The following is a 230,686-nucleotide window of genomic DNA, read 5'->3' on the forward strand; positions in this document are numbered from 1 at the left end:
GATAAAGCTAAGAATAATGATATTCTAATAGCTCATGTATATATTGAAAATTCTTTGTCTTTAATAGAATTAGAAGGATTTTTTTTACAGTTGATTCTTCCTTATCCTATTAATCAAGAGATAGACTTAGAACTTGTTGAAGAACAAAATAATCTTATTTATAGTAAGTTAGAAAAAAAGGAAATACAGATACCAATAATATTGGTGATAACACTCAATTAAATAATTATTTAATTGAGTGTTATGATAATCATGGACAACCTTTACGTGCTTCAAAGTGGAATAAAAAAGTTATTGAAAAAGAAAGAGTATTTTTATGGGAAGAAGTATATAAAAATGAAATAGATTTTAGTAGATCTCTGTCATTACTTGACATTTCTATACCACCGAATTCAAATTCAATTTATTATTTTTATAAAGAAAAAACAAATCAAATATTTATATTCGTAGATATCATCTTGATAAAGATGAACTGGCTGAACCAAGGTATGTATTGGCTCTTAAAGAACCGACAGTGGAAAGATATGGTACAATTGGTCAAATTGATGATAAATTTATTCGATGCTATTTATCTCACCGTGCGGGTGTTTTTTGTATCAAAGTAAGTAAGTTAAAAAATGTAAAGTCTTCTTATCATCAACAGTATCATCCTTCTCGTGTTGGAGATAATACTACATTATTTTCTCTCGATAATAATGCAGCGCTAGGAGGAGGGGATATAGCAGGTTGGACTTCTGGAAAAGCCTTTTCTGCTAGCGGAGTAAATTATGAAAGTTGGGTTTGTTTAGGACCTTCAGAAGTTATAGACTGTGGTTGTGATAACCCTATCGTTGATTATTTTAAAGAAAATGATGAACTTGTTGTTATCTGCTCTGGCCGAGAAACAAAAATAGATGAAGAAGAAATTACTCCTGACAAAAAGGGTAAAGGAAAAATAATAATAGAAGAAGAAAATTTGATAGAAGTTAATGTTTCTAATACTGTTGTAAAAACAGCAAATATTCAATATGAACAACCTACATTTAAAAATAAAAAATTTAGCTATCTTTCTTTCCTATCCCCTAAGAAGAAAGAAAGATCTATTATTACGTATAAAACTAGAGAGGATTATAATGATTTCTGTCATGTAAATGCTTTAACTCATATGTCTTGTAGATATAACGATGAACTTTTTATTTTTCCTAGAGATATATTTCAAAATCCGGAGCATGATAAGTTTTTTAGTTTTAATCGTACTAAAAAGAAAGTGAACAGCTATTTTATTCCTGAAAAAATTCGTGAATCAGTTCAAAAAAACAACATGATGTTTTATGATCAAGTTCAAGTAGCCTCTACCCAAAAAAATCTTATTTATTTTTCATTAAATAAATATAATCAGAAAACTAAAAAACTAAGTACTCAAATATTTGAATTGGAAGTTGATGCAAATCAAGAGAATTGAGTTAAAAGAAAAGAATTGAAGCCATTACTTCCGATAATGCAATTTATCGGAAGTAATATTGAGGCAAAGAATAACCCACTAACTAATTAATGATCTGCCAAGGGATTTCAATTCAGGAAATGTTGTATTAATTCCAAAAGTAGTTGATTTTAAACGAGCTAAACCAAAAAAGTGTGGCGTATTATGTTGCGTTCTTACCACAGGCTTTTTAATTAAAGGATCGTCTTGAATTAAACGTTTAAACGAATCATCGTGATAATCTTCAGAAGCCAATATGGCAGATTGAAAGCGTTTTGTTAATATTAACTAACGATGTTTCAGACTCCTCCGACTCCTCCTGGTAGGCCAACTTCTGGATCGACGCCATTCGCTGAATAAGCGGACCTTGTTTGAAAACATAGCCGAATAGCCATTTAATAAAGATAAAATTCTGTTCAAAACTGACATCATAATTATTTAAGGTCGTTGATGCTGGTTTGTTAGTTAGCAGGGGTTTATTGTCCAATGTTTTTTGTGTAGGTGAGCTAAAAATTTCGTGAGTACTAACGTCTCGTCGAATACGAGGCTGATGATCAGTAGCCGCCTCCTCGGCTCGAAGCATGGAAGTGAATGCTATTGAAAGGTTTTCTTGGATGGTTGCGTGATGTGAAGCAATAAATCGCTTTAGATTATTTTCAAGATGTTCACTAATTTCCGTGGTTTGTTTTTCTAATTTGCTAATGAGCTCATCACTTAATGAATCTCCTAAAAGAGTTTTAAAACACTGCTTCATACTGGTAGCGGCATCATTTCCTTGATTCTGAACTAACACGTTTGAGTAACCTAAAACAAATAATCCTATAACGGCTTTAACCGCATGATCGTGTCGAGTGTGATGATACATTTTTAAGTGTAGATATAACGTTAAAAACGCTTGTTCAGCATCCACTGAATTAAATCCTAAACAATGAAAAGTCGTGTAATTATTTTCTAAACCCTGAACAATCAGTTGCCGCTTTATAGCGTTAACCACCTCGGTATTGATTGCGTTTAATTGTTTGCGCGCTAAATGCTGTAAGTTTGCCAAATTGAATAAACTCTGTAGTGAATTTATTTGGGATAAATCAAATTGCTCAAGATTATTCATCATAAAGTAATCATCATCGTCACCAAATCGAACTGCAGAGATTCTATAATCCAAACGATCCCAATTTTTAAGCGTTATATTCGATTTATCAGTAGAAAGTAAAAGATCGTGCTGGTTTTTAGCGACGATGACTTGAATCGGTTGGTCAAATCGCAATATTCCAAAACGTTTAGTCACGGACGTTGAATCACTCTCCGCTTGATGATGCTGAATCGTCAAATTCTTAGCAGCGACGGTATATTCGATGATTTGATCGTCATAGAGACTGATAAGTTCATTACTATAATGAATGGCTAATTTGGCAAACTCGTACAATTGTGTTGGATTTAACATTTCGTTTTGGCGATGATCATACCAAAAGCCGATCGATAACTTATTCGGATGATCATAAAAAGCTTCCAACTTAACCACTAAATTATTATCACCTATTAACAATAGGTGCTGCGCTTCACGATAAAATTTTATGGTTTTATAGCGAGTCGCTAGCCGTAGTGTTGCTCTGCCCGCTAGTTTTTCAGTGTCGAACGAAAAGAATTTTTTATGTTCGGTCGCGCGAAAAAAAGGCATTAGAGAAGGCAAAAGAGTCGATTCATTCAACCAAGGAATAAAACTAGCTTGATGAGCATCCATTATAATAAGATGTCGATAAAAGCTAGTGAAAAAATAATTTTTAATCGATATCGCCATCGATTCATTAACGTGTTTTATCAATAGAGTTTCACTGACTTTATAGGCTTTGATATCCGTAATGGGAATTGGAAGATAAAGTAAATCCCATTGCCTATCTTCTGCAAAGTTATCAATCGTTGCGTTAAAAGTGCTCGAGGTTAATGTTAAATAATAGGCATCTTCCCCCTCTCCTGCTTGCGCATAGCGAATCTCATGGTTTAGCGGTATCATATCTGATTGCTGCGTACCCCATAAACCGATGCCGCCGGTAACGCTGTTTTAACTCAAAAAACCTGATAATGAGATTTTGAGCTTGCCAGAGTGTCATATCTTTGCAACATTTCATCATCAGTTAACTCCATTGTTGCTTTTAAACTCAATAACTTAATCTCTTGACTCGAGTGGGTTAAAGAAAAATCCACTAACGGCTCTATCACACTACCGTGTTGATCAATCAATTTAATAGGGCAATTTTTCTGATTCTGATCAAAATAATTATGGAGGGTTAACGAAAAATCTTTAATTTTCAATTCAAGACTATTTTCTTCAGAAGAATAAATAAAATGATCACACTCCTTTAATAAAAGCGTATCCGTAAAAACAATGTTGGCTTGACTAAGATGTAAATGAGAACTGCCTGCTGAAGGTTTCACATAGACTGTGACCGGCTGTGTTAAATAATGCAAGCTTATATCGGCCGAGATAACCCAGGTTGTGACCCCATAAATGAGAGGATTTCCAGTTTGAAAGTGCTGTTGAGCCTGGCTTTTTCGATCATAATCTATTGGAAAATCATTAATGTTGATATCACCTTTGACTTGCGTTAGGTCAAGTATATTGGTAGCGTTTTGTCCTCCCCATATTTCTCCAAATGCTAAACTGCTCAGAATAAACAGATTGCTGGCATTTTCACCACCCATTATTTTATTAGGTTCTTTTCCCATTAAGAAAGTATTATGCCAACCGTTATCTCTGCCAACGATTGTTCCACCGGAAATTAAATCGAGGTCATAAACAATCTTTTTGTAATCTTCTTTATAAATATCTTCAATCACCATAGCATTTTCACAATAAGAAGTGACTTGCTCAGAACGTCGATGTAACGGCCAACCTTTTCCTAGCGTGTCGTCATATTCGAAAGGTTCACCAGTAAACGCTGGTAAACAAGTTGCTGTATAAGCTGTATGATATAAAACCTTGTCGGTGACAATCCGAGATAAAAAATACCGGTAATTGCCATGATCCGTTAATCCCATCATAATTTTGGCTGGACTGGCCACTACAGTGGGTATTTTAGGTGTTTTTTTAGTGCAACGCGTTCTACCACTACTCACTATTCGTAATTGGCGAATATTACAAGGATTTTCACCGTCGCGAAAAATAATTTCTCCGAGACCACTCACATACGCGGAGATAAAATTATTGCTTAAATGCTTCACCATGTTTTCTGCAATTTCATTCAATAGGTTTTGTCTTGCCTCAAGATACTGCACATCTTGAGGCGGAGCTTGCATCGCCAAAGTATGCATAAATAAACGAAATTCTTGGGAAGTTGTGAGTGAATATTGTTTATATTCTAAAACCATGCTGCTACCACTATACAATCCACGAATAGCAATTAAACCTACCGCAACAGCTGATCCAATCCCTGGTTTTTTAGCCGCTGTGGCAGCAACGGTGGTAATCAAAGATCCACCTGACAATACAGCATTCGCAATATTATCCCGCCATTCCTTAGTATAAGGAATGGCGTGTGCGGCATTAATTGAAGATTCAATGAAATCATAGATATCAAACGGACTGCTAACAACGCCCGCCACTCCTCTCGATAGCATTAATCCATGTTTAAGGCGTTTAATCATCAAGGGTGTTAGCTTAACTATTTTGTCTTCAATCAATTGAGAAAAAAGCGAAAAGCCCATCTCACCCACTCCTAAGGCAAAACCTTTTTTATCCTCAAGCAGGGCCGCTTGAAGAATGGAATATGCGCTATGGATTTGCGATATTCTTCCTGCGGCATTAGTTAAACGATTGGGCCATTTTTTTGGCATGTTGGACTTCAAGGTCAGACAAAATATTTAATGCCCTTTCAGGTGTTGTTTTTAATAACGCATTGATTACGGCCGGTTTAAGTTGGTCATGAACATCCTGATTGATTAATTGTCGTAATTGCGTAAGCATCTGAACTTCGCGACGCGTCCCTAAGATAGGAATAGGCTCAGTCCTCTTAAAGATTTGTTTTACCTGCTTTCCTCGTACGTGTTTGATATAATCAGATGCGCTCAGACTTAATAGATTATGACTTAAATAAAATCTAACTCTTTCATCATTTAAATCCATATCGGCATTGATCAACTTAGCTGTCTCGCCTAAGAATTCAATTTTAGTACCCACATCATAAAGTTCGACTCGAGAAACCCATTTATCATCCTGCAAATTCAGCTTACCTTGTTGTTGATCTTGCTGAGACAAAAGAAAACGTTCGCTTTTAAACGGTTGCGTTAAGATGATTTTTTGCTTGTTGGATAATCGTTGATTTGCTTCAGCGACATTAAAGTATTCAACCGTTATCGTACTGATGGGGTCAGTGGCTTGATTTAAGATCATCATTAGCTCAGAAATACTTTTTAAACCCCACGTATAAGCCACGTTGCTGTCAAAATAGGCATATTGGTTCGCTTTGCGATAAATAGCCGTCACATGATTCTCGGTGACGATATGTAATGCAAAATCACCTACTTGCTGATTAAGATCATTTTCGAAGTCCGCTAAAGTTGAATAGTGTTTCGTGGTCATCAAGCTCGCAGGTAAACTATTAGTAGACGAATCAATGGCATATTTAAAATCATCGAGTAAATGACTCAAGCCAAAAATTTCTCTTTCTTCACGCACTGAAATTTGTTTTCCTCGTGCCAATCGCTCATAAAGCTCAGCTGAAGTTTGAAGATTATTCAAAAAAGATTGCTGCAAGTCTCTTGGGGATCCCCATGTCGGTGACAAGAATACACTTTGAGAAAAAGCACGCGTTATGGCGGCACATTGCCCCTCGATTTTTATTCTTCTTGAGGCAAATGACGGTAAGTACAAGCCCTGTATCACCGGAATAATCCTCACTGTTGGAAAATGCTCTGAGATAAACTTTGATAACGTCAGATAATGTTGTTGTTGTTGAGTAACCGCTTCTACTTGAGTCTTAACACTGAGACAATAGCCGTAAACTTCTCTCTAATTCAGGGTGACTAGGTTGTTTTTCTAATGCGTCTTGAGCTAAATCCCAAGGGGTTTTACCGGCGTTATTTTTGATTTCTTTTTTGGCTTTATGTGCTATTAATAACTTTATTGATTGGAAGTCTCCATGGAAAGCGGCAATATGTAACGGACTTGACCCATCATTATCCAGACTATCCACTTCAGCACCGTTGTTAAGTAAAATTTTAATCACTCTAGTGTAGCCTTTGTGAGTGGCTTTGTGGATAGCGCTAAGTTTATTTTCATCTTTGCTATTCACTTTGGCGCGGTGGGCTAACAAAAACTTAATCACCGCAGCTTGACCATTTTCTGCTGCTAGATGAATGGGTGTTAACTTATGCTGATCCTCTTGATTCACCGCAGCACCTTCCATCCAATAAATGGGCTACCAATTCAGCATGCCCATTGGCACTTGCTAGATGCGGTTAAACCCTGTATATCAGAGGTATTGATGAATTGTTTAAGTTGTGCGGGAGTTTTTTCTTTAATATAAGCCAATAAAACCTGAACTACATCCATATTCCCATTCTTCGCTGCTAAAAATAATGCAGTTCTCTTTTTATTTTCAGTGCTTGCATCGACTTGAGCGTTGTTGGCTAATAAAAACTGAACCGCTTCGGAAAATCCATTAGCAGCCGCTAACATTAGCGGCGTTTTTTTATCAGGCCCTAAACCATTAATTCGAGCCCCTTGCGCCAACAGTAATCTCATTATTTCAACAAAACCCTGTTGAGCTGCTTGGTGTAAAGCAGATAAACCATGGATATTTGAGTCATTAACAAATTCGAATAATTTTTCAGGTTTTTGTTCTTTAATATACGTCAATAACGTCTCGACCACATGGCTGTGGCCATGACCGGCGGCTAACATCAGCGCTGTGTCTTGATATATTGTTTGCTCCTGAATGTTGGCACCCTCATCCAATAACATTTTAACCATCACATGGTTGCCACGATAAGCGGCTAAATGTAATGCGGACCAATAATACGTATCTAGTGCATTGATAAAGGTTCTAAAATCATTTTCAGTATACTTTTCTCTTATGTAAGCGAGCAAAATCATAACCACTTCAGTATGACCTTCCAGTACCGCGAGGTGTAAAGGTGTGATTAATTGACTATTTAAAATATCAATCTTAGCACCCTCTGCCAATAATAGCTGAACGAGTGGGGTATAACCTTGGCTCGTTGCGAGATCCAACGCTGTTTAAATTCAGCGAGCTTTTCAGGATTTTTAGCTTCCATGTCAGCCAATAAAGTTTGAACCACTTCGATATGACCATTCAAGGCAGCGACGTGTAAGGTAGTAATCTTAATTTTTGGCGGAAAGCTATCTGAACTATCCATTTTCGATAATAAAAGTTTAATGACATTGGAATAGCCATTTTCGGCAGCCAAATGCAACGGCATTAAGTCATCATGATTGGCCACGTTTATTTGAGCAAAGTGTTTTACTAAGAGTTCTACGATCGAATAATGCCCATTTTGCGCCGCACAATGCAACGGCGAGATATGATGTCGCGTTAAAGCATCCACCTTGGCATCATACTGTATTAACAGTTTTACCACTGGGTAATGACCCCGTCGCGCCGCATAATGAAGGGGGGTCCAATCGTTGTCAGTACAAGCATTAACCCTGGCGTGGTGTTCTAGTAAAAACTTAACGACCTCAAGATGCCCCTCTCCTGCGGCTACATGTAAAGGCGATGCCTTCTCAATCGTTAAAGCATCCACCTCCGCAAAATGCTCTATTAAAAAGCTAACGACATCGAGATGACCACCGAGTGCTGCAAAATATAAAGCACTTGCATCTAATTCATTCACCTTAGCGTTATGATTGACAAACAGCTCAACTATCGATAATTGACCATATTCTGCTGCGTTGTGTAAAAGTTTTTTCGAGTTAATATCAAGCCAAGTAAGTTTATTTTTATCAATAAGGTAAGTTAATATTCGATCACTGCCATAATTAACCGCTATAGAGAGGGGTGTCTGACCCTCAACATCTTCATGCTCTATGTCTAAGTGTTGACTCAGTGCAAATTTAAACACTTCAAGCGCGTCGCCCTTAGCAGCGAAGTGTAATAAACTCCAGTCATTTAATGATCTCGCTTGAATATCGGCAGTATAACGACTGTAAGCTTCCAAGATAAAAGCTAAATTATCCTGTTGAGCGTTTAAGAAAAAATGATTTTGATTAATGAGTACGCTGAGTTTGTTATCATATTGTTGTTTTAGCGTTTTTGAACTACTTTTCGTGGCTTGACCAATAATGATGCTTTGTTTTTCAATCAAAGCAATGTCATGTTCAAGTAGTTCGAAGATATTTGAAATAACGGCTATGTTGGGTTTTGTGGGTAGTAGCTCCATAATTAAATCGCCATGCGCTAAGTAATTACGTAAAGCTTTACCGATTAACACCGGAGAATCATTGTCAATAAAACCGCTATTATCAGCCAGCATTGAATTTATTTCGAACATTTCCAAAAAGTCCAGCGCAACCATTTCTAATGCGTTGGTTAAATCATCTCTTAATTCAATGTGTTCCATATAACCGAAGTGAAAGTTTTCTAATACTTCTGATCGTTTAATAAAAAATTGAGCTTGCAATGTTTTTTATTTTCTTCAACCATCACTTCAATCAATTCATTAATTTTTTTAATAAATTTTTATTGTCAAAAGAACTCACAAAATCTTTTATAGCGCGATAGACCTTAAAGGTTTCCTGATATTCAATTGAATTGAGCGTGGACTCCACTAGTACTTGATAAGCATTCCGTAAATTTTCTATAATTTTTATACACTCAGGCCAATTTTTATCTTTTAAACTTTTATCGAGTTTCTTTTTTAAATTTTTCTTTAACGGTTGCGCTAACTCTTGATAGCGTTGGGTGACTAGCGGATCGCTTGGATTCAGAGTTTGACTGTCAAGTTGAATGAATAAACCTTTAAGTTCGACTTTAGCGTCATAAAGCTGCCGTTTGGCTTCAATTTCTGTACGAAAATTAGCTTTGTCAACTTCGGAGCTAAGTTTTCCTTCTAGGGTAGAAAAAAACTGCTCAAGCAATTGATGGGATTCATTCAGTGAAAGATTCTCTTTTTTTTCTAATAACAATTTGAAACTGGTGATATGGTTAATTCGAGTCAGCTCATAAGCAATATAGTAAGAAATTATATGAATTTTTGTCTGGATTTTATCTAAAGTCTCGCCGGTTAATCGCGCCTTTAAACACTGTGAAATCTGTTGCAATAAGTTATCAATCCTTTTTAGAGAAAAAGGTTGCAATTCTGGGACATAATTATTTAAATAGCGCTGAATATCTTGCTTGATTTTACGGAAATTTTTGCTATGGGTTACCTCATCGATAATCTTATTTAAGAAGCTAAAGGTATTAATATAATAATTTTTTAAACCAATGATTTTATTTTCATTAAATAGAATAATTTCCTTGACATGATTTAATAATTTTTTTTCCAATTCAGTGGGATCAGGGACATCATCAACAAGTGTTATAATCTTCTGCTTAGTTTTCTCAAGTATGTTAATATTTTTCTCAAAACTCATTTGATCTAACTGAAAGTTAGGTAGATTTTTAACAATGGCATGAATCTCATTAAAATCTTGACTAACCAGAACTTTTTTAAAAAATCCTTAATGATATAAACTTTATAGCGATAAAGCATATCCGTCGTTGCTAAATGTATTTTTTGTAGATCCGTTTGGATTTTTTTAAAGAAATGGGCATCTTGTTCTATTTCGAGCGTTATTTTATTTTTTAACAGATAAGCATGTGATAACGAATCACGTAATGAGGTGACGGTTTCGCGTAAATATTTGGGCGCAAATAAAATTAAAAATTGATGAATTTCATCCGATACATTAGGAGATTGTAGGGTATTTTTAAGATTTTCTCCGATGACTTGTAACGTTCTTTCGATCACTAATTTACCCAATTCTAGATCCGCATTGAGGTCAATCGATAATGCGGATTTTAAATAAAATTCGATCTTATTTAATGAGTAAAGAGTTCTTATTTTTTCATGATCCTGATAGAGCGATTCAAACAACGGATTATTTGCAATCACTGCTTTTTGTGCTTCATGATGGGCGGATTGTTTTGGATCGGTTTGCTTAGGAAAATCACCTTGCAGACTTCTTTCCGTAATCTTAATTTTTTCTATTGCTAATTGATCAGCAAAATTTTTTAAATGTCCCAAGAATCTTTCTTTATCAATAACTATTTGCGAAATAAAATCAGCCGTTTCTGGCTGAGTATGGGCATGAATAAAATTGACTAAACAAAATTCCATTTCTTCCCAGGGTAACTGGTGATAAGTTGATCGCAAAGTGCTTTTCAAATGATGGATAGTTTGTGCTATGAATTGTGCTTTTAATAAAAATTCGCTATCGATAATCGCATAGTCATGTGTTAACTGATGTGAAAATTCAGTTATAATCTGTATTCTATCAACCACTTCGGCCAGCGATGTTTTGATTTCTTTTTTATTTTCATTAGTATTTATAGAAGTAAAACGCGATTTTAATATCAAATTTTCGATATAATAAGACGTCTGATAACTTAGGGGGACATGTCTTAGTTTTAATTCTTCATAAATTCTTGGAATGATACTATCGATTTGCAGCTTAAGATTTGAGCTTGCCGGATCATTATAACCTAAATGCTGAAACAAGGTTTTAATTAATCCAATGTTATTCAAACGTAATGTACTAAAAAGCGCAGTGTATAGATTTTGTTGTAACGATTGAATCTCCAGATTTGATTTAATAACTTCGCTCAATAAGCTCTTTTTTTGTACTTCACTTAGTAGTTCAACATCAAGATCGTGTTCGAGCATAAACTGAGCGAGATCAAAACGTTGGGCTTCCAGTACCCAGGTAATGGGTAGCTTTCCAGTTTTATCCGCTTGATTAATATTTCCGCCATGGGCCACCACATATTGAAACAATTCCCATTGCTTTTCTTTAGCTAGGTAAAGCAATGCATTCATACCCTGTTTATCAACACTATTGATATAAAATTCATTATTTATAACCTTATCGATTATAAAACGTATGAGGATGGCATGATGATATTTTGCTGCGAGTATGAGCGCTGTGCTTTTATTTTTAGTTTCAAGCTTTAAATTAGCACCGTGTTCGGTTAATAATTGCACCATAGCTTGCCCTGCCTTAACGGCATGATGCAAGGCTGACGCATAATATAAAGGGGTTCTGTGTTTTTTATCCTGCACATTAGGATGACTACCCTGGCGAATTAAATAATCGACGAGATCTAGATTTCCATGTTCCGCGGCTAAATGTAACGCTGTTTTGTGATCGTTATCCCCTGCTAATAGAAAATCATTTAAGGTTTCTTGATCATGCGCCTGCTCTAAATATTTTTTTACTTCAGTTAGCTCGCCTTTTTTAATCGCTGCAAAAAAACTCACTCGAACTGGTTCGCTTAAATCAGAATCTTCGGGAGAAATAGCTTTTATTTCTTTTCTTTTCTCTTCATCATTATTGACATTACTAGGTACATAGTGTGTGATCATGTCGTCATTGAGTAGGCTTGAAAAATATTCTCTTTTATGATGAAAATAATTCGTATCACGATCACGATTTAAGGCTGTAAAAACCCAACCGACCGTTTGCTGCCGATCGAGCATTTGATTAAGATCATGGGCATTTTCTAACGCCAAAATTCCGGAATTATAGTTATCTTGAGGTTGACGAATTTGATGACTGATATCAATCATGGTGAGTCTAACGTTTTAAGCTTTCCAGCAATTGTCGATGTTGTTCTTCTAAAGGATAACCTTGCGAATCCACATAATATCCATTATAACCATGTTCTTGATAACTCAAAACTAAGGTGACCCAGTGTAAATTTCCTAAATTAATTAATAAGGTCAGACGTGATTTAGCTATAGAATCAACCATCATGAGCAACGAGTTAATCTCTTGTCTTAAATGCTGAATATTATTCACAATGGTAAAGTGATAACCACGATCCGGAGAGCTTAGTCTTTTGAAGTCGTTATATTCAATGCGTGCGATATCGGCTAAATCTTCATCATTTAATAAGTAATGATAATCTCTGTGTTCTGTCGCTTTTTCTAATGTGTAGCGCGCTTCATTGGCTCGTTTAACTCTTTTTTCATCAGATTCTGGTCTTAAAGCTAAAGCGGGTATAGGCATATCGAATCCTTAAGAAATTATTATTGTTTGATTACGAATAAACTGCGTCAGTAAGTAATTAAAAATTATTTTTTTAAAATTTTTTACGAATTTCATGCAATTACTGTGAATTAATAAATCCATATTTTTAATTAAAAATATGTCCAAAAAGGTGCTTTTTTATAATTTACTTACAACTTTTTAAAAGTTGGATTATGAAAAAATTAAAGCATTGGCGATTAATTGATTAATTGATTAATTAACAACGCTCAGCCTTATTATTAATAACCTATCATTGATCGCATGCCCTCACTCAGCCACTGTTTTATATTAAACAACTACGGCCAACTCTTCCACCCTAACAATTAAAAAAATTTAGTAGCGTAGTGAAATTAATTATACTAAAACTACCAACCTATTCGATAGTAATTGCTAAGACTTTCCGTCTATCATTTTTCAAGAACTTTTTTATTGATTTTTGAATATTTCCTAAACTAACCTTTTTATTTTAAGGGAAAAATTTCGCGAGATAGTATTACTAAATAACTTGTTAAGATAATAACATACTTGTAATAACTATTACACTTTAAAATAATGTCAACAGGGCTATTCATGAATATTTAGTTACAGGTAATTATAAAGCTCGCAAGAGTATTTCAACGCATTGCTAATGCAATGAACGTTGGCAATCTTAGTAATTTTGAACACTTCTATGCAGTATTTAACACTTTTAATGAATTAAAAAGTGAATTAAAAGCAATTAGTGCATGTGATGAAACTATAAAAAATACAATTAAAACAGTATATACAAATCATTTGAAAATTATTTTTCCACATACAGCGACTACTTTATTTGTAAGGCTGCAACTTTCCAAACAACTATGGATTATTGTGGCAACTGCCGATCCTTTTAAATTCGATTGCATGATTGCAAAAAATTATAGATGTAAAAATTCCTATACCACCATAGCTACAGAAATTGCTTGATAAACCAGCTAGTAACAATCAAGTTATAAGATCCCTTGAAGAAATAAATAAAATAATTCAATTAAAAATTTGGAGCAATGAGGCATGAATCAAGAACAGAAAGTGATTGCTATTACCGGTGTAACCGGTAATGTCGGTCGTAAAATACGAGAAATATTAATACAAAAGAAAACTTTCGATCCGAATCATCTCAAATATTTTGCTTTATCACGTTCAGTTGGACAGCAACTGAAAATCGGTGTGCATGATTATCCAATCGAAAATATTGAAGTTTATGATTTCAAAATTTTTTTGGCTTTGTTTGCAACGGATAGTGATATTTCCAAACATTATATAACCAAAGTACTTGAAGCGGGAGTTAAGTAGTGGATTCAAGTTCTATGTATAGATTGGATCCACAAGTGCCATTAATAGTACCTCCAGTCAATGCTAGGATTATCACAAAAAAACATAATTTATTGGCTGTGGCAAACTGTTTAGCCTCTCCCATTTCAGTTGTGCTTAAACCTTTACATAACTATGCAACAGTAGTTCGTGTAATTATCACTACCTATCAATCTGTTTCTGGAACTCAAAAATTAGCTATGGATGAGTTTTACCAACAAACAAAAATTATATATTCAGGCGAGCATTATCCTAGTCAACTATTTACTCGCCAGATTGCTTTTAATGTGATCCCTCAGGTTGATAAAATTCTAGAGGATGGCTTTTTTTGAAGAATACAAAACTATTGAAGAATTACAAAAAATTATTAGCTCCAAACTTAAGGTTCTAGCAACTGCTGTACGTATTTCTTTAGAAATTGAATTCGCTAACCAAATCAACTTAGAAGAAATTAAAGCACGCTTGAGCAATAGCCCAGGAGTACGATTAAGTGCCGATCATTACACTACACCTGTAGAGGTTGAGGGGGAAAATGATGTATTTGTAGATAGGCTTAGAATAGATCCGACCATTCATAATGGATTATTGTTGTGGTTGGCTTCAGATAATCTGCGTCGCGGAGCTGCATTGGACGCAGTTGAAATAGCTGAATACGTCACACGTGTATGGAAAAGTAAGTTTTTCAGTCGCACATTTATATTGTACTTTATTGGAAGTATTGGGTGTGTTTTAATAAAATGAGAATAATGTATGCCTAACTCTAAACAGCCTATTAATTACTGTGATAATACGTATGTATTATCAAGTTTCATCAGTCTGTATCTGCTTCTGCAATCAGACTTAATGAAGATCTGGCCAATATTCCTGAATCATACACACCAGAACAATATGCGGCTAAAGTTGATGAACAAAACTAACTACAAGCAAGACGATCTATTTATCAACCCAAGAGTGATTGGTTTGATAGATTTATAGAAGAGACTAGTCGTTCTAATACGAGAAGAAAATTACAAACTAGACCGTGATTAACCTATTCTATTTTTTCGCAGAAACCGTTACCTCAGGACCTGAATCGCCTATTTCAGAAAAATTAGGGGAGGAAATAAACAAGTTAACAATGTAATTTTACTCACTCAATGTGGCTTGCCCCCGTTTAAGTGGATCCTAGGAGAATGATTATTTAACATTCAATAATATTTTTATTAAGTGCCATACTAACGAATCAAGAGTAAATTGTAGTTCTCGTGCCTCAACCATGATTTTTAAGGTGTGATGCCCTTCTGATTCATTACCAATTCAACCCTATTCAACTTTTTTACATTTACATCGTCTCATAGTCGGAATGTCGGAATGTCGGAATTATGTATCATAGTGCTTTGAATCTCCACAGCTTATCTATACCTTTTTTTATTCCGACTCTTGAAGTGCTTTTATAATTAGGATGATGATCGGAGTCATAAACACAAAAATCATTATGTACAGTTAGATCAACGTTATTATTTATGGTTGATATATTTAACATTTTACATAATTTACCGGGACCATCAATAGAAAGTGACATTGGTTTAAATAAATTAATCCCCCTAATTAATACTGCAGCAGGAAAGCCTTCCCCTTCCGTTACAATATTCAAGCAATAATACATTCCATAAATTAAATATACATAAGAATAGCCAGGTAAACCAAACATGACAGCTGTTCGTTTCGTATAACCTTTTGCGGCATGACAAGCAGGATCGTCTTGTCCAATATAGGCTTCAACTTCAGTAATCACGCCATGATATTCTGAAAATTTTAATACTTTACCTAATAAATTTTTAGCGACCCAGAGGGTTTCTTGCCCGTAAAAATCTCGGTTTAAGATGAGGTTAGACATAGTTTGTTTGGATTTTTAAATTAACATGTTGTTACTATTTATATCGAGTAAATTTCAATTTATTGGTTATGGGATAAATTAACTATCCATTTAGTAATATATTAAACTCTTCAAAATTTTACTCAGATCCCTTCGTTTGGAGATAAAATACCACGTCTACCTGGTCATTAAAATAAATCGTTTGTGTGCCATACGTTTCATTTATCTCATTGTTACCTCCCCCTGCCCCCAAACTACGGGATTGAGCCATCATCAGACGCACAGGCATCCGTTGATCATCATTTACATGATAACGGATACTATAAACAGGCCCCAACCTAACTTTAAACTCTTTAGTCAGTGACTCGGCTTGCGTCATTGCATTTTCTACTGCTTTTTTACGCGCCTGTTCACGATAAAGACTGGGATCAGAGACCCCGAGTTTTATATCACGAATTTCATTCAAACCTACTTTCAGAGCGCCATCTAAGAGTTCATTTATTTTACTCAGTTGATGGACAGTGACTCGAATTTGACGTGATGCACGATAGCCTTTGAATACTTTTTCCTCATTTTTTGGATAATCGTATTCAGGATGAATTTCAATATTTGCGGTATCAATCTCTTTTTTATCAATTCCATTTTTGCGTAAAAAATCAAAATAATGCACAATACGAGCATCGACTTGTTTTTTAGCCGCGGTAGCCTCCTTAGCTAATATAGTCACTTGTATTGAAAGGGTTGCCATATCGGGCATCGCTTCAACACAACTTGTTCCTGAAGTCACAAGATGTGGCCCCTCTGGGGTTTGTGCAGCCCTAATTTGCGGTACAAAAGAAATTGTACTCGCTCCCATTAAAATGGCAATTATCAAGGTTTTTAATTGCATGTTACCCCTCACAAAAAATGTACTTCGCTTATCTTCTATACAGAATGACTTACTCTTTCAGAGTAATCGAGTTAAGTCCTTTTATCAATAAGCCATTTTTATATAAAAAATATAATTCAATGTGTATTTTAATAAAATTATTGTGTACAGCATGGTTCTTTTAGTCAGCGTATGATTTAACTAATGCGGTAAAGTGGCGCTACTGAAATCATAGAACCCAATCAAACGGGTCATAGTATCATTCTATAAACCCGTTATTGTAATAAAAAGAAAATAGCCATTGAGGCTTATAACCATGAGACTAAAGAATATACAACAAAAATTATCTCTTAATACTTCTTTGTTTACAATGAAAATACTCTTTAAAAAGAATATCCAAACAACAACCTTTACTTATATAGAAATGAGAACACCATGATGCAGTATTCTCATCATAGATAGATACATATCAGTGAACAAATAAAAAAATACCAATACTCATGACTAGGATAATTTACTGTGGATAAGTTAATTTTAATAAAAAATAAGCTTAACTCACCTATCGGCTATACAGGTCGATAAACTTTTACCTCGTTTTTATTTTTGGAAAAAACGAGCTTCTCTCATAAAAAAAGAATATTTAATTGATCTTTATTAAACAAATAAAAAAAGTATTTAACTTTATCGACAAAAATTTAATTAGTATTATTTTAACAGATAACCAGAAAATAATAGCAAATAGTCTTGATTTTACAATAGATGGATTATTTGGATTTGGCACAGAATTGATTCGACAAGCGATTCTCAATAAGAAGAAATGGATTAAAAATAAACTTTTTTACGATATGGACGCTAAAAAACCTTATTCTTACAGAGGTTTTCATTTAATTAGGAACATTCCTGAATGAGTTCCTTTAATCAATGATGAATTACAGCTTAGTAAAGAAAATTTAGTACCTCAAAATATTAATGCCCTAAGCGATTCAAATGTAAATAATCATCAAAATACTTACATCGTTGATATTTACCCAACACGTAGTAAAACTGAAGAATTTGAGAAAAAGAAAGAATGAAAATTCTACTCATATTATTATTAAATCTATACCAGATTACTTAATTTACGATAAAAATTTTTTTCATAAAATTGAAATCATCTTAACTACAGAAGGTATGCTTCATTTAGGTGAAACATTTATTCGAAAAGCCATGCTTTTTAAAAAAATAAAGCGTTCACATTGTACTACTGAAAATGAAGGTTCCTATCCTAAGCCTCTGAAAATATACATTTATCCATCAAGCTTCACTAAGCTGAAGCCATACTAAAAAATATTAAATTAAACATAAGACGGGTTACCTGGTCTAAACTTAATTATTTAAATTACCTTTTAGATAGTATATTTTCTTTTTTTAAAAAAATACGATCAGGCAAACTAAAAAATTATCAAATGAAATTAAAAACCTAATCTTATTAACATATTAATTATTTTAGTGCTTGTAATTTTTTATAAACCTGATTTCGTCGATTTAAGTAGGCTCCGGTATTGATTCCTAAAATAAAACCAAAGCTACCAAATTGATAAATATAAAAAACACCTAATAAAATACCGTACGGAGAAGAATTAAATCCTGGAATAAGCAGAAGAACCCGAATAAAAAAGACAATTAGTAACCCAAATAATACCCCAAGAAAAGAACCATAAAGCGCAAAACACCTCAGTTTGATAGATAACTGTGAAGTTTTTTCGCCCATATGTACACTACTCACTAGTTTTTACTTCTTTTTATAAGTGAATATGTATAACACTAAGAAGAAGATCCTTTTTTTCTATAAATCAAATGCCTCTGGAACTGGATACACTTGCAATTTAAATAAGAATTACTTATATAATACATATATTGTACCAGTTTATCTAAATATAAAGGAATATCTTTTTTTCTATAAATCAAATGCCTCTAGAACTAGATACACTTGCCATGTAAATAAGAATGACTCATATAATACATATATTATACCAGTTTATCTAAATATAATAGTATATTATAAACTAATCTATTTTCATTAATTATCTTTCTGGTATGCTAAAATAATAGCGCTTTTTCTAATCGGTAATAATAGAAAACAAAAGAGATTTAAAGGTAAAATGTAAAAGACGATAGATTTTTATTCTATTTAAAAATAAAGGAAAAAATATAAAAAAATTAAGAAAAATAATTAAATTTTCTAAATGATTATTTTAATCCAAAAATAATCAAAATTACTGAGGGGGTAATTTCTCATTGAAAAGTAACATAGATAATCCTAAAAAAAGGATAAACAATTCGATCTTGCTGGGCGAAGATAATCCAATGATTGCTTACACCATCAAAAAATTACTTGAACAGTCTGGCTATTCAGTACAAATTGCGAAAGAAGGAAGTGAATTATTACGTTGTTTGAAAACTCATTCTTATAGTTGGGTTTTATTAGACATCATGTTACCTGAGCTAAGTGGCATAGAAGTCACTTCCTTATATCGCGGTTGGGAACAACAACACCGATCCAATCGTATCCCTATGTTTGCTATCACAGGTTATAGCTATCAAGGATTAGAGGAAGAAGCTCAACAAGCGGGTATTGATTATCTCTTTAAAAAACCATTTACTGTACGTGAAATAAAAATCATTGAGTCTTTTTTAAAGAAAAATCTTCTTTTATAGTCGATTTTTGAACTTATCATCACTTTAATATATATTAAAGTGATGATTTATTGATTAATATTATTAATAAAAAAGATATACTGAAACTTTCTCTCAAAACTCTAAATTCAGTCTTTTTTCTTAAGTTAAAGGAGGCCTAAAATGCAATGGCACTATAAAATATACGGGATGCATTGCGAATGCCTGTATAAAAAAAATCAAAAGGTTATGCGACGTATGATCTCCTCGCTAAACATCGGCCAACGTATGGATTCATCTATCCTTTTCTAGAACTCGGATTGACTATTTTATATTTAGGGGGATGGTTTCCAAAAATGGCGCCTATTTTGACTATCTTTATCATGGGCTTTTCCACCCTAGGTGTCGTCAATAGCTTGCTAAAGAAACAAAAATTTCAATGTGCTTGTTTAGGATTTAAAAGTTCTACTCTCTAGTATTACATTAATCGAAGACTTAAGTATGGTTATTCTCGCCTTTTTTTCTTTATGGGCGATTCGTTAAAAAATTGAGGGGTTAAAGAAAAAATCAGGGAATCCATGATGAGCAAAATTAACTCTTTGTTTCTCCTACAGTGCACTTTAATAAGGCTCTCCTTAAGGAGTTAAGGGTTAAATTTTTATAAAACGATAGATTTATTGCAAACAATCATTAGATATAACGGCGTCTTTTAACGCCGTTTTACTTTATCCTAAGAGATCGTGACTTTGCATCCATTCATCGTTATATATTTTACTCAGGTATTTAATACCATTATCTGGTAAAACGGTTACGATGGTTGTAGGTCGAGTTTGTATTTGAGCAACTTGCAACGCAGCCCAAACATTTGCACCGGAAGATCCCCCTGCGAGAATACCTTCTTCAACGGCCAAACGACGTGCTGTTAAAAAGGCTTCTTGATCTGTGAAAGAAATCACCTCATCCAATAATGAAAAGTCTAATGCCTGAGCAAGATGGTCCTCACCTACCCCCTCAACAAAATAACGACAGTTACCGGTTGCCGGTATTTTACCGGTTTTAAAATACTCGTAGTAAATCGATCCGACTGGGTCAGGTAATATAAGTTTTAGATTTGGATTTCGTTCTTTCAAAAACCGACCTACGCCAGATATCGTTCCCCCAGTACTCCCGCTTGCAATAAAAATATCACATTGTCCTGTCGTTTGTTCCCAAATTTCGGGGCCGGTTGAGTGATAATGTGCTTCAGGATTTTTCAGATTATCGTATTGATTAATACGAAAACTATTTGGCGTTTCTTCAGCGATCCGTTTCGCTACATTCACATAATGATCCGGAGAATCGGGCACCGCTGCGGTCGGTGTCACGACGATTTTTGCCCCCAATGCTTTTAATGCATCTTGCTTTTCCTGACTCACCTTATCCGGCATCGTTAAAATAGCACTATATCCCTTGATAGCGGCTAACATAGCAATCGCTGCTCCAGTATTACCTGAAGTATTTTCAACAATTGTACCGCCTGGTTTGAGCAGGCCTTGTTGTTCCGCATCGCGAATAATATAGTCAACGATACGATCTTTTATACTTCCACTTGGATTTAAAAACTCACATTTCGCTAAAATTGTCACCTGTGGATTCGGTGACAATTTTGCTAATTTTACAAGCGGGGTATTTCCAATTGTGTTAAGTAATGTTGAACTAATTGGCATAAAGAATATCTTTAATCGCTTGCCCCATTTCCGTCGGTGATTGAACTGTCCGCACACCCGCCGCTTCTAAGGCTTTAAATTTCTCAGCCGCGGTGCCTTTTCCCCCAGAAATAATTGCCCCTGCGTGCCCCATTCGTTTACCAGCAGGTGCTGTCACACCGGCAATGTACGCCACAACGGGTTTTGTTACATGGGATTTTATAAATTCAGCCGCTTCTTCTTCCGCACTCCCACCAATTTCACCCACCATGACAATTGCTTCAGTTTGTGGATCATCTTGGAATAAACGTAACACATCGACAAAATTCATACCTGGAATCGGATCGCCACCAATCCCGACACAGGTACTTTGCCCTAACCCTAAATCTGTGGTTTGCTTGACCGCTTCATACGTTAATGTTCCTGAACGCGAGACAATGCCAACACGGCCAGGTTGATGAATATAGCCTGGCATAATACCAATTTTACATGCGCCGGGCGTAATAATTCCTGGGCAGTTTGGGCCGATTAATCGTGTATTTGGTTTATTCGTTTCTAAATAAATTTTCACTGCTAACATATCCAGAGCAGGAATCCCTTCAGTAATACAAACGATTAATTCAATTCCCGCTTCGGCGGCTTCGAGAATAGAGTCTTTACAAAAAGGGGCTGGAACGTAGATAACACTCGCTTGTGCACCGGTAGCGGTAACGGCTTCGGCCACGGTATTAAATACAGGCAAACCCAGATGCTGCGTGCCGCCTTTACCCGGAGTGACGCCACCCACCATCTGGGTGCCATAAGCGATTGCTTGTTCAGAATGGAATGTACCTTGTTTACCCGTAAAGCCCTGACAAATGACTTTGGTATTCTTATCGATTAATATACTCATGTGTTTTAACCTTGTTTCAATTAGACTAAAGGGCTGTGGAAACTTGGACGGCCGCTACTATTTTTTGCGCGGCATCGGTTAAGCTTTGAGCAGCCATAATATTCAAACCACTCTCCGCTAATTTTTTTGCACCGAGGTCTGCGTTATTCCCTTCTAAACGCACCACAACCGGTAATTCAATTCCCACTTCTTTTACCGCACCAATAATGCCATCGGCAATCATATCGCAGCGTACAATTCCACCAAAAATATTGACTAAAATACCCTTAACTTTCTCATCCGAGAGAATAATCTTAAATGCTTCGGTGACACGCTCTTGCGTCGCCCCACCACCGACATCGAGGAAATTTGCAGGACTCCCGCCGTGAATTTTAATCAGATCCATTGTAGCCATCGCCAGCCCAGCGCCATTGACCATGCAACCAATATCACCTTCTAACGCAATGTAGTTTAATTCCCATTCATGCGCACGATTTTCACGCGCATCTTCTTGTGAAGCATCACGCATTTTAGCTACAGCAGGTTGGCGAAATAACGCATTATCATCCACCACTACTTTCGCGTCCAAACAAATTACTTGATCGGCCTCATCAATAATTAAAGGATTAATTTCCACTAAACTGAGGTCTTTTTCCACAAACATTTTTCCTAAATTCACTAAAATGGTGGTGAAGGTCTTCATTTGTGGATAAAGCCTAATTCACGCGCTTGATACGGCATCACCCCGACTAAGGGATCCATCGTAATTTTAAGAATTTTTTCAGGCGTTTCTTCGGCGACTTTTTCAATTTCGACGCCCCCTTCGGTGCTTGCCATGATAACTACCCGCCGTGTACTCCGATCTAATACCGCACCTAAGTAAAGTTCACGTTTAATATCACACGGTGCCGCAATTAACACTTCATTCACCGGTTGCCCAACCGAGCAGTTGACTGGTAATGTCAGCTACTTTCTCTAAGCTGGTCACGTATTTTACACCACCAGCCTTACCCCGCCCTCCAGCATGGACCTGTGCTTTCACCATCCAAGCCTGCCCACCGAGCGCTTCTGCAGCAGCCACGGCTTCTTCAACGGTGGCCGCCGTTTTTCCTGGGGGAACAGGCAAACCGTATTCACTAAACAATAATTTGCCTTGATATTCGTGTAAATTCATGAGTTCTTTTTCTCCGATTAAGTTGGGCTAGGCTTCTGGGTATAGGCAAAGATAATTAAAGGCGGCGTAAATCGCCGCCTTTAAAAATTTAGACATCAATTAACAAGCGTGCAGGCTCCTCTAACAGTTCTTTTATTGTTTTTAGGAAACTCACAGATTCTTTTCCATCAATGATACGGTGATCATAGGAGCGGCGGATTAATAATCGGTGTAGCGAGTAAAGAACCGAATACACCGCCATTAGTAATCGTAAATGTTCCACCCGTCATATCTTCTATTGCAATTTGATTGTCTTTTGCTTTACGTCCGTAGTCAGCAATTTTCTTCTCAATTTCTGCAAAACTGAGTTGATCCGCATCACGAACGATCGGAACAACTAAACCACGTTCTGTGGAAACCGCAATACCGATATCAAAGTAATTATGGTAAACAATATCGTTCCCATCAATCGACGCATTGACCGCTGGGAAACGTTTTAATGCTTCAATGGCGGCCTTGGTAAAGAAAGACATAAAACCGAGACGTGTGCCGTGACGTTTCTCAAAACTATCTTTATACGCAGCACGGAGTTCCATGACTTTATGTAAATCAATTTCATTAAACGTAGTCAGAATGGCTGCATTATGTTGCGCAGCAAGCAAACGTTCAGCGATACGAGCACGAAGACGCGTCATCGGTACTCGTTTTTCTAAACGATTCGCTCCAGCTGTAACCTCTGTCGTCGCAGCGGTCACTTGACTTAACGAGGATGAAGCGGGATTTAACAGATCTTGACGGGTAATACGACCTGATTTTCCGGTGCCGGCGATCGTTTCTAATGGAATATCCTTTTCTGCGGCAAGACGTCGTGCAGCGGGCCCGGCCTTGTCCGCTTCATTCTTTACACTTTGTGATTCATTTTTCGATACCGCAGCCTGCTCTGGAACCACCGTAGAAGAGACTGCTGTCGAAAGATAAGCTAACAGTTCGCCGGCTTTTACCACCGCACCTTCTTCTTTGAGAATTTGCGTGAGAACCCCTTCTTCCGGTGCAGGCACTTCAAGAACCACTTTATCCGTTTCCAAGTCCAATAAATTTTGATCACGACTCACCTTATCACCCGCTTTGGCGTGCCAAACAAGGATGGTCGCATCGGCAACCGACTCGGGTAAGGCAGGAACCCTAATTTCAATACTCATACGTTTTGATTCCTCTTTTTCATGGAAATTAATAATAGTTTTAAAAGGTTAAAGCCTGTTTTAATGTTCTAACGCCTCTTGAATCAGTGTTTTTTGTTCTTGCGCATGGACAATGCCGCAGAAGCCGCACGACCCACATAACGTAAACGTTGACCCGCCCCCAAACACGCTAAAAGACGGTGTTGTGTACAATACCATGGACCTTGATTCTTTGGCTCTTCTTGGCACCAAATAATATCTTGAACCTTCGAATATTGGCTCAGTTGTTCGCGCAGGGCTTCATGAGGAAACGGGTAAAGTTGTTCAATACGAATTAAAGCCACCTCTTGACGTTTTTGGGCGCGACGCTGCTCCAGTAAGTCATAGTAAACTTTTCCACTACATAAAATAACGCGTGTCACCGCTTGTTCAAGCGAATCGATTTCTGGAATCACGGTTTGAAAGTGACCTTCCGTTAATTCTGCGAGCATTGAAACGGCTAATTTGTGTCGTAATAAACTTTTTGGCGACATAATAATCAGCGGTTTACGATAATCACGTAACATCTGGCGACGTAACAGATGAAAAATTTGTGCAGGGGTCGTCGGCACACACACTTGCATATTTTCTTGCGCACACAACTGTAAAAAACGCTCTAAGCGCGCGGAAGTATGTTCAGGGCCCGCCCCTTCGTATCCATGAGGTAATAATAATACTAAACCACACAACCGTCCCCATTTTTTGTTCAGAAGAACTTAAAAATTGGTCGATGACCACTTGTGCGCCATTCACAAAATCACCGTATTGCGCTTCCCAAATCACCAAAGACTTCGGATTAGCGCTTGCATAACCGTATTCAAAACCCATTACTCCCGCTTCAGATAAGGTCGAGTCAATCACAGCAAAGGTTTGATCGGGCTGTGCCAGCTGCGCTAACGGTACGAAGATTTCCCCCGTTTTATGATCATGTAATACGGCATGACGATGAAAAAAAGTGCCTCGTCCGCAATCTTGTCCTGAAATACGTACCCCAAAATTTTCTTGAAGTAAGGTTGCGTAAGCTAAGTTTTCCGCATACCCCCAATTCAAAGGAAGCTGTCCTGATGTCATTTTTCGACGATCTTCGATAATCTTGGCAACTTGAGGTTGCAATGTAAACGCAGCCGGAAGTGTTTCTAACGTTTTTGCTAGCTTCTTCAGTGGCTCAAGGGCGACACCGGTTGGTACTGCTTGATTCCAAGATTGATTTTGATAAAAATGCCAATCAATACGGTAAGGATTATTATATTCTTGTACACTCAGTCGGCTGACAACCGGTTTCCCAGAAGCCAATTGACTGCGATAATCTTCCATCGCTTGATGTACTTCTGCTTCGGTCAGCACCGCCTCGGTAATCAGTTTCTGTGCATATTGATCACGGACCGTCGCTCGTTTTTTAATCGCTTGATACACCAACGGTTGTGTGGCAGAAGGTTCATCGGCTTCATTATGACCATGACGACGATAACAGACGAGATCAATCACGACGTCACGTCTAAACCTTTGCCGAAAAGTGAGCGCCGTTTGTAAGGCAAATAATACGGCCTCGGGATCATCGCCATTGACATGGAAAATAGGCGCTTCAATCATTTTTGCCGGATCACTGCAATACCAACTGGAACGAGAGTTCTGCGGATCAGTCGTAAAACCAATTTGATTGTTAACAATAATATGTAACGTCCCACCGGTACTGTAGCCTTGAGTTTGAGAAAGCTCCAGTGTTTCCATGACAATCCCTTGTCCTGAAAAAGCGGCATCGCCATGAATTAAAACCGGTAAAACTTGTTTTCCTGTGTCATCACCACGCCGTTCTTGACGTGAACGTACCGAACCTTCTACGACTGGATTGACAATTTCAAGGTGCGAAGGGTTAAACGCCATCGCAATATGCAAAATACCCGCTTCGGTTTGCATATCGGTTGCAAAACCTTTGTGATATTTAACGTCACCAGAACGATTCTCTTCGGTGAGCTTTCCTTCGAATTCTTCAAACAGTTTACTCGGTAGTTTTCCCAAAATATTAATCAATACGTTAAGGCGACCACGATGTGCCATCCCAATCACAATCTCTTCAACCCCTTCTGGCTTAGCGCGCGCCACTAAATTATCAAGCAACGGAATTAAACTATCGCCACCTTCTAATGAGAAACGTTTTTGTGCGACAAATTTACTACCCAAATATTTTTCTAGCCCTTCTCCACGGATTAATCCTTGTAAAATTCGTTTCTTTTCGGTAGCGGTATAACGCAACGCGCCAGCGTTTGCTTCAATTTGCTGTTGTAACCACTCGCGTGCCACCTCATCCGATAGATGCTGAGTTTCAAAACCCAACGAAGCACAGTAAATTTTTTTAAGGGTCTCCAACAACGTTGGTACCGAAGTTTGATTTAAACCCAATAATCCATTCAGTTGGATAGGTTCTTGCTGTTCAGCCAGCGTCAACCCGACACTTTCAGGTAAAAGCGCGGCGATGGGACGTTTTGGGGCTAAGCCCAACGGATCCAGATTCGCTTGATAGTGTCCATAACGACGATACGATTGGATCAAAATCTGCGCTTTTAACGTACGAACCTCTGCGGTATTCATTGCCGCACTCGGCATGGCAACAGAACGAGTTTGCTTCGCTAATTTTAGAAAAAAATCCCGAATATCGGCATGTGAAACATCTTGCGGATCGGTCACTTGATCAAAATAATGTTTCCACTCTGCGGCTAACTGCGTCGGATCATGCAAATATTGTTCATAAAGTGATTCAAGATAGGCATCATTACCACTAAATAAGTAGGAGTCAAAACGTAAGGTTTGAAATGTAGATTTTTCGTGCTCAGTCATTTGGATGAATCATTACCCTGGTTAATGAACGCCTCGCTATCCGAGGAGGTTAACTCGACCTCGTCTGCGAAGCAAAGGTTTTAGTCTTTTTTCTACTTGGTCAAATACAAGACTAAAGGATTTTCTTATTCTTCTGCAAAAAAGGCAACCTAAGAATTGCATCAAACAGTGCCTTCAGGTGAATTATTCGCCCACAGAGTCCGCTTTCATTCAATCGAATCCATATATTAGGCAATCAAGAAGCCGCATTCTGTCCTTCCGACGCGCTCGAGTAAACTAAACTTCTTCTTCTAACAGCATATTACGGACATGACCAATGGCCTGGGCGGGATTTAATCCTTTAGGACAAACCGTCGTACAGTTCATAATGGTCCGACAACGAAATAAACTAAATAAATCATTTAATTCTGCTAAACGTGCTTCTTTAGCGGTATCACGATTATCAACCAGAAAACGACACAACCACAGTAACGCAGCCGGACCTAAAAATTTATCTGGATTCCACCAAAAAGAGGGACACGCGCTGGTACAACAAGCGCACAAAATACATTCATACAGACCATCGAGCTGTTCACGCTCCTCGGGTGTTTGTAAACGTTCTTTCACTGGCGCATCTTGATCATTGATTAAAAAAGGTTGTAAAAAGGTTCCATATCAACGACTAAATCGCGGATCACGGGCAGTCCAGATAAAGGCCGAATCACAACTGGCGATTTGAGTGTCGATAAAGGTGTTATACAAGCCAAACCATTTTTACCGTTAATATTCATACCATCGGAACCACACACTCCTTCGCGACAAGAGCGGCGGAACGAAAGGGTTTGATCCTGTTTTTTCAATGCTTCTAACGCTTCGAGCAACATCATATCCTTACCCTGTTCGATCGTCAGTGTATAGTCCTGCATATAAGGTTTCTGATCTTTTTCAGGATCAAATCGGTAAATAGAAAATTGCATAATATTAATAAACCCGTTCTTTGAGTTCCATGGCCGCTACCATTAAGGGTTTTCGGTTAACGGCTCGGTAATCAATCCGCCAATCGTCACCAAAGCAAAGAAGATGTTTTAACCAATTTTTATCATCTCGTTTTGGAAAATCTTCGCGGCAGTGCGCGCCACGACTTTCTTGTCGTGTCAATGCAGACAAGGCGGAAGCCATCGCGACCTCCATCAAGTTATCTAACTCAAGCGCTTCAATCCGCGTCAGTATTAAATACTTGGCTATGATCATTTAATACCGCGTAATTCAAACGTTCCCTCAGTTTTTTAAGCTTATTAAGCCCTTCTTGCATATAGTGTTCGGTACGGAACACACCAAAATCATTTTGCATCGTTTTCTGCATTTCTTGGCGAATTTCAGCCACACTCTCACCCGTTTTGGTCTCATTCCAGCGGTTTAAACGGGTTAATCCACGCTCTAAGTCGTCTGTCGAAACCGAGGGTAAAGTTAACTCGTTCTGTAAAGCTTCTTCAACATGTAAACCTGCTGCACGGCCAAAGACCACAAGATCCAATAAGGAGTTCCCTCCTAAGCGATTGGCACCATGCACGGAAACACATGCGCACTCTCCCGTTAGTTGGAATCCCACCCATCATATAATGACACGTTGGAACCACCGGAATCGGTGTCGTAATCGGATCAGCATGTGCAAAAGTAATCGATAACTCGCGAATACCGGGTAAGCGTTTTTTGATTAAATCCGCTCCAAGATGGTCGAGCTTCAATTTGACGTGATCAATACCACCTGGATCAAAGCCATGCCCTGCACGAAGCTCTAATGCCATCGCACGCGCGACGACGTCACGCGACGCTAAATCTTTCGCATGCGGGGCATAACGTTCCATAAAACGCTCGCCATGACGATTAATGAGATAACCCCCTTCGCCTCGACAACCTTCCGTCACTAAAACGCCCGCTCCAGCAATACCCGTTGGGTGAAACTGCCACATTTCCATGTCTTGGACAGGCAGTCCAGCACGCAAAGCCATCGCTACACCATCGCCGGTATTAATAAAGGCATTGGTTGTCGATTGAAATATACGCCCGGCTCCCCCTGTGGCTAAAATCGTCGCGCGACTATGAAAAAACACCACTTCACCGGTTTCAATGGATAAAGCTGTTAATCCCGCAACATGCCCTTTTGCATTCTTAACCAGATCAATCGCATACCATTCGTTAAAAAAATGCGTTTTCGCTTTTAAATTTTGCTGATAAAGAGTATGTAATAAGGCATGTCCAGTTCGATCCGCTGCGGCACAGGTTCGAGCCGCTTGATCGCCACCAAAGTTCTTAGACTGTCCACCAAAAGGACGTTGGTAAATTTTACCTGAACTCATTCTGGAGAAAGGAAGCCCCATGTGCTCCAGCTCATACACGGCTTCAGGACCGGTTTTACACATATACTCAATACAGTCTTGATCGCCAAGATAGTCGGATCCTTTCACTGTATCATACATATGCCAACGCCAATCATCGTCATGCGCGTTGCCCAGTGCACAGGTAATTCCCCCTTGGGCCGAAACAGTATGTGAACGCGTAGGAAACACTTTGGAGATCAACGCAACCTTCTGGCCGGAGTTTGCAAGTTGCAGGGCCGCACGCATCCCGGCGCCACCGGCACCAACAATCACGGCATCAAACGTATAAGTGGGTATCGACATAGATTAATGGACCCCAAAAAAATAGCCAAGCCCCAGATAAAATAGAGCAATAAGCCAACAATAACTAAAATTTCGATTGCTAAACGTAACACAAATGGTTTGATATAGTCCGTTAAAATAGTCCACATCCCAATCCAAGCATGCCACATTAGACTCAGTAAAAATAAACTACTGAACACGGCAACCGAGTTTTGCATAAAAAAATGATGCCAGGTTTCATAGGTCATCGGGGTGTGGGTTAAAAAGAACGTAAATAAAAAGACAATATAGAAAAGCATGACCACCGAAGTCACACGTTGTATTAACCAATCACGCAAGCCATTACCCGATAAGCTCGTGACATTACTTAATTTTTTCACCACAAATACACTCCCATACAAACTGTAGCGATCACCGCCACCACGATAATAATACGCGCGCTACACCGTGCCTGCGCCAATTTTTCCCCCCAACCCGTATCCATAATTAAATGGCGAACACCGGCCAGTAAATGATAAAAAAGCGCTAAAAAAATACCTAAAAAAATGATCTTACTCAATGGGTGAGCAAACCCTGCTTGTAAGTTTTGAAAGTGCTCAGGACTTTTGAGCGAATAGGAAAATAACCATAAAATAAATGGGATCAGTACAAATAAGATAAATCCTGAAATTCGATGCAAAATAGAAGCAATTGCCGTAACAGGAAATTGGAAGGTCGATAAGTCTAAATTAACCGGTCTTTTAGCCACAAAATCAGCCTTTTCATTAAGTAAGGTTAAAAACTGGGGCGATTATACGCTCAAACCTTGTTTGAATACAAATGTCGATCTGGATTTTTTTTAGCATAAACTTAGTCTACGGTAAAATCAGAAGTCGTCATAAATTAAGCTAACTTGACTTGTTTTGCTAACTGATTGACTTCGCTTGCACTCAATTCTAGCCATTGTCCGCGTTTTAAATGATTAGGCAAACCAATTGAGGCAAAGCGAATACGAATCAAACGACTGACCACGACACCTTGTGACTCCCATAAGCGGCGAACCTCTCGATTACGTCCTTCCTTCAATACAACATGGTACCAACGGTTTGCGCCCTGACCCTCTTGCGCTTCGATTTGGGTAAACGCCGCTAAACCATCTTCTAGGTGTACGCCTTCCTTTAACCGTCTTAACATCACCTTATCTACTGAACCTAAAATACGAACCGCATACTCTCGCTCAATTTCATACGACGGATGGGAAAGACGATGGGCTAACTCCCCATCGTTGGTAAACAACAATAAACCCAACGTATTAATGTCTAAACGACCCACCATAATCCAACGTTGCCCTATTAATGTCGGCAAACGAGAAAAAACAGAGGGACGATTTTCTGGATCGTGACGCGTACAAATTTCACCTTCTGGTTTATGGTAAAGTAGCACCCGTCGTGGCGCCTGAGCAGGCGCCACGGTAACTGGCCGGTCATCCAGGGTTAAAACGCTCTTCATATCCATGCGATCACCCAGTTGGGCAGTTTTCCCATTCAACTGAATGCGGCCCTGTTCAATCCAACGCTCAACTTCCCGTCGTGATGCCAGCCCAAGACGAGCTAATACTTTTTGTATTTTTTCCTGCATAGGTATTTTCCTAAAAAATGGTTCTAAGTGGTGCAGTGAGAAAAAAAAACCCGATTTCGAAGCTTATTCTATCTTTTAAGCAGCCGATAGCTCCGCAGACTCAGGTTCTTTTACGGTTTCTAGGGCGGGCAAAGGAGGCAAATCAGTGAGGGATTTTAAATTAAAATGATCTAAGAATTGAGTGGTCGTGCCATAAAGCGTCGGTCTTCCAGGGACTTCGCGTTGCCCGAGTACTTGAATCCATTCTTGGTCTAACAACAGTTTAATGAGCTGAGGGTTAACGCTTACCCCACGAATCACCTCAATATCGGCGCGGGTAACCGGTTGCTTATAGGCAATAATGGCCAATGTTTCTAAGAACGCTCGAGAATAGCGTAACTTTTTTTTCCGGCCATAGTTTTTTTAGCCATGGACTGAAGTCCGTCGCGCTTGTAAAACAGTACCCGCTCGCCACTTCCTGCAAACGAATCCCTCTTAAGGCGGCTTCTTCCTGCAAAATAAGTAAAGCCTGTTCAATCTGTTTTTTAGTAACTGCTTCCTCTTTTTCAAAAAGACTCACCAACCGCGACAAACTAACCGGTTCTCCAGCGGCCAAAAGCGCGGCTTCTAAAATTGATTTTAACTGTTGCATTTCCATGACATCACTATAGCAGATCTTGGTAAGGTCAGTGAATGTAATTTGTTGTGTTACATCTTATTTTTTTGGACATGGGCTAAAAATTGCTGTTTAATAGGTCCATGTTTTACGTTTTATCTAAACAACAGGGCAGGGGTGCCCAACCTTGGGCTGAGAAAATATTCATATTTAACCCTATAACCTGATCAGGTTAATACCTGCGTAGGAAGTTGAAACATGAAAACAAAAAAAATCTTAGTCAAATCATCGGCTCGTTTTTCTTTTTCGGAGGAACGCAATGATGATAAAAGTCACGCCATTTAATCTAAATAGTGCTACTCTCTTTGCGGATCTTGACAAAATCCGTAAAACAAATCCACTCATTCATAATCTAAGTAATCTCGTTGTGATGCCCATTATCGCCAACTTGCTTTTAGCACTGGGGGCTTCGCCAATCATGGCGCACGCTCCTGAAGAGTTGGTCGAAATTGTCACTCTGTCTAAAGCGCTGGTAATTAATATTGGGACATTGGATAAAAACTGGCTGCGCTCTATTGAAATCGCACAAGAAATCGCTCGTCAAACTAAGATTCCCATTGTCTTTGATCCCGTCGGAGCAAGTGCCAGCCGCTATCGATTAGAAGCTGCATGCGAAATTTTAGAACGTGGTGTTACCGTACTGCGTGGAAATGCGTCCGAAATTATGTCGTTAGTTAACATGAATATTTGTAGCAAAGGCGTTGATTCCCTTCATCAGAGCGATGAAGCACGTTTAGCGGCACTTGAGTTGACAAAACATTACCATTGTACCGTGGCAATTAGTGGTAAAACTGACTGGATTATCAGTGAGAAATCTTGTTATAGTCTGGATTACGGAACGCCTTTATTTACAAAAGTCGTGGGTATGGGTTGTTCATTGACAGCGATTATTGCAAGCTTTTTAGCCGTCCATGCGGATCCAGTCCTTGCAACGGCGCATGCAGTGGCCTTATTCACTCTATGTGGTCAATTCGCCGCTACAAAAACATCCAGCCCCGGTCATTTTTATAACGAGTTACTGGATATAGTGTATCAGCTAGATAAGAAAAAAATCACCTCGTTGATAGGAGATCGTAACATATGATAAAGAGGGAACTTTACTCTAAACACACCACTTCGTCCGACATCGACTATTCTTTTTATTTAATTGCTGACGAACAAGTCTGTGCCCCTCGCTCGATTGTGCAGGCGGTAGCCATGGTCATTGACTATGGAGTCACTTGCGTACAGTTGCGTATGAAACACCGCAGTACAGAGGAAATGCTTGCTGTAGGCAAACCGCTCGCTACACTCCTGCGATCAAAAAAAATTCCATTAATTATTAATGATAATGTGGATGTTGCGCTGGCTTCGGATGCAGAAGGCATACATATTGGCCAATCGGATTCACCTTGTTCACTTGTTCGCCAACAAATTGGCGAACAAAAAATAGTCGGGCTTTCTATAGAAAACCAGGGGCAAGCCAAGCGTTGTTTTTTCCCACTAAAAGCAAGCTCGATGCAGCACCTCCTTTAGGACTTTCTCAACTAAAAGAAATCGTGTACTTATTACCTAAGCCTGTTGTCGCGATTGGCGGGATTCATACACAAAATATAACCTCGGTACTACAAACAAACATTGCAGGTGTCGCCGTGGCTTCTGCAATTTTCTCTGCAGCGGATCCAGGTAAGACAGCACAAACTTTTGCTCAACATATTCTGGAGGCGTCCTCATGTTAACGCTTTCTTCTCATCCTCCTGTTGTCGTCACTCTTGCAGGAACGGATCCGTCTGGTGGTGCTGGAATCCAAGCCGATATTAAAGCCATTTCCGCTACAGGCAGCTATGCCGCCAGCATTATCACCGTATTAGTTGCACAAAACACTCAAGGCGTCAGCACGATTGAAGAGATTTCTTTACCTTTCTTACAGCAACAAATCGATGCCGTCTTCAGTGATCTTGAGGTTGCTGCGATAAAAATAGGAATGCTCTATAAAAAAATCAATTATTGAAGTCATTGCTAAAAATATAGAAAAGTATTCTTTCCCTGTTATCGTCTTAGATCCTGTGATGACGGCACAAAGTGGTGATTGTTTGTTAGCAGAGGATGCCATTGAAGCGCTGAAGGGTCTGCTATGTAAAGTAGATATAATCACGCCAAATATTCCAGAGGCAGAAATCCTTTTAGGTCAAACCATCGATACACCAAAAAAAATGCATGCCGCTGCCGAAGCCCTCTCTAAACACTATCATACTTCTGTGTTGTTAAAAGGAGGTCATTTAACCGGCGCGCAATGCCCAGATATTTTTTACGATCACGCCAAACAAACCCACTTCCCTTTTATTAGTCCACGCGTTGATACCCAAAATACTCATGGCACCGGCTGTAGCTTATCCGCAGCAATTGCTTCGTATCTTGCGCAAGGAGCAACCGAATATGAAGCCATCAAAAAAGCTAAGCATTACTTATTTAATGCGCTTACTTCAGCAAAAGATTTTCGTATAGGGAAAGGCCAAGGTCCGATCCATCATTTTTATGCACTAAGGAGAGAAAGTTATGTTATTTGATACCCTTCGCAACTATACAGCAAGTATGCTAGAAGCAATTTATCAACACCCTTTTAATCAAGAATTAATTAAAGGGACGCTGCCACTTGATAAATTTACTTACTATTTAGAACAAGATATCCTTTATCTCAATGATTTCTCTAAAGCTTTAGCATTAATAGCTGTACGCTTACCTTTACAGGAACATCGTGAATGTTTTCTACGTTTTGCCAATGAATCCATACAGTCTGAAAAACAATTACATTATACCTTTTTGCATCAATATAGTTTGTTTGATGCAGAACAAAAAGAACAAAGTCCTTTTTGTTTTATTTATAGCAACTATTTACTTAAACTCGCTATACTCGGCACAGTAGAAGAAGCCATAGCCAGCCTTGTGCCCTGCTTTTGGGTCTATCAACAGGTAGGACAACAAGCATTAATGAAATCACGCTCAAATATAAATAATCCTTATCAAGTATGGATTGACCTCTATGCAAGTCCTGAGTTTGATCATTCCGTCACTTTGGCAGTTAAGATATTCAATGAACTTGCTAGCGATTGTTCGGCTCAACAACATGAAAAAATGATTGCTGCATTTAAACGGTCAATGCAACTCGAATGGAATTTTTGGCAAGGCGCGTACTCGTTAGAAAATTGGGGCATTTCTCATTTACAACCAGAGTTAATTAATACGTGAAATTAACTGACAAACAAAAAATAGAGTGAATTTTTGCATAAAAAATTCACTCTATACTATCTCTTGTTCACATCGACCATATCTTGTCAAGACATTTGCTTAAATAAAAAGCAACTTTTGCGTATACTCAATTTAAATAATCCACTAAAAATACGCAATTATGGCGCTTGTTAAATTAACTATCCTAAACTTAAAAAAGTTCAACAAGATACTTCACCTTATATTGAAATAAAATTAAGTATATCTGCGTTTGAAAACATAAAAAATGCTCAGTTAAGTCTTGGAAAAGAAGAAGACACCTTTTTAACTCTCAGTAAATTAGATTACCATGAAGTCATATCGCCTGATAATCCAATTATCATTAAACAGGTCATCCCATTCCCTCAAGGTGCGACTCATTTCATTTTTAATTACCTAGCTCCTCTAGATAAAAAACAAACGATCACTCAAGCTATCACTGAAAAACATTCTTTACTACCGAATAATGCTACTCCTTTTGAGAACTTACTCGCTTTAACGTGCGCTAAAATTTCAGATTTAAGTGAAGCTATCATTTCACCTTTTGATTTAGTCAATACCCCAAAATCTACTTTGTACAGAAAACTGGGGCCCGCTCTTACCGGCCAACGTGCAACGTAATTTAATTCAAAATAGCATTAAAATTCATCAAAAAAAAGGGACAAGAAAATCATTAGAACTGGCTTTAAAGCAAATTGGCAGCGATATCAACATAAAAGAATGGTGGGAATCAATGGATCGCTTTTAAGAGGAACCCAACTTTATGGATCAAAATAATTATTTAACTGTCGTTTCACATTTTTTTCAAGAAGCGCAGCTTGCTGATTTGGTTAATATTTATTCAGTCGCAAGAGATAGAAAATTCTTTGAAACAATGAAAGATTCTCTTTCGAGTGATAAAAAGATTGCTTCAAGTATTACACTATAAATGAACGAAGCCAAAGAAATTACCCCCATTGCCTCCCAAGAGCATGATATTACTCTACAAAATGTAGCATATGTGATGGTCATCATTATACGGAAATCACTTCGTTAAATGATCGCTTACTGGTGCTGTATTCCATTTTAGAAAAATGCACTCTTTTACTTAATAATCAACGTTGGGAATTAAAATATGCTTTTCCTCCTTTGGATATTCAAGCCATGGATTTATATGGTTTATCTTATGATAAAGATAAGTTGATCAAGACAGAAGGTTGGAACTCAAGCATCCAAGCCTACGCTAAAACACTTTATCAGAAAACACAGGAAGACGCTCACCCCAATAACCTGACATTATGGTTTCTCAGTTGGAAACAAACATTACGTGTTAAATCAAGCCTAGATGGGATAAACCAAGATTGAGTCCCCTATTCAGATAAGATGACTAAAAAGAACCTCAACTTGATTAAAGAAGAAGAAAACACACATTTAAGTTAACAAAACTTAATCATCAACAACTCACCATAAGGAGATGATACCATGCTGTCCGTTGCCACAGAAAAAAATATTCAAGCTACCGCCTATTTTAATCCAAGCAATCCCTATATCACTCAACCTACTTATAAAGAGCAATGGCAAGCAGGAAAAATTACCTTTAAAACACACCCTCACTTTTTTATTGAGAATCAACCTGTCGCCTATCAAGCCAGGTGTACATTCACTTTTATTGGACGAATCAACCATCCCAAACAGCAGTAAAAGAAGACGATTCAGTGAAGTTAGTGGCTCATTCACATGTTTTACAAGTCGAAGGCATTGAAACCACTTCTGTGTTGTGTAATACCGATACACAGTGCTCAGCAATCCATCAGAATAGGCTTAATTAATGTAAAAAGTAACCCTATTTTAATGGTTGAATAAAGGTAATAAGCTTATTTAACACAGGGTAAGGTATCAGTCGCCCCCCTTATCTTGGCGACTCACTACGCATACTTTGTAATACGCAACGTAAAACCTAAGTAGAGTGCAATCATGGCAATAACAAAATGAAACAAATTATCGGCAACATTAAAATGCAAAAAAGCAAAATGGCCGTCTAAGGCTAAACCGAACAAGGCAAGTAAGCCATAGAGTAATCCGCAAATCCGAAAGAACCATTTAGTATAAAGGGGTGAAGTACTGGCAGACAAAGCAATTAAACCCGTTATGATATAAAATAAACTATGGTTTGCACTCACCTCAAAGAGGTTAAATAATAACTGATTCGGCGTTAAAAGAGGTATAAAAGTGATTATACCCACAACAATAAACAAAACAGCAAATAATAAGGCAACCTCTTTCAACATTACCAAACAACATCTCCACCAACAGCTCAATTAATTCACAGCCAGCGCTATACAAAATTTAATAAAAAATATAAGGCCTCTATATGGCAAATCTTATGTCACTTTATACGACAAGAAGGCATTGCCGTCAATAAAGAACTTGCACTGTTTTTGATCCACTTACACTACTTTGCACCACAGGCGACAGTATAGTCCACCCGTAAAAATAATCAATATTGCCTCTACGTTTTTTAGGCTCACAAAACGAATTCTTTTTCACCGCAAATAAGATTACTCACAGATTCTGTGAATAACTCTGTGGACAGTATTTGAGTAAAGGCTTAAAAAGCCCTATTTATCGGCCGCGATAACAGTTTGTGCAAAATTTAATCAAAATTAAAAATTTCTATATTTTCATATAGTTACATTAAGTCAATGGAAAAATTATTTAAATCTTTAAGACATTAAACCAAAATAGAAGAATTTAGGTAGACTTGTGCAAAAGTCACTTGTAGCAGACTCATGCAAAACTATAATGCGCTTTGGAAAATACTGCGTAGTGAAGATTTAATCTTAACGCCCAATAAACGTTTACTCGTTTTTTTATTGCAGCAATACAATGCGCATCAACAACAGTTAAAAAGGAAAATTTGGTCAACACCTCGCTTATTTACTTTAGTCGATTGGATTCATGCATTATGGGAAAAACAACTTCTGGTAAGGAATATTTTACCGCCTCTCTTATTAACACCTTATGAAGAACAAGTTCTTTGGCAAAGAATCATTGACAACTCCGAACATTTTCTATTAAGAACAGATTCTGTTGCACACACAGCAAAACAAGCCTGGCAATTGACTCAATTTTGGCAAATTGATTATCGTTCTGTTGATTTTGAATACAGTGAAGAAACCCAAACTTGGAAAAAATGGGCGGAACAGTTCACGTCTTATTGTCGACAATATAACGTCACGGATTATGCTACGGCGATTCATTCAGTGATTCAACGGCTTTCCAAAAATCAATTCAGTGTTCCACAACGGATTTTTATTATTGGTTTTGATGATCTCAATCCACTTATACAAAAATTATTTCATACTTTACGCGAAAAAGGCAGTGTGATTGAGATTTGTAATTTTTGTAATGAAGAAAAACCCGAGGCTTATCGTATTCCTTTTTTAGATAAAGAAACTGAATTGCAAACGATGGCACGTTGGACGCATCAACAATGGAAAAAAGGTGAACAATCGATTTTTTGTGTGGTACCACAATTACTTGAAAACAGAACGTTAGTCGTGGATCATTTTTACGATGTATTTATGAGTCTAGAAGGAAGAGTGCTTGATCCTTGGCCTTTTAATATTGCTGCCGGAAAAAGTTTAATCGATTATCCGCTTATCCAAACGTTTTTCAATCTACTGCAACTTAAAAAAATAAATTCCCTAAAAAAAATAAGTAGTTTAATCCGATCGCCTTATTTACCCTATTCAGAAGAAGAATGCTTTGCGCGTACCCAACTTGATCTCTATTGTCGGCGTTACTTAGAAGAAACGATTTCTCTCACACAATTGATTTCACTCTGTGAACAACAAGGCTGTCCTCATTTAGCCAAACAATTTACTCAATTACAGACCTTTATTGAAAATAATACATCGTTACAAAAACGCTTACCCAGTGCTTGGTGTGATTATTTTATAAATAAACTTCAATGTATTGGCATGTCTACATTCATCGATACCGAACCAAATTTATTACCATTAGTTACGCGTTGGTCAGAACAATTACAAGTATTGCAGCGTTTAGATCAGATACTGGGTAAAATTTCCAGAGAAGCGGCCTTTAATTATTTATATCAATCGAATTCTGCGCATCTCTTTCAAGAGAAAACTCATCCAGATACGCCCATCCATGTTTTAGGTTTACTTGATACGGCCGGACTTTGTGTTAAAAATCTTTGGTTAATGCGCTTTGACGAACAAACCTGGCCTGCGCCTGCGCGACCTAATCCTTTTATCCCACTCATTTTACAACGCACACGACAATTACCCCATGCTTCAAATGAACGTGAACTTTATTTTGCTTCCCAACTCACCCAACGGTTACTGCAGAGCGCTTCTCAAATTTGGGTTAGTTATGCCACCCAAGTTAATCAACAATCTTTACGACCGAGTCGGTTAATCACCCATCTTCCAGAAGTACAAGCGTCCTTCTTACAACTGCTTCCTTACCAAAGTTTAAGTGAAAAAATTTGGCAACAACGGGTTCTAGAAACCTATATCCATGAATATGCACCACCACTGAGTGAATCAGAACCACATCGTGGCGGTGCTTCGTTACTCAAAAAACAGGCGGCCTGTCCTTTCCAAGCATTTGCCTACTTTCGCTTAAATGCAAAATTTTATCCTATCCCGCAAGCGGGACTTAATCCTATCGAACGCGGCCAACTTTTACACGAAGCATTAGAAATATTTTGGAATCGCTTACAAAACCAAACAAATTTACAACAAATGAATGCCGTTTCACTCGAAGAATCACTACAATTTGCTTTAGAAACCGTTATCAAACGTTGGCGTATTAAAAAACCTTTTACGTGGAAAGCACATTTTAGCCAATTAGAAAAAATACGTTTACGACAACGCCTTGACACATTAATTGAGTGGGAAAAAAAACGCCCCGTATTTTATGCGGTACGTCATGAACAAAAACAAACTTTTTCAATCGGTCAATTGATTCTTGATTTACGAATGGATCGTATCGATCAGTTAGCGGATGGTAGTTTACTGATTATTGATTATAAAACGGGAACGTTGCCTTCAACCCGTACCTGGCTTGAAACACGTCTCGATGAACCACAAATGCCTCTGTACTGTTTATCTCAACCTAAAGCTCGAGGCTTTGCGGTGATTCAGTTAACCAGCCAAGGGCTGAATATCAAAGGATTAAGTGAAAAAGAAAATGGAGTCTCTTCCGCGCTGTCTGAAAGTAAAAAATATCATACTCCGGAAAATTGGACACAACTGTGTATAGAGTGGCGCGCTACTTTAGAAAAACTCGCGCAAGAATATCAAATGGGTTGGGCCGCTGTGCAACCTAAACACGGATCAACCACTTGCCGACATTGTGATTTGCACCGATTATGTCGTATTCATCACCTTGAAGAATCCCTGGAACATCATGACTGAATTAGCTGACGCCGTAGCACGAAAACGAGCACTTAACCCAAACGCTTCTTTTATTGTTCAAGCTCCGGCTGGATCTGGAAAAACCGAGCTGTTAATTCAACGTTATCTCACTTTGCTGCAACAGGTTGACGTACCTGAAGCGGTACTTGCCTTAACTTTTACTCGAAAAGCGGCGCTGGAAATGCGTACTAGAATTATTGTTGCACTAGAAAAAGCACAATATCCACTGCCTAACGAGGCTTCCCCCCAAGAAATAGCCCGCTATCAACTCGCTAAAACCGTCCTCGAGCAGAATCAGAAAAAAAACTGGCAGTTACTGACCAATCTCAATCGATTTCGTATTCAAACACTCGATAGTTTTTGTCAAAGTTTAATCCGTCAAATGCCTTTACTTTCGACCTTAACGGATACGTTATCGCCTACCGATCAACCTACTTTTTTATACCGCCGCGCCGCGCAAGAATTATTGACTACTCTAGAATCTTCGGCACCTTGGCAAAAATCACTGGCTCACCTTTTGGGGCATCTTGATAACCGTCTTGATTATTTAGAAGACTTACTCACCGAAGTGTTAGCTACTCGTGAACAGTGGCTGCCGTATTTAACGACGAATCCTACGATATTAAGAACCCAACTCGAATCCAGTTTACAAACTGTGCGCGATGAACAAGTTAATAATTTGAACAATCACTTTCCTAAAGCCTATTTTTCTGAATTGGTGACACTCTTAATTTTCTCACTCAACCACCGCCCACAATCAAAATCCTCTTTCTCCATAGAGTCGACTGAACTGAATACTCAACATCCTGATTTTATTTTCTGGCAAGCGGCTAGCCATCTATTACTCAAAGAAACCAATCAATGGCGACAACAAGTTTCTTTAAGGGATGGTTTTCCGCCACCTTCTGCAGAAAAAGATCCTATTCAAAAAGCGTATTATGGTGAAATGAAACGACGTGCGATAGATTTATTAGCCGCTTTACAACCGCAACATGAATTACTGGTTGACTTGATACGCTTAAAAAATGCCCCTCCTTCTTCTTATACTGAAAAGCAATGGGTTATTTTAGAGGCATTATGTGAATTATTGCCGGCACTGGTTGCACATTTAAAGGTCGTCTTTCAAACGTATCGTAAAGTTGACTATACCGAAATTTTACTAGGGGCTTTAAAAGCATTGGGTGAAGAAGAACATCCAACGGATTTAGCCCTGCATCTTGATTATCAAATTCAACATATTTTAATCGATGAATTTCAAGATACTTCGATTACGCAATTTGCGTTAATCAAACAATTAATGGCTGCTTGGCAACCCGAAGAAGGAAAAACCTTTTTTCTAGTCGGTGATCCAATGCAATCTATTTATCGTTTTCGCAAAGCAGAAGTCGGTTTGTTTTTACAAGTACAAAAAACAGGGATTGGAACCCTACCGTGTGAAACATTACGTTTATCCGTCAATTTTCGAGCCAATGCAAATTTAGTGGCGTGGATTAACTATTGTTTCGCACAGTTATTACCTAAGAAAGAAAATCCTCATCACGGCGCTATTGCTTTTTCACCTTCTGAAGCGTTTCACACTGCACCATCGACACAACCGGCTGTCGCAAATAGAAGCGGATAAGATGGTTACGTTGATTCAGAACATTCGGATGCAAGCACCCAACGATTCTATCGCTATTTTAGTACGTGCCCGAACGCATCTTCTTACTTTATTACCGACTTTTAAAAAAGCAGGTATTGCCTATCAAGCGATAGAAATTGAAAGTCTTACTGACAAAGCAGTTATTCAGGACTTAATTTGTCTAACTCGTGCGCTATTTCATCTGGGCGATCGGATCAGTTGGCTCGCTTTATTGCGCGCTCCTTTTTGTGGACTGGATTTACACGATTTATATACGATTACTCACTGTCAAACCGTACGCTCACCGGCTATCTTGTGGGAGCAATTGCTGGCTTTTGAAACTATCCCGCTTCGACAAGCCACTAAACAACGCCTCCAGCGAATTATTCCTTTATTAAAACACGCTTTTATACAAAAAAAACACGCCTTGTCGCTGGCCATGTGGGTCAAACAAACTTGGTTAGCACTGGGAGGTCCCCTCACATTAGATACAAAAGAGGGGTTGATTGCCGTACAAACTTATTTTCAGCATTTAGAAAATAGAGGTGGGAATCATCGTGATGCCAGTGATTTTTCAGAATTAGAAACCGAACTCGCTCAATTAAACTTACCCAGCCTCCCTCCCCAACCAGGCTGTATTGATGTGATGACGATTCATAAAGCGAAAGGATTAGAATACGATCATGTTTTTCTACCCAGCTTACACCGTTCAGGCATACAAGACCGAGAAAAAATTTGGCGTTATGAAGAACGTTTAACGACGACCCACCCCCACTTAATTATTGCCCCCATTAAAGCGAGCGATCAAAAAGCCGACCCAATTTATAATTATCTATTATATGAAGATAAACAAAAAGCGGAATATGAACTGACCCGTCTATTATATGTTGCCAGTACACGTGCGCGAAAAAGTTTCACCTTACTCACCTATCGAGATATCACTAAAACCACAGCGGCCAAGCAAAGTTTATTTGCCCAGTTACTTCCTATACTTAACACGACAAAGCCTCCTACTCAGCTATCGATTATCACAGAAAATAATGATGAGGAACCACCCGCTATGGATGCTTCGGTCCGGAGCTTAAAACGATGTCCTAGTTTCTGGATCAATCCTTACCCGGTATGGGGCAATAATTTATCTGAACATTCTCTACTGTCCTCAAGTCAAGCGGATGAAGATTCAGAATCTGCTTTATTAGGAACCCTGGCGCATCGATTTCTCTATCATCTCAGTCAAGAAGATTTCTCTCACTGGAAACAAGACACATACACCATCACTAAACTCCACTGGTGGCTAAAACAGCTGAATATTCCTGATGAAAAACTAGATAAAATAATTACTTTCTTAAGCAAAACGATTGCAAACGTATTAGATGATCCGCGTGGGCGTTGGTTATTTGATCCCACTCATCGCTTCGCTCGAGCAGAATTTAGTGTGACCGTATCCGAATTTGGACGACTTAAACAGTGGATTATTGACCGCTATTTGATTGATCAGAACGGCACACATTGGATCATTGATTATAAAATCACGACACAACTCATCACAGAACCTGAATGCTTTCTTAAGGAGGCGATGAAGCAACATCGACAACAACTGGAAACGTATGCTAACGCGCTTACTCTCGATCCTAATTTCCCGAAACAAGCTAAAATCTATCTAGGCCTTTATTTCCCCTATCAATCTTTGTGGCATGCTTGGCCATACCGCACCAAGAAAACGCCGCATTGCACAAAAAATGCAGTTTAATAAAAAGGCTTTACTTGAAAATAATGGATTGGAAAACCTTGTTTCTAAGCTTATCGTGACATCAAGCAAGCGACCTGAGAATCTTTCTGTCAAAAGGAAAGATAATGCGTTACTTTTTGTAGCGCCATATTCCAATGACTTGAAAAAAAATATCCTAAAGTCATAAAAACACTTGCCCAAACAATTCCACCTGAATAGGCATAGAGTGCAAATAATCGATATTCTAATTTTAAAGCACCCGCTACATACCCAGTTAAATGACGCACCCCTGGAATAAAAATAACCAATCGATAGAGAAAACTTTCCCATTTTTTCAAACCACTGATGCGCAGCTTGATAACGCTTTTCGGTTAAACCAATGTAGCGTCCCCAACCTTTATGTAAATAGTGTCCGGTTAATCGTCCCAAACCATAACTTCCTGTAATCCCAAAGCATGTTCCTGCATAAGCCATCAAAACACTTGAAACGATAGGTAGTTTCTCCTTTCAGGTATCGGGAGCGCAATAATTCCTAATGCCAACAATACAAAAATGACGATACTACCGTATTGATTAATCCAGGGTAATAGTTGATGAAAATGGGTTGCAATCGAATTCATATTAAATAAAAAATAACAGGGTATAAAAGAAAAAAATTGTAACTAAAACCAAGCGCATTGCAACTTGGCAAAACAACCGATTACGCTATAAAGCACGGCGCAAATAAAAGATAGCCCCTTTATACTTGAGAGGCTATCTACAACGCATCTTAACAATCCGGTTAGTCATCCATTTCATCTACCTCATCGATATCATCCAAATCATACCCCTCCTCTTCTTCTCCATAAGCGTAATGGATCACTTCTTGCGGCATCATCGCTTGTATACGGCGAGTACTCGCCGTATAAGGTAAAACAATCACTTGGGTACCAATGTCCGCAAAATTTTGATTTAACCACTGTGCGTCGTTAGTGAAAAGACGTAAACAACCGTGACTGGCATTAAACCCTGGGACACCACGAAACGATCCATGCATGGCAAATCCACCTTTGAAGAACATACAGTAAGGCATCGGTGCGCCGCCATGCGGTTTAGGAAATTTAGTTGAAAAACATCCGGAACCACGTTTCTCATAGATTTTAAATTGACCACTGGGGGTGTGACAAGGTCGTCCTAAATCTGGACACCAATTTTGTCCACCGGAGCCAGGGCCCCAACGTAATATTTGTCCAGATGCACTGTAAGCCGCCCATGCATTCAAAGTAGGTGAAAAAACGATTGTTTTTTTACCAGATACCGCTCGATAGGTAGGAAATGGTGTATACTCCATCGTGTTTGTGGTGTACGCTTTAGGTACAGCAATCCGTATGCCTGGCCAAAGTGGTGTATTCATGCGGTTAATTCGCATGATTAGGTCACGTCGTGCCGAATTGGGAAATAAATTTTCCCAACTTTCCCCACGACGTATGACGATACAATAAAGCCGGGGGTCGTTACAGAGACTTTGTAATAACCAGCCCCGTGCCGCAAAGCTATCACCATAGATGGCTAAAGAAATGATTACTATCACAAAAAGTACGGTAAAACGCTTGAGTACACGCATAATCTGCTCCTTCCACCTGTCTAGAGGGGCGTTTTTTATTGAAGTAAGGCGTTACTCTCCTTTAAAATATAGTCTATTTTTAGATCAACTAAAGTAAGAAAATGCTCAATTTGTTCAAGAAAAATGCCAAGTGGTGGGCCTTGTTCGCCATGTCAAGCGCCCTCGCCTTGGTCTTTATTGATCAAACGGCCCTCGCTGTGGCGCTCCCAGCCATGCAAAGAGACTTAAATCTAAGCAATAACCTCCTTTCATGGATTGTTAACGGGTATTTATTATCCTTAAGTACCCTTGTCCTCTTTGGGGGTAAGCTTGGAGATAGCTTTGGCCATAAAAAAAATCTTCCTATGGGGACTTCTTATCTTCGTCGTAGCCTCCCTATCCTGCGCTTTAGCCACTTCCGGAATTTGGCTACTGATCGCTCGTGCCATCCAAGGGATTGGAGGAGCGCTAATGATGCCTTCGACGAATGCCCTCGTTGTAAATGCCTTTCCCGAACAGGAACGAGGTAAGGCAATGGGAATCTATGTCGGGTTTGCCGCTATCTTTTTAGCAGTAGGACCTTTATTAGGGGGCGCATTGACTCAGTGGATCAGTTGGCGTGCGGTGTTTTGGATCAATCTGCCGATTGCTTTAGTCAGTCTCTTTTTGACCAAAATGAGTATTCCTAATTGGGAGCGTACAGAACCCTTTAAGATGGATTATCTTGGCTTAATTCTATCAATCGCTTTCATTAGCGGGTTTGTCTTATGTTTTATGCAAGGTTCACATTGGGGATGGTTATCTACTCCCACACTGAGTTTATTCGTTTTTAGTGTGTTGATGTTGGCTTTTTTTGTTTATTGGGAAAAACAAACACCCGCCCCATTGGTCGAAATGACATTATTTAAAAATCCAACCTTTTCGCTGATTACAGCGATCATGTTAATTATTCAAGCGGTGGGTATTTCTTTTATATTTTGGTCTATTTTCTTACAAAATGTATTGCAATATTCATCATTAAAAGCGGGATTACTCTTATTACCCACCATGATTCCTGTCATTTTTATGTCACCGATTGGTGGTCATTTACGTGATCGTTATGGGCCCACCTGGCCAATGTTAAGTGGCTGTACGTTAGTATTATTTAGTTTTCTTTGGATCGGTTTTGCCAGTCGTACAAGTAGTTATGTTTGGCTATTCCCAGGATTATTACTCTATGGTATTGGTATACCCTTGATGCTTTCTGGCTCGATGGCCACTTTAATGAGCACAGTCAGTGATCAACAACGCGCGATTGCCAGCGCTATCCTTAATTGTGCTAGACAGTTAGGTAATTCTATTGGTTTAGCGATATTCTCGGGGCTACTCAGTAGCCTCAATAAATGGCATCTCAATGCTTTTTTAGCGCAAGCTCCTCAGCCGATTGCCAATATACAAGAAAACCAAATTGATGGTTTATTAGCAAAATCACCTGCAGCGTTACAAGTGATAGCACATCTCCCCGCTGACTCAGCCGCTCTGGTAAAAACAGCCGCGCTTGATGCTTATAAACAAGCATTTAGTTCAACGATGTTGATCGCTTCCTTGTTTGTCATTGTCTGTTTTCTGCTTATTTTAAAATTACCGAGAAAATCTTCACCTTAATATTTATTATACATGTTAATAGCAAGCCCTTCTGAAAAATAAGCCAATCTCTATGAAAAAAGAGTCTCTTAAATAGGGGCTCTCTCGATCTTTTTCTATTGTAATTATGGCCTGAAAGATGAAAAAGTATTTCCTTTATTAGAATATTTTAAAAAAGAAGGATTGGTTGATATTAAGTTTAATTTGAAAAAGTCAGTTCAATTTTCCGATGGCATCCATAATAATGAGTGAGAAGGATTAATATTTGCATAAATGGGCAGATTCTCTGTGCCGAGTTTTTTTTCACTATGGGGGACAATATTAATTTCTGAGGTTACTTTTTTAAAGCGCTAAAAATCTATCTCTGCATAAATCGGATCCGATACGACTGAAAATCTTATTAATTTTTTAACAAACTTCTTAAACTTATTATTTTCTTTATTACCCATATAAAATTACCTTATTATTGTAAACTTAATGTATTAATGTATTTTTAAATATAAAATATTAATTAAGTATTAAATCTTAATAATTTATACTTTAAACTAAGAAAGAGAACAATATGCATTGCCTTTACCTAACGATATCAAGCCAGTTTATTACGATAATACGCTTGAGCAAAACAATAAACCGAAGAATGTCGTGATGGTAACTCAGGATGAAATACAACCCCACCTAGACTTCCAAACAAATGAGTACACTACACATAATTTTTTTTCTGCTAGAGAGACTATAGTTTATAGTAAAAATACTCATCGATGTAACTTATGACATAATTGATATGGACTAGTAAAATGTCTTTTATGAGCATTATAAATCTTTGTTAAATCATTGAGAATATTATTAGTTAATAATAATTAATCAAATCTATTTTGATCAATTATCATGTCATTTTCTGAACACATGATAGCTATCAAAGAAAATTAAAAGTCTCAAATTATTATCTATAAGAAAAATCATGTTATCGTTTTATCACCAATCAAAATAATTTAAAATAATTTTTATTATTTTATTTACTTAATTATTAATATCACTAAAAAAAGAGCCTCTTAAATAGAGGCTCCTTCATGTTGCTTTTTTTATTAAGCGGTTATAATGATCGAGGAGAGAGATTAATATGACTTTCATCCTGTAATCTTTTTAATGGGTTATTCTTACTAAAAAAAGCATGTGGCTTAACAGATCTATTTATTATTTCTTCTTCATAAATCTTTTGTTTCTTCGATGGTGTCAGTAATAAGCTACCGGGATCCGAACTCCTAAAAAATAAAGGATAACTATATAACTAAGAAAAATCGTGATAAAGAGATATAAAAACGAGAAAAATTTTTTAGTCGGAATTGCTATGACTTATCAAATAAAAATCAAGCACTTCATTTCAACAAGTGCTTGATTTTGCATGAATTAGAGACGATACCAGTCTGATCCTTGAGGCGTATCTTTTAAAGCAATACCCATTTGCTCTAACTCTTGACGAATCGCATCTGCGGTTTTCCAATCTTTACCCGCGCGTGCTTTTTCTCTGGCTTGAATCAGTGATTCAATTTTCGCTGAGTCTATTTGCTGCACACCGGATTTTAAAAAATCTTTCGGATTTTGCTGCAATATTCCTAACACAGTTGCTTGTTTTTTTAAAACTTGTGCGATTAAGATTGCTTTGTTCGGATCAGTCGCTTTAATACGATGAATTTCATGCGTCATGACAAATAAAACCGCTAACGCTTCAGGAGTGTTAAAATCATCGTCCATAGCAGCCTGAAATGATTCCTCATAAGAAGAGAGTAATGTTGTTAATGAATCCTGGTTTATTTCAGGGTGCCCAGACGCACCTAAATTATCCACTTCAAATAACGTAGTATATAAGCGCTGGAGTGCCGCCTGAGCCAACTGCAAATTTTCTTGTGAATAATGAATCGGGCTTCGATAATGGCTTGCCATTAAAAAATAACGAACGACTTCAGCGGGATATTCCGCTAACATGTCACGTAAAGTAAAAAAATTACCTAATGATTTCGACATTTTTTGACGATTAACTTGTACAAAGCCAACATGAATCCAAGTTTGTACAAACTTTTTATCGGTTGCCGCTTCCGATTGAGCAATTTCATTTTGATGGTGGGGAAAAACCAGATCCAATCCCCCTCCGTGTATATCAAATTGTTCGCCTAATGCCGCCATCGACATTGCAGAACATTCAATATGCCATCCAGGTCGGCCGGGCCCCCAGGGAGATTCCCAACTCGGTTCATTCGGTTTTGCCGCTTTCCAAAGCACAAAATCCAATGGATCCTGTTTGTTGAGCTCAACCGCCACGCGTGAACCATGGCGTAATTTTTCCAAGTCTTGATGTGCGAGCGCACCGTAGGTTTTAAACGTATCGATCGCATAAAAAATATCACGGTTTTCAGCCTGATAAGCCACCCCTTTATCTAATAAAATCTGGATCAATTGAATAATCTCAGCGATAGACTCCGTTGCTTTAGGCTCTTGAGTCGGGGGCATTAAGTTTAATTGCGCAAAATCTTCATGCATCGCTTCTATCATCCGCGTGGTTAATTCGGTGATCGATTCATGATTCTCTTGGGCGCGTTGAATAATTTTATCGTCAATATCGGTAATATTTCGGATATATTTAACACTCAATCCCCTGTTTTTGAGATAACGCACAATCACATCAAAGGCAACGAGCACCCTCGCATGCCCTATGTGACATAAATCATACACCGTCATCCCACACACATAGAGGCTCACTTGACCTGCAATCAATGGTTTAAAGGTTTCTTTTTGCTGGGTTAAGGTATTATAAATTTTTAGCATGCAAAATTCTCGTGCGAAGTGTTTCCGGATCCAGTAATTGATAAATTTTAGCTAACTCAGGACCATCTAAACGCCCAGTGAGCGCAAGACGTAATGGTGCAAAAAGCGCCTTACCTTTTAAATTTAAGCTATTTTGTAGTGTTTGAGTCATCGTTTTAAAGTCTGAACCTTTTTCCAACTCCGCTAAAACGGTTTCCCAATAAGCAGGAATCACCTTTTTTAAGGTCGTTTGTGTGTCTAAATTTAAACTTAAAGACGACGTAAGCAAAATATTCGCCCACACCCCAGCTTCACTCGGAAAAGCCACATTAGAACGGAGTAACTGTATCCACGCAGCCCGCTTTGTGGAAGGAACCGTTTCTATTTGTGCTTCCCCTAACCATTGCGCAAATTGTACCTCACTTAAGGTCGCTAAAGCTTGTTTTTGCCAATAAAGTAACTGTGCTTCATCATAACGGGCGGCAGATTGCCCAAATCGCTTTGTAGAAAATTGTCGGCTAAGTGCCTGTAAATCCATATAGTGAGGATCTTCATAGGTATGCCCTAACCGCGCTAAATAATTTTGTAAGGCGCCCGGTAAATAACCTTGTTCACGCAGGGCTTTGACACTAAAACTACCTTCTCGTTTAGATAAAGGCACTCCGTTGGCTTCGCCCACAATTAAAGACATATGCCCATAGGTCGGAACAGCCAACCCGAGTGCATTGAGAATCATAATTTGTCGTGGTGTATTAGTAAGATGGTCTTCCCCTCGTAACACATGGCTAACCCCCATCAAAGCATCATCAATCGCATTACAAAAGAAAAAAGCCGCCGTTCCATCACTCCTTTGGAGAATAAAATCACCAATTTCATTACTTAAAAAACTTTGCTCACCTTTCACCAGATCCGTAAAACAAATAGTTTGGTGACTTGGAACCCGAAAACGCAGCGTAGAGGCTTGCCCCTGTTTGTCCTTTTCAGCGATCTGCTCAGCACTTAAATGACGGCAAACACCCGTATAACGCGGGGGCTTACCTTGAGATAATTGACGTTTACGCATTAAAACCAAAGTTTGGTCGCTACAGAAACAGCGATAAGCTTGCCCACTATCGAGGAGTTGCTGATAGTATTTTGCGTAAATAGCCGATCGTTGAGACTGCTGATAAGGCCCTCGACCCCCTTCATGGCCAGGCCCTTCATCCCAGGCTAAACCGAGCCATAATAGATCTTCCTGCAGTTGCTTGGACAACGCTTCGCTCGAACGTGTTGCATCAGTATCTTCAATCCTAAGTAAAAAATGGCCCTGATCAACAGATTGTGCGAGTAAATAATTAAAGAGCGCGGTGCGCACATTTCCTAAGTGAATATAGCCAGTCGGGCTAGGGGCAAAACGAGTTTTCATAATTTTTCAAAAATTTTAGGAGTCAAAGTCAGTAAACGACTGCCATTATGCAAGCAGGCGTTCATCTTTTAAAGCCTTTTTATAAAAAATGCAGAACAACCGCGGCTTGCAAAGAGAAAGTAATACAAAAATAGCCTACTTAAAGGCTGCATAAGAATAAACGCAATCCCATGTGGACTGATATCCGTCTCTTTGTCTAAAAATAAAGTATTGAGGGTACATTTTACAACAAGAGGATCAAAATAACGCTCTACAGAGATAAACTGTGTTTTTAATGTTATGGGTTTACGCGCTCAAAAAGATCCCCTATCCTTCTTTATAAGGAAGGTGCTTTTATTTTGCTCCAAAAGTCGGTTAAATACTTTGATTCATTTTGTCCCAGCTCAAGTTATTTCCATGCCAACGACATTCTTTATTTCAGACTTACATTTAAGCTCCAATCAACCTACACTGACTCGTCTTTTCTTCTATTTTTTACAACACTGGGCGCCCCAAGCGGAAGCCCTATATATTCTTGGTGATCTATTTGAGATATGGATTGGTGATGAGGAGAAAACACCGCTTTCTAAACAAGTACAACAAAGTCTTCATCAATTAACACAGCAGGGTCTCAAAATTTATTTCATGCCAGGTAATCGAGATTTTCTAGTCGGAAAAACGTTTCTTAACGAAGCAGGTTGTCAATATTTAGCCGATCCGAACCAAATTGACCTCTATGGTGTACCCACATTATTAACCCATGGTGATCAACTCTGTACCCAAGATAAGCTTTACCAACGTTTTCGCTCTATGGTCCGCTCTCCACTCACACAACGTTTATTTTTAGCACTACCACTGTCAACTCGCCGCCGAATTGCAACCTATTTACGCGACAGCTCAACGTCCAGCGCTTTAGAACACGACTTCACTGACCAACATACACCATCGGTTAAACAGGATAAATTTGATGTAGTTCTCACTGAGGTATTGACGTCTTTAGAACAAAATAAAGCACAAGTCTTAATCCATGGTCATACCCATCAACCAGCCATCCAACTCTTACGCAGATCCGCTACAAAGCCAAGTCAAGCACCCTCTACGGATTCTAATGAATCGCTTTCTCCAGCCAATCACTCTTTTAAAAAACGTTTTGTCTTAAGTGATTGGCGGGCCGATCAGGGGAATGTTTTAGTGGTTACACCAAAAGAATCAAAGTTAATCTATTTTCCCTAAAGGGTTGTCTTCCAACGTCAAATGATCATGAACTGATTCAGGTAGAAAAGAACGTAGCCACTGCTCAAGAGGTTGAAAATGCGGTACTAATATAGATTCTTTCCAGGTCGTTTCTTTGGAAAAAGGTGTCAAGGACACTAACATCATCAGTAATACAACCACTAAGACACCGCGCGCCAAACCAAAAACAATACCTAAAATTCGATCCGTACCACTTAATCCTGTATTGGATACCAACTGGCCAATTAGATAATTAATCAGCATACCCAGAATTAGAGTTGCCAAAAATAAACCCACAAAACTGACTACGACACGAATCGTATCCGAGTGGATTACATTGACGAGCAAGCTAGCTAAATAGCGGTAAAAAATGAAACTGACTAAGATAGCTGCCGCCCAAACGACCAAGGAAATCACTTCTCGTACAAAACCACGCATTACACTAATCAGTACCGAAAGCGCAATAATTGCAATGAAGGTATAGTCGATCCAATTAAATGTAGACATAACAAAAAACCTTATCCAATGATAATCACCATGCCTAAGCTTAGGCTAATAACGCATTGAGTGGTACTTTTCTTCCAATAAGAGGACCTATCACGTTTAGCAAAGCAATCAAGCATTGACTGACAATAAAGTACTTTATGGTACCCCCTCAAGCGTCAGGCAACAAGCCGAAAAAATATCTATTAAGTTAACACTTAATATCAAATAACGTTTTCTTCATAAATTAAGTTTCAATTTACAAATGCTAATTCTCAATATCCGATGACAGGTATACATATTACAGTGACTGAAAGTGAAGGTTGAGCTGCCTATAGAATGGAGAAAATATCATATGAATTTAAAAAAATTATTCATTTTATCTTATAAAAGTGTATGCAGATAAAATTTTATGTTTTTTTATCGCCAATAAAAATGTAGATAAAGTACCAATAATTTATTTAGTAGCATTTTATAAGGTCTTGAATAGTAATGGATAAAATAACTGAAAAAATTATTCATTACTTCTGGCCTTCTCTCAGTAAATAGTAATTGATGCATGCCAGGAAGGTAGCCATACAAATGGGCGTAACACTTATAGGCATAGCTTAATTGTTGATCCCTGGGGGTCTATTCTTGCAGAATATAAGGAACCCGGTTCTGGTATTGTCTATGCAGAAGTTGATCTTGATAAATTGCACCAAATTAGAAAAATGATTCCTATCAAGGTATATCAATAATTATTTCAAAATAAATTGTTAGTTCTACACGTACTTCGATGTTTAAATAACTGCGACTTCAAACGTTCAATAGCTGTTTGGCTAGCAAAAAAATTTGATATAAAATTGAGCTGATATTTTTTTGAGAGATTAAGCTGCATTACTTAATCGTTCCCGTTTTAAAAAATTACTCATTTAAGGAAATGACTTACAAGCACCTTTGACTGGATCGCATAATAACAGATGGGATGACTGTAGAAACGTATCTACATAAGACTCTATAAAAATGTCTATCAGAAGATATTAGCTATGCAGCCACACCTTATACGCGATTGACTCTACTACGAGTGAATCAGCCGCTAGCTCCCGCAAAAGTCCCGCAAGGGAATTTTCGGAATTGTGTAAAAGTGGTATAAGTGTTTGATTTAACTGGTGGAGCTAAGCGGGATCGAACCGCTGACCTCTTGCATGCCATGCAAGCGCTCTCCCAGCTGAGCTATAGCCCCAAAAAAGATGGGGGCCATTTTAACGAGTAAAAGACCTGAGCACAAGAGCATGAACCGTTTTCTATTTTGCTCAAGTAGCTTGCTGTATAAGAAATTGATTGATCTGTTCAATAACTCGATTTTTACCAAGAAGATACAAGGTCGTATTAATCGGCAAAGCAACCCCTGGCCCCATAGTCATAGCACGCAGTGGCTGTGCTAATTGACCAAATTTTAGAGAAAAATGTTGGGCAGTCTCTTTTAGCGCGGCATGGATCCCTTCTTCACTCCAAGGATCCAAGGCTAGAAACTGTGTATTGAGCTTCGTTAGCGGTAAGGTCAAGATTTCTTTATCCAACCCTTGAACCGGCTCAGGTTTTTCATAAAAAAACGACTTTTTCCGCCATTTCGGTAATTGTTTTTACGCGTTCGCGTTGTAAAAGGATAATGTCTTTTAAATCTGGCAAGTGCGGTGCTTCAATATCAATACCCTGATCCAGCAGCTTTTCCGCTAAAAGCGGCACCAATTGTTGTGGGTCGATTGACTTTAGATAATGTTGATTTAACCAATCTAATTTCTCAGGGTTGATTGCCGCCGGTGCTTTATTTAGATGGTCTAAATCAAACAGTGCGATCATTTCTTGCAGTGAAAAGAGTTCTTGATCGCCGTGTGACCAACCGAGCCGAACTAAATAATTCAACAATGCTTGTGGAAGATAACCCGCTTCACGGTACGCCAATATATTCGCGGCGCCTTGACGTTTAGAAAGTTTTTTACCGTCTTCTCCCAATATCATCGGAAGATGGGCATAATGTGGAATCGGTGCGCCCAAAGCCTGTAACAAATTGATTTGCCGTGGCGTATTATTTAAATGATCATCCCCTCGAATGACATGGCTAATTTGCATATCCACATCATCAATCACGACACTAAAATTATACGTCGGCATCCCATCGCTGCGCGCTAAAATTAAATCATCTAATTCGGCATTTTGAAACACAACACGGCCATGCACCTGATCGTCTACCACGACTTCGCCATCCATCGGATTACGAAAACGAATCACATACGGCTGATCAAGCGGTGGATGATTGGTTTTATCACGACAATGACCATCATAACGTGGTTTTTGATGCTGTTGCAGTTGTGTGGCACGTAAATTAGATAGTCGCTCTTTAGAGCAATCGCACCGATAGGCTTTCCCTTCCGTAAGCCATTGTTCTAAAATCGCTTGATAACGTGATAAACGCTGTGTCTGGAAATAAGGCCCCTCATCCGGTGTTAAACCGAGCCATGTCAACCCATCCAAAATGACTTGGGTGGCCTGTTGGGTCGAACGTTCTGTATCGGTATCTTCAATCCGGAGGATAAACTGACCGTGATGTTTTTTAGCGTAAAGCCAAGCATAAAGCGCAGTTCGGACTCCGCCAATATGAAGATAACCCGTGGGACTCGGGGCAAATCGGGTACGAACTTTCATAGTCTCTCTTCGTTTTTATCAATAATATTCACTAATGAGCGCATCCCCCCTTTACTTAAACGGGGTGATATCACCTTTACCTTCACGAATAATCTTCGGGTAACCCTCGACCAGGTCAATAATGGTCGTTAAGTCCAGACCACTTGACCCACCATCAATAATTAAATCTACCCGACGGCCTAGCATATCATGTATTGCCTCGGGTTCTAACAAGGGTAACTCCGCTCCGGGCAAAATCAATGTACTCGTAACAAGCGGTACTTCTAACATTTCAAGTAAATCATGGAGAATAATATGATCGGGAATACGAATACCGATTACTTTTTTTTGATTCATCTGTGCCAAGTATTTTGGAATTTGTTTGGTTGCAGGTAATAAGAAAGTATAAGGTCCTGGTGTATACGCTTTGAGCAAACGAAACGTTGAATCATCCAATTGTGCGTAATGCGCAACTTCGGCAATATCACGGCAAACCACGGTCAGAGGATGTTTCGAGTTTAATTGTCGAATTTGGCGTAAACGCTGGATTCCCTCTTTATTTGTCAATTGACAGCCGAGTGCATACGCTGAATCGGTTGGATAGACCGCTAAGGCCCCTTTCATTAATTGCTGTGCAACCTGCCGGAGCAAATGGAGTTGCGGATTACGTGGATGAATTTTAAAGACTTGGCTCACAAAAAACTCGTTTACTCAACTAGGAGACTAAAGAATAGTGTTATATACTGTGAAAGTGAGTATCTCCACCGATTGAATTACAATGCGTTTACTTTTCGACTTCTTACCGATTGTTGTCTTTTTTGCCGTTTATAAATTTTTGGGCATTTACTTCGCAACACTCGCTGCGATTGTGATTAACTTAGGTCAAGTTATTCTCTATTGGTTCAAACATCGAACACTTTCTAGTATACAACTTATCAGTTTGATTCTCATCCTCTTATTAGGCGGGAGTACGTTACTGTTTCATAATGAGTTGTTCATCAAGTGGAAACCCACTGTTTTCTACTGGGTCTTGGCGTTAACTGCTTTGGCTAGCCAATTCATTGGTAAAAAACCATTAATTCAGCGCTTACTCGAAACAAATATCACTTTGCCATGCCCGATTTGGTTTTCCTTGAATCGAAATTGGGTTATTTTTTTCTACTGATGGGTGGACTGAATTTATGGGTTGCCTATTCTTTTAACACCAATACTTGGGTGAACTTTAAGCTTTTTGGTTTGCTTGGCATTACATTTATCTTTATTATCATTCAAGCAATCTATCTCGGTCGTTATATTGAATCGGATCAAAAAACATGAACAATTCTTACAAAAATAAAGCCGCCCTCCTCCGTACAAAACTCGAACAATCCTTGGTTCCTACTACTTTAGAGATTATTGACGAAGGTGAGCAACACCGTGGACATGCTGAAGAAGGTGCAGGTCATTTTAAAATTCAGATCGCCTCGCCCCTCTTTGCAAATAAATCATTAGTCGAATGCCATCGCCTCATTTACAAAGCACTGGGAACAACGATTGGAACCGATATTCATGCCTTGCGCATCGAGATTGTGGAATCATAATAATTTATATTATCATAATAAAGTTTGCGGTGTCGCCCACCCACTACACCGCTTCTCTGGAAAAGAAAGACGCTCTCCTAAACAACAAAAGACTGAAAGTTTGGATCTTTCGTATAGGCAGTTAGAATTTCTTCTGCAATTTGCTCAACTAATCCTTGTCGAGCATCTTCCGTAATTAAACCCTGTTCTTCTTTGAGATTGGCTAAACGTTTTTCTAAGAGTTTCTTAATTGAACCATTGGGAAATAACCGTGCCAAAACACGACGTGCTTCAGTTGGGCCCAAATGATGATAGAGACGATTTCGCAAGTTTGCGTCTTCTACGGTGGTACTAAATGCCCACAATTCGATGGGCCCTAGCGTTAAGGTTAATAATTGGGTATTCATTCCTTCTTTGGTTGCAAACTGCGCTAGGAACGTCGCACCACTTTCACGCGGTCCATGAACACGAGTCCGCAAGGCAATTTTAGCCGTGGGTGAAAGTCCAAATATTCGGATTTTTCGATTGATTGCGCTGGACCCGCATCCATAATGTAAATAGAGGTCGCAAACTCAACCATAACCGGATCAAAGTCGTCCACAGACTGGGATAATAAAGCAATTTGGATGTTCCATTTACGTCCTTCACGCATATCAACAATCACTTGATCACGTACCGATTGTGCCTTAGCAGTACGATGAAACTCATCAAAAATAATTCGTTTTGGATCTTCCATTAACTCAGCAATACGCCGCCGATGATAGTTATGATAAGTCTTGGGCATATCGGAAAGATGTTCTTCACTTAAATAATAATGGCGCGCTAACACATAGCGTGCCAACATATACATCGCTGCCGTTTGTCTATCCGCCGCTTCACCACCACTTTTTGCGACTTCATCTAAATCTAAAGCAACAATCCGGGCATCACCTAAATCAAAACGCGTCACGCGGGATAAAATTGGATATTCGCGAATGGCACTCGAAATCATTCGGGCAAACGCATTAATTAAACTTTCGCCAGTGGGTGCAGTAATTTTACCGTAAAGATCTTCAATAATCGGATTTCGACAAATAGATGCCGTATCCGCTAACAAAGGCATTGCATAGCGTTGTGCTAATGTGGCTTGATGAGTCAAGCCCGCTACAAATAATGCATCCGTCACTTCCCACCACGTGGTATGCATATCTGAAGTAAAGTGAATTTCTTGGAGCGCTTCATCCAACTGACGTTCAATACCCGGTGTATAAGGATAAGGTTTTTCAGTATCCGATAAACTTTTGTATAACTCGTCAATGACTAACCCAACCATATCTGGAATGCCATCGTAGGGCTTACTAGCCCCTAGAGGGGTCGCCAGCAATGTCAAAAAGTTCACTAAAAAACTACGCTCTTGCGGCGTTGGATAACGCGCACCAAGCTGCGTATCAAAAGGATTAATTGAGTAATCAGCCGTCATCCGTAATCGGTGATACGCCACAAGATGACGTTGCTCCACAGAGAGTGCTTCACGAAGTAAAGAAATTAAACCGCTACTTGAAGGACCAATATCAATAATCGCAATCCGCGGCAACCGTTGTAAACCACCCGCTAAACATAACGCTAAATTTAAGGTATTGGAAAGCACGGATTTACCGGATCCGGGTCGCGCATAGATCAAATCAATCCAGGTAGTTTGTTGACTGGATCCCGGTTGAAAGGGCCACGGCTTACCATCGGGCGTTCTAAATAACTGTGCGCCCCCTTTCCAAGGCGAAGCAGGACGTGTAATCGGTAACATATAGACGACTTGGGAAAAAGGCAAAATCGTGGGTGTTGCCACACTTTGCGCAGAAACCCCTAAGAAAGTTGAAGCTAACCCCGCAAACGGATCGCATCACAAGAACCCCATCCTTCAATCGCTTTCGCTAATTCCGCGGCACGGGTTCGTAATAAACCACGCTGTCCTTCTGGTGCCCAAGTACAAGCTGCCACGCGTAAACGGACCACGGCATCATCCGTATTAATTGCAATATAATTTAATAAATTATTTGCGTCACTTAACAAACGATTTTGCGCTGAAGAAAAACTAAGAATTGACGCCAATACCGATTTTAATTTAATTGTTTTTAGGGCATCACTTTCTATAAAAAAAGATATCCGCCAGGGAATCTGTGCCGCAAGGGTACGTTGGAGCAAGCTATTAAACGCTTTCACTTCTTTCGGAAGTAAATCGATAAACACACACGCATAAATGAAATCACCCAAACGTACAGTTCGCAAATCAAGATTTTCTGCATCACGCGGTAAAATTTGCCGCGCCAGCGAGGGCCATAAAATATCGGATAAGGTATGATGGTGGCTGTGAGTATATTCTTTTAAAAGGAATCTTATCGCCGGGTAAAACGGCACGCCAAGCTTTATCTGTAAAAGTAGGATCGGTAATCGAACGAATGGCATGTACGGCATCGTGCACTTCAAGTAAATCCGCCGCAATCTGGAGACTTTCTAAATCATTCATCACAGAACGAACAAACGCATCGTGTGTATCGCGTAATTCAACCATTGCGGCAATAACATTCTGTGTTAAACGAAAAGGCGGGACTTTTTTCTCACGGATCCACTTCAGTTTATCTCGAGTTGCTCGTTGAAACTGCTCGCTGGTCAAGTTACTCGGTCTTGTCCATAAAACAAAATAAACACTTTCATCGGCACAGTGCTTAGCAAGGTGATTGATTCGTTCTTTAAATAAATCGTCTAATTCTAAATTTAAACGACGACTCGTTTGCTGTCCCGGCGCTAACATATCTTGGATAAGATCAGAAACCGCTTGTTTATCGTAGTGAAATAATACTTGCACCGCATGCCCGGCACGAGACAGGGCAGTTTGGAGACTTAAAGTCAGCCCCTCATGTAAACGCTCAAATTCGGTATTCCCAATTAATTGGGTCACCCCTGAAATTTTAATGAGGGAAATCAATGACCCATCATGCGCAACCAAAACCGTTGGACTGTCCGCTGTCTCAAGATCACAATAAGACTCGGTTGTTTGCTGTAGCGAACTACTCAGCCAAGCTAAGAAAGTATCAACTCCCTCTAAAAATGAATATAATATTTTAGACATAGTGTTTGCTTTCTCTTAGGCGCTTGGCACCTCTGAATAATAAGTAAAGGCGGCACGGGAAGGTAACAATCGTACTGCAGAAAACATCTTTTTCTGCAAAATAGATTTATCCATAAGTTCAACTAATGATTGACCAAAAACAGCTGGATTTTGTAAACCCTCACCCCATTCATCTTCAATCACTTGACAACGCAAACGAAGATGTCGATAGGCATCCTGTGCCGTTTCTTTATATTCACTCTCGCCCATAGAACTAAACAAAACATGGCAAAAAGCATTTAATTGATTTTGTGTTAACTCGGGAAGATAAATCAGCGTCCCGCCTCCATATCCGCCCGATCCAATGACTTCAAGAAAGAAACACTGTGTACAAAATTCACAAGCGGTCACAAGATTGTTTATCGTATTATTCAAATAGTTTTGATCACGATTGATAATTTCTAAACCTTTCTTCGGAGCCATCCCACAAAATTGACAGGTAGATTGATCGCGCTGCAATACTTTCTCGCGAAAAGATAAAAATTTTGGATCCATTTTGCGTCGCACAAAATGCGGCCAACCTTCCGGATTTACGTTTAAGTCAATCGGATACATTTTATTTCTAACGTCTAATCCTGTTGTCCCATAAATGCCCGCTGCGCCACTGGTATCGCCAAAAATGGTTTGGCCTGCAATCGAAAAAATATTCGGTAGAAAAATCAATGCCGAACCCACAAACAATAAAGCAATCGGGGTTCCAATCGGAATTTGGGTCGGATTATCTTTATGTGCCTTAAACTTCATCATCGAAGCCATCACAAATCCCATTCCCGCCATATAAGCGCCGGCGGTAATGAGTTTAGAAAGCCCATAAAATGAATAAGTAATGTTCTCTGCCATCTGACCAAGCGATTTGACTTCCGCTTGACTGGCTACAGTATAAACTGAACAAATAAACACGGTTATAAAGGTGATTATTTTTTTTTGTACTCTAGCTATTTTATTAAACAAAAAAAGCCGAGTACTTCTAAATAAACCTTCTTTTTTAACACAAAATTCAACATAGAATAATTGAAACAAATTCAAACTTGCTAAACTGTTTTGCAACAGAAAAACTTTTTCGAACAAAATGCGACTCAACGTTCTTGTTTTAGCACATTGTGCAAAGACATATTCTGGAGTTCGGAAGTTTTTCATGAAATAAGACGTTTCCTTATTTTCTATAATACACACAATCAGTATTTGTTATTTTAATCATCCTAAACTTTAAACCATACAAATAGTGGGGTTTTATTTAATAAGCCCCACTATTTATTCCATATCGCTTGAAACAAAATAAACTTAATGATTCAAAGCAATTTATGTACCTAAGCCGGTTACACCATGAATTCCACCCGCTCCGGATGTATCACCAAAAATAGTATTTCCAGCAATACCAAAGATATTGGGTAAGAAAATTAATGCCGCGCCAATAAATAATAGAGCAATCGGTGTTCCAATCGGAATTTGGGTTGGATTATCTTTATGGGCTTTAAATTTCAGCATCGAAGCCATGGTAAAGCCAATTCCTGCCATATAAGCACCGGCGGTAATCAATTTAGAAAGGCCTTCAAATGATCCCGTTAATTTAGTTGCTATTTTACCTAGGTCATCACCTTTTTCGGCAAAACATAGGCCGCTATAAAATAAAGGCAGTAACAAAAAAAAGCATTTTGCTTTCCAACGTGCTCCGGCATAAGCCAATTTTTTCCTAAATTTTTTATCGATCATGTCAATCTCCAAAGTTAAACGACTAAATCTAGTCATTTTAAATACGATTTATCATTTATTTATATTAATTTGAAGAAAATTACTCGTGTGTCTTGTGCCCTCAATATTGATGGCCAACAATCCGGCAATAATATGTGTTACTGCCTTGCCAAATGTACTTCGTCCATTGGGGTTAGACGAATGAGCCAAATGAACCCAACCCCGTATAAAAGAAATAGTACCGATTAATTGGATAAAGCGCAAAACTGCCGCCGACGCCAAGGGGCTCCAAATCCCACCTGAGGGCTGATAGCCCATTGGATCGGTGACGCTGGTCGTTGCAAAAGTCGATAACAGCATACTTTTTAAGGCTGTTGGTGCATACAGAAGCGCCGCACCCGCAAAAAAAGTAGCATCGTCGCTTTAAAGTTAGTTTGTACCGACATCATTGTTCGTAAATCACCATACACTTTTAGCTGATAAACACCACGAAAAATAAAAGCAATGCCGATCATATATGCGCTCGCTGTAATTAAACGATAAAACGAGGGAAATTCCCCGTTTAATCGAGTCAGCATGGTTTCTACCTTTGGAAATTTACCCCCTGTACAGCCGGCTAATAACAAAAAAATCAGGAAAACACCGATTACCTTTGTTGTGTTTTTTAAATTCAGCATGGCGTTACCTCTGGCAACAACCCCCAACCGTCTCAACGATCGTCCGGGCTATAGCCAATCGTCGCTCCTGAGCTTAATGTAATTAGGCCTTGTTCAGGATTAATCGATTCAATCGAACCATACCCAGCTAATGAATCGCCGAGCCCTAAGGTTAACGTGGTTCCAGAAGGGGTAGTCAACCATACCCGACCTGGAATAATCGCACGTACATAATAAATAGGCTTAGGGACTTCTTTTTTAATTATTTTCTCTTTTACAGGAGGTGGCGTCGCTTTTTTGAGTAAAAGTGCTTGCCGTGCTTGCAAGGTTTGCATTTCATCACCCATTTGCGCCAGTTGATTATGCAAGTTACTTAAACTTGATTGAATATCCGACAACTGCGTCGTTAACGAATTTAAAGTAGATTGTAACGCAACTTGACCTTGTGTAAGTTTTTTAACCTCATTTTGCGGAGGTTCTACTGGTTTGGCTTGTGGCACCAATGTGGTTAAGTGCGATTTATTTTGAGCTGCTGCAACTTCTTTAACCAAGGCTTCTCGTTTGGCTTCTAAAACATGAAACACTTTACTGAGCAGTTGGTAGGTCAAATAAATCAGAAAAACTAGTAAGAAACCAAATAAGATATGGCGGCGATTAATCCGCTCAAAAATAGAAGCTGAAGCCTTTGATTCAGTTCCGGTTGCAAAATGATCCTCAGAACCACTCTCAGGAAGCCGATACTCATCCGCATGGGTTGTTGCATTATAGTTTTTATTATCCATTATCGCCTCATCGTGTCAAAATCATAAAAAAGTTATTTTTCGGGTAGTGCTGGTAAATCTGAAATGAAAAGAATGCCTATCGGTGTTCCTGAATAAACATGAACGGTGGGTGGCGTATTAAAAACACGTCCTAAAGCAGACGCATACTGGGTTCCAACCTGGCCTAATCCGATAAAAATACGTTCTCTTGGATTATAGTCAATCGGCTTATTATTAAAATTAAACAATGAATTACTGTAATTTAAGAAAGATTGCCCGTAACCTTGAATAAATGCCGAAGCAAATAAAGTACCATAACGCAACCAATAATGGTTATCTGTTTTACTGGATAACGCTGTACGGGCAGTATTACTATCGATGGCAACTGTATTAATCGCGATACTCTGCGAAACCTTCGGTAAAGTCATCGTATTGAAGGACAGTAATACGCGTTGCCCCTGATTAGTCAATGTGCCAATTAAACGAGCCCCCTTAAATTTACCTTCGACAATTTTAGCAAGCACCGGGCCCGGCTCATCCGTATTGACCGCCGTTAACAAGACCGCATACATGATCGAACCTGCTTTTACCGCTGAGGGTGCCGTCGCCGAATCAGAATCAACATTCCCAGACAAACGGCTTCCTGTTGCCGAGGAATTTGATGTCACGGGCATACCCACAACATACTGCTGTAAAGGAGAAGTCCAAGATGCAAAGAGCTGCCCCGCCTGAGTTGACATTGCGGCTTGCATTTGTTGTTTGAGCTGCTCCGCTTTTTGAGCAGACAGTTGTTGTTGCTGTCTATCTAAAATAGCCTGTAACTGGGGATTTGTTTGCTTTGCTTCATCGGAAGGTTCTAAACGAACCTTACTTCCTCCTGAAGACGTGAAAGAACTATCTAAATCCTCTGCGGGGTTATTTGAATTCGTTTCGGTTTTTACAGAAGGCGGTGGTGTAATACTACCGATAATTTGACCTTGTCGATTACGCGCATTGCCCGCTGCATCGACGGTCGCAATACGTTGTCCTTGGCTATTTCGTATAATGCCTTGATTTCCCGCTGTGCCTATCAGATGGCCTTTCCGGTTCCCTGGAGAAGCCGCACCGACTTTACCCAGCCATTCATGATGCGAGCCATAGAGATTTCCATCGGAATCCAGAGTGCCTATCACTTCACCTTGATCATTACGAACTTTTCCGTCTTCTCCTACGGTTCCAATAAGGTGGCCTTGATCATCATATACAGGTGAACCCGGAACAGGGCTCCGCGTTAATTGCCCAGCAATCACTCCATTACGTAAATAAGCACGCCCTAAAATACGCCCATCCGCTGCTTTAACCACACCGTCTGCACCGACATGACCTATCTTCTGACCTGAAGCATCTACGACATCGCCATTCGGTAAAACCCGCCCTAACAAACGACCCTGTGCATCGTAAACCGACGCACCTGCTAGAGGAACCCCAGTCTTACCGAGTACGCTACCCTTTTATCACGTAAATACCGTCTTGCGAGAATTGGCCAAGTGATTTGCCTTGCTCATCCTCGACTTCACCTTGTTGATTACTGGCCCCTAATAAATGACCTTATGCTAAACAGGGATCCCTGTACGACGAAGGATACCTGAAGGTTCTCGAATCGCCTGCCCTCCCGGTGTAATAATCTGGCCATCGGCATCCACTGTTCCGAGTAATTGACCTTTTTTATCATAAAGGTGTGCGCCAGACTGAGAAACGCCTGTTTTACCAACGATATGACCTTCTTTATCGCGTACAATACCATCTGAACCGAGTTTACCGAGCTCGTTTCCTTCGCTATCGCGTAATTGCCCTTTTGCATCGGCTATCCCCAACAAACGATTTTTTGCATCGAAAATGGGCGTACCTTGTATTGAACGTGTGCTTGATTGAGATGGCGCCACACGGCCTAAAATCCCACCCTTGAGATTATGAACAACCCCATCCGGGGGCCACTGTGCCAATGACATACCCTTGTGCATTGCGTACCTTACCATCAACACCGACATGGCCTATCACACGACCGGCCGCATCGTAAACGGCATCGCCTGCCGCTGGCGCCGCAGCCGAACCGATTACGGTTTGACCATTTAAATCCCGCACTAAACCATCCGGTCCAACAGCGCCAATCACTTTTCCATTTTCATCACGAACTTTACCGTCAGCCCCCAAACGACCGATCACTTTTCCATGGGAATCATAAATTAAGGTTCCCGTTCTCAACTGACTGGGTTGTAAGGTATTTTGTGACAGTACATTAGATGATACAGCCTGTTGACAACAGGGGTTACAAGGTTGGTAACAAGGCATTCCCCCGACACCGGCACCACCGGATGCTTGGTTACGAAAATTCGATGTATCTAATAACGTTGGGATAGCGCTTTGTCCGGTTTGCGCCGCAGTTTGCGCTTGTTGGATATTTTGTTGCTCTTGTAAACGCTTATAATCGACTGAAGGTGATTGAGTTAATCCCCCAGGAACCGACTGAATAGTGGGCGCCTCTTTTAATTGTACCGACACATCTGAAACCGGTGCATCCTTATGCAAAAGACGCTTTACACCAATGACAACCCCCACCACTAACACGGCTGTCGTCGACAATAAAATCATGCGTGTTCTGACGTTTCGAAACAGCTGAGCAATATTTTTTAATTTTTTATTCATAACCTTTATAACCCTTCAATTTTCAATTGAATGGATTTTCCTTCTTCAAAGCCAAGAATCAGGGGCGCTTTTGGCATTAAGTAGGCTTTCATTCCATCTGGACTCGACATCGTTGAAATCCAAGCCGGAGAAATTAATGTCAAACGCGTCCGGACATAAAGATGACCCTCCTCATCAGACCAAGCTTGCGCAGGTCCTCCTGAAACCGGAAGTAAATGACAACCCTGCGGCGCGATACCATCTAAAATATTCAATAAAGTGGGATCCGCATTGGTTGGTAAACTTCTACCGAGTAACGCTTTCGCATTCGGACCACTTAATGGAAGACGTAGATCAATTCGATAATCAACCGCTTTTTGTCCTGAAATCAACGTCAACATGACGGGTGTCGACAGTCCTTGTAACTGGACCGCCATATTCCCTACGCCATATAAAGACGTCGACTGAATCATCAACAAATTACTTTTTTTATCCCACTGAATATTAAATGCTTGTGGATTCCCGACATCATAATTAGCAATGGGCCAAGGTTGACCGGTTGAATCTAAAAAAGCGAGGGTCGTGACATAGCCTTGAGAAAGTCGAATGACAGCGGGTGTCGCGCCTGGCTCTAATTTGACGTACTGCGATGAAATCGTCGGTCGAGGAGGGATTCCTGGCGTCGTGTCTTTTGCTTGTTGGGTTTCATTAAACAGTTCCCTTAAACGCTTAATTTGTTCTGGCGTCATCGGTAACATGGCTTGGGTCATCGATCCAAAAGCGGATTTATTCACGGCATCTACTGAAGTGGCTGAAGCCTCTGTTTCGGTTGTGACGACATTATTTTTTTTAGGTGGCGCCGGTTCCGCAGCACTTGCCAGCGTATTCATCATTAACAAAAGACATGCAAAGAAGACAAACTGATTATGTTTATTATCTTTATTGCTTTTTTGAGTGCTTGCTTGCGATGTGCGATGCTTTTTTAATATTACACATTGGGTGAGCATCAAAGTTACCTTTTTATAAACGTTTTTTAATTCAACCACTTTGCGAATGAAATAGTTAATGATAAACAACATAGTAATCAGTCAGTGATGCCACCGCCCCCTGAGACAATAAATTGCGCAATCCCAATCGCAGCTGGCGATTCGAGCGGCGAAACCCGGACAATAAGCATCGTGACCGTCACCGATTGTTGTGAAAATTGGCTCGCACTTTGGAAAGTAACCAACATAGGAATTTGTACTTTCCAAGTATAGCGGCCCGCCAAAAGACCTTGCTCCAACACGACAGGCACACCCGTTGCGACAGCCGATACAATTAATTTTTTCGAAATAACGGCTTGCAAATTATTAGAGCTTTTTATTGCACTAAAAAAGTTTGCTTTCCTTCTGGCGTAAAATAGTTTCCTGCTTGCTGTAGGGCTTCTCGATAGTTTACAAAATTATAGCTATAAGCAGCTGAAGCGGCTTGATTCGCCCATTGTAAAACGGCTGAATTCGATAAATTTGGTTGATTAAGTGATATTAAAGGGAGAATACGTCCGTCACTGGACACCGCAAAATAACGCGGTGCCGGAGGATGCGTTACAATATAAAATAATGATAAAGCCAGGGCAAGGAGAATAAAAAAACTCAAAAGGAGCGCCGCAACGACTTTACGATAATTATCGCGGTAAAATTCGTTTCTTAGTGTAACAACATGCAACGCATCTTCTTTCATGGTCAGGTTTTACCATTTATTCTTATTTAGCTGAATAGTGATATCCTAAGATTAAACTACTTCAGTGCATTTACAGGAAACAAACGAACAATCTTCCCATCCGTGGAAGTTGCATAAAAATCGGGTGTCGGACGAAAGACAACACAATAAACAATCCATATTCCCATAAAAAATATCAGGCCTAAAGCGACGAGTAAGGCCCAACAAATTCGGCTGTAATTATCCCGATAAAAGCCCTTTTTTGATCGAATCATATCAATCCGGCTATTCATGGTTTCTTCGCCTCTTTAAGACTTTTTTAAGGCTCTTTTTTTCGTGAACTATAACCCAAATTTATTAAAAAAAGCTAGTTTTAAATCATTTACGTCAAAAAAATTTACTTTTCTATCACGTCTTAGATGGCTTTATTGAGCTAAAATAATAAAAAATCAAATATCGCAAACGAAATCGAATCTCTAGCGAAGAAAGCGGGTTTGACTCGTTGTTAAAAGGACTTATTATCTGCCGTGGGCCCCTTTTGGATAAGTTTTCTTCCGCTTTCGCAACAATGAGTCGTGTATCAAGGCCTTGATCAATCAAATAAGCAATCAGCTGTTGCGCTTGCTGCCTTGATAAAACCACATTCGGTAATCGTGTGCCCGGATAGGGCGCATATGCTCTGATTTCAATCCCTTTATTCGCTTGTTGATTTAAAAATAGCACTAAATCGCGTAGCATCGGATAAGCAGTCGATTTTAAATGGGGCGTTCCGGATAAAAATAAGGATTGATTTGGCAAAATAAGTTTTACTTCGTTACCCAGCCGAATAAACTGAACGCCTTCTTTTTGTAGTTTAGAAGATAAAACAGATCGTTTGGTAGGCGCCGTCGATGCCGTAGATAATGAATTCGTTGTATTCGCACATCCGACTAACACTAACAACAAAAAATAAACGCTTTTTTTCATAACAGTCCCATCCTATCTAATAAAATGCGCCTTCTATTATTTTTATTTTTTAAGTCAAAAAATAAAAAAAGGCTCTTGTTTTAATTTATTTAAGTGTCTTTGTAATAAATCTTGTCTATTTTGATTCCGCTGAATGACGTGCTTTATCAATACTATTTATCAATTCATCAACGATTGTGGTTAACTCATTGGGTGATAATTGATTACGAACCACTGGAGGATAGTGGGTCGCTAAGGCCATATCTTTTATAATTTCGGCGGCAACATTATGCGCTAATTTTTCAAATTTACCGGAAACTTTTTCGATGGTTGCCACAAAAGATTGAGTTATTTTGCGGCTTAAAAATGGCGCGCTAAATGCAGCCAGATCATCCGCTAATAATACACGTTGCAAGGTCGCCGATAATTGCAAAGGATGAAATAAATTCAAAATTCCAGGCTGTACTTCCTCAACCGCCGCCATTTCTTCTTCCGAATCACTTGTTTCCAATACTTGGGGTGACTGCGCCTCATTAATCGCCGATAAAGCTCTCTTTGCCGTTTCGATAAGTGATTCTTTTGAATGTCCCTCATCAAAAACAACAGCTAAAGTAGAGATAATCGAGGATTGATCCAGTTTATTAAGTGTAAAATCGTCTTTATACATCAACTGTTGAAAGTGATAGAGTTGATTGTTTAAATCGACTAACGCACGACTGACCGGAATTCCTACTTTTAAAAACTGATTTAAACGCATACGCTGGACCGGCCTTGGATTCGCGTAAAAAAGTCGAGCGCGAACAATTTTGGATTTAAAAAGAATATGCGCCTCCCCTTCTCGCTGTTCTTTTAGATCTAACAAATCCATCCGTGCACGTTTTTCACTTGAGGCACTACGTGTATCCGCATAGTTATTCATAATAGAGTCAGGACGCGTTTGAAAGGCATCGACTTTGTTGACCCACGCTTCCCCAGCACTCTTTGAGAAAAAGTCCCAAGTTTCGAGAGGATCTTCCAATTTCATACACAGTGAAGCGGCCTCTTCCTTCGACGCTTTCTGAAAGGCTGGCAAATCTTGTCCTGCAAACACAATAGAAAATCCTAAAGAACGCGCTTGCGCCGGTACTACCGCAAATCCCGGCACCGCATAATAACCATACTCATCCAAAACACATAAGTAAGGCGTTGCCGCATTAGTGGGTTTACGTTCAATGATATCTCGATAATCACCCTCGACTTCCTCACCTAAACCGGCCGCCAACATCGCTTTTAATGACGCAATAATTACTTTTCCTAAGTTCGATAATTCATCGGGCGATTTTTCAAAAGCAGGCAATAAAACTAAGAGAATTCGTCGATTTAATACAACATCTTTGAGATCAACTTCCGCTAAATTCGTTCGTAAAATATGACCATAGGTATCGGCCAATGATCCAAACACTCGAGTCAACTGCATCGTAATAAAACCATGCTGCTCTAATACCTGTGAAACTTGTTTTCCCTTTTCTTTTGATTTTATCGTAGCCAGGTAGGTTAATTAAGTAATTGGTAATCGGCTCCAAAACGATATCGGGCACTTCATTCAAGCTGAGCGGCTCTTGGCCATCTCGTGGAAAGATTTTATCGAGGACGATACTTTCAACACGCGTTAACTCAAAATAATTTCGCACCACGTTTACATCGAGTAAGATGGCGCCTTGATCACGCATGTAAACCAATAACTTCATTAGCGCTTCGACAAATACGATCGCTCGGCCTTTCCACATGTCACCATCTGGCGTATTGCTACTGGCACAAGCTGACGACCAGCTGGGAAAGCATACTGGAAGAACCGTTGGCAAACGGGTTCATCGTATTCGATAAGCGTTTTTCTTGTGGTCCAACAATATCACGCGCGCCAGTCATAAAGTTCACCACGAGGATATCGTCTTCACGCCCCATCGAGCGCGCCATGGAAAATACTTTAGCAAATAAACTGTTATCCCCTTTTCCATCTACGTAAATAAAACCACTGCCTTGAACCAAGGCATTAAAGGCTAGGGAAATCAGTGCTTCCGTTTTACCACTTCCGGTCGTTACTAAACCACAGCTCCTCACCTGTAGAAATTTCATTACCAAATAAACAAATGCCCCGTGCTTTACGCGGCTTATTATTTCCCGGATATAGATCGTTATAATCCAATTGACCCGCACGTTGCGGAAGACGGAAAGGTAACGAAGCTTTGCGAGTATACGCATAGATAAAAGCACTGATACCGAGCAGAAAAATAACATCGGCCAGCGCAGGCATTAAAAATGCACCGGAAGCTAAACCCACTAATAAAATAGTGACCGATTGTGGATTTTTAAAAAAATCGACAAAACGCTTACCGAGAGGACGCGTATCTCTCAGTAAGCGGCGCGGATCCTGTTCGTGTTTTTGTTCTAAACCACGTGGAGTTGCTAACATAATTGCCTATACTTCAATATCCATTCAGCAGCGCCATTTTAACTAAATCTCGAACGCCACTTGGATGTTTACTTCATTATTCTTTATTTTACCTTTTCTACGCTCAATCTAAACTAAGCACCATCGTCATCTTCCTCGATATAGAGGATATCCTTAATCGCCGCTTCTAAACCATTCACGGCTTCGTCTACCCGTGGTGAACGCAACGGTCGTCCCATCACTCGCTCAACATTCCAATGGGCAAACGGTCCTGCAACTTCTGAAAAAACAGTTTGTCGTCCTACGGAATTGAGCATCAACCAAAGACGTCTATCCACCGGCTTTAACCATAAGAAATCGGCTGAAGCTAATACTCCATCGTTTCTTGCCAAAGTTAACATCGACGCCATGACGGTTAAAACATAAGCATGGCTATGTACCGTCCGAGCGATGAGCTTATTCTTGACATGTTTTCTTAATAACGCATCTACACCTGAGAAGTTGAGTTTTCCCGTTTGCGCCGAATCGGCTATTTGTAAAAGTAATGCTTGGGCGCCGTTGCGATCACGATTAATTCTCGCCGCAAACACAGCAAACAGCGCTTTGGTGGCGATAGGCAAGGCCTCTAAATTTTTCCAATAGTCCCCCAACTGTAGGACAAACACACGATGTGCTTCATCCTTACGAATTTCAACGGTGACTTGATGGCGTAATTTTGCAGACATGGTGAGTGCGGTCACCACCTTCTTTTCTTTTTGTAGCAACCCATATTTTTTTGCAAACTGCATCGGAGTGAGCGCCATCGCCCAGGGGCCTTTATCAATATCTTCTTTTACTAAATCTAATTTTAGAACCGGTGTAATTTGTGGCCAATTGATTCGCTCAGATTCAACCAGTGACTTCATGTCATAGACTTTTTTAAATTGCAAATTGACGTGTGCAAAATAAATGTATAGGGCGAGCGCGACTAAAATAAGGATAACTGGATACCGTAGATACTCACCGACGGCTCGACTTTTATCCAAGAGCTCAGTAAACGTCACCTGGTCACTTGGCAATTGATTAATTTGTATATGATTAATCCGATGACTTGCGCTTCTAGCCCTTTCACTGCAAAAATAAAAGACACAATCTGTGTATGAAAAAACGACCAAACTAACCAACAGAGTAAAAACAAACCCACGACAATCCATAAGGGTCCAAGTGAGTTATCCGGTGACTGTTGTTGTGGAGCGGCAGGAGGCATAATATTTCGTTTTTAATTATTTATATTCAGTACTTCTATCTTACAGTGGACTTCAACTTCATCTACTCCTGATAACAAACGAATTTTCCTTACGCTGACTTCCTTGCCGTCTCGCGTTTATGACGCAACTCTTCATTTTTGGGCCTTTACACCTTACATCGCCTTCTAAAGAGTATGCAAACAATTTGAAGGCATCAAGTTCGGCTCATCCAAAGAAAAGTCGCGCGTCAGGCTCATCACTTTAATGCGCTCGCCCATTTCATTTGGCGAAGTTAAACACTGGACTTGTGCTTTAAGCTCCAAAATCAAGTCCGGATTATACCATTTTTCTAAACGTTCTAACAAACCGTTATTCAGAAGAAAAGCTGCCTGCGTGGTAAAACTTGCTAACTGGAGTCCAGACTGGCTGGCGCAGCGCGCTAAACGGCTAAAATCGACCGAGGCAGTGATATCTTGCTGCCCGATTGCGACAAAAGGATTATCATGAGCAGAATGCTGCCAATAACACCTTAGCGTGCCTTGTTTACGCTGCGGATGATAGTATTCGCGCGCGCCATAACCGTAATCAATCACCAAAATAACGCCTTGTTTTAACATCTCACTGAGTTGGCGTACCCAGGCCGCCAAACCAAAACACACCTCGGATACATATTCGCTAGTATTTGGAAAATAGTTTTGTCGTAAGCGCAGTAATTTTTCTTTACGGGCGCGCGTACGAACGGGTGTAAATTGCCAAGTCAACGCCGCGCCACTTTCACGAACCCGAAGTTCGGCTACGTCCTGATTACGCCAAACAAAGCGATGTACCGGTAGTGCGTCGGCGACTTCATTGGCTAAAATAAGCCCTTTTAATGGTTTTTTCAGTGGGGAATCCAGCCATTGCAAGCGAGAAAATAAATGTGGGATACGCTCCGCTAAGTATTTTTTTTGGCGCTGGATTAAATCTGGACTAATTTCTAAGATAAAATAATGTGTCGGTAATACGCCCCGTTGCTCAAGAAATAAAAGCAAATCCCCAGCCATTTTTCCTGTCCCGGCGCCAATTTCAAGGATATCACCACCCGCTAACTGCTCCAGCACAGAACAACATTGTATCCCGATACATTCAGTAAAAGGGTGAAATTTCAGGTGCGGTAACAAAATCGCCTTGTTCACCCAATTTTCAGTATTGACGCTATAATAACCCAAATTCGGTTCATAGAGCGCTAAACGCATGAATTGCGCAAAACTGATTGAAAGCGGAAGGGCGTCTGCCGAATAATCGTCCGAATTCGTTCACACAACCTGTTATTCTGTGGTATGCCGTTTGTTTGCAGCGAAACGGGAGTGTTGTCTACATAACGAGAATTTTTTCGCATAAGTTAGGAAAAATAATGTTGTCTTCTAATAAAGTTATTTTAATTACCGGTGCCGGCAAACGTGTCGGAGCCGCTGTCGCCCGTTATTGTCACCAACAAGGCCTCAACGTCGCGATTCATTATCGTCATTCCGCGCAAGAAGCCGAAGCACTTTGTCACGATTTGAACCAAATTCGGGCGCAGAGCGCCTGGGCCTTGGGCGCGGATTTAACTAAGGTAACGGATTTTTCAACCCCTTATCCAGTCAGTGATTGATCACTGGGGACGTTTTAATGAACAATGCGTCAAATTTTTATGCCACCCCCATCGGGTCGATTACCTTCCAAGATTGGGATAATTTGTTTGCGACCAATTTAAAAGCACCCCTCTTTTTATCTCAGGCGGCGGCACCGTACTTAAAAAAACACGTCGGTTGTATTATTAATATGGTTGATATTCAAGCCCAGTCTCCTCTTAAAGAGTATACCGTGTATTGCCTTGCTAAAGCGGGGTTAGTCATGCTTACAAAAAGCTTAGCGCGAGAATTGGGTCCAGAAGTACGGGTCAATGGGATTGCCCCCGGTATTGTGTTATGGCCTGACGAAGAAGAGGATGCATTTGCCAATCCTAAATTACGTGCACGGATTATTTCAAGAAGCGCACTCAAACGGGAGGGAACCCCGCAAGATGTTGCAAAAACCGCTTATTTTTTAATTGAACAAGCCGAATATATCACCGGTCAAATTATTACAGTCGATGGAGGGCGATCTTTAGTACTTTAATCGAAAGAAAAAAACATGGTGAAAAAAGGTTCCGTTAGCATTATCTCTTTACTTGAACGTAAACCAGCTAAAATGGCGATCTATGGGGCACTTTAGGCTTCCTGCTCGAGGGTAGGCTTGCACACCGTGCCGCAAAAATGACAATCCCCAACCTTGTAGGACATAACTTCAAGTGTCACCAACGGAACCTCTTTCTTCAGTATAGCTCTCCTTTTAAATTATGCGAGTTTTTAAGCGCTGCAAAGGGGAAATCAATCGTTTTTCAAAGCAATCCACTCCGTTTTTTACGAAAAACAAGCCTAAAAAAGGGGTTGTTTTCAATATAAAATAGGACTAAAATGCCCCCATTTATGATTCCTGCCATTAGGCGGCTCAGTATGGCTGAGGCCCTTATTTTGGCACTGCGATTCATGCTTGCATGTTGCAAAAAATAATTAAATTTATCCTTATGTTGCGTCTTAGTAAACTGACTGATTATGCAATTGTCATGATGGCTTATTTGACTCAAGCACCACATGACTCCAGTAGTGCGAAACAAATTGCGGAGCAAACCGGTGTTTCCTTACCGACAGCGAGTAAACTCCTCAAACGGCTTGCCCGCTGTGGACTGCTCAATGCACACCGCGGAATCAAAGGGGGATATCAACTCGCTTACCCAGCTCAAGAAATTTCATTGAGCCATATTATTCGCGCCCTAGAAGGCCCAATTGGCTTAACCGACTGCAGCCATACCACACCTGGCTGCTCGCTCGAAAAGGATTGTCGAATACGCGACAATTGGCGTAGGGTTAGCGCACTTTTGGAAGAAATGTTGTCTCATGTGAGTATTGCTGATCTGGTGCAAGCGGCTGATCAGTTACCCTCACTACTTAAAAAACCGTGTATGTCGGTTTGCCATTAAAAGAGTAAATCATGAAACGAACCGCGTTAGACCAATGGTTACAAAAAGATTATCCGCATGGTTTTGTGAGTCCGATTGAGGCGGATACCCTCCCCTGTGGGCTCAATGAAGCGGTCATTCGTGCTATTTCAGCCAAAAAACAAGAGCCCGATTTTTTATTAGACTGGCGCTTAAAAGCCTATGCCCATTGGTTAACCCTCAAAGAGCCACACTGGGCCGATTATATGGTGTATGAACCGATTGATTATCAAGCCATCAGTTACTACTCTGCGCCAAAAACCAAGAAAAAATTAAATAGCTTAGATGAGGTCGATCCAGAATTACTCCGAACTTACAACAAGCTGGGGATTCCTTTACAAGAACAAAAATTTTTAGCCAATGTGGCCGTAGATGCGGTCTTTGATAGCGTTTCGGTCGCCACAACCTTCAAAGAAAAACTCCGCGAAATGGGTATCTTATTTTGCTCTTTTTCAGAAGCAGTGCGTAAATACTTAGGAACCGTTGTCCCACCGACTGATAACTTTTTTGCCTGTTTAAATTCAGCCGTCTTTACAGATGGATCCTTTTGTTACATTCCAGAAGGGGTCCATTGTCCGATGGAACTGTCTACCTACTTCAATTTGAACGAACTTTAATTATTGCTGATAAAGGGAGCCGGGTCAGTTATTTAGAAGGCTGTACCGCACCACAACGCGATGAAAATCAATTACATGCCGCGGTAGTCGAATTAATTGCTCTCGATGAGGCCAGTATTAAATATTCTACAGTGCAAAATTGGTATCCTGGCGATAAAAACGGTCACGGCGGTATTTACAATTTTGTGACCAAACGGGGCCATTGTCGCGGTATACGCTCTAAGATTTCGTGGACACAGGTTGAAACCGGTTCAGCGATTACTTGGAAGTATCCCAGTGTGATTTTACAAGGCGATCATTCTACGGGTGAATTTTATTCTGTCGCACTCACCAATCATTGTCAGCAAGCCGATACCGGAACAAAAATGATTCATATCGGCAAACACACGACCAGTACCATTTTGTCAAAAGGAATTAGCGCTGGAAAAGGACAAAATACTTATCGTGGTTTAGTGCGCATTGCACCGATGGCTGAACACGCGCGTAATTATACGCAGTGTGATTCGCTCTTAATTGGTGATCAATGTACCGCGCACACCTTTCCGTCGATTGAGGTGAAAAATCCCTCGGCACAAGTCGAACATGAAGCGTCTGCTTCCAAAATTAATGAAGACCAGCTTTTTTATTGTCAACAACGTGGCCTTGAGAGCGAAGAAGCGCTCTCTTTATTGGTCAATGGTTTTTGCAAAGCGGTTTTTAAAGAATTACCGATGGAATTTGCCGTGGAGGCACAAAAATTACTCGGTGTCAGTCTCGAAGGTTCAATTGGATAATCCCTATTCTAAGTGCTATAAAAACGATGTTAACTATTCAAAATTGTCACGCTTCCATTAAAAACAAACTGATTTTACGAGGGATTCACCTCGAAGTAAAACCCGGCGAGGTCCATGCGATTATGGGGCCGAATGGCTCAGGGAAAAGTACCTTAGCGAAGGTCTTAGCCGGTCACCCTCACTGCGAAGTGACAGAAGGAACACTCACTTATTGTGGTCAAGATTTAACGGCCCTTTCTCCCGAACAACGTGCACAAGCGGGTTTATTTCTTGGATTCCAATATCCTGTTGAAATTCCAGGCGTCAGTAACGTTTACTTACTCAAGACGGCTTGTAATGCAATTCGTAAAGCACGAGGTGAACCCGAACTCGACGCCATGGACTTTCTTCGTCTTGTAAAAGAAAAATTAGCTTATGTCGATATGGATCAAGATTTTTTGTATCGCTCGGTCAACGAAGGGTTTTCTGGCGGCGAGAAAAAACGTAATGAAATTTTACAAATGGCGTTATTAGAGCCTAAACTAGCGATTCTCGATGAAACCGACTCGGGGCTAGATATCGATGCACTCAAAATTGTAGCGGAAGGGATTAATCGTTTACGATCAAAAGATCGCGCAATTATTTTAATTACCCACTACCAACGTTTATTAGATTATATTCAACCGGATGTGGTCCATATTCTTGCGGAGGGTAAAATCATTCGCTCTGGAGATTTTAGTCTTGTGAAATCACTAGAAAAAGAAGGCTATGCACATTTTTTACATCCCTCTTCTTCGGAATAAGTTATGTTAATAACTCACTCCCATCCAGAAAAAACGACAGCACTTAAACATTATGTGCGATAAAACCCAAATTGCACCCTAGCCTAACCGAGCAACGACAATCGGCCCTTGCCCGCCTGACCGAAATGGGTTTTCCTGATCGTAAGCATGCGGCATGGAAATACACGCCGCTTTCTTCATTATTGGGAAAACCATTTTCTGCAACCGATCCGCTTTCTGCAGCCACTCAAACGCTTGTCCTTGAAAAAAGCACTTCTGATTATCGTTTAGTCTTTGTCGATGGTTTTTTTATTTCGACACTCTCAACGATCGCCCCTTTACCTCCTGGTGTACAGATAGGATCCTTAGCGACTTTTCTACAACAATCGCCAACCCTCGTTTCAGAACAAAAAATAAATCCAATACAGCGTGATTCTAATTCCTTTATCGATTTAAATACGGCTTTTCTGCAAGACGGTGCCTACATCGATGTTGCAGAGAACATTCAACTGAGCGCTCCGATTGAACTCGTATTTATCGCCACCTGTGACTTAGGCTTTATACCGATTCGAAATAGGATTCAGTTAGGACCTTCTAGTCAAGCGGTAGTAGTCGAAAAATATCTATCATTAACCGAAAAACCACTGTGTACGTTCACCAATGTTGTGACCGAATGTACCTTGGAAAATCAAAGCCAGCTTGAACATTACAAGCTCATCCGCGATACGCTAACTAGCTTTCATCTTGGCCATCTTTGTGTCAACCAACAAGCTGGCAGCCAATGTGCAGCCTATTCTTTAGCGCTACAAGGCCAATTTATCCGCAGTGATGTGACCATTGCACTCCAACAAACTGGCGCGCGCTGTCGGTTGCAAGGGCTTTATTTACCGAAAAACAAACAACACGTGAGTCATCACACCGTCATTGCGCATCAAGACGCGGATACACATAGTCAACAACTATATAAAGGTGTGTTAGCGGATAACGCTACGGCTGCGTTTCAAGGTAAAATCATTGTCGAACCGCATGCTGCGAAAAGTCGCGCTCAACAGCTTAATAAAAATTTATTATTATCTGCGCAAGCTGAAGTTAATACGCAACCACAACTTGAAATTTTCACCGATGATATTCAGTGTAGCCATGGAGCCAGTGTTGGCCAATTAGATGAAAAAGCGCTCTTTTACTTACAATCGCGTGGCCTGAGTGAATGTAAAGCACGCGAAACCTTAATTAATGCTTTTTTAGGTGATATTCTCCAAACCATTCCGTTAGTCAAGCAACCGATTTTAAAAAAGAATTAGAAAATTTAGTGGTATTTGATCATGAAGCACTTTGATGTCGCGACAATAAAAAAAGATTTTCCAATTTTTGAACAAAAAATTCATGGCAAAGAACTGATCTATTTAGATAATGCGGCCAGTACACAAAAACCCAATACTGTGATTCAGCGTATTACGTGGGTTGTATACTTTAAGTGAACAAGCCACTAATCATTTCGAAGCCTGCCGCGAAAAAGTGCAACACTTTATCCACGCCCCTTCTTTTTCAGAAATTATTTTTGTTCTTGGCAACTCGTCGCGCGTGAAACGGGTGCGCTGATTCGTGTCATTCCAATTAATGAGGCCGGCGAAATTAATTTTTTCTACCTATACTGAATTACTTAATCCAAAAACAAAAATTGTCGCACTCTGTCATGTTTCGAATACGCTCGGAACAATTAATCCGATTCAGCGCATGATCGAAGCCGCGCATGCGCAAGGCAGTGTGGTGTTAATTGACGGTGCGCAAGCTGTCCCACACCAAAAAGTCGATGTCCAAGCACTGGATTGCGATTTTTATTGTTTTTCTGGGCATAAGTTATTTGGGCCCACTGGGATTGGTGTTTTGTATGGCAAACAACCTCTGCTTGAAAAAATGCCTCCTTATCAGGGTGGCGGGAGTATGATTACGGAAGTTCATTTAATGGAAAGTCATTATCGCGAACCTCCTTACAAGTTTGAAGCGGGCACACCCCACATCGCGGGCGCGCTGGGATTGGGCGCTGCTATCGATTACCTGAATCAAATCGATTATCAAGCGATGGCCGTCCACGAACAAACACTGCTTGATTATGCAACGGAAAAGCTTCAAGCCCTACCTGGTTTACGATTAATTGGTACGGCACGTGAAAAAGTCGCTATCTTAAATTTTACACTGGAAGATAAATCAGGAAAACGCATTCATGGACACGATATCAGTGATATCTTAAACTCCGAAGTGGGCGTGGCCGTCCGCGCGGGGCAACACTGTACGATGCCATTGATGAAACGATTTAATGTTGATTCGACTGTACGCGCCTCGTTAGCCTTGTACAATACTCAGCAAGATATTGATCACTTAGTCACAGGATTAGAAATTACCCTCGACTTATTTAATTCAACCCTTCGTCCTTCTTCCTCTGAAACGTTATGAATGAATTACGTGAATTATATCAAGAAATGATTTTAGAGCATGGACGGCATCCCCGGAACTGTTGCCTACTCGCCGATGCGAATCGCCAAGCAGAAGGTTTTAATCGCTTGTGTGGCGACCAATTAACCGTGTATCTGCGTATTCAGCAAGGGATTATTGAAGCAGTTTGTTTTACTGGATCCGGCTGCGCGATTTCTATGGCCTCCGCTTCACTTATGTCTGAAGCCCTAACAGGGAAAACCGAAGCAGAAGCGCAACGGCTATTTTCACTTTTCCATACCTTGGTCACGACCGACGCCCCTCCTTCTACTGAACCTTCTTTTACAAAATTAGCGGTTTTTTCTGGCGTAAAAGCCTATCCAGCCCGTGTGAAATGTGCAACGTTAGCCTGGCACACCTTACAAGCGGCGCTGACAAAAAAGCGGATCCTGTTTCCACGGAATAAAGCTCCTTTTTACGTTAAGGTTTGATTAAACGTAACAATGCTTCTTGCAAGGCTTTATTTTTGATTTGTTGTGCCGTGTTTTTTAACAACTCCAAACTATTTTTTGACAAAACTAACGACTGATTGTTTGTTGTTTGTCGCGATAGCCCGGCACTAGGTGGACGGATATACCATTCAATCTTTTGTAGCGTGCTGAGATCACTTTCCTGAGATAACCGTTTTTTTAATTCTGGCAAGTGGTAACGTAAATAGGTTATCCAAGCGGCATTATCCACTTCAATGACCAAACAACCCTCTCGAAAATTTGCGACTCGACTATGCTCGGCAAACTCATGCGTCACTATTTTCATCCATAATTGATTTAATTTTTTTAGTTCACTAACCTTTTGTTGAATCAAAGCAAGAAATGTATCGGTTCCAACACTGTCTTGCAATAAGGCTTCAGGTGTTTTTTCGTAAGATAATTTCATTTATCTACTCTATTTTCATCGGTAAAATAACCACTTGGATGCCGAGTAAATGCAAGCGCCGTTGGACAGTCGCTGCGGTATCATTATGTAATAAGTAAGTTAACCCTTTATCTTTCGGGAAGATTAACTTACTTGCAAAGAAAATTGAATTTGAAAATTCTTTCACAACCTCCTGGGCAAGAAACGTTAATTTTTCCGCTGGATCCGTACCATAGGTCGCAAATCCTTTTGCGGCTAACCCTTGTTGTTGACAATAATTGACGAAATATTCCAACATTTCATTCGCCTTACGCTGCATGGTTTTTAATTCTTTGGTGGCACTAAAACTTTCTACATCAACAATACCAACCGTAATAAAAATAAAGTTTTTAAAGTGGCCTGGAAATAAACGGATGATCCATAATAAAGTATGTAATCCAACACCTCGATGTTTATTGACCATAATGACGGCGGTGGCTTCTTTGGGTTGCAAAATAGGGGTTACTTTGGGAAGTTGTAACGGTGTGCTGGTCATTAATAAGTCAATTTCATGTAACTTTTTACCGACATAGTTATAATGTTTTTTCACTAATAAACAGATCATAATCACAATACTGGTAATAAAAACGGTGACCCAACCGCCAAACGTAAATTTAGAAATTAACGTCGTCACCAAAATACTGGCCGTAATCAAAAAAGCAAATACTGAAAAAATAAAATGGAGCAACCAACGCGGTGAAGCCTCTTTTTTTTGTTTTGAACCAATAAATGCAAAGACCTAAAATAGAGAGAGAAAACGTCAAAAAAACGTTCATACTGTAGAGAATCACTAACCAAGAAACGTGACCACGGCTGACCCATAAAATCAGTAACGCGGCTAATCCAAAAACAATCACTCCATTTTGGGTCACGAGTCGGCTTGAAAGATGACGAAAGCGATTCGGGAGCCAGCTATCTACCGACATATTGGCTAAAACACTTGGCCCAGCTAAAAATCCTGTATTGGCACCGACAAATAACAGTCCCGCTTCCAAAAATAGCGTCAAAATTAAAAAACCTTGCGCAAAAGTCGAATCCCCCAAAATCTTATGAAACACCACCGCATTGAGTGTTTGGCCAAAAACAGGCTGCGCATGCCATAATAAATAAAGAAGAATAATGCCGCCGGCGGTAAAACTCAGTGAAGTGGCCATATAAAACATTGTCCACTTCCCGGTACGAATACGAGGTTCCGCTAAACGATTAATATTATTGGAAACCGCTTCAATCCCGGTATAGGTTCCACTTCCTAACGAATAAGCACGCAGCAACAGCGCTAAAATAAAAAACCAACTGGTTTGTTGAGAAAGATCAAACGTATCATTTATCGCATGTGAGACGATGATTGGTAATCCATGTTGATGGGAAATAATGCCATAAACAATTAAAAAAGTATGGGTTAACACAAACCCAATGAAAATTGGCATTAATACTTTAATTGACTCTTTCATCCCACGTAAATTTAGAGTAATAAGTAGAAGAATAAAGACGGTTTCAGCAAACAGTTTATAATGCAAAAAGTGTCGCGGAAGTAAACTAAATAGTGCATCGGCACCGCTCGCCACGGAAAGAGTAATCGTCAACACATAGTCAACAATTAATGCGGCGCCTGAAACCAAACCGGCATGTGGTCCAAGAAGTTGAGTCGCGATTTTATATCCCCCACCGCCACTCGGGAATAACGTAATCACTTGATTATAAACCAAAGCAATAATAAAAACGGTTACCATCGTAGCGATTGCGATGTAAAGCGCAGCGCTAAAGAAGTGTAGTGAGGGCCTAATGCAATAAAGGCTTCTTCTGGCCCATAGCAAGTCGAAGAAAGTCCATCTGCGCCTAATCCAACCCAAGCTAAAAAAGCGACTAAAGAAATATGGCGTTGTGTGGCAGGATTTAACGGATTTTTAGGCTTTCCAAGTAACGCTTGAGCGACTTTCTGAAAAAAACTCATATTCATTTATCTAAAAAAATGTTTCCAATAGAAGAAAATCCACACGTTTTATTTCCATTGAGTCGGTCAACCGAAACACCCAAACGGCTTAAAATAAATCGCGCATGTCGATAATTTACCGAGAAGGTAATGTTCATTTTATTGTATTTTTATGTAATAATCGAATCTGTCGAGTATTGAGTCCTCTCTGCACATGTTATTTTAGCATAAGTGAGCGTGGAAACGTTTAAGTAACATCGTCACGATGGTTGTGTTGATAATTACCTGGTTCAATATATCTACTCCGCTTGTCTTCATTTCGTTGTCATAATTCAGTTAACCCAAGGATGGAAAAATGCTGGTCCCTGTTATTTTGTCTGGTGGAATCGGTGCCCGTTTGTGGCCAGTCTCTAGAGAAGCGTGTCCTAAGCCCTTTATGCGGTTGAATGGCAGTCAAAGTTCTTTACTACAAAAAACATATGAACGAGCCATTCAACTTCCTAATATTAAACAAATCATCACCACAACGAATATTGATTATTATCATCAAAGCAAACAAGAACTTGCTAAGTTAGATCATTTTGAAACGTTTACATCGATTGACTTTCGTTTTCTATTAGAACCGATGTCCTGTAATACAGCGCCTGCTCTGGGCATCACTGCGCTTTTTCTTGAAAAATGGTTAGGTAAACAAACAGTGATGTTGATTTTACCAGCCGATCATTTAATTTTAAATCAAAAAAAGTTTAATGTGTGTGTTCACTCGGCCTATCAATTGGCCAAAGCCGGTTATTTAACCACCTTTGGAGTGATTCCGAATAAAGCGGAAACAGCTTATGGTTATATTGAATATCAAGAAGACTTAATTTTACAAGCGGGTCATGCCATCAAAAATTTTCATGAAAAACCCTCTCTTGAACAAACTCAACTCTTTATTGAACAAGGTAATTATCTTTGGAACTGCGGTATTTTTTGCTTTACTGTCGAAACTTTATTAAATGAGTTTGCAACCTACGCACCGGCACTTCATCAGCAATTACTAAGCTGCGCAAAACACTTAGAGAGTAGTTTTTTAAACAAAAAAAGCGATCAAGTTAAAATTGATGCGGGGACTTTTTCGACGCTTGAAAAATTATGCGGTGATGGAAAAACAAAAATAGTGTCGTCATTCCCGCTGATTTTGGCTGGTCTGACTTAGGCTCATGGGATAGCTTTAATCAGTTATTAACGCCCGATCAATATGGCAATCGCATTGTTGGCGATGTTATCCTCCAACAAAGCAGGACGCATCATTGCTGGACTCGGACTCAATAATTTAACCATTGTTGACACAAAAGATGCTTTATTAATTAGCGATAACCAACATATTCAACAAGTAAAACAGTTAGTCGAGCGCCTAAAACATTCCGGCCGTGAGTCTTATCGCTATCATCCTACTGTATACCGGCCCTGGGGTTATTACACTGTTTTAGAAGAAGGTTCAAAGTACAAGTTAAAACGGATTATTGTTCATCCCCAAGCAAGTTTATCCTTACAACTGCATCATCATCGTAGTGAATATTGGATTATGATAGAAGGGACCGCTCAAGTACAACGTAATGACGAAATTTTGATTTTTGAACCCACAAGAATCGATTATGATTCCACTACAAAGTAAACACTGTATTGAGAATATTGGCCATAAAGACTTAATGTTTATTGAACTGCAATATGGTGAATATCTTGGCGAAGACGATATTGTACGCTTTGAAGATAATTATGGGCGCGTGATTGCATCGCAAGTCGCTTCGGATAGGCTTTAATATAAACTTCTCTGGTTTTATTATCCCTTATTACCCATCCATAGATTGAAATGATGATTAAGCCGCTCGTAATTTTAATTAGAGTGATTGCTGTATTTTACTGCGTATAGGTCTATTTTATATTTTTTTTCTATAATTAGATTAGTAATTGAAAGAGCAAGAAAAGAGAAAACTTCTTAAAAAGCGCTATCGAATCATTAACAAGATCAATATATTTATTTACTTTCTGTTTATAAGAAAAAAAGATACGAAAAATGATCTATTAACGATTTAAAGGATTAAACTACCATGTCATTGATCTCTTATTCTCAAAATCTTGAAGATATCTTATTATGGCGTGCTTTAAAAAATAGTGTTACACAAGGATTTTATATTGATGTCGGCGCTTGGTTAGCAACCCCAAGATTCGGTCACACATCTTTTTTATGAAAAGGGTTGGCGGGGAATCAATGTAGAACCTTCACCTGTTTATTATGCCGATCTCATTGAAAAACGTCCCAAAGATATTAATTTATCTCTTGTTATCTCCGATCAAGATGGATCATGTGAATTTCATACTATCGATGATTCTGGACTATCGACCACCCAGAAAAATCTCGCTCATGAGTGGCAAAAACAAGGATTTTCCTCGAGAAAAAAACATAAGGAAACTATTTCTCTCTCAACACTGTGGGAAAAATATGTCCCTGCTGGCCAAGAAGTTCATTTTTTAAAAATAGATGTAGAAAGCAATGAACGATCCGTGATTAAAGGACTTAACTTATCAAAGTATCAACCTTGGATTATTGTGATTGAAGCGATTGATCCGCTTACCCGTCAAGAAAATCATTTATTATGGGAGTCGATTCTCTTAAAAGCAGGTTATCAGTTTGCTTATGCGGATGGTTTAAATCGTTTCTATATTGCGCCTGCTCATCTTAATCTACTGGATCACTTTAACTATCCACCTAATGTCTTTGATGGATTTGTTATCTATAATCACCTTCGTCCGTTGTTACTACAAACAGAACGTCAAGCCGATCAAATTAATAAAATTTGTAAAACACTCAATTTAAATGATAGATTCGAGCTTACCCAACTTCTTGTACAATATACCGAGCTGATCAATAGTACTTCCTGGCGAATCACCGCTCCATTGCGTTTTCTTAAGAGAAAATGGGACCGTTATGTTCGTCATTTTAAAAACAAAATGGCTTCCATTTAATCTTTACTTATTTTTATAGCCATTTTTATAAAACAATAAACATTAAAACTTAGACTCATTTAAGATTTTCGCATACGAGGAGAAGCGGGGGGAAGCGGGTTATTGGTCTTATTAAGTACAGGTCGGTTTTGATAGAAGAAAGAATAGGTCGAAACCGATCCAAATCGGTTAATTAAGCTAACTGCCTTATTTAAAGTCGGGTAACGAGAAGTACCCACTAATGCTTTTTTTTTGCGTATGGTTTAGCATACACAGCTAAAATTCGAGAAATCAAAGCAGTCAGACAAGTTGCGACCATCAGCTTTCGGCTACCCAATGTAGGACTATAATCACCATTTTTACCATTGCCATACACACCTTTTCGGAAGGATTTATCTTCAGGACGAAAAGATTTTTTATCTTTTACCGATTGAATACTTACGAACAAGAGATTAGAGAGCCAGAACAAAAGAATTCGATGTCTATGATGATATTGATGTTTATTATCAATTTTTTGATTAAGCGAGCCGTCTAAACCTGTAATTTTTTTGGCTATTTTCCGAGCGCCCACCGCCAAAGAGGTTTTTGTTCTTTTTATTTTTAAAAAATAATGGTATTGCTTTGGCGCTCTCACACCGATAGCTAATTTAATCGTCGCAGAAATATCTGCTCTATCACCGCTTTTTAAGTTCGATTTTTGCTTTGGTTTGAAAGGAAAAAAGTTACTCAATCAAAACCTCTATAAAATATGAGTTATTTTTTAAGCACTTACTTTTCGCTTTATTTTTATTTGCATAATATACTATCGAGTTCGACACAAAAAATCACTAAAATAAACTGGGCACCCTAATTGACTTGCAAAATGCAAGAAAAAAAACCACAATCTAGCACATGATCTATTCTATTTCTTGTTTTTTAGGATAAATAGGCGCTAATAGCTTTTTTATATCGAACTAAATGATATTTCGTTGCAATCGTGGGCTGACTATACCCTATTATAACTTACTGAGCTTAAATCAGCGAGGTAGATTATCTAGCCAACTATCGTCAGCTGTACCCGCATCGTATCTTACTTAAATTGAGGTCAATTATGAAAAAAAATACTGGGGATACCTCCGCAACGACCGATATACCCTGTTTGGCTTCATCTTGCCAGAGTTCACTCTATGAGCTAGAGAGAAAACTATTAAAGAATCAATGTCAAATTGAGTCTTGGTTACGTGAACAATGGCATAAAACGGCTCCTCCCTTTTATACTTCAGTCGATCTCCGCAATGCTGGATTTAAACTCGCCCCTGTTGATACAAACTTATTCCCTGCTGGTTTTAATAATCTAAAAGAAGCATTTATTCCCTTGGCGGTCCAGGCCGCTCAAGAAACGTTGGACCATCTTGCCCCCAACTGTCGTCGTCTGCTGATTATTCCAGAAAATCATACGCGCAATCAATTTTACTTTGAAAATCTCGCTTCGTTACAGGCGATTCTTATTCAAGCTGGGTTTGAAGTACGGATTGGCTCTTTATTAGAAGATTTAGATACTTCACGAGAAATTGTACTTCAATCCGGTCGCTCACTGGTTCTAGAAAAGATAACTCGCGAACATGATAAAATAGTGCTTAATAATTATTCACCTTGTGTTTTATTATTAAATAATGATTTATCAGCAGGTATTCCATCACTTCTGCAAGATGTAAAACAACCTCTTTTCCCAGCAGCAGCCTTAGGTTGGCATCAACGCTTAAAATCCGATCATTTTGCACTCTATCACCAAATTTGCCAAGAATTAGCCGAATGTATCCAAATTGACCCTTGGTTGATTAATCCCTTTTTTACACAATGTGCCAATATCGACTTTATACAGCGGGAAGGTGAAGCCTGTCTTGTCGAAAAAACGGCACAATTACTGAAAAAAATTCAGGGAAAATACGATGAATACCAAATTAAAGAAAAACCCTATGTCGTGATTAAAGCCGACTCTGGAACCTATGGTATGGGTGTCCTCTCGATCCATGATCCGGAACAAATTATCCATCTGAATCGAAAAAAAAGGGGGGATATGACGGTAACAAAAGGCAACCGCGCAATCAATCGAGTTATCCTGCAAGAAGGTGTGTACACGTTTGAGACCTGGAATCAAACAGTAGCCGAGCCGGTCGTCTATTTATTTGGAAAATATGTCATCGGTGGGTTTTATCGTGTCCATACTGAAAGAGGTATTAGCGATAACCTTAATTCTCCCGGTATGCAATTTGAGCCCTTACCTTTTACTAAAGCTTGTAATATTCCGGAAATCCAAAATCCTAAAAAAGGAGAATGCGCCAATCGTTTTTATATTTATGGTGTCATTGCGCGGCTTGCAGCGTTAGCTGCGGCGCGAGAACAAGCCACACTCGCTGCGAACGGAGTCAGCCAATGAAAAAACGACTTGGCGTCATTATGGACCCCATTACACAGATTACGATTAAAAAAGATACCACCTTCGCACTCCTCCTCGAAGCACAACGCCAAGGCTGGTCGATTGATTATATGGAAATGGCCGATCTGTTTTTAGAGCAAAATGTTCCGTGTGCACGGATGCGCCGTTTAACTGTGCAAGACAATCCAGCGCATGCGTTTTCCTCCGATTGATGCACAATATCTCTACACGACTCAATTACTCGATCGAGCGCAGGCTAGCGGCGTACGAGTCGTCAATCATCCACAAAGTCTACGCGATTTTAATGAAAAATTATTCGCCTTAGCCTTTCCGCAATGTTGCCCACCGACCCTAGTGACGGCCGACCTTGCAGCCGGCCGCTCGTTTTTAGAGCAACATCAAGATATTATTGCTAAACCCCTCCATGGCATGGGTGGGTTTTCGATTTTTCGTTTACGTCAAGGCGATCCCAATGTAAACGTGGTCTTCGAGACATTAAGCAATCATAATCAGCGCTTTATGTTATTGCAGCGCTATATTCCTGAAATTACCGAAGGGGATAAACGTATTCTGTTAATTAATGGCCAAGCCATTGATTATGTCTTGGCACGCCGTGCTGCACCGGGAGAAACCCGTGCTAATTTAGCGGCCGGCGGGACGGGTCGAGTGATGCCTTTAAGTAAAACCGATCGACTTTATTTTGTCGGGCTTGATGTGATTGGCAATTATCTTACTGAAATCAATATCACAAGCCCAACTGGATTACGAGAAATTGAGTCGGTGGCACCCTATTCTGTGGCAGAATTATTTTTTAAAAAACTTACTGAATTTAATCCAAACTAATTTAATTTTTTATCTAAAAAAGTTAAATTAAGTAGGTAATGTTAAATCCACTTGAATCTTTTTGTTATACACTCGTATCGGATAAGTTTTAATTTTAGAATAAGCTGGGGGTCGAGTCACCGCGCCGGTTTTTATACAAAAAACCGCTCCATGGATGGGGCAAGTGATTTCATCGCCTTCTACATCACCACCCGCTAAAGGTTGATTTTCATGTGGGCAATTATTTTCAATTGCATAAAAAACACCTCCCTGGTTAATAATTAAAATTGAGTATGGCTCAAAATTAAAAACCTGATAACTATCCACCGAAAAAACTTGACTGATCACCGACATCTATCCAGTTGGCCATGCGCTCCCCTAAACCTTTAAAGCATATTTAATTGAAGCTTAGCCGCTTCTGACATTTTTTCCATCGTCCATGGTGGATCCCACACTAAAGTCACCTGTGCTTCGGTCACACCTGGAACTAAACTGACGGTGGTTTCCACTTGCGATGGAAACGTTTGCGCAACGGGGCAATGTGGTGTAGTCAATGTCATATCAATATTAACTTGGCCAGAAAAATTCACTCTTATCTCGTAAATAAGGCCTAAGTCATAAATATTAACTGGAATTTCTGGGTCATAAATACCTTTTAACGCTGCAATAATGTCTGAATGAAGCTGTTGTATCGCTTCATCAGATAATGGATAAGAAGGTAACATCGTAAATCACATAGTGGAAAGAAAAACACACTGAAAAATCAAAAAAATTGGTTTCAAGCAAGGAGAAGTCTAGCGGAATTCACCCAGTTTGCCAATCCTCTTCTAAACACTGCACCACTTTTGACGAAGAATTCTAACACTCTATCAACAAGCCGGCCATTGTTGGTATTCCTCTGTAATTTGTAATAATCTTTTGGCAATATAATGCAACCGGCCAACAAATTCTCTTTCCTCATAGATCGAAATCGTTGTTTTTTTCTCTTGGCCGAGAAACGCTTGTAATTCTTTTTGAAGCATACGCATTTGAAAATAAAATTTTCGACGATAACCTGGCTTTAAAAAACAATCCTGAAGCACTTGATTTAAGCTTTTCATAGAAATCTGCTTAATAGTTTATCTACGCCTAATTTAAGGAAAAATTGCGCCTCAACCGAATTTATTTCATCCGTACAAACTATCAAAGGCGCTGATTGGCTATCTTCATGCTCACGCACCTTACAAATAAAAGATGCAGCGTCTTTTTCTAATCAGTCTGCAAAAACAAAGATCAAAACATAAGGTGTCATTTTGACTTGGTGTAACCCTAATCGTAGATTTTCGACTTGATCAACTTGATATTGAAGCTCGATTAATTTAGCACGTAATTTTTCTTGTTCCCTGGTTTTGCTTGCGAGTAACAAAACCGATCTAATTAATGGTGGCATCCTTTTAGCTCCTGACTTTACTCATTCTTGTATCTAAAAATTATTATTTAGGATCAAATTGATTAAAAAAACCTATCTTTATTAGGAAAGATAATAACAAGAAGTCACCTGCTAAAGTAAAATATTGATATAAATAAGCTAAATTAAAATCTGAATTTTTATATTATAGGAGTATAAGAAGAGATGGGGGGATGAATTTTTTCTTATAATACATTTATCCTATATTCGATATTCATGATAAAGCCTATCTAATTTAAAGCAAACAATCAAGATAAATAAAATGCTAAAAAAATAAAAAGGGCATCCGTTTTAAAACAAAAAACAGGTAGACTGATCATCCGATATAAAACCCCATAAGCATCCACTTGATTTATATTGTAAAATTATAAAAATATAAATTAAATTATTTAAAAAAATAATGTTTGGTCAATTTTTAAAGTGAATATTCAGGACAAATTAATTAACAGCGCAATATTAAATCAGTCGACAGAGAACTCAACAGGAAAATACAGCGCTATTTTTATTTTTACCGTCAATACGGATGACGCAAGATTGACCCTGAAACTAGATATCCCCAGAGTTTTTTTCTTCTCCGCCTTTCCCTTGCACCTTGACCCATAAATTCAAATATACTTTTTCTTAAAGCACGCTTCCATATCCAGCCGTGCTTGACTCCCTATTATCTTAAGTACTTCCCCGCCCTTGCCAATAATAATCGCTTTTTGGCCTAAACGCGCGGCTAAAATCACCGCGTGAATATGGATCATACGTTTTTTTTCTTCAAACTGTTCAATCACTACCGAAACACCATAAGGAATTTCTTTATGCAAAGCACGCATTAATTTCTCTCGAATAAATTCAGCGGCTAAAAAACGCTGGCTACGATCACTTAATTGATCACGCGGATAAACAAATTTGGCGTAAGGCAAATGATGCGCAATCGTTTCTTCAAGCACACCAATATTATCCCCTTTTTGCGCAGATAAAGGGATCATCGCTAAAAAATTCATCTTCTCAGCACAGATTTTCATAAAAGGTAGTAATCGAGTTTTATCTTTAATGCGATCGACCTTATTAAGAATCAAAATAACCGGATGATTTTGTTCGCGTAGACGTTCCAAAATAGTCTGATCTGCTTCCGTCCAACGCCCAGCTTCAATGACAAACCCCACGACATCGACCTCTGCAACGACATTGATGGCATCACGAACCAAGCTCCGCTGCAAACGATTTTTCGAGGCTTGGGGTAAACCAGGCGTATCGATATAAATCGTTTGTGTCGTCTCTTCCGTTTTAATACCTAAAATTTGCTGACGTGTCGTTTGTGGTTTTGCTGAAGTAATACTCAGCTTTTCACCCAAAATATAATTCATTAAGGTTGATTTGCCGACATTCGGTCGACCAACAATCGCAACGGTTCCACAACGGGTCTTTTCTTGTTCAAATTGAATCATGAGTTTGGCTTCGTTAATTCAAGTTGTTTTAAAATGGCTTCTGCCGCCTCTTGTTCAGCACGCCGCCGACTATGCCCCAGACCCATTGCCGTTTTATTCTCGAGACCCACTAAACGACACTCAACCTTAAATAGTTGCTGATGTGCCGGGCCTTCTAAACTCAACACGGTATACACCGGCAAAGGTAAGCGATTCAAACGCGTTTTATACCAGCGCAAAATACAGCGCTCACAGGCGGCAAAACCACCGTCTAAATAAATTGCGCCAATAATCGCTTCCATCGCATCGGCTAAAATTGATTTGCGTTGAGCACCCCCGGTTTTTACTTCGCCGGCACCAAGATGTAAATATTGACCCAGACGAAATTCCTGCGCAAGATCGGTTAACGTTTCACCACGCACCAAATTGGCGCGCAACCGACTCAACTCTCCTTCCTTGGCTTGTGCATTTTGCCGAAATAGCGCTGCCGCAATGACAAAATTCAATGCGGCATCGCCTAAATATTCTAAGCGTTCATTATTCTTATTACCTCGAAAACTGCGATGACTTAATGCATCTTCAAGTAACTCCGGATCGTTAAACGAGTAATCTAAATCTTTACACAACGTACCGATAGCGGAACTCACCCTCACCTCTTCATGAACACAAATAAAAATACGGCGACACTAAAATTTGAATCTTGATTATTTTTTTATTCTTAGATTATCCGATACTAAGTATTAATGAATACGTAGACCGATTCGATCCCAACGTATTTTATGATGTTCGCCGTCCCAACTAAAAAATACCCACATCGCTTTACCCACTAAGTATTTTTCCGGAACAACCCCCCAATAACGGCTATCGTAACTATTATCACGATTATCACCCATCACAAAATAATGCCCGAGTGGTACTTTAATCGAAAAATCGCCACTGGGTTGATCAGGACGTAAATAAATTGGGTGTTTTACACCAAGTAAATTTTCTTGCTTTAATAAAACGGGCCAACTTTTTGTCTCATCATCATGATCACGGGCCGTACCTAAAAAAGTTTGTGGTACGTGCTGGCCATTAATCGTTAATATTTTGTTTGCATAATGAATTTCATCGCCCGGCAAACCAATCAACCCGTTTAATAAAGTAGGTTGACGGATCGCGTGGCCAGAGAAAAACGAGTACATCGCCTCGCTTAGGCTCCCCTACAGCAATCAGTTTATGATGAAGTACCGGCAAACGTAAACCATAAGCAAACTTATTGGTCACAATAAAATCCCCGACCCATAAAGCCGGTTTTTCTGAACCTGAAGGAATACGAAAAGGTTCCGCTAAAAAAGAACGCAGTAACAAAACCAGTAATAAAACTGGAAAAAAAGAACGTGCATACTCAAAAACCAACGGAGATTTGGTGGCTCCTTGCGCAGGATGCCGATTTCTAAATAAGAAACGGTCCACCACAGCGAGCAAACCAGTGAGAATCACCGCGCCAGTCAGTAAAAGTTCAAAATTCATAGCGACCTTTTTATCTAAAGCTTATTTCTTTTCTCGTTGCAAGACAGCAAGAAAAGCCTGTTGTGGAATTTCAACGCGCCCAACACGTTTCATGCGTTTTTTACCGGCTTTTTGCTTCTCCAGCAACTTCCGTTTACGTGAAACGTCTCCTCCGTAACATTTTGCTAAGACGTTTTTACGCAACGCTTTTACAGTTTCGCGCGCGATAATATGGGCTCCAATCGCCGCTTGTAATGCGACTTCAAACATTTGGCGTGGAATCAGCTCTCGAAGCCGCTCTACGAGTTGTCGACCTCGATATTGCGCTTGGCTACGATGCACCATCAGTGCCAAGGCATCGACTTTATCACCATTAATCAGAATATCCAACTTCACCAGATCCGCTTCTTGAAACCGTACTCGACTTAACGATTTGAGCCGATCAAAAAAATCGAGCACCACTTCACTCATCGCTATTTCATAAGATAAAGAGACTTGTTGCCCCGTATAATGGAGTTTCGTTTGTACGCCACGTTTCTCATTACATAACGTCATCACCGCACCCAAGTGGGTTTGCGGGACAAGAATATTCGCCACCACAATCGGTTCACGTATACTTTGAATAGTGTGTCACTGGGGGTAAATCGGCGGGATTATCGATACGTCGTACATTCCCTTGATGATCGACGACTTCATACACCACCGTCGGTGCCGTCGTGATCAAATCCATATCGCACAATCTCCATGTGCAGCAAGCCTAAAAAACCACAACGAAAACCAAATCCTAATGCCTCGGAGGTTTCCGGCTCATAAAACAGAGACGAATCATTTAGGCTCAGTTTTTCTAAGGCTTCACGAAAACTAGCAAAATCTTCTGCATTCACCGGAAATAGTCCAGCAAAAACCTGCGGATGCACACGTTTAAACCCCGGTAACGCCGCAGTCGCCGGGTGCGCCGCATGAGTTAACGTATCGCCAACCGGTGCACCATGAATATCTTTCACGCCCGCGATTACAAAACCGACCTCGCCAGCATTGAGTAACACTTGCTCTTGGCGTTTCGGGGTAAAAATACCCAATTTATCGGCGATATAGGCTCGTCCTGTCGACATCACCTGAATTTTATCTCCGACTTTCAGACAACCATTTTTAATCCGCACAAGCGAAACGACCCCAAGATAAGGATCAAACCATGAGTCAATAATCAACGCTTGCAAGGGTGCATGAAGATCGCCTTGTGGTGGTGGGATCGTCCGCACAAGTTGCTCTAAAAGCTCCGTTACCCCTAACCCAGTCTTTGCACTGACACGCACCGCAGCCGTTGCCGACACGCCAATAATGTCTTCAATTTCATGGATCACCCGTTCTGGTTCGGCTTGGGGTAAATCAATTTTATTTAAAACAGGCAGCACTTCCAGTCCTTGTTCAATGGCGGTATAACACACCGCAACCGTTTGCGCTTCGACACCTTGTGCCGCATCGACCACTAAGAGCGCGCCTTCACACGCCGCTAACGAACGAGACACTTCATACGAAAAATCCACATGTCCGGGTGTATCAATAAAGTTCAGCTGATAAACTTGACCATCCTGTGCCGTATAATTGAGAGTGACGCTTTGTGCTTTGATCGTAATTCCCCGTTCACGTTCTAAATCCATGGAGTCTAATACTTGTGCCGACATCTCCCGCTCGCTCAAGCCCCCACACACCTGAATTAAACGATCGGCTAAAGTCGATTTACCATGATCGATATGCGCAATAATTGAAAAATTCCGAATGTTCTGCATGACGTAATTAGCTTGCCTTCTTTAGAATTATTACTCTCTACCTTCTGGAATTGGCTACTCACGTGCTGTTGAACCCTGGTTCATCTTTGGTAAATAAACAGTTCGCGCCCACATTGATCCAGAAAAAACGACTGACCTCGTTTAACGACAACAGGTCAAAGTCGCTACGCATCGGAGTATAACGGGTTTTTCTTTATTTTTGTAAGCGTTTTTTCAGCCACTGGGTAATATCCATTAACTCTTTGGAACACATGCTGTGTCCAATCGGATAGCGATTAAATTCAACCGGATACGCTAAGGCTTTTAGACAATGATAAGAATATTCCCCTAACGCGGGCGCGACAATATCATCTTGATCACCATGTGCCATAAAAATAGGCGTTGCTTTATTTGCCGGGTTAGCTTCCTTTGCCAAGCAACGATGTAAGGGTAAATACGTCGATAACGCTAAAATACCTCCCAACGAATGCGCGCAACGCAATGCCGTGTGCAACGCCATCGCGCCGCCTTGTGAAAACCCCGCCAAGATAATCCGTTTAGCCGGAATACCGCGTGCAACTTCTTGATCAATTAAATTCAACAAACTTTGCTCTGCGGCACGAATTCCGGATTCATCTTCCATTGAATCAAAAGCAAAACCATGCAAATCATACCAAGCACGCATCGGAATACCGCCATTTAACGTAATCGGGCGCACCGGCGCATGCGGAAAAACAAAACGGATGCCCATCCCCAAGGCGAGGGTTCGCGCCATCTTCGCTGAGTAATGCCCATCGCCACCCAAACCATGTAAACAAATAATACTCGCTGAAGGCGCTCGCAATGGATTCACTTCAATATAAGGCAGTGAATCGCTCTTTGGATTCGACATTCAAACCATCCTACAGAATAAAAAAACCGCCTGCTGATTAAAATCAAACTGAATCAAGTATATATAGGCACTCTTAAGTGTCATAACCAATATGGGTAAAAAATAAGATGCGTGCACGACAAACCACTTATAGCTGTTTTTTACTTGCCTTATTTTTGAGTGCTTGCGGGCAAATGGGTCCTTTATATCTCCCGGATCAGCCCCCGCCTATCCATGTTCCCGCTTCCTCTCAATCGAATACACACTAATGGCTTTTTCTTATCAAGAAAATCAATTATATATCGAAGATATTCCGGTTCTGTCTTTAATGCAACAGTACGGCAGTCCCTGCTATTTTTATTCTAATGCGGTGTTACAACAACGCTGGGTCGCTTTTACGACAGCACTACAAGACTATCCACATCAAATTTGTTATGCGGTAAAAGCGAATTCGAATCTAGCCCTGCTGCGTTTGCTCGCAAAACAAGGTGCGGGCTTTGATGTGGTTTCCGGCGGTGAATTAGCACGTGTGATCACGGCCTCGGGTGATCCGACACGATGTGTTTTTTCAGGCGTAGGAAAATGTATCGCTGAAATTCGTGCGGCCTTACAAGCATCGATCGGGTGTTTTAATGTTGAGTCTCGAGAAGAACTGCAACAGATCGAAGCCCAAGCCGCCGCGTTAGGCATTCAAGCCCCGATTGCATTACGTATTAACCCAAATATTGATGCAAACACCCATCCTTACATTACCACGGGAATTAAAACCAGTAAGTTTGGCGTCAGCGAACAAGAAGCGTGTGCCTTATATCGGCTCGCCGCGCAATCTCCTCATCTCAAAATAGAAGGTATTGCTTGTCATCTGGGTTCGCAATTAACGACACTCTCGCCCTTTTTAGAAGCGTTAGCGGCTGAATCGATTCACTTAAAGCACATCGATATCGGTGGTGGCTTAGGTATCGCCTATAATCAAGAAAGCGTCCCGACGCCACAGGCTTATGGTCAGGCGATCATTAAAAAGTTAGCCGGTCGCGATCCTGCCTTACGTTTGATCATTGAACCTGGACGAGCATTGATTGGACAAGCCGGTATTTTAGTGACACGCGTAGAGTATTTGAAAACCAATCTCGATCACCACTTTGCGATTGTCGATGCCGGAATGACGGAACTCTTACGTCCAGCATTGTATCAAGCTGAACAGCGTATTGGCTCGGTCATTCAAAAACCCTATTTGCCTGAAAAAAAATATGATGTCGTCGGTCCGATTTGTGAAAGCAGCGATTTTTTAGGTAAAAATCGCCTCTTACAAATTGAAGGTGGTGATTACTTAGTCGTATATGATTGCGGTGCCTATGGGTTTTCAATGAGCTCGCAGTACAATACGCGACCACGGTGTGCCGAAGTCTTTGTCCAGGGGAAGCAAAGTACCTTAATTCGTCGCCGTGAACCTTTGGAAAGAAGCTGGATGGATGAACTTCAGCAAGATGGATCAGTGGTTGACCTTGACGGTTAATTCAAACAACTTCAATCCGTTTTTCATCCGGAAAATTTTTAAGAACGAGACGGTTTTTTGAGGAATACAATTATCATGGCAGTGACTTTTACAAAAATGCATTTACTGGGTAATGATTTCATGCTGATCGACAACCTGAACCGATCTTTTCAGCCAGAAACCCACCTCATCACCCATTGGGCAGATCGGCGACGTGGTGTGGGGTTTGATCAACTCTTACTCATTGAATCTATCACTGATCCGCAGGCCGACTTTAGTTATCGCATTTTCAATGCAGATGGTCATGAAGTCGGACAATGTGGGAATGGTTCACTGTGCGTCGCCGATTATTTATTTCAGAATAAACTGAATCGCTCTGCGCAACAAATTCGCTTGATGACTCAAAAAGGATTGATCGTGATCACTCGCGAACATAATCAACGATAAAAAACTATATTCCAATCCATCACGAGCAAAGTGGTCCATTTTATTCGACAACGACCCCCTGGGGCGATATTCAGTTTTGTGCACTATCCGTGGGTAATCCACATTGTGTGATCGAAGTCAGCGATTTAGCCCAAGCCCCGGTGACTGAATTAGGCACTTATCTCAATGATAAAACCCACCCCCTTTTCCCCGAGGGCACGAATGTTGAATTCGTGTGCATTCAATCGCCGCAGAGTCTCTCTGCTCGGGTTTTTGAACGGGGAGCAGGTGAAACCGAGGCTTGCGGAAGTGGTGCCTGTGCAGCGGTAATTGCCGGTTGTTTACAGGAAAGCAATCAAATGACGGCTTCTCGGTGATCGAGAAGCCGTACACCGATTATTTAACCGATATCTCTTTGGGTCCCAACATTTTTTTGGGGTCAACAATCGTATCGAACTCTTCTGCGCTTAAATAACCCAACGCTAAACAGGCTTCCCGTAAACTACTTTCTTCATGAAGGGCTTTATGTGCGATTTGTGCTGCTTTATCATAACCTAATACGGGATTGAGTGCGGTGACTAACATTAACGAACGGCCTAAAAACTGGGCAATGCGTGTTTCATTCGCTTGTAAACCGGTGACACAATAACGATTGAACAAACGGCAGGCATCACTCAGCAACTGTACCGATTGCAAAAAGTTATAAATCATAACCGGCTTAAACACATTTAACTCAAAGTTACCTTGACTGCCCGCAAAACCAATCGCCGCATCGTTCCCCATCACCTGAACACACACCATCATTGGGGTTTGGATTGACTTTTTCCAGGCATAATTGAAGAACCCGGTTCATTTTCCGGTAAAATCAGTTCACCTAAACCACTCCGCGGACCAGAACCCAACCAGCGAATATCGTTGGCAATTTTCATCAACGCACACGCTAACATTTTTAATGCTCCACTGGCGAACACTAACGCATCATGCGCTGCCAGCGCGGAAAATTTATTCGGCGCCGAGACAAACGGTTGTTGCGTCGCCTGGGCAATAAATTGTGCGGTTAACTCGGCAAATTCTGGATGCGTATTCAAACCCGTACCCACGGCGGTTCCACCAATCGCTAAGGCATATAAACCCGATAAACTTTGTGTCATCGCTTGTTGCGCTGCAGTGAGTTGATCGACATATGCCGAAAATTCTTGTCCTAATGTTAAAGGCACCGCATCTTGTAAATGGGTACGCCCTATTTTAATAATATCTTGAAAAGCAACGATCTTCTCGGCTAAACCGTTTTTCAACTCTTCTAGTGCTGGGTTTAATTGATTGACCAACGCTGTCGCCGCAGCAATGTACATCGCTGTTGGAAACGTATCATTTGTGATTTATTGACATCATCATTTGGGTGAATCGGTGTTTTACTCCCTCGTTTTCCGCCTGCTAACTCAATCGCACGATTCGCAATCACTTCATTGACATTCATATTACTCTGCGTACCGCTACCGGTTTGCCAAACGCGCAATGGAAATTCTTGATCATGCAAACCTTGACGAACTTCTTCAGCCGCTTGGATAATCCACTGCGCTTTTTCGGGAGCCAAAAGCCCTAATTGCTGATTCGCTTTGGCCGCCGCCGCTTTTAAAATCGCCAACGCATGAATCACGGCTAAAGGCACCACTTCTTGACCAATCGCAAAATGATGCAAACTACGTTGGGTTTGTGCACCCCAGTACTGTTCAGCCGGTACTTCAATCGCGCCCATACTGTCGGTTTCAGTCCGGGTGTTTCGATGATTGGACATAAGCTCCCCTCTTTATTAATTCAATGGCGGGTCTAATTTGTGGAGCTATTGTATGTGATTGCATGGAAAATGATAAGTCTGTTCAGCAAACAACCGGCTTCTAAGTTAAAAAACTCATAAACGAACTTCGGAACCAGATAACCGGGTAAGTGTTCTTGCAGTGCCGTAATTAAGCAGCGCGCTGTTTCTTTGTCAACAGCAAAGTGCTGTGCGCCTTGTACTTTATCGAGTTGATGTAAATAATACGGTAAAATACCGCAGCGAAATAACGTCTGACTTAATTCGATCAAGGTAGAAGCATTATCATTGACCCCACGTAACAAGACCGCTTGATTCAACAAAGTAATACCGGCTTGGCGTAAACATTGCACCGCAGAAGCGACCGATACATCCAACTCTTGGGCATGATTCGTGTGAAAGACCATCACCACCTGAAAACGAGTCGCGGTCAGGATCTGGACAAAATCATCCGTAATCCGTTCGGGTAATACAATCGGAGTTCGCGTATGAATACGGAGTGTTTGAACATGGGCAATTTGTTCTAACTCATCTAGACAACGCTTCCAATACGCATCCTGTGCCAATAATGGATCGCCACCGCTAAAAATAACTTCCTCGATAGTCGTATCGGCTTGGATATAAGCCAGAATCGCTTGCCACGCTGCGCCGCCGGCACGATTATTTGCATAAGGAAAGTAACGTCGAAAACAATACCGGCACTGGTCAACGTGACAAGCACCCGTCCGGCGTATTTATGCAGTAATCCGGAGCAAGGATTGCTGGCTTGTTCATTGAGTGGATCGTGGCTATAACCGATCATCGATTGTTGTTCGACAGCAAGGGGTAGAATTTGCCGTAACAGCGGATCGTTTGGATCACCCTTTTTAATACGCGCTAAAAAACCACGCGGAATACGCAACGGAAGGTATTGCGCCGCCTGTTCCGCAGCGGGAATCAGCTGTGGATCTAGCTCCAATTGCAGAATGAGTTCAGTGGGCGAAGTCAGCGCCTCTTTTAATAGGATTTGCCAGTCTTTTTGCATAAGGTCTTTTTAAGGCGAATCCGTTTTTCCGGAAAAATACATTGAAAACAACTCCCCTTTTTTAACTGACTTTTTATTTTAAGCTGCGCATCATGGCGGATTAAAACGTGCTTGGCAATCGCTAAACCCAATCCCGTTCCACCACTACTTCGTGAACGCGCCTTATCCACTCGATAAAAGCGTTCCGTTAAACGAGGAATATGTTTTTCAGCAATCCCTATACCATTATCTTCTACTTTAAAACAAGCCCCCTGTTGAGTGGGATACCAGGCGATTTTAATCTGTCCTTTTTCTGGCGTATATTTGACCGCATTAAAAATTAAGTTCGAAAACAAGCTCCGAATCTCACCTTCGATTCCTTTTAAAAATAATTGTCGACAAATTCGATGAGTAATTCGGTGCTGGTTTGCCCCGCTTAAATAATGTGCTTCTTGAATCAGAATGTTGAGTAGTTTCGGCACATCAATCTGTTTATGATCGTGTACCGGGGTATAATGATCTTCTAAACGGGAAAGCAAAAGCAAATCTTCGACAAGCACGCCCATATGGAGCGCTTGTTGCTGCATATGCTGATAGATCGCTTGTTCTTCCTGTGAGGCCGAAGCAGTATCGAGCAAACATTCTAAATAACCTTGAATAACGGTTAACGGTGTCCGCAACTCATGTGAAACATTGGCCACAAAATCCTGACGCATCCGTTCCAAGTGTTGGACCAACACAGGTTGAGGAAGTGACGCTAAAAGTTGCTGAAGATGGGATGACGTGGCATTCATAAAAACGCTTTTTTTAAGATGAAGTTTGTTGCCATTGATAACCCAGACCACGAACCGTTTTTAAATAACGATCATAACCTTGCGGTGCAAGCCGCTTACGAAGCCGTTTAATTTGACTGTCAACGCTTCGTTCATTGATGTCACATCCTCCGCCCCAAAGATAGGTCAAAAGCTTGTCACGAGTATATACTTTATTGGGATGCTTCATAAAGAAATAGAGCAACCGATACTCTAAAGAAGTTAACGGCAACGGTTGTTGCGCAATCGTCACCAAGCACTGCTGTGTATCTAATTGTAATGCTTTGAAGGTTATCATCCCATTGAGTGTGTGGAGAGGACCACGACCCGAATCACACTATCGACGCGTGCTAACAATTCACGCGGTGAAAAAGGTTTCGTCACATAATCATCCGCACCGACCTGCAATCCACGTACTTTACTGTCTTCTTCGGCACGGGCGGTCAGTAAAATAATCGGGATGTCTTTTAAATACGAATCTTGACGTATCTGCTGAATAAAATCGATGCCGCTTCTTCCAGGTAACATCCAATCCAAAAGAATTAAATCCGGAACTTGATCCGCTATCTTCTGTTGGGCGATCTGCACACTCTCCGCTTCAATGATGTGAAAAGTAGTCTTTTTAAAAATGAAGATCAACATGTCACGAATAGCGGGTTCATCTTCAACAATGAGAATAAATTGTTGTTTTTTCATAACGATATGTTTAAACAGGGCTGATACTTTTTCGAGATTCGATACGAATCTTGTCCTCTATTAACTGACATCATTAAGAATAAATAATGAAATTGATTATCTTAACGAAGTTATAACGTATTTTAATCACGGCGTATAGCCTTTCTGTTTTATTTATCAGTCTTGGTTCACGAGTAAATAATGTATCCTATTTTTTTCTCGTGCGCTTGATCGACATCCAAAACAAATAATCCTGTTCAATTTAATTTGATAGCAAGCATTATTAAAGATAAAATAAATATTCGTTATTATCTTATGTTCAAAAGATAAAGAGGATTATTGATTATGCCGCATATTATAGAAATAACTGAAGCAACAGATAAAGAAATGCTAAAAAAATTGATGGCTTTTTTACATATAAAGTCACTGATTGAACTCAAGAAGCATACTCTCCAACAAATCATTGGAATGCTACATAGAAAGGAAGAAACTACACAAAAAGAACTTCAAGCGAAGCGTCAAGAATTTCTTGCAAAATTATCCACGATGACGCAAAAAGAATGGGAAGAATTGATTGAAAAAAAACTGAAGATACTGACGAAACTACTTCCTGTTTTCTGGCTATTTCTCCGGAGGAGCAAGAAAAAACAATCCAAACTATCGATCAGGCTTATCTCGCTACTGCCTTGGGTACAACCCATCAACCTATTGAAAGCAAATGTTATGAAAATATTGAAGAATTAAAGAAAAACGAACCAAACTTAACTTTACCGGAATTCCTTCAAACGTCACTCAATCAGAATAAAAATTCTATTAGAAGTCCGAACGTTAATATTTACCCCTCAACACTTTACCAACTTTAAATCACAAAAAGATATCCAAGAACTTATTAAAGACAAAAAGATACGTCTCGTTGAAAAACCTCAAGAACAGTTTATTTATGCACAATTTCTCTTCTTTTCACAACCTACTCCGAGTCGGACAAGCAAGAATACAGATGAAGATAACGAATATAAATATGGACAAGCGAGCAAATTACACTCTTTTGGTTGCAGCCGCTCAATCTAAACGTACTTGCGTTTAAATTTAATACTCAAAAATAGCTATTTTTTCAAAAATCGGAGAAATAGCTATTTATTCGATTAGATTGATCTTTTAAGTTTCATACTTTTGAACAATAAAATAAGTTATAAGGAACCGTTGATCCCAGGAGATGACGCTTCTCACGAACAATTTTGGCCATCTCCTTGATGAGAAAAAGCACAAAAACTATCCGAACAAGTGAACGTATACCACTTAACTAAAACCCAAATATAGCTCATCGAACGATTAGCCAACATTTCTCCTCGATGTATAGTCTTCATAATATAATAAAAACAAATAAGTAATTACCGTAGCCACCCAGATTTAAGCGTTATTCTGAAAACTCCTAAAACGATTTCTTTTTCCCAGTGGATTATCAAACTGTTCAGAGTCTAGCAAACAACTTGATAACCAAAAAGTCTACTATTAGATTAATTTTTAACAGTGCCTTTTCTTTCCGTCCACCGATAACCTTATTAATAATTTTTTAAGGTTCCGCTGTTATAAATCAATTAAATTAATAACCAAAATAATAATAAATAAATTTATTAAAATTAGAAAGTTTATTCAATCCAATATGGATCGTTGGCAAACCAGTATCAATACGTATCTGAAGGCAATAAGCGAACACACAGCTTATTCAGCTTTTTTAACAAACTAATTAGAGCTACATGATCTTAATAAATTCATAAATCGTCTTCCACCTAAGCTCTCCAATGCAGAGCTAAAAAACACGTGATAAACATAACTCAAAAAATTGATGAAGTTTCCTCAAAATTAAATGACCAAATGTCAAAGCTATTACAAGATTTTACTCAAGCCTTGTTAACAGAAAAAGAGAAGGGACTTGAAAGCTTCTCATCGAAGATTAGAGATACCTATCTCGCTAGCAGAAATTAAATCTACTATTGAATTCGCTCAAACACATGCGAATAAAATAATAAGTAGTAATCTCCCAACAGAAGAAACGATTAAAAAGCTTAGTGAGGAATTAAGCAATGAGTTTTATATAGCGAGATTTATTACATCCTTTAAATCATTTCAATCTATTTATCAGGCTAATCAAGAACAACGAGCGGATATTGAGGCTCGATTTACACAACTTGAATCACATTGCCCCCGTTGTGAAGAGTTAAAATCGCTTATTTCTGAATGGCGCATAGAATTAGACAAATTACAATCCAATACTTTTCAAGATCACACTCTAGATAACACTAGCGAGCTAAGTGAGCAGCTGGGAAAATTTAAAGATAAACTAGAATGAGGTAATTATTTTCAAAAAGCGAAAGAAACTATACTCAGTTATTTAACTTCGTGGGAAGGAAAGGTAATAAGTATAATCAATGGACACAAAAAACCTATCCAACAACTTGCTGCCAGGACGGGTAATAATCCTTCAGATACCATACGTCAGCTTTATAAAAAATAGAAGCGTGAATGCTGTGAAATACAAGAATTATGGAAAAAACCATAAAAGATAACTATTTAAAACAGCAATTACTTAGTGAAATGTTAGCGCTCAAAAAAAATATTTTAGAAAAAAATAATGATAACTATACAACAAGATATGAATTAGAAGAATATGAGCTTGTAGATGAGATTTTAAAGGGGAATATTAATCAGAATTTTGAAACAAAAATAAATAATTTGTTTGCTAAAGATCCTACCTTAAAAAGGTTAATTTATAAATTCTTTTTTATGTTAAGAACAACCGATTCTGATGAATAAAAAATTGACTACTTTAAAAACTTAACTCAGTTTCTTTAAATAAAAGAAGTTCCACCGAACGAGGCGGGCGCTTCATTTGAGAAAACATTTAAAAAGGCTATAACTAAAATCTTCTTAGAAGATTGGGAACACCCCGATTGTACACTTAAAGAAGTTAGTGAGCTGCTTAGGTTTAAGGAAAATGCTGGGAATTTACTACTGTTAGTACCTGAAAAAATAAAATTGGCTCAATGACTTAAAAAAATTATTGACGCTTTTGAAAAAAATAAGCTAGATCTAGGGAAAGAAAAAAGTAGATATGTATCTACTTTTTTCTTAATGCCAGGTGACAGTAAGCAGCAAGCCGTTGAGCAGTTAAAGAAACGGGTGAATAAATTGCCGCTAAACATAACGCCAGAAGAATTAGAAAGAAAATTTGATAGATGGGAAAAGGATTATGGCAACATAATAGATAAAGAACGATACAAACCTGGCATAAAGACGTTAATGAATATTTTTCATTGTATTCAAAAGCTTTTTAGCGATAAAGAGACTACTTTTAAAACACGAATGTTCGTCAATCATATTGAAAAACAAACTCATGTTGAGCAAACTACCCATACTATTTCAATGAGGAGATGAACATAGTAAAAAGCTAACATTCACTTCAGAATAACATGACTATACGGAATGATGATTTACCTGCTTCGTTCATCCACGCACGCTATCACAGGCTCTTCGGTTCCGCATGACTTTTATTTCATTAATTCCAATAAGGAAAGCTTTTCGACGGTGATGGGGCTAAGTAATGAAGACCTCTAGTATATAGGCATTGATAACGAAGAATTATATGAAGAGAAACAAATATGGATAGATTCGATTAATTCAGCGACAGCACAAACAAACAAGCAAGCAAGATCCCGCTCTGCTGTACTAGTAGTAGCCCAAGGTAATACTAAAAATATCTACGGGCCAGTTGTGGAGATATGTGGTGAAGATAAACAAAAAACAATCCATTCTATCAATGATAGCTTATAGAGAAGTTACTGGAAAAATAGCCAACATCAGAAGTTATAAAAATAAGGAAGAATTTTTAGCGGCCACCGAGAATCAAAATTTACCCGAAGACGTTAAACAAGAAGTGTGTAAAGCTGGCTTTCCATTAACAGTTTACACTTTAAAATTTCAATCTAAACAACATCAGAATTTTCAAGCAGAAATCCAAGATCTTATTAAGAATAGAAAATTAAGATATTTAGGTAAAGCGCCTACAAATACAAACTCTACACAACCTAGCCCAACTCCAATGGAGCAAGGAACGTTAACTGCTAAAAGTTCACCCTCATCTTTTTTTGAGCCAATACCTATACCTACACAAATCTTAACCAGGATAGAAGTGAACAAAGCAAAAAAAATTCCATGGCTGATAATTCTCAATCTGACCGTACAAATACGCCTTCCTTAAAAATTCTAAGATTATTCGCATACAAATTCAATATAGGTTAACAGCTACTTTTCTCGATTTTTTGAAAAAAATAGCTGTTTTTTCTTTAATTTATTGTTTAAGGTCTATTTTCCTATTTCTATAGAATTTAACTTAATAAGAAAACCGTTCAGTTTTGATGGATCACTTTAAAAAAGTAGTCAGGAGATTTGATTAAAACTGGTGATATCATCCGGTGGAACATTCAGAAGATGCAACGCATTACGCATCACTTGTGAGAAGATTGGTCCAGCCGTATATCCACCATAATACTTTTTCCCTTTAGGATTATGTAACACCACAGCGACCACCAATCGTGGGCGACTCGCGGGGGCGATACCAATAAAAAAACTATTATAGTGATGTTTTTCATAACCATGTGCGCCGACGATACGTGTTGTACCGGTTTTGCCCGTCACTCGGTAACCGGGAACACGTGCTAAAGGTGCCGTGCCTCCTTTCGCTAAAACCGACTCTAACATATCTAAGATTTGCTGGCAGACTTGTGGTTTGAGTACCGTACGGCCTTGTGGCGGTGCACCTTGCACTTTAAGAAAAGATACCGGGATTTTCACGCCGTGATGTGCTAATATTGCGTAAGCTTGCGCTAATTGTAATGCTGTTACAGAAAGACCGTAACCAAAAGAAAGCGTCGCTAACACAAAGGGATTCCATATTTTATAATGCGGTAATTGACCACTTCGCTCGCCCGGAAAATGACTGTCTGTGATCTGACCAAACCCCACCGCGTGCAACGTTTGCCATAAATTATCCGGGGGCAAAGATAACACTAATTTCGACATACCCATATTACTGGAAATCTGTAAAATCTTAGTTAAATCCATCGCCCCATTGTTTTTTTCATCCATGATTCGTTTGCCGGCAACAATCATCCAACCTGGAGAAGTATCAATCTGAGTGTGTGGTGTAAAGCGTCCGCTGGCCAAGACACTGGCCATACTAAAACTTTTTATCGTCGAACCCGGTTCAAATAAGTCGGTCAAAGCCCGATTACGATAACGACCATCTCCTCCTTTTTGCAGTTGAATACAATCATTCGGATTATAAGCAGGCCAATTAACCATCGCTAAGATTTCACCGGTGACAACATCCAAAACAATAATCGATCCCGCATCGGCTTGATAACTGTCTACACCCGACTTTAAGGCTTGGTAAGCGGTGTATTGCAGTTTACGATCCAAACTGATTTGTAAAGGATGGCCTGGCTGTGGAACACGCAGAGGCCCCACTTCGGCCACAACATGTCCGAAACGATCTTTAATCACTTTTTTCGATCCGGGTCGACCCGCTAACCAATCATTGTATGCCAGCTCTAATCCTTCTTGCCCTTGATCGTCAATATTCGTTCGTCCAAGCACATGGGCCATCACCTCGGCTTCGGGATAATAGCGGTGATACTCTTCTTGAAAAAAAAGCCCGGGTATCTTGAGTTTTTTAATCAAGGCCGCTCGTTGTGGGCTTAAGCCCCGTTTTAAATAAAAAAATTCTTTGTTTTTGGCATGTTGGATTTGTTTTTTTAAGGTAGGTATTGATACTTGCAATAAAAGACTTAATACCTGAAGTTGTTCTCGATTGGCTTTGAAAGTATTAGAATCAATCCACACCGCTTTAACAGGAGAACTAATGGCTAAGGGCTCACCTTGTCGATCCAGAATCATACCCCGATGCGCAGGAATTACTTGTTGACGGACGGTTCGCGCGTCACCCTGAGCACGCAAAAATTTTCGATTGATTACAGTCAGATCAATTAATCGCGCGATTAATCCTAAAAGAATTAAACACAGAACACTGACCAAAACACCTAAACGGAATTTAGCCGAAAAGGGAATACGTTTCGTTTTTTTAGTGCGGCGTATTCCCATGAGAACAGATTATTGGTCAGCGAATTCGGTCAGTAAAATCGTATCATTGATTTGTGGCATTTTCATTTTAAGCGATTTTTGCGCTAAAGCCTGAATACGGGCCGGCGCTGCCCAGGTGTTTTCTTCTAACAATAACTGACTCCATTGCACTTTAAGTTGTTGATGCTCTTGTTGATTGGTTTCTAACGTACTATATAAATTACGTTGTGCCGCTTTCACATAAATCACTGATAATGCTGAAGCAAGCACCGCCAAGCTAAGTGGTTTGTCGAGTCAATGTCCATCGCCAAAATTGACTTTTGCCCCAAGTCAGAGCCGTGCCGCGTGAAAAAGATCGAGTTGCTGCATTCATCGTATTTTCTCCGCAACACGTAATACGGCACTTCGACAACGCGGATTTTCATCTATCTTTTGCGCATCGGCTTTGATGCCACGGGTAAGCACTTTCAAACGTGGTTGAAAATGCGCGGGCGTGGTCATAGGTAAACATTTCAACGCATTGGGTTCACACGCCTGTTCACGTATAAACTGTTTCACAATACGATCTTCTAATGAGTGAAAACTAATTACGGCCAGGCGCCCCCCCACCGCTAACCCTTCTAAACTTTGTTTTAAAGCCATCGTTAATTCCCCAAATTCGTTATTGATCCAAATACGTATTGCTTGAAACACCCGTGTTGCGGGGTGTTTATGTTTTTCCCAATGCGGATGTGCTTCACTCACGATATCGGCTAACTGCTTAGTCGTAGTAATCGACGTTTCGTTCCGTAAGTGAGCAATCGCCCGCGCAATACGTTTTGCGTAGCGTTCTTCTCCATATTCTTTAAAAATTCGTACCATATCCTCTTCACGTACCGTTTGTATCCATTCGGCCGCACTGATGCCGGAACGTGGATCCATCCGCATATCTAACGGACCGTCGCGTAAAAAACTAAAGCCTCGTTCCGCTTGATCCAATTGGGGCGAGGAAACCCCTAAATCAAACAATATTCCGTTAATTTTTTCTTTTATCTCTTTCTCTTTTATCACCGCTGCGATGCACGTGAATGAACCATCATGTACTTCGACGCGCAGATCTTGTACCGCCAACTGCTGAGCGCTGGCTATGGCAGCAGGATCTTTATCTATCACCAACAAACGCCCGTGTGATCCTAATTTCTGCAACAGCGAACGACTATGCCCTCCACGACCAAACGTCGCATCCACATAAATTCCTTGTGGATTGATCGCCAGATACTGAATAACTTCGTCCAAAAAAACGGGCTGATGTTGTTCTTGTTTTTTCATTTATAAAGCCAACGTCTGTAACTCATCGGGCAAATCGCCCGGTTGGGTGGTTTCAGCGAGCCATTGTGTTCGGTAAGCCTGCCACTCTCCTGCGCTCCACAACTCAATTTTCTTTCCTTGGCCGACAATACGAAGTTCCTTTTCCAAATGTGCATACTCTCTTAAGAGCGCAGGCAATAAAATACGGCCATATCCAATTCAATTTCTGTGGCATGACCTATCAGCAAACGCTGGACACGTCGAGCTGCAGGATTAAAACTCGGTAAAGCTTGTATTTTTTGTTCAATCATTGCCCATTCCTGGGCAGGATAAAGTAGTAAACACGGCGAGTCGGTATCAATCGTCACCACCAAAGGTGGGCACTCTATCGCCGAAGTCAGTAATTGTCGATAGCGGGCCGGTAATTTAATTCGGCCTTTGGCATCGATCAGTACTGAGTTTATGCCACGAAACATTTTTTATCCCATTTTTCCCACATCTAGCCACTTTTCCCACTTAATTACACTATAGAAATTAAAAATGCTTCTTGTCAAGCTGCGTTCGATATTTATTCAATTTAATTTTATCTTAAAAAATTATCAGAAATATAAATATATATTAACGATTCGATCAATTATCAATCACCGAGACAAAATGGAAAAAGTTAGAAGTAAACTTGAACGAGCGTAAAATCTACGCAATACAAGATCAAATAAAAAACATGCTCTCTTTTTTTTAAATGAAGAATCGCATCTTAATAAAGAAAAGAGAGTTAACCGATAAGCCGGGTTCTGTCGTGGACAGTCATTCATCTAGGATATACGTCACCTTATACCTCAAGCGACCTACCCGAATCCAGCGCGGGCCACGCAATTAGGATTCCTATTTGGTCTTGCTCCAAGCGGGGTTTGCCCTGCCATGCCTGTTACCAGTCATGCGGTGCGCTTTTACCGCACCTTTTCACCCTTACCCTAAAAAAGATTAAAACCTATTTTTTAAGGCGGTTTATTTTCTGTGGCACTTTCCGTAGGCTTAAACCTCCCAGGGATTACCTGGCGCTTTGCCCTAAGGAGCCCGGACTTTCCTCTGCAATGTATCCCCTGAAAATTATTGTTTTTATCAGGATAGCGCTCAAAATGAGTACTAAGATAAAAGACAATAGGTTCCAAAAACTTGATTACAGCGACTGCCTAGCTAACTCTCAAGCCTAAGCGTACTATTTTTTGAGGTCCCATTGCAATAGAATAATGCGCACTGAACTTACTTTATTTATTGGCCTTAAGGCATCACACAATGAAAAAACTCTACATTGGCTTAATGTCTGGAACCAGTATGGATGCCATCGATGCCGCCTTGGTCGATTTTTCTAATCCAAGTCCACAGCTCTGCGTCACACATAAAATGCCGATCCCCATGCAATTAAAAACTGAATTAACTCACTTGTGTGCGGCAAATACTTCGACAGTGATCGATTTTGCAGAATTAGATGTCCGGATGGGACAATTATTTACTCAGTCCGTACAAGCATTATTAGCAAAAACGTCTTACTCAAGCGACGAAATCTTAGCAATTGGTAGTCATGGTCAAACCATATTTCATGCCCCACAACGGGATTATCCTTTTACTTTACAAATTGGTGACCCAAATATTATTGCTGAAGGAACAGGGATTACCACCGTCGCCGATTTTCGACGACGTGATATGGCGGCAGGTGGCCAAGGTGCACCGCTCACCCCGGCGTTTCATAATATGGTTTTTCGTAGTCAAGAGGAAGACCGGCTGATTCTCAATCTCGGTGGTATTGCAAATATCACTTATTTGCCTGCGAATCCAGCACAACTCGTTCTCGGTTTCGATACAGGACCGGCTAATATGCTTTTGGATCAGTGGGCAGAACAACATTTGGGAACCCGTTTCGATGACCAAGGTCAGTGGGCAGCCAGCCAACCGTTCAATCCAGATTTGCTAGAACAATTTTTAACCGAAGATTATTTTCAAACGCCACCCCCTAAAAGTACGGGTCGAGAACAATTTAATTTGGAGTGGCTTAATAAACAACTTAACACCCAGCCGCATACCTCTCATCCGGCAAGTATTCAGGCTACCTTATGCGAACTCACTGCAAAAAGTGTCGCCTTAGCTTTGCAATGGCTACCTCGTCCATTCCAAGGTTCGATTTTTGTTTGTGGTGGCGGAGTTTATAATACTCATCTGATGCAGCGCTTGAGCGCACATTGCCAACCACATGCCGTGATACCTTGTGATCAGTTGGGCATTCCCGCAGAATGGACAAACAAACACTCGAAGGAAAGCCAGGTAACCTCCCGGACGTAACGGGCGCCAAACAGGCTACCGTGCTCGGTGGCATTTATCCTAAATCGGGAGCCGGTTTTACTTTTTACTCAGACACCATCACGTAACGTCTTAAATCAACCATTTCGCAGAAGCAACGACTCATGATCAAGGGTATTAAGCGGAAAAAGAAGATCCACAACCACATGTTGTTTTTGCGTTGGGATTACGGATGATAAATTGTTCGCCACTTAAGTCTGACTTATAATCGATTTCAGCCCCGGTTAAATAAATGAGACTCATCGGATCAATCACAAAAAGTACTTCACTGGTTTCTGTCTCAGACTCTGGAGTGGAAAGTGTATAACGAATAACTGTATCGTCCTCTTTTGGGTCTTCTTCATCAAAAGTAAAACCATATTGGAACCCCGAACACCCTCCTCCGGTAATGAAAACCCGGAGCTTAAGTTGGGAGTTTCCCTCTTCTTGAATCAATGACCAGACTTTATACGCCGCCGCGTGGGTGACGGTAACCTTCGATTGAGATACGTTTTGTTTTAGTTCAGACATAGACGATTGACCCCAAACAGTGAGGTAATATAAATTTCATTGGACCTAATCATACACTATTTTTCGTTGTTAAACGGCTTTTTGATTTGTTTTGGGGAAAATAGGGCTTAATATTTAGGTAGGGTTTTGTATTTTTGTTCTTTAAATACATTATTTTTGTTATGGGATAAATAATAAGCTAAGAAAAAACTGACTTATAGCACATCATTGACTCCACCCAGCATCCGCAACTGCCTACAGAGTGATTTAAAAGCCTGATTCTGAAGACTATCGCTTAAAATAAAAAGTGAATAAGATTGCGTCCTGCCGATACTGGAAGGCAAACTCTGAAAATGAAGAATCACTACATGACGGGTACAGCGTGTTTTAGACAATAACCTGGCCATTTGCTGCTGTTGTAAGCGGTTTGTCAGTTGCCATACACCTGCTTTTTTCAAACAAAACGCAACCAGCGCCTGTGCGTCTTTTCGGAAAACGTGGTGTTGAAATTGTTGATGGCAATAAACCAACATCGACACGGTCAATATCACTTTTATCCAGCCAGACCACGGCAACATCAAGATACAAATTAGCGAGAGGACCGTAAGTGAGAAGAAAGCCGTGCTTAATCGATAAGAAGGCGTCAGATGATAAACTTGACCTATCATCGACGAACCTGGTCAATCATCTTTTGCAAGAGGGGATCATGAACGTTCTCGCGCTTGATAAGCCATCGATACAAATCTTGGTCAGAATACGTCAATAATGTCTCGAACGTGATTTGGTTTTGTGGATCTAATTGGAAATACTGTTGCTCTAAAAAGGCTAACAAAATAATATCTAATTCAAGCATGCCACGTAAACGGTTTAATTTATCCTGCATAAAAATAGACGCCTTTTATTCATCTTATTCAACGAGGATATCATGGATTGCGCATTTGTCGACCATCCGCAAGCACCGCATAACCCGCCGCATGTGGCGCTCGATCAGTATAAAGCGGTAGAAAATAATGAAGGTAATCCGCATCAAAAAATAAGGTACGAATCTGTAATTCTGCTAAAGACACATAATGCGCACGTAAACCCACCACTTTTTTCTGTAAAAATAAGACTTCTATTTGTGGATATAACGGGTCCGAAACAATAATACTATTTTTATGACTTTGTTGTAACTGCTCGAAAATATGTTTGGTTTCTAGGATATCTTCACGATGTTCTTGGGGTGCCTTTTCGGCATGAATTACTAAAAATCCAGTTGACTCCGGTAAAAACCGTGATAGCGATTGATGAGTTTTGACTTCTAAATCAATGACTAATACGCGTTGTAAGCGACTTGAACCTAAAAAAGAAATTTCTTCATTCGTCAGATAACGGTCCAGTAACAGGTAAATGCCCATTGCTATCAGGAATACAAAAAAAGCGGCGGCTATTTTCAGTTTCTTCATAAACGTGGCATCCTTTTCTGTTGCCTAACCGACGTTGTCACCGTTCAGGCGAATAGTTATCAATTAAAACCCGCTTTACATCACCGCTAAAACACGATATTAAAAATATTCTTTTAACTCGGTGGCTGATACCGCTGCCCATGTTTAGCAAGTACCTGGCGTGCATGGGCCATACCCTGTTGATCGAAAACACCTTCCACCACCATCGTCCCTCACGAAATAAATCAGGTAAAATATCTCAAAATTCAATTTGACATTGATGTTGCGCATCTTCTGCGACAAAGGCCGTATGCAAATTCCCTTCTAGAAAACGTAAACTACCTGGCTAAACTTGTCCACCTAAACGAAAAAAATGAGTGGATCGTCCAACCATAGATTGGGTCACAAGTTGCGTCGAGGTATAAAAAAGATGATATTTTGGCGTAACGCATACAACGCTAAGAACACAACGCTAAAGGACACACTTAACACAAACAGTAAAAGTCCAAAGCGTCGTTTATGAATCGCGTTCATCGCTTGTTAACCTCCGCTGTTTTTTCTATCGCCGATAGCCATTTTTTGATTTTCCTTTATTCTAAGCCCCTGTCAACGAAATGATCCACTTTCTCGCAAGATGACTGTTGTAATGGGGTCGTTACATTGTTTGTTCTAACTATTGTGCTCAGCCTCATTCTCTCGCAATAGTTAGGTAAATTTTTGCTTAAGTTAAAAAATCCCTAGCTTAGATACACCTTCGTAGTTTATATCATACAGCAAACTTGCAAATTGTTTAGATATCTAGAGTTTTTTTGCTTTTTGGAGAGTACTCGCGTTTATTAACGCGAACATATCTTTATGATAAATCTTTTTTTTGAATAATTTTTAGGAAATCTGTTTTTTAGTCAGTTTAACGGGAATAAAACCTTTTTTAGTGATGAGATAAAGATAAAACACGTGTAATACACTAAAAACTTTTATTTTTTATCTTTTAGGTATATAATATTTTTTTTAGATAAAAATAATAACGATATACTATGCCAAGTAACCTAGCAGAAAAAGAGCAAGCGCAGTTAGAACAACAATTTACTCAACGCATTGCATGGTGGTCAATGAAGCGGTGGTGTGATGTGATTTATATTCCTTCACCGTCGAAAGGTGTATCTTTATTAACATGTGATGTGAAGGACTTAACATCTGTAACGTTATTTAATTTAACTCCTGCACAATTAGAAGCCAAGATCCAAATATATAAGGAAAAACCGGTTTGGCGCCGTTGGTTACAACGTTGCTTCCGTCCCATCTCTCAGCAAATTGAAGCGCTGTCGTATTATAAAAAATGTTTAAATTTTCGAGATGAATATTTGTCAGAACAAAACTTATCCCTAAAAATATCGACTCTTGCAGAACAGCCTAGTGATACACAACCATCGGCAACCATCGCTGTCAGTACGACAAAAACCTTATGTGAAAAAAAAATAAAAGAGATAGAAGAATGGATGGAAAAATCAAGGAATGATTTAAAAACAAAGATTTTTCAGGATAACAGTGAGAAAGCGCTTATATTCAATAATTTTTTTGAACAAAAGCTAATAGAATTTAATAATCTTTTTATTGAACCTTTGCTGGATTCAGTAGATTGGGCACAAAAAAATGAGGAAGAGAAAGAAGAATTATCAAAAACTATCATTAAAATTTATAGAAAAGGAAACTTGTTTTTTCATCCAGACAGCAATAGGGATATCATAAGTTCAGCATTAGAAAGCGATCGTGAAAAATTAGAACGTTCCTGGAATAATATTTTTAATCAATCTAAAAAAGATCAGGATTTTACTAAAGATAAATTAATAAAAAAATTTGGCTGTAATCGAAATGAAATAACAAGACTTTTTGAGCAACTTAATGAAAATAGAGAAGCTTTGAATAAAATGATTAAGCAATTAAAAACAGATTTCCAACAATTTAATGAAAAAAGCGAGAAAAAAAGCAAGGAAATAGAGGAAAGAATAAAAAAAAAGAGTTTTACAAGGGAGATGAAACGCTTTCAAAAACAGGAGAAGCTTATCCTTTATATGTCGACACTCGTCGCAATAAGAAATAATCCTGTTATTCAACAATTTTTCAAACGCCCAAAAAATGGAGCACAAATGGAAAATTAATAGCTTGTCCGCTATGCGCAAATTAATACCCATTGTTTACGATAGGTTGAAATCAGGCTAACTTTGTTTAATTTAATGAGTTAGCCTTGATTTTTATCTAAAGACAGTCTCTGTTATCGCCTTTCCCCTTCCTTGCTATGGCAATGCACACACATGTGTATGCATTGCCGCGCAGAATTGAAAAAAAGGTTTTTAAGAAGATTTATCCTGATGCGCTTCATTGACCTGCAACAATGAAAACACTTCGTTGAGTTGTTGCGTCACCCGGACAAACGTCGTCCGTTTTGAAAGCTCTTTCAAACGTTGTGCCCCAACATACGTACACGTCGAACGTAATCCCCCTAAAATATCTAAAATGGTTTTTTCAACGTGGCCACGATAAGGCACATTCACCGAACGCCCTTCGCTGGCTCGATAACTATTCATCCGTCCAAAGTGCTTATGCATTGCCTCTCTCGAGCTCATACCATAAAAACGCATATACCAAGTGCCATTTTCCTGTATTTTTTCACCGGCACATTCTTCATGACCGGCAAACATACCACCGAGCATGACAAAATCAGCACCTGCTGCAAACGCTTTGGCCACATCACCGGGTGAAACACAGCCACCATCCGCACAAAGATGGCCACCTAATCCATGGACCGCATCGGCACATTCAATAATAGCGGAAAGCTGTGGGTAACCCACCCCGGTTTTTAGGCGCGTAGTGCAAACGGAGCCAGGACCAATCCCTACTTTAATGATATCCGCACCCGCTAAAATAAGCTCTTCTGCCATTTCAGCCGTCACGACATTCCCAGCAATCAAGATTTTATTTGGATATTTTTCACGTAGCGCACCGATACAATCCACAAAGCGTTGCGTATAACCATTGGCGACATCAATACAAATAAAAGGCGTCGCAACACGTTGCAAAATTTTGGCTAATAAGGCTTCATCTTCTTTTTTAATACCGGTTGTCGCACAACAATAGGCGCTCGCTTCTGGATTTTCTGCTTGAAACCGCTCCCAATCCTCCAAACGAGCAAATTTATCAATGGCCGTCAGCAGTTGATGCTTAGCTAACTGGTTAGCCATCGCAAAGGTTCCGGTATGATCCATATTCGAAGCGATAATTGGGATACCGTGCCAAGTCAATTGCGAGTGTTTAAAGGTATACTGCCGCGTTAAATCGACATCGGCTCGCGTTTGTAATGTACTGCGTTTAGGTCGAATCAGCACATCTTTAAAATCTAATTTTACTTCTTGCTCAATACGCATTTAGACACCTCATTGATCAATCGAAATCGCCTTTCTCGCCTAAGCGCCCCCTCCTTGGCAGGGAGGGGGCGTATGGTATCATATCCCTCTTGCTTAGACACGGGTTAAAGGCGCTAATGAAAAAAAAACCACTTATTTTAGTTGATGGATCTTCTTATTTATATCGAGCCTACCATGCACTCCCACCCCTGAACAACTCACAAGGTCAACCCACTGGTGCCATTTACGGAGTGGTGAATATGTTACGTAAGCTACTCAAAAGCTATACGCCAGAATATTTAGCCATTGTCTTTGATTCGAAGGAAAAAACATTTCGTCACTCTCTTTGTGAAGACTATAAAGCCAATCGTCCGACCATGCCTGAAGAACTCCAACAACAAATCGAACCTCTTTATGCGATCATTGATGCAATGGGTTTACCACGCTTTTTGCAACCCGGTGTTGAAGCCGATGATATTATTGCAACCCTTGCTGAAAAGCTGGTTTCGGCCGATCAACCTATCTTAATTTCGTCTGGAGATAAAGACTTTGCTCAGTTAGTCAACGCACATATCATCTTAGTCAATACGATGTCTGAAACTTACCTGGATGAGCAGGGTGTTCTTGCTAAATTTGGTGTCACACCCGAACAAATCATCGATTACTTAGCCCTAGTAGGCGATACTTCGGATAATGTCGCCGGTGTACCCGGGGTCGGTCCTAAAACTGCAGCAAAATGGTTACAACACTACGGAAGTTTAAGTAATTTAGTCGCACACGCGGCAGACATTCCAGGAAAAATCGGCGAAAAACTCAGAGCACATCTTGATCAACTTTCTTTAGCGCAGCGTTTAGTAACAATTAAACGAGATGTCGACTTACCGATAAAACTTGCCGATCTCCGTGCGCAATCTCCAAACTGGCCAGTGCTCAAATCCTGGTTTGAAAAATTGGAATTTAAAACCTGGCTAAAAGAATGTGATGCGCACGATACAACCGTCAAAACAACCGTATCTGAAACCACGACGGCTCAGACAACGTTATATCAAACGTTACTGAACAAAACAGAATTTACCGATTGGTTAACCATTTTAAAAAAAGCATCGCGATGGGCTTTAGACACAGAAACCACTGATTTAGATAGTATGAAAGCCGAACTGGTTGGTTTATCGTTTGCCATTGAAGCAAACAAAGCCGTCTATATTCCTCTGGCCCATGACTATCCCGAAGCACCTAAGCAATTACCCAAAGCCTGGGTTTTAGCACAATTAAAGCCATTACTAGAAAACCCCACCTTACAAAAAATAGGTCATCATCTTAAATATGATATGAACGTCCTCGCTAATCAAGGAATCACCTTACAGGGCATTGCGTTTGATACGTTACTTGAATCCTATTTACTTGATAGTGCCAGTAACCAGCATAGTTTAGATAATGCGGCTTGGAAACACCTTGCGTATAAAACCACGTCATTTACTGATATTGCCGGCAAAGGCGTAAAACAAAAAACATTCAATCAAATTCCTCTGGATATCGCCAGTAAATATGCCGCAGAAGATAGCGACATTACCTTGCAATTACATCAGCAACTGTGGCCACAACTCCAGCAATTACCGCAATTGGCCGAATTATTCACTGAGATTGAAATGCCTTTAATTTCAGTACTCTCGCGGATTGAACGCCGTGGCGTGCTGATCAATACGCAATTACTGCATCAACAAAGTGTCGATCTCGCGCAACGGATTGATCAACTTGAAAAGCAAGCCTATCTGTTCGCTGGAAAAACATTTAATTTAAACTCACCCAAACAACTACAAAGTCTGTTATTTGAAGAGAAAAATTTACCTGTTCTAGAAAAAACACCCACAGGACAACCGTCCACTTCGGAAAATGTTTTACAATTATTGGCCCCTTCCTCACCCTTCGTACAGGTAATTCTCGATTATCGACGTTTAACTAAATTAAAATCAACTTACGTTGATAAACTCCCGCAACAAATTAATCCAAAAACCGGTCGTATTCATACTTCGTATCATCAAGCCGCTGTCGTAACCGGTCGCCTCTCTTCTTCGGATCCGAACTTACAAAACATTCCTATTCGTCATGAAGAAGGGCGTAAAATTCGAAAAGCGTTTATTGCCGCGCCCGGCTATCGACTCATTGCCGCCGATTATTCACAAATTGAATTACGGATTATGGCACATTTCTCGCAAGACGCAGGGCTACTCCACGCTTTTCAGCAAAACTTAGATATTCACCAAGCCACCGCGTCTGAAATTTTCAAAACGCCATTAGATGCCGTCACAACAGAGCAACGTCGTTGTGCCAAAGCCGTTAATTTTGGCCTCATTTATGGGATGTCCGCTTTCGGCTTAGCGCGGCAATTAGGAATTGATCGCACTGAAGCCAAAGCCTATATTGATCGTTATTTTAAGCGTTATCCCGGCGTGAAAGCGTATATGGAGCGAACACGACAAGAAGCCAAAGCCCAAGGTTATGTAACCACTTTATTTGGACGCCGTTTACACTTGCCTCATATTCTCTCGCAACAAACCTTACAACAAAAAGCCAGTGAACGTGCTGCAATTAATGCACCGTTACAAGGTAGCGCGGCCGATATTATCAAAAAAGCAATGATTGCAACGGATCAATGCTTACGTAGTCAAAAACTCGATGCCACGATTATCATGCAAGTTCATGACGAACTGGTCATCGAAGCCGAAGCTTCCCAAGTTCCTCAGATACGCCACCAGCTTGAACAGTGTATGATCCATGCCGCTACGCTGTGTGTCCCGCTGGTTGTTGACATCGGATGCGGGTTAAACTGGGATGAAGCGCATTAAAGTCCAGAAAAAACTCTATTTATGAAAATTTTGATAATTATCTGATTTTTAATATCATTTTAAGATAGAGTTATTTTTGACTAAGTTCATACCAAGGACTATGCCCTGTGTCTTTCCCATGCTAAACTTACAGGACTTGGTTATAAGCCAAATAAATTTAATACCAAGGTTTTTTAAGATTATATTTATATTTAAAATTTGCAGGGAGAAGCTACCTATGTCTAAAGGGCAACTACAAGATCCTTTTCTAAACAAACTACGTAAAGAAAAAGTTCCCGTGGCCATTTATCTTGTCAATGGAATCAAACTACAGGGCTTAGTAGAATCTTTTGATCAATTTGTAGTATTGTTAAAAAATTCCGTTAGTCAAATGGTCTATAAACATGCGATCTCGACGGTGGTACCGGCGCGTAATGTTGAGCTCTCTGACATCAAAGCGGACGGAGACAGTGAAACACAAAGTCATCATGAGGAATTAGAAACACTGAATGTTTGAACGTCCGCAGAGTAATGAGCTAGCCGTATTGGTGCATCTTCATTTTGCTAAAAATGAAGATCGCGAAGTCATCGAGGAATTCAAAGAGCTAGCTCTGGCTGCGGGTGCCTTACCGCAATGTTTGATTACTGGTAAACAAATTAAACCGTCTGCCCACTATTTTGTCGGCCTGGGTAAAGTAGAAGAAATACAAGCTGCTTTGACGACCCATCAAGCTAAACTTGTCCTGTTTAATCATAATTTATCGCCTTCCCAAGAACGCAATTTAGAAAAACGTCTACAATGCCGTGTATTGGGGCGTATTGGTTTAATTTTAGATATTTTCGCGCAACGTGCGCACAGTTTTGAAGGGAAACTGCAAGTTAAACTTGCACAACTGCATCATACTGCGACTCGCTTAGTTCGCGGTTGGACCCATTTAGAACGCCAACGTGGTGGCATTGGTCTACGTGGCCCGGGTGAAACCCAGCTTGAAACCGATAAACGTTTAATTCAACAACAAATTAAAATAATAAAAAAGCGCTTGGATAAGGTGCAAAAACAACGTGCGCAAAGTCAACGTGCACGTAGAAAGTCACAACTACGCCATATTTCGTTAATTGGTTATACCAATACTGGAAAATCAACGCTATTTAATGCACTCACCGGCGCAGAGGTTTTTGCTGCGGACCAACCGTTCGCAACCCTCGATCCGAGTATCCGTCGCTTACGCACGATAGATGGAAAAATGGTTGTTCTTGCCGATACGGTTGGCTTTATTCGTCAACTGCCCCACCATTTAGTTGAAGCGTTTAGTGCAACACTCGAAGAAACACAACAAGCGGATCTACTCTTACATGTGGTCGATGCAACACGGCAGGATAAAATGGATCGTGAAAAAGAAGTGAATAAGGTGTTACAACAAATCCAGGCTGAAAAAATTCCTCAATTATTTGTTTATAACAAAATTGATTTACTATTAGCCCCCGCCTTACCTCACTTAGAACGTAATCGTTTTGGCCTACCACACCGCGTATGGTTATCGGCTCATCAAAAACAAGGTTTTGATTTATTACACCAAGCCATTACCGAGCTTTTATTTACCCAAAACCCGAAGAAACGTTTGATATAGAATCATTAGACTCGTAATCTAAATAAATTTATAAATATTTTCTCTTCTCATTGCCAAGCAATTACCATTTAACAAACACTTTCTTTTTGAAAAGCTATTAAACAGCGTATAAATTAGAGATAGGGTTTCGTAAAAAAGGAACCTAACATTAAAAAAATACTGTAAAAATAAAGAAGTTAAGAGAGTTCTTTTCTTAACTATTAACAATAAAATAAAGGTTCTTTCTTAAAATATATTTTTCGCAAAAAACGAAATAACCGATTTCTTCCTATTATAAATAAATCATGACAAATTCAGTTGAAAATAATCATGCAATGCATAGCCATCTTCAACTGATTCAGTAACAAAATAAATCTTAACGAGTCGCTGAGAAACCATCTCGTGCGTGGGTTCTAAGTAACTAGAATTAAGAAGATGATAAACGTTACTTTTTTCTAATTGACTTAAAAATGTTACACCATAAGTCATTGATAACTTTAGTTTAGAAAAACAAATACTTTTTTAATAAATTTGAAGACTGGATTACCTCTATATTTTTCTAATATTTCTTTTTTATCCTGATTAATATGAAGATCATCAAACAACTTATAAACCGTTTTAAATTTTTCCTGGGTGATTTTATCCAGTTTATTCATTATGGCATCCTCAGATAAGGCTTTACCCGTCTTTTTATCAAACAGCTGAATGTCCTGATTAGTCATCTTAATTTCAAGAAAAGAACAGAGATGTTTTAAGTAATCCTCAATAGACGCAAAAATTTCCTTCTTCCCATATTGTCTTAATAACGCATTCATTTTATTATTTTGTTGTACCATAGACGACATCAACACTGAATCACAACATTGATTTACTTTAGCACCGTGTTCGAGAAGAACGGTGGCTGCCTCTACTTGACCTCCCTTGATAGCTACATCCAATGGATTTAAAGCCTTTTTTATTCTTTTCATCTGTTTTTGCATCATTATCAAGGAGTAACTTAACAGTCCCTGTGTGGCCTACCGTCGTGGCTAAATGCAGCGGGGTTTGGTTATATTTATCCTTTGCATTTATGTTTGCTCCTTTTTCGATGAGTAATTTAACTGCCGCTGTCTGACCTGCCTCCGCGGCTACATGAAGTGCGGTTTGGCCATTTTCATCGTTTTTATCTATTTTTTCGACATTTTTGAGGAGTTCACAGCTAAATGTAGAGAGATGTTATCATTTTTCTTATTTATTTCTTTGAAACCCTCTTTAATATTTCTTATAAGCTTTTTAAATCGCATATTTATTACCTGTTAAATTAAAATTATCATAATAAGATTAAAAGGATATTTATTTAATAAAATAAGAAATTTAGTTTAAAAAATGATTTAGATAATTTTAAAAGAAGTAAAGGATGTAAATGTTTATTACCTTTTTCTAGCGAACGACTTAACGAAAATAAATTTTTATTTTTTGCTGTGGCTTTACACCCAAATTTTTAAAAGTGTTGCTACGATGTTTTGAGAGGGTGGATCACTATCATTAATAAAAATTATTAAGCAACCCTGCAACCAAGAAAAATGTCAATGATCGTAAAGAGGATACTTCGAGCAGAGAACACCTCATTTTATAGTAGAACATCCTGCGATCTGGTCAGTCTTTGAAATCAGAAGAGGATAACCACTCCGACAATTTGCCATTAATGGTTGCGAGAAGTGTCAGTCCTGCCTAAAATGCACGGTTGTTAATTATCTTTTTGATAAGTCCAAGCATTTTCCCAAAAATGGCTCATTGTAAAAAATAAGAGGAACCCGCTTATGCCCTGGAATAAACCGGGTCGTTCAAACCCTGATGATCATGACAACCCGACTCCTGGGGAAAGGAGAAAACAAGAAAAACCACCACAGAATCCACCCGACTTACAAGCACTGCTCTGCCAATGGGGAAAATGGATGGGTGATCGGCTTCGCCTTCATTCATGTGTTTCCGCAAAAAAGGGTGTGCGTGGCACGTTAACGCAACGCTATGGGCTAATTGTTATTCTACTGGGAGTTTCCGTCTTTTTTGAATTGGCGTGGGGGATTATCCTCGTTGATGCTCACGAACAAGTGTTAATCACGCGCTTCGGTCAATATCAACGTACCCTAGCATCCGGTTATCATTGGATATTTAGACCGATCGAGCAAGCAATTCAGATCCCTCTAAAAAAATCAATCCTTGAGGGAACAAAGCCACTTGATTCTAGCGGATCAAAATCCGGTGTCGATTTCAGTCAACCTCACGTACTCGATTACCCAGCCCATCGATTATGGATTGAATACAGCACGTCCTTTAGACCATCTACAACAAACTGTCCGAACAGTCATCTATCAACGTATAAGCCCCCTTTCCTTTAACGCCTTACTTGAATTAGATCGAACACAGGTTGCGCAACAACTCAAATCTGCAATCAATACCCGTCTACGTACCGCAAACAGCGGAATTCTCATCACTCAAGTCGTACTCAATCCGCTTGATATACCTGCTGAACTCAAAACAGCGTTTGATGAAGTCAATACTGCCCGAGCCAATCAATTAAAAATGGAGAATGAAGCCAAAACAAATGCCTTGCAGCTAAAATTACAAACCCAAGGTGAAGCAAAACGTCTGATTGAAGAAGCAAAAACTTATCAGCAAGCGGTGATTCTAAAAGCGAAAAATGAAGTAGTCTCGTTTTTAGAGCAACTACCCAGCTATAAACTTTTACCTAAGTTAACCCAACAACGTCTGTATTTTGAAGCATTGCAAGAGATGATGCCGTATAGTCATACTCTATTAATCACAGGATCTAATGCACTTCCTCCTATGAAGTGGATCTTAACCCATCCGGACGAACAGATGACGCCGCTCAAAGCAACCAATCCACCTGATGATGCAAAAACGGCCTCTACCAAACAATCAGCGCTCACTACACAAAGCAAGACATCAGAACTTCCCAGTGTCTATGCAACGGCAGAGGATTATGATTCTAAAAGAGGCTACGATGACAATGCGCAGTAAGATTCGTTTCATCACTCCTTGGCTACTGTTATGCGGTGCACTCCTGCTTATTAAGGAGAGTGTTTATCCGGTTCCTCAAGGCGCAGTGGCTGTGCTGCAATCCTCGTTTATTCACTCGAGATTACCTAAATTACAGACCTCTCCTGGACTGTATGGCAAATGGCCATGGATACAAACCGTATCGATTCTTGATCAGCGCGCGCAAATCGTTCATGCCGCAGTAAAGTTAGCCGCGACAGCGACTCAACCCGCTTTGACCTTAGACTATGCGGTAACATGGCGAATTTATATACGCAAAACAAACGCGCTGAAACAACCGATTCAAGAACAAGTACTGAGCACAATTAATTCCGAGTTAACAAAGGCTTTAGACCGACTCTCTTTACGAGAAAAACTGCAAGCCACTGAAAACACGAACTTACGATACTCCACCCTCCAAGCGCTCAATTTGTCGTTCGCCGCTTGGGGAATTACTCTGCAGACCCTCAATTTTGTGGGTCTGCAATTTGTACAAGTCGATCCGGATAATCTATTTAATACGCTTCGCATACAACAGGCGCAAAAAGCACTCCAACAACGCGACCTAGGGGAACAACACGCAGCACTGATTCGTAACCAAGCGGAGCAAGCAGCGGCACAATTACTTGAAAAAAGTAGTCAAAAAGCATTGGCGCTGCGTTATCACGGGGATGAAGAAGCCGCCAAAATTTATTATGATGCGTATCATCGTTATCCGGCCTTTGCGGCATTTTATCTCAAACTAAAAGCCTATCAAGCCGCATGGGTTGCCAATGCTAAAAATGATAATGTCCTTATTCTTCACTTAGAGGATTCTTTATTAAAAAAAGATTAAAACATCGGAACAAGAAAATGAAATGCGTTATCCTAAAAGGAAAGGTATTTTATCCTGATACGGGACGCGACTTACTTTAACTTATTTTTTGAGAACACTGATTATGAACAAAACTGTTATTATCGTTGGCTGCCAATGGGGCGACGAAGGAAAAGGCAAAATTGTCGATTTATTAACTCCACAAGTTAAAGCGGTCGTTCGTTTCCAAGGCGGGCATAATGCCGGTCATACTTTAGTGCTACAAGGTAACATTCCATCCGGTATTTTACACAAAGACGTCTTATGCTTTATTGGGAATGGGGTCGTTATTTCACCCGAAGCCCTCTTAAAAGAAATCAACGAACTGGAAGCAAATGCCGTTCCTGTTCGTGAACGTTTACGAATAAGCGCCACCTGTCCTCTGATTCTCCCTTCTCACATTGCCTTAGATGAAGCCCGTGAACACGGTACGGGTGCACAGCAGGCGATTGGGACAACTAAACGCGGAATCGGTCCAACTTATGAAGATAAAGTGGCACGCCGTGGTTTAAGAATGCACGATTTCCTCAATCCAAAACTATTTGCTGAAAAACTAAAAACCCTTCTGGCCTATCATAATTTTTTACTCGAACACTATTACCAAGTGCAAACGGTCGATTACGAAACAACTCGGGATCGCTTATTGGCACTGTGCGATGAACTGATTCCGTTAATTACCGATGTTCCAGCACAATTAACTCATTACCATCAAACAAAACAGCCCTTACTTTTTGAAGGCGCACAAGGTACTTTTCTTGATATCGATCAAGGAACTTATCCGTTTGTGACTTCCTCTAATACGATAGCCGGTGCGGCGGCGACAGGAAGCGGGTTAGGGGTCCGTCATTTTGATGCGGTGTTAGGTGTGAGTAAAGCCTATAGTACACGTGTGGGGCATGGCGTTTTTCCCACGGAGTTAACCGATAATATAGGTGCTGAGCTCCGTGATCGTGGCCATGAATATGGTAGCGTGACCAAGCGGCCGCGTCGTTGTGGTTGGCTCGATGGCGTCTTGCTGAAACGAGCGGTTTTACTCAATAGCATATCCAGCTTATGTATTACTAAATTAGATGTTTTAGACGAACTTAAAACTATTAAAATTTGTGTTGGCTATACGTTAGCGGGACAAACATTACAAGAAATACCATTGAATCCAGATGCTCTAAAACATTGTCAACCGATTTATGAGGAATACCCAGGTTGGCAATGTTCTACCACACCGATAAAAGTTTTTTCTAAATTGCCCCACGCGGCGCAACAGTATTTAAAACGCATCGAAACGCTCACTCAAGTTCCCATCGAGCTGATTTCGACCGGACCCGATCGTGAAGAAACTATCGTGCATGGTTTCTCAGTCGGTTAAACCCAAGCGTAATTGAATCAAACCGTTAATTCATTCAGCAAAGGAATGCTGGCTGAATGTTTTCTTTTTATCAATGCAGTATTTCCTCATATACCTGCTGCATTTGAGTAATCATTCTCGAGCGTGTAAAACGCTGCTGAGCATACTCGTAAGCGGCTCTACCCATCGTCTCGCATAAAAGAGGTGACGTGTAAAGTTGATAAATTGCTTGCGCCAGCGCTTCAGAAGAATGAGGTGGAACAACAAAACCGGTTAAACCTTCTTGATTCACTCGCGCATGTGGCGGTAGAACCGCACAACTTACGATAGGTTTACCACAAGCCATTGCTTCAACTTGGACTAAACCAAACGCCTCATTCTTATCAAGCGAAGGCAAACAAAAAACCTGGCAAAGCTTATAAAAAACAGGTAACTCTTCTTGAGGAATTTCACCTAAAAAAGAGACACGCCCTTCCAAACCACGTTGTCGAGATTGCTGTTTAAGCTTTGTGGTTAACGGTCCATAACCACCTAACAATAAAATAATATCTTTTGGTAAATGAGACAGCGCATCAATCAAATAGCTAAACCCTTTATAAGGAACATGTCGACCCAGTGCAAAAATAATAAATTTTTCACGAAACTGCTGCTTGAGTGCATTCAGTTTGTCTTGTGCACAAGGAGAAGAAAAATAAGTCAGATCAATTCCATAAGGAATCAAGTCAATTGTGTTTCGTGCCCGCGCGATGGCAATTTGTTCAGATTTTTCAGCTAAATAAGGATTTGCAACAATGATGCGATGAGATTTAGTCAACAAATGGTTCACTGAAGGCTGATAAAACCGCAACCATTTTTTTTGTTTAACCACATCACTATGCCAACTAATCACCCGCGGCACAGAGGCCGGCAAAACTTCAGAAGCAAGATGCGCCATCGGGTTAGGTAAATGTAAATGAACTAAAGAAAACGGTGCGCGCTGATGAAGCTTCCAAACCAAATAAGGCATCGTCGGGCAACAAGGTGTCCCCGCCCAAATACCGGTCATCGGAACATTTACTTCAAGGTAGCCCGCAGTTTTACAAAGCTGGGGACTGTGTTGATCGCGTGCGGCGATCTTAAGAAGACGAAAACAACGTAAATCCGCTAAACCCTGTAATAGATCGTGTAATGCACTTTCTATTCCGCCACGCCATGTCTGCGCAAATTTTCCTAAATGTAAAATTCGATACACAAGTAAACTCTTTCCATAACAAAAAGATTAAATCATAGCAGCTTCTTTAAGAATAAAGAAAAATAAAGTATTTTTCTTTATTTTCAGTCGAAACAGATTTTTCTTTTCTAAAATTAGCTGCCATGATTTTAATAATAATTATTTATATTAATTAGCTTTGTAAAATAGCGGTAATTGATATAGATTTTAGCCGGTGCTATTGTTACAATTCTAATGTTCGATTTTATAGGGAAATAATAGGATGTCGCATCGCGCACTCATCACTGGAATTACGGGTCAAGATGGCGCTTATCTGGCGCAATTTTTATTAAATAAACAGTATCAAGTTTATGGCTTGATTGCGCGTCGAACAAGTAACAGTTTTTGGCGGCTCGATGAATTAGGTATCCGAAATAAAATCCATTTTATTAATGGTGATATGATGGATCCGGCTTCCCTGATCCGAGCGATGGAACTCTCCCAAGCCGATGAAGTCTATAATTTAGCGGCGCAAAGTTTTGTCGGAACGTCTTGGGAACAACCTAGTTTGACCAGTCAAGTGACGGCGTTAGGCGTGACCCATCTTCTTGAAGCCATACGACTCACCCATTCCCAAGCACGCTTTTATCAAGCATCCAGTAGCGAAATGTTTGGTCTGATTCAAACCGAACGTCAAAATGAACAAACTCCTTTTTATCCACGCAGCCCTTATGGTGTGTCTAAACTGTATGGACACTGGATGACGATTAATTATCGAGAAAGTTACGGCCTCCATGCTTCGAATGGCATTTTGTTTAATCATGAATCCCCCTTACGCGGTTTGGAGTTTGTCACACGTAAAATTAGTTACGGTGTTGCGCAAATTAAAAAAGGTCTTTGCCAAAAATTAGCTTTAGGCAATATTGACGCACAAAGAGACTGGGGCTTTGCGCAAGATTATGTTGCAGCGATGTGGCTGATGCTACAACAAGAACAACCAGACGATTACGTGATTGCTACCGGAAAAACGGCAACCGTTCGCTCACTGTGTGACTTGGCTTTTCGTTATGTCGGTTTAGATTACCGCGATCACGTATTCATCGATCCCAAACTCTTTAGACCCTCTGAAGTCGATATTCTCTTAGGCGATCCAAGTAAAGCCAATCATCAACTTGGTTGGCATGCTCAAACAACGCTAGAAGAATTAATGAAAAAATGGTCGATGCCGATCTGGTACGCTTTAAACACGTTTCAGAAGAAGTATTTCATTCTGAATAGTTAGATGTAATCTCACCTAACCATTCACTTAACTCTAGTTTTCAATTGAAATTATCTTTATTTTAAAATAGAGAAGGCGCTCACTTATGAGTCACATGAAAAAGATAATAAAAAAAATCGTTGTTAACGGCTATTTTTTAGCCTGCTATTTCTATTCGTTCGCTGCTCGTATTTTTAGAATACCTTCATCCTCCTTTAGTGAAAAAAATAGTATTTATAATGTCAGTTTATTATCGATTTTTAACCGATTATGTGCAATAAAAGTATATTTAGATCAAAAAATACCTATTTTTATCTTTAAAGTCCCATTGCAACAAAAAATCATTTTTAAACAAATGAGTCAAGAAAAACAACACGTCTATCAAGATTTAAAACGAACACTGACTATAAAAAAATCATGAAAATTGTTTTCGATCTACAATGCCTGCAAGGAAGCAGCCGATATCGTGGAATTGGTCGTTATAGTTTAGAATTAACGAAAGCATTTATTCGTCAAGCCCCACAACATGAAATCTATTTACTCCTGAATAATCAGGATCTCGATGGATTAGAGTTTGCATATAACGAATTTAATTCACTGATCCCCAAAGATAGAATTAAATTATTAACGCTTCCAGATAAAATTGCCGATACGTGCTATCACAATACTTGGCGAATACAAGCAACCGAAACACTTGTTGAGGCCTATCTTGCTAATTTAGCTCCAGATATTGTATACATACTGAGTTTATTTGAAGGACTCAACAACCGGACCATTACTTCATGCAATCACTTAATGACACCTTATTTAAAAGTCATTACACTGTATGATCTCATTCCTTTTATCTATTCTGATTTTTATTTAAGCAAGATAAGAAATAAGCACTTCTTCTTAAGAAAATTTCAACAATTAAGAAAAGCTGATTTACTCATCAGTATTTCAGAAGCCTCCGCCAAGGAGGCTATAGAATTATTTTCGCTAGAAAAAGATAAAATTATTAATGGCTCGGTTGGACTTGATGAAAAGTTTATAACCTATCGGCCAGAGAAAAATAAGTTTAAAGCGATTTCCTTAAAATATAATATCAATAAAAAATTTATTTTTTATCTAGGTGGCAATGATTTTAGAAAAAATATTCTTAATCTTATCAAAGCTTTTGTTGCTTCACCGTCATTATGGAACCAATATCAACTGCTGATCATTACTGCAAAAAAATCGATTTTCCTCGATGAAGCTGCCGCACAACTTATCAAGCCGACTCCTTTAAGTTTTAACGATATTCTGCTCTTCGATCGCGTCGAAGAAGAGGCGTTACTTACTTTTTATGCGCATTGTAGTCTATTTGTCTTTCCTTCTCTCCATGAAGGGTTTGGTCTTCCTATCATCGAAGCGATGGCGTGTGGCGCACCCGTAATTGGCTCGAATGTTTCAAGCATTCCAGAAGCGATTAATTGTGCAGAAGCACTGTTTGATCCGCACGATCCGAAATCGATTGCTCAAAAAATGGTTCAAGCCGTAGAAAATGATTCGTTTAATCTTTTTCTACGCAATCATTCGCGAGTACAGCATAAAAAATTTTGCTGGATTGATTCAGCACAAAAAGTACTGCATGCGTTAGAAGATCTTTATCAGAAAAAAATAAAGAAACACAAAATAAACCTCAATTACCTTTTTATAAAAAAAGAGTTGCTTATTTTTCGCCTTTTCCTCCAGAAAAAAGTGGCATCGCTTATTATAGTGTTAAACTCGTAAAAGAATTAGCGCTTTTCTATGATGTGGTCCTGATTACTTCGCAAAGAAAAGTTTTTGATGACTTAATTACCCTTAACTTTACGATTCGAAATATAGATTGGTTTAAAAAAACACTTCTCAATTTGATTTTATTTTGTACCAACTAGGCAACTCTTCTTTTCACTTTGAGATGTTTGAGTTGATAGAACGTTATCCCGGCATCATTGTCCTGCATGATTTCTATCTGAGCGAAGCCACCTATTCTATCAAACGTACTATTCAACATAAAAATAATTATTTTTTAAAAAGTCTTTATCTCAGCCATGGGGTAAAGGCACTCAATGAATTCTATAATAAACCGCTTGCCCACGTTTTTAGCGAATATCCCTGTAATAAATCTATTCTCAATCGTGCCTTAGGCATCATTGTTTTATCCGATTATTCACTAGGACTGATGAGAAAATTTTATGGCAACACCTCTACCCTTACGATTCAGAAAATTCTTCCTCCACATGCAACACGAACGATCCACTCTAATCAAAAAATAGCGGCTAAAAAACAACTTGGTTTCCAAGAAAAAGATTTTCTGATTTGCAGTTTTGGTTACCTAACCACAAATAAATTAATTGATAAAATCATTGAGAACTGTATTCAGCTGTTAAATACCCATAAAAATATTTTCCTAGTTTTTATCGGAGATTTTTCGGATAACCATTATAAGAAAATGCTGCGTAAACTTATAAAAAATCATCGCTTACTGGAAAAAGTTTTTTTCAAATACTTTACGGAAAAAAATTTTATGAAAAATACCTTATCGCTGCCGACATTGCTATTCAACTACGTTCTTTTTCTCGTGGTGAAATGTCTGCAGCGTTATTAGATTGCCTTGCGTACGGGATTCCCACGCTCATCAATGCACATGGTGCTCACCAAGAAATACCAGACGAAGTTGTTTTTAAAATAAGTAATACGTTTACCGATCTAGAATTAGCACAATCTATTGAACGTCTTTGTTTTGATACAAGGTTACGTGAAAAATTATCTAGTCATGGTCGAGAGTATATTAGTACACAGTATCATCCGGCTAAAATAGGCCAACAATTCCATGACGTCATGGAGCAATTTTATACTCATAATGTAAATTTTAAAGAACAACATTTAATTAAAAAATTAGGTGGTATTTTAGCCACGCCTAATGAAAAAGATATACAAGATATCACGGATATGATAGTTGCGAATCGAACACGATTTGGTTTACCAAAACTATTCATTGAGATTACAATACTTTTCAACAAACAAAAAATTATGGGGTTTCATCAAACTCATTCCTCTCACTTTTTCTTAAAGAAATTCTAACTGCTTCCTTTGATCAGCTCGATGTTGAAGCCGTTCATTATCAGCCTAAATATAAAAGCTATTATTCAGCACTACAGTGGGTAAGCGCTTTTTTTTCTTTGCCAACACCACCTTGCAAAGATTATCAGCTGAATCTCTTTGCTCAGGATAGATTACTGATTCCTTTTAAACAAACATTTCTTCAAGATAGTCCTCTCTTTGAACAGATTAAAGCGTTTTATTTTAAAAGAATAAATACTTATTTTTTAATAGAGTCTCTTCACGATTTAATCTTTATTATTGATCATATCACTGATCGTTACGAAAAAAATAAATCGACTATAAACATTAAATATTTTTCTTATATTAAGGCGATAATTTGTTTAGTGGCAACTACAAAAGTAGATTTACTTATTCAGGAAAAATGGCAAAGAATTCAAACAATCGTTGGTACAACATTACATTTTATTTTTTTAAAACATCAACAATCACTCACCCAACAAATTGAAACGATTCTATTAGAAAAATTAGTGATGCAGACTGAAGTAGATAACACAACTATTTTCTCTTCTGTATATTGAGAACAACCTATTTCTTAAAAGTGAGATTTTTATATGGAAAATTTTATGTCTTACGCTACGTGTAATATCGCTGATTTTTTACATCCAATTTACAATACCCTTTGCCGGAAACTACGCATCACTCCGCGTTTACAACGTAAGCAATGGGAGTTTATCTATATTATTTACCAGTTATATCGAAAAAAAGTATTACATGCTCAAGCAAAAGGCTTAGGTTTTGGCGTTGGGTCTGAACCTTTATGTTCATTTTTCGCTTCACTTGGATGCCAAATTGTTGCCACGGATGCGCCTCCTGAGATTGCCTCTCGTGATGGCTGGACAAGCACGGCACAGTATGCGAATAATCTCGACACGATTTATAAAGCAGAAATACTGGATCGTGCGCTGTTTAATCAAACAGTACGTTTCCAAGTGTGCGACATGAATCAAATTGACCCCAATTTAACTGGATTTGATTTCTGTTGGTCCTCTTGTTGTTTTGAGCATTTAGGCTCTCTCCAAGCTGGAATTGACTTTGTTGTAAACAGTGTTGAAAAAACACTACGGCCAGGTGGTATTGCCTGTCACACTACTGAATATAATCTTTCTTCCAATGATAAAACATTGGATAACGGCGTTACCGTGATTTATCGAAAAAGAGATATTGATCAGTTAGTTGAAACACTCCGTCAACGAGGCCACCAAATTGAACCCATACAGATTTCCCCTGAAGATCACCCTCTAGAAAACTACGTCGATGTTCCAACGTATTGTCAAGATATTCATCTAAAATTACAGTTACAAGATTATGTAGTGACCTCTATTGGCCTGGTCATTCAACGCGGTGATCCATCATTGAAATAACAGAATCGAGCCAAAGTGGTTGACTGATTTTTTTAAGCTTATTTTTTTATTTGATAGAGAGAGAGGATAAGTTTTCTTAACAAGGTGCGTGATTTAACTGTTCATAAAGAATGAACCCTTTTTCCATTTCTCCAAAATAAATTAATTGTCCTTTTTCCAACAAAATCACTTTATTACAAAACTTTCTTATCGTTTCATTGGAATGGGTCGCCAAAACTAAAAGACTCGATTGATCAATAAATTCACTCAGGCGAGTCTGTGCTTTCTTTAAAAAAGCGCTATCTCCTACTTCAATTAATTCATCCATTAATAAGATATCTGGCTGGATACACGTCGCCACGGCAAACGCTAAACGTAATTGCATCCCGGCTGAATAACTACGAACCGGTGTAAAAAGATAATCGCCCAATTCTGTAAATTGCGCAATGTCATCCATTTTATTTCGAATTTCTTTGCGAGTTAACCCTAATAATAAACCACGTACCAAAATATTTTCATAACCTGTCGATTCTGGATGAATGCCCAACATCACATTGAGTAAAGAACATACTTTACCCTCTATTTGAATCGTTCCGGCACTGGGTTCATAAATTTTAGCCAATACCCGTAAAAAAGTGCTTTTTCCAGCGCCATTATGACCAATTAAACCAACTCGATCACCATGTTTTAATTGTAAAGTTATTTTATTCAGTGCTTGAACCACCATTTTATTTTCTTCGCGATATAAATCGCCCCCTAGTGCTAAACGTAAAAACTGTTGTTTTAACGATCGGGCATTAAAATTATAAATAGGAAAATGTATAGAAACCGTATTTAATTGAACAAAGGCCATGATTATTGATCCTTTTATTTACAGCCAATAAGCAATTCGCGCACGATAACGTGCAAATAAAGTAATAAGCAAACAAAAATAAAGCGTATAAGAGGAAGGTAACGTGCCTAACAAAGGATTACGTAATAACGCCATAAACTGGGCAAAAGGATTATAATCGATCACATAGCGATAACGCTCAGGTAACGCGCTCGGTGGCCAAATAATCGGTGTAAGAAAAAAAATAACCTGTACCAAACTCATAATCAATTGCACAATATCTCGGTAACGGGTTCCTAAAATGGCTAATATACTTCCATAAAAAACGCCATTGAGCCAAATCAAGGCTAAACTAATTAAAGTAAACAACGTATATCCATTTATCGGGATATTAAAGAAAAAAATAAGTGGCAATAACACTAAAATATGATGAAAAAAAATAATAAAACTACGTGAAACCGACTGAAAAATAAAAATTGAATATGGCTGCTTGATTTGCTTAATGAAGAGTTCAGAATCAATAAAAACACTCGTACTCTCGGTTAATAATACCGAAATTAAACTCCAACCGAGAATACCGGTTGCTAAAAAAGGATAATAGGTGGCAAGATCAACCTTAAATAGGCCACCATATAAAAGCCCCATCGTATAAATCGTGACGGCCATACTTAAGGTAATCCAAAAAAGGTCCTAATGTTGAGCGACGATAACGTAACTGGATGCTTTGCCAAGCCAATAAAAACCATACACGCCAGCTTTGTAACCCTTCACGCAGGTCTTGCCAAGCGAGACCATACGTTGTCGAGTAAAATGTTCCTTTTTTAATCGGGCTTCTGTGAGACTACGCTCGGTTTCACCCAATACTTGTTCCTTCATCACCTGCTTTTTTCCCTTCTTTTTGCTTTCGTTCTTTCTTAAGTAGAAATAATCCCCGCCTCACTTAAACCCTGCGTATGTTGAGCCCGGGCGGCTTCAACAAAACTCACAAATAAAGGATGACCATCTCGTGGGTTTGAATTAAATTCAGGATGGAATTGACAGCCAATAAACCAAGGATGCTGTTTGAGTTCAATCATTTCCACCAAATTACCTTTTTCAGAGCAGCCCGAAATAATTAAGCCTTGCTTTTCTAAATCGGATAATAATTGACCGTTGACTTCATAGCGATGGCGATGACGTTCAATCACCTTTTCTTGGCCATAGAATGCCCTTGCTTTTGTTCTTTCTCTGAGGTGACACGTTTGTCCCCCTAAGCGCATCGTGCCGCCTAAATCGGAATTTTCATCCCGTTTTTCAAGTAAACCTTCTTGGGTAACCCACTCCGTGACTAAAGCGACGACTGGATAAGGGGTTTCTGGATCAAATTCGGTACTGTGCGCATTTTTCAAACCGGCAACATTGCGCGCAAATTCAATGAGTGCCGTTTGCATTCCTAAGCAAATACCTAAATAGGGGATATTATTTTCACGCGCGTATTTTGCAGCCAATATTTTCCCCAAAATACCTCGCTTACCAAAACCACCCGGAACTAAAATCGCATCTAATCGTTCAAGCAAATGGCCCCCCTGTTGTTCCACCGCTTCAGCATCAATGTAGACAATATTAACGTGTGTGCGGGTTTTAATACCAGCATGCATTAATGCTTCGCTTAAAAGAATCGGCTAACCCCATATATTTACCGACCATACCTATCTTGACTTCACCCGTCGGGTTTTCTTTCGCCAAAACCACTTCTTCCCAAGCTTGTAACTCTGCAGGTGGACAGTGGCTGAGTTCAAAGCGACGGAGTATGCGTTCATCTAGACCTTGGCGATGCAACAATAAAGGCACTCGATAGATATTATTCACATCGGGGAGAGAAACGACGTCCGCACGCTCTACATTTGTAAATAACGCAATTTTTTCACGCGCCGACTCTGAAATTTCTTCTTTAGAACGACAAATCAGAATATCAGGCTGAATACCAATTGAACGTAATTCTTTGGTAGAATGTTGGGTGGGTTTAGTTTTAATTTCACCGGCGGTGCCAATATACGGGACCCAAGTCAAATGAATAAATAAAGTGGCTGTATTCCCAAGTTCAACACGCAATTGACGAATCGCCTCAAGAAAAGGTAAGGATTCAATATCACCGACCGTCCCACCAATTTCAACTAAGGCGATGTCCGCCTCTTTTGCGCCTTTGACAATAGCCTGCTTGATTTCATCCGTCACATGGGGAATCACTTGTACCGTACCGCCCAAGTAATCGCCACGGCGTTCCTTACGCAGTACACGGGCATAAATTTGGCCCGCGGTAAAATTATTGTTTCGCGTCATTTTCGTGCGCACAAAGCGCTCGTAATGACCCAAGTCTAAATCGGTTTCTGCGCCATCTTCCGTGACAAACACTTCACCGTGCTGATAAGGGCTCATCGTCCCAGGATCCACATTTAAATAAGGATCCAGCTTAAGTAAGTTGACTCTCAGGCCTCGAGACTCGAGAACCGATCCTAATGACGCCGCCGCAATGCCTTTTCCTAATGAAGAAACGACACCGCCTGTAATAAAAATATATCGTGTTGCCATCTTATGGGATGTAAACCTCCGAAAACAAATGACTCGATAACCATCGTGTTATACACTGCGCAACCTGCATCGCCGCCTTTTTTTCATCGACTTCCCCACTCTGATAAATCACTTCACAGAGTTGTTCGAAACAAAGTCGGCTTTGTAGACCGCTTAGGAGCGTCGACTCAGCCGATGTTAAACAATGTGCGTAAGACTGTAATTCTTTACGCCAAACAATGCAATGTGTAGATTGTAAAAAGGGCTCAAAACGCTTTTTTTCTTGGACCCAAGTTTTCCATAATTCAAACGTATTCCACTTAAAGTGTAAACTTTGCACAGAAGCATGTAATTTAAAACAGACTAAAGGCCAACTTTCGGGTGGGATGGCCTGTAACGCCGTCTGTTCTAAAATCGGATCATCCTTTGCTTCGACACTCTGATTTAACGCACGACTCAGCTCAGCCAGTTCAATCAAATAACCTTGAGCGGGTTTGAGCACCTTGCCCAGAAATTCTGGGAATTGGCGTGCAAACTCGTTAATTGAGTAATACTGTGACGGATAAGTATCAATAAAATCATCCGCGTAGTCAGTAAATTCATCGTTTCCTAGATAAGCAAGCAGAACCGGGTACTCTCGCTGTAACGCATCAATTAAACGCCAACGGTACCCATTGCTATAAACCGCTAATCGCTCGTCAATCACGCCTCGATACGGTGGTTTAAGATGACATAAAATAGGTAGCTCAGCGTACCGCAAATGATTTTGAAACGCCTGCTGTAGCTCATAAAGGGACGACATCAACTTCTCTCCATACGGATTCGGCAATCTGCTTGGCGCGCTGAAGTTCACTCACTAGCTCCGCAAAAGCCGGGATATTATCATCTCGTTCTATCATCGTTGCCACTTTTCCAAAACGCCGTACCGCTGCGGCATACAACGACCAAACTGCTTCAATTAATGGCGCATCATGCGTATCAATAATATAATCTCCACACAGCTTGTGTCCGGCCAAGTGAAACTGGCGGACCCGATGTACCGGAATTCCCTCCAAATAACGCTGTGGATCAAAATGATGGTTAATCGAACTCACATAAATATTGTTAATATCTAATAAAATCAAACAATCTGCCTGTTCGGCGACCGCAGCGAGAAACTCCCACTCTGTCAGCATGGAATCTTGATATTCAATATAACTCGAGACATTCTCCAAAAGAATTTGTCGGCCTAGAAAATCTTGAACTTGCTGAATACGTGGTACAAGATGTTTTAATGCTTCTTCTGTATAAGGTAAGGGTAAAAGATCATGCATATTCAGACCTTGAACCCCTGTCCAACAAAGATGATCCGAAATCCATACTGGCTCAATCAGCGTAGCTAAGGCCTTTACTTTTTCTAAGTACGCACGATTGAGTGGATCGTGACTGCCTATCGATAAAGAAACACCATGCAAAACACACGGGTAATGTTCGCGAATACGTTGCAAATAATAGCGATGTCGTCCGCCTTCGACTAAAAAATCTTCGGTGATCGCCTCAAACCAATCTATTTTGGGTCGAGTCTCTAAAATCGTTGTGTAGTGGGGTGCACGCAGCCCGAGTCCAAACCCAAGGAATGGATCACGCTTCGGCTCAAGGGGTGTTGAATGATTCACTTTTGTTGTAGACACTCCATTTCACAGGTAAATTTATAAGAAATTAATCAGTCTATTCGCTAAACGTATTTGCATAACTGATCCCCTTTAACAGACTCACTAAAAAAAGCCGCGTAACAATGACGCGGCTTTATTGTAAAGGAACTATTTAAAGAGAGGAAGTCACTTAACTCCTCACTAAATAAACCTTAAGCATTCATTTTTTGTTGAACGTCCATTTTAGCCTGTGCATTTTCTGCGCGGTAATGACGTTTTTTGTGTTTTTTAGCTGGCACAGCTTGCTTACATTGGCTAACGCATTTGCAAGAGTTACAAGGATCAACGCAAGGAGGCTCACAGCAAGTCGGTTCTGGCGCGTTACAAGCACCGCCTAAACAACCGGAAAGAAGAATAGAAGAAGCCGCAGCTGCGATAATTAGTCCCGTCTTTTTGATCATGATCATTTATCCTCTGTAATAAATAAAATTAAGAAAAATTTTTCTGTTACTGCAAAAGAACCGTTATAGCAAAAAAGCAGATCAACTGTCAGCAACACTTAGTTTTTATACATAATCGTAAAATAATGCAAGTAGTTTTTGATTTTCAGCTTAGGTTTGTATAAATAATAAACTATTTTGCTTCTGCTGTAAGCGATAACGTAAATAACTGATACTGATAAAATAAAGCATAAACATCAACATAAACAAAAAAAGAGAATACTTTCTGAAATTTGATAATAAAAAGCGAGAATGGCTGCACCACCTAAAATAAAATTAAATAAACCCAAGGAAATACTAATTTGGCGGGGTGAATACTGATATTCAGCTAATAAATAATGAATATGATTTCGATCCGATGTAAAGATTGATCGTTTTTGAATCAACCGCTGAAGCATCACTGCCGCGGTATCGAATAAGGGTAAACTCATAACCCATAACATCGTTACCGGTGTCACGATAGGCGCCGGACTATGTTGAGAAAGTTCTATTAAAAACCAAAGTAACGCAAACCCTAAAAACATGCTGCCTGAGTCACCCATAAAAAGATACGCTTGAATCCCCGATCGCCATCGAAAATTAAATAATAGAAAAGCCATTAAAACTGCTATCAGCAAACATAAAAACGGAATTACTACAAACTGCTGGCTTAATTGAGCACAAATCACTAACAGAATTAATTGCACCAAGACCACTGTCCCAGCTAAACCATCCATGCCATCAATTAAATTAATCGCATTGATCAGCCCCAACCCGGCAACCAACGTAATGACTAAACTAGCGACAGGCCCTAGAAAAATTGCTCCATGAAAAAATAAAGTTCCTAAATAAATTAACTTAATATCCCCCCAAAAAAACATCAGTAAAATAGCGATAATTTGTGCGCATAATCGACTTTTAGCAGAAAGCTCGCGTAAATCATCCAATAAACCGACAAAAACTAATAAGCTTAATCCGGTAATAAAACTACGATACGCGTACAAAGAAATTGGTAACGTCAATAACACCGCAGAAAAACCTAAAAACATCGCCACGCCACCAATCAACGGAACTCGGCCTGCATGCCGTTTACGATGATTTGGAGTATCGACTAAATTTAAACGTAAAGATAAAGGCCGTAATAAGAAAATACAAACGCTCGTCACTAAAAAAGCGCCCAAGCAAGCAAGAAAATACATAATAAAATCCCTTTTAATTTAAACAGCCCACTCATTAAGCTATTTTCCGTTTTATTAAGAAAACAAGATAATTTTTTTTCTCCATCGAATCACTCGCTTTTACGCGCCACTACGCTAAAATAAGATGCTCATGAATATAGACACTCTTTTGAAACGCATTTTTAGCAGAAAATTTACCAAGAAATGATTTACCTTCTCTATTTTACGCGTTAAACCGCAAATTGTAAGCTGTGGAGCTGAGCATAATGTCCTTTTTTCTTGAGTAAGGCTTGGTGTGTTCCGATTTCAACAATACGTCCTTTTTCGAGGACCACAATTTTATCGGCTTTTTCAACCGTAGAAAGTCGATGCGCAATCACTAATGTAGTACGATTATGCATGAGTTCTTCCAGGGTATCTAATGCGGAAGTGGCTTCGTCGAGAATCAGAAACGGTGCATCTTTTAATAAAGCACGTGCGATAGCAATACGTTGTCGTTGTCCGCCAGTCTCCGATAATCGTTTCTAAACCATTGGGTAATTGCTCAATAAAATCCATCGCATGGGCCGCTTTCGCCGCACGAATAATCATTGCTTCACTCACATGACTTAAGCGACGACCATACGCAATATTATGGGCAATGGTATCGTTAAATAACGTTACATGTTGTGAAACAAAGGCAAACTGACTTCGTAAGTCGGTCAATTTAAATTCACGAATATCAACGCCGTCTATGCGAATTTGACCACGGTAATTGTCATAAAAGCGTGGCAATAAATTGACTAAAGTTGATTTTCCACTACCCGAACGCCCAACAATGGCCACGGTTTCGCCTGGATTGACCTGTAAATTAATCTCTTCGAGCACCGGCTGTTGTGGAACATAGGAAAAGGAAACTTGTTTATACTCCAGCGCCCCTTTGGCCACAACCAATTGATTTTTACCTTGGTCATTTTCCGTGGGTTCATCTAATAGACTAAAAATACTATTCGCCGCAGCCAAACCACGTTGAATGATATTGTTAACTGCGGCTAAATTTTTTATTGGTTTGAGTAAAAGCAACATCGAACTGACCATTGCCGTAAATGCACCCGCTGTAATATGGGTTAAGTGTGAGGTCATTAAATAAATCATGATCACAATCACACTTCCTGCAATAAGCTGCACCCCGGTACTGGCTAACGCACTGGTCACCACGACTTTGAGTTCACGAAAACGATTACAACTGAGCAACGTTTTAAATTTTTCTTTTTCGTATTTTTCTCCGCCAAACGTTCGAATGACTTTATAACCATCAATGACTTCTTCAGCCACTTGTGTCAGCTCACTCATTGAATCTTGAACCGCTTTGTTTAAATGACGCATCCGCTGACTAGAATAGCGTGCAATCCAAATCATCGTCGGCGCAGTAATAAAGAAAATCAAACTCAGTTGCCAACTTGAAGTGAGCATAATAAAAATAAGCCCAATTACAAACGCTGTCTCTTGTACCAAAGTAATGAGCGTATCGGTACTTGCATTAGCAACCTGTTCAACATTATAAATCAGCGTCGAAAGTAATTGTCCAGAAGTGGTGTTATCATAAAATAGGGCCGGTAAACGTAACAATTTATCGAGAATATCTTGTCGAACGTACATTACCGTACTTCTTGCGACCCGAGCCAAGGCATAGTTCGATACAAAATTGGCTAACCCACGAATAAAAAAAGCAAAAATTAAAATCAACGGAAGGTAACGGATAAAATATAAATCTTTATCAACAAACCCTTTATCCAGTAAGGGTTTCAAAAACCAAATAAATCCGGCATCGGTGGCGGCCAATAAAATAGTACCTAAAATACCAAACAAAAAAAAATTGCCGTGCTTTTTCACGTAATGCAAGAGACGGCGATAGCTCTGAAACGCTGAGGGAGAAGTTTTAGTCGATTTACTCACAAAGTTTTTTCTTTCATCGAAACAATCCCTGTTTGAATCAGTTGCCTTTATTTCATAAGAGAAATGAATTCTAATTTTTCTTTTTTAAAAAGGAACGGTTTGGTTAGGATAACCAGGGCGAAGCAGAATGAAAAACAAATCATCTGTTATGAATCATGTTATTCATCTTGCAGTGAAAAAGTGAATTAGCGCCCAGACTCACCTGCCGCCGTACCCCCTACGGTTAAACAATCAATTTTCAAAGTAGGTTGTCCAACCCCCACGGGTACACTTTGTCCCTCTTTACCACAACTACCGATCCCACTGTCTAATTTTAAATCATGGCCTAACATGGAAACACGCGTTAAGACTTCAGGCCCATTGCCAATCAGCGTGGCGCCTTTTACCGGTTGAGTCACTTTACCTTTTTCAATTAAATAGGCCTCACAAGCGGAAAAGACAAATTTTCCAGAGGTAATATCAACTTGACCACCTGAAAAATTAACCGCATACAAACCACGATCGACCGAAGCAATAATTTCTTCAGGCGCATACGGCCCAGGAAGCAAGTAAGTATTTGTCATTCTCGGCATCGGCAAATAAGCATATGATTCGCGCCGACCATTGCCAGTCGATTGCGTTCCCATTAAACGAGCATTCAGTTTATCTTGCATATACCCTTTGAGGATACCTTTTTCAATCAGCACGGTTCGCTGCGTAGGGGTCCCCTCGTCGTCAATTGTCAACGATCCACGACGATGCGGTAACGTACCGTCATCGACTACGGTACAACCGGGTGAAGCCACACGCTCGCCGAGACGATGACTGAATGCAGAACTGCCTTTACGGTTAAAATCACCTTCTAATCCATGACCGACCGCTTCATGTAATAGCACACCAGGCCAACCGGGCCCTAAGACGACGGGCATTGCTCCGGCCGGCGCCGGAATGGCTGAAAGTTGCGTCACCGCCTGGCGAACTGCTTCTTCAGCCAATAAACCCGCAACATCTCCTTGTAAAAAATAACGATAATCGGTTCGCCCACCTCCGCCAGCAAACCCTTGCTCACGTGAACCTTTTTCTTCAGCGATGACTTGGACATTTAAACGAATTAAAGGACGAACGTCCGCGGCAATTAAACCCTCACTATTGAGAATCAGCACAATTTCCCGCACACCACTTAAACTCACACTGACCTGTTGAATACGTGGATCTGCGGCACGTGCTCTTTTATCCACCTGATGCAGTAAATCAAGCTTATCTTGTTCACTCAAGGACAAGATTGGATCGGCGGTGGTATAAAGTGGTGGAACCGGTTGAGTCTTTTGCCAAGCTTGAATTTGACCTTGCTGGCCACTACGCGCAATACTCGCCGCCACCGTTGCCGCAGACTCCAGGGCCGGAAAAATTAAATCATCCGAATACGCAAAGCCGGTTTTCTCACCACTGACTACTCGCACCCCAACACCGCGATCGATATCAAAATTTCCGCTTTTTATTAAGCCATCTTCTAAAGACCAACTTTCAGACTGAACAGACTGAAAATATAAATCTGCCATATCGACACCCGGAGCTTGGAGACGGGCTAACAAGGCTTGCAACTGGTGATCAGTTACCCCGTGGGTTCAAATAACGCCTCACGGGCCAAAATAAGATTGTTTTTTTCCATAGCGCTCATCCTATCGTAGCCAGCGATAGGATGCAATTCACGGGCCTGATATTACTTACTAAACTTGTACGTGTTCTTTTCACTAAATAAATCGATGCGGTAAATCGGACGAGAGATTTTGCCATTAAAAACGGTCTTCCTCTAATAAGACAGATGTTGTTTACAGAGAGTCATTGTTCTCACTGGACCAGTTTATTATGCTTCACGTTTATTTTTTCAAAACACCCTTTAATTATTTTTTTGAATATGTGGATTTCCCCACGTGCCCGTCATTTGAAACGAAGTTTCAGCAATTTTTTGGACCGTGGATCCTAATACCGAATTGACGATCCATGTCACGGCGCCTGCAATCGGTCCGCCAGCCAAACCGACTAACACGGGTAAACTCGATGTAAAATGCGGAACAACGTTAATCGTTAAATTGTAATCTTTGTTCACAAGACCAATCCGCCCATTCATGGTAATACTCGCGACCGGACCTTCAATTTTAAAATCTCGTGTCAACGCATTCCCCTCGCGTAGAATGAGATTGCCCTCTAATTCGGTAAAATCAAATCCCTTTACCTGTAAGTCACTAAAATCAAGTTGTAACCGTCGTCCTAAACTTTGTAAACTCAAAAAATTCAGTAAACGACCAAAATTGACTTTAGCTTCTGCACTGGATCCGATATCAATTAATTGGCCATTGGTCGCTTTGAAAAATAAGTTACCTTGAAGACTCGGCAAACGAAATGCATAAGGCGAACCTGGCCACTGTAGGTTAAAGGTGATATGTGCTTGTTGTGCATTCACACTGGCAGGCAAACCACAGTCGGCCAAGAAATCACTTAAACGGTTACTATCAAGTTGACCTTGAAAATCACTATAATCTCTTTGTTGTTGAGTTCCAACTAGTCCTTGGGCAGTTAAATTTGCACTCCCCGCTTGTAATTGCGAGATACCTAACCCACGTATATTGGGCCGAAGCTCAAACGCGACTTGACCAAATACGCGATCTTGATAACGTAAATCATTAATCTGGACATCGAGCGGCGGTATTTTCTTAAAATGAAACATATTCGGCGCTGTATCCGAGAAAGCATCTAATTTAACAGAAGAAAAATTGGCTTCCCAAACAAAGAACCCTTTGCTAAGGCATTATCGATACTAAATCGTAATCCCTCTTTTTTCTGGCGTCAACTGCGTTTGCAGACCTTCATAATCTAAATCAATTTGTAACTTAGGCGTTGAATGAATAGCGAAATGCAACGGTTTGTTCCATAAAAGTGCTTGCAAATTTTTGGTTGCAAATCCTGTTTCAGTAAACGTAAACGTGCCTTTGACTTGCTGTAATTGTAATTGGCGTGCAGGAATAACGATCGTCGCTTGCTCGGTTTGCCCTTCTCCATTCACTTTTAAGGTTTGTGAACCTTTTTCGAGAGGCAGAATCATTTGCAAATTCAGAGCGACGGGTCCACTAAATAACAGCTGGGAAAAAACACTGCCTAGTTTTTCACGTAAAGGCGTCAACTTTAAAAATTCGTTGACTTGTTCAAGACGGCTTGTCACATTCTCTGCCGTCAGCGTTAACACGGCTTGCACTCCTTTTTTTAGGAAAGGAATTTTGACCTCGATATTTTTTAAAGACGTATTCAAGATCTTCGCTGAATCAATATGCATCTGCATTTGGCGTTGTGCAAACGTTAACCGACCATTTTATCTTTTCTACAGGTGGCCAAATTGCTTCGTAACGTAATGCCGCGTTTTGCAGCGGAATATCTGCTAAAAAGGTTCCTTGCTGTTGATCAAAGGGAAAGGCATCGAGTGGGCCTTGCATCAGTATCTTGGCATGACTTGAACCTTGCAAAACAGCCGTATTTAGCCAGTGACGTACTTGCGAAGAAATTAAATGAATCGGTAAATAATGAGCAATTGCTTTTGCCTGATTTGTCTGCACGTCAGCAAATAAGCGCACATGACTTTGTTTCCGTCCAGAAGGAATATCTAAGCCGATTTGAGCATTGATTTTCAGATCAGAATTACTGGCAAACAGCTCAGGAATTTGAATTTGCCACTGTTTATCTTTTTGCTGCCAATCGAGATGGCCCACGAATTGATCAAAATGTAACGGCTTCTCAAAAAATGAAGGTGCTTGCAACAAAACATCTTTAGAACGTGTGCTTAACTGACCTGCGGTGGGTGTCCAGTGTAGATACGCATTGAGTCCGGCAACACCAGGAAAGTGGCCCCAAGGTTGGATATGCAAATTTTTAACAAAACCATCCAATAAAGGTGCACCTTGAGAAGAAAACTGCCATTTTAATGAGGCAAAAAACGGCGCCACAGTGAATAATTCATCTTCCTGCGGTATTTTGAGCGAAGTGGTTTGTTTACTCGTGATCTGGGTTTGAATTTCTGTAAATCGCGCCTGTTGCCAATTTGCCCATAGTTTAAAATCAGTGATTGCATTTCGATTGAGTGCGACCTGTTCTCCTTGTAAATAGAGTTTGGCTTGCATATCATCGAGTGTCGAGGTTGAATGGGTCAATGGCTCAAATTCAGCGATCAAACGCAGTGTTGACGGCGTATAATCGAGAAACCGCAGTTGTGCATTCAGCTGATGGAAAGATTTTGTATTATCAATTAATAAATCTAAACGCATGGTCGGCCATTTGATTCCCGATGCTGGATAGAAATGCAATTCAACCGCTTCAAGCGACACTCTTGGCTCAGAAAGGAAACTTGCTAGTAAAGTGTTGATCGCCGCAGGAGCTGTTGTTTGAGTGGTGAACGATTGTAAAGTATTGAGCCCATCGATGGATAATTGATGATCGTTTGTTTGGCGCAAGGTCAACACCGCACCCCGGCCGCTCACTTGTTTCAAGTGTAACCGTCCCCCAGTTAAAAGGGTTTTGAACAAATCAACACTCACCACCAACTGTTGAATATGGAATAAAGGTTTGGTTTTGGTTAAATTCCAAACAACCACTTGATTACCCTTAAACACCGGGTTTAAAACTGACCAACTCATTTTAAAGTTTGTTCTATTTTTTGAGGCTTTTGATTCAGATAAAAACTAAACAAATGCCCAGAGAGCACGAAAATGACCAGGAAACCAAGAAGACTTGCTAGAAAAATAACCGAGAGTCGCCAAATTGAAAAAAGGCTTTTTTTCATTTACTTGGATTCCGCATAACGTTGATTTTACAAAACGACCATGTGCTTAATTTTGTACCCAAGAGGATAAAACAAACTTAATTCTAATGTAGGAAATTTTATAAGAAAAAGCGATGGGTAGATAAAAAAACTAGATAACTAAGAACAGAGATATTTAAATACTGTTCCAAATTTGATAGTTAAATCTGACTAAAACTGATTTTCAATCACAGATAGGCAGGATCCATTTTTGGGTAACATGCTAATTCTGCATAAAAATACATTATAAAATATGCTTATACCGTGCTTGGGATAACTACAATTTCACTTCGTACCGCCAGTATCATGAATTAGGCGATTCAAGCAGGTGATACTCACATAATATATCTACTGTAATACTTTGATAATTACAGGTTGTCACACTATGTGCATATGACACTAAAATTTTACTATCTAATTCTTGAAATTAAGTTTTCTCTTGCGCATGATCTGTATAAAGATACTTAGTTTATCTCAGGAAATCGTGAGCCCTGTTTCACTCAATTCACTTTATTCAATTCTCTTAGTATAGCTTTGGTTACATAAGTTACTTATACTCATTGGGTTATACCATTTAATCATTAAAATAGCTTATTAATTCCGTATTCAGTGATTTTTCTAGACTATATTCATTATTTCTGGTTTGCTTATTAACACTTTATTAATATAATAGATATTTATACAAATTTAGCTTTCAGACTTTGTATACTGCTTATTTTCTTTTATTCTACCACTTTACAGCGATAGCTTAATAAATAATAAGCAGCGACACATTTTTATTTACAAGCATATTGTACTAATAAATTTTTATCAAAATTAAAAAAGTAAACTTATTTAAGATACTTGCGCACTTAAAGCAGTCTTGTACACTCGATCAAGCTTAGAAATTATCTCTTCTATTTTACTAATTTTATTTATAGAATTTGTATTAAATAAAGTGAATTTCTGATTCAATAGTTTACCAATCTTGCCTCGATGTTGTTCTAATATAGGTTTTGCATTTTTAATATGCTTACCGCATTTTTCTTTTAATGCGTTAAAATCTGGTTCTCCTTCACGATTTTTATAGTCCTCAACACTATTTTTTATATTTTTAACAAGATCCTTGATTGCATCTGCAGCATCAGTATGTCTATTTTTTTCTAGGTTATGCGCTTTTTCATTGAGAAGACCTTCAATCTGAAAAATAAATCGTGTCAGCACAGATTTTATTACTAGTGCTGCCACTCTGTTATTACTCTCTAATAAAGTATTGTTATCTGTCCGTGTTAAATTACTTATTGAGGTAGGCTGTGATAATTTATCTTTAGTGTGACGTTTAGCATTATCCATAATGCGACCTGGAAGCATCACTGGACATGGAATAATATTTAGCCAAAACAAACCAAGTGTAAGATAATTAAAACTTAACTGATATTTTTCAGGTTCTGGAACCTCAGCAAATTTTGTTAAAAAGTGTTGTGTGGCTACTGCACAATTTTTACCGAGAATCCAAGCTTCTTCTTTTGTTTCGTTATAATATGTCTTCCAGTCTTCAACGATTGCAAATGGATCAGCTTGAATATCAAAACTATAGATTGAACTGGCTTCTGTAAGTCGCCCCTTTACTCCTGTTATTCCGGCTTCTCCCCAGGCACGACATGGTTTCTTCCATCGGTTAATAATATAGTAAGTATGCGGCGAGTCTGATAGATTTTCGAGAACAAGTTCTATATGAGAACTGAATACTCCATGAAAATTTAGCACATTAACTTTTATTATAGCCATAAATTTTACTCTCAAAATTTAGTAATCAGTCTTTATGTACTTCTCTATAATATAAAAGTTAAATTAATATGTTATTAATTAATAATAATTAATATAAAATCTGTGTAGAAAAATTAAACAAACAGATAATTATCTAATATAGATAATATAAATATGGGAATAATAAAAAATAATGCTCATAAGACACAAGTCATGGAGATACTCAAACTCCGTCCCTATTAAAATAAGACTGGATTCCAAAGGCGGACAGGCAGGATTTTCACGATCTTATAGGTGCATAAGAGTGGATTCGTATTGACTGATATTGCACATGCGGTATTTTACTGATCTTTGCACTACTTTACAGTACACACTCGAACTTTCTACACATTCGTGCCGCTGCACGCTATTTTTAGCTGGTAACTGTTAGCAAAACTCTTTTTAGTACTTTTATTTGACCGATTAACGAACAGATTGTCTGTATCACTTGATCGTCTTCGGCAGGATTACGAACGTGATTCCGGTCACAACAAATTTTTGGTTCGGTGCTCACCATCAGAATGAGGAGAATAAATCTGTTCGGGTGACCCTTTTGCAAACGCCATCGCGGTAAAAAAAGATATAAAATAAACCTTCCACATTATCCATCAACCAAGAATTAAACAATGATCCCACCGCAATCGCAACGAGGACTCCTTGGGCAAGAAACTGGCTGATGGATGTTAAATAAAAACTTTGTTGCCAATGCACTATAAAGAGGAGTAATAACACACCTAGCCCGATTAGACCAAACTGTACAGTAATATTTAAATACTCGCTATGCGGATTATTTTTTACCCCAAACTGTGTCGAATCCGTAACAGTATAAGCGTGCTGATAGCCACCGGTTCCGAAACCAAACCAAGGATGTTGGCGAATAAGTTGTATACTGGTTTCATAAAAATGCAAACGCAAACCAATCGATGTGTTCATTTTTCCATGTTCATAACCTTGAATTTCATGATGAGTCATCGCGTACCGTGATTTAAATGAGGGTGAAAGAAGTAAACTACCTGCGATGACTAACAAAGTGACTATAAAACTAATTAGCCATCCTCGCCAGCGGTATTGTTGCCAAGCCAATAATAACATTAAGGCAAACCAAACGAGATAACCTGAACGTCCCACGTTGATAAAGAGCACATTATAAGCGGCTAATAAAGCAAATAAAGCCGCCGTCATCCGCCATTTTGGATATAAAATGGCGATCACCATATAACAATAAATCGCAAAAGCAAATAAAAACCCGGTAAATATATGGTCCTTAAAAACCCCGGAATCGCCAGCAAAACGCGCTAATAAGTTATGTTGGGTAAAAAATTGCAGATAAGAAAGCACTAAGGTCAAGGTGGTGGCGAAGAGAAAAGCGAATAAAGCATGGCGCACTGTTTTTGTATTCTGAAAAATCGCAAAAAGAAAAAACCAACAACAAACTTACTGTATTTTTGAACCGTTGAGATAGCACTGGAGAACGAGGCATCCGTATAGCTTAAACCGATCACAAACAAAAGAAAGAAAATAAGAAAGACCTTGTGCGACCCGATTTTCACGCAATATTTGGCAATAACACTGTTTTTTACCTTGCGAACAGATGTAACACCGCGCTCGCAATTAATGAACTATTTAACAGCGCGGTAGACAGGGGTAACGCGAATGCAGCGAAGACCGCTAATTGCTCGCTCGCCGCTTGGAGAATACGTCGTTCTGTGATTAACTCATTACCCAAAGGTACTGACATGCTATCCTTTTCCATAAGGTTTATTGATATTTAAAAGTAAATTAATTTAAGATAACGATAAAAGGCTTCGGAAGCATTTAACGTCGCCAAAACAAAACCTGCCTGACCATCCAAAAAACCAAAACGTAAAATATAACCACGAATAAAACGCCACAATCCATGCGCAATAGCTTTAGAAAGGTTACTTTTTTTACCCTGCTGCGGGGCTGACTGCGCGCCTAAACTTGAATAACGATTGAGTTTATCAATCATCTGCTCCAGTGTGTTCACCGTATAATGGAACATAGGATATGTTAAGCGTTGTACCTGCGTATACCCGGTTAATCGTTCATGAACCTGAGCCGGAGTAAATTGAATCTGTGCCTCATTTGGAAATAAGCGTACCACCCAATCTTTCCCCCAATCGCCATAACGAATACGCTCACCACAAAAAAAAGATTCGCGGCGGATTGCATACGCCTGTTGCACCGTTGGCTTGTCTTCTGCAATACAGCGCTGTATTTCTTTAATTAATCCGGGACTAAGCACTTCGTCTGCATCGAGCGACAAATCCAGCGTCCTTGCGCTTGTTGGCGCGCCCGATTTTTTTGAAGCCCAAATCCTGGCCAATCGGTCGAAAAAATATACGGTGTATAACGACGCGCAATGGTTAATGTCTCATCGGTACTCCCTGAATCGAAGATAATAATTTCATCTGCCCATTTAACGGATTCTAAACAACGCACTAAATCTTGTGCGGCATTACACGTAATCAGAATCACACTCAAAACCGGTTGTTTCATTCATTAACTACCGTAGTACACAAAAAGAAATTATTTTTTCCTAGCCTAGCTATCCATCCATTCGTAGAAAAAATAGATTTTATTATTTTTTATTTGTTATGGTGTTTTTTAGCCACTTCCTGTTGCCTTCGGTGAGAGAAGGCACAGCTCAAGCTTACACGAATTAAGTGAATAAAAAAACTTTCTTAAAATCTAATATTGTACAATGAATTGCGTTGCTTCGTTGGTTTGCGTCAACGTCGCGATAGCGGCTATCACTTGTTGGACACTTAGTTGCTCTAAACAACGACTAAAACTATTTCGGTGACGTTGACACCCTTCTTCTAAACAGGGAATACAGTAACCCGGACCTTGAACTAAATAAACATTCTGCTGTTGCTGTGATTCCTGTCGTTGATAAGGATTAATAAGACGATTCCAAGTTTTGGGCCAAGGACCCCACTTAACAGGATTGCTTGGACCAAATAAAGCGATCGTTGGAATACCTAAAGCCGCCGCCATATGCGTAACCACCGTATCTGGGCCAATATACAACTGACTACCGTTGAGAAGATAAGCCAACTGACTGTTAATCATTGGGTCGCAGATTCGAGTCCTGCTCGGGGAGCCAATGATATCAAGGCCTCACACCACTTTTAACTGTTCCCTTAAATTCCCGTGCGGGACTTTTGCGGGAGCTAGTGGTTTTTCTTTCCAATTTAAAACAACTAGCTGATTTCCTAACTCACATACTTTATTAGCTGCACGAATTAAGTTGTTATATTCAGCTTGAGAATAATGGGTCGTAATTCGTCCACTTTTATGACCCAATAAGTCCTCTCAAAACTCACTTCAGCCGCGCGTAAACGCCGTCCAAATGTATGTTTTAGATCAGGTACTCTCACATGCTAATCTAGCCCGATCCCGCGCTCGCTTCCAGGCTGAATTTAACATTTCGCGTTACAGGCTTACCTCGACAAGTAAACACACACCGAATGAACTCCCCTCACTTCTTCAATTACACGATGCGCTACCTTATTTAAGACAACAAGCCGTTCTTCCCTATTCTTAACTTGCCATTCAGGAATTAAAAAAACACTAGTATTTAATTCCGGTACTTTTACTTCCCAATCCCATTGTAGCCGAAAAATTTCTTTGTTCCGACAACTCGTATTAACAGCAAACAAGCCCATTCTCCTCAAGTGAAGAGGTAACTCAGCAAATAGTTTTTTTGTTCATCCCAATTAATCGGAAAAGGTTTATGTTTATCTTTTTCAGTTATTAAATCAGAAATTGTTGTGGATAAAAAGAAAAAAAATTATTTTTACGAATTTTTCGAATGGCAGACGGCATAATTTTAAATTATTTTAAAGAGTCAGGTATTCATACTCATTCAGCTATTAAGATACTAACCGATACGGGCTATCAAGGTATACAGAAAATTCATCCCAACGCAGAATTACCGAAGAAAAAAAAGAAATCCATAAACCAAAGAAGCTAAGCAAAAAAATCGTGCTTTATCCAGTGAGCGTGTTCTAAATCAAAATGTAATCTCTGTCCTCAAAAGATTTAAAATTATTGCTGATAAGTATAGAAACCAATGAAAAAGGTTTGAACTCAGATTTAATTTGATCTCTGGCATTTATAATTTAATGGATTTAATTTAATAAAGAAGTTAGTTTTTTATTTCATGCAAGAAATATTCTGTGTTAGCGGAAGTTTAGCTTTCGTGTCTCATGTGAGAGAATATGTCACTCGCCGGACATTGATAAATTCGCAATCTTCAAATACATTTTAGTTAGCAACAATTAGGATAATAAAGCATGCCGTTACCCACTTTTGTTACACATTTATTTTCTACAGTAAAGAATCAACTTTTAGAAACTGATTCCTCTAAAGCGTTTAATGACCATGCAACAGATGAAATACTTTTTAAGTTATATAATAAAGTAGCTCTTTATTACGATGATCCGGCTATAAATTTCACAAATGAGTATTTATCCGCGCTATACGAGCAACTGGATATTCTTTTTGAAAAATTATCCGCATGGGGGGCAATACATGCACTACCTACGTTAGTGCTGGATACTTTTTTGAAGAGGTTAAAAACAGAAAAAAAAGGAAAGTTACAGGAGGTATTTTTTAATCGAGGGAAGCGCTTGCTTGAAAGACTTGTAGTAAGTTTAGCGAAAGAAGAGATTCCTTTAGATCACAAAAAACGAGTATTATCTACGCTGCTTGCCAATGATGGCTTAGAGCAGTGTGTAGATAACTGTCAATTGATGTTTGAGCATGCAGTCAATAGCTTAGACCATCTGTCAAATATGAAATTATATTTTTCAGGCCTTATTGATGTTGCGAGTAGTGAAGATATTTTATTACCACAGTCATTTCAGCGGATTTTATGTTCACTTAACCATTTACCTTATGCGGCTTATGGAGAAATTGCTAAAAATTATTTTTTACTTTACGCCAAAGAAGCAGGCTTTCCGATTAACGTATTGCAGGATGTTAATGCGCTTCGTTTGCAAAGTCAGTTAGACAGAAAGCAATTGAATTATGAACAATTGCATCATGACTTTCTTGATATGCTAAAAAACCGTTTTCAATTGGGTGAGTTGATTGATCATGTATCAGTGAATTACCACAAAAAAATAAACAAAATACTCTCTAATGATTATCCTTATCAATATAAACTAGATTTAATCGTAGCCTTATTGAATCTCATTGGTCAAGATAATGATTTTACATTGCATCATATTTTAAATGAAAAGGGTCTATTTGCCGTAATCAGTGGTGTCAAGTTGACTGTCATTAAACGATTTATTCAACATAACTATCTGCCCATCTCAATACGTTGTGAAAGTGTCTGATCAAGATTATAGTCTTCACTGGTTTCCTACAGAATTTGCATTAAACTGGATTGCTTGGAATCAAGGAGATGAGGATCAGCAGCTTTTTTTTAGTGATTTATTAATTGGCTTAAAAAATTTTTCACCATTAACTACGGATAATAGAGATAAGATTTTTCTGAGCTTTGCAAAGGCTAATCCAGCGCTACTGAATGACAGAATAGCTTGGTTAATGTATGCGAATCAGTTTTATGCAACAAATGAGGCATCACTTAATTCAGAGATAGAACGTTTTTTCTCGCTATTTATCGCAGAAACAGAAACGGGTTTATTCGCCACGGAGCTGGAAAAGTTACCACAAGAAAAAGTGAATTTCTTAATTAAGCAAACGACTGCTGAAAAAAGGAAGCAATTTTTAAAAAAAATACTGCTACGTATTGACTTTTCTCGGCGTTATACCAGCATAGAGGGTTGGTCACAATCCACTGATACGCTAGAAGTTTTAATGAGAGAGAATGTTTCGTCTGGGTATCTAAAGAGGGTGGGGATGCTTACAGCGTATATCCAGCAATTTATTGAAAAAGGCGCTGATTTTTCAGGATTAATCTTTCCTTCTATTCCGGCACTTAATTATTTAGATAATTTAAATTTTGATAATGTTAATTTACAGAACGTTAAATTTTACCAAGCTATTGGTAATGTTGTGTTTCAGCAATCCTCTTTACGTGGCGCACGATTTTTATCATCTTTACAGCAGGTTAGCTTTGTCGATTGTGATTTGAGCCGCGCCTATTTTATGCCAGGCGAAAAAAATTATCATGCCATTACTTTATTAAATTCACCTTCAGCTTTAGTGGCTTCTTATGGATTGCAGAGAGCCGGTGTAGCAATTGAATCCCATTTTTTTCGTCGTTTAACTTGTCTTATGAGCAGTTTAATCAGTTATTAAATGTTTTTGATTGGCAAGTTGAATGGTTTCTTAGTCAACTACCCCATTCTGAAATTGATATGTTATTGAAGAAAATAGATGAATGGGAAGAGTGGGAACTATGGCAATGGATGAAACCTTACTTACAAGAAAGGTTACTAGCTCGTTTCTTGCAATTAGAGTTCAGTGTGTTTGATAAGGAAAAATCAGATTTTCAAGCCAACTTTGACGGTTTAGTTGAAGGGTTTATTGGTTTAACTTTAACAGATTCCATTTACCCTTTGCTATTAAGTAGAAGGATGAATTGTGCTACCTTTGCGCTAGATAGTTTTAATAAAGTAACCTTAAATTGTTTTTTATCTCGACATAAAAAACGCAGCCGGAAGCGGCTGATGTAGCTACGGTTCTGCGTAGCTTTTCTATGCTTGATTCATTAAAGAAAAAATCGGTGCTCTATCGAAGTGAAAGAGAATTGCAATTTTTGGCTGATTTTTCACAGATTGTGGATCAGTTGCTTCAATCGCATGATAGCTATTTAATTTCCACCAGCAATCCTAGACAGAGTACGTTAGCGTCAATCGAGCTAGAGGGTTATGCACCTGTTTACTTGCGCTTATATAGCACCTCGGACACAAGAATCAATTACATTTACTGTTCTACTTTGGATGCGGCTCACGTTCTCGCTATTGAGGATGGGTTAGCAAGTAGTGAGCATTTACTCAATCAATATGCGGCTTTATTGTTTCCTAACCATTCAATAGTGTCAGTGCGCTTTCGATTCTATAAGCGACTATCAGAAAGTAAGCCCTTTAAGTCTATCTTTCAAAAAATAGTTACCATGGATTTTAGTAGCGATCGGGCGCTATTAAAACAAAATCAAGATCGAATTAATGTATTTCCTTTAAAGGTATTTTGCCGCTTATTCCTTATTAATGGCCAAGCACCGGTTATTGACCAATTACATGCCGATATTTTTAGCGATAAAGCATCAAAACTGAGCTTGAGTGAAAATTTTTTTGAGATATTTGCGTTTTTAAGTGTCACTCAGCGTTTACAATTAGCAAAGCTTGTAAAAACCTATCAGATCCCTTTAGTGTCTTCTGTTGAGAAACAAGATTTAGGCGCCACGTTGCGATTTCAACTCAATCAGCGCATTTATTACGCTTTAGAAAGCAGCGTGGCCTTAAATGAAGGTTTAATGGATAAGCAATTAACGGAGTTAGGTAGCCAAGTCTGGCGTTCATCTCTATTAAATAAATTTTCAGCAGAAAAGACAGAGATTATTGTTACCACACTTAATGAGGCTTGCCAACGATTTACTCAGCATCCCGGCAATGTTTTAAGCCAAACGCTTATTGATTCAATTATTCAATGGTGATCCGACAAATTTTGAGTTTTTATCTACCAGTATGGTAGCAGATATCGCTTTTAATAAAGCGCTCGCTAAATTGATGCGGAATGATTATTTTATGCGGCGTTTTCCAGAAATAAGCCATTTTTTAGGTGTACAGAGTAATTATTTTGCTTCACCGATTGGAAAAGGGTTGGTGATTTATAGCTTACTCGAATTAAAAAAGGATTTAGCGAACTATGATCTAAGCAGCGCGGAATACAAAATAACAAAATCCTTACTGCTTGATAATGAGATCATGTTAGGAATGCTGGTACTTGAAATGGCAGGTGTGAGCTTAGGTCCATTAGGCCTTTTAATTGATGTTGAAATTACCGTACATCAGCTTTTTGCATTATCTAGCTATTGGCAAACAAAGCTTCCTTTTCGCGTGTCACGTTTTTCAGGGCTGGCGCTTAGTTTAGGATTCTACCAAGCCTGGATGAAAGAACAAGCCGAACAACTTGTTATTGCACAGGGCCAAACGCTAGAAATCGAGCGTTTGGAGACCTTAACAGGACTAACATTTTCCTATCAGCTATTCAGAATAGCGGAGGTTGAGAACGTAAAAACGCTATTAGCCCCTGCAGTGTATGCCACAGGTACTTTTGGCACCGCAATAAAGATTAGCGGCGCGAAGATTAAAGAGCAATATATCTTGCGTAATTCATCGTTAGACGTTGAATTTACACCAATTCGAGAAGTTCGTTTAGAGAACACTCTCATTAATCGAGAGAAGCTCAATGCGTTATACCCCCATTGGAAAGTTGTAGCTACGCGTAAAACAGAAGCGGGTGATTGGTTTTCAGCAAGTCCCATTTCAATAAATCAGGGGCAGGGTCTACTGCTTGAGCGAAAAAATAGGACCGAACAGGCATCGCCGACATTGATTACTTCCTTTAACCCTTAACCCTGCGTGGTGGCGAATTTTTAAAGGGGAAGCAATTGTATCTTTTGGTACAAAGTTTAGGCTTGGCCGTATTGCCACCTGAGGTTGCTGAGGATTCTTGTATTGCTAGTTCGCTAAATTTTACTGAAATAAAACCTTACGCAAACGAAATGATTGTATTTGTCGGGGAAAATAAGCACAGCGCAGATATTGCTATCGTGGTTGATGCGATAACGTTTATAATGCTGCCTATTATGAGTAGGCGCGTGCGGCATAGTGCTGAGTTTACGCATGTGTCGATGCTTAATGGGACATTAGCGCTTACTTCGAAAACAGGTGATGTTAGCACCCGATTCACGCAGTTAGAAAACAAAAAAACCATAGCCTTACTATTTATATTTGATGTGAAGCCAGATTATTGTTTAGGTGGCGTAATCAATTTTCCAAAAATAAAGACGATACATCTGGGTGCGGTACATAGCTGTGATCAAGACCCACCTTATTTTGCTGTGCCGCTTAAGCAAAACTTTTTTGTCACGGTTAATGCTGGAAAAAGCTCCTATGCGGTATATGATCCGCTGCTCAATACGATGACCCCGGTCTTTTTTTAGTTTACAGGGGGACAAGAAAAAACGAAGCACCTGAGGTTATAAAACAACCTGAAGGAAAATTCGCGGTACGATTCAAACAGCCAATTAATCAGATGCGTATTCATAGAAATGAAAGCAATCATCAGTTTACTCTTTCATTACAAAGAGGTGGTATGCACCTCACGTTACAAACCTTAACAGAAAATCAAGCCCTCTCTGTAGAAGGTTTTTATCGTTCTAGCGAAGCAGTTCAGGTAGCGTGTGTTTACACGATAGCGAATCGGGTTGTTAATTTGGAATTAAAGGATGTGAAAGCAGCTGAGTTAAAAGTGTTACTAGAAGATATCAATTTTTCGACTTTGTTAAATCTTCAAGGGCTGGCACATGTTTTGATTCGTGAGTCATCCGGGGAGGTTAGCGCGTGGCTGAGTTATGATGCAAATGAGCTATTCTATCATTACAGAGGACTTACGTACCTTTCTTACCCTCCATTTGGTTTGGTTGCGAAAAATGGTGTGATTTCAAAAGGGGAAAAAGATAGTACCGGTAACGAAAGTTTAATTGAGGATTTTTCAGCGAGCCTTACCTCGATTGTTGATGTGATCAGTGAATATCATTTGCCACTCCGTTATCGTGATAATCGTCATGTTGTGTATCTTGCGGATAGAGCACTTAAATTGCCCCTCTCAGCTAGCTTATTAATTAATTCGGGTAGTATAGTCCCTCTTGATTATTTGCCTCGTTGTTATAGTTTGACGCGATTTACTTTTAGACCCGACAATAAAACATTATTGACTCATCAGCGTACTTTTATAGAAACGCATTCAGATGCTTCATTAATACGCCATGCTCGCGCTGTTATACCTATTAGGGAAAAACATCATAAGAAAAAGGAGTTAAAAACACGTATCCATCAAAGAGTGGGTGATATTGGGGTAGCTAACAGTAGCGATAATACCAGCAAGTCCTTATTTTTTCGTCTCAATTGCACAGCAACTGATACTAAGCCCTCTATAGCGAATAAAACTCAAGGCATTACAGATTTTACAGCAGAGGGTGTTACTTCATTCAGTTTTTTCTCTATTGTTTTATCGCTTAAGAAAAAGATGAAATTACCTTGTAGTAGAATAAAGCCGAGCGTAACGGCCAGTGAAGTAAGTGCTTTAACTATCGAAATCTATTCTACCATAGAAGATAGGGTGGCTATTGCGGCCAAGAAATTAAAATTAGCGAGTTATTTGCGTGAAACTGATGTGTTCAAATTCAATTTTTGTCAAAAATTATCATCGCTACTCGCTTCAGGTGAGCCTATTATAGAGTCCTCGTCTTTAACGAGTAGGCAAAAGAAAGCTTTAGGTAATGAAATAATTCCTTTTCTTAAACAACTAGAGCATGACTTTAATGCAAGTATTATAAAAAAGCTACATTGTATTTCATGATAAGGATATACCCATTACACTTGAAAATGCGAAAAGCATTTTCAATTATTTTTTTATCGCGATGGATGAGACAAGGAGAGCATTGCGGAAGCAATGCGCAGTCGAAGAACCCGAGATAGGCGCAGGTTGACGAGCGAAGCAGGAAACGCGCCGCGCCGTAAAGTCATTTGTGGCCAGAATGGTCCAAGTGCGTCGCGGATGCAGGACGAATCTCGGCCTAATTTGAGTCGCGTCATGCGAATTAATTTTGGGGACAGGATGGCCAAAATTTTTCATGAGCTTAGCGACTCCCTATTTGGAAAAAGACCAGGCTGAACCATCCTGAGCTGTCTTCAAATCTGCGACTAAACTAGAGCGTAAAATATCAGGGCGGCATTTACATAAAATGCCGGTATTAGGATCTTTCCAATAAAGGGATTGCTCTATTTGTGCATCAGCTATTAGCTTTAAAGCCACCTTATTTTGATGCAGACTTTCTGCCATTTGCTGAAGCTCTTGAAACTGTAATTCCGTTATAAATGCGCTGTTGGCATGTTCGGTTTGAATTTGATGCCAATGTTCTGTACCAGCTTACGTTCGCTTATTAAACTTCGGCAGCATAAAGTAGTGTTTCCCAAACTCTTTGGGTTCTAAGATAAATTCGTGCAAGGCTTTGCAAATACCTGTGCGGGTGTTTCGGCGTCAGGCACGTAGTAAGGATTAAGGTATTTATACCCGTAGTGATAAGGAGATTTTCTAAACTCCATCAATGCACTACGTCTAATTCCAGGCCCTTGGTGATAAGCGTCGTTGGAAATAGCATAAATTCCTGGTTGTATGGACTCTTGAATTAGGCATAAGTCACCTCCTGCAAATAACCTTCTTGGTTGAAATCATAGTCAGAGTCATCGCCAAAGGTAGAATGAAGCGCTTGCTTGTCTTCTTCTTTTTCTAAGGCGTTATCAATGCAATAAGCGACTTGTACGTCATATTGGCTATTTCCTTCGATGACTATATCGACAAGATATTTATACAGTTTCTGCAAGCTTTCTTGAGAGCCATTAGGAAGAAGCGCGTTAAATCCTTCATATTCCGCATCAATGGCTAAGGTTTTGTTTTCCTTAAGTGCTGCAATGGCTAAAGCTTTCTGCATTTTTTTGGGTAATTCTGAATAATAAGATATATAAATATCTGAAACATTCAGATAGGCTATCTACAGAATAGGAAATAATGAAAAAAGTTGTTGAATTGATTCGCCACACCTTTTTTAAAACAGAAAGATAACGTAAAAAAACAGGAGGGTTTTCCAAAAAACTCCATTCTTTTAGCTGAAGATACCCCACTTACCGTACGGCCTATAAAAAGTTTACTTGAGCAACGAGGTTATCATGTTACTGCTGTTGAAGATGGAAACAAAGCACTTAATTATTTGAAAAGCTATACTTATGACTGGGTATTGTTGGATCTTGTTTTGCCTGAAGTTGAGGGGACTGATGTCGTAAAAGATTATCGTTGCTGGAAAAACAAACTAGTAAGCTGTATCTTCCTATCTTTGGTTTAACCGCCTACCCTTTTAAAGAGATGGCGCACACTTGTAAAGAAGCAGGAATAGATTATCTTTTTGAAAAACCATTCAAAGCGGATTATCTAAAAGTAATTGCAGAATTTCTAATAGAAAAAGCAACAAAAATCCGTGCGGGACTTTTGCGTAATTGAAACGTGCTTTTTTATGCTTTTGCGTGACAATTGTAATAGCCGCCACAGTTAAAATTGTTATTTTTTCAATTACTTACGTTTCAAGTGCATACCTGTTAATCATTGGGTCGCAGGTTCGAGTCCTGCTCGTGGATCCAGAAATCTTTCTAAAATCAATCACTTATATAGACACTCTACTCTACGCATTTCAGTTTTACCAATATTTTACCAAAATTTTACCAAAATTCGGTCTAATAAACTTATCCGTCACTTGCTTCAAGCGTGACTGATAGATTGATATCTAAACCAGCTTCGACCTCCGTCCATTGCGGCTCATGTCCCGCCTTATATTTATCTGTCATAGCCCTTGTTTTATGTCCGGCCAATGCTTGAGCATCAATACCCTGCTTTTCGTATAAAGTAATTCCTAAAGACCGAACCTCATGGAATGTGGGTCGCTTCCTGGTAGACACTGCTTTAAAACGAGGCAATTTATCTCTAATGTAAGAAAAAATCTTGGTAAGATAATCTGGTGTTATCTGGCTAAAGTGTCTCTTGCTGTCCGCCTTATAATTTTGCTTACTGCATCTATCAGGTCTACGATGGAGAATATAGGGACTTACGATCAGATCACGACACCGGCTTATTATTGATTCCAAGGTTGGCGTTATTTTTATTTTAAGGTGTGCAGACTCGCCATGTTTTTCAGTTTTTTTCTGAATAACATATAAATGTCCATCTTTAATATCTGTAAACTTTAAATTGACTAAGTCTTCTCGTCTGTGCAAGGTATGTAGCCCTAAATCTAATGCATTCTTAAACCAAAGCTCAGATTCTACATGGTGATAGATTTCTAAAAAGTCATCTAACTCTAAGCGTTGACGCTCTTTTTCTTCTGTCTCAGGTATTGTTTTCTCAGCTGGGTTTTCCTTACATATCCCCTTTGAAATCGCATATCTGAAAATTAGTAGTAATAAACCCCGATAACGATTGGAAGCGACAGAAGGAAATGTATCCAAAAATATTGATATGTCTTGAACTGAAAGCTCATCCGTTATTTTCTCGCCTAACGCTTTACGTATATGAACGAGTTTTTTCTTATAATCCTTACGCGACTGAAATTAGACCACGATACGTCCTGTAATATTAATCTTTCCTTAAGTATTATCAAATAATTCCTTAATTATCGATATGTAAAATCATCAACATTTAATATTAATCTTTCCTTAAGTATTATCAAATAATTCCTTAATTATCGATATGTAAAATCATCAACATTTCACTAACCAAGATGTTTTATATGACAAAAAATACTATTCAGCCTATCAATAAATTTGAAAAAACCGGGAAAGTATTATCAGGAGGTTTTCACAAAACAATCGAAGTAAAAAAAAGCAAAATCAAAACTTACTAGAATTATGTGGTGTAAAAGTACCTAAAACCTATCTAATTAAAAGTGAAAATGGATACCTTTTGGCTTCTCGTATAGAACCAGGTTTTAAAGATTTAGCGAACTGGATTGGTATAACAACAAATTTTGACCGTATTAGACATGGATTCTCACTTCAAGATCCCAAAGCTTTTTCTAAACAGCGTATATCAGGAAAACGCACAAATAATAATCAAGAAAAACCCATTATTGGTCTCTTTGAAAACCTTGCTGTATTTGTTTTTTTAGGAGATTACGACACAATAGGAAACGGATTTGGAAATGTCGGTTTAATTGAACACGATGATCATTTTCAAGCGATAAAAATTGATCCGGAACAGTGCACTCTATCATTTTTTCCGAGTAAACCAATAGGACCTCTTTCATTTTTTTCGACTGATCCAACAAGAATGTTTGATAAAACGATTGATAGCTTATTTAATGAAAATAAGGACTTTGTATTCAGAATACCTTTTGGAAAACTTGCAGATAAAGGAATAAATACCCAGGTATTTCGTCACGCTACCCAAGAACAAGTTATGGATGGAATCCATCGTATCGTTAAATTATCAGACCAACAACTCCATACAGTTATTTTCAATAGAGAAATAGTAGGTTTACCTGATGCACATAGAAAGCATATTTATGATGAATTAATTAAAAGGAGAGATAAATTGAGAGAAATGGTCGATTCTGGCAAAAAAATAACGATGAGGAAACAGAATAAATCATCTAATTCGTTTTTTAAACCCAACACGCCTCGGATTACAGAACAAAAACAAGAAGATGCCAGTATAGCTAATACACAAACGATGAGATAAGGAGAGCATTGTGAAAACAATGCTCCGTCAAAGAGGCTGATGAGAGATAGGCGTGCGTTGACGGGTGCAGCAGGAAACGCATCACGCTGTAAAGTCATTTGAGGAAGCGAGGTCCGCACGTAACCCAGAATAGGTTACGTGCGTCGCTGACGCAGGACGTATCGCGGCTAATTTCAGTTGCGTCATGTGAATTAATTTCAAGCTCAGGACGACCGAAATTTTTCATGAGTATAGCCAACTCACTTGATTAGTCGAACAATCATTTCACTCCATCTCGAACAGAAATTTCACTATGCTCGAACATTACACAAATCAAATTGGTCATTTTTAAAACTAAAAAATCATCATGTCTCATGACCAAATTTAACGTAATAAAAGGTGCTAAAAAGCTCGAAAAGGCTTTACCAAAACCCTAGCGTAAGTTATTGATTTTACAGGACTCTAAAAGCACTAAAACAACCTACCCTCTTCAGCAAAAAACAAAAAAATGTATCTTTTTTCAAATACTTAAGTTGATCACAAGCAGAAGACTGTTAATCATTGGGTCGCAGGTTCGAGTCCTGCTCGGGGAGCCAGTCATATCCGGGGCACTCAGAAAAAACATATAGCAACAAATCTAAATAAAACTATTCCTTTCCCATTTAAGGGGGCAGCTTAAGCACATAAAACTTTAACTCTTAAGCGGTAATTTGCCCCCTCTCTTGGGAGACACTTTATGTTTAATAATTTTATCAGTACTATGTGACCTGAGAGTCCCCTCTGTTTTTATGTTTTGAATCAAATTTTTTGCACTTCTATCAAAACCGGAACTCTCCCTTTTTTAAGCTCTGTTAATAGAAGCCGTTATCCTTGGAAAAAAGATATTGATTATCTCCGGAGCTATATCGTGTGGGTAAAGGAGAACAAGGGGTATTAATCTGCGAGCCTTACAAAAGTGAACTGTTACCTTTTTGGCATTTTAAGACGCCTCAAGAAGCGGAAAAAAGTAGTGTCGCTTTATTTAAACTTTTTAAACACTATCTAAAAAATAAAGAGTTTGTTGGTGCTGATCTTGCACGTAAATTTTTACAAATGGGATTTACTCGTGCAAGGCGGTATGCAAACTATCGTGGTGGACGTAAATATAGCACTTTAGATAAAAAATTATTGCCTAAAGGTACTGGAGAAACATCTAAAGCTATTAGCGCTAATCTATTTTATAAAAAGTGGCAAAAAGCAGAACAAGATCCTTCTTATAAAGAACAGAAAGCGAATTGGAAAAAGTTATATGGCTAACATTAGTTGGGTCTGTCCCACTTCATGGGGGTAGATTAAGAACAGGGTTGTGCTGTTTCTTCATCTTGGGTTGCTCGTTGGATAGCAAACATGACAAACTCATTTGGATTTCGTGGATAAGCCTTTTCAGTGCTTATCTGCATATTGAGCATGAAACTCCCTGTGAGACTGTCGCACTTCTAACTAGAATTCACGCGGGATTAATTTACCCACTTTTTTGGGGGAGACCCCAAAAGCCTCTCTAAGCAATATCGAATATTTTATGAACAAAATTAGTGCCATTTTTTTAAAATGCCCTGCAAGTGCCCTTTAAACAAACTATAAAAATATAATCTATTGAAAATATTATTAAAATACAAATAAACTAATGATTAATTATCAGTTGTTGTAATTTATATTTACTCAAAAAAACGAACAGCTCAAGATGGACAAATTAGTTTTCGAGTCAAAGTTAGGCTTAAAGATTTCCCCCACACAAACCGCCACTTTTCAACGATTAACCGATGCTCAAAAATGGGCACAGAAAACAGAAAATTGAAGCTTCTTTACGTGAAGGACGGCATTTTAGAACCTCTGAGGCCAAACGCCATACCTTGGCGCAAGCCATTGACTATATTATATTCAGAAAGCATTACCTGCTCACATCAAAAAAGAAAGAAACCAATTAACTTAATTGCACGGGTGGAAAGAAACATTAGGCCATTATTCACTTGCTGAAATAACACCACTTTTATTGGCAGAAAAACGGGATAAACTTCTTGCAGAAAAAACTAAACGCAAAAAGTTACGTACGCCTGCTACGGTTAATCGTTACCTTACTGCCTTAAGTCATGTGTTTACTATTGCTATCAAGAAAGATCGAAAAGAATCCTTTACTCAAAGATCACTAAACTTACAGAACCGCGTGGCCGTGTGCGCTTCTTATCGGATGAAGAACGTCTACGTTTATTAGAGGCTTGCAAAGCCAGCGATAGCGCAATTCTTTATACGGTGGGGTTATTAGGCACTTTCTACAGGTGCTAGGCGTATGGAGCTTCTAGGTTTGCCTTTGGAAGGATGTCGACTTGCAGCGTGGCGTCATTATCTTGCATGAAACTAAAAACGGAGAGCGACGTGTACTCACCTTAAGTGGTCATGCATTAGAGCTAATGAAACAATATGAAAAAATACGGGACTTAAGTTGCGATCTTGTTTTTCCTGGTAAGAATCTGAAAAAACCGATTGACATTCGATCTCCTTGGGAAACAGCTTTAAAACGCGCTGGCATTACTAATTTTCGCTTCCATGACCTTCGGCATAGCGCGGCTTCTTATCTCGCCATAAATGGCGCAAGTTTATCAGAAATCTCAGAAGTATTGGGCCATAAAACGTTGCAGAGGGTGAAACGCTATGCACATTTGTCCGAAGCTCACACCAGCAAGGTAGTTGCTAAGATGAATGAGGAAATTTTTAATTTTCAAAATAATTGAAACTGCTTGGGAATAAATTATTTTTTTATTTAATCTAGATGTTTACTTACTTAATTAACCTTTTTTGTTAATTAATATTCTTCAAAAGATATAAATTTACCACCGGTAGTATTGGAGAAACACTACACCTACATTTATCATATGCAATGTACATAGTTAATATATACAGAAGTTCAGTATGCATAATGATAAATCTGTAAGTTCCATCTCAACTCGTTACATCCCTGCTCCTAACTGGGAAAAACACCATGAATGGCCTAGGCCTAAGGTCGGCGGTTTACGTAATCTAATATTTAACCGCTATACAAACGGGTTTGACAAAGTTATTAAAAAAGTGGGTAAACGCATTCTAATTGATGAGGCCGCCTTTTTTAATTGGATTAATGAGCAAAGCAAGCAAGGTGGCTAAAAAGATAAAAAATTACTAATCAATACAACCTTTAATCTCTGAACTAAAAAGGAGCTTTTTGAATATGCGAATTATTGAAAAAGGCTTATGTACCGCAAATACACAAGCCTTTAGAAAACTTATCGAACCCCCTAATTGTAAAACAAAAAATCAAAAAACAACTTTAGCTGTAAAAGTTCCGCTAAACGTAAATTCATTAATACAGTGTGCGTATGATCATTATCAAAAAGAATCGCTTTAGAAAGTAAATAACGCTTCCACCACCATTGTTTATCCCGAGCTAACACACCTATTGATTTTTCCCTGCGAAAAATGCGTATAAAATGGCTCGATCCGACGGCAGTGTCGCCAATGCATAATCGTAAATCTGAAAAATACTTTGAATCAAACGTAGGTGTGCACGCAGTTTGGGACGTTCTTCTATAGTTAAGGTCTGGTGAATTTCTGGATTTGCTTTTAAAACGGACTCCGTACCTTTAAAAACAAGCAAATCAATGCGTGTTTTAGGCCAATGATGATGGAGTGTATGCACAAGAGGCGTGGTAAATAATACATCGCCCAGGCGACGGGTACAAATAATTAAAATTTTTTTAGGCGCTTGAACAGCCATGTCCCACTAAAATGAAATCAAATCGTTTGAATATGAGGATTTATTTTACCGGATAGAGTGAGCGAACTCTATCTTTTACTGATCATTTACTCTATCGCGTTTACTTTCTCCAAAACACTGTAGAGAATAGAACTCATCTTTAAGATCTTTAAACCATTTCACCCGGGAATCGATACCCACAATTTCACGAATTACCTGAAACATTTCTGCATAAGGATAATTGCAATCAAAATCGTGTTCAAATTTCCGTCCATCTGAAAGTTGAATGATCACTTTACTCACGCAAGCCTCCCAAGCCGGTTTTGCTACTTTTCTTAGACCTCTGTTGTGTTACCTTACGAATCTGTAAGGAAGAAATTGTACTTAAATTTTTGGCTAACCAACTATTTAAATCAGAGTCCTCTCCGGCAATACTAATCGCAATTGGTTTTTCAATATGCGCAGCAATTTTCGGTGCAATCCGATCTTTAAACGCAACGCTTTGTGAGTTATCCACCCAATTTAAATGACTATTTGCTTTATTGAACATAATTCCCCCTTGGAACCGTTGTATTGTCTACAACTTAGAAAACCTTACCCGTTTCCTTATTGATTAACATCGCTTTTTCTTTATTTATATTTTTTAAATTAAAAGCATGCTTTTATTTTGGTTTTCCTGTCATGATTTTATACGACACTTTTTAGATGACCTATCCTTTGCTTTATGCCTTAACCTCCGTTTCTCACAGCGTTTTTTTAATAATAGCGTGCTGCTTTCTTCATATTAGGTTCAGTAAGACGATTTTTTTGATATTTTTTTAAGCTTAAGGTATATCGAGCATCTTTCACTTAAAACCTCATTTTTCTAGATATAGTGTTTACTTAATTATAAATAACTACATATTGTATTTATAGTCATTACTTACAATATATTATTAAATAAACTTAAATTTATGTTAGCAAAAGAGTGCATTATACACAAGTTTTTAAGTGGTTTTTCACAGGTTATACAAAGGTTATTCTTAATAATAATGCACAGAGCGCGTGTTAGTTTATGTTTACTTTCTAAAAAAATAAATGCAATTTACTGATTTGAAAATCAGCTAAGCGGAGGGGGCATCGGTTTTAAAAGTACTTTCAACACAGGCCAAATGAATACGCTACTTAGAGCCGTCATCCCTATTCCATAAAGTGGGGTATTTCCTCCTAAGCTGCGATCAATCAAAAATAAGATCAATTGATAGCCCGTTAATAATATAAAAATGAAAATAAGTTGTTGCATCAGTGGGAACATGGGAAAACGTAACTGAAAACGATAACAAATAAACACTAGCAAACAAAGTACTAAACTGTGTGTGCCGAAATAGGTTCCAAACAAAGCATCCATACAGAACCCGAATAAGCTCGCTAAAATAAAATAAGATTTTTCAGGCCATAACATGGTCCAGTAAATCAGTAAAAGAGGAATCCATAAAGGTAAAAATAGAGTCGCCTTGGGTGGGAAAGGCAGAATAGAGACAATCAATGCGACTAAAAACGTCACATAGAAAAAAACAGATTGTCCCAGCAACGATGATTTCACAACGCCTCTTTTTTAAGCGAAAAAGTTATTTTTTTTTACCTGACGAAATCGGTGGCGATTTTTTTGATCCAGTCGATGAAGGTGCGGTCTGCACTGCTTGAGTTTGAATCAATAAAACCGGTCGATTACGATTCAACTGTGCACTCGGATCCACTTCAATCAAAGCAAAAGGCGCAGCAACATTCGAATTTACCGAGCTCACCAAACCGACTGGGTAACCCGCTGGATAATGCCCACCTAGCCCCGAAGTAACCAACAAATCATTCACGCGAATATCTAATGTACCTGGAATATCTTTTAAAATGAGTTTGGCTAAACGCCCATGCCCCACGAGAATACCACGTACCTCACTTCGTACATCCTGCACCGGAATTGCACTCCTAAAATCAGTCAATAATAAGACCCGACTCGTCCATTTGTCGACACTAACGACCTGACCCAGAACACCGTCTGCATCAATGACCGGCTGCCCAACACAAACATCGTCTGCTTGACCTTTATCGAGAATCACCTCATTGAGCAATGGATCTGCGTTTACGGAAAGCAAACGAGCCACTTGCAAATGTTGCTTTTTAAGGTGTGAAGAAGAAGCGAGTAATTGATTTAACTGTCGATTTTCACTTTCTAGCGCAGCAAATTGTTGTAATTTAGCTTCCAATAACAGTTGCTGAGTCGCTAAACGCGCATTTTCAGTACGCAACATCGCTTGTGTAGCGAAATCGTTTTTTAACGTATCCACCCAAGCAATCGGTTTGTCGACCAAATATTGCAAGGGTGCTACTAAGTCATTGCCAACACGGCGTAAGGAAGGAAAATAATGTCGATAATCCAGAAAAATCAGGATGAAAGATAAAACCATAAAAAAAACAAGGCGTAACCATAAGGGTGTTTTTCGATGGTTAAATAAACGATTAATACTCGATCCTCTGTTTAATCTTTAATTAAAAAGCCTCCGCCCATCTCGTCGATAATTTCTAAAGCGCGGCCACCTCCGCGTGCAACACACGTCAATGGATCTTCAGCCACCACCACTGGCATTCCGGTTTCTTCAGTAATTAAACGATCCAAATTACGTAGCAACGCGCCACCACCCGTTAAAACCATCCCACGCTCTGAAATATCTGCGGCTAATTCGGGCGGAGTTTGCTCTAATGCCGTACGAATCGCACCGACAATATTTGATAAGGGCTCCTGTAATGCCTCCAATACTTCATTGCTGTTCAGAACAAATGCACGCGGTACCCCTTCGGAAATATTACGACCTCGTACTTCCATTTCATGGACTTCAGGTAAAGCAAATGCAGTTCCAATTTCATGTTTAATTCGTTCGGCCGTAGGTTCACCAATTAAGCTTCCGTAATTACGACGAACATAATTGACTATGGCCTCATCAAAGCGATCACCACCTACGCGTACGGATTGAGCATACACCACGCCGCCCAAGGAAATAACCGCTACTTCCGTGGTCCCGCCACCAATATCGACCACCAAGGAGCCACGCGCCTCATCAACGGGCATGCCCGCACCAATGGCTGCCGCCATAGGTTCTTCAATAAGATACACTTCTCGCGCACCCGCACCTAAAGCCGATTCGCGAATCGCACGACGTTCTACTTGCGTGGAACCACAGGGCACACAAATTAAAATTCGCGGCGCTGGGCGTAAAAAACGATTTTGATGCACCTTATGAATAAAATGTTGTAACATTTTTTCTGTTACAAAAAAATCGGCAATCACTCCATCTTTTAAGGGGCGAATCGCATTAATATTGCCGGGCGTTCGCCCTAACATCCCTTTTGCTTCCCCACCGACAGCTAACACGGATCGTTGGTTACCCTCTTCCGTACGAATGGCGACGACAGACGGCTCATTGAGGACAATTCCTTCGCCACGCACATAAATGAGAGAATTGGCTGTACCGAGATCAATGGAAATATCTTTGGAGAATAATCCGCGAAGCTTGCTTAACATAAGAGTTGGTTACCTACCTAGAGCGTTTAACTACACAATATAGTGTGTGCCTAGACACTTTAGCAAATATGGAAGATTTTATGCAAGCAACAAGGTATAATACGCCCTTCTTAATGCAATGGGCGAACACTTTTTTTGCATTATCTCATTTTTTAGATAAAAATACCTGATAAATAAAAAATGGCTTGTTTTATTGACAATCCGGTTGCTCATATCCAATGATGATTTGTCCTTGTTAAACCATGACGATTTCACGCGATGATGTTCATAAAGTAGCGCAATTAGCGAGTTTACATGTTGAAGAAAGCGAATTATCACGCTACCAAAAAAATTTACAAGAAATTCTTGATTTAGCCAAACAAATGGCAACAGTGGATACCGAATCGATTGAACCGATTGCCCATTGCTTTGAGATTGCGCAGCGTTTACGCCGCGATTGTGTCACTGAAACCAGTCAACGTGACACACTCCAAGCGCTCACTCCTCATGTTGAATCGGGACTCTATAGCGTTCCTCCCGTTATTGAATAATAAGAGAAAGATAGATCATGCACCATCTAACCGTCACAGAATTAAGTCGTGCACTGGCTGCCAAGAAGGTCTCGAGTCGCGAATTGACCGATTATTTTCTAGCACGTATTGCCCAATACGACCCGACACTCAATAGTTTTATTACCGTCACAGCGGACGCAGCGCGTGAACAAGCCCAATTAGCCGATAAAGCACGTGCCGAAGAGCGCGCTGGGCCGCTTACCGGTATGCGCATAAAGATATTTTCTGTACTAAAGGAATTAAAACGAGCTGTGCCTCAAAAATGCTCGATAACTTTATTGCCCCTTACGACGCCACATTAGTCACCGCCTTACAAGAGGCCGGTTGCGTTTTATTAGGGAAAACGAACATGGATGAATTTGCCATGGGTTCTTCCAATGAAACCAGCTTTTACAACCGGCCGCTTTGTGTAATTTAACTGGGCTTAAACCGACCTACGGACGAATTTCACGATACGGGTTAGTCGCCTTTGCCTCGAGTTTGGATCAAGCAGGACCAATGACACAAACTGCAGAAGATGCCGCACTGTTAATGAATTTTATGGCAGGATTTGATGAAAAAGACTCAACCAGTTTAAATGAGCCGGTCCCCAATTATACGCGGACCCTCAATGACTCGCTAAAAGGACTACGCATCGGTCTGCCAGACGAATATTTTTCTTCAGATCTCGACCCAGACATTGCGGCGACCATTGAAACTGCGGTTATTACACTTACCGAATTGTCATTTAGTGATTCCTCTTTATTACATCATTGCCTCGGAATGCTCATCGAATTTAGCACGTTATGATGGCATTCGTTATGGTTATCGCTGTGAACAGCCTAAAGATCTACGAGATTTATATCAACGAACTCGTGCTGAAGGGTTTGGCGAAGAAGTCAAACGGCGTTTATTAATGGGCACCTATGTTTTATCCGCCGAATCGTATGAAGCGTATTATTTAAAAGCGCAAAAAATACGGGCTCTGATTATTCAAGCCTTTAATACAGCATTTTCCGAAGTCGATATTTTACTTGGTCCGACTACACCGAGTACTGCGTTTAAATTGGGGGAAAAATTAAATGACCCCGTTAGCATGTATCTTTCTGATATTTATACGATTGCAGTGAATTTAGCTGGCTTACCGGCTATCTCTGTGCCCGCTGGTTTTGTCAATCAACTGCCTATCGGGCTTCAACTGATTGGTCGCCCTTTCTCAGAAGCGAAATTATTAAATGTAGCGCACCGTTATCAACAAGTAACGGATTGGCATCAACGAGTACCGGAGAATTTTACGTCATGACATCAGCTGAATCACAAAAAAAATATCTTGGCTCTAGCGAATGGGAATCAGTTATTGGTCTTGAAGTCCATGTTCAATTATCGACGCAATCTAAACTTTTTTCGGGTGCTGCCACCGAGTACGGCGCAGAACCGAATACCCAAGCGTGTACGATTGATTTGGCTTTACCGGGTGTACTGCCCGTTTTGAATAGCGAAGCAGTCAATAAAGCCATTCAATTTGGTTTAAGCGTCGAAGCGCAAATCGCTAGCGTGTCTGTTTTTGCGCGAAAAAATTATTTTTACCCAGACTTACCGAAAGGTTATCAAATTAGTCAACATACGCAACCTATCATCGGTCCGGGTTCATTAACGATTGATCTCGAAAATAGTGAATCCAAACTGGATTCGTATTACTCGCGCACACCTCGAAGAAGATGCTGGAAAATCGGTGCATGAAGGCTTGGTGGATATGAGTGGTATTGATTTAAATCGTGCGGGGGTTCCGTTATTAGAAATTGTTTCAGAACCCGATCTTCGCTTTCCCAACGAAGCGGTCGCATATCTCAAAACCTTACATACCTTAGTCCGTTATTTAGGGATCAGTGATGGTAATCTACAGGAAGGATCATTTCGTTGTGATGCGAACGTCTCAGTACGGCGCAAAGATCAGACACAATTGGGAACACGTGTTGAAATTAAAAATTTAAACTCCTTCCGATTTGTTGAAAAAGCGATTCAGTATGAAATCGATCGCCAAATTGAAGTACTGGAAAACGGTGGCACGATTTCTCAAGAAACACGCTTGTATGATGCGGATCGTCAAGAAAACGCGGATGATGCGTAGTAAAGAAAATGCCAATGATTATCGATACTTCCCTGACCCCGATTTATGTCCGGTGGTTTTAAGTGAAACGCTGATTGATTCGCTACGCGCCTCCCTACCAGAATTACCACAACAGAAAAAAATTCGTTTTGAAAAAGAATATGGCCTTAGTGCGTATGATGCGAATCTTTTAATTACTGATCGTGCCTTTGCCGACTATCTTGAAGCAGTGGTTCACGAAAAAGTTCCCGCAAAATTAGCGGTGAATTGGATCATGGGTGATTTTTCAGGTGCGCTGAACAAAGAAAATCTAACCATTGATGCGACGCCTTTATCAGCTTCTCGTTTAGCCGGTTTATTACGGCGCATTGCCGATGAAACCATTTCCAGCAAGATTGCAAAAACGTTATTTGAGCAAATGTGGGCTTCGGAAGCGAGTGCAGATGAACTCATCGAAGCACAAGGCTTACGTCAAGTCACGGATGAAACCGCTATTGCTACGATCATCGATCGAGTGCTTGCTGAAAATCCACAACAACTGGCTGATTATCGCGCAGGTAAAGATCGTTTATATGGTTATTTTGTCGGCCAAGTCATGAAAGCTTCGGGTGGTAAATTAAATCCCCAGCAATTAAATGCCTTACTCAAGCAAAAACTCGAGGCGTAAATCCGTTATGTTGCAAAATTTATACGTTGAAACCCATGGCTGCCAAATGAATGAGTATGATTCAGACAGCATTGCCAATTTACTGTATCACTCACATCGTCTCAAATTAACCTGCGATCCAGAACAAGCAGATGTTATTTTATTAAATACTTGCTCGATTCGTGAAAAGGCACAAGTAAAAAGTTTTTCACAGCTCGGACAATGGCGCAAAATTAAAGCCGCACGCCCCGATGTCATTATCGGGGTGGGTGGATGTGTTGCCAGTCAGGAAGGCGCGGGAATTCGTCAACGCGCACCGTTTGTCGATATTGTATTTGGCCCACAAACGCTGCATCGTCTTCCTGAATTAATCAACCATGTATTAACGAAGAAAAAACCGGTTGTCGATATTTCGTTCCCAGAAATTGAAAAATTTGACTACCTCCCTCCCGCACGCACCGAAGGGGTCCGTGCGTTTGTCTCCATCATGGAAGGTTGCAGTAAGTATTGTAGTTATTGTGTGGTTCCCTATACGCGTGGCGAAGAAATTAGCCGCCCTCTAGACGATGTTTTAGCCGAAGTGGTGGGCTTAAGTGAACAAGGTGTTCGCGAAATTACCTTGCTCGGGCAAAATGTGAATGATTACCGTGGGCCACGCCATGACGGAGGCACCGCCGATCTGGCTGATCTCATTCGCTATATTGCGACATTAGAATCCATTGATCGCATTCGCTTTACCACTTCCCACCCGTTAGCTTTCTCTGAACGCTTAATCCAGGCCTATGCAGATACACCGAAGCTCGCGAATCATCTTCATTTACCAGTGCAAAGTGGGTCTGATCGGATTTTAGCCGCCATGAAACGAGGGTATACAGCGCTCGAATTTAAATCTAAAATTCGTCGATTACGACGCGTACGACCTGATATTGCGATTTCATCGGATTTTATTATTGGCTTTCCTAGCGAAACCGAGGTCGATTTTGAAGCAACCCTCTCCCTGATTCGATCGGTCGGCTTTGATCACTCCTTCAGCTTTATCTATAGCCGACGTCCTGGCACTCCGGCCGCCGATCTCCCCGACGAAGTTCCGCAAGCCGTCAAAAAGCAACGTTTACAGATTTTACAAAATCTTCTAGTATTTCAAGGACAGGCCATTAGCGAACAAATGCGCGAAAGTATACAAAACGTCCTTGTCGATGGTCCGTCTAAAAAAGATCCCACCCAGTGGCAAGGGCGCACTGAAAATAATCGGGTCGTTAATTTTACCGGTGCTCCGGGATTGATCGGGAAAATGGTTCCAATTCGTATCACGGGGTTTTAAAAAATTCTTTGCGTGGAGAACTTGTTAACACTTGAATACTCAACCCCATTCTTTTGAACTCACCCCTGAAGATAACGGGCGATTAGCCAGCCTTTGTGGCCCGTTCGATCAGCATTTACGCCAAATCGAACAACATTTAGACGTTTGTATTTCCAACCGCGGCCATCAGTTTCAAATAAAAGGAACACTTTCTGCGGTGGATGTGGCCGTTAAGTTATTACATTATTTATATGCTGAAACTCAAAATACGCCGGCGCTTACGCCGGCGAGCATTCATTTAGCCCTGAAGACCGTCCGCAGCCATCCTTCTTCTCCTTTAAAAAAAATGATGGCGCCAGAATTGATTTTAACGACCAAAAAAGGACGTGTACAACCCCGCACACCTAATCAAGTCCACTATCTCAAACGTATCTTAAACCACGATATTAATTTTGGCTTGGGGCCAGCTGGGACAGGAAAAACCTATTTGGCCGTAGCCTGCGCCGTTGCAGCATTAGAAAAAGAACAAATCCGGCGCATTGTGCTCGTCCGACCCGCTGTCGAAGCCGGTGAAAAACTCGGCTTTTTACCCGGCGACTATTCGCAAAAACTGGATCCTTATTTTCGGCCCCTCTACGACGCACTGAATGAACTATTAGGATTTGAACAAGTTTTAAGCTATTTAGAACAACATATCATTGAAGTCGTCGCCCTGGCTTACATGCGTGGCCGAACACTCAATGATGCGTTTATTATTCTGGATGAGGCACAAAATACAACACGCGAACAAATGAAAATGTTCTTGACGCGAATCGGCTTTAATTCCAAAGTGGTCATCAATGGTGACATTACCCAAACCGATTTACCACGTAATGTCCCGTCCGGCTTGAGCCATGCTTTAGCGGTGTTAAAGTCGGTACAAGGAATTAGTATCACCGAATTTGCATCACAAGATATTGTTCGACATTCACTGGTTCAGGCTATTTTAAACGCTTATGCCGACTACGAAAAAAAAACCAAAGACGATTAAGCTGACTCTACAAATTGCAACGCGTTGTGCCGCCCTGCCCTCTGCTCTAGAATTTAAGGGTTGGGTGGATCACGCGCTGCTGGGCAGAACAACATTTACGGAATTAACTATTCGCCTAATTGGTTATCGAGAAAGCGCGTACTTGAATGAGACGTTTCGCCATAAAATGGGACCAACCAATATTTTGTCTTTTGTCTTTGAGCCACCGCCCGGCATTTCCAGCCCCTTACTGGGTGATCTTGCTATTTGCGCCCCGTTAGTTCATCGAGAAGCCAAACAGCAAGGTAAAACCAATACAGCGCATTGGGCACATTTAGTGATTCATGGTTGTTTACATTTGATAGGTTATGATCACCAAACCGCAGTGGATGCCTCTAAAATGGAAACCTTAGAAATAAAATTATTAGAGGAGTTAGGATATGAAAACCCCTATTGATTGGTCAAACCGATGTAAAAAAAAATCATCGCTACCGTGGTTACAACGTGTTAAACAATGGTTGTGGCGTGGACCGAAAAACAGGGAACAATTGCAACAAGTGCTGCATTACGCACAACAACACACTTTAATCGATTATCAAGCATTCAAAATGATAGAGGGTGTCTTACAAATATCGAATCGTCATGTCCGCGATATCATGGTTCCCTGTGCAAAAATGACCGTGATTCAGGCCACGGCTCGTTTAGAAGACATTCTGCCGATTGTCATTGAATCGGCACATTCTCGTTTTCCAGTGGTTCAATCACCCAACGGCGAAGTCGTCGGTTTATTACTGGCGAAAGATTTACTGCGTTATCATCCTTTAGAAGAACAAAGTCGCTTCCAACTGGCTGATATTCTGCGACCAGCTATTTTTATTCCAGAAAGTCAACGTTTAAATAGTTTATTAGAAGAGTTTAAAGATAAACACTACCATATGGCGATTGTCGTCGATGAGTACGGTACGGTTTCGGGATTAATCACCATTGAAGACGTTTTAGAAGAAATTGTTGGTGAAATTGAAGATGAATACGATGAGGACGAAGAAATTTTTGTTCGAGAACAATCCCTCCATCGCTTTTTTATTAAAGCACTCATGCCGATTGAATCATTCAATACCTACTTTAATGCACAGCTTAGTACGGATCAATTTGATACCATTGGTGGATACATTGCGCACCGCTTTGGTTACTTACCGAAACGTGGGGCACGACTTATTTTACCTCCCTTTCAGTTTAAAGTACTGCGTGCCGATAATCGCCAAATTCGGTTATTAGAAATGATAAGAGAACCTAACCCGGCGGAATAAAATACCATGCTATATCAGAATCCTTCTCTTTTACGGCAAGCGTGTTACATTAACGGGCAATGGATGACTGAAAAAAAGGGGCACAGGACAGCTATTGGGTCAAGTCCCTTCTTTACGTGAAACAACGATTCAACAAGCGATTCACGTTGCGGCGCAAGCACTTCCGGCATGGCGGTCAGCCACGGCTTTGGAACGTGCGCAACGACTTGTTCGTTGGCATACCTTGATCCTAGAAAATCTTGCCGATTTAGCGCAATTACTGTGTCTTGAACAAGGTAAACCACTAAAAGAAGCAGAAGACGAAATTCGTTACGGTGCCTCCTTTGTATTGTGGTTTGCCGAGGAAGCAAAACGGGTCATGGGTGAGATTATTCAAGCGCCTTGGCCACAACAAACGCTCTGGGTACAAAAACAGGCCATCGGTGTAATCGGGGCCATCACGCCGTGGAACTTTCCGATGGCGATGATTACCCGAAAATGTGCGCCGGCTTTAGCCGCTGGTTGTACGGTGGTATTAAAACCTTCAGAACTTACTCCCTTTTCTGCATTAGCGCTCGCCGCATTAGCCGAAGAAGCCGGCTTTCCTCCCGGAATATTTAATGTTATCACTGGGGATGCCGAATTAATCAGTACTATTTTTTGTAAACACCCCGCCGTACGTAAACTTTCATTTACCGGTTCAACCCATGTCGGTCGCTTATTAATCCAAAAAAGTGCTCCACAAATCAAACGACTTTCTTTAGAATTAGGTGGCAATGCCCCGTTTATTGTGTTTGACGATGCACAACTTAATCAAGCGGTAGAAGGCGCTTTAGCGGCTAAGTTTCGTAACAGCGGGCAAACTTACTTACATGAAAAAATTTATGACCGCTTTGTCGAACAATTTGTACGCGCTTCCGCGCCTTAAAAGTCGGGCCTGGCACCGATCCGACGACCGATTTGGGTCCGTTAATTCAGGATGCAGCCGTTGTTAAGGTACAAACCCATATTACAGATGCCCTTCAAAAAGGTGCTCGATTACTTTGTGGCGGAAAGATTCATCCATTGGGCAGCCCTTTTTTTGAAGCGACGGTCCTTGATCAGTGCACGGCCGCGATGCAACTTGCTCAAGAAGAAACGTTTGGACCGGTTGCGGCATTATTTCGCTTTTCCACACAAGAAGAAGTACTTAAATTAGTGAATGCCACAGAATCAGGTTTGGCTGCTTATTTTTACGCACAGAATTTAGAAACTATCCTCTCAACCAGCGAACATCTCGAGTATGGTTTGGTTGGTGTGAATACCCACCGTCTTTCCAGTACCGTGATTCCTTTTGGTGGGATCAAACAATCTGGTTTTGGACGCGAAGGATCCCACTATGGAATTGAAGAATTTCTTAACCTGAAATCGATTTGCTTGCAAGCACGTAATCCATCTTAAAAGATACTTGATTTGGGCCATTCTTTTCTATTTAGTTCAACGTTAAATGAGTTAGGTAGGCTCCCTATGGTTTACAAACTCTAAGTTTTTCCGCTTAATTCTACTGTATTGAATTATATTGACATTCTTCGTTTTGGAGAATCCTTAATTGTTTTTTCAAAATTGGTTACAACTTTAGGTAGTTTACCTGTCCTTTTTCATATTTATTTATTTTTAGTTGTTTATTTTTTCTGTATGCAAAACACTTATTTTTCCTCTAGATAAGGAGATTCTTTTTTATAAAAAAATTCTCCCTCTCGTTTTATCACGGTATTATACTCAAGCTTAGAAGAAACATGGATAAAATACCCCCCTATCGATTGACTCTGAGACTTTAACTTTCCTTTCACAGAAGCAGATTGACAAATATGCAAGGCGAGAGGCCGTCTATCTTCTTTTTTCTCTAAGCTTTGTTTTAGAAAACTACGTGGGTGATCGGCGCAAATATCAATAGCGAAACTCAGATCATTAATTTTTCCAACTTCGCCTTGATACACACCAGGCAAGAAAAAAGTTTCGGGCGTATAATCAGTAAGAATATCTAGCTTCTCTCTTTTAGGGTATGCTTCTGTCATCTCACTAAAATTGAATACTTTATTCTGAGCAAACAATTTTTTTCCTTGATAAAAACATGGCGCAGTATTTTTAGCGACATACTTAAATTTTTTTAAGTATTGAATTTTATCTTTATTTTTTTTATCTTCTCTAAAATAGTGCTCGAAATTCAAATTATAAAAAAATACACTGGCACCGCGATTGTGAAAACAAATATTTTTAAGATTATCTTCTATTCTTTTTTTTAAGAGCGCCAAATTATCCTTTTCTTTTATTATCTCTTCTCTATAAGCGATTGTTCCTGGAAAAAGAATAAGATTCGGGTGCTGGCTCGATAAGTTTTTTAAAAAACACATGATTTTTTTATACGAATTTTTTTCTATTTGTCTAATCGAACCAGGAGGATATTCTTTATTATTCTTATAAAAGTTGGAATACGTTTTCTCACCAAGATAAGCAATAGAGTGACGTACGTGGTTTACCTCTGTTCTGTGAGTTTCGAAAGAATCCGCAAGCGGCCTAGAATAAAAATATTCCGGAGCTACCAATAAACAGGGTTGGCCGTTTGCCTGCTTTTCTAGGCGCTCCACAGCCGTTTTAATTAATTCATGTCGTTCCTCAAGCATCAGTGTTTGCTTATTAACGGTATCCCAATGAAGTAATCCAACCCACAAATTATTTTTCGATACAGTTTCTTGCGTCATTAAGGGAGAGGCAAGGTCTAAGTATTCTAGGTTCTGTGGACAAACAAGACCCGAAGATGCTAAGAAATAATTTAATACTGCCTGATAAACTTGGAAAGAAGCTTGGGATAGAGCTGGTTTATTATTTTTATTAAAACACCGATAAAGTTTAAAGGAATCCTGTTTATCTATATTAGGAAGCTTTCGTATCGCTCTTACAGCGGGATGATCGCCAAATAGACGTCTGAAGAATCCTTTACGATGATTATATTGTTCTAAAGCTATTTGTATTTCTGTAGGGAACACACAAAATCCCTCCTACATTTAAAAAAATTTTATCCTTTTATGATAAAAAATTAAAATTAAGGAAATATTAAGAACAAAAACAAAAATGGGTGAAAGCAAACCCTAAAAACTATCTTTTAAAACTAAACAAAACTTGAGAAGAATATAAGCTTACAAAGCATTCTAAAATTAAGGTTGATAGGTTTTTTCGGAATAGCATTCCCTGTTTTTTAGACTTTGGAAAAGTACTTCTATTTTCTAGCGATATAGATAAATAAATGGAGGAGTTTCGTTCGTCACAACAATCATTCGTTCTTCTCATTCTAAACAAGAGCCAGCAAATTAAGTTTTTTATTAAAATATTGTCACAACTTCCTAAGATAACATCCAATTGGCTTTACGAAGAAAGCTAAGCTCCCTTTTTGATTCATCCATCAAAAAGCAAAACACACACGGCCGCTTTAAGATCCTCGAAAATAGGCACTTGATTTACTAACTGCGGATTGTCTTGTAGCGTTTGTTGGCCTTGCCCCGTTAACACTAAGATAGGGCGGCATCCAGCAGCTTGGGTGGCCTGTAAATCACGTAATGAATCCCCTATCATCGGCACTGTAGTTAAATCCACGGGATAGGTTTGAGCAATCTGTTTAAATAAACCAATCCTCGGTTTTCGGCACTCACAGTGATCCTCAGGGTGATGGGGACAATAAAAAACACGATCAATCACCCCGTTGAACGACTGTAAGGCTTTGTGCATCTTTTGATGAATCGCGGCCAAATCCGCTTCTGAATAATAGCCACGCCCCACTCCAGACTGATTGGTCGCTACCACCACCCTGTAACCCGCTTGATTTAACTGAGCAATCGCTTCTAAACTGCCTGGAATCGGTTGCCATTGCGCGGGGGATCGGATAAAATCTTTTGAGTCCTGATTAATCACCCCATCTCGATCGAGAATAACCAATTTTATCTTATTCGGCGGCACACGTATTTCTCCTTATGCTGTTAAGCTTTTACTAAGGTTTTTCATCTATACTCCATTAAAATTGAATTAGATATCTAAAATCAACAAAACATTTGTATGTCGCTTACCCCACCGATCCTCACCACTCACGAATGGCTTCTCCAGCTCTATACTTTAATGGAGGTCATCAATCAAAGTATTCAGCAAAAAAATCAAATTACGAAGGAGCTCCTCGCTTTACAACGTCTTATCAAGAATCTTCCTCGACTTTTTTATTCCTTACTGCAGTTCTTTATATTTACGCCAAAACAGCAATTTATTGTGCTTATTAAAAACGATCGCAGCAAATTTAAAAGAGGCTACACAGCGATTTTTACAGTTAAATAAAGAACTTAAACCTCGGGATATCGCATCCATTCCCGTTTCTGCAAACCAAAAAAAATCACGATCTTGATCTCGCCGCCGTTAAAAAAGATGGGGGTGACCCATTGCATAGGCATTCAAATAATTTTTTAATCCCACTCTACGATTCAACTGCTTTAAACCTTGTTCACGAACTTTTTGTAATACAGGATTCGCTGTGGCAAACAGCTGTTTAATCCCATCCACACCAACCCCCATTAACCGTCGGTGAAAAGTACGCTCTCGTTCAAAACGGCGCAAAACCGAGTACGCGCCTAAGGAACGATTTGTCTCTTGAGCTTCTTGTAATGTCTTCGCTAAGCAAACTGCGTCGGCAATCCCTAAATTCGCGCCTTGACCGGCGAGAGGATGCACCGTATGGGCCGCATCCCCTATCAACGCGAGATGGGGTTGAACAAAACAAGCGGCTTGTTGAGTCCGTAAAGCAAAGCTCAAACGTGGACTCGTCTCTTCTACTTGACCCAAACGATATCGAAAGCTTGTGGTTAATTGATGACAAAAATCTGCGTCGCTGACACAATCGAAGCGGTATGCGGCGCGTGTAGTGGTAAAAAAGCCAATGGACCCTCTGGTAAAAAAAGCTGGTAAGCGGTTTGACGATGGGGTTGTTGCGTTCGGACCGTCGCAATTAATGCTTCTTGCTGATAATCGTGACGCCGGCAAGAGATATTAGCTAATTCCCGTACCTTAGATTGTGCTCCATCGGCACCGACGATCAGCGTCGCTTTGAGTCGTTTGCCTGAAGTTAAGGTGATTAAGCGTCCTTTCGGCTGCTCTTCAATGGTCGCGATCGAATGGCCAAAGAAAATATCCAATTCAGGTAGGGCTCGAGCCGATAAAAATAACGCGCTTTGTAAGGCGGCATTGTTGACGATCGTTGCTAAACAAGGCTGTCCAGCCTCCGCAGCGCTAAATGTCAGCTGTTCCGTCGTATTCGATGATTGAATTTCCATGTCAATCATCGCTCCACAATCCACACTCGCCAAAGATGACCAAACTTGATAACGCTCAAAAATTTGTTGCGATCGCCGAGTGACGGCAATGAAACGAAGCTGATCGAATAAACGAGTCGGTGAGGCATTGAATAAAATGCCCGGGTCGGATTGATCAACCAGCGCAATACGTAAGTCACTCAAACCAACGATGCCTGCCCCAACAATGACTAAATCAAAATGTAAATTAGAGACTCGCATGAAGGTTATCTTCTCTATTCTTGGCATGACAAAACACACATTGCCGAACAATCCACCCCCTCATGTTACTCATTTTCCTTTGTATCCTCTGTTTTAAGATGATAATCATAATACTTAGGTTTCCAAAATTGGTTTTGGACACGCTGCGCTAAATCAAGGGTCTCGCTCACCTGCGCTAAACCTTCTTGCCGGGCTTGTTGAGCAACAGCCAAGGCAATATGTTGGCTGAGTGCGTGAATTCGATCAAAGTCAGGTAAAAGCGGCGCATGGAATTCAGGACTTTGACTGGCATAATCGCTCAATGCTTTACAGGCGTGCCAAAGCATGGTCTCACTTAAGCGTTGGGCACGCGAAACCACAATCCCTAAACCTAGCCCTGGATAAATCAACGCATTATTGCATTGAGAAATTTTCCAAGTCTTATTCTGAAACGAAACCCGACCAAAAGGACTTCCCGTCGCCATTAAGACACGTCCTTCTGTCCAACGTAATAAATCCAGTGGTGTCGCTTCGGCTTTCTCAGTGGGATTCGATAAAGGGAAAATAATCGGATGACGTTGATCCTGCGCCATTTGACGAACAATATTTTCTGTAAACGCACCGCCTTGTCCGGAACAACCAATCAATACAGTCGGTTTCACGTGCTGAATCACAGCTTCCAGATTCGTTAACAGTGTCGACACATCATGCCGTGCATAAGGACGTTGAAAATCAGTTAAATCTGACATCGTTTGAGTTAACAAGCCTTGTCTATCAACCAACCAAAAACGCTCTAATGCGGCTTCGGGTGTCAATCCTGCGCGCAGCATTCCCGCATAGAGTTGATCCGCAATACCCGTCCCCGCGGTTCCGGCACCAAAAATGACAATTCGTTGTTCAGTTAATGATTGTTTTATTCGTTGCGTTGCAGTCAGTAATGCCGAAAGCGTCACCACACCGGTTCCTTGCATATCATCATTAAACGTACACATTTCTTGATGATAACGTTGTAAATTACGCCGTGCATTTTCACGACCAAAATCTTCCCAATGTAAATACACATTCGGTAGTTTAGACCCGTTCAATCATTTCATCATATTCTCGTCCGGTTAAACGAGGATGGCGCCAGCCAAGATACATGGGATCATTCAGTAATTTTTGATTATTGGTGCCGACATCAATTTGAATGGGCAGTAAACGATGTGGATTCGCGCCACCACAAATAACATAAACCATTAATTTGGCAATACAAATATCCATCCCACCAATTCCTTGATCACCAATTCCCAAGACACCTTCACCATCTGTGATGACAATAATATCGACTTCTGGATTGAGACGGTTATCGATAATTTGATCAATCGCATCGCGATCGGGATACGCAATATACAGCCCTCGCGAACGACGAAACTCATGGCTAAATCCCTCAACCGCTTTACCGACTGTCGGGGTATAAATGATAGGCAGCATTTCGGTCAGGTGTTCACTGACTAATTTATAAAATAAGGTCTCATTCGTATCATGCACACTACGTAGATAAACATGCTTTTGGAGATCATTGGCCTTCTTTAAAAATTGTTGGTAAATTCGCGCCACTTGTTGTTCGAGCGTTTCTACGGCATAGGGTAATTTACCTCGCAAATAAAATTGATCGCGTTCCTGTTCACTGAATGCGCTTCCCTTATTCAATTTCGGTGTGGTCAGCAGGCTTTGGCCGACCACATCAATTTCAATAAATTCAATTTGACCTTCGCTATTAATAATTTGCTTAAATTTCCGCATAAGTTTCTTCTTGTTGGTAGGACACCGTACCACGAATCAAGGTCGGTAATCGGCCTTGGATACCCATAAGACGTCGAGATACGGCCTTTTTGAAAGGAGGTATCAAATCAAAGACTAATAAACCGCTATTACGCAGGAAAGTCAACGATTGAACACGTGGACTAAAAATTTTTGCCAGGCGTTGGGTAAAAGCCATAATTTGTTGTTGTGCCGGCAAACGTTGTTTTAAATAATTTTCAGATAAGCTGGGATGGGATAAAGGTTGATTGGCCTCACACGCAGCGAGGATTTGATCAACCAACACTAGCCATGTCATGTAAAGCTAAGTTCAACCCCTTGCGCGGCGATCGGTAACGGGGTATGCGCGGCGTTACCTAATAAAATAAAACCGGGTTGTGCTTGTGGTTTGGCCATAAACATTTCGAGTGGGTGGGTCTGTAGCGCTTCTTTTGCATAAAACGTACCTAAACGTTTTGGAAATAAAGATTGAACCTGACTTAAAAAAGCGGCGTCATTGAGTTGGGTCAACGATTCAATCACCGCCGTTGAAGCTGTCCAAATAAAACCCACCCGGTTTTTATTCACTAATGGTAAAAAAGCCAAAATACCTTGCTGAGTAAAGCGTTGATAGGCGATTTGATTATGCGGTTGGGTAGTGTGGAGGGTTGTCACGAGTGCTTGCTGATGAGAAGAGAGTGTCTTCTCTTTTTCAACAGGAATATCCATTAATTGACGGGCGGTTGATCCGGCACCGTCGGTCGCAATCACTAAGGTTGCTTCGATGGTTTGTTGTGTCGTTTCGGTTTGTATGGTGATGGCCCAACCGCACGGATGCGGACTTAAACGTTGACACACCGCTGGATTCCAGATGTCGAGCTTTCCTTGCGTCAAGGCCTGCTGAAGCGATTGAGTGAATGCCCAACCAAGTTGCGCCGCGGGAACGGTCTGACCCAGTGCCGTGACTCCCAATGCTTGGGATTGAATTTGCGTACTCGCCAACGTCCCTTGCTCAGAAATATGCACCGTTTGAATCGGACTAGCCTGAGCCGCGACTTTTGACCAAAGCCCTAAATTTTTCAAAATGGCGACACTCGCATAATTGAGGGCAATCGGTTTACTTGCACCACGCTCTACCGGTGGGTGTACTGGCAAAAGACGTTGTTCGACTAAGGCTACACGTAGCCGATGTTTGGTTAATGCCAAAGCAAGACTACTTCCTACTAGGCCGGTACCAATAATCACTACGTCATAAGGTTTATTCATCCACACATCCATGTTTCAATTGTGTCGATTTCTTTAGGAAGTGCTTTAGAAAGGACCTCCACTCCCGGTTCGGTCGCCGTGACACAAACATTGTCTTCAATCCGAATACCTATATTCCACCATTTGGGATCGACATCCGCTTGCTGGCGAATATAAATGCCCGGCTCAACGGTAAATATCTGATTTAGCTCTAAACAACGCGCTTGGCCATCCACTTGATAACTTCCCACATCATGCACATCCAAACCGAGCCAATGTCCAAAGCCATGCATATAAAATTTTCGATAGGCTTTTTGTTCCAAGAGCGTTTCGAGTGACCCTTTTAATAAACCCACTTCTTTTAAACCTTCTGTAATCACGCGTGCGCAGAGAGCTTGCAAAGTATTCCAAGCGACGCCCGGTTTAATTTGCGTAATCACCGCTTGTTGTGCCTGTAAGACAATTTCATAAATGGCCTTTTGTTCCGGACTAAAACGACCCGTGACGGGAAAACAACGTGTAATATCGGAAGCATAGTATTGATATTCGCACCCCGCATCAATGAGTACCAGATCACCAGCTTTTAATTCCGCTTTATTGGCTGTGTAATGTAAAATACACGCGTTTGCGCCACTTGCGACAATACTCGGATAAGCGGTTTCTCGGCAGCCCTGTTGGCAAAAGGTATATAAAAGTTCCGCTTCTAAATGATATTCATACAACCCAGGACGACAAGCCTGCATCGCACGCTGGTGCGCTTGCGTCGATACCGTCACCGCCTGTTGAATCGCCTGTCGTTCCTCTGCGGTTTTTTGAAGACGCATTTCGTGGACGATATTTGTTAAACGTTGATTCGCTGTCTCGTTATAGAGAAGATGCGGTTGAGTCTGTAAATAACGCTCAATTCGCTGACGTAAAGCTGGATTGGATGCACCTAAAAAATAATAGGCGCGTCGATGTGCGCTCAGCAATGCCAGCTGACCTTCCAATTGTTCCAGTGGATAAGCAAAATCGGCGTCATACTGATCACACGCACCTTTTACCCCAATTGCTTCGCCTATCCACAGACTGTCTATCTCATTTTTAGGGCGACTAAATAAAATAAATTTCCCTTGTTCACCCCCCGCCTGAGAGCACAAGATAGCGAGGCTATCTGGCTCTGGAAAAGCGGTTAAATAGTGAAAATCACTGTTCGGACGATAGGGGTAATTTACATCCTGATTGCGCACACATTCGGGTGCAGAGAGAATAAAAATCAGTGTATCTGCCTCCACGGCAGACATTAATTGACAACGTCTTGTCTTAAAGCATGGAGCATTCAAGTGATCACCTGTCTAATAGCTGTTTATAAAAAATTAAGGAAAGTGAATGGTTATCCGAAGATAACGTCGAATCCCTACATGCTCGATTAATGCAGTGGCGATCCGGACCCTTTTTGTTCCGACTGCTTGGACCAGCTCTTCGTGGATTAAAGGGATGGCCTGGGTGACAAAATCAAGCGCTTCTTCATACGCTTTTTTGTCTAACTCAGAGACCTCAAATTGACTGACGTCTAAGCGCGCAATTTCAGCAATACAATGGAGTGCTTCACTGACCGACTCAGAAAGCTCTTCTTCGAGCATTCCTCCTAAAAAACTTAAACCATACAAAAAACCTTCGCACCAAAGACTCAAGGCTTCAGCACGGACACTTAAAGCTTGTTGCGGTTTAGGTAGGAGTAATTCAAATGATTGCAAACCACTTAATTGTCGACACGCTACATCATAAAGACCGACCAAAGCCCCTTGTGGTCCCATTTCTAGATCAGGTGTACGACTACCCAAACGCTGCAATAAGATATCAATCGAAAATTCACCATTGAGTTTGTTTCCCACACAAATAAAACCACATAAAACACCGTGAATTTCCGCCGGAGAGGTCATCACCTCTGCTTGACTCAATAAATGATAAAAATCATCAAAAGCGGACGGCTTTGGCTGAATTTGCATGACAATCTCTGGAAAATAGGCGAAACTTAATTTTAACACTCTCTTAAAGGTTAGCACAATCTCTGACATCCAAACCGATATCAGATAAACTTAGATTTCCTTTAAATATCAACTAGTTGATTTAAGGGTCGGCGTGCGTGCATCTATTTTTGTAATAAAGCAGATAATTTTTACAAAATGGATTATAATGAGTCGTGTATCTGATTCATGCCGCTTGTTTTTCGATCGATACTTAAACGTAAAGGGATGCATTCTTTGTCTATGGTGAGCAAGCTTACCTTTTAAATAAGCGTAAGAAGCCTAAAATAGTCATATACCGTCCCACCTGAACCTCAGGATCAGGAAACTTCGCTGAATCAGATACCTGTTTTTCTTAAGGTCTCTTTTACCATGAACTCACGACTGAGTCTGCGTACCCAACTACGCCAACGGCGTGCTTCACTGAGTGCTCAAGCACAACAAACGGCTTCACAATCGATTGTCTCGGCATTGGCACAACATCCGTTGTTCCGAACCAGTTATCGCATTGCTACGTATGCCGCCATACAAAGGGAAATTGATCTAAAGACACTGATTGAAATCATTTGGCAACAAAATAAATTGTGTTATTTGCCCGTTGTACAAGCCAAAGAATTAATTTTTATGAAGCATTTACCGAATAGGCCTCTCAACAAAAATGCACAAAGCATTCCAGAGCCCTCTATTCTCCGCGAACACGTCATTGCACCGCAGAATCTTGATTTAGTGATTGTTCCGGTCTTAGGTTTTACTATACAAGGCGATCGCCTCGGTACAGGTGGCGGTTATTACGATCGATGCTTTCATTTTTTGCAAACATCACCACGCCCCAAAAAACCTTTTCTCTTAGGCGTCGCGTATGCGTGGCAAGAAACCGTCTTTACCCGCCATATAGGAGATGTGCCGTTAAATGCGATCCTGACTGATCAAGCTTTCTATGAAAACTCAGTGCTCGTATCGGAAGATTTAACGTCATCGCCTTGCCGTTCCACCTGAGGTCGCTCACTTAAGTGTGGCTGCCAAAGCCCTTGCTGATCTCGACAAACGGTTCGTGCAAATTGATTACGTCGTCCAAAACCGTGCTGCACAATCAGCTGATAGTCTCGACAACCTTGCCCGGCGGCATTCACAAAACGGCTAATAAATTGAAATTTTACACCGATTTTCGATCCAGACCATTGAATCTGCTGTTTCGGTGCCGCGGTCGTGATTGCTTTTTCTAGGGTAACATAATCTTGCGTCGCCATAAACGGTGCTAAATCCGCATCAACAAAGCGTGGTGGTTCTTGAGAAGAAGATTGAAGTACTCCCTGAAAGCTTGTACACGCCGTTAACATCAAAATCAGTAACCCGAGTAATCCCTGCTTGATTCCTATTTTTGACTTCATTTTTTTTCCTCAATGTGCATACGAACAAGTTGCCCGCGATTAATACCACACAATAATTCATAAGAAAATGCCCCGGCATGGCGCGCAACCGTTTCAATAGGTAGTTCGTGTCCCCATAAACAAACGGGATCACCGTGCTGCGCCTGGGGTTGATGACTTAAATCCACGGTTAGCATATCCATCGAGACCCGACCGACAAGTGGAGCACACTGATGATTGACATAAACGGGTGTGCCATTCGGCGCACACCGTGGGTAACCATCACCATAACCCATCGCCACTACACCCACCCGGGTATCGCGTGGGTTCCGCCAAACACCACCGTAACCGACTTTTTCGCCACGCTGCAAGGGATGAATGCTGATTATTTGGGAGTTGAGCTGCATCACCGGTTTTAAGCCATAATCGGATCCAATTCGATCGGCGAACGGCGAAACTCCATACAACGCAAGACCCGGACGTATCCAGTCTTGATGGGTCTGTGGCCATTCTAAAATCGCAGCGGAATTGGCGATGCTTTTTTCGACTGCCAAATTCTGGGTCGCACGCTCAAACAAAGCCAATTGGTGTGCGGTGGTGGGGACATGTCGTTCATCGGATGAGGCAAAATGTGTCATAAGGACCGCCACTTCTAACCAAGAACACGCTTGACACTGTCGCCAAACTTCAGGAAATTCCTGGAGAGAAAATCCTAAACGATTCATTCCGGTATTCATTTTTAGCCAAACCTTAACCGGATGTACAAGACGCTGTGCGGTCAACAATTTTAATTGATGGCAATCATGGACGACGGTTTCGAGTTGATACGCGGCCAAAAATGTACGCTCATCGGCGGCGAGTAAACCTTCCATTAAAACAATCCGCTGCCGTATGCCCGCTTGACGAAGTAACAACGCTTCCTCTGTACAAGAAACACCGAACCCGTCAACAAGTGGTTCTAAAGCCTGCGCAATTAAAATCAAACCATGACCATACGCATTCGCCTTGACCATCGCTAATAGTTTGGAGTGCGGCGCAATGCTTCGTAAACGTTGTACATTTTGACGCAGCGCGTGCCGATCCAATTCAATAACAAGAGGACGGCTCATGCATAGTTCTCAGCATGATAACGCTGCGGCGCAAAGTTTTCAAAGCGCGTAAAGCTACCTAAGAATGTCAAACGCACTTTACCCGTCGGGCCATTTCGTTGCTTGGCAATGATAATTTCAGCGCTGCCTTTATCCGGACTCGCTTCGTTATACACTTCGTCACGATAAATAAAAATAATGAGATCGGCGTCTTGTTCTATCGCACCCGAATCTCGTAAATCAGACATCACCGGTCGTTTATCGGCACGTTGCTCTAAACTCCGGTTCAGCTGAGAACGCAATAATCGGCACATCTAATTCTTTCGCTAACGATTTTAAGGAACGTGATATTTCTGAAATTTCAGTGGTGCGATTTTCTTTAGAACCATGCACTTGCATCAACTGAAGATAATCAATCACGATTAAACCCAGCGCACCCTGTTCTTTAGCTAAACGACGCGCGCGCGCGCGCACTTCCCCAGGACTTAAGGCTGGGGTGTCGTCAATAAACATCTTTGCTTCAGAAAGCATACTCACCGCCGAAGTGACGCGTGGCCAATCTTCGTCGGTGAGTTTTCCCGTTCGAATGCGGTGTTGATCAATACGGCCGAGGGATGACATCATCCGCATCGCTAAGGCTTGTCCGGGCATTTCCATACTAAAAATCAGTACGGGTTTTGTCCCTTGAATCGCGGCATGCTCAGCGATATTCATCGCAAACGTCGTTTTACCCATCGAAGGTCGGCCCGCTACGATGACCAAATCAGAGGGTTGCAGACCGGAGGTCATTTCATCTAAATCTTTATAGGCGGTTGAAAGTCCAGTAATGGTTTGATCGGAGTGAAATAATAAGTCTGCTTTCGCTAAGTAATCACTAATCCGAATCGGACCACTGCCACGTTCACCTAGATCACTAATTTGAAAGACTTTACGTTCGGCTTCATCGACCAGCTCACCAATTGAACGGCCAGAGGGAGAAAAAGCATTTTCAGTAATTTCGGTGGCAATGCCAATCAATTGACGTAAGACTGAACGTTCGCGAACGATCTCCGCATAGGCCGCAATATTGGCCGCACTCGGTGTATTGCGTGCCAATTCATAAAGATAAACTTCGCCACCTTCGATTTCACCGAGCTGTTGATTACTTTTCAGTGCATCGGTTAACGTTACGACATCAAACGGTCGTGCCTGATTCGCAAGGCTGGCAATCGCTCGAAAAAGAGCGCGATGAGCCGGCAAATAAAAATCTTTTTCTTTGAGTTGATCGGCAACCTTATCCCAGGCTTGATTATCCAACATAAGACCACCTAAGACAGACTGTTCTGCTTCGAGTGAATGCGGTGGGCGCTTCAGATCATCCGTTTTTTTGCATACGAAGAAAAGCCTTAAGTTAGTCAACACGGTCAACTACTGTAAATCAGAAAGAAGAAACCGTCACTTTTTTCTTGGAATACAAGCGTAAAAGCAACGGCTCACGTAATGAATAATGATCGATCGCGTGCGTATTATCGCGCGATTTCTTTTTTTACGCTTCAGGAACTAAATTTAGTTTAAGCTGAACAATCACATCGCTATGCAACTGCAACGCGACTTCATGCTCGCCTAGCTGCCGAATCGGGCCATGCGGTATCCGTATAAGCGTCCTTCATCTGCCGCTTTAACGGTTAGCGTCAAGGTTAACGCCGCTAATTTTTCGCTTCGCGCTTGCGCAGCCGCTAATTTTTCTTGCGCAATTTTTTCGAGTTCGGCGCGTCGTGCTTCAAATTCAGCAATGGTTTGTGGGTTAGCAATCACTGCTTTCCCATAAGGGATTAAGTAATTTCGTGCATAACCATTTGCCACAGTGACTTGTTTGCCCATCTCACCTAAAGAATGTATTTTTTCTAATAATATAACCTGTGCCATGAAATTACCTCTAAAGTTTGTAGTCAATTCGAAAAATAAGCTTGCCTGATTGATCGTCTAATTATTTATTCTTTTTAAATAAAGCCCGCTCCCTTAAGTTAAAAAAAAAGAAAATAACCAACAACAGATAAAATAAAATAAAAGCGGCCTTTGATAAACGCCAGCGTACTCCAGCCCAGGCATGAAAAAGACTCAACCCAGCAAAGACAAAAGTTAAACCAACGATTGGCAACATATCCTTTGCAATCACCACTTTTTGAAAACTCGCGATAGCCAACCCGCATAATAAAAAAGCACTCCATGGACTAAGCTGAATCGTTTTCAACTCGGTCGCACATTGTCCAGGTTGATAGAGGAAAGAATGCACGGCCCTCGCCATCACTAGATTCAGTAAAGCCGAGGTCCAGAAAAAACTATATTGCAAACCACTACCATAATGACTAAAAAGACGAATCTGGTTTTCATTAAGAGTCATCCCAAATTGATCCTTCATCATCGGCACATAATGCGCTAACCGTGCGATCCAAAAAGCACTGACATCGGGCAGCCAAACATGCAAAAGTCCGACTAACAATAATCCTAAAATTAAACCGACTTCTAAGGTAAGTTTCCAACTCTGGGTTTGCCATAACACATAAGCAAACAGGTAAGTTAAAACACTTCCGCCGCCGAGGTTATACAACGCAATCCAAGGATTGACCACGCCGGCAACGACAACGATTGGTAAACTAATCCACAGTAACGTGATTAACCCTTCTTTAGGTCCTTTACGCAGCGTAACCAACGCAATAATGACATTACTGACCCAACCAAAAAGGGGAATGATTGTAAATAATAACCCCGCAATCACAGCCTGTTGCCGACCCTGCATCACGTAGTGAGCCGCTTTTTGAAAAAGCCCCTTTATGGTATTCATTAAACCGATACTACCTTTCTAAACCAAATACTGATGTTTATCACAGTAAGGAATTAGTGCAAGAAAGCGCGCACGCTTGATCGCCTGGGTCAGCTTCCGTTGATAACGTGCTTTGGTTCCTGTAATCCGACTTGGGACAATATTTGCGGTTTCTGTCAGATAATTTTTTAATAAATTAATATCTTTATAGTCGATTTCGGTCATCCCTTCTGCTGAAAAACGGCAGTATTTGCGACGTCGATTACTGTAATTATTACTATAGTTACTCATAAAACACCTTGAAAAATAAAAAAATTCTTTAAGTGGGAAAAGCCCGTTATTCTCAACCACCTTCGGCTGGATTTTCTAATGCTGGCTCTTCAGTACGCACATTGCGCGCTGAATCACGTTTATTATCAGCATACTGGCCTTCTTTTGCTTTAGCCAAAGGAGAAGGCTCGGTAAAGGCACGGGAACACTGCGTCGTCAGATGACGCAATACCGCGTCGTTAAAACGAAAGCTTTCGGTCAATTCAAGTAACGCATCTTTCACACACTGAATATTCATCAAAATATAGTGGGCTTTGAGCAGTTTTTTAATTGGGTAAGCCAATTGACGACGCCCCCAATCTTCTAGACGATGAACCGTACCACCGCTGTTCTTAACAACAGAGGTATACCGTTGAACCATCGCTGGGACTTGGTCACTTTGGTCAGGATGGATTAAAACTACAATTTCATAGTGTCGCATAGTCATTCTCTCGGTTAATCAGCTTTCCACACTTGGGTAAAGCGAGAATAGATAAAGTGTGAGTGATGTGTCGTATTTGAGCAAATAGATACCCAAAACTAAGATCAATCTACCTAAGTTCAGGAAAAAGGCTTTTTTAGCTTAAAGCGAAAAGGCGCTTTATTCAGACCGTTTTATGAGGCATCACCCTCGTGCCGGGCATTATACGGCCGGTGTGGATAAGATGCAATAAAGGTGAAGCGCTTGACAGAACACGTATACGCCCCTTAGGATTCGCTGTCTAACCTCGACCTGAATATTTCTATGGATTTAACGCCATTTTTAGACTTAATTCAACCGGATCTCGATCAAGTGGATCAGTTGATTACGCAGTCTCTACACTCTGAAATCGCATTAATTCCACAGCTGGCTAACCACCTCGTCCAAAGTGGTGGCAAACGTTTACGGCCACTTATTGTCCTGCTCAGTGGGCCGCTTTGAGCTATCCAGGTCGATCCCATCTAGAGCTGGCCGCGACATTAGAACTCATTCATAGTGCAACCTTACTTCATGATGACGTTATTGACGACTCTACGTTACGTCGTGGTCAAGCCACCGCCAATGCGTTATGGGGCAACTCAGCGAGTATTCTTGTTGGTGATTTTCTCTATTCCCGTGCGTTTCAATTAATGGTCCGAGTCAATCATTTGTCGGTATTAAGTGCATTAGCTGAGGCCACAAACGCACTTTCGCAGGCTGAAATTCGCCAACTGGTTCACCGCCACGATCCGAGCCTGAACGAAGCCACCTATTTACAAATTATTGAAGGTAAAACCGGGGTGCTTTTTGCCATTGCAGCGGGACAACCCGCCGTATTGGCCAACAGCGCCGCAACGACTATCCAAGCAATGACGGCCTATGGTTTAAAGCTCGGAATTGCCTTTCAACTGATCGACGATGCGCTCGATTATCAAGGTGCCGCATCACAAATGGGTAAAGCCAGGGGGGACGATCTCGCGGATGGAAAAATGACCTTGCCACTGATTTATGCGCTACAACACGGTTCATCCTCGCAAAAAAAAGTCATTCGCGAAGCGATTTCCCACGGGAAACGCGAGTCACTAGACGTAATTATTGATCTCCTCAATACGACTAGGGCACTGGACTATACGCATCAATGCGCTCAGCAAGCGGTTACTGAAGCCAAAACCTATCTAAACATCCTCTCTCCGTCACGTTATCGAGACGCTTTAGCGTCTCTTGCCGAGTTTGCTTTACGGCGCGTATATTAATGTAATCTATTCAGACTTTCAGTTTTTTACTTATTTTATTAAGTAAATCATTCTTTTTAAACATAATTTAAGATCATATTAGCCTCTGATTTACCGATGATTAAAGTACAGTTAGCCCATAGCTTCGCCTTACCAGGCATCTAAGCTGGACAGCTTCATCCTCTTTTTTCTTACTAAACAACTCCCGTTACTCACTCAATCACGGGTCATGGCTTCGACCATGACCTCCCTTCATTCATAAATAAAATCATCATTAAATTTAGCTTAAATAAATATTAATGATCTTTTAAGCGTATTCATTTAGAATAGAATAGATAAGAAAAATAATAATCGAGGTTTTAGATTACGATGCCTAATATTAGCGTTGGAATGATATTAAAGGATATTCAAGAAAATTTGAAAAAACTAAAACCAAGTTTTTATAGAAAAATTAGCCAAATTATTTGTTTATTGCCTGACCTACCTCAGAAAGAGGTAAGTTTTTTTAAAAAAAATATTCAAGACCCTCATAAAACTTCAACAAATAAATTTTTTGAATTATTTAAAAAAAAGATCCCTTCTGGAAGTCAAAGACTCCATGCATCTAATACAGCGAATCAACAACGCAAAGCTATTCTTGAATGGGTTTTAGAAAATACTGGTTGGGAACCAGGAAACGATCAGCAATGGAGTTATTCCTCAAAAGGAAAGCTAACCAAAATTCCGCCAGAAATTCGAGTTCCTAGCTTGCTTAAAAGTATTCAAGATACGACTACGCAACCAAAAAAAGATCCTTATATCTTAGTATTGCACAAAATTTGCTTATTAATTAATGAAAAGAAAACCCAGTGCGAAGAAATAGCTAATTCTGACGAATTTAAGCAAAGTTTATTAGAAAACAAGGAAAAAAAAGCTATTCCAAGAAGAGCTAATCTAGTTAACAATGGACCAATAAAACCAGATTTATCTGTAGAAGCTAATTTAAATCTAGCTCCATTATTGAGTGAAAGCGAATCTATAGAAAAGAATGATCAATCAGAAACTACAGACGCTTCATCTGCTGCCTCTTTTGAAAAAAGAACAATAGATCAAGGAAATAAAAGTTTAACGGAAGAATCTTTTACTAAAGAAGAAACACCCGATTTTATTGTAAATAAATCTAATTCTCGTACAAAATTGAGTGATCTTACCAAAAAATTGAAACTCACTATTACAGAAATAAATGATAAACATAAAATATTCGTTACAAATATAGATAAAGCTTCTAATTCTCTTCAAAGAGCAATTAATGAGCTTAATCAAATGAATGAAAAAACTCAGCTTTATAAGCAATTCCAAGAAAGCATAGATCAATCTGACGACTTAGAAGTCTTAGAAGAAATAAAAACTGATCAACAAACACTTCAGGATAAAGAGGACGAAATTGATACACTCAATCAAGCGCACAAACAACAAGAAGAAACGATTAAACAATTAAACGAATTAAACGCTCAATTAACAGAAAACAAAGAGGACTCTAATCAGAAAATAACTGCGTTAAAAAATCAACTACAAGAAGCTGAAAAAAATCAAAAAAATATATCTCAACAAGTAGAAGAGCTAAAAACCGAGCTTGAAGAAAAAAATAATGACCATAAGCAAGCTCTTAAAGATAAAAAGGATGAAATTGATACACTCAATCAAGCGCACAAACAACAAGAAGAAACGATTAAACAATTAAACGAATTAAACGCTCAATTAACAAAAAACAAAGAGGACTCTAATCAGAAAATAACTGCGTTAACAAATCAAGTAGAAGAGCTAGAAACCAAGCTTAAAGAAGAAAATAATGCCCACCAACAAGCTCTTCAGGATAAAGATCACGAAATTGATACACTCAAAACAGATGATCAACAGCAAAAAGAAATTATTAAAACACTAACCACAGCAAAAGATACTTTTCAGCAAGCTCTTCAAGATAAAAAGGATGAAATTGATCGACTTAAAGAAAAGCTTGAAGAGCAAGAAACAAACATTACTACTCTAGAAAATCAATTAAAACGTGATCAAGATAACTTGAATCACAAAATAACGAAACTAAATCAAGAAATAGAATCAAAAAATAAAATAATAAGTGATTTTAAAAATCTATCTAAAAATAAAACTAAAGAACAATCAGTACAAACTGAACACAGTATAGAACCATCTAGAGGTACAACAAAGGTTGACTTACAAAGTCAATCCTTGACAGATCAACCTTCTATTACTGATAATGATGAAGGAAACTATAAATCAAAAAAAATAGGAACCATGGATAAAGATACCTTATCAGAAAACCAGCCTCCTTTTAGTGATTCTACTGATTCCGATGGCGACTCAGATACTGAGTCTTACGTTTCTTGTCTACAGAATCAACATTCATTAGCAAGTGATTCTGAAGAAAGTGATATTGGCCCTCAAGATAACCCAGATAGTGGTTATGATTCAAGTGATACAGAAGAGAGAAAAGGTCAATCCCAGTTTGATTACAATCACCTAAAAAATTTTCCTAGTCTTGCTAAAATTATTTCATCAGAAATAAATAAAGATCATTGTGACGATATTACTGAACTCGATACATTCAATGTTAGCAAAAAAACTAAGGGCGTTTTTTTTCCTAATATTTCTGACCAAAAACGAGAAGAAATCCTTACTAACGAAAAGAACAACCTTGAACAAAAATTTAATGAACGATTAGCCAAATTATGGAAAGATTATGCAGAAAAACCAACGATTTCCCGAGATGAATTACAACGTTTATTTTCAGCATTTGAAGGAGATATCAATCAAATTAAAAAAGAATGTTTTAATAATTTATTAGAAAAAGTAAAAAAAGATCTAGATGAAGAAGGATTTGTTTTCAATGAAAAAAGTTGTGATGACCTTTTTGCAGAGTATCTTAAATGGATTAAGCCTACTCAAGATCGAATCATCAGTGCCGGCCATTATCAAACAAGCCCACTTCTTAATCAGCTTAAAATTAAAATATCGCCTTTTCATTGCACGGCGGCTGAAGAAGCTGAAAATGAGTTTAAAAAATATGGTCTTCACCTAAAAAAAGAAAATCCTACTGTATTAGGGACGTCAATAGGTTTTTCACTTTATTAAAGGATTTGATATTAGATAAACTTGAAAAGCGCTTACCTCTTGAGTTTTATCTAAAAACGTTTCAACTAGATTCTTTTGCACAGAAAGTATGCTCTACCGCTGTTGAAAATGGATTTGGATTGGCCGACAGGGAATCAGATGAACAAAAGATCACAAATGCATTGGTTTCTGTAATCAAAGAAAATCAGCTCGCGATTAATCCAGATGAAGTCAAAATAGAGCTCAAGTTAACAGATAGTGATCAAAAAAATACTGGAAAAAAGGATTACACAGTTCTTCGGCCACTATTGCCCATTGAGAGCAAATATCAAGAGCAAATTAAAGAAGCCAATGCAAAACTAAAAGAAGAAAAGAAAAATCCAAAATTAGCACGAAAAATTATCGTTGAACCGACGCCGGAACCCGAGGCCTCTACTTCTACTTCATGTAAATTAAACTAATAGAATAATAAGTAGTCTTTTTAACTTTTTATAAGCTCATGCCAGTTATCTCTAAGTAAAGGTAACTGGCTTTTTATTAGAAAGTCAATCAGTTATTTATCATCTTATTCAAATATTTAATCTTCTTTTTCTGGGGATATCGGAAATTCAAAAGGTTTAGCCTTCTGAATAGGCTTCTCAGAAAAAGCACTTTTTTGACTGGGCGTGTTAAACGTGCATTCAAAGTTGCGGGCATTATTTCAAAATCGGGTGTAAATTTGACTAAAGTATTTTTTAATTTTTCAAATACTGCATAATTTCTCACAAATTTTGCTTTTCCTGCCTGCTCTAACTCTGGAAATGAAGTTAAGTCCCAACATGATTTGATTCAAGTCTGCACGATTAACAGTAATGGAAAGATCTGGATTATTGGACTGATATCCTTTTATATTGGTTAAGGTTGCTTTACTCATTTCAATCAAAAATTTTTCATGCATATCCGGCAAGATTAGATTAATAATAAATTTCATACCTTCTACACGCTGACTATCGACACTGACCCCAATAAAATTCCAACCAATTTCCAGTGGGCATTGCAGTAATCACATCCGGCGTAGCGGTTTTAGGTGCCAATCGCTTAGAGATTCCGATTCGTAATTCATAAGCGGCTTACAAGAAACTATTACGAAAACTCGTACTTTCTTGTTGATAGCCGATTTGTTCAAATGCATCGGCTAACCGATTTTTAGCCTTCTGATTTTTCGGTTCAGCATACACTAATTTATTTAATCGTTCCGTTGCAGCAAGATATTTTCCCTGTGCAATGAGTTGATTACTTTTGGAGAGAATTTTTTTGATCCACCCATCATTTCAACGTAAAGTGGGACTGATTCACTAGGAGATAAAGGAATGAGCGTAGCCGGATTACCGTCCCAATAACCTAAAAACTGCGTGCCGCCATTGCTTTTGTAAACTGAGTGGGGAATGATAGACATTTTGGATTTCATTAATAGTAACCCCTTGGTTTGCATAATGTAATACCTGATTATTCATATTGGCAGACATATCTCGCTGCGTTCGTAATACTTCTTGAATACGTTGATTCCCCCAACGAAGCCAAGTATGATCTCGCTGCGTTCGTAATACTTCTTGAATACGTTGATTCCCCCAACGAAGCCAAGTATGTGCTGAAAACATCACCCCAGCCTGATTACCAAACTGATAGAGTGCTTGATTAATTTGTTTTGACCCATTGAGCGCATTCCGTACAGCAGCTCCTCTTAAGGTATAAATATTATGTATTGTTCCTGTAACATTTTCTGCTGCAAAAAAAGCCTTAAATTGAGTAAAATAGATATTCATCTCAACGGGGGCTTCGGTATCGGTGTATTCTGAAAAATCATTTTTACACCATCTATTGTTAACTCTTCAAAGTTCTTCGAAATCGAATGATTCGGTTGTAATAATCCAGTATTACCATTTGCCACATTTTTGCCAATCGCTTGATCAACATGACCCAATGGACTACGCGGCAACAAGACACCATACTGGTATTGTGACCGTCTTGACATGGCATTCCCTGTAAACACATTTTCAGATATTGCTGCATCCAAAAAACCTTCTGGAGCAATCAACTGAACCTTCTTACTTTGAACATCCGCTTCTTCGACCACACCACGAACACCACCAAAGTGATCGACATGCGAATGAGAAAAAATAACTACTGAAACCGGTCTTCTCCCGAGCGTTTCATTTGCAAACTGGAGTGCAGCGCGTGCGGTTTCTTTTGCGGTCAATGGATCAATAATAATCCAACTATTTTTTCCCTTAATCAGAGTCATATTCCCCAAATCAAACCCTCGGATCTGATAAATATGGTTGGAAACGACTTCATAGAGACCATACTCCATATTTAAAATGGCTTAACGATAAAGTGAAGGATGAATGCTGGCTAACTCTTTCCCTTGCAGCAAAAATGATAACTTGACATATCCCAAGCTACATTACCGGCATCAGCCATAATTTTCTGATAAGTTGGTTTTGCAATCAGGCCTTTTTTTGCTTCTGCAAAATCACGCGTATCGTCAAAAGGTAATTTAGTTTTTATTTCTTTGTAACGTTCTATTATGAAAATAGAGGGTGGTTTTTCTTGGGAAAGAGAAGAAGAAGTCTTGTCATTTTTTTCCTTTATCGTCGCTTGATCCTTGATGTCACCCTTATTTTCAAATGCAGCGTTCCCAATGTTTATTTGGGCAATCAAAATAAAAAACAGTATGCGCTGCGTAACAATTTTTATCCAATGCATAGTTTAAATTCCTCTAAAACTAAATTTTATTGTAATAAGCCACCACAAAAAAATAATCACTACGCTAGCCTCGTAAGGATCTACATGTGTAGACATAATAATTTAAATCTATTGTTTAGATTTAAGTTGCTTTTTTGCAACGATTATAAAGATATATATAACTAACTCTATTATTAAAATGGTTTAAACACATAATGTATTCAGTTAAGTATATTGTTATGGCTAAGTATGTACACTACATCAACATAACTAAAAATATTTTATTTATGAATTATTTACTGGGAAACGCGCAAACCAAGAGAAAGATCAAGTCAACGCTTTCCCTAGCAAAATAGCACGTTGTCTGAAATGAGCGCAGAAATTAATTGGATATTAATATCTATATCAATTATATTATAGCGTATGTCCTCAAGGGCATCCAATATCGTTTTAAGCACAAGTTTTGACCTAAAAAACCAGCGAGAGAATAAAATTGTTGTATTACCCGAGCAGCCCCCTTAAAATAGGAGCGATATAAGAAATCGATAAATAATAATTATTAAAAAATAGAAAATAGAAAATGTATTTTTCTATTTTTTAATAATTTACTTTGTTCATTTTTATTTCAAAATAAGCCACTTTCACTCTATTTAATCTTTTCAAGATATCTAATACATTTCGATTGATCAAAATTTCCTTCTCTAGGCTTTTCAATGACTCTATCAATTACCGTTTGATCAATCACCTAAAGATAAGCAGTCAATTCATAATCTGCTTTATTCTTTTGTAAACAAGCAATAACGGTTGTATTAAAAACGTGGAATCTATTTTTAAGGAGTAGATTTTAGTCGACAGAACAAAAATTGTTTTGATTCAAGAAAATAATCTATTTAAATGACGATTATTTTTTATCCGGATTCGTCTTAGGAGACCCAATCCGCTTATCATCTAAATAAATACCTTTTTTGGGGAGCGTATCATAACGTAGGTTATATTTTTCACATGCTTCCTGCGCCACTCGCTCAGCGACCGGTGTTCCTAAAAATCTTACTTTTTTTATTCCTTTCTCGGCAATCATTTCTATCATTCTTTGCACGCTGCGGATTAATCGTTTAGTAGAATAACTACCATAATAGTCACCCACAGAAGTAATTAAATAATTTCCATAATCAATTATCAAATAAGTATCCTTCTCTTTGATTTTCTTTCCAGATTTTTGCCCGCGTGTTGTTTCACCTCCCTCTTCCTCCTCGCAATAAATTACAAAATAATTCCAGAGGAGTAGTAAAAAAGCACACGCTTGCTGAAAAGCAAATGAATTATTTTCTTTCTTATCCAGGTTTTGTACATAATTTTTTAGTGCTTGATACACCTCATCACCGGAATTTAAATTTTTATTTGACATAAAAGGAAAAAACTCTATTTAATAGGTTGGTATATTTCATTGTATCAAGGTACTCGTCGTATCCACCGTATTCGACACACATTTACAGCTAAGAATTTATATCCGGATCTTGCATCTAAGTTTTTTAGTAATCACTTCCTTGCTTTCTCTTCCTCGCTATTAACACCACAGGCTTACTTTCTAAGTTCTAGGATGAGACTTTACGTACTCTACACTTTGCTATATTAATAAATAATTTATTTTTAAAAAAATAGGTTATTTTTTGTTTATTGAGTCAAGACTATTTGACAAAATATATCATTTAATGTCAGATAGTCTATAACAATGATCTTCTGCTCTATCTTTGGTCCCCACCCTCTGACGCAGAGTCTGGAGCACCCTTCGCCTCTTTTTTAGTAGATGAAGCCGCTGAAGTCATCTCGCGACCAGCACGAAATTGGCTACCTAATTTTTGAACATCAGGCAATTGCTGTTGCAATTTATTTGATGAAGCACCTGCATCACTGTCATGCTGACTGCGTATAGATTGCATGATCGCCTCTTCATGACCGCTGTCTTGTGGACCACCAATCCAACGTAATACTTTATTCGGCACTTCATGAATCATCGCAAAACTACGATTGATAATTGCTAAAGCCGCCGCCGTATAAATACCCATCATGGCAAGCTGATAAATAAAACCCAAGACATCACCATTAAACTCATTTAAAAATTGGTTAGCAATTGAATAACCTTTATTGAAAAGCGATAACCCAACATATGACAAAATAATCCCAAAAATAAAACCAAAGATCATGAGTAAGGGGCGTAAAAATACGCTAGATAACAGCATAATTGATTGTTCGGCTTTCCCCATCAGATCATGTCCTTCTGGATGAGTAATACCTAAAGCGACGAGCGGCGCAGCGAGAATCGCTTCGAGCACTACAGCAAACCAGGTAATAGCACCAAAAACAAAGAGGAGAAAAGGAATCATCGGAATGTAATAAGATAAAACCGAACCTAATACAAAAGTAGATCCCAACCAAACCGCAATAGGAAGGCCTATCAGGACAACAAGCTCAACAATTAATAACATTATATTAACACCCAATGCAGGTGTCCAAAAACCAGACGCAGCGCCTCCGACAATCGCCACCGCACTGGCCGTCATAAAAATACCAATCAACCTAGACCACGTATCTTCTGCAGAAGAAATCATATCATTACCGACCTTTGTTAAAGCAAAAACCGGATCAAGTTTACTGTGATTAATTTCATCAAAAACTTGTTGCTGCATTGTAAACATTTTACCCCATACAGGAACGACGAGATTGAAAGCAGATGCGATAATTCCAGTGCGATCACTATACGAAGCGCCCCCTTTTGTAGAATAGGGTGAGTTCATATTTACATTGCTATCTTGCGGATTATTCATGTATTTAGCATTGTTGGTTTGCTCAGTAATGTACTGATCAATCACCCCACCTGAATTCGGTAAATTATTTTTCAAGTTCTGAAGTACATTGGGTAGATTAACCATTGAATTAAAAGGTCCATTTGCATAATCTGGAGAAAAACTGGGTGTAATTTTTTGATCCAGTGCACTGATATCCGCTTGCCTTAATTGTTGATTCAAACTCGCCATCCGATAATAGTAACTCCCCGCAAGTATCCAGCCATAACCTTTAGCCTCTTTAATAAAGTCTTTATATTTTGACGCAGAATCGTCTTTTAATGAACGCAACGCTGGCTTAACAATTGTAAAAAAGTCTTCTGCACTATCAATAAGCGTATTATCATTTAGAAGATCGCTGACTTGGAGTTTAACTGGTGGGATAGAGGATTGATTAGGTGGTACCAATCGATCCGCAATCGAATGCGCTAAGGATTCAACGCCTAAGGCAAACTGCCAAACCCCAGTACTGGTACTATCATTCGCGGCAATACTGGTTGTTGAGTTCAATGATTTTTTACTAATAAAATCCCAAGAAACACTGCCACATACGCCTTTTAAAGGTGCAAAAACCCCTTGCAAATTTCCAGATGGGAACGTTATATAGCCGCCCGTATCTTTTGTATAGTCAATTGGACGTCCAGTATTTTCACCATTCGGGCCTTTTCCGGTTATCGTCAAGAGCGACATGAAATTCGGAACAACCACTCCTGTCGCGTTTGTATTATTTTGGGTTATCAGCGCATTTTGTAAGGCCAACATACACACTTCGGATTTGAGGATAGAACCCGCTTTGCCGACCAAAAAACTATGGTCTTGTTTTTTATCATCACTATGGATCGATTGAATGGGCTCAATAATCGTACCATTCTGGTTCATATAATCGAGTGCAACATTCCATACTTTATCGGCCGCGTTGACACCTTGCACGACAACCGCCATCACTAAAATTTGCACAAAAGAATATCCGGTTGCTTTAGGAAGTAATAAACTCACCCCGGCAACCGTACGAATCGGCACCCACACCGAAGACCATTTTTTCCCTAAAAACTCCCCTTCATGAGAAGTATTCAGTATGGAAATAAAGAGCACATAACTTAACATCATTGAGGCCAAGACCAACACAATTGAGTTAAAGGTCCCAAACATCGTACCCAATATCTCACTCCCTGTTCCATGTAAGACACCATCGACGACACCAAAAATTGTTGAAAGATAATCCTTAGAGAGGTCAGTGGGGGTCGGCGAACCTTGCGCCAGAAGTAACGAAGGGAAGGTAAAAAATAGAACAAAAGATAATATTTTTTTCATTGTTTCTTCTTCTTAACAAGGAATTGTGAAAAAAGCCAGTCACGAAAGGAACATCCTAAACGCCGTTGCTCAATCTGAAATATCCAAAAATGATAACGAAAAATTTGAGTCAAGGTAATCGTAGCAATTCCTATGCCTGGAAAAAAACCACGCAAGGAATTTTCTGAAAGAAGATAAAAACTATAACTTATTGTTAAAATAAATAAGAAAAACCAAAGCCACATAAGACGGCGAAACTGTTTAACACGTTGCAATAAATCACCCTGCGTTAAGTTGAGTCGTTGCAACGCTTCTTCAAAAGACTCAGCATGCTGGGATTGATTTGGGGTAAAGTATTTTTTTACGAGGGTAGAACACGGAGCGGCTTGTTGTAGCGAGGTGCTGATAACCCATCCAGCGCGGAACATCAACGAAAGGCTTAATTATTTTTTTTACACCACCCAAGAAACTCACTTCAAATACTCCGCTTGTGGTATCAAAACCTTTTTTTACTCGTTTCTAGCGGTTCATCCGTGAAAGCTTTTTTACCCTAACCCTGAATAATAAAGGCTAAGTTTACCAGAAAATAAAGGGAAAGAAAGCAAATTAAAAGATAAAATTTTATCGTAAAATAGTATAATAGGTTATAGAAAGATGCAAATCATTTAACACCCCCCCCCCATAACTTGGCCAAGACGCTTAATTCTCGCCGGCGCTTGGTAACATCCGTTTGATTTATGGTCCATTCCATTGGATAATCACCTAAACGTGGGGCAACGTGTGAGTGACCTGTCCTCGCCAATCAGGCTTGCACAAACAGTTAACCTTAACTCATAGACAATAATGAATTATGCCAGATTTAAGTCGTAAAGGTGCACATCTCTACTGGAAAAATTACCCAGATCCGATTATCTATCGTGTTCTCAGTTTTATGGAAAGCGTCGAAACCTGGGTTCAGGATGGCCATCCTGAGTTTGAAGCGTCACTCAAAAAGCTCGGAGAAACTCTTGATGATATTGCACAAGTTGACCTAGATAAATTGGGTGAACAAATGCGGTTTGTTCGGATTGGGAATCATCTCAGCATGTCCCGAACATTACGCTTACTGCAAGCGCTCGATACGACGCATCCTGGTTCGGCCGCCAAACTCTTGATGTACTCTGAAGAAAATAGCCGTCAGGCAGAAGATGAATGCGGGTTGTTTTTACGACGAAATATTGCGTTTGAACGACTCAGACTCTTGACCCGTGTTTTTTCACGTGAACGGAAAAGCACTTGAGGGTGAATAATGATGAAAATAAAAAAAAATCTCTCTCTATCTTAGGCAGTGTAGTGGTTTTATTCTGGCTACTGCCCACCCTGGCTCAAGCCCGTCCGTCTACGGCGGATAATCCACTGCAATATTATGATGATCAAATCAAAAAAGCACAAAAAGAAGCTCTAGATAACCTGGAGGCGTCTATGGCCGCCACAGAACAAACACAACCCCCTGTTTCTTCGCAAACATTACCTGCCCCGCCAATGGATACGCAGAGCGCAGCACCTCCTTCTAATACGGATAAAGCGTTTACAACCCCATCTTCCCCGACAGCACCGAATACTCATGAACGCGAGGCAACCGCATCCGCTTCATCCAACGCAGCCAACCCATGGCTGAAACCCAATCCTTGGGCAGAACAAGCGAAACATAATCCCTGGGCCAATGCACCGATTCCCGAACCTACTCGCCCAACCACAGCTGTCCCGGGATTTACACCACCCCCCAATATTTTTTGCACCACCCAACGCTTCCAATCGAAAAAACTCAAATCCTAACCATGGATAAACTTGATCACTTTTTATTTACTGCGGAGTTCTTATGCTATCTCGAATAAAAACACTTTGCTTAACTGCAATTGCTTCTCTTTTTCTCACAACCCTCCCCGCTTATGCCGATGGCACCAATATTATTGTCAATGATGAAGCGGTTAAAAACTTGCAGGCTGGATTTGGGCAAAATCAACTGAAGGAAATGGTTGCACCCCCAATCAATCAATCCCAGACCATGGTCACTAACCTCGCTCAAGGGACTTATTTATTATCACCCAGTGCGTTACCCGTAGGCTCCTTGACACGTGATTTGTTAGAAAAGATTGCTTCCGGCCTGAGTTCTGGAGAAAATGCGCAATATTCTCTCCTCTGGCAACCGGGACCCTCCTCGATTAATCAACTTCTAACGAAATCTCCTCTCGATGCAGTGAATGTAAATAGTCTCCTTGAACCGCTGGTTTACAATCAGACAGAAGATGCTCAAGCAAAAAGCGTCCTCAATGCACTCAGTGTGAACTTATCTCCTTTGCATACACTCGCTTTCTGGCGATAAAACAGCAAATGGTCAAGCTCAATCAAAAAGACATACAAGATTATCTAGCCACTTTACGCAATTATTTAGCCGTTCAAGCCGTTGCATTGGGTAATCTTTCGCAACTGTATGCTGAAAGACAAGAAATCAGTGATAAGCAGCTTTCTCAACTTCCTAAAACCACGGCTGATGCGGTGGAAACATTCAAAAAAACAAACCCTGGACCGATCAGCGCGTTAAAGCTCGAAAACTTTATGGCGACCCGACGTATCCTGGACAATAATTGGTATACGAATTTGCAAAAAGAAAATCCAGCAACACTCCAACGTGAACAAACTCAACTGCTAGCAGAAAATTTAGCACAAAGTTATCAAATGCGAATGACACTGGAACGTTTACTCGCCACGATGTCGGTGTTAGTGTTAGAACTCAACGCGCAAACACGCGGACAGTTGCAAGGGCAAATTGCAAAAAATAAATAATCCCTCGCAATCCTAATAGTGATATTAACTAAACTTTGAAGATAGATTTGAATAGAAAACCGTATTCGCTATTGGAAATGATTGAAACGCCGGAGCAATTGCACGCACTGGATGTGGAGCAATTACTGCAATTAGCAGATGAACTTCGGCGTTTTTTAATTGAATCGCTCAATGTATGTGGCGGGCATTTTGCTGCCAATCTGGGTACGGTTGAATTAACCATCGCTTTACACCATGTCTTCCAGAGTCCGGAAGACGATCTAATTTGGGATGTCGGTCATCAGGCTTATCCACATAAAATCCTGACCGGTCGCCGTACACAATTGACGAGCATTCGTCAGAAGCAAGGACTGTCACCTTTTCCTACACGTCATGAAAGTGAATTTGATAGCTTTGGTGTCGGTCATTCAAGTACATCGATCGGGCTTGGGCATGGCGATGGCACACCGTCTGCAAAATACCGCTGGGCGGGTTGTGGCGATTATTGGTGACGGAGCGATGACGCTCAATCATGCCGGTGATCTCAAGGCGAATCTTCTTGTGATCCTCAATGACAATGATATGTCGATCTCCAATAATGTCGGCGCACTTTCTAATTATCTTGCCCGTATTTTATCCAGTAAATTGTATGCGACGGTTAGAGCGAGCAGTAAAAAAATGCTTAACCCCATTCCTACCGTCCGTGCACTCGCAAAACGAACCGAAGAACATGTCAAAGGCCTGTTGACCCCGGGAACGTTATTTGAAGAGCTCGGTTTTAATTATATTGGCCCGATTGATGGCCACGATTTACCTCTGTTGATCGACACGCTAAATAATCTTCGTCAGTTACCTGGGCCCCAGTTGCTGCATGTCGCCACGAAAAAAGGCCAAGGGATTTCCAGCCGCTGAGCAAGACCCGATTGCTTATCATGCCGTCAGCCCAGGTTTTCTCAAGAAAGCTTCTTCAACATGCTTGAACAAGCCACTTAATTATGCGAATGTTTTTGGTCGGTGGATTTGTGCCATGGCGGCCCGTGACTCAAGACTGGTTGCTATTACACCGGCGATGCGTGAAGGTTCCGACCTGATTGAGTTTTCAAAACACTATCCTGATCGATATTATGATGTCGGTATTGCCGAACAACATGCCGTCACGTTTGCTGCGGGACTGGCCTGCAAAGGACTTAAACCCATCGTTGCTATTTATTCAACATTTTTACAGCGCGCTTATGATCAGCTGATTCACGATGTGGCCTTACAAAATTTACCCGTTCTTTTTGCGATTGACCGCGCCGGTCTGGTCGGTGGCGATGGAGCCACGCATCAAGGTTGTTTTGATCTCTCGTATCTTCGTTGTATTCCCAATTTAGTGATTATGACGCCAAGTGATGAAAATGAGTTATATCAAATGCTTTATACAGGCTTTGTTTACTCAGGTCCTTGTGCCGTACGCTACCCGCGGGGCCAGGGTCCGGGGCACTCTATCAATTTACAAATGACCACCTACCCACTTGGCAAAGCAGTGATCAAACGAACCGGGCAACGAATCGCTTTATTAGCCTTTGGCCCCTTACTCACTCAAGCATTAGAAGCAGCTACGTCGCTCGATGCAACGGTCGTTGATATGCGCTTTGTTAAGCCGCTCGACATTGATTTAATCAAAAAACTCGCTAAAACGCATGATTTATTGGTCACGCTGGAGGAAAACGTAATTCAAGGTGGGGCCGGAGAAGCCGTCGGTGCAGTCTGTCACGCACAGCAACTCCACTGTGAAGTATTATGTTTAGGTTTTCCAGATCAATTTATCGAACATGGCGACCCAGCTCAATTATTATCCGAATTCGGCTTAACTAGCGCCGCTATTGCCGAGCAAGTCACGCAGCGACTGGCGAAATTGTCTGCTTTTTAGTAAAGTAGCTGAGTTTTTCCTGACGGTTGTGATGCAAATCGATATAAATTCCGTCTTTGCGCTGAGCAGCGGTTGGCATAATCGCCTACTTTGCTAGAGGCCTGCTTTAGGAGCGTGGTGTCCATCCTAAGGGAACTACATTGCTTTCATTTTTGTCACGAAAGACTGAGCCAAACGGTGAATTAAACAAGGTAGCCACATTATATTTATGATTCCTAAACTTTTAAGTCGCTTTATTCGTAGCCGTAACCAACGACTCTTACAACAACTTCAAAAAACGGTTGCAGAAATCAATGCGTTAGAACCGACACTCCAAGCATTGTCGGATACGCAATTACAAGCGAAAACCGATCACTTTCGTCAGCAACTCCAAGCAGGAACTCCCTTGGATGCGTTACTGGTCGAAGCGTTTGCCGTCGTTCGTGAAGCCAGTCGTCGTGTATTAGGCATGCGTCATTTTGACGTCCAATTAATAGGTGGAATCGTTTTACACAATGGTAAAATTGCAGAAATGCGGACCGGTGAAGGTAAAACGTTAGTCGCTACTCTCCCCGCTTATTTAAATGCATTAACTGGACAAGGCGTACATATTGTCACCGTTAACGATTATTTAGCGAAACGCGATGCCCAATGGATGCAACCTTTATATGCCTTTCTTGGTCTAACCACCGGTATTGTGGTCTCCGATTTGCCGATCGATGCCCGACAAGCAGCGTATGCAGCCGATATTACCTATGGAACGAATAATGAATTTGGTTTTGATTATTTACGCGATAACATGGCTTTTTCGCTGAGTGAAAAAGTCCAACGTGTGTTGAACTTTGCCATCGTTGATGAAGTGGATTCGATTCTTATTGATGAAGCACGAACGCCTCTGATTATTTCAGGAGCCAGTGAAGAAAGTTCCGAACTGTATATTCAGCTGAATAAAATCATTCAACATTTGCAGTTACGTCAACGGAAGACGGTCCTGGTGATTTTTATTTGGACGAAAAAAGCAAACAAGCTTTTTTTAACCGAAGAAGGTCATCAAAACCTTGAACAATGGTTAGTCAAACAAGGTTTGCTTACTGAAGGTGAAAACCTCTACTCTGCCCATAATATTGGGTTAATGCATCATGTTTATGCCGCATTACGCGCCCATTATTTATTTCATCGTGATGTGGATTATATTGTCCAAAACAATCAAGTCGTCATTGTCGACGAACATACTGGGCGCCTCATGGCGGGACGCCGTTGGTCAGATGGCTTACATCAAGCCGTAGAAGCGAAAGAACACGTTGAAATTCAAAGTGAAAAATCAAACTCTCGCTTCGATTACCTTTCAAAACTATTTTCGTTTGTATCATAAATTTATCTGACCGGTACGGCGGATACCGAAGCGTACGAATTTCAGCAAATTTATCATTTAGAAGTGGTGGTGATTCCCACGCACCTTCCTATCTCGCGCCAAGATTTAGCCGATCAAGTCTATTTAACAAAAGAAGAAAAATTTGCGGCGATTATCCAAGACATTAAAGCGTGTCGTGAACGTAAACAACCGGTGCTCGTCGGAACCGCATCGATAGAAACATCAGAATATCTCGCGCAATTATTAAATAAAGAAAAAATTAATCACCAAGTCCTAAACGCAAAATTTCATGAGCACGAAGCACAAATCATTGCCGAAGCGGGTCGTCCAGGAACAGTGACGATTGCTACCAATATGGCGGGTCGTGGTACAGATATTGTATTAGGTGGTAATTTAAAAGCCGAATTAGCCCAGTTGAATTCAGAAAATGCTCCAGAATCACTTGAAAAACATAAACAAGAATGGCAAGCGCGTCACGATGCCGTGATTGCAGCGGGCGGATTACATATTATTGGCAGTGAACGACACGAGTCCCGACGTATTGATAATCAGTTACGAGGTACGTGCGGGTCGACAAGGACAACTTAATGCGTATCTTTGCTTCAGATCGCGTCGCGATGATGATGAAAAAATTAGGCATGCAACCTGGAGAAGCGATCGAACATCGTTGGATTACGCGTGCGATTGAAAATGCACAACGTAAAGTAGAAGGTCGTAACTTTGATATTCGAAAACAACTCTTAGAATTTGATGATGTGGCCAATGAACAACGTAAAGTGATTTATGAACAACGCAATGAATTGTTAGCCAGTGAGGATGTTTCACCGATCATTGAAAGCTTATGGGGCGATGTGCTCAATACTTGTATTAATGAATTTATCCCTCCCCATAGTTTAGAAGAACAATGGGAAACAAACCTTTCAGTTAGATTTACCTTTGCAAACCTGGTTAGAAGATCGGGAAGTCTCTGAAGAAATACTCCGTGAGCGGATTATTCATGCGGCACAAGCCGCCTATCGACAAAAAGAAAGCTTAGCCGATACCGAAGCATTACGCCAAATTGAAAAAACAATTATGTTGCGTACACTCGATAACTTATGGAAAGATCACTTAGCGGCGATGGATCATCTCCGTCAAGGCATTCATCTGCGCGGCTACGCACAAAAAAATCCGAAACAAGAATATAAACGTGAATCCTTTGAATTGTTTGCTAATTTATTGGAACAATTGAAATTCCAAGTGATGAGCCGGCTCAGTAGTTTACAAGTCCAATCCTCTGAAGAAGCCGAACGCTTAGAAGAACAACGTCGTCAACAAATGCCGCAGTTTCTTGACTTTCAACATCCTTCTTTAGGACAACCGACTGTACTGGAAGAAACGCTGATGCATGCAGGCGATACCGCAATCGCTACACCGCCGCAAAAAATATAAATATTGTCACGGTAAACTCGATTAACATGACTGCTCAAATTATAATTAAAAACCCGGAAGAAATTGAAAAAATGCGGGTAGCCGGTCGCTTGGCGGCTGAAGTACTAACCATGATTGAACCGTATGTTCAGGTTGGCGTCACCACGGAAACACTCAACACACTGTGTCATGAGTATATCGTCAATACCCAAAAAGCGATTCCCGCACCTCTTGGGTATCGAGGTTTCCCCAAATCAATTTGCACTTCTGTTAATCATCAAGTGTGCCATGGTATACCCGGCCCCCGTGTTCTAAAAGACGGTGATCTCCTAAATATTGATATCACCGTTATTAAAGATGGCTACCATGGCGATACCAGCAAAATGTTTTTTGTTGGTAAACCTTCCATCTTGGCACAACGTCTTAGCCGTGTGACACAAGAGTGTTTGTATCGCGCAATTCGTTTAGTTAAACCAGGCACCCATCTTGGTGATATCGGAGAAGTCATTCAACGTCATGCAGAATCGGCCGGATTTTCTGTCGTCCGCGATTATTGTGGTCATGGTATCGGTCGCCTCTTTCATGAGGATCTCCAAATTTTACATTATGGACGACGCGGAACAGGTCTCCAACTGGTTCCTGGAATGACCTTTACCATCGAACCGATGATTAATGCCGGTAAACATCTGACAAAACTGTTACCTGATGACTGGACCGTGGTGACTAAAGATCATAGCTTGTCTGCACAATGGGAACATACCCTCCTGGTCACCGAAACAGGCTATGAGATTTTGACTCTTCGTGAGGAAGAAAAAGAGTTGTTGTAATTTGGAAACCGATTCCAAACCAACGATGAGCACTTTTGTGTTAGCGTAAAAGAAATTAGCTTACTTATGCCACCCAATCCTTCAACTTTACTTAAAATTGCCGCATTGCTCAGTGAATCAAACTTATCACGATGGTAAATTCTATGGGGCAACAACTCCATATTAGCCGTGCTGCCGTCTGGAAAGCCGTAAAAAAACTGATTCAATATGGTGTTGCGATTAAATCGATCAAAGGGAAAGGTTATATTTTAGAAGAGCCTTTTTTGCTATTAGATGTTGCACAAATAAAGCAGCAATTGCCTCCTGCCTATGCAGCATTACCCATTCAACTTTTTGAACATCTGCACTCAACCAATGATTATTTGCAGCAAACCATTGATCCGGCTGAATCAGTAACGATTTGTTTAACTGAATTACAAACCCAAGGCAAAGGTCGGATGAATCGTTTGTGGCATTCTCCTTTTGGAAAAAATGTTTATCTTTCTCTCAGTCATCGCTTTGCAAAAGATATTAGTGAATTATCGGGTTTAAGTTTAATTATGGGTTTAGCCGTTGCCCAGACAATTGATCGCTTAACACCCTCGATGACTGATCCGAGTACAGTCAAATGGCCGGAATGATGTCCAAATTGGTTCAGCCAAAATAGCCGGGATACTCATTGAACTGCAAGCCGAAGCGCATGGTCATTGCCGTGCGATTATTGGGATAGGACTCAATGTTAATATGCGTAACACAGATGCGTTGAGTTTGGATCAACCGTGGACGTCGCTGACTGAAGTGACTCAACAATATTTATGATCGCAATACCGTGTGTGCGGCCCTCATTGAGCAACTCCTCTCCTATTTAGCCCGTTTTTGTGAGCATGGGTTAAACCATTTTATTGAGGAATGGCAACAAAGAGATCGTCTATTTAAGCAAACTGTTCGCTTATGCTGTGGCGAAACAACGTATACTGGAACCGGCGCTGGCATTAATTCACAAGGTCATTTTCTCTTAAGGATGCCGGATCAAACACTGCGTGCCTTTTCCTCAGGAGATACCACGCTACTCAAAAAATAACGTTTAAGCCGTGACTATTTTTTAAGATCGACACGATCGTCTGCAGGCGACCTTAATTTCTTAGCCGAAGCCAAATAACGTTCGATCGGCTCGATAAAGAGAGGTACTTCTTGCTGACCATAAGGTAAAACACCTAAACAAGGCTGAGGGATCCATTGTTGCAAAGTGGTTATCATGGCTGTACAAGCCGCAGTGTGTGGTGCAAGCTCATTGGCTATCCAACCTAGACACCGAACATTCATTTGCATCATGCTCTGTTGAGTTAATAACGCATGATTCAGACATCCCAAACGTATGCCAACGACTAAAATAACCGGGATATTCAATTCGACAATGACTTCGGCAAAGAGTTGTTGTGCATTCAAAGGGACCGCCCAACCGCCGATGCCCTCAATCAACTGAATATCCGCATCAGGATGCATATTCTGGATAATTTGCTGTTTGACGGCGGCACACTCTAAACGAATACCTTCTTTTTCCGCCGCCAAATGCGGTGCAATCGAGGATTCACCACCGAATAAGGACAAGAGAGAGAAGCTGCTTTTTTGTAAAAAGACAGGCATCCTCATTTTTTGAATTGTTGTGCTTGCACATCATAATCCGCTCCTGAAGCAAGCGGTTTCATCGCAAAAGTTTGATACCCCTGGTGATTGAATTGATGAAGCAATTGTTGGGTAACCCACGTTTTGCCAACACCCGTATCGGTGCCGGTAATAAAAATCGCATTCATTCTCTTTCCTTTTGGACAAGATAAATACCTAGATGGTAAGTCAGTTGTGGTTGTTCTGGATTAAAAAAATAGCTGCGAAGCTGGCTGCGAGAAAGCCCTGTGCTTGCCAAGGAAGAAGCTGCTGAATAATTGGTTCCTGTTTCTTTAAGCGAACGCAGCGCCTGATAGACATCGGCAATGTCGCAATCGATCGAAACCCGGCCTGTTGAATGAGCGTTTTCATTTGTGACCAGGTAGGCCATTTAGAATGTGGTTTCAATTCAGGGAAATTCGGAGTGATCGGCATCGAAAATAATAACCACCCTTCGTTTTGTAAACTTGTACGCCATGTCTTCAGTGTTTCACCTAAATGCACAGACCACTGACAGCCCATATTACAAAACAGTAAATCAACGCACGCGGGTGCTAAAATAGGATAATCAAAATCTGCTAAGATCAGTGGAATCGTTTTGGGTAATTTTTGGCGTGCTTGTTTAAGCAATGATTCTGAAAAATCGAGTGCATATAGGCGTTCGTAGGAAAGCATGCGCAGGAGTTGTTGCGTACTGTTACCGGTCCCACACGCTAAATCAGCAATCGATGCGAAAACTGTTCGATAAGAGGTTAACAAAGTTAACGCGGCGGTACAGACGCGATCTTGCACCGAACAGTGTTTATCATAACCGTCTTGCGCTTGATTAAAACGATACTGTAATTTCTTTTTATACTCCGGCACGACCATGCAAAAAACCTGTTATTGTATGTTGGATAGAGAGGGAGTGGGTTAAAAATCCGGCGTGTCCACTGTCGGGTAAAATAATGATCTTCGCATTGGGGTTGAGTTTTTTAAGTTGACACTTTTCTAAACGCAAAATCGCATCGCGCTGTGGGATAAAATGCAAAATCGGCTGAGTAAGACCGGCATACTGGACACGCAAATCGGTGGTAAAAAGTAATGCTAAAAGCTGGATTAAATGCTGAGTTTGCCCATCAATCCACTGTTTTTTCAGCTGTTTTCGAATTAAGCCCTGTGGATCAGGATGACTGACTTTGCGGATAAATTGGTTTTGTAACCTTGGAAATTCAACCTCCGCTTGGCGCATGAACTGCTCGGCGACCGAACACGTTATTCCTTGCCAAGCCGTATCCGCTAAAAAGCGCGGGGAACTGGCATAGAAAATAATCCGCTTCACTTTCTCTGGAAATTGATAGGCCAACTGAATCGCTAATAATCCACCCAAAGACCAAGCAAAAAGTGTAGCGGGTTGTTCTATCTTGCTTGCCAGTGATTGGACAAGTATTGTCAACGAGGTATTTTGTTGATGAATATATTCTACACCGTAAAAACAAAGATTCAGTTGTGCTAACCAAGCCAGTGACTGTGCTGAAAATCCCCAACCTGGAAATGGGCTCGAACCATCGCATCGATTAATGATTTAATTTTGGTCGGTGGTATGCAAACTATTGAGTGAAATTCTCAGGCGTGGCTGTTGATCTGGGACCGTCGGCGCACGAATGGCGGCTACATAAAAACCTTGTGCTGCTAACTCATCCTGTACTTGCTTTAATTGTTGGTTATCGGCCACACACAACGGCTGTATAGGACTAATTTCTGCAGAAGAGAGCGTCAATCCTTGTGCTTGCGCATAGTGTGTAAAAAAAAGACAGTTGGCACGCAATTGTTCCCGACGCCAGGTTTCTTTTTGAATCACCTGTAAAGCGCTCTGCAACGCCACACAGAATGCCGGTGGTAAAGCCGTTGTATAATGATAGGTTTTAGCAAATTGTAATAACGTTTCGATAACGATATGACTTCCCGCCACCAATGCACCGCATCCATTCAATGCTTTACCCAGCGGTAGAACAAAAAAGGTTAAAGGATGCGCAGATAACGCACAATACTCTTTAATGCCTGCTCCGGTAGCGCCTAATACCCCAATACCGTGCGCATCATCAATCAGCAAGCCACATTGGTAATGTTCTGCTAACGTGAATAAATCGTGAATGGGAGCCAGATCCCCTTCCATACTAAAAATACTTTCTGTGACCAGTAAATGCGGTCGTCGTTGCTTTGCTAATTGTTGAACATGCTCAAAATCGTTGTGTCGATAACGAACATGATGGGCACGAGAAAGGGCAATGCCTGCTAACAGCGAGGCATGACACAATTTATCAGAAAACACACAATCGCTGCGTCCAACCAAAGCGCTAATAATCCCGAGATTGGCGTGATAACCCGAATTAAACAATAAGGCGCGGTCGACCTGTAACCATTCTGCAAATTGTGCCTCTAGGCGTGCATGTTCGCTTGAATAACCGGTCACCAATGCCGAAGCCGCGCTACCTAAACCATAACGTTGCACGGCACAGGCAAAATCGGTGATGATTTGCTGATGTTGATTTAATCCTAAATAATCATTACTCGCAAAATCTATATAGGTTTTACCGTTTATACAGAGTTGATTCGCCGTTTTTCCACGCTCAATTGCAGTTCGTACCCGAGTTCGACCATGCTGTGCCCAACGTTGATTTTTTTGGTAGAGATTTTCTAGGAACATGACGTCTGCACTTCCTGACTAAGCATCCCCACTAAATTTAATTTTTGCAGTAATTGTTGATCATGATTTAACGTGGCATTCTTCGCCGTCAGTAATTTTTCACCGATAAAAATTGAATTTACACCGGCCATAAAACACCACGCTTGGGTTTCATCTGCCATCTTTTCACGTCCTGCGGCCAAACGAATGCGGGTTTGTGGAAAAACCAGGCGTGTCACCGCAATGGTTTTGATCAGTTCAAATGAATCTAAAGGTTTGCTAACGGCGTCCCAGGAATGGGAATCAGTTGATTAATCGGAATACTGCGCGGAACAGTGGGTAATTCGGATAAAGCAAGTAACCATTTTACACGATCCGCTTGCGTTTCACCCATGCCGACAATTCCACCACAACAAATCGCAATACCCGATTTAGCCACGTGATCTAAGGTATTTAATCGATCCGCATACGTTCGTGTATGAATAATGGTTTGGTAAAACTCAGGAGAACTATCCAAATTATGATTATAAAAATCCAATCCGGCCTCGTGTAGCTGTTGTGCTTGTTCGGCATCGAGCTGCCCCAAGGTCACACACGTTTCTAGACCCAGCGCTTTGACAGCACGAATCATTGCTAACACCTGTGGAAACTCTTTTTTAGGTGGATTACGCCACGCGGCCCCCATACAAAAACGCTGCGCACCGTGTGCTTTAGCCGCTTTAGCCTGTTCGACCACTTGTTCCAACGCAAGCAATTTTTCTTTTTTTACGCCCGTTTGATAATGCGCACTTTGTGGACAGTAAGCACAATCCTCTGGACAGGCGCCGGTTTTAATACTGGACAAGGTACAAAATTCGATACTTTGATCTGAAAAATGACGTTGATGACACTGATAAGCGCGTTGAACTAATTCAAAAAAAGGTAAAGAAAATAATTGAGTGATCTTGTCTTCGTTCCACGACGTCGGGGACATAAATTAAAAAATCTCCTGGAAGCGTTGCTAGGCAAGAATATTACATGGTAGGCTTTATTTAGTCAACTTTATAAAAGTTTAATGGTTTACTAATGAAAGATATTTCATGGCAACAACTGGATCTACAGTGGAATTGGCATCCTTGTGCACAAATGAAAGATTATGAATCGTTTAAACCTTTAGTTATTCAGAGTGCACAAGGGTGTTATTTAAACTTAGCGGATGGGAAAAAAGTGATCGATGCGATTTCCAGTTGGTGGTGTAAATCATTAGGTCATCAACATCCTGTTCTAAAACAAGCACTGTCCGAACAACTCGAAAAATTTGAACATGTCATTTTTGCCAATACCACCAATAAAATCATTGTCCGTTTAGCCGAAAAATTAACCCAATTTATGCCACATTTAACCAAAGTGTTTTACGCCGGAGATGGATCCTGCGCAGTAGAAATTGCTTTGAAAATGAGTTTACACGCACGGGTCATTGGCGGTGAACATTTACGCCGAAAAATCATTGCCTTACACAATGGTTATCATGGCGAAACATTGGGTGCACTGAGTGTGAGTGATGTCGGACTGTATCGTCAATCTTACCGGGCTTGGTTATTTGAGCCTGTTTTTGTGTCGCCAGTGTATGTCACCTCAGCCGAGGATCCTAAATGGGAAACAATCGAATCAGAATGGCCGAGGATTGAACAATCCTTAGCGCCTTACGCTGCAACCGCCACGGCATTGATCGTTGAGCCACTGGTTCAAGGGGCAGGAGGAATGAAATTATATAGTCCTGATTTTTTACGGCGAATCGCTCACTGGGCGAAACAACACGGTATCCATCTGATTGCCGATGAGATTATGACCGGTATCGGGCGCACTGGAAAACGCCTCGCTTGTGAATATGCCGGGATTCAGCCGGATTTTGTGTGTTTAGGTAAAGGCCTCACTTCCGGCTGGATACCTTTTAGCACGGTATTAACCACCGAATCTCTCTATCAAACATTTTACGATGAGATGAATACAGGCAAGGCATTTTTACATTCTCATACTTATTCTGGGCACGTATTGGGTGCACGTTTAGCTTTAGCAACATTGCATATCATGGAAACAGAACATTTATATGCTCGGGCCTGTACACTGCAAACTATTTTACGACGTTTGATGCAAGAAGTGGCTGATAAAACCGGTTTATTAACCAATCTGCGTGGACTCGGCGCCTGGGTCGCGGCCGATCTCGTTGTTCCCGATCCTCATCAACGATGGGGCTACCTGGTCTACCAAGCCGCGGTACACAACACTATTTATTGGCTCCCTCCGCTGACGATCTCCGATCATACTTTATCTGAATTAAAAGAAATCACTTTACAGGCTATTTTAGAGGTTTTCGGCTGAATAAACTTGGTTTATAAAAATAGGTGCAAATATCTAGTTTTACCGTAAAAAAAACAGATTTTTTATCTAAATTGAGAGTCAATGCACTGTATTTATAGGACACAAAGCTTCTTAAACACTTATCAAAGCCCATTTTTAGCTAAAAATCAGATAAATTGATTGCATTTGCATCGATAACACTCTATAGTTTTTCGTTTTCATTAAGAAAAAACACAAAAACTCAGCAGAGCCGATTATGCCAAAGCGTCTACGTATTTACATGATTTTAGGGTTGGTTGCGATGGTATTACTGGCTACCGGCCGTATTGCTTTTTCCTACTATTATCGTTACCGCATGGCCAGCTTTACTCCCAAGTCAGGGCGTTATCTTGAAGTCCGAAGTCACTGGTTTAGTGACGGCTGTCTATTTCCGCTCCGGAGATGAAGTAAAAGAAGGTCAACCGCTGGTTCAACTCAATCCAGCCATTCCTGCGGCGCAGTTTGCTACGGCGAAAGCACAAACCCAATTAAGTGCTGCCGATTACCAACGCGCATTGCAATTATATCGTAAAAAAGTGTTTGCAAAAGCGGATTTAGATAAAGCATTAGCCAATTATCAAGCCAATCAAGCACAAGAAGCCAAAGCAAACGCCGCTTTAGCACAAACAACGATTCGTGCCCCTTTTTCAGGTCGTTTAGGTTTACGAAATGTAAATAAAGGAGACTATCTGGATCCGAGTCGGGCCATTGTAAATTTAAATGCTACAACGCCTTTACGCGTTAATTTCCAAGTTCCAGGCACCGCATCGAGTCAAATTAAACTGGGTAATTCAGTCTTTATTCAAAGCAGTGCTTACCCTAAACAAACATTTGTCGCCAAAGTCTATGCGGTGGACTCCCAAATTGATGCCGCAACACGTAGTTTAGCGGTCCGAGCGGTCCTCGACAACGCCTCTGGGAAACTTTTGCCCGGAGCGTTTGTTGAAGTTTCTTTGCAATTAGGGTCAGCCGAGTCATTACCGACTATTCCAGAAACTGCACTCAATACCGATGAAAAAGGAACTTATGTGTACCGTGTTGTGGGTAACATAGCACTTAAAACGCCCGTAACCGTTCTTTTTGAAAAAGCGAGTCAGGCCGGGGTCTCGGGACTGAAGGTCGGTGAAAAAATCATTCGTGTCGGGAGCTTTAAAGTCCACGATAAAGCACCAATTATCATTGGAAAATAAGTCATCATGCGTTGGATTGAACCGTTTATTCGTCGTCCTGTTCTAGGAATCGTCTTTAGCTTATTCATTCTACTGATCGGCCTACAATCGTTTTTATTGTTACCCGTTCGTGAGTACCCATCTATTTCACCGTCGGGCGCGCCGGCACAATTGATTGAAAGTTTTGTAACGACTCCTTTAGAGGGCGTATTAGGTGGTGTCAATGGCTTAGATGTGATTCGCTCCAGTAGCAATGCAAATAGCAGTCAAATCAGTCTACAATTCAAATTAGGTTACGATATCAGTAATGCCGTTGCTTCTGTACGTAAACAACTGCCCACTGCCGTATCCGATCCAGTGATTGAAGCCAAAGATCCCAACGCGAATCCTATTTTATTTCTTGCTTTTTCTAGCGCAACACTTTCTCCTGAAGCGGTAACCGATTATCTATACCGTGTCGTGCAACCACAACTCCAAAATGTCGCCGGCGTCGGTGATGCACAAGTGTTTGGTAATCGACGTTACGCAATGCGTATTTGGCTGGACCCGCAGAAAATGGCGGCCCATCAAGTAACTGCCAGCGATGTTCTCCAAGCGATTAAACGCAATAATGTTCAAGCGGCGCCTGGATCACTGACCTCTACGTGGCAAACGATTACAATCCGTGCGAATACCGATATGGTGAATGCCGACCAATTCAATCATTTGGTCATTCGCAATCAAAATGGTTATTTAGTTCGCCTGTCCGATGTCGGTCAAGCGGTATTAGGTGTGCAATCCACAGATAGTGATGTTAATGGTAATCCACGTACTGCCGTTTTAGGTATCGTTCCTCTCGCCACAGCGAATCCATTAACCGTTGCAAACTCTGTCAAAGCGTTGCTGCCTGAATTACAGGCCGAAGCAGCACCGACTTCAATCAAAGTACAATTAATGTGGGACTCTTCAAGATTTATTACAGAATCAATATACGACGTGACACGAACATTTATCGAAGCCTGTCTATTTGTCTTTTTCGTTATTTTTATTTTCTTAGCCAGCTTTCGTGCGACCTTAATCCCACTAGTGACCATCCCACTATCAATTTTAGGTGTTTGCACGATAATGCTCGTTTTAGGCTATTCGCTGAATGTACTGACTTTATTGGCTTGGGTATTAGCCATTGGTTTAGTCGTCGACGATGCGATTGTTGTCCTAGAAAATATTCATCGCCACCAAAAGCAAGGCTTACCTGCCATCGATGCGGCCTTAAAAGGAACACAAGAAATTGCCTTTGCGATTATTGCCATGACGCTCACTCTCGCAGCGGTTTATATATGACGGGTTTATTGTTCCGTGAGTTTGCTTTTACCTTAGCGGCTGCGGTCATTATTTCAAGGGTCATTTCTTTAATGCTTTCACCGATGCTGTGCGCTAAATTATTAGCGCACGAGAAACCCGAATCTGAATTCGAACGTCGCTCCAATGCGTATTTCCTGGGTCATGCAACACCATCCACGAATACTTTTAATTACCGGCCTGCTGTATTTAAGCGGATTAGGATTATTTAAAAGCTTAAATACCGAGTTAGCTCCGCAAGAGGATCAAGGTTTCATTATTACGGTTGCCAATGGCCCGACGTCAGCTAATATCGCCTATATGAAGCAATACGTCGCACAGTTGGAATCGATTTATAAACGTTTTCCCCAAATCGAATCGTATGTCAGCATCATCGGGATGCAAACACTCAATAGCGCGCTTTCATTTTTAATTCTCAAACCGTGGCAAGAACGCGATGTATCGAGTTCAACCTTGATTTACTCTCTCTTGAAACAGTATTTTATGATTACGGGTTTACAAGCTTTTCCGTTTAGCCCACCGGCCTTGCCGGGCTCTTCGGAACATGCGCCCTTAACCGTCGTCTTAAAAACAACGGATAGTTATGAGAAATTAAACCAATTCGCGCAAGCTATCCAAGAAAAAGTCACAAAAGACAATCCACGCATTGTGGGCTTACAATCTAATTTACATCTCAATTTAGCTCAAGTTACTTTAGATGTGGATAAAGATAAAGCGCTCTCGTTAGGCGTCAACATGGACGATATTGCGAGTAGTTTAAATACACTCATTGGTCAACCACAAAGTAGTTCGTTTAGCTGGAACGGCCGAAGCTACGATATCATTCCGCAACTTTATCCGCAGTTTATGAATACGATGGAGCAACTAAAACTGGTCAATGTCCGTACACAAGCGGGTCAGTTGGTTCCTTTGGCGAACTTAATTCATCTGCAGCATACGGTCACCGCGCAAAGTTTAAATCATTTTCAACGCTTACGTTCTGTGACACTCAGTGGTAATTTAGCGCCAGGTTATACCTTAGGCGAAGCCGTTACTTATTTACAAAAAATCGTTAAACAAATTTTACCTACGGATGTCCAAGTCGATTATTCTGGTGCAACCCGACAATTTATGACTTCGGGCCATCAAATGGGTCAAGCCTTTATTTTAGCGATCCTCTTTATTTTCTTAGTCTTGGCCGCGCAATTTGATAGTTTTCGTGCCGCCAGTATCATTTTATTAACTATTCCTCTTTCTATCGCGGGCGCCTTATTGATTCTCCTTTTAAGTGGAGGCAGCCTAAATATTTACACCCAAATCGGTTTAATTACTTTAGTGGGATTAATTGCCAAACATGGTATTTTGATTGTTGAGTTTGCTAATCAATTGTGCAACAGTGAAAATGGTTTGACCCGTGAACAAGCGATTGTTGAAGCCGCTACATTACGTTTGCGGCCGATTTTAATGACCACGGCGACGATGTTACTGGCCGCCGTGCCGCTCGTACTCGCGCACGGAGTCGGTGCGCATGCGCGCGGACAATTAGGCTGGGTCATTTTAGGTGGAATGTCCTTAGGCACTCTATTTACCTTGTTTATTTTACCGGTGATCTATACCGCTTTTTATCGCTTACGTTTGCCTACATCAAAAAAAGATCTGCCTAAATCCTTACCTTAAGGCGCGCTTGCCTAGACGATTAAATCTAGGCACTATATCTTTTTATTTATAAACTATTATTGGTTTTATATGAGCTCCTTACAATCGCCATCGAACACGATTCATCGATAAAAACAGCGGTATTAGAGTGTATCGCTGGATTGGATCAAGGGACATTACGCGTCGCTGAAAAAAAAGGTTCCGAGTGGATCGTTCATCAGTGGGTCAAACAAGCGATTTTATTATCTTTCAAATTGCGTCATGAAACCGTTAGTGAGGCCGGATTTACACGCTATTTTGATAAAATTCCACAAAAATATGCGGCATTTACTGCGGAGGCGTTTCAACAACACAAAGTACGTGTTGTCCCCAATGCCTGTGTTCGCGAAGGTGTTTTTATTGGTAAAAATACAGTATTGATGCCTTCTTTTGTCAATATTGGTGCCTATGTGGATGAGGGCACGATGGTCGATACCTGGGCCACGGTGGGTTCTTGCGCGCAAATTGGTAAAAATGTCCATTTATCGGGTGGTGTGGGAATTGGCGGAGTATTAGAACCCTTACAAGCGAATCCAACCATCATTGAAGAAAACTGCTTTATTGGGGCACGTTCTGAAATTGTTGAGGGCGTGATTGTTGAAGCCCATAGTGTCATTGGCATGGGCGTGTTTATTAGTCAAAGTACGCCGATTTATCATCGCGAAGAAGATAAAATTTATTATGGACGTGTCCCGAGTGGCTCGGTCGTGATTGCCGGCAGTTTACCTTCTAAAACGGGATCGTGTCATCTCAACTGTGCCGTCAGCGTGCTAAAACAGCGATTAATGAGTTGCTCCGTAGTATTTAATCGATTTTAACAACGATTATATGGAACATCCCCCGACTTAAGCCAATGAGTCGGATCGGTTCGTTGGCTAAATTGCTTTTATGCGGCAATCACTGAAGATATCTCTTGAGTAAAATCAGGCTAAATCAAAGTCTGGTCTGATTTTTCTGGATAACCGATCACTTCACTGGAGACACTATTACTGGTTTGAAAGTACGATTACACATTCAGCGTACGGAATAAAACTGTCTCATCTTCACCGGCCTCTCTGCACCGACGCTGAATTTTTCAGACAGGCGCTCTCCATAATTATTACTTATTCGCGCCACCATTTTTATATCGATTGCCGTGTTTTTTCCCTCAATTGTTTGACTTGTTCTTAACAAGAAGACTGATTTCTATTTGCATAACTAATAACAAAATGATATTTTATTATATCTAAATCATAAGGATATGCGTTAATATGTTTTAAAATGATAATATCCGTAAGGCGTTATATTATGTCGTCATTTATCCAATTTGATCATACCGTTTCCTTCGGAAAAATGATTAATGAAGGAGAAATAGAAGATGTTAGTGTCATATATAACCCAGATAAAGTCTTAACCGATATCAATAGAGTAAATAGAAATCTTCATATTTCTATTGCCAAAAAACCTCTGGAATATTGGAAAAAACTTGTTGCCCAAGATGATTCATCTGTAGAGATCTCTTCCAAAGAACATCTAACTTTGTTATTCGAAAAAATTCTTGCGGAAAAGAGTCTTAAATTAGAACAAGAAAAACGACGACAATATGTATATTTTTTATCTAATTTTTTAAATCAAAATTTATATCACAACGAGGCATTTTATTTATCTAAACATGAATTTGTCCCTACGAAACCAAACCTAAGCATTGATATCGCTTTCCATAACGAAGCAATTTATATCCAAACAAAATTTTCTATACCTGTTTTAATACCGAAAAGTACAAGTGGAGAATTATCAGAAAATCAGTAATCCTTCTAGATTTACAAAAAAAGACTTTAAAAGCACAACTACCTATAAAATAGTTTTGACTCAAACCCAATCGAATGAACTAAACCCTATTAAAAATTGAGATGAGTCTGCTCGAATTCAAAGTGACCTGCCGGAAAAAATATGCGGAAAAGTTCAATCCTCATATTGAGGAGAAGCTCAATTCTCCAGTTACAGAAAACAGCAGATTACCTTACTTCCTACGCTTTTTACTCCACAAAATTAGACTTTTGTCAAAGTTTATTATCAAATATATTTTTGAAAAAGATACGAATATTCATTTTTCAAGCATTCAACACAAGGAAGCAAAATTTACACTAGAGCCTCTATCTTTTTCCCCAACTTCAAATAAAGTGGGTAAATATTCTGAGGAAAAGCCGGAAGCAGACAATCTTGTTTCTTCAGACGCAGAAAAGTCTGATAATACTCATCCGCTTCCCCTCAAAGAAGAAACCATAGTAACCGTCCCTGTCCCGATCATATGTCAAAAGAATGATATCAGTAAGGAAGAGCGATATTCAACTAAAAAAGATATGGGCATTCATTCTTTAAACACTCACCCAACAGAGAAAAAAGTTAACCTAGATATCCTTACTTCAACTAAAATGGCTGGAAAATTAACCATTCATTCAAAATCATCAATAAAAGCTACTTGCACGGGGAGAAAGAAACCATTAAAGCCGATTGAATAAGCCGCAATGGAAATCCACCTTTTTCAAAAAGGTAAAAAACAAACCTATTTGCAATTCAGAAGTCAGCAATACCTTTACCTTTGGTAAAGATAGATCATAAAACAAAAAATAGTGGCCTACCTATTCTTCTCAAACAATAAAAGCGCTGTGTATTTTTCCTGTGATGTAATTCACAACGTATTGGTAAAATGCGACTCACTTTCTCTACTAAATGAATCTTGTGGAAATGAATCGATAAAATAGAAAGAAACTCGATTGAGCTTTGGCTTTATTTTTTCTAATGGTGCCGAAGGCCGGACTCGAACCGGCACAGCTTGCGCTACCACCCCCTCAAGATGGCGTGTCTACCAATTTCACCACTTCGGCAATTTAAAAAAGTTAACTTTTTTTACCCTACTTGTTTACAGCACTCGAATCCATCGGATTGGATTGCTTTTTTACTGTATTATGAGGCACTTCGCTGGTTTTTTGCAAAACAGTTGGTTGCGTTAAACCATCTAATTTCTGAATCGGATCGTCTTGACGAATACGATGTCCAGCTAAATAACCCAATGTTAAACTGGTTACGAAAAAAATAAGTGCAAAAAAAGCAGTGAGCTTAAACAAGAACGATCCAGACCCTTGGCCACCAAACACAGTTTGTGATGCTCCGCTACCAAAGCTTGCGCCCGCCTCGGCACCTTTACCTTGCTGTAACAAGATTAAGCCGATCAACGTGACTGAGACCAAAACATGAAATATAAAAAGTATTTGCGCTAACATCGTTATTTATTCATTACAATCAATTGCTTTACATTCTGTTAAACAGAAGTGCTGAGACACTGCTCATAAATTTGCAAAAACTCGCTGGCGACTAATGACGCACCGCCAACCAACGCGCCATCGACATCAGGCGCTGAAAAAAGAGCCCGTGCATTGGCTGCCTTTACGCTGCCACCATACAGGATAGCTAATTCTTGCGCAAGAGCCACGTCATAAAAAGCAACCTGTTGACGTAAAAATTGATGTACCGCTTGCACTTGTTCTGGGCGGGCAGATATACCGCTTCCAATCGCCCAAACCGGCTCATAGGCGAGTAATGCCGTCTGAAACAATATGGGGTCCAATTTTTTCAGTACGTCCTGAATTTGCTGCGTTAACACCGCCTGGGTTTCCCCCGCCTGGTACTGTTGCAAGGTTTCACCGACACAGAATACAGGTCGAATTCCACATGCCACGGCTTGCTCTATCTTTTTGGCCAACTGTTCCGCGTCTTCATGGTATAAAATACGCCTTTCTGAATGGCCGATCAGCACATATTGGCAACCAAACGCCTGTAACATACTGGCTGAAATTTCGCCAGTATAAGCCCCGATCGGTTCTGAACAGACATTTTGGGCGCCCCAAGCAATGGCTGAGTCTAACAACGCCTTTTGTGTCGGCTCTAGGAACACAAAAGGCGGGCAAACAACCATGTGAACACGAGTCGATCGCGAAATATGGGCTTGACTTAATTGGGTTAATAATACCTGTGTCGATGATTTATCACCATGCATTTTCCAATTACCGATAATGTACTTGGTACGCATTTATTCTCCTCTCTTTTTTAGTCGTTTGACTTTGCAGACCCATTCGTTGATTGAGTATACAAGATTTTACTGCCATAACAGAGGTGTGTTCCTGACCAACTTAGGTTAAAAAACTAGAATGATAAAGCATAGGTCTCTGTTCATCAACCGAATAAACGGGGTCTTGTGGAGAAACAATAAAGAGTGATTCAAGCAAGCGATATGAGAAAAAAATATTTTTTTATTTCTCATTTTTGTTATGTCGCGAAGGCCAAAATCAAAGTGCTTTGGATCATTTGAACTCCCTTGATTCGCTAAACCTAAATAGCTTATTAACCGCTTATGCCAATTATCGGATAATCTTTTTTTTGGGTAGACGTAATACTATTTTGCTCCTGAATCATCTGCTGACCCTGCTTTAGGACTGGTTTAATTTGTGCTACATTCAATGTCATAACGATTAAATTGAACCAAGAATTCACTTCAGTATTATTTTCTGAGTAAAACAAACTATTCTTTCCTAACATGGGGGTCACTTAGAATCAGACAACCTAGGATGAGTAAACAACCTACACCGTGCGATTCAAAAGCTAGTTTTTGACGTGTTTCTTGCTGTGTTTTTTGTAGAATACGCGTCATTAACCTGATAAAATCAGTATTTTTTCATCACGACCTTATTATGGATGAATAAACGGAGTCGTTTAAAAAGCTGTTCACACAAAATTCTCACTTCTTACTCACCTTGTTCTTGCAGCCTCTTATCAAAATTAGGCAGAGGAAAATGATCAATCATTTTTTCCGTAGTTAAAACAAAGAGATTTAAACATGGCTTGGATGTAGAGGGATTAGAGATTTGATTTAATAACTGCTTAAGTAATAAGAAACTACTATAAGTAGAATGACCCACAAATCGATCAAGTGATACGGGATCCGCCCAATACAAAAAATACCGCAAACTGTTTAGGCAATGTCGGTTACGGTTCCATAATTGATGGCGTTGATACTCAGTGCGATTAAGATGTCACGTTAGGCTTAACCGATAAAGAAAATTGTAAATAACGGGTAATTGACCATAATGTACTTCATTTAATAGATCACCAATTTGTTTAGGATGTAGCGGCTTAAGTAAGTAATAAATCAAGTAAAATAAATGAGAAAAGTGTTCTGGTGTCAACGTATGATTCCGGAGCGCAAGGTTAAACAGGCGAACCAAAATAGAATCTCCGTCAAGATTTTTTTGCAAAAAAACCACTGTAACCAATTTAAACTGACTTAGCGACGGTTTCGATCAATTTTTTTATAGTCGGGAATACAGATACAATAACCCGTCTTGCACAATGCTTGTCTAAGATTCTCTCGAGCAGTCCGTTCTTCTAGTGAACTAGGCGTTTCCACTCCTGGCACTGGGTTCATCGAGACACTCCCTCCTTGTTTTCGACAAAAAGCGATGATACCTAAAAATAAAAAACCTTGATACCGTTTTATTTACAAAGCACCGCGTGCTTACGTTTTTTATCCTAA

General features: G+C 40.0%; 241 protein-coding genes, 2 tRNA genes, 2 other RNA genes, 36 pseudogenes and 1 riboswitch (1 of these 282 only partly in view). Of the genes and pseudogenes, 121 read left to right on the forward strand and 160 right to left on the reverse strand.

The annotated features are described in order from the left end of the window. Together S3O_RS0100720 and S3O_RS0100730 are read left to right on the forward strand one after the other, a co-directional pair. Positions 1-222 carry the end of a hypothetical protein gene (locus S3O_RS0100720; protein ID WP_010597123.1) on the forward strand. Its footprint begins 288 nt before the window's first position, so only the last 222 of its 510 coding nucleotides appear in the window; its start codon lies beyond the left edge, outside the window; it ends in the stop codon at positions 220-222. A 271-nt stretch (positions 223-493) separates the two neighbouring features. Then, entirely contained in the window at positions 494-1,441 is a 948-nt protein-coding gene (locus S3O_RS0100730; RefSeq protein ID WP_010597124.1) for a hypothetical protein, read from the forward strand. A gap of 78 nt (positions 1,442-1,519) precedes the next feature. Here the strand turns inward: S3O_RS0100730 and S3O_RS0100735 are convergent, their stop codons facing one another. From S3O_RS0100735 to S3O_RS0100780, 10 genes are all read right to left on the reverse strand, one after another. Beyond that, entirely contained in the window at positions 1,520-1,714 is a 195-nt protein-coding gene (locus S3O_RS0100735; protein ID WP_010597125.1) for a hypothetical protein, read from the reverse strand. Continuing rightward, the gene (locus tag S3O_RS0100740) at positions 1,704-3,467 is read right to left on the reverse strand and encodes a hypothetical protein (RefSeq protein WP_010597126.1); all 1,764 of its coding nucleotides are present in this window, start codon (positions 3,465-3,467) and stop codon (positions 1,704-1,706) included. The genes S3O_RS0100735 and S3O_RS0100740 overlap by 11 nt, the downstream gene beginning before the upstream one ends. 53 nt (positions 3,468-3,520) lie before the next feature. Beyond that, on the reverse strand, positions 3,521-5,287 hold the full coding sequence (locus S3O_RS0100745; RefSeq protein ID WP_010597127.1) for a hypothetical protein: 1,767 nt from the start codon (positions 5,285-5,287) through the stop codon (positions 3,521-3,523). Then, positions 5,256-6,350, reverse strand: a complete 1,095-nt coding sequence (locus tag S3O_RS0100750; protein WP_192805838.1) for a hypothetical protein — start codon at positions 6,348-6,350, stop codon at positions 5,256-5,258. Before S3O_RS0100750 ends, S3O_RS0100745 begins: the two co-directional genes overlap by 32 nt. 79 nt (positions 6,351-6,429) lie before the next feature. Then, complete coding sequence (locus tag S3O_RS0100755; protein WP_192805839.1) at positions 6,430-6,843, reverse strand: ankyrin repeat domain-containing protein; 414 nt, start codon at positions 6,841-6,843, stop codon at positions 6,430-6,432. Between the two features lie 35 nt (positions 6,844-6,878). Further along, positions 6,879-7,685, reverse strand: coding sequence for an ankyrin repeat domain-containing protein (locus tag S3O_RS0100760; RefSeq protein WP_083827575.1), 807 nt, complete (start codon positions 7,683-7,685; stop codon positions 6,879-6,881). Beyond that, complete coding sequence (locus S3O_RS0100765) at positions 7,607-9,094, reverse strand: ankyrin repeat domain-containing protein (RefSeq protein ID WP_010597131.1); 1,488 nt, start codon at positions 9,092-9,094, stop codon at positions 7,607-7,609. The genes S3O_RS0100760 and S3O_RS0100765 overlap by 79 nt, the downstream gene beginning before the upstream one ends. Positions 9,095-9,125: 31 nt before the next feature. Beyond that, positions 9,126-10,049, reverse strand: coding sequence for a hypothetical protein (locus tag S3O_RS0100770; RefSeq protein WP_010597132.1), 924 nt, complete (start codon positions 10,047-10,049; stop codon positions 9,126-9,128). A gap of 5 nt (positions 10,050-10,054) precedes the next feature. After that, on the reverse strand, positions 10,055-12,244 hold the full coding sequence (locus S3O_RS0100775; RefSeq protein WP_010597133.1) for an ankyrin repeat domain-containing protein: 2,190 nt from the start codon (positions 12,242-12,244) through the stop codon (positions 10,055-10,057). 7 nt (positions 12,245-12,251) lie between these two features. Continuing rightward, positions 12,252-12,686 carry a hypothetical protein gene (locus tag S3O_RS0100780; protein WP_010597134.1) on the reverse strand — a complete coding sequence of 145 codons (435 nt, stop codon included), beginning with the start codon at positions 12,684-12,686 and terminating at the stop codon, positions 12,252-12,254. Between the two features lie 654 nt (positions 12,687-13,340). On the opposite strand from S3O_RS0100780, the gene S3O_RS0100785 reads away from it, so the two are divergent. The 4 genes from S3O_RS0100785 to S3O_RS19300 all read left to right on the forward strand — a co-directional run bounded on the left by S3O_RS0100785 (position 13,341) and on the right by S3O_RS19300 (position 14,777). Then, the gene (locus S3O_RS0100785; RefSeq protein WP_010597135.1) at positions 13,341-13,652 is read left to right on the forward strand and encodes a hypothetical protein; all 312 of its coding nucleotides are present in this window, start codon (positions 13,341-13,343) and stop codon (positions 13,650-13,652) included. An 84-nt stretch (positions 13,653-13,736) separates the two neighbouring features. Continuing rightward, on the forward strand, positions 13,737-14,018 hold the full coding sequence (locus S3O_RS14935) for an aspartate-semialdehyde dehydrogenase (RefSeq protein ID WP_010597136.1): 282 nt from the start codon (positions 13,737-13,739) through the stop codon (positions 14,016-14,018). A gap of 35 nt (positions 14,019-14,053) precedes the next feature. Beyond that, positions 14,054-14,368, forward strand: a complete 315-nt coding sequence (locus S3O_RS19295; RefSeq protein ID WP_192805840.1) for an Asd/ArgC dimerization domain-containing protein — start codon at positions 14,054-14,056, stop codon at positions 14,366-14,368. Then, a complete protein-coding gene (locus S3O_RS19300) occupies positions 14,355-14,777 on the forward strand; it encodes an Asd/ArgC dimerization domain-containing protein (RefSeq protein ID WP_010597138.1) in 423 nt (140 codons plus the stop codon). The genes S3O_RS19295 and S3O_RS19300 overlap by 14 nt, the downstream gene beginning before the upstream one ends. Before the next feature lie 625 nt (positions 14,778-15,402). On the opposite strand, the gene S3O_RS0100805 is transcribed toward S3O_RS19300, so the two are convergent. Then, positions 15,403-15,912 carry a DNA-3-methyladenine glycosylase gene (locus tag S3O_RS0100805; protein WP_010597139.1) on the reverse strand — a complete coding sequence of 170 codons (510 nt, stop codon included), beginning with the start codon at positions 15,910-15,912 and terminating at the stop codon, positions 15,403-15,405. Between the two features lie 118 nt (positions 15,913-16,030). Further along, positions 16,031-16,780, reverse strand: a complete 750-nt coding sequence (locus S3O_RS0100810) for an oxidative stress defense protein (protein ID WP_010597140.1) — start codon at positions 16,778-16,780, stop codon at positions 16,031-16,033. A gap of 623 nt (positions 16,781-17,403) precedes the next feature. On the opposite strand from S3O_RS0100810, the gene S3O_RS0100815 reads away from it, so the two are divergent. Beyond that, on the forward strand, positions 17,404-17,667 hold the full coding sequence (locus S3O_RS0100815) for a hypothetical protein (protein WP_010597141.1): 264 nt from the start codon (positions 17,404-17,406) through the stop codon (positions 17,665-17,667). A 572-nt stretch (positions 17,668-18,239) separates the two neighbouring features. Here S3O_RS0100815 and S3O_RS0100825 read toward each other — a convergent pair. Beyond that, positions 18,240-18,524 (reverse strand): hypothetical protein, encoded by a 285-nt coding sequence (locus S3O_RS0100825; protein ID WP_156792666.1) that lies wholly within the window; start codon positions 18,522-18,524, stop codon positions 18,240-18,242. 560 nt (positions 18,525-19,084) lie between these two features. On the opposite strand from S3O_RS0100825, the gene S3O_RS0100830 reads away from it, so the two are divergent. Continuing rightward, the gene (locus tag S3O_RS0100830; RefSeq protein WP_010597144.1) at positions 19,085-19,456 is read left to right on the forward strand and encodes a response regulator; all 372 of its coding nucleotides are present in this window, start codon (positions 19,085-19,087) and stop codon (positions 19,454-19,456) included. A gap of 221 nt (positions 19,457-19,677) precedes the next feature. Continuing rightward, a pseudogene (locus S3O_RS20225) lies at positions 19,678-19,890 on the forward strand (MauE/DoxX family redox-associated membrane protein); the annotation flags it as partial. A 249-nt stretch (positions 19,891-20,139) separates the two neighbouring features. Here the strand turns inward: S3O_RS20225 and S3O_RS0100835 are convergent. The 13 genes and pseudogenes from S3O_RS0100835 to scpB (S3O_RS18435) form a co-directional block, all read right to left on the reverse strand. Next, entirely contained in the window at positions 20,140-21,120 is a 981-nt protein-coding gene (locus tag S3O_RS0100835) for a PLP-dependent cysteine synthase family protein (RefSeq protein WP_010597145.1), read from the reverse strand. After that, on the reverse strand, positions 21,110-21,991 hold the full coding sequence (gene sucD / locus S3O_RS0100840) for a succinate--CoA ligase subunit alpha (RefSeq protein ID WP_010597146.1): 882 nt from the start codon (positions 21,989-21,991) through the stop codon (positions 21,110-21,112). Before sucD ends, S3O_RS0100835 begins: the two co-directional genes overlap by 11 nt. A gap of 25 nt (positions 21,992-22,016) precedes the next feature. Next, positions 22,017-23,144: pseudogene (gene sucC / locus S3O_RS12990) on the reverse strand (ADP-forming succinate--CoA ligase subunit beta). A gap of 88 nt (positions 23,145-23,232) precedes the next feature. After that, positions 23,233-24,322 (reverse strand): annotated as a pseudogene (gene odhB / locus S3O_RS12995) (2-oxoglutarate dehydrogenase complex dihydrolipoyllysine-residue succinyltransferase). 83 nt (positions 24,323-24,405) lie between these two features. Then, on the reverse strand, positions 24,406-25,029 hold the full coding sequence (locus tag S3O_RS20610) for a 2-oxoglutarate dehydrogenase E1 (RefSeq protein ID WP_010597149.1): 624 nt from the start codon (positions 25,027-25,029) through the stop codon (positions 24,406-24,408). Continuing rightward, positions 24,977-27,172 carry a 2-oxoglutarate dehydrogenase E1 component gene (locus S3O_RS13000; protein WP_010597150.1) on the reverse strand — a complete coding sequence of 732 codons (2,196 nt, stop codon included), beginning with the start codon at positions 27,170-27,172 and terminating at the stop codon, positions 24,977-24,979. The genes S3O_RS20610 and S3O_RS13000 overlap by 53 nt, the downstream gene beginning before the upstream one ends. 276 nt (positions 27,173-27,448) lie before the next feature. Continuing rightward, positions 27,449-28,128 (reverse strand): annotated as a pseudogene (locus tag S3O_RS13005) (succinate dehydrogenase iron-sulfur subunit). A gap of 4 nt (positions 28,129-28,132) precedes the next feature. Next, a pseudogene (gene sdhA / locus S3O_RS13010) lies at positions 28,133-29,832 on the reverse strand (succinate dehydrogenase flavoprotein subunit). Beyond that, positions 29,799-30,212, reverse strand: coding sequence for a succinate dehydrogenase, hydrophobic membrane anchor protein (gene sdhD / locus S3O_RS0100870; RefSeq protein ID WP_235776138.1), 414 nt, complete (start codon positions 30,210-30,212; stop codon positions 29,799-29,801). The pseudogene sdhA and the gene sdhD overlap by 34 nt, the downstream one beginning before the upstream one ends. After that, positions 30,188-30,559 (reverse strand): succinate dehydrogenase, cytochrome b556 subunit, encoded by a 372-nt coding sequence (gene sdhC, locus S3O_RS0100875; protein WP_010597155.1) that lies wholly within the window; start codon positions 30,557-30,559, stop codon positions 30,188-30,190. The genes sdhD and sdhC overlap by 25 nt, the downstream gene beginning before the upstream one ends. Before the next feature lie 134 nt (positions 30,560-30,693). Continuing rightward, complete coding sequence (rluB, locus tag S3O_RS0100880; RefSeq protein WP_010597156.1) at positions 30,694-31,428, reverse strand: 23S rRNA pseudouridine(2605) synthase RluB; 735 nt, start codon at positions 31,426-31,428, stop codon at positions 30,694-30,696. A 75-nt stretch (positions 31,429-31,503) separates the two neighbouring features. After that, the gene (gene scpB, locus S3O_RS18430; RefSeq protein ID WP_010597157.1) at positions 31,504-31,776 is read right to left on the reverse strand and encodes an SMC-Scp complex subunit ScpB; all 273 of its coding nucleotides are present in this window, start codon (positions 31,774-31,776) and stop codon (positions 31,504-31,506) included. Continuing rightward, entirely contained in the window at positions 31,757-32,059 is a 303-nt protein-coding gene (gene scpB, locus S3O_RS18435) for an SMC-Scp complex subunit ScpB (RefSeq protein WP_235776139.1), read from the reverse strand. The genes scpB (S3O_RS18430) and scpB (S3O_RS18435) overlap by 20 nt, the downstream gene beginning before the upstream one ends. 127 nt (positions 32,060-32,186) lie before the next feature. Continuing rightward, positions 32,187-32,290: riboswitch (TPP riboswitch) on the forward strand. Between the two features lie 52 nt (positions 32,291-32,342). Between scpB (S3O_RS18435) and thiM the strand changes: the two genes are divergently transcribed. The 10 genes from thiM to S3O_RS0100930 all read left to right on the forward strand — a co-directional run bounded on the left by thiM (position 32,343) and on the right by S3O_RS0100930 (position 37,006). Further along, positions 32,343-33,167, forward strand: a complete 825-nt coding sequence (gene thiM, locus S3O_RS0100890; RefSeq protein ID WP_083827576.1) for a hydroxyethylthiazole kinase — start codon at positions 32,343-32,345, stop codon at positions 33,165-33,167. Further along, positions 33,164-33,598, forward strand: a complete 435-nt coding sequence (locus tag S3O_RS19305) for a thiamine phosphate synthase (RefSeq protein ID WP_010597160.1) — start codon at positions 33,164-33,166, stop codon at positions 33,596-33,598. Before thiM ends, S3O_RS19305 begins: the two co-directional genes overlap by 4 nt. Then, positions 33,553-33,801 (forward strand): thiamine phosphate synthase, encoded by a 249-nt coding sequence (locus tag S3O_RS19310; protein ID WP_192805841.1) that lies wholly within the window; start codon positions 33,553-33,555, stop codon positions 33,799-33,801. Before S3O_RS19305 ends, S3O_RS19310 begins: the two co-directional genes overlap by 46 nt. After that, the gene (locus tag S3O_RS19315; RefSeq protein WP_010597162.1) at positions 33,795-34,073 is read left to right on the forward strand and encodes a bifunctional hydroxymethylpyrimidine kinase/phosphomethylpyrimidine kinase; all 279 of its coding nucleotides are present in this window, start codon (positions 33,795-33,797) and stop codon (positions 34,071-34,073) included. Before S3O_RS19310 ends, S3O_RS19315 begins: the two co-directional genes overlap by 7 nt. A gap of 40 nt (positions 34,074-34,113) precedes the next feature. Further along, a complete protein-coding gene (thiD, locus tag S3O_RS19320) occupies positions 34,114-34,629 on the forward strand; it encodes a bifunctional hydroxymethylpyrimidine kinase/phosphomethylpyrimidine kinase (protein ID WP_268869424.1) in 516 nt (171 codons plus the stop codon). Further along, on the forward strand, positions 34,619-35,308 hold the full coding sequence (tenA, locus tag S3O_RS0100910) for a thiaminase II (RefSeq protein WP_010597164.1): 690 nt from the start codon (positions 34,619-34,621) through the stop codon (positions 35,306-35,308). The genes thiD and tenA overlap by 11 nt, the downstream gene beginning before the upstream one ends. Positions 35,309-35,882: 574 nt before the next feature. Then, a complete protein-coding gene (locus tag S3O_RS16145) occupies positions 35,883-36,074 on the forward strand; it encodes a phage tail protein I (protein WP_083827578.1) in 192 nt (63 codons plus the stop codon). A 15-nt stretch (positions 36,075-36,089) separates the two neighbouring features. Further along, entirely contained in the window at positions 36,090-36,254 is a 165-nt protein-coding gene (locus tag S3O_RS16905; protein WP_156792667.1) for a hypothetical protein, read from the forward strand. Positions 36,255-36,376: 122 nt separating this feature from the next. Next, positions 36,377-36,670: a hypothetical protein gene (locus S3O_RS0100925; RefSeq protein ID WP_010597166.1), complete on the forward strand. Its 294-nt coding sequence runs from the start codon at positions 36,377-36,379 to the stop codon at positions 36,668-36,670. Positions 36,671-36,787: 117 nt separating this feature from the next. Next, positions 36,788-37,006, forward strand: a complete 219-nt coding sequence (locus tag S3O_RS0100930) for a hypothetical protein (RefSeq protein WP_010597167.1) — start codon at positions 36,788-36,790, stop codon at positions 37,004-37,006. A gap of 224 nt (positions 37,007-37,230) precedes the next feature. Here S3O_RS0100930 and S3O_RS0100935 read toward each other — a convergent pair whose 3' ends face one another. After that, entirely contained in the window at positions 37,231-37,593 is a 363-nt protein-coding gene (locus S3O_RS0100935) for a DUF4383 domain-containing protein (protein WP_010597168.1), read from the reverse strand. A gap of 501 nt (positions 37,594-38,094) precedes the next feature. On the opposite strand from S3O_RS0100935, the gene S3O_RS0100940 reads away from it, so the two are divergent. Genes S3O_RS0100940 through S3O_RS0100950 form a run of 3 tightly spaced genes read left to right on the forward strand, consistent with a single transcriptional unit; the run spans position 38,095 to position 44,123 of the window. After that, the gene (locus S3O_RS0100940; protein ID WP_010597169.1) at positions 38,095-40,752 is read left to right on the forward strand and encodes a PD-(D/E)XK nuclease family protein; all 2,658 of its coding nucleotides are present in this window, start codon (positions 38,095-38,097) and stop codon (positions 40,750-40,752) included. Next, the gene (locus S3O_RS0100945; RefSeq protein ID WP_010597170.1) at positions 40,745-42,373 is read left to right on the forward strand and encodes a UvrD-helicase domain-containing protein; all 1,629 of its coding nucleotides are present in this window, start codon (positions 40,745-40,747) and stop codon (positions 42,371-42,373) included. Before S3O_RS0100940 ends, S3O_RS0100945 begins: the two co-directional genes overlap by 8 nt. Before the next feature lies 1 nt (position 42,374). After that, positions 42,375-44,123 carry a 3'-5' exonuclease gene (locus S3O_RS0100950; RefSeq protein WP_010597171.1) on the forward strand — a complete coding sequence of 583 codons (1,749 nt, stop codon included), beginning with the start codon at positions 42,375-42,377 and terminating at the stop codon, positions 44,121-44,123. A gap of 89 nt (positions 44,124-44,212) precedes the next feature. On the opposite strand, the gene S3O_RS17855 is transcribed toward S3O_RS0100950, so the two are convergent. From S3O_RS17855 to S3O_RS0100960, 3 genes are all read right to left on the reverse strand, one after another. Beyond that, positions 44,213-44,440, reverse strand: a complete 228-nt coding sequence (locus S3O_RS17855; RefSeq protein ID WP_010597172.1) for a DedA family protein — start codon at positions 44,438-44,440, stop codon at positions 44,213-44,215. A 135-nt stretch (positions 44,441-44,575) separates the two neighbouring features. Further along, positions 44,576-44,722 carry a hypothetical protein gene (locus S3O_RS17660; RefSeq protein ID WP_192805842.1) on the reverse strand — a complete coding sequence of 49 codons (147 nt, stop codon included), beginning with the start codon at positions 44,720-44,722 and terminating at the stop codon, positions 44,576-44,578. 161 nt (positions 44,723-44,883) lie between these two features. Continuing rightward, entirely contained in the window at positions 44,884-45,705 is an 822-nt protein-coding gene (locus S3O_RS0100960) for a L,D-transpeptidase (protein ID WP_010597173.1), read from the reverse strand. Positions 45,706-45,917: 212 nt separating this feature from the next. On the opposite strand from S3O_RS0100960, the pseudogene S3O_RS19325 reads away from it, so the two are divergent. Together S3O_RS19325 and S3O_RS10355 are read left to right on the forward strand one after the other, a co-directional pair. Next, positions 45,918-45,974, forward strand: a pseudogene (locus S3O_RS19325) (hypothetical protein); the annotation flags it as partial. Positions 45,975-46,026: 52 nt separating this feature from the next. Next, the gene (locus tag S3O_RS10355; protein ID WP_268869396.1) at positions 46,027-47,328 is read left to right on the forward strand and encodes an MFS transporter; all 1,302 of its coding nucleotides are present in this window, start codon (positions 46,027-46,029) and stop codon (positions 47,326-47,328) included. A 1,383-nt stretch (positions 47,329-48,711) separates the two neighbouring features. Here the strand turns inward: S3O_RS10355 and cysS are convergent. After that, entirely contained in the window at positions 48,712-50,124 is a 1,413-nt protein-coding gene (cysS, locus tag S3O_RS0100975) for a cysteine--tRNA ligase (RefSeq protein WP_010597175.1), read from the reverse strand. Beyond that, complete coding sequence (gene gltX / locus S3O_RS0100980; RefSeq protein WP_010597176.1) at positions 50,108-51,508, reverse strand: glutamate--tRNA ligase; 1,401 nt, start codon at positions 51,506-51,508, stop codon at positions 50,108-50,110. The genes cysS and gltX (S3O_RS0100980) overlap by 17 nt, the downstream gene beginning before the upstream one ends. Before the next feature lie 396 nt (positions 51,509-51,904). Between gltX (S3O_RS0100980) and S3O_RS0100985 the strand changes: the two genes are divergently transcribed. Continuing rightward, positions 51,905-52,720, forward strand: a complete 816-nt coding sequence (locus S3O_RS0100985) for a UDP-2,3-diacylglucosamine diphosphatase (protein WP_029463574.1) — start codon at positions 51,905-51,907, stop codon at positions 52,718-52,720. On the opposite strand, the gene S3O_RS0100990 is transcribed toward S3O_RS0100985, so the two are convergent. Further along, entirely contained in the window at positions 52,703-53,227 is a 525-nt protein-coding gene (locus S3O_RS0100990; RefSeq protein WP_010597178.1) for a CvpA family protein, read from the reverse strand. The two genes, S3O_RS0100985 and S3O_RS0100990, sit on opposite strands and share 18 nt — an antisense overlap. Positions 53,228-53,754: 527 nt before the next feature. On the opposite strand from S3O_RS0100990, the gene S3O_RS20230 reads away from it, so the two are divergent. Next, a complete protein-coding gene (locus tag S3O_RS20230; protein WP_408005649.1) occupies positions 53,755-53,943 on the forward strand; it encodes a nitrilase-related carbon-nitrogen hydrolase in 189 nt (62 codons plus the stop codon). A 409-nt stretch (positions 53,944-54,352) separates the two neighbouring features. On the opposite strand, the gene S3O_RS0100995 is transcribed toward S3O_RS20230, so the two are convergent. From S3O_RS0100995 to S3O_RS0101005, 3 genes and pseudogenes are all read right to left on the reverse strand, one after another. Beyond that, positions 54,353-54,428: transfer RNA gene (locus tag S3O_RS0100995), tRNA-Ala, on the reverse strand. 70 nt (positions 54,429-54,498) lie between these two features. Then, positions 54,499-55,888: pseudogene (gene gltX / locus S3O_RS13030) on the reverse strand (glutamate--tRNA ligase). Between the two features lie 51 nt (positions 55,889-55,939). Continuing rightward, complete coding sequence (locus S3O_RS0101005) at positions 55,940-56,563, reverse strand: L-threonylcarbamoyladenylate synthase (protein WP_010597181.1); 624 nt, start codon at positions 56,561-56,563, stop codon at positions 55,940-55,942. An 82-nt stretch (positions 56,564-56,645) separates the two neighbouring features. Between S3O_RS0101005 and S3O_RS13035 the strand changes: the two are divergent. Both S3O_RS13035 and S3O_RS0101015 read left to right on the forward strand, forming a co-directional pair. Next, a pseudogene (locus S3O_RS13035) lies at positions 56,646-57,184 on the forward strand (septation protein A). Continuing rightward, positions 57,181-57,447, forward strand: coding sequence for a BolA family protein (locus S3O_RS0101015; protein ID WP_010597184.1), 267 nt, complete (start codon positions 57,181-57,183; stop codon positions 57,445-57,447). The pseudogene S3O_RS13035 and the gene S3O_RS0101015 overlap by 4 nt, the downstream one beginning before the upstream one ends. A gap of 77 nt (positions 57,448-57,524) precedes the next feature. Here S3O_RS0101015 and S3O_RS13040 read toward each other — a convergent pair. From S3O_RS13040 to S3O_RS13065, 18 genes and pseudogenes are all read right to left on the reverse strand, one after another. Continuing rightward, positions 57,525-60,529 (reverse strand): annotated as a pseudogene (locus S3O_RS13040) (type IV secretion protein IcmB). A gap of 15 nt (positions 60,530-60,544) precedes the next feature. Next, on the reverse strand, positions 60,545-61,123 hold the full coding sequence (gene icmJ, locus S3O_RS0101025) for a type IVB secretion system protein IcmJDotN (protein ID WP_029463674.1): 579 nt from the start codon (positions 61,121-61,123) through the stop codon (positions 60,545-60,547). Between the two features lie 24 nt (positions 61,124-61,147). Beyond that, positions 61,148-61,705 (reverse strand): annotated as a pseudogene (locus S3O_RS19980) (DUF6750 family protein); the annotation flags it as partial. 162 nt (positions 61,706-61,867) lie between these two features. After that, the gene (locus S3O_RS10380; RefSeq protein WP_010597186.1) at positions 61,868-62,278 is read right to left on the reverse strand and encodes a hypothetical protein; all 411 of its coding nucleotides are present in this window, start codon (positions 62,276-62,278) and stop codon (positions 61,868-61,870) included. A 51-nt stretch (positions 62,279-62,329) separates the two neighbouring features. Further along, the gene (locus S3O_RS14955; protein WP_010597187.1) at positions 62,330-62,617 is read right to left on the reverse strand and encodes a hypothetical protein; all 288 of its coding nucleotides are present in this window, start codon (positions 62,615-62,617) and stop codon (positions 62,330-62,332) included. 5 nt (positions 62,618-62,622) lie between these two features. Beyond that, on the reverse strand, positions 62,623-62,934 hold the full coding sequence (locus tag S3O_RS14960) for a hypothetical protein (protein ID WP_010597188.1): 312 nt from the start codon (positions 62,932-62,934) through the stop codon (positions 62,623-62,625). 32 nt (positions 62,935-62,966) lie between these two features. Next, positions 62,967-63,695, reverse strand: coding sequence for a hypothetical protein (locus S3O_RS0101045; protein WP_010597189.1), 729 nt, complete (start codon positions 63,693-63,695; stop codon positions 62,967-62,969). A gap of 32 nt (positions 63,696-63,727) precedes the next feature. After that, positions 63,728-65,095, reverse strand: coding sequence for a TrbI/VirB10 family protein (locus S3O_RS14965; RefSeq protein ID WP_010597190.1), 1,368 nt, complete (start codon positions 65,093-65,095; stop codon positions 63,728-63,730). A 171-nt stretch (positions 65,096-65,266) separates the two neighbouring features. Continuing rightward, on the reverse strand, positions 65,267-65,656 hold the full coding sequence (locus S3O_RS0101055; RefSeq protein WP_010597191.1) for a hypothetical protein: 390 nt from the start codon (positions 65,654-65,656) through the stop codon (positions 65,267-65,269). Further along, complete coding sequence (locus tag S3O_RS0101060) at positions 65,622-66,356, reverse strand: hypothetical protein (protein WP_010597192.1); 735 nt, start codon at positions 66,354-66,356, stop codon at positions 65,622-65,624. The genes S3O_RS0101055 and S3O_RS0101060 overlap by 35 nt, the downstream gene beginning before the upstream one ends. Positions 66,357-66,361: 5 nt before the next feature. Next, positions 66,362-67,342, reverse strand: coding sequence for a DotH/IcmK family type IV secretion protein (locus S3O_RS10395; RefSeq protein WP_235776140.1), 981 nt, complete (start codon positions 67,340-67,342; stop codon positions 66,362-66,364). 77 nt (positions 67,343-67,419) lie between these two features. Further along, a pseudogene (locus S3O_RS20235) lies at positions 67,420-68,057 on the reverse strand (type IVB secretion system apparatus protein IcmL/DotI). Between the two features lie 56 nt (positions 68,058-68,113). Next, positions 68,114-68,329, reverse strand: coding sequence for a hypothetical protein (locus tag S3O_RS0101075; RefSeq protein ID WP_010597194.1), 216 nt, complete (start codon positions 68,327-68,329; stop codon positions 68,114-68,116). 115 nt (positions 68,330-68,444) lie between these two features. After that, positions 68,445-69,002, reverse strand: a complete 558-nt coding sequence (locus S3O_RS0101080) for an OmpA family protein (RefSeq protein WP_010597195.1) — start codon at positions 69,000-69,002, stop codon at positions 68,445-68,447. A gap of 214 nt (positions 69,003-69,216) precedes the next feature. Then, positions 69,217-71,430, reverse strand: a pseudogene (locus tag S3O_RS13055) (phosphoesterase); the annotation flags it as partial. 113 nt (positions 71,431-71,543) lie between these two features. After that, positions 71,544-72,491, reverse strand: coding sequence for a type IVB secretion system coupling complex protein DotM/IcmP (icmP, locus tag S3O_RS13060; RefSeq protein WP_235776178.1), 948 nt, complete (start codon positions 72,489-72,491; stop codon positions 71,544-71,546). Next, the gene (locus S3O_RS18455; protein ID WP_050816817.1) at positions 72,449-72,655 is read right to left on the reverse strand and encodes a hypothetical protein; all 207 of its coding nucleotides are present in this window, start codon (positions 72,653-72,655) and stop codon (positions 72,449-72,451) included. Before S3O_RS18455 ends, icmP begins: the two co-directional genes overlap by 43 nt. 165 nt (positions 72,656-72,820) lie before the next feature. Further along, positions 72,821-73,870: a class I SAM-dependent methyltransferase gene (locus S3O_RS13065; protein WP_010597197.1), complete on the reverse strand. Its 1,050-nt coding sequence runs from the start codon at positions 73,868-73,870 to the stop codon at positions 72,821-72,823. Positions 73,871-73,887: 17 nt separating this feature from the next. Between S3O_RS13065 and S3O_RS19330 the strand changes: the two genes are divergently transcribed. From S3O_RS19330 to sufU, 8 genes and pseudogenes are all read left to right on the forward strand, one after another. After that, positions 73,888-74,268 (forward strand): SDR family NAD(P)-dependent oxidoreductase, encoded by a 381-nt coding sequence (locus S3O_RS19330; protein ID WP_010597198.1) that lies wholly within the window; start codon positions 73,888-73,890, stop codon positions 74,266-74,268. 17 nt (positions 74,269-74,285) lie between these two features. Next, the gene (locus S3O_RS13070) at positions 74,286-74,774 is read left to right on the forward strand and encodes an SDR family oxidoreductase (protein WP_010597199.1); all 489 of its coding nucleotides are present in this window, start codon (positions 74,286-74,288) and stop codon (positions 74,772-74,774) included. Positions 74,775-75,192: 418 nt separating this feature from the next. Continuing rightward, positions 75,193-75,675, forward strand: coding sequence for an SUF system Fe-S cluster assembly regulator (locus tag S3O_RS0101110; protein WP_235776143.1), 483 nt, complete (start codon positions 75,193-75,195; stop codon positions 75,673-75,675). Positions 75,676-75,686: 11 nt separating this feature from the next. After that, positions 75,687-77,083: pseudogene (gene sufB / locus S3O_RS13075) on the forward strand (Fe-S cluster assembly protein SufB). A gap of 26 nt (positions 77,084-77,109) precedes the next feature. Next, positions 77,110-77,865 carry a Fe-S cluster assembly ATPase SufC gene (gene sufC / locus S3O_RS0101120; protein ID WP_010597203.1) on the forward strand — a complete coding sequence of 252 codons (756 nt, stop codon included), beginning with the start codon at positions 77,110-77,112 and terminating at the stop codon, positions 77,863-77,865. Between the two features lie 71 nt (positions 77,866-77,936). Beyond that, positions 77,937-79,145 carry a Fe-S cluster assembly protein SufD gene (gene sufD / locus S3O_RS0101125; RefSeq protein ID WP_010597204.1) on the forward strand — a complete coding sequence of 403 codons (1,209 nt, stop codon included), beginning with the start codon at positions 77,937-77,939 and terminating at the stop codon, positions 79,143-79,145. A gap of 21 nt (positions 79,146-79,166) precedes the next feature. After that, positions 79,167-80,295, forward strand: a pseudogene (locus S3O_RS13080) (aminotransferase class V-fold PLP-dependent enzyme). Beyond that, positions 80,292-80,765, forward strand: coding sequence for a Fe-S cluster assembly sulfur transfer protein SufU (gene sufU / locus S3O_RS10435; protein ID WP_010597208.1), 474 nt, complete (start codon positions 80,292-80,294; stop codon positions 80,763-80,765). The pseudogene S3O_RS13080 and the gene sufU overlap by 4 nt, the downstream one beginning before the upstream one ends. Here sufU and S3O_RS0101140 read toward each other — a convergent pair. Genes S3O_RS0101140 through S3O_RS18470 form a run of 4 tightly spaced genes read right to left on the reverse strand, consistent with a single transcriptional unit; the run spans position 80,755 to position 83,179 of the window. Next, positions 80,755-81,210 carry a DUF721 domain-containing protein gene (locus tag S3O_RS0101140; RefSeq protein WP_010597209.1) on the reverse strand — a complete coding sequence of 152 codons (456 nt, stop codon included), beginning with the start codon at positions 81,208-81,210 and terminating at the stop codon, positions 80,755-80,757. The two genes, sufU and S3O_RS0101140, sit on opposite strands and share 11 nt — an antisense overlap. A 4-nt stretch (positions 81,211-81,214) precedes the next feature. Further along, positions 81,215-81,862 carry a hypothetical protein gene (locus S3O_RS18460; RefSeq protein ID WP_235776144.1) on the reverse strand — a complete coding sequence of 216 codons (648 nt, stop codon included), beginning with the start codon at positions 81,860-81,862 and terminating at the stop codon, positions 81,215-81,217. Further along, a complete protein-coding gene (locus tag S3O_RS18465) occupies positions 81,843-82,958 on the reverse strand; it encodes an APC family permease (protein WP_235776145.1) in 1,116 nt (371 codons plus the stop codon). The genes S3O_RS18460 and S3O_RS18465 overlap by 20 nt, the downstream gene beginning before the upstream one ends. Further along, a complete protein-coding gene (locus tag S3O_RS18470) occupies positions 82,952-83,179 on the reverse strand; it encodes a hypothetical protein (RefSeq protein WP_235776146.1) in 228 nt (75 codons plus the stop codon). Before S3O_RS18470 ends, S3O_RS18465 begins: the two co-directional genes overlap by 7 nt. Before the next feature lie 334 nt (positions 83,180-83,513). Here S3O_RS18470 and S3O_RS10445 point away from each other — a divergent pair, with 334 nt between their 5' ends. The 5 genes and pseudogenes from S3O_RS10445 to S3O_RS16165 all read left to right on the forward strand — a co-directional run. Next, positions 83,514-84,356 carry a mannose-1-phosphate guanylyltransferase gene (locus S3O_RS10445; RefSeq protein ID WP_010597211.1) on the forward strand — a complete coding sequence of 281 codons (843 nt, stop codon included), beginning with the start codon at positions 83,514-83,516 and terminating at the stop codon, positions 84,354-84,356. Between the two features lie 42 nt (positions 84,357-84,398). Then, positions 84,399-84,815: a glycosyltransferase family protein gene (locus tag S3O_RS13090; RefSeq protein WP_010597212.1), complete on the forward strand. Its 417-nt coding sequence runs from the start codon at positions 84,399-84,401 to the stop codon at positions 84,813-84,815. Beyond that, a complete protein-coding gene (locus S3O_RS19335; RefSeq protein ID WP_010597213.1) occupies positions 84,796-84,960 on the forward strand; it encodes a cupin domain-containing protein in 165 nt (54 codons plus the stop codon). The genes S3O_RS13090 and S3O_RS19335 overlap by 20 nt, the downstream gene beginning before the upstream one ends. A 288-nt stretch (positions 84,961-85,248) precedes the next feature. Further along, the gene (locus S3O_RS16910; RefSeq protein WP_156792668.1) at positions 85,249-85,389 is read left to right on the forward strand and encodes a hypothetical protein; all 141 of its coding nucleotides are present in this window, start codon (positions 85,249-85,251) and stop codon (positions 85,387-85,389) included. Positions 85,390-85,399: 10 nt separating this feature from the next. Then, positions 85,400-86,164 (forward strand): annotated as a pseudogene (locus S3O_RS16165) (FkbM family methyltransferase); the annotation flags it as partial. A gap of 217 nt (positions 86,165-86,381) precedes the next feature. Here S3O_RS16165 and S3O_RS0101160 read toward each other — a convergent pair. Next, the gene (locus S3O_RS0101160; protein ID WP_010597214.1) at positions 86,382-86,873 is read right to left on the reverse strand and encodes a hypothetical protein; all 492 of its coding nucleotides are present in this window, start codon (positions 86,871-86,873) and stop codon (positions 86,382-86,384) included. 360 nt (positions 86,874-87,233) lie between these two features. Here S3O_RS0101160 and gshA point away from each other — a divergent pair, with 360 nt between their 5' ends. The 3 genes from gshA to S3O_RS18480 are packed head-to-tail and all read left to right on the forward strand — an operon-like array spanning position 87,234 to position 89,402. Then, complete coding sequence (gene gshA, locus S3O_RS0101165; RefSeq protein WP_010597215.1) at positions 87,234-88,559, forward strand: glutamate--cysteine ligase; 1,326 nt, start codon at positions 87,234-87,236, stop codon at positions 88,557-88,559. Next, a complete protein-coding gene (locus tag S3O_RS18475) occupies positions 88,556-88,771 on the forward strand; it encodes a glutathione synthetase (protein WP_010597216.1) in 216 nt (71 codons plus the stop codon). The genes gshA and S3O_RS18475 overlap by 4 nt, the downstream gene beginning before the upstream one ends. After that, positions 88,752-89,402 carry a glutathione synthase gene (locus tag S3O_RS18480; RefSeq protein WP_010597217.1) on the forward strand — a complete coding sequence of 217 codons (651 nt, stop codon included), beginning with the start codon at positions 88,752-88,754 and terminating at the stop codon, positions 89,400-89,402. Before S3O_RS18475 ends, S3O_RS18480 begins: the two co-directional genes overlap by 20 nt. A gap of 27 nt (positions 89,403-89,429) precedes the next feature. On the opposite strand, the gene S3O_RS0101175 is transcribed toward S3O_RS18480, so the two are convergent. From S3O_RS0101175 to S3O_RS0101215, 9 genes and pseudogenes are all read right to left on the reverse strand, one after another. Continuing rightward, positions 89,430-89,735, reverse strand: coding sequence for a Rieske (2Fe-2S) protein (locus tag S3O_RS0101175; protein ID WP_010597218.1), 306 nt, complete (start codon positions 89,733-89,735; stop codon positions 89,430-89,432). A 32-nt stretch (positions 89,736-89,767) separates the two neighbouring features. After that, on the reverse strand, positions 89,768-90,106 hold the full coding sequence (locus S3O_RS0101180) for an SUF system Fe-S cluster assembly protein (protein WP_010597219.1): 339 nt from the start codon (positions 90,104-90,106) through the stop codon (positions 89,768-89,770). A gap of 144 nt (positions 90,107-90,250) precedes the next feature. Further along, complete coding sequence (locus tag S3O_RS0101185; protein WP_010597220.1) at positions 90,251-90,481, reverse strand: hypothetical protein; 231 nt, start codon at positions 90,479-90,481, stop codon at positions 90,251-90,253. Between the two features lie 152 nt (positions 90,482-90,633). Beyond that, positions 90,634-90,810 (reverse strand): hypothetical protein, encoded by a 177-nt coding sequence (locus tag S3O_RS16915; protein ID WP_156792669.1) that lies wholly within the window; start codon positions 90,808-90,810, stop codon positions 90,634-90,636. 623 nt (positions 90,811-91,433) lie between these two features. Further along, positions 91,434-92,264, reverse strand: a complete 831-nt coding sequence (era, locus tag S3O_RS13105) for a GTPase Era (RefSeq protein ID WP_010597221.1) — start codon at positions 92,262-92,264, stop codon at positions 91,434-91,436. Beyond that, a complete protein-coding gene (locus tag S3O_RS0101200; protein ID WP_010597222.1) occupies positions 92,261-92,890 on the reverse strand; it encodes a ribonuclease III family protein in 630 nt (209 codons plus the stop codon). The genes era and S3O_RS0101200 overlap by 4 nt, the downstream gene beginning before the upstream one ends. Before the next feature lie 93 nt (positions 92,891-92,983). After that, positions 92,984-93,755, reverse strand: a pseudogene (gene lepB / locus S3O_RS13110) (signal peptidase I). A gap of 21 nt (positions 93,756-93,776) precedes the next feature. Beyond that, positions 93,777-95,521 (reverse strand): annotated as a pseudogene (gene lepA, locus S3O_RS13115) (translation elongation factor 4). Between the two features lie 193 nt (positions 95,522-95,714). After that, positions 95,715-96,392, reverse strand: coding sequence for a dienelactone hydrolase family protein (locus S3O_RS0101215; RefSeq protein WP_010597228.1), 678 nt, complete (start codon positions 96,390-96,392; stop codon positions 95,715-95,717). A 107-nt stretch (positions 96,393-96,499) separates the two neighbouring features. On the opposite strand from S3O_RS0101215, the gene lptM reads away from it, so the two are divergent. From lptM to S3O_RS14985, 4 genes are all read left to right on the forward strand, one after another. Then, positions 96,500-96,640 carry an LPS translocon maturation chaperone LptM gene (gene lptM, locus S3O_RS17665; protein WP_010597229.1) on the forward strand — a complete coding sequence of 47 codons (141 nt, stop codon included), beginning with the start codon at positions 96,500-96,502 and terminating at the stop codon, positions 96,638-96,640. Then, the gene (gene lysA / locus S3O_RS0101225) at positions 96,640-97,884 is read left to right on the forward strand and encodes a diaminopimelate decarboxylase (RefSeq protein ID WP_010597230.1); all 1,245 of its coding nucleotides are present in this window, start codon (positions 96,640-96,642) and stop codon (positions 97,882-97,884) included. Before lptM ends, lysA begins: the two co-directional genes overlap by 1 nt. A 57-nt stretch (positions 97,885-97,941) precedes the next feature. Beyond that, positions 97,942-98,310, forward strand: a complete 369-nt coding sequence (locus S3O_RS14980) for a diaminopimelate epimerase (protein ID WP_202797988.1) — start codon at positions 97,942-97,944, stop codon at positions 98,308-98,310. Between the two features lie 89 nt (positions 98,311-98,399). After that, a complete protein-coding gene (locus tag S3O_RS14985) occupies positions 98,400-98,666 on the forward strand; it encodes a diaminopimelate epimerase (RefSeq protein ID WP_010597232.1) in 267 nt (88 codons plus the stop codon). A 19-nt stretch (positions 98,667-98,685) separates the two neighbouring features. Here the strand turns inward: S3O_RS14985 and fumC are convergent. The 5 genes and pseudogenes from fumC to S3O_RS0101255 all read right to left on the reverse strand — a co-directional run bounded on the left by fumC (position 98,686) and on the right by S3O_RS0101255 (position 102,613). Further along, positions 98,686-100,084: pseudogene (gene fumC, locus S3O_RS13125) on the reverse strand (class II fumarate hydratase). Positions 100,085-100,116: 32 nt separating this feature from the next. Then, positions 100,117-100,836: a KamA family radical SAM protein gene (locus S3O_RS13130; protein WP_083827586.1), complete on the reverse strand. Its 720-nt coding sequence runs from the start codon at positions 100,834-100,836 to the stop codon at positions 100,117-100,119. Between the two features lie 262 nt (positions 100,837-101,098). Further along, complete coding sequence (locus tag S3O_RS10495) at positions 101,099-101,899, reverse strand: ATP-binding protein (RefSeq protein WP_010597238.1); 801 nt, start codon at positions 101,897-101,899, stop codon at positions 101,099-101,101. Between the two features lie 13 nt (positions 101,900-101,912). Then, entirely contained in the window at positions 101,913-102,215 is a 303-nt protein-coding gene (locus tag S3O_RS0101250) for a winged helix-turn-helix domain-containing protein (protein WP_010597239.1), read from the reverse strand. Continuing rightward, entirely contained in the window at positions 102,212-102,613 is a 402-nt protein-coding gene (locus S3O_RS0101255) for a response regulator (RefSeq protein WP_010597240.1), read from the reverse strand. The genes S3O_RS0101250 and S3O_RS0101255 overlap by 4 nt, the downstream gene beginning before the upstream one ends. A 324-nt stretch (positions 102,614-102,937) precedes the next feature. Here S3O_RS0101255 and S3O_RS0101260 point away from each other — a divergent pair, with 324 nt between their 5' ends. The 5 genes from S3O_RS0101260 to S3O_RS0101280 all read left to right on the forward strand — a co-directional run bounded on the left by S3O_RS0101260 (position 102,938) and on the right by S3O_RS0101280 (position 106,847). Next, entirely contained in the window at positions 102,938-103,336 is a 399-nt protein-coding gene (locus S3O_RS0101260) for a hypothetical protein (RefSeq protein ID WP_010597241.1), read from the forward strand. 1,186 nt (positions 103,337-104,522) lie between these two features. Next, positions 104,523-104,939 (forward strand): hypothetical protein, encoded by a 417-nt coding sequence (locus S3O_RS0101265; RefSeq protein ID WP_010597242.1) that lies wholly within the window; start codon positions 104,523-104,525, stop codon positions 104,937-104,939. A 194-nt stretch (positions 104,940-105,133) separates the two neighbouring features. After that, positions 105,134-105,403 carry a hypothetical protein gene (locus tag S3O_RS0101270; protein WP_010597243.1) on the forward strand — a complete coding sequence of 90 codons (270 nt, stop codon included), beginning with the start codon at positions 105,134-105,136 and terminating at the stop codon, positions 105,401-105,403. Between the two features lie 318 nt (positions 105,404-105,721). Beyond that, the gene (locus tag S3O_RS0101275; protein ID WP_010597244.1) at positions 105,722-106,024 is read left to right on the forward strand and encodes a hypothetical protein; all 303 of its coding nucleotides are present in this window, start codon (positions 105,722-105,724) and stop codon (positions 106,022-106,024) included. Positions 106,025-106,373: 349 nt separating this feature from the next. Then, positions 106,374-106,847: a hypothetical protein gene (locus S3O_RS0101280; RefSeq protein ID WP_156792670.1), complete on the forward strand. Its 474-nt coding sequence runs from the start codon at positions 106,374-106,376 to the stop codon at positions 106,845-106,847. Positions 106,848-107,026: 179 nt separating this feature from the next. Here S3O_RS0101280 and S3O_RS0101285 read toward each other — a convergent pair whose 3' ends face one another. From S3O_RS0101285 to rnpB, 5 genes and pseudogenes are all read right to left on the reverse strand, one after another. Then, a complete protein-coding gene (locus S3O_RS0101285; RefSeq protein ID WP_010597246.1) occupies positions 107,027-108,748 on the reverse strand; it encodes a peptidoglycan D,D-transpeptidase FtsI family protein in 1,722 nt (573 codons plus the stop codon). Between the two features lie 9 nt (positions 108,749-108,757). Continuing rightward, positions 108,758-108,997: a cell division protein FtsL gene (gene ftsL / locus S3O_RS10500; protein WP_192805843.1), complete on the reverse strand. Its 240-nt coding sequence runs from the start codon at positions 108,995-108,997 to the stop codon at positions 108,758-108,760. A gap of 99 nt (positions 108,998-109,096) precedes the next feature. Continuing rightward, complete coding sequence (gene rsmH / locus S3O_RS0101295; RefSeq protein WP_010597248.1) at positions 109,097-110,035, reverse strand: 16S rRNA (cytosine(1402)-N(4))-methyltransferase RsmH; 939 nt, start codon at positions 110,033-110,035, stop codon at positions 109,097-109,099. After that, positions 110,036-110,490 (reverse strand): annotated as a pseudogene (gene mraZ / locus S3O_RS13135) (division/cell wall cluster transcriptional repressor MraZ). 288 nt (positions 110,491-110,778) lie between these two features. Continuing rightward, an RNA gene (gene rnpB / locus S3O_RS15505) (RNase P RNA component class A) lies at positions 110,779-111,216 on the reverse strand. Between the two features lie 130 nt (positions 111,217-111,346). Between rnpB and S3O_RS10510 the strand changes: the two are divergent. Then, a pseudogene (locus tag S3O_RS10510) lies at positions 111,347-112,434 on the forward strand (anhydro-N-acetylmuramic acid kinase). Positions 112,435-112,483: 49 nt separating this feature from the next. On the opposite strand, the gene erpA reads toward S3O_RS10510, so the two are convergent. From erpA to S3O_RS19340, 6 genes are all read right to left on the reverse strand, one after another. Continuing rightward, positions 112,484-112,876 carry an iron-sulfur cluster insertion protein ErpA gene (gene erpA, locus S3O_RS0101310; protein WP_010597252.1) on the reverse strand — a complete coding sequence of 131 codons (393 nt, stop codon included), beginning with the start codon at positions 112,874-112,876 and terminating at the stop codon, positions 112,484-112,486. 194 nt (positions 112,877-113,070) lie between these two features. Next, on the reverse strand, positions 113,071-113,523 hold the full coding sequence (locus S3O_RS0101315) for a protein YgfX (protein WP_010597253.1): 453 nt from the start codon (positions 113,521-113,523) through the stop codon (positions 113,071-113,073). Then, positions 113,520-113,738, reverse strand: coding sequence for an FAD assembly factor SdhE (locus S3O_RS0101320; RefSeq protein WP_010597254.1), 219 nt, complete (start codon positions 113,736-113,738; stop codon positions 113,520-113,522). The genes S3O_RS0101315 and S3O_RS0101320 overlap by 4 nt, the downstream gene beginning before the upstream one ends. Positions 113,739-113,778: 40 nt before the next feature. Continuing rightward, positions 113,779-114,300, reverse strand: coding sequence for a hypothetical protein (locus S3O_RS0101325; RefSeq protein WP_010597255.1), 522 nt, complete (start codon positions 114,298-114,300; stop codon positions 113,779-113,781). Between the two features lie 113 nt (positions 114,301-114,413). Next, positions 114,414-114,503: a cytochrome c maturation protein CcmE domain-containing protein gene (locus tag S3O_RS16920; RefSeq protein WP_192805844.1), complete on the reverse strand. Its 90-nt coding sequence runs from the start codon at positions 114,501-114,503 to the stop codon at positions 114,414-114,416. Between the two features lie 178 nt (positions 114,504-114,681). Next, on the reverse strand, positions 114,682-114,813 hold the full coding sequence (locus S3O_RS19340) for a hypothetical protein (RefSeq protein ID WP_268869397.1): 132 nt from the start codon (positions 114,811-114,813) through the stop codon (positions 114,682-114,684). 593 nt (positions 114,814-115,406) lie between these two features. Here S3O_RS19340 and S3O_RS0101330 point away from each other — a divergent pair. Next, a complete protein-coding gene (locus S3O_RS0101330) occupies positions 115,407-116,435 on the forward strand; it encodes a hypothetical protein (RefSeq protein ID WP_156792672.1) in 1,029 nt (342 codons plus the stop codon). Positions 116,436-116,627: 192 nt separating this feature from the next. Here S3O_RS0101330 and S3O_RS0101335 read toward each other — a convergent pair whose 3' ends face one another. Further along, positions 116,628-117,698 (reverse strand): GMP reductase, encoded by a 1,071-nt coding sequence (locus S3O_RS0101335; RefSeq protein ID WP_010597257.1) that lies wholly within the window; start codon positions 117,696-117,698, stop codon positions 116,628-116,630. Between the two features lie 116 nt (positions 117,699-117,814). Between S3O_RS0101335 and polA the strand changes: the two genes are divergently transcribed. From polA to hflX, 3 genes are all read left to right on the forward strand, one after another. After that, a complete protein-coding gene (polA, locus tag S3O_RS0101340) occupies positions 117,815-120,520 on the forward strand; it encodes a DNA polymerase I (protein ID WP_010597258.1) in 2,706 nt (901 codons plus the stop codon). 217 nt (positions 120,521-120,737) lie between these two features. Beyond that, positions 120,738-121,016, forward strand: coding sequence for an RNA chaperone Hfq (gene hfq / locus S3O_RS0101345; RefSeq protein WP_010597259.1), 279 nt, complete (start codon positions 120,738-120,740; stop codon positions 121,014-121,016). Then, positions 121,009-122,127: a ribosome rescue GTPase HflX gene (gene hflX / locus S3O_RS0101350; protein WP_010597260.1), complete on the forward strand. Its 1,119-nt coding sequence runs from the start codon at positions 121,009-121,011 to the stop codon at positions 122,125-122,127. The genes hfq and hflX overlap by 8 nt, the downstream gene beginning before the upstream one ends. A gap of 476 nt (positions 122,128-122,603) precedes the next feature. Here hflX and S3O_RS0101360 read toward each other — a convergent pair whose 3' ends face one another. Both S3O_RS0101360 and S3O_RS20240 read right to left on the reverse strand, forming a co-directional pair. Continuing rightward, positions 122,604-123,089 (reverse strand): ankyrin repeat domain-containing protein, encoded by a 486-nt coding sequence (locus S3O_RS0101360; RefSeq protein WP_010597262.1) that lies wholly within the window; start codon positions 123,087-123,089, stop codon positions 122,604-122,606. Then, a pseudogene (locus tag S3O_RS20240) lies at positions 122,980-123,285 on the reverse strand (ankyrin repeat domain-containing protein); the annotation flags it as partial. The gene S3O_RS0101360 and the pseudogene S3O_RS20240, both read right to left, overlap by 110 nt. A gap of 1,062 nt (positions 123,286-124,347) precedes the next feature. Here S3O_RS20240 and S3O_RS0101365 point away from each other — a divergent pair. From S3O_RS0101365 to S3O_RS0101375, 3 genes are all read left to right on the forward strand, one after another. Beyond that, the gene (locus S3O_RS0101365; protein WP_192805845.1) at positions 124,348-125,127 is read left to right on the forward strand and encodes an SPFH domain-containing protein; all 780 of its coding nucleotides are present in this window, start codon (positions 124,348-124,350) and stop codon (positions 125,125-125,127) included. Continuing rightward, positions 125,090-125,980: an SPFH domain-containing protein gene (locus S3O_RS0101370; RefSeq protein ID WP_192805846.1), complete on the forward strand. Its 891-nt coding sequence runs from the start codon at positions 125,090-125,092 to the stop codon at positions 125,978-125,980. The genes S3O_RS0101365 and S3O_RS0101370 overlap by 38 nt, the downstream gene beginning before the upstream one ends. A 103-nt stretch (positions 125,981-126,083) precedes the next feature. After that, positions 126,084-127,361, forward strand: a complete 1,278-nt coding sequence (locus S3O_RS0101375; RefSeq protein ID WP_010597266.1) for an adenylosuccinate synthase — start codon at positions 126,084-126,086, stop codon at positions 127,359-127,361. A gap of 70 nt (positions 127,362-127,431) precedes the next feature. Here S3O_RS0101375 and S3O_RS0101380 read toward each other — a convergent pair whose 3' ends face one another. Further along, complete coding sequence (locus S3O_RS0101380; RefSeq protein ID WP_010597267.1) at positions 127,432-128,571, reverse strand: glycosyltransferase; 1,140 nt, start codon at positions 128,569-128,571, stop codon at positions 127,432-127,434. Between the two features lie 241 nt (positions 128,572-128,812). On the opposite strand from S3O_RS0101380, the gene S3O_RS13140 reads away from it, so the two are divergent. The 7 genes from S3O_RS13140 to S3O_RS0101415 all read left to right on the forward strand — a co-directional run bounded on the left by S3O_RS13140 (position 128,813) and on the right by S3O_RS0101415 (position 134,277). Beyond that, the gene (locus S3O_RS13140; RefSeq protein ID WP_010597268.1) at positions 128,813-129,811 is read left to right on the forward strand and encodes a GDP-mannose 4,6-dehydratase; all 999 of its coding nucleotides are present in this window, start codon (positions 128,813-128,815) and stop codon (positions 129,809-129,811) included. 82 nt (positions 129,812-129,893) lie between these two features. Beyond that, entirely contained in the window at positions 129,894-130,208 is a 315-nt protein-coding gene (locus tag S3O_RS0101390) for a hypothetical protein (RefSeq protein WP_156792674.1), read from the forward strand. Further along, complete coding sequence (locus tag S3O_RS0101395; protein WP_029463580.1) at positions 130,205-131,539, forward strand: glycosyltransferase family 4 protein; 1,335 nt, start codon at positions 130,205-130,207, stop codon at positions 131,537-131,539. Before S3O_RS0101390 ends, S3O_RS0101395 begins: the two co-directional genes overlap by 4 nt. A 169-nt stretch (positions 131,540-131,708) precedes the next feature. Next, complete coding sequence (locus tag S3O_RS0101400) at positions 131,709-132,398, forward strand: glycosyltransferase (RefSeq protein ID WP_029463581.1); 690 nt, start codon at positions 131,709-131,711, stop codon at positions 132,396-132,398. Next, on the forward strand, positions 132,380-132,874 hold the full coding sequence (locus S3O_RS0101405; protein ID WP_029463582.1) for a glycosyltransferase: 495 nt from the start codon (positions 132,380-132,382) through the stop codon (positions 132,872-132,874). Before S3O_RS0101400 ends, S3O_RS0101405 begins: the two co-directional genes overlap by 19 nt. 98 nt (positions 132,875-132,972) lie before the next feature. Beyond that, complete coding sequence (locus tag S3O_RS0101410; RefSeq protein WP_010597270.1) at positions 132,973-133,434, forward strand: hypothetical protein; 462 nt, start codon at positions 132,973-132,975, stop codon at positions 133,432-133,434. Between the two features lie 45 nt (positions 133,435-133,479). Next, entirely contained in the window at positions 133,480-134,277 is a 798-nt protein-coding gene (locus tag S3O_RS0101415; protein ID WP_192805847.1) for a methyltransferase domain-containing protein, read from the forward strand. Between the two features lie 76 nt (positions 134,278-134,353). Here the strand turns inward: S3O_RS0101415 and S3O_RS0101420 are convergent, their stop codons facing one another. The 22 genes and pseudogenes from S3O_RS0101420 to S3O_RS20000 all read right to left on the reverse strand — a co-directional run bounded on the left by S3O_RS0101420 (position 134,354) and on the right by S3O_RS20000 (position 153,151). Then, positions 134,354-135,109: an ABC transporter ATP-binding protein gene (locus S3O_RS0101420; RefSeq protein WP_010597272.1), complete on the reverse strand. Its 756-nt coding sequence runs from the start codon at positions 135,107-135,109 to the stop codon at positions 134,354-134,356. Positions 135,110-135,127: 18 nt separating this feature from the next. After that, complete coding sequence (locus S3O_RS0101425) at positions 135,128-135,754, reverse strand: ABC transporter permease (protein ID WP_010597273.1); 627 nt, start codon at positions 135,752-135,754, stop codon at positions 135,128-135,130. 24 nt (positions 135,755-135,778) lie between these two features. Next, the gene (locus tag S3O_RS0101430) at positions 135,779-135,964 is read right to left on the reverse strand and encodes a hypothetical protein (RefSeq protein WP_010597274.1); all 186 of its coding nucleotides are present in this window, start codon (positions 135,962-135,964) and stop codon (positions 135,779-135,781) included. A gap of 38 nt (positions 135,965-136,002) precedes the next feature. Further along, positions 136,003-137,656, reverse strand: a pseudogene (locus S3O_RS13145) (CTP synthase). 1 nt (position 137,657) lies between these two features. After that, complete coding sequence (locus S3O_RS0101440; protein ID WP_010597277.1) at positions 137,658-138,437, reverse strand: HvfC/BufC family peptide modification chaperone; 780 nt, start codon at positions 138,435-138,437, stop codon at positions 137,658-137,660. Beyond that, positions 138,421-139,290 (reverse strand): MNIO family bufferin maturase, encoded by an 870-nt coding sequence (bufB, locus tag S3O_RS0101445; RefSeq protein ID WP_010597278.1) that lies wholly within the window; start codon positions 139,288-139,290, stop codon positions 138,421-138,423. Before bufB ends, S3O_RS0101440 begins: the two co-directional genes overlap by 17 nt. Before the next feature lie 188 nt (positions 139,291-139,478). Continuing rightward, positions 139,479-139,727, reverse strand: coding sequence for a hypothetical protein (locus S3O_RS16925; protein WP_156792675.1), 249 nt, complete (start codon positions 139,725-139,727; stop codon positions 139,479-139,481). Positions 139,728-139,963: 236 nt separating this feature from the next. Beyond that, the gene (locus S3O_RS0101460; RefSeq protein WP_010597280.1) at positions 139,964-140,944 is read right to left on the reverse strand and encodes an MraY family glycosyltransferase; all 981 of its coding nucleotides are present in this window, start codon (positions 140,942-140,944) and stop codon (positions 139,964-139,966) included. A 209-nt stretch (positions 140,945-141,153) separates the two neighbouring features. Beyond that, entirely contained in the window at positions 141,154-141,411 is a 258-nt protein-coding gene (locus tag S3O_RS18490; protein WP_328264311.1) for a hypothetical protein, read from the reverse strand. Continuing rightward, positions 141,317-142,858 carry an ABC transporter transmembrane domain-containing protein gene (locus S3O_RS13150; protein ID WP_010597282.1) on the reverse strand — a complete coding sequence of 514 codons (1,542 nt, stop codon included), beginning with the start codon at positions 142,856-142,858 and terminating at the stop codon, positions 141,317-141,319. The genes S3O_RS18490 and S3O_RS13150 overlap by 95 nt, the downstream gene beginning before the upstream one ends. A 185-nt stretch (positions 142,859-143,043) precedes the next feature. Next, complete coding sequence (tldD, locus tag S3O_RS13155; RefSeq protein ID WP_235776181.1) at positions 143,044-144,396, reverse strand: metalloprotease TldD; 1,353 nt, start codon at positions 144,394-144,396, stop codon at positions 143,044-143,046. Positions 144,397-144,734: 338 nt separating this feature from the next. Then, positions 144,735-145,598, reverse strand: a pseudogene (locus S3O_RS0101475) (YhdP family protein); the annotation flags it as partial. Between the two features lie 54 nt (positions 145,599-145,652). Beyond that, positions 145,653-146,141, reverse strand: coding sequence for a YhdP family protein (locus tag S3O_RS0101480; protein ID WP_235776149.1), 489 nt, complete (start codon positions 146,139-146,141; stop codon positions 145,653-145,655). A 13-nt stretch (positions 146,142-146,154) separates the two neighbouring features. After that, complete coding sequence (locus S3O_RS0101485) at positions 146,155-147,516, reverse strand: YhdP family protein (protein ID WP_010597286.1); 1,362 nt, start codon at positions 147,514-147,516, stop codon at positions 146,155-146,157. A gap of 998 nt (positions 147,517-148,514) precedes the next feature. Beyond that, positions 148,515-149,447 carry a hypothetical protein gene (locus S3O_RS0101495; protein ID WP_010597287.1) on the reverse strand — a complete coding sequence of 311 codons (933 nt, stop codon included), beginning with the start codon at positions 149,445-149,447 and terminating at the stop codon, positions 148,515-148,517. A 534-nt stretch (positions 149,448-149,981) separates the two neighbouring features. Then, complete coding sequence (locus tag S3O_RS0101500; RefSeq protein ID WP_010597288.1) at positions 149,982-150,851, reverse strand: O-antigen ligase family protein; 870 nt, start codon at positions 150,849-150,851, stop codon at positions 149,982-149,984. Between the two features lie 190 nt (positions 150,852-151,041). Continuing rightward, positions 151,042-151,218, reverse strand: coding sequence for a hypothetical protein (locus S3O_RS16930; RefSeq protein ID WP_192805848.1), 177 nt, complete (start codon positions 151,216-151,218; stop codon positions 151,042-151,044). A 15-nt stretch (positions 151,219-151,233) separates the two neighbouring features. Then, the gene (locus S3O_RS13160; RefSeq protein WP_202797989.1) at positions 151,234-151,752 is read right to left on the reverse strand and encodes a glycosyltransferase family 2 protein; all 519 of its coding nucleotides are present in this window, start codon (positions 151,750-151,752) and stop codon (positions 151,234-151,236) included. Continuing rightward, positions 151,713-151,985, reverse strand: coding sequence for a glycosyltransferase (locus S3O_RS17870; protein ID WP_010597290.1), 273 nt, complete (start codon positions 151,983-151,985; stop codon positions 151,713-151,715). The genes S3O_RS13160 and S3O_RS17870 overlap by 40 nt, the downstream gene beginning before the upstream one ends. Before the next feature lie 192 nt (positions 151,986-152,177). After that, the gene (locus tag S3O_RS0101515; RefSeq protein WP_328264315.1) at positions 152,178-152,600 is read right to left on the reverse strand and encodes a glycosyltransferase family 9 protein; all 423 of its coding nucleotides are present in this window, start codon (positions 152,598-152,600) and stop codon (positions 152,178-152,180) included. Positions 152,601-152,609: 9 nt separating this feature from the next. Continuing rightward, positions 152,610-152,795 carry a hypothetical protein gene (locus S3O_RS19995; RefSeq protein WP_029463584.1) on the reverse strand — a complete coding sequence of 62 codons (186 nt, stop codon included), beginning with the start codon at positions 152,793-152,795 and terminating at the stop codon, positions 152,610-152,612. A gap of 137 nt (positions 152,796-152,932) precedes the next feature. Then, entirely contained in the window at positions 152,933-153,151 is a 219-nt protein-coding gene (locus S3O_RS20000) for a site-specific integrase (protein ID WP_156792677.1), read from the reverse strand. 93 nt (positions 153,152-153,244) lie between these two features. Between S3O_RS20000 and S3O_RS18500 the strand changes: the two are divergent. From S3O_RS18500 to S3O_RS17670, 9 genes and pseudogenes are all read left to right on the forward strand, one after another. Continuing rightward, positions 153,245-153,568 (forward strand): annotated as a pseudogene (locus tag S3O_RS18500) (transposase family protein); the annotation flags it as partial. A 219-nt stretch (positions 153,569-153,787) separates the two neighbouring features. Continuing rightward, positions 153,788-154,837 carry a hypothetical protein gene (locus tag S3O_RS0101535; RefSeq protein ID WP_010597293.1) on the forward strand — a complete coding sequence of 350 codons (1,050 nt, stop codon included), beginning with the start codon at positions 153,788-153,790 and terminating at the stop codon, positions 154,835-154,837. Further along, positions 154,830-155,765 (forward strand): hypothetical protein, encoded by a 936-nt coding sequence (locus S3O_RS0101540; protein ID WP_010597294.1) that lies wholly within the window; start codon positions 154,830-154,832, stop codon positions 155,763-155,765. The genes S3O_RS0101535 and S3O_RS0101540 overlap by 8 nt, the downstream gene beginning before the upstream one ends. Beyond that, a complete protein-coding gene (locus S3O_RS0101545; protein ID WP_010597295.1) occupies positions 155,735-156,142 on the forward strand; it encodes a hypothetical protein in 408 nt (135 codons plus the stop codon). Before S3O_RS0101540 ends, S3O_RS0101545 begins: the two co-directional genes overlap by 31 nt. Positions 156,143-156,165: 23 nt before the next feature. Beyond that, positions 156,166-157,122, forward strand: a complete 957-nt coding sequence (locus tag S3O_RS0101550; protein WP_010597296.1) for a hypothetical protein — start codon at positions 156,166-156,168, stop codon at positions 157,120-157,122. Further along, positions 157,100-158,044 (forward strand): hypothetical protein, encoded by a 945-nt coding sequence (locus tag S3O_RS0101555; RefSeq protein ID WP_010597297.1) that lies wholly within the window; start codon positions 157,100-157,102, stop codon positions 158,042-158,044. The genes S3O_RS0101550 and S3O_RS0101555 overlap by 23 nt, the downstream gene beginning before the upstream one ends. A 44-nt stretch (positions 158,045-158,088) precedes the next feature. Further along, a complete protein-coding gene (locus S3O_RS0101560; RefSeq protein ID WP_156792679.1) occupies positions 158,089-158,634 on the forward strand; it encodes a hypothetical protein in 546 nt (181 codons plus the stop codon). A 92-nt stretch (positions 158,635-158,726) separates the two neighbouring features. Continuing rightward, positions 158,727-160,052 (forward strand): hypothetical protein, encoded by a 1,326-nt coding sequence (locus tag S3O_RS0101565; protein WP_010597299.1) that lies wholly within the window; start codon positions 158,727-158,729, stop codon positions 160,050-160,052. Positions 160,053-160,145: 93 nt separating this feature from the next. After that, positions 160,146-160,367, forward strand: a complete 222-nt coding sequence (locus S3O_RS17670) for a hypothetical protein (RefSeq protein ID WP_192805849.1) — start codon at positions 160,146-160,148, stop codon at positions 160,365-160,367. Here the strand turns inward: S3O_RS17670 and S3O_RS0101570 are convergent. Together S3O_RS0101570 and S3O_RS0101575 are read right to left on the reverse strand one after the other, a co-directional pair. Further along, on the reverse strand, positions 160,344-160,535 hold the full coding sequence (locus S3O_RS0101570; RefSeq protein WP_010597300.1) for a PD-(D/E)XK nuclease-like domain-containing protein: 192 nt from the start codon (positions 160,533-160,535) through the stop codon (positions 160,344-160,346). The genes S3O_RS17670 and S3O_RS0101570 overlap by 24 nt on opposite strands. A 346-nt stretch (positions 160,536-160,881) precedes the next feature. Further along, the gene (locus tag S3O_RS0101575; RefSeq protein WP_010597301.1) at positions 160,882-161,184 is read right to left on the reverse strand and encodes a hypothetical protein; all 303 of its coding nucleotides are present in this window, start codon (positions 161,182-161,184) and stop codon (positions 160,882-160,884) included. Between the two features lie 204 nt (positions 161,185-161,388). Here S3O_RS0101575 and S3O_RS20245 point away from each other — a divergent pair, with 204 nt between their 5' ends. Both S3O_RS20245 and S3O_RS16940 read left to right on the forward strand, forming a co-directional pair. After that, positions 161,389-161,592: a response regulator gene (locus S3O_RS20245; RefSeq protein ID WP_408005650.1), complete on the forward strand. Its 204-nt coding sequence runs from the start codon at positions 161,389-161,391 to the stop codon at positions 161,590-161,592. Then, positions 161,544-161,747 carry a response regulator gene (locus S3O_RS16940; RefSeq protein WP_010597302.1) on the forward strand — a complete coding sequence of 68 codons (204 nt, stop codon included), beginning with the start codon at positions 161,544-161,546 and terminating at the stop codon, positions 161,745-161,747. The genes S3O_RS20245 and S3O_RS16940 overlap by 49 nt, the downstream gene beginning before the upstream one ends. A 239-nt stretch (positions 161,748-161,986) precedes the next feature. Here S3O_RS16940 and S3O_RS10550 read toward each other — a convergent pair whose 3' ends face one another. Then, positions 161,987-162,745: a tyrosine-type recombinase/integrase gene (locus S3O_RS10550; protein WP_010597303.1), complete on the reverse strand. Its 759-nt coding sequence runs from the start codon at positions 162,743-162,745 to the stop codon at positions 161,987-161,989. Between the two features lie 454 nt (positions 162,746-163,199). Between S3O_RS10550 and S3O_RS0101595 the strand changes: the two genes are divergently transcribed. From S3O_RS0101595 to S3O_RS0101620, 6 genes and pseudogenes are all read left to right on the forward strand, one after another. Continuing rightward, positions 163,200-163,976: a hypothetical protein gene (locus tag S3O_RS0101595; RefSeq protein WP_010597304.1), complete on the forward strand. Its 777-nt coding sequence runs from the start codon at positions 163,200-163,202 to the stop codon at positions 163,974-163,976. Positions 163,977-164,858: 882 nt separating this feature from the next. Further along, a pseudogene (locus S3O_RS10555) lies at positions 164,859-165,251 on the forward strand (DUF4385 family protein); the annotation flags it as partial. A gap of 503 nt (positions 165,252-165,754) precedes the next feature. Then, entirely contained in the window at positions 165,755-165,919 is a 165-nt protein-coding gene (locus S3O_RS17875; protein ID WP_156792681.1) for a hypothetical protein, read from the forward strand. Between the two features lie 5 nt (positions 165,920-165,924). Then, positions 165,925-166,203 (forward strand): hypothetical protein, encoded by a 279-nt coding sequence (locus tag S3O_RS17880; protein ID WP_202797990.1) that lies wholly within the window; start codon positions 165,925-165,927, stop codon positions 166,201-166,203. A 112-nt stretch (positions 166,204-166,315) separates the two neighbouring features. Next, the gene (locus S3O_RS17885; protein ID WP_202797991.1) at positions 166,316-166,720 is read left to right on the forward strand and encodes a site-specific integrase; all 405 of its coding nucleotides are present in this window, start codon (positions 166,316-166,318) and stop codon (positions 166,718-166,720) included. A gap of 178 nt (positions 166,721-166,898) precedes the next feature. After that, positions 166,899-167,129 carry a hypothetical protein gene (locus S3O_RS0101620; protein WP_010597306.1) on the forward strand — a complete coding sequence of 77 codons (231 nt, stop codon included), beginning with the start codon at positions 166,899-166,901 and terminating at the stop codon, positions 167,127-167,129. 131 nt (positions 167,130-167,260) lie between these two features. Here S3O_RS0101620 and S3O_RS16950 read toward each other — a convergent pair whose 3' ends face one another. The 7 genes from S3O_RS16950 to S3O_RS0101655 all read right to left on the reverse strand — a co-directional run bounded on the left by S3O_RS16950 (position 167,261) and on the right by S3O_RS0101655 (position 171,271). After that, positions 167,261-167,416 (reverse strand): hypothetical protein, encoded by a 156-nt coding sequence (locus tag S3O_RS16950; RefSeq protein ID WP_156792682.1) that lies wholly within the window; start codon positions 167,414-167,416, stop codon positions 167,261-167,263. A 2-nt stretch (positions 167,417-167,418) separates the two neighbouring features. Next, positions 167,419-167,739, reverse strand: coding sequence for a glycosyltransferase family 9 protein (locus tag S3O_RS0101630; protein WP_010597307.1), 321 nt, complete (start codon positions 167,737-167,739; stop codon positions 167,419-167,421). 75 nt (positions 167,740-167,814) lie between these two features. Beyond that, positions 167,815-168,021 carry a hypothetical protein gene (locus S3O_RS0101635; RefSeq protein ID WP_010597308.1) on the reverse strand — a complete coding sequence of 69 codons (207 nt, stop codon included), beginning with the start codon at positions 168,019-168,021 and terminating at the stop codon, positions 167,815-167,817. Next, a complete protein-coding gene (locus S3O_RS0101640) occupies positions 168,014-168,268 on the reverse strand; it encodes a hypothetical protein (protein WP_010597309.1) in 255 nt (84 codons plus the stop codon). Before S3O_RS0101640 ends, S3O_RS0101635 begins: the two co-directional genes overlap by 8 nt. A gap of 549 nt (positions 168,269-168,817) precedes the next feature. Then, entirely contained in the window at positions 168,818-169,300 is a 483-nt protein-coding gene (gene mreD, locus S3O_RS0101645) for a rod shape-determining protein MreD (protein ID WP_029463586.1), read from the reverse strand. 25 nt (positions 169,301-169,325) lie between these two features. Then, positions 169,326-170,216 carry a rod shape-determining protein MreC gene (mreC, locus tag S3O_RS0101650; RefSeq protein WP_268869426.1) on the reverse strand — a complete coding sequence of 297 codons (891 nt, stop codon included), beginning with the start codon at positions 170,214-170,216 and terminating at the stop codon, positions 169,326-169,328. Positions 170,217-170,230: 14 nt separating this feature from the next. Beyond that, entirely contained in the window at positions 170,231-171,271 is a 1,041-nt protein-coding gene (locus S3O_RS0101655) for a rod shape-determining protein (protein WP_010597312.1), read from the reverse strand. A 242-nt stretch (positions 171,272-171,513) separates the two neighbouring features. On the opposite strand from S3O_RS0101655, the gene gatC reads away from it, so the two are divergent. The 8 genes and pseudogenes from gatC (at position 171,514) to S3O_RS16955 (ending at position 179,589) form a co-directional block, all read left to right on the forward strand. Continuing rightward, positions 171,514-171,801, forward strand: coding sequence for an Asp-tRNA(Asn)/Glu-tRNA(Gln) amidotransferase subunit GatC (gatC, locus tag S3O_RS0101660; RefSeq protein WP_010597313.1), 288 nt, complete (start codon positions 171,514-171,516; stop codon positions 171,799-171,801). Between the two features lie 17 nt (positions 171,802-171,818). Then, a pseudogene (locus tag S3O_RS13180) lies at positions 171,819-173,104 on the forward strand (amidase). Further along, positions 173,101-174,575, forward strand: a pseudogene (gene gatB / locus S3O_RS13185) (Asp-tRNA(Asn)/Glu-tRNA(Gln) amidotransferase subunit GatB). Before S3O_RS13180 ends, gatB begins: the two co-directional pseudogenes overlap by 4 nt. Before the next feature lie 10 nt (positions 174,576-174,585). Further along, positions 174,586-175,910 (forward strand): annotated as a pseudogene (gene miaB / locus S3O_RS0101675) (tRNA (N6-isopentenyl adenosine(37)-C2)-methylthiotransferase MiaB). Next, positions 175,907-176,884, forward strand: coding sequence for a PhoH family protein (locus S3O_RS0101680; RefSeq protein WP_010597320.1), 978 nt, complete (start codon positions 175,907-175,909; stop codon positions 176,882-176,884). Before miaB ends, S3O_RS0101680 begins: the two are co-directional and overlap by 4 nt. Then, entirely contained in the window at positions 176,850-177,320 is a 471-nt protein-coding gene (gene ybeY, locus S3O_RS0101685; RefSeq protein ID WP_010597321.1) for an rRNA maturation RNase YbeY, read from the forward strand. The genes S3O_RS0101680 and ybeY overlap by 35 nt, the downstream gene beginning before the upstream one ends. Next, positions 177,304-178,170 carry an HlyC/CorC family transporter gene (locus S3O_RS0101690; protein WP_010597322.1) on the forward strand — a complete coding sequence of 289 codons (867 nt, stop codon included), beginning with the start codon at positions 177,304-177,306 and terminating at the stop codon, positions 178,168-178,170. Before ybeY ends, S3O_RS0101690 begins: the two co-directional genes overlap by 17 nt. A gap of 94 nt (positions 178,171-178,264) precedes the next feature. Further along, positions 178,265-179,589: pseudogene (locus tag S3O_RS16955) on the forward strand (NAD-dependent succinate-semialdehyde dehydrogenase). Positions 179,590-179,834: 245 nt separating this feature from the next. On the opposite strand, the gene S3O_RS0101700 reads toward S3O_RS16955, so the two are convergent. Together S3O_RS0101700 and gmhB are read right to left on the reverse strand one after the other, a co-directional pair. Beyond that, positions 179,835-181,172, reverse strand: a complete 1,338-nt coding sequence (locus tag S3O_RS0101700; protein WP_010597325.1) for a hypothetical protein — start codon at positions 181,170-181,172, stop codon at positions 179,835-179,837. Between the two features lie 406 nt (positions 181,173-181,578). Further along, positions 181,579-182,136, reverse strand: coding sequence for a D-glycero-beta-D-manno-heptose 1,7-bisphosphate 7-phosphatase (gene gmhB, locus S3O_RS0101705; RefSeq protein WP_010597326.1), 558 nt, complete (start codon positions 182,134-182,136; stop codon positions 181,579-181,581). 96 nt (positions 182,137-182,232) lie between these two features. Between gmhB and S3O_RS0101710 the strand changes: the two genes are divergently transcribed. Then, positions 182,233-182,502: a hypothetical protein gene (locus S3O_RS0101710; RefSeq protein ID WP_010597327.1), complete on the forward strand. Its 270-nt coding sequence runs from the start codon at positions 182,233-182,235 to the stop codon at positions 182,500-182,502. Between the two features lie 78 nt (positions 182,503-182,580). Here S3O_RS0101710 and S3O_RS0101715 read toward each other — a convergent pair whose 3' ends face one another. From S3O_RS0101715 to S3O_RS0101745, 7 genes and pseudogenes are all read right to left on the reverse strand, one after another. After that, a complete protein-coding gene (locus S3O_RS0101715; RefSeq protein ID WP_029463589.1) occupies positions 182,581-183,003 on the reverse strand; it encodes an FAD-dependent monooxygenase in 423 nt (140 codons plus the stop codon). Positions 183,004-183,023: 20 nt separating this feature from the next. After that, positions 183,024-183,731, reverse strand: a complete 708-nt coding sequence (locus tag S3O_RS16960) for an FAD-dependent monooxygenase (protein WP_029463590.1) — start codon at positions 183,729-183,731, stop codon at positions 183,024-183,026. 65 nt (positions 183,732-183,796) lie between these two features. Continuing rightward, positions 183,797-185,492, reverse strand: a pseudogene (locus tag S3O_RS20250) (NAD-dependent malic enzyme). Next, positions 185,479-185,793 (reverse strand): Rossmann-fold NAD(P)-binding domain-containing protein, encoded by a 315-nt coding sequence (locus S3O_RS0101730; protein WP_192805850.1) that lies wholly within the window; start codon positions 185,791-185,793, stop codon positions 185,479-185,481. The pseudogene S3O_RS20250 and the gene S3O_RS0101730 overlap by 14 nt, the downstream one beginning before the upstream one ends. Before the next feature lie 11 nt (positions 185,794-185,804). Continuing rightward, on the reverse strand, positions 185,805-186,755 hold the full coding sequence (locus tag S3O_RS0101735; RefSeq protein WP_029463591.1) for an FAD-dependent monooxygenase: 951 nt from the start codon (positions 186,753-186,755) through the stop codon (positions 185,805-185,807). Further along, positions 186,752-188,056 carry an aminopeptidase P N-terminal domain-containing protein gene (locus S3O_RS0101740; RefSeq protein WP_029463592.1) on the reverse strand — a complete coding sequence of 435 codons (1,305 nt, stop codon included), beginning with the start codon at positions 188,054-188,056 and terminating at the stop codon, positions 186,752-186,754. The genes S3O_RS0101735 and S3O_RS0101740 overlap by 4 nt, the downstream gene beginning before the upstream one ends. Positions 188,057-188,089: 33 nt before the next feature. Next, on the reverse strand, positions 188,090-188,722 hold the full coding sequence (locus tag S3O_RS0101745) for a UPF0149 family protein (RefSeq protein ID WP_050816845.1): 633 nt from the start codon (positions 188,720-188,722) through the stop codon (positions 188,090-188,092). Positions 188,723-188,916: 194 nt separating this feature from the next. Here S3O_RS0101745 and ssrS point away from each other — a divergent pair. Together ssrS and S3O_RS10585 are read left to right on the forward strand one after the other, a co-directional pair. Continuing rightward, positions 188,917-189,089: non-coding RNA, 6S RNA (ssrS, locus tag S3O_RS16195), on the forward strand. 23 nt (positions 189,090-189,112) lie between these two features. Continuing rightward, a complete protein-coding gene (locus S3O_RS10585; RefSeq protein WP_010597332.1) occupies positions 189,113-189,736 on the forward strand; it encodes a 5-formyltetrahydrofolate cyclo-ligase in 624 nt (207 codons plus the stop codon). Here S3O_RS10585 and S3O_RS0101755 read toward each other — a convergent pair. The 8 genes and pseudogenes from S3O_RS0101755 to rpsF all read right to left on the reverse strand — a co-directional run bounded on the left by S3O_RS0101755 (position 189,676) and on the right by rpsF (position 194,746). Next, the gene (locus tag S3O_RS0101755; RefSeq protein ID WP_029463593.1) at positions 189,676-190,128 is read right to left on the reverse strand and encodes a hypothetical protein; all 453 of its coding nucleotides are present in this window, start codon (positions 190,126-190,128) and stop codon (positions 189,676-189,678) included. The genes S3O_RS10585 and S3O_RS0101755 overlap by 61 nt on opposite strands. After that, entirely contained in the window at positions 190,125-191,216 is a 1,092-nt protein-coding gene (gene alr, locus S3O_RS0101760) for an alanine racemase (protein ID WP_010597334.1), read from the reverse strand. The genes S3O_RS0101755 and alr overlap by 4 nt, the downstream gene beginning before the upstream one ends. Further along, positions 191,213-192,593, reverse strand: a pseudogene (gene dnaB / locus S3O_RS13200) (replicative DNA helicase). Before dnaB ends, alr begins: the two are co-directional and overlap by 4 nt. 127 nt (positions 192,594-192,720) lie before the next feature. Then, a complete protein-coding gene (locus S3O_RS20615; protein WP_456238848.1) occupies positions 192,721-192,831 on the reverse strand; it encodes a 50S ribosomal L9 C-terminal domain-containing protein in 111 nt (36 codons plus the stop codon). Next, positions 192,798-193,100, reverse strand: coding sequence for a 50S ribosomal protein L9 (rplI, locus tag S3O_RS13205; protein ID WP_010597337.1), 303 nt, complete (start codon positions 193,098-193,100; stop codon positions 192,798-192,800). Before rplI ends, S3O_RS20615 begins: the two co-directional genes overlap by 34 nt. 61 nt (positions 193,101-193,161) lie before the next feature. Next, entirely contained in the window at positions 193,162-194,016 is an 855-nt protein-coding gene (locus S3O_RS0101775; protein ID WP_010597338.1) for a hypothetical protein, read from the reverse strand. Positions 194,017-194,034: 18 nt separating this feature from the next. After that, positions 194,035-194,286, reverse strand: a complete 252-nt coding sequence (rpsR, locus tag S3O_RS0101780; protein ID WP_029463594.1) for a 30S ribosomal protein S18 — start codon at positions 194,284-194,286, stop codon at positions 194,035-194,037. A gap of 52 nt (positions 194,287-194,338) precedes the next feature. Next, complete coding sequence (gene rpsF / locus S3O_RS0101785; protein WP_010597340.1) at positions 194,339-194,746, reverse strand: 30S ribosomal protein S6; 408 nt, start codon at positions 194,744-194,746, stop codon at positions 194,339-194,341. Positions 194,747-195,049: 303 nt separating this feature from the next. Here rpsF and S3O_RS18505 point away from each other — a divergent pair, with 303 nt between their 5' ends. The 4 genes from S3O_RS18505 to S3O_RS0101805 all read left to right on the forward strand — a co-directional run bounded on the left by S3O_RS18505 (position 195,050) and on the right by S3O_RS0101805 (position 199,562). Next, positions 195,050-195,226 carry a hypothetical protein gene (locus tag S3O_RS18505; protein WP_010597341.1) on the forward strand — a complete coding sequence of 59 codons (177 nt, stop codon included), beginning with the start codon at positions 195,050-195,052 and terminating at the stop codon, positions 195,224-195,226. Then, the gene (locus tag S3O_RS0101795; protein ID WP_010597342.1) at positions 195,223-196,017 is read left to right on the forward strand and encodes a polyprenyl synthetase family protein; all 795 of its coding nucleotides are present in this window, start codon (positions 195,223-195,225) and stop codon (positions 196,015-196,017) included. The genes S3O_RS18505 and S3O_RS0101795 overlap by 4 nt, the downstream gene beginning before the upstream one ends. Positions 196,018-196,365: 348 nt before the next feature. Next, entirely contained in the window at positions 196,366-199,122 is a 2,757-nt protein-coding gene (locus S3O_RS0101800; protein ID WP_010597343.1) for a CCDC158 family protein, read from the forward strand. Positions 199,123-199,127: 5 nt separating this feature from the next. Further along, positions 199,128-199,562, forward strand: coding sequence for a hypothetical protein (locus S3O_RS0101805; protein WP_010597344.1), 435 nt, complete (start codon positions 199,128-199,130; stop codon positions 199,560-199,562). 281 nt (positions 199,563-199,843) lie between these two features. Here the strand turns inward: S3O_RS0101805 and S3O_RS17890 are convergent, their stop codons facing one another. From S3O_RS17890 to icmV, 8 genes and pseudogenes are all read right to left on the reverse strand, one after another. After that, on the reverse strand, positions 199,844-200,140 hold the full coding sequence (locus tag S3O_RS17890) for an alkyl sulfatase C-terminal domain-containing protein (protein ID WP_202798013.1): 297 nt from the start codon (positions 200,138-200,140) through the stop codon (positions 199,844-199,846). Positions 200,141-200,210: 70 nt separating this feature from the next. Next, positions 200,211-200,572 (reverse strand): annotated as a pseudogene (locus S3O_RS20255) (alkyl sulfatase dimerization domain-containing protein). Continuing rightward, a complete protein-coding gene (locus S3O_RS17905) occupies positions 200,466-200,903 on the reverse strand; it encodes a hypothetical protein (protein WP_029463595.1) in 438 nt (145 codons plus the stop codon). Before S3O_RS17905 ends, S3O_RS20255 begins: the two are co-directional and overlap by 107 nt. Continuing rightward, complete coding sequence (locus S3O_RS17910; RefSeq protein WP_029463596.1) at positions 200,900-201,451, reverse strand: MBL fold metallo-hydrolase; 552 nt, start codon at positions 201,449-201,451, stop codon at positions 200,900-200,902. The genes S3O_RS17905 and S3O_RS17910 overlap by 4 nt, the downstream gene beginning before the upstream one ends. 41 nt (positions 201,452-201,492) lie before the next feature. Further along, positions 201,493-201,846: a hypothetical protein gene (locus tag S3O_RS17915; protein ID WP_029463597.1), complete on the reverse strand. Its 354-nt coding sequence runs from the start codon at positions 201,844-201,846 to the stop codon at positions 201,493-201,495. An 880-nt stretch (positions 201,847-202,726) separates the two neighbouring features. Continuing rightward, positions 202,727-203,230, reverse strand: a complete 504-nt coding sequence (locus S3O_RS0101835) for a hypothetical protein (protein ID WP_010597346.1) — start codon at positions 203,228-203,230, stop codon at positions 202,727-202,729. Between the two features lie 337 nt (positions 203,231-203,567). Further along, positions 203,568-205,976 carry a type IVB secretion system protein DotA gene (dotA, locus tag S3O_RS0101840; RefSeq protein WP_010597347.1) on the reverse strand — a complete coding sequence of 803 codons (2,409 nt, stop codon included), beginning with the start codon at positions 205,974-205,976 and terminating at the stop codon, positions 203,568-203,570. Continuing rightward, positions 205,973-206,383 carry a type IVB secretion system protein IcmV gene (gene icmV / locus S3O_RS0101845; protein ID WP_010597348.1) on the reverse strand — a complete coding sequence of 137 codons (411 nt, stop codon included), beginning with the start codon at positions 206,381-206,383 and terminating at the stop codon, positions 205,973-205,975. The genes dotA and icmV overlap by 4 nt, the downstream gene beginning before the upstream one ends. A 422-nt stretch (positions 206,384-206,805) precedes the next feature. On the opposite strand from icmV, the gene icmW reads away from it, so the two are divergent. From icmW to S3O_RS15045, 13 genes and pseudogenes are all read left to right on the forward strand, one after another. After that, positions 206,806-207,234, forward strand: a complete 429-nt coding sequence (gene icmW / locus S3O_RS0101850) for a type IVB secretion system protein IcmW (RefSeq protein ID WP_010597349.1) — start codon at positions 206,806-206,808, stop codon at positions 207,232-207,234. Positions 207,235-207,236: 2 nt separating this feature from the next. Then, on the forward strand, positions 207,237-207,770 hold the full coding sequence (locus tag S3O_RS0101855; RefSeq protein ID WP_029463598.1) for a hypothetical protein: 534 nt from the start codon (positions 207,237-207,239) through the stop codon (positions 207,768-207,770). Between the two features lie 43 nt (positions 207,771-207,813). Next, positions 207,814-208,317 carry a hypothetical protein gene (locus S3O_RS0101860; RefSeq protein ID WP_010597351.1) on the forward strand — a complete coding sequence of 168 codons (504 nt, stop codon included), beginning with the start codon at positions 207,814-207,816 and terminating at the stop codon, positions 208,315-208,317. 8 nt (positions 208,318-208,325) lie between these two features. Next, a complete protein-coding gene (locus S3O_RS0101865; RefSeq protein ID WP_010597352.1) occupies positions 208,326-208,778 on the forward strand; it encodes a hypothetical protein in 453 nt (150 codons plus the stop codon). Positions 208,779-208,855: 77 nt separating this feature from the next. Beyond that, positions 208,856-209,669 (forward strand): annotated as a pseudogene (locus S3O_RS18510) (1-deoxy-D-xylulose-5-phosphate synthase N-terminal domain-containing protein). Beyond that, on the forward strand, positions 209,629-210,669 hold the full coding sequence (locus tag S3O_RS17930; RefSeq protein WP_202797994.1) for a transketolase C-terminal domain-containing protein: 1,041 nt from the start codon (positions 209,629-209,631) through the stop codon (positions 210,667-210,669). Before S3O_RS18510 ends, S3O_RS17930 begins: the two are co-directional and overlap by 41 nt. Positions 210,670-210,877: 208 nt before the next feature. Then, positions 210,878-211,879, forward strand: a pseudogene (locus S3O_RS18515) (preprotein translocase subunit SecA); the annotation flags it as partial. 82 nt (positions 211,880-211,961) lie between these two features. Then, positions 211,962-212,030 (forward strand): hypothetical protein, encoded by a 69-nt coding sequence (locus tag S3O_RS19345; protein WP_268869429.1) that lies wholly within the window; start codon positions 211,962-211,964, stop codon positions 212,028-212,030. A 56-nt stretch (positions 212,031-212,086) separates the two neighbouring features. Beyond that, positions 212,087-212,608 (forward strand): preprotein translocase subunit SecA, encoded by a 522-nt coding sequence (locus tag S3O_RS18520; RefSeq protein WP_235776150.1) that lies wholly within the window; start codon positions 212,087-212,089, stop codon positions 212,606-212,608. After that, positions 212,608-212,991, forward strand: a complete 384-nt coding sequence (locus S3O_RS19350) for a preprotein translocase subunit SecA (RefSeq protein ID WP_010597356.1) — start codon at positions 212,608-212,610, stop codon at positions 212,989-212,991. Before S3O_RS18520 ends, S3O_RS19350 begins: the two co-directional genes overlap by 1 nt. Further along, positions 212,957-213,451, forward strand: a complete 495-nt coding sequence (locus tag S3O_RS19355; RefSeq protein WP_010597357.1) for a preprotein translocase ATPase secretion protein — start codon at positions 212,957-212,959, stop codon at positions 213,449-213,451. Before S3O_RS19350 ends, S3O_RS19355 begins: the two co-directional genes overlap by 35 nt. A gap of 26 nt (positions 213,452-213,477) precedes the next feature. Then, complete coding sequence (gene map / locus S3O_RS0101880) at positions 213,478-214,257, forward strand: type I methionyl aminopeptidase (RefSeq protein ID WP_010597358.1); 780 nt, start codon at positions 213,478-213,480, stop codon at positions 214,255-214,257. A 131-nt stretch (positions 214,258-214,388) separates the two neighbouring features. Next, on the forward strand, positions 214,389-214,877 hold the full coding sequence (locus S3O_RS15045; RefSeq protein WP_083827594.1) for an HTH domain-containing protein: 489 nt from the start codon (positions 214,389-214,391) through the stop codon (positions 214,875-214,877). A 13-nt stretch (positions 214,878-214,890) separates the two neighbouring features. Here the strand turns inward: S3O_RS15045 and S3O_RS16965 are convergent, their stop codons facing one another. Continuing rightward, positions 214,891-215,043, reverse strand: a complete 153-nt coding sequence (locus S3O_RS16965; RefSeq protein WP_156792685.1) for a hypothetical protein — start codon at positions 215,041-215,043, stop codon at positions 214,891-214,893. Between the two features lie 22 nt (positions 215,044-215,065). Here S3O_RS16965 and S3O_RS15050 point away from each other — a divergent pair, with 22 nt between their 5' ends. After that, positions 215,066-215,317 carry a hypothetical protein gene (locus S3O_RS15050; protein WP_050816822.1) on the forward strand — a complete coding sequence of 84 codons (252 nt, stop codon included), beginning with the start codon at positions 215,066-215,068 and terminating at the stop codon, positions 215,315-215,317. A gap of 14 nt (positions 215,318-215,331) precedes the next feature. Here the strand turns inward: S3O_RS15050 and bioD (S3O_RS13230) are convergent, their stop codons facing one another. The 6 genes and pseudogenes from bioD (S3O_RS13230) to bioB form a co-directional block, all read right to left on the reverse strand. Next, positions 215,332-215,880 (reverse strand): dethiobiotin synthase, encoded by a 549-nt coding sequence (bioD, locus tag S3O_RS13230; protein WP_050816823.1) that lies wholly within the window; start codon positions 215,878-215,880, stop codon positions 215,332-215,334. 2 nt (positions 215,881-215,882) lie between these two features. Further along, on the reverse strand, positions 215,883-216,047 hold the full coding sequence (gene bioD / locus S3O_RS19360; protein ID WP_083827597.1) for an ATP-dependent dethiobiotin synthetase BioD: 165 nt from the start codon (positions 216,045-216,047) through the stop codon (positions 215,883-215,885). A gap of 40 nt (positions 216,048-216,087) precedes the next feature. Beyond that, entirely contained in the window at positions 216,088-216,768 is a 681-nt protein-coding gene (locus S3O_RS0101895) for a methyltransferase domain-containing protein (RefSeq protein ID WP_010597359.1), read from the reverse strand. Next, positions 216,749-217,333 carry an alpha/beta fold hydrolase gene (locus S3O_RS0101900; RefSeq protein WP_010597360.1) on the reverse strand — a complete coding sequence of 195 codons (585 nt, stop codon included), beginning with the start codon at positions 217,331-217,333 and terminating at the stop codon, positions 216,749-216,751. Before S3O_RS0101900 ends, S3O_RS0101895 begins: the two co-directional genes overlap by 20 nt. A 129-nt stretch (positions 217,334-217,462) precedes the next feature. Next, a complete protein-coding gene (locus tag S3O_RS10630; protein WP_010597361.1) occupies positions 217,463-218,584 on the reverse strand; it encodes an aminotransferase class I/II-fold pyridoxal phosphate-dependent enzyme in 1,122 nt (373 codons plus the stop codon). Next, positions 218,575-219,536 (reverse strand): annotated as a pseudogene (gene bioB, locus S3O_RS13235) (biotin synthase BioB). The gene S3O_RS10630 and the pseudogene bioB overlap by 10 nt, the downstream one beginning before the upstream one ends. 92 nt (positions 219,537-219,628) lie before the next feature. Here bioB and bioA point away from each other — a divergent pair. The 7 genes and pseudogenes from bioA (at position 219,629) to S3O_RS0101940 (ending at position 227,618) form a co-directional block, all read left to right on the forward strand. After that, the gene (gene bioA, locus S3O_RS0101915; RefSeq protein ID WP_010597362.1) at positions 219,629-220,921 is read left to right on the forward strand and encodes an adenosylmethionine--8-amino-7-oxononanoate transaminase; all 1,293 of its coding nucleotides are present in this window, start codon (positions 219,629-219,631) and stop codon (positions 220,919-220,921) included. Positions 220,922-221,156: 235 nt separating this feature from the next. Further along, positions 221,157-221,345 (forward strand): hypothetical protein, encoded by a 189-nt coding sequence (locus S3O_RS17675; RefSeq protein WP_192805851.1) that lies wholly within the window; start codon positions 221,157-221,159, stop codon positions 221,343-221,345. After that, positions 221,290-222,129: an efflux RND transporter periplasmic adaptor subunit gene (locus tag S3O_RS10640; protein WP_192805852.1), complete on the forward strand. Its 840-nt coding sequence runs from the start codon at positions 221,290-221,292 to the stop codon at positions 222,127-222,129. Before S3O_RS17675 ends, S3O_RS10640 begins: the two co-directional genes overlap by 56 nt. 6 nt (positions 222,130-222,135) lie before the next feature. Beyond that, positions 222,136-225,102, forward strand: a pseudogene (locus tag S3O_RS20260) (efflux RND transporter permease subunit). An 83-nt stretch (positions 225,103-225,185) separates the two neighbouring features. After that, positions 225,186-225,938: a 2,3,4,5-tetrahydropyridine-2,6-dicarboxylate N-succinyltransferase gene (gene dapD / locus S3O_RS13245; RefSeq protein WP_408005651.1), complete on the forward strand. Its 753-nt coding sequence runs from the start codon at positions 225,186-225,188 to the stop codon at positions 225,936-225,938. 469 nt (positions 225,939-226,407) lie between these two features. Continuing rightward, the gene (locus tag S3O_RS0101935) at positions 226,408-226,908 is read left to right on the forward strand and encodes a hypothetical protein (RefSeq protein WP_010597368.1); all 501 of its coding nucleotides are present in this window, start codon (positions 226,408-226,410) and stop codon (positions 226,906-226,908) included. Between the two features lie 101 nt (positions 226,909-227,009). Further along, positions 227,010-227,618: a hypothetical protein gene (locus tag S3O_RS0101940; RefSeq protein ID WP_010597369.1), complete on the forward strand. Its 609-nt coding sequence runs from the start codon at positions 227,010-227,012 to the stop codon at positions 227,616-227,618. A gap of 170 nt (positions 227,619-227,788) precedes the next feature. Here S3O_RS0101940 and S3O_RS16975 read toward each other — a convergent pair whose 3' ends face one another. The 8 genes from S3O_RS16975 to S3O_RS16980 form a co-directional block, all read right to left on the reverse strand. Then, on the reverse strand, positions 227,789-227,929 hold the full coding sequence (locus S3O_RS16975; RefSeq protein WP_156792687.1) for a hypothetical protein: 141 nt from the start codon (positions 227,927-227,929) through the stop codon (positions 227,789-227,791). Continuing rightward, positions 227,900-227,984, reverse strand: a tRNA-Leu gene (locus S3O_RS0101945). Before S3O_RS0101945 ends, S3O_RS16975 begins: the two co-directional genes overlap by 30 nt. A 27-nt stretch (positions 227,985-228,011) precedes the next feature. Continuing rightward, positions 228,012-228,380 carry a preprotein translocase subunit SecG gene (gene secG / locus S3O_RS0101950; protein WP_010597370.1) on the reverse strand — a complete coding sequence of 123 codons (369 nt, stop codon included), beginning with the start codon at positions 228,378-228,380 and terminating at the stop codon, positions 228,012-228,014. 38 nt (positions 228,381-228,418) lie between these two features. Further along, the gene (gene tpiA, locus S3O_RS0101955) at positions 228,419-229,186 is read right to left on the reverse strand and encodes a triose-phosphate isomerase (protein ID WP_010597371.1); all 768 of its coding nucleotides are present in this window, start codon (positions 229,184-229,186) and stop codon (positions 228,419-228,421) included. Between the two features lie 489 nt (positions 229,187-229,675). Beyond that, positions 229,676-229,804 (reverse strand): hypothetical protein, encoded by a 129-nt coding sequence (locus S3O_RS19365; protein ID WP_268869399.1) that lies wholly within the window; start codon positions 229,802-229,804, stop codon positions 229,676-229,678. A gap of 94 nt (positions 229,805-229,898) precedes the next feature. Beyond that, a complete protein-coding gene (locus S3O_RS0101970; protein WP_010597372.1) occupies positions 229,899-230,108 on the reverse strand; it encodes a hypothetical protein in 210 nt (69 codons plus the stop codon). A 78-nt stretch (positions 230,109-230,186) separates the two neighbouring features. After that, positions 230,187-230,408, reverse strand: coding sequence for a hypothetical protein (locus tag S3O_RS0101975; protein WP_156792688.1), 222 nt, complete (start codon positions 230,406-230,408; stop codon positions 230,187-230,189). Between the two features lie 29 nt (positions 230,409-230,437). Then, entirely contained in the window at positions 230,438-230,578 is a 141-nt protein-coding gene (locus S3O_RS16980; RefSeq protein ID WP_156792689.1) for a hypothetical protein, read from the reverse strand. Between the last annotated feature and the right edge of the window lie 108 nt (positions 230,579-230,686).

It is taken from the genome of Rickettsiella massiliensis 20B (assembly GCF_000257395.1).
GTDB lineage: Bacteria > Pseudomonadota > Gammaproteobacteria > Diplorickettsiales > Diplorickettsiaceae > Diplorickettsia > Diplorickettsia massiliensis.

Bases quoted from the DNA above. Each gene is read 5' to 3' on its own strand.
- S3O_RS0101315 (WP_010597253.1), bottom strand. From the start codon at position 113,523: ATGATAGGTCAAGTTTATCATCTGACGCCTTCTTATCGATTAAGCACG.
- polA (WP_010597258.1), top strand. From the start codon at position 117,815: ATGAAAAAAAAACCACTTATTTTAGTTGATGGATCTTCTTATTTATAT.
- sufC (WP_010597203.1), top strand. From the start codon at position 77,110: ATGTTAACTATTCAAAATTGTCACGCTTCCATTAAAAACAAACTGATT.
- tldD (WP_235776181.1), bottom strand. From the start codon at position 144,396: ATGGCAGATTTATATTTTCAGTCTGTTCAGTCTGAAAGTTGGTCTTTA.
- S3O_RS0100935 (WP_010597168.1), bottom strand. From the start codon at position 37,593: ATGTTGAAAGAGGTTGCCTTATTATTTGCTGTTTTGTTTATTGTTGTG.
- dotA (WP_010597347.1), bottom strand. From the start codon at position 205,976: ATGAAAAAAATATTATCTTTTGTTCTATTTTTTACCTTCCCTTCGTTA.
- S3O_RS0101320 (WP_010597254.1), bottom strand. From the start codon at position 113,738: ATGCAGGATAAATTAAACCGTTTACGTGGCATGCTTGAATTAGATATT.
- S3O_RS10585 (WP_010597332.1), top strand. From the start codon at position 189,113: ATGAACTCACGACTGAGTCTGCGTACCCAACTACGCCAACGGCGTGCT.
- S3O_RS0100770 (WP_010597132.1), bottom strand. From the start codon at position 10,049: ATGAGTTTTGAGAAAAATATTAACATACTTGAGAAAACTAAGCAGAAG.
- S3O_RS0100990 (WP_010597178.1), bottom strand. From the start codon at position 53,227: ATGTCTACATTTAATTGGATCGACTATACCTTCATTGCAATTATTGCG.
- S3O_RS0101015 (WP_010597184.1), top strand. From the start codon at position 57,181: ATGAACAATTCTTACAAAAATAAAGCCGCCCTCCTCCGTACAAAACTC.
- S3O_RS19340 (WP_268869397.1), bottom strand. From the start codon at position 114,813: ATGAACGCGATTCATAAACGACGCTTTGGACTTTTACTGTTTGTGTTA.
- map (WP_010597358.1), top strand. From the start codon at position 213,478: ATGACTGCTCAAATTATAATTAAAAACCCGGAAGAAATTGAAAAAATG.
- S3O_RS16905 (WP_156792667.1), top strand. From the start codon at position 36,090: ATGGATCAAAATAATTATTTAACTGTCGTTTCACATTTTTTTCAAGAA.
- S3O_RS0101395 (WP_029463580.1), top strand. From the start codon at position 130,205: ATGAAAATTGTTTTCGATCTACAATGCCTGCAAGGAAGCAGCCGATAT.
- S3O_RS19335 (WP_010597213.1), top strand. From the start codon at position 84,796: ATGATTCCACTACAAAGTAAACACTGTATTGAGAATATTGGCCATAAA.
- S3O_RS13140 (WP_010597268.1), top strand. From the start codon at position 128,813: ATGTCGCATCGCGCACTCATCACTGGAATTACGGGTCAAGATGGCGCT.
- S3O_RS0100950 (WP_010597171.1), top strand. From the start codon at position 42,375: ATGGTTACGTTGATTCAGAACATTCGGATGCAAGCACCCAACGATTCT.
- S3O_RS18470 (WP_235776146.1), bottom strand. From the start codon at position 83,179: ATGAGTTTTTTTCAGAAAGTCGCTCAAGCGTTACTTGGAAAGCCTAAA.
- S3O_RS16915 (WP_156792669.1), bottom strand. From the start codon at position 90,810: ATGCCACCATTAATTAGATCGGTTTTGTTACTCGCAAGCAAAACCAGG.
- S3O_RS16980 (WP_156792689.1), bottom strand. From the start codon at position 230,578: ATGAACCCAGTGCCAGGAGTGGAAACGCCTAGTTCACTAGAAGAACGG.
- S3O_RS0101405 (WP_029463582.1), top strand. From the start codon at position 132,380: ATGTCTGCAGCGTTATTAGATTGCCTTGCGTACGGGATTCCCACGCTC.
- S3O_RS17930 (WP_202797994.1), top strand. From the start codon at position 209,629: ATGTCGCCACGAAAAAAGGCCAAGGGATTTCCAGCCGCTGAGCAAGAC.
- S3O_RS0101370 (WP_192805846.1), top strand. From the start codon at position 125,090: ATGATTCTAAAAGAGGCTACGATGACAATGCGCAGTAAGATTCGTTTC.
- S3O_RS0101745 (WP_050816845.1), bottom strand. From the start codon at position 188,722: ATGCAAATTCAGCCAAAGCCGTCCGCTTTTGATGATTTTTATCATTTA.
- S3O_RS0101895 (WP_010597359.1), bottom strand. From the start codon at position 216,768: ATGGTCGTGCCGGAGTATAAAAAGAAATTACAGTATCGTTTTAATCAA.
- gltX (WP_010597176.1), bottom strand. From the start codon at position 51,508: ATGAAAACTCGTTTTGCCCCTAGCCCGACTGGCTATATTCACTTAGGA.
- S3O_RS18465 (WP_235776145.1), bottom strand. From the start codon at position 82,958: ATGGTAACCGTTTTTATTATTGCTTTGGTTTATAATCAAGTGATTACG.
- S3O_RS0101935 (WP_010597368.1), top strand. From the start codon at position 226,408: ATGTCGTCATTTATCCAATTTGATCATACCGTTTCCTTCGGAAAAATG.
- S3O_RS0101185 (WP_010597220.1), bottom strand. From the start codon at position 90,481: ATGAAAAGCTTAAATCAAGTGCTTCAGGATTGTTTTTTAAAGCCAGGT.
- rpsR (WP_029463594.1), bottom strand. From the start codon at position 194,286: ATGAGTAACTATAGTAATAATTACAGTAATCGACGTCGCAAATACTGC.
- S3O_RS0101460 (WP_010597280.1), bottom strand. From the start codon at position 140,944: ATGTATTTTCTTGCTTGCTTGGGCGCTTTTTTAGTGACGAGCGTTTGT.
- S3O_RS0101255 (WP_010597240.1), bottom strand. From the start codon at position 102,613: ATGAAAAAACAACAATTTATTCTCATTGTTGAAGATGAACCCGCTATT.
- S3O_RS13070 (WP_010597199.1), top strand. From the start codon at position 74,286: ATGAACAATGCGTCAAATTTTTATGCCACCCCCATCGGGTCGATTACC.
- S3O_RS0101060 (WP_010597192.1), bottom strand. From the start codon at position 66,356: ATGAATAAAAAATTAAAAAATATTGCTCAGCTGTTTCGAAACGTCAGA.
- S3O_RS0101755 (WP_029463593.1), bottom strand. From the start codon at position 190,128: ATGAAGTCAAAAATAGGAATCAAGCAGGGATTACTCGGGTTACTGATT.
- hflX (WP_010597260.1), top strand. From the start codon at position 121,009: ATGTTTGAACGTCCGCAGAGTAATGAGCTAGCCGTATTGGTGCATCTT.
- S3O_RS0101415 (WP_192805847.1), top strand. From the start codon at position 133,480: ATGTCTTACGCTACGTGTAATATCGCTGATTTTTTACATCCAATTTAC.
- S3O_RS0101575 (WP_010597301.1), bottom strand. From the start codon at position 161,184: ATGCAGAAAGCTTTAGCCATTGCAGCACTTAAGGAAAACAAAACCTTA.
- alr (WP_010597334.1), bottom strand. From the start codon at position 191,216: ATGAGCCGTCCTCTTGTTATTGAATTGGATCGGCACGCGCTGCGTCAA.
- bioA (WP_010597362.1), top strand. From the start codon at position 219,629: ATGAAAGATATTTCATGGCAACAACTGGATCTACAGTGGAATTGGCAT.
- S3O_RS0101485 (WP_010597286.1), bottom strand. From the start codon at position 147,516: ATGAGTTGGTCAGTTTTAAACCCGGTGTTTAAGGGTAATCAAGTGGTT.
- S3O_RS0101080 (WP_010597195.1), bottom strand. From the start codon at position 69,002: ATGAAAAAAAGCGTTTATTTTTTGTTGTTAGTGTTAGTCGGATGTGCG.
- S3O_RS0101640 (WP_010597309.1), bottom strand. From the start codon at position 168,268: ATGTTCAATAAAGCAAATAGTCATTTAAATTGGGTGGATAACTCACAA.
- icmV (WP_010597348.1), bottom strand. From the start codon at position 206,383: ATGTTCCGCGCTGGATGGGTTATCAGCACCTCGCTACAACAAGCCGCT.
- S3O_RS0101655 (WP_010597312.1), bottom strand. From the start codon at position 171,271: ATGTTAAGCAAGCTTCGCGGATTATTCTCCAAAGATATTTCCATTGAT.
- S3O_RS19300 (WP_010597138.1), top strand. From the start codon at position 14,355: ATGGCTTTTTTTGAAGAATACAAAACTATTGAAGAATTACAAAAAATT.
- S3O_RS0101180 (WP_010597219.1), bottom strand. From the start codon at position 90,106: ATGTTACCTTCTTATCCATTATCTGATGAAGCGATACAACAGCTTCAT.
- S3O_RS0100745 (WP_010597127.1), bottom strand. From the start codon at position 5,287: ATGCCAAAAAAATGGCCCAATCGTTTAACTAATGCCGCAGGAAGAATA.
- rluB (WP_010597156.1), bottom strand. From the start codon at position 31,428: ATGCAGGAAAAAATACAAAAAGTATTAGCTCGTCTTGGGCTGGCATCA.
- S3O_RS0100835 (WP_010597145.1), bottom strand. From the start codon at position 21,120: ATGCCAATTAGTTCAACATTACTTAACACAATTGGAAATACCCCGCTT.
- rpsF (WP_010597340.1), bottom strand. From the start codon at position 194,746: ATGCGACACTATGAAATTGTAGTTTTAATCCATCCTGACCAAAGTGAC.
- S3O_RS0101110 (WP_235776143.1), top strand. From the start codon at position 75,193: ATGTTGCAAAAAATAATTAAATTTATCCTTATGTTGCGTCTTAGTAAA.
- S3O_RS0101440 (WP_010597277.1), bottom strand. From the start codon at position 138,437: ATGTCGTCCCTTTATGAGCTACAGCAGGCGTTTCAAAATCATTTGCGG.
- scpB (WP_235776139.1), bottom strand. From the start codon at position 32,059: ATGCAACAGTTAAAATCAATTTTAGAAGCCGCGCTTTTGGCCGCTGGA.
- lysA (WP_010597230.1), top strand. From the start codon at position 96,640: ATGGCTTTTTCTTATCAAGAAAATCAATTATATATCGAAGATATTCCG.
- S3O_RS0101075 (WP_010597194.1), bottom strand. From the start codon at position 68,329: ATGAATAGCCGGATTGATATGATTCGATCAAAAAAGGGCTTTTATCGG.
- S3O_RS0100775 (WP_010597133.1), bottom strand. From the start codon at position 12,244: ATGATTGATATCAGTCATCAAATTCGTCAACCTCAAGATAACTATAAT.
- tenA (WP_010597164.1), top strand. From the start codon at position 34,619: ATGTTATTTGATACCCTTCGCAACTATACAGCAAGTATGCTAGAAGCA.
- sucD (WP_010597146.1), bottom strand. From the start codon at position 21,991: ATGAGTATATTAATCGATAAGAATACCAAAGTCATTTGTCAGGGCTTT.
- S3O_RS14935 (WP_010597136.1), top strand. From the start codon at position 13,737: ATGAATCAAGAACAGAAAGTGATTGCTATTACCGGTGTAACCGGTAAT.
- tpiA (WP_010597371.1), bottom strand. From the start codon at position 229,186: ATGCGTACCAAGTACATTATCGGTAATTGGAAAATGCATGGTGATAAA.
- S3O_RS0101775 (WP_010597338.1), bottom strand. From the start codon at position 194,016: ATGAATACCATAAAGGGGCTTTTTCAAAAAGCGGCTCACTACGTGATG.
- secG (WP_010597370.1), bottom strand. From the start codon at position 228,380: ATGTTAGCGCAAATACTTTTTATATTTCATGTTTTGGTCTCAGTCACG.
- S3O_RS17875 (WP_156792681.1), top strand. From the start codon at position 165,755: ATGCTCAAAAATGGGCACAGAAAACAGAAAATTGAAGCTTCTTTACGT.
- S3O_RS10630 (WP_010597361.1), bottom strand. From the start codon at position 218,584: ATGTTCCTAGAAAATCTCTACCAAAAAAATCAACGTTGGGCACAGCAT.
- S3O_RS10445 (WP_010597211.1), top strand. From the start codon at position 83,514: ATGCTGGTCCCTGTTATTTTGTCTGGTGGAATCGGTGCCCGTTTGTGG.
- S3O_RS0101250 (WP_010597239.1), bottom strand. From the start codon at position 102,215: ATGATAACCTTCAAAGCATTACAATTAGATACACAGCAGTGCTTGGTG.
- S3O_RS0100945 (WP_010597170.1), top strand. From the start codon at position 40,745: ATGACTGAATTAGCTGACGCCGTAGCACGAAAACGAGCACTTAACCCA.
- era (WP_010597221.1), bottom strand. From the start codon at position 92,264: ATGATTCAATTTGAACAAGAAAAGACCCGTTGTGGAACCGTTGCGATT.
- S3O_RS0101800 (WP_010597343.1), top strand. From the start codon at position 196,366: ATGCCTAATATTAGCGTTGGAATGATATTAAAGGATATTCAAGAAAAT.
- sufU (WP_010597208.1), top strand. From the start codon at position 80,292: ATGAATGAATTACGTGAATTATATCAAGAAATGATTTTAGAGCATGGA.
- bioD (WP_083827597.1), bottom strand. From the start codon at position 216,047: ATGAATGCGATTTTTATTACCGGCACCGATACGGGTGTTGGCAAAACG.
- S3O_RS0101495 (WP_010597287.1), bottom strand. From the start codon at position 149,447: ATGGCTATAATAAAAGTTAATGTGCTAAATTTTCATGGAGTATTCAGT.
- S3O_RS0100785 (WP_010597135.1), top strand. From the start codon at position 13,341: ATGAACGTTGGCAATCTTAGTAATTTTGAACACTTCTATGCAGTATTT.
- S3O_RS13000 (WP_010597150.1), bottom strand. From the start codon at position 27,172: ATGACTGAGCACGAAAAATCTACATTTCAAACCTTACGTTTTGACTCC.
- S3O_RS0100940 (WP_010597169.1), top strand. From the start codon at position 38,095: ATGCAAAACTATAATGCGCTTTGGAAAATACTGCGTAGTGAAGATTTA.
- S3O_RS0101550 (WP_010597296.1), top strand. From the start codon at position 156,166: ATGCTTGATTCATTAAAGAAAAAATCGGTGCTCTATCGAAGTGAAAGA.
- S3O_RS0101710 (WP_010597327.1), top strand. From the start codon at position 182,233: ATGTCGCTTACCCCACCGATCCTCACCACTCACGAATGGCTTCTCCAG.
- S3O_RS16930 (WP_192805848.1), bottom strand. From the start codon at position 151,218: ATGGAAAAGGATAGCATGTCAGTACCTTTGGGTAATGAGTTAATCACA.
- S3O_RS0100780 (WP_010597134.1), bottom strand. From the start codon at position 12,686: ATGCCTATACCCGCTTTAGCTTTAAGACCAGAATCTGATGAAAAAAGA.
- S3O_RS0101260 (WP_010597241.1), top strand. From the start codon at position 102,938: ATGCCGCATATTATAGAAATAACTGAAGCAACAGATAAAGAAATGCTA.
- bioD (WP_050816823.1), bottom strand. From the start codon at position 215,880: ATGCCTGTCTTTTTACAAAAAAGCAGCTTCTCTCTCTTGTCCTTATTC.
- S3O_RS0101430 (WP_010597274.1), bottom strand. From the start codon at position 135,964: ATGAAGGAACAAGTATTGGGTGAAACCGAGCGTAGTCTCACAGAAGCC.
- S3O_RS0100930 (WP_010597167.1), top strand. From the start codon at position 36,788: ATGCTGTCCGTTGCCACAGAAAAAAATATTCAAGCTACCGCCTATTTT.
- S3O_RS0101570 (WP_010597300.1), bottom strand. From the start codon at position 160,535: ATGGCAGAAAGTCTGCATCAAAATAAGGTGGCTTTAAAGCTAATAGCT.
- S3O_RS14960 (WP_010597188.1), bottom strand. From the start codon at position 62,934: ATGCTGAATTTAAAAAACACAACAAAGGTAATCGGTGTTTTCCTGATT.
- S3O_RS0101425 (WP_010597273.1), bottom strand. From the start codon at position 135,754: ATGGCCGTCACGATTTATACGATGGGGCTTTTATATGGTGGCCTATTT.
- S3O_RS16925 (WP_156792675.1), bottom strand. From the start codon at position 139,727: ATGATCAAAAAGACGGGACTAATTATCGCAGCTGCGGCTTCTTCTATT.
- S3O_RS17870 (WP_010597290.1), bottom strand. From the start codon at position 151,985: ATGAAACAACCGGTTTTGAGTGTGATTCTGATTACGTGTAATGCCGCA.
- S3O_RS0101400 (WP_029463581.1), top strand. From the start codon at position 131,709: ATGTTTGAGTTGATAGAACGTTATCCCGGCATCATTGTCCTGCATGAT.
- S3O_RS16910 (WP_156792668.1), top strand. From the start codon at position 85,249: ATGTCATTGATCTCTTATTCTCAAAATCTTGAAGATATCTTATTATGG.
- S3O_RS13090 (WP_010597212.1), top strand. From the start codon at position 84,399: ATGGCAATCGCATTGTTGGCGATGTTATCCTCCAACAAAGCAGGACGC.
- S3O_RS0101375 (WP_010597266.1), top strand. From the start codon at position 126,084: ATGAACAAAACTGTTATTATCGTTGGCTGCCAATGGGGCGACGAAGGA.
- S3O_RS0101860 (WP_010597351.1), top strand. From the start codon at position 207,814: ATGCTATCTCGAATAAAAACACTTTGCTTAACTGCAATTGCTTCTCTT.
- S3O_RS0101865 (WP_010597352.1), top strand. From the start codon at position 208,326: ATGGTCAAGCTCAATCAAAAAGACATACAAGATTATCTAGCCACTTTA.
- S3O_RS17905 (WP_029463595.1), bottom strand. From the start codon at position 200,903: ATGAATATCTATTTTACTCAATTTAAGGCTTTTTTTGCAGCAGAAAAT.
- S3O_RS0101045 (WP_010597189.1), bottom strand. From the start codon at position 63,695: ATGGATAATAAAAACTATAATGCAACAACCCATGCGGATGAGTATCGG.
- S3O_RS18480 (WP_010597217.1), top strand. From the start codon at position 88,752: ATGCGTTTTCCTCCGATTGATGCACAATATCTCTACACGACTCAATTA.
- S3O_RS0101735 (WP_029463591.1), bottom strand. From the start codon at position 186,755: ATGAATAAACCTTATGACGTAGTGATTATTGGTACCGGCCTAGTAGGA.
- S3O_RS18455 (WP_050816817.1), bottom strand. From the start codon at position 72,655: ATGCCTCCTGCCGCTCCACAACAACAGTCACCGGATAACTCACTTGGA.
- S3O_RS0101535 (WP_010597293.1), top strand. From the start codon at position 153,788: ATGCCGTTACCCACTTTTGTTACACATTTATTTTCTACAGTAAAGAAT.
- S3O_RS17910 (WP_029463596.1), bottom strand. From the start codon at position 201,451: ATGGAGTATGGTCTCTATGAAGTCGTTTCCAACCATATTTATCAGATC.
- S3O_RS13065 (WP_010597197.1), bottom strand. From the start codon at position 73,870: ATGCGTTTAGCGCTCTATGAACCGAATTTGGGTTATTATAGCGTCAAT.
- S3O_RS0101390 (WP_156792674.1), top strand. From the start codon at position 129,894: ATGAGTCACATGAAAAAGATAATAAAAAAAATCGTTGTTAACGGCTAT.
- S3O_RS17670 (WP_192805849.1), top strand. From the start codon at position 160,146: ATGCGCAGTCGAAGAACCCGAGATAGGCGCAGGTTGACGAGCGAAGCA.
- S3O_RS0100960 (WP_010597173.1), bottom strand. From the start codon at position 45,705: ATGCGTGTACTCAAGCGTTTTACCGTACTTTTTGTGATAGTAATCATT.
- S3O_RS0101565 (WP_010597299.1), top strand. From the start codon at position 158,727: ATGCGTATTCATAGAAATGAAAGCAATCATCAGTTTACTCTTTCATTA.
- S3O_RS14955 (WP_010597187.1), bottom strand. From the start codon at position 62,617: ATGCTGTTATCGACTTTTGCAACGACCAGCGTCACCGATCCAATGGGC.
- gshA (WP_010597215.1), top strand. From the start codon at position 87,234: ATGAAAAAAAATACTGGGGATACCTCCGCAACGACCGATATACCCTGT.
- S3O_RS17915 (WP_029463597.1), bottom strand. From the start codon at position 201,846: ATGCATTGGATAAAAATTGTTACGCAGCGCATACTGTTTTTTATTTTG.
- icmW (WP_010597349.1), top strand. From the start codon at position 206,806: ATGCCAGATTTAAGTCGTAAAGGTGCACATCTCTACTGGAAAAATTAC.
- S3O_RS0101620 (WP_010597306.1), top strand. From the start codon at position 166,899: ATGCATAATGATAAATCTGTAAGTTCCATCTCAACTCGTTACATCCCT.
- S3O_RS15045 (WP_083827594.1), top strand. From the start codon at position 214,389: ATGGTAAATTCTATGGGGCAACAACTCCATATTAGCCGTGCTGCCGTC.
- S3O_RS0100810 (WP_010597140.1), bottom strand. From the start codon at position 16,780: ATGCAATTAAAAACCTTGATAATTGCCATTTTAATGGGAGCGAGTACA.
- hfq (WP_010597259.1), top strand. From the start codon at position 120,738: ATGTCTAAAGGGCAACTACAAGATCCTTTTCTAAACAAACTACGTAAA.
- S3O_RS19305 (WP_010597160.1), top strand. From the start codon at position 33,164: ATGATAAAGAGGGAACTTTACTCTAAACACACCACTTCGTCCGACATC.
- S3O_RS10395 (WP_235776140.1), bottom strand. From the start codon at position 67,342: ATGCTCACCCAATGTGTAATATTAAAAAAGCATCGCACATCGCAAGCA.
- erpA (WP_010597252.1), bottom strand. From the start codon at position 112,876: ATGTCTGAACTAAAACAAAACGTATCTCAATCGAAGGTTACCGTCACC.
- S3O_RS10380 (WP_010597186.1), bottom strand. From the start codon at position 62,278: ATGATCGATAAAAAATTTAGGAAAAAATTGGCTTATGCCGGAGCACGT.
- S3O_RS0101690 (WP_010597322.1), top strand. From the start codon at position 177,304: ATGAAAACCCCTATTGATTGGTCAAACCGATGTAAAAAAAAATCATCG.
- S3O_RS0101270 (WP_010597243.1), top strand. From the start codon at position 105,134: ATGGAAAAAACCATAAAAGATAACTATTTAAAACAGCAATTACTTAGT.
- S3O_RS18505 (WP_010597341.1), top strand. From the start codon at position 195,050: ATGGATTTAACGCCATTTTTAGACTTAATTCAACCGGATCTCGATCAA.
- S3O_RS17675 (WP_192805851.1), top strand. From the start codon at position 221,157: ATGCCAAAGCGTCTACGTATTTACATGATTTTAGGGTTGGTTGCGATG.
- S3O_RS17660 (WP_192805842.1), bottom strand. From the start codon at position 44,722: ATGAATTCGATTGCAACCCATTTTCATCAACTATTACCCTGGATTAAT.
- S3O_RS10495 (WP_010597238.1), bottom strand. From the start codon at position 101,899: ATGAATGCCACGTCATCCCATCTTCAGCAACTTTTAGCGTCACTTCCT.
- S3O_RS0101940 (WP_010597369.1), top strand. From the start codon at position 227,010: ATGAGTCTGCTCGAATTCAAAGTGACCTGCCGGAAAAAATATGCGGAA.
- lptM (WP_010597229.1), top strand. From the start codon at position 96,500: ATGCGTGCACGACAAACCACTTATAGCTGTTTTTTACTTGCCTTATTT.
- S3O_RS0101325 (WP_010597255.1), bottom strand. From the start codon at position 114,300: ATGAAGAAACTGAAAATAGCCGCCGCTTTTTTTGTATTCCTGATAGCA.
- cysS (WP_010597175.1), bottom strand. From the start codon at position 50,124: ATGCTAAAAATTTATAATACCTTAACCCAGCAAAAAGAAACCTTTAAA.
- S3O_RS0101285 (WP_010597246.1), bottom strand. From the start codon at position 108,748: ATGGGAATACGCCGCACTAAAAAAACGAAACGTATTCCCTTTTCGGCT.
- S3O_RS16960 (WP_029463590.1), bottom strand. From the start codon at position 183,731: ATGCGAGTCTCTAATTTACATTTTGATTTAGTCATTGTTGGGGCAGGC.
- S3O_RS0101630 (WP_010597307.1), bottom strand. From the start codon at position 167,739: ATGGCTGTTCAAGCGCCTAAAAAAATTTTAATTATTTGTACCCGTCGC.
- S3O_RS0101275 (WP_010597244.1), top strand. From the start codon at position 105,722: ATGCCAGGTGACAGTAAGCAGCAAGCCGTTGAGCAGTTAAAGAAACGG.
- S3O_RS0101215 (WP_010597228.1), bottom strand. From the start codon at position 96,392: ATGTCGAATCCAAAGAGCGATTCACTGCCTTATATTGAAGTGAATCCA.
- S3O_RS0101140 (WP_010597209.1), bottom strand. From the start codon at position 81,210: ATGAAATTATCTTACGAAAAAACACCTGAAGCCTTATTGCAAGACAGT.
- S3O_RS0101835 (WP_010597346.1), bottom strand. From the start codon at position 203,230: ATGTCAAATAAAAATTTAAATTCCGGTGATGAGGTGTATCAAGCACTA.
- rsmH (WP_010597248.1), bottom strand. From the start codon at position 110,035: ATGAAAAAACAAGAACAACATCAGCCCGTTTTTTTGGACGAAGTTATT.
- S3O_RS19315 (WP_010597162.1), top strand. From the start codon at position 33,795: ATGTTAACGCTTTCTTCTCATCCTCCTGTTGTCGTCACTCTTGCAGGA.
- rplI (WP_010597337.1), bottom strand. From the start codon at position 193,100: ATGGCACAGGTTATATTATTAGAAAAAATACATTCTTTAGGTGAGATG.
- S3O_RS0101175 (WP_010597218.1), bottom strand. From the start codon at position 89,735: ATGTCGGTGATCAGTCAAGTTTTTTCGGTGGATAGTTATCAGGTTTTT.
- ybeY (WP_010597321.1), top strand. From the start codon at position 176,850: ATGCCGACTACGAAAAAAAAACCAAAGACGATTAAGCTGACTCTACAA.
- S3O_RS0101360 (WP_010597262.1), bottom strand. From the start codon at position 123,089: ATGATGCAAAAACAGATGAAAAGAATAAAAAAGGCTTTAAATCCATTG.
- gatC (WP_010597313.1), top strand. From the start codon at position 171,514: ATGACGATTTCACGCGATGATGTTCATAAAGTAGCGCAATTAGCGAGT.
- S3O_RS0101420 (WP_010597272.1), bottom strand. From the start codon at position 135,109: ATGGCCTTTGTTCAATTAAATACGGTTTCTATACATTTTCCTATTTAT.
- thiM (WP_083827576.1), top strand. From the start codon at position 32,343: ATGATGATAAAAGTCACGCCATTTAATCTAAATAGTGCTACTCTCTTT.
- S3O_RS18475 (WP_010597216.1), top strand. From the start codon at position 88,556: ATGAAAAAACGACTTGGCGTCATTATGGACCCCATTACACAGATTACG.
- S3O_RS19365 (WP_268869399.1), bottom strand. From the start codon at position 229,804: ATGACGCGTATTCTACAAAAAACACAGCAAGAAACACGTCAAAAACTA.
- S3O_RS0100985 (WP_029463574.1), top strand. From the start codon at position 51,905: ATGCCAACGACATTCTTTATTTCAGACTTACATTTAAGCTCCAATCAA.
- icmJ (WP_029463674.1), bottom strand. From the start codon at position 61,123: ATGTATCCGATTGACTTAAACGTAAATCCGGAAGGTTGGCCGCATTTT.
- S3O_RS0100805 (WP_010597139.1), bottom strand. From the start codon at position 15,912: ATGTCTAACCTCATCTTAAACCGAGATTTTTACGGGCAAGAAACCCTC.
- S3O_RS0100740 (WP_010597126.1), bottom strand. From the start codon at position 3,467: ATGATACCGCTAAACCATGAGATTCGCTATGCGCAAGCAGGAGAGGGG.
- S3O_RS19350 (WP_010597356.1), top strand. From the start codon at position 212,608: ATGCGTATCTTTGCTTCAGATCGCGTCGCGATGATGATGAAAAAATTA.
- S3O_RS0101335 (WP_010597257.1), bottom strand. From the start codon at position 117,698: ATGCGTATTGAGCAAGAAGTAAAATTAGATTTTAAAGATGTGCTGATT.